215 protein-coding genes, 2 rRNA genes and 2 other annotated features (2 of these 219 only partly in view) are annotated in these 230,686 nt (G+C 44.8%); of the genes, 158 read left to right on the plus strand and 59 right to left on the minus strand.

Annotated elements, in window-relative coordinates:
* Window positions 1-978 (minus strand): 23S ribosomal RNA (locus IGI88_RS06640); it reaches 1,937 nt to the left of the window's first position.
* A gap of 228 nt (window positions 979-1,206) precedes the next feature.
* Window positions 1,207-2,766, minus strand: a 16S ribosomal RNA gene (locus tag IGI88_RS06645).
* The 16S and 23S rRNA genes sit together here, the layout of an rRNA operon.
* Before the next feature lie 715 nt (window positions 2,767-3,481).
* Here IGI88_RS06645 and IGI88_RS06650 point away from each other — a divergent pair.
* The 4 genes from IGI88_RS06650 (at window position 3,482) to IGI88_RS06665 (ending at window position 8,745) form a co-directional block, all read left to right on the plus strand.
* Window positions 3,482-4,171 (plus strand): response regulator transcription factor, encoded by a 690-nt coding sequence (locus tag IGI88_RS06650; RefSeq protein WP_008376963.1) that lies wholly within the window; start codon window positions 3,482-3,484, stop codon window positions 4,169-4,171.
* Window positions 4,161-5,369 carry a sensor histidine kinase gene (locus IGI88_RS06655; RefSeq protein WP_005232945.1) on the plus strand — a complete coding sequence of 403 codons (1,209 nt, stop codon included), beginning with the start codon at window positions 4,161-4,163 and terminating at the stop codon, window positions 5,367-5,369. The genes IGI88_RS06650 and IGI88_RS06655 overlap by 11 nt, the downstream gene beginning before the upstream one ends.
* Before the next feature lie 35 nt (window positions 5,370-5,404).
* Window positions 5,405-5,602, plus strand: a binding site (T-box leader).
* 57 nt (window positions 5,603-5,659) lie between these two features.
* Window positions 5,660-6,937 carry a serine--tRNA ligase gene (gene serS, locus IGI88_RS06660; RefSeq protein WP_005232944.1) on the plus strand — a complete coding sequence of 426 codons (1,278 nt, stop codon included), beginning with the start codon at window positions 5,660-5,662 and terminating at the stop codon, window positions 6,935-6,937.
* A gap of 287 nt (window positions 6,938-7,224) precedes the next feature.
* On the plus strand, window positions 7,225-8,745 hold the full coding sequence (locus IGI88_RS06665; protein ID WP_429960294.1) for a polysaccharide deacetylase family protein: 1,521 nt from the start codon (window positions 7,225-7,227) through the stop codon (window positions 8,743-8,745).
* Window positions 8,746-8,814: 69 nt separating this feature from the next.
* On the opposite strand, the gene IGI88_RS06670 is transcribed toward IGI88_RS06665, so the two are convergent.
* The gene (locus IGI88_RS06670; RefSeq protein WP_005232942.1) at window positions 8,815-9,441 is read right to left on the minus strand and encodes a TetR/AcrR family transcriptional regulator; all 627 of its coding nucleotides are present in this window, start codon (window positions 9,439-9,441) and stop codon (window positions 8,815-8,817) included.
* Window positions 9,442-9,526: 85 nt separating this feature from the next.
* Here IGI88_RS06670 and IGI88_RS06675 point away from each other — a divergent pair, with 85 nt between their 5' ends.
* Both IGI88_RS06675 and IGI88_RS06680 read left to right on the plus strand, forming a co-directional pair.
* On the plus strand, window positions 9,527-10,228 hold the full coding sequence (locus tag IGI88_RS06675) for an ABC transporter ATP-binding protein (protein ID WP_008376960.1): 702 nt from the start codon (window positions 9,527-9,529) through the stop codon (window positions 10,226-10,228).
* A 9-nt stretch (window positions 10,229-10,237) separates the two neighbouring features.
* Window positions 10,238-12,943, plus strand: coding sequence for an FtsX-like permease family protein (locus IGI88_RS06680; protein WP_429960295.1), 2,706 nt, complete (start codon window positions 10,238-10,240; stop codon window positions 12,941-12,943).
* A 158-nt stretch (window positions 12,944-13,101) separates the two neighbouring features.
* Here IGI88_RS06680 and guaB read toward each other — a convergent pair whose 3' ends face one another.
* The 12 genes from guaB to IGI88_RS06740 all read right to left on the minus strand — a co-directional run bounded on the left by guaB (window position 13,102) and on the right by IGI88_RS06740 (window position 22,026).
* Window positions 13,102-14,586 carry an IMP dehydrogenase gene (guaB, locus tag IGI88_RS06685; RefSeq protein WP_005226250.1) on the minus strand — a complete coding sequence of 495 codons (1,485 nt, stop codon included), beginning with the start codon at window positions 14,584-14,586 and terminating at the stop codon, window positions 13,102-13,104.
* A gap of 202 nt (window positions 14,587-14,788) precedes the next feature.
* The gene (locus tag IGI88_RS06690; RefSeq protein WP_005226251.1) at window positions 14,789-15,481 is read right to left on the minus strand and encodes a DUF1129 domain-containing protein; all 693 of its coding nucleotides are present in this window, start codon (window positions 15,479-15,481) and stop codon (window positions 14,789-14,791) included.
* Window positions 15,482-15,552: 71 nt separating this feature from the next.
* Window positions 15,553-16,653 (minus strand): redox-regulated ATPase YchF, encoded by a 1,101-nt coding sequence (ychF, locus tag IGI88_RS06695; RefSeq protein WP_005226252.1) that lies wholly within the window; start codon window positions 16,651-16,653, stop codon window positions 15,553-15,555.
* 8 nt (window positions 16,654-16,661) lie between these two features.
* On the minus strand, window positions 16,662-16,850 hold the full coding sequence (locus IGI88_RS06700) for a DUF951 domain-containing protein (protein WP_005226253.1): 189 nt from the start codon (window positions 16,848-16,850) through the stop codon (window positions 16,662-16,664).
* Window positions 16,851-16,860: 10 nt separating this feature from the next.
* Window positions 16,861-17,751, minus strand: coding sequence for a ParB/RepB/Spo0J family partition protein (locus IGI88_RS06705; protein WP_005226254.1), 891 nt, complete (start codon window positions 17,749-17,751; stop codon window positions 16,861-16,863).
* The gene (locus IGI88_RS06710) at window positions 17,741-18,505 is read right to left on the minus strand and encodes a ParA family protein (RefSeq protein ID WP_005226255.1); all 765 of its coding nucleotides are present in this window, start codon (window positions 18,503-18,505) and stop codon (window positions 17,741-17,743) included. The genes IGI88_RS06705 and IGI88_RS06710 overlap by 11 nt, the downstream gene beginning before the upstream one ends.
* Window positions 18,506-18,516: 11 nt before the next feature.
* The gene (rsmG, locus tag IGI88_RS06715; RefSeq protein WP_005226256.1) at window positions 18,517-19,233 is read right to left on the minus strand and encodes a 16S rRNA (guanine(527)-N(7))-methyltransferase RsmG; all 717 of its coding nucleotides are present in this window, start codon (window positions 19,231-19,233) and stop codon (window positions 18,517-18,519) included.
* A 142-nt stretch (window positions 19,234-19,375) separates the two neighbouring features.
* On the minus strand, window positions 19,376-19,519 hold the full coding sequence (locus IGI88_RS06720; RefSeq protein ID WP_005232938.1) for a hypothetical protein: 144 nt from the start codon (window positions 19,517-19,519) through the stop codon (window positions 19,376-19,378).
* Window positions 19,520-19,530: 11 nt separating this feature from the next.
* Window positions 19,531-20,301, minus strand: a complete 771-nt coding sequence (locus IGI88_RS06725; protein WP_005232937.1) for an Asp23/Gls24 family envelope stress response protein — start codon at window positions 20,299-20,301, stop codon at window positions 19,531-19,533.
* Window positions 20,302-20,325: 24 nt separating this feature from the next.
* The gene (locus tag IGI88_RS06730; protein WP_005226258.1) at window positions 20,326-20,517 is read right to left on the minus strand and encodes a DUF2273 domain-containing protein; all 192 of its coding nucleotides are present in this window, start codon (window positions 20,515-20,517) and stop codon (window positions 20,326-20,328) included.
* 7 nt (window positions 20,518-20,524) lie between these two features.
* Window positions 20,525-21,094: an alkaline shock response membrane anchor protein AmaP gene (gene amaP / locus IGI88_RS06735; protein WP_005232936.1), complete on the minus strand. Its 570-nt coding sequence runs from the start codon at window positions 21,092-21,094 to the stop codon at window positions 20,525-20,527.
* A gap of 38 nt (window positions 21,095-21,132) precedes the next feature.
* A complete protein-coding gene (locus tag IGI88_RS06740; protein WP_008376956.1) occupies window positions 21,133-22,026 on the minus strand; it encodes an SDR family oxidoreductase in 894 nt (297 codons plus the stop codon).
* Between the two features lie 256 nt (window positions 22,027-22,282).
* Between IGI88_RS06740 and IGI88_RS06745 the strand changes: the two genes are divergently transcribed.
* The 3 genes from IGI88_RS06745 (at window position 22,283) to IGI88_RS06755 (ending at window position 24,088) form a co-directional block, all read left to right on the plus strand.
* The gene (locus IGI88_RS06745; protein WP_196043920.1) at window positions 22,283-22,735 is read left to right on the plus strand and encodes a DUF2188 domain-containing protein; all 453 of its coding nucleotides are present in this window, start codon (window positions 22,283-22,285) and stop codon (window positions 22,733-22,735) included.
* A gap of 350 nt (window positions 22,736-23,085) precedes the next feature.
* On the plus strand, window positions 23,086-23,553 hold the full coding sequence (locus IGI88_RS06750; RefSeq protein WP_005232933.1) for a DUF5626 family protein: 468 nt from the start codon (window positions 23,086-23,088) through the stop codon (window positions 23,551-23,553).
* Window positions 23,554-23,569: 16 nt separating this feature from the next.
* Window positions 23,570-24,088: a helix-turn-helix domain-containing protein gene (locus IGI88_RS06755; RefSeq protein ID WP_005232932.1), complete on the plus strand. Its 519-nt coding sequence runs from the start codon at window positions 23,570-23,572 to the stop codon at window positions 24,086-24,088.
* Window positions 24,089-24,193: 105 nt separating this feature from the next.
* On the opposite strand, the gene mnmG is transcribed toward IGI88_RS06755, so the two are convergent.
* Both mnmG and mnmE read right to left on the minus strand, forming a co-directional pair.
* Window positions 24,194-26,086 carry a tRNA uridine-5-carboxymethylaminomethyl(34) synthesis enzyme MnmG gene (mnmG, locus tag IGI88_RS06760; protein ID WP_142965173.1) on the minus strand — a complete coding sequence of 631 codons (1,893 nt, stop codon included), beginning with the start codon at window positions 26,084-26,086 and terminating at the stop codon, window positions 24,194-24,196.
* Between the two features lie 33 nt (window positions 26,087-26,119).
* Window positions 26,120-27,517 carry a tRNA uridine-5-carboxymethylaminomethyl(34) synthesis GTPase MnmE gene (mnmE, locus tag IGI88_RS06765; RefSeq protein ID WP_429960296.1) on the minus strand — a complete coding sequence of 466 codons (1,398 nt, stop codon included), beginning with the start codon at window positions 27,515-27,517 and terminating at the stop codon, window positions 26,120-26,122.
* Between the two features lie 238 nt (window positions 27,518-27,755).
* Between mnmE and IGI88_RS06770 the strand changes: the two genes are divergently transcribed.
* Window positions 27,756-28,085: a heavy metal-binding domain-containing protein gene (locus IGI88_RS06770; protein ID WP_005226284.1), complete on the plus strand. Its 330-nt coding sequence runs from the start codon at window positions 27,756-27,758 to the stop codon at window positions 28,083-28,085.
* A gap of 202 nt (window positions 28,086-28,287) precedes the next feature.
* Here the strand turns inward: IGI88_RS06770 and jag are convergent, their stop codons facing one another.
* From jag to rpmH, 4 genes are all read right to left on the minus strand, one after another.
* The gene (jag, locus tag IGI88_RS06775) at window positions 28,288-29,046 is read right to left on the minus strand and encodes an RNA-binding cell elongation regulator Jag/EloR (RefSeq protein WP_008376943.1); all 759 of its coding nucleotides are present in this window, start codon (window positions 29,044-29,046) and stop codon (window positions 28,288-28,290) included.
* Between the two features lie 17 nt (window positions 29,047-29,063).
* Window positions 29,064-29,888, minus strand: a complete 825-nt coding sequence (locus IGI88_RS06780) for a YidC/Oxa1 family membrane protein insertase (protein ID WP_008376942.1) — start codon at window positions 29,886-29,888, stop codon at window positions 29,064-29,066.
* Window positions 29,889-29,906: 18 nt separating this feature from the next.
* Window positions 29,907-30,242 carry a ribonuclease P protein component gene (gene rnpA / locus IGI88_RS06785; RefSeq protein WP_008376940.1) on the minus strand — a complete coding sequence of 112 codons (336 nt, stop codon included), beginning with the start codon at window positions 30,240-30,242 and terminating at the stop codon, window positions 29,907-29,909.
* Window positions 30,243-30,389: 147 nt separating this feature from the next.
* Complete coding sequence (gene rpmH / locus IGI88_RS06790; RefSeq protein ID WP_002356012.1) at window positions 30,390-30,524, minus strand: 50S ribosomal protein L34; 135 nt, start codon at window positions 30,522-30,524, stop codon at window positions 30,390-30,392.
* Window positions 30,525-31,035: 511 nt separating this feature from the next.
* Here rpmH and dnaA point away from each other — a divergent pair.
* The 14 genes from dnaA (at window position 31,036) to IGI88_RS06860 (ending at window position 47,311) form a co-directional block, all read left to right on the plus strand.
* A complete protein-coding gene (dnaA, locus tag IGI88_RS06795; RefSeq protein ID WP_005232925.1) occupies window positions 31,036-32,373 on the plus strand; it encodes a chromosomal replication initiator protein DnaA in 1,338 nt (445 codons plus the stop codon).
* A 159-nt stretch (window positions 32,374-32,532) separates the two neighbouring features.
* On the plus strand, window positions 32,533-33,663 hold the full coding sequence (dnaN, locus tag IGI88_RS06800) for a DNA polymerase III subunit beta (RefSeq protein ID WP_194187794.1): 1,131 nt from the start codon (window positions 32,533-32,535) through the stop codon (window positions 33,661-33,663).
* A gap of 222 nt (window positions 33,664-33,885) precedes the next feature.
* Window positions 33,886-34,125 (plus strand): S4 domain-containing protein YaaA, encoded by a 240-nt coding sequence (gene yaaA, locus IGI88_RS06805; RefSeq protein ID WP_008376781.1) that lies wholly within the window; start codon window positions 33,886-33,888, stop codon window positions 34,123-34,125.
* Window positions 34,112-35,224, plus strand: coding sequence for a DNA replication/repair protein RecF (recF, locus tag IGI88_RS06810; RefSeq protein WP_429960297.1), 1,113 nt, complete (start codon window positions 34,112-34,114; stop codon window positions 35,222-35,224). Before yaaA ends, recF begins: the two co-directional genes overlap by 14 nt.
* Window positions 35,225-35,229: 5 nt before the next feature.
* On the plus strand, window positions 35,230-37,179 hold the full coding sequence (gene gyrB / locus IGI88_RS06815) for a DNA topoisomerase (ATP-hydrolyzing) subunit B (protein ID WP_005232922.1): 1,950 nt from the start codon (window positions 35,230-35,232) through the stop codon (window positions 37,177-37,179).
* A gap of 23 nt (window positions 37,180-37,202) precedes the next feature.
* A complete protein-coding gene (gene gyrA, locus IGI88_RS06820; RefSeq protein ID WP_429960298.1) occupies window positions 37,203-39,728 on the plus strand; it encodes a DNA gyrase subunit A in 2,526 nt (841 codons plus the stop codon).
* Window positions 39,729-39,991: 263 nt separating this feature from the next.
* On the plus strand, window positions 39,992-40,291 hold the full coding sequence (rpsF, locus tag IGI88_RS06825; RefSeq protein WP_005226363.1) for a 30S ribosomal protein S6: 300 nt from the start codon (window positions 39,992-39,994) through the stop codon (window positions 40,289-40,291).
* Window positions 40,292-40,334: 43 nt separating this feature from the next.
* Complete coding sequence (gene ssb, locus IGI88_RS06830; protein ID WP_005232920.1) at window positions 40,335-40,859, plus strand: single-stranded DNA-binding protein; 525 nt, start codon at window positions 40,335-40,337, stop codon at window positions 40,857-40,859.
* Window positions 40,860-40,882: 23 nt separating this feature from the next.
* Window positions 40,883-41,119, plus strand: a complete 237-nt coding sequence (gene rpsR / locus IGI88_RS06835; protein ID WP_005226367.1) for a 30S ribosomal protein S18 — start codon at window positions 40,883-40,885, stop codon at window positions 41,117-41,119.
* Window positions 41,120-41,358: 239 nt separating this feature from the next.
* Window positions 41,359-42,807, plus strand: a complete 1,449-nt coding sequence (locus IGI88_RS06840) for a DHH family phosphoesterase (protein WP_005232918.1) — start codon at window positions 41,359-41,361, stop codon at window positions 42,805-42,807.
* Between the two features lie 15 nt (window positions 42,808-42,822).
* A complete protein-coding gene (rplI, locus tag IGI88_RS06845; RefSeq protein ID WP_005226371.1) occupies window positions 42,823-43,275 on the plus strand; it encodes a 50S ribosomal protein L9 in 453 nt (150 codons plus the stop codon).
* A gap of 108 nt (window positions 43,276-43,383) precedes the next feature.
* Window positions 43,384-44,754: a replicative DNA helicase gene (gene dnaB, locus IGI88_RS06850; protein WP_005226374.1), complete on the plus strand. Its 1,371-nt coding sequence runs from the start codon at window positions 43,384-43,386 to the stop codon at window positions 44,752-44,754.
* A gap of 248 nt (window positions 44,755-45,002) precedes the next feature.
* Window positions 45,003-46,295, plus strand: coding sequence for an adenylosuccinate synthase (locus IGI88_RS06855; RefSeq protein ID WP_005232916.1), 1,293 nt, complete (start codon window positions 45,003-45,005; stop codon window positions 46,293-46,295).
* A gap of 140 nt (window positions 46,296-46,435) precedes the next feature.
* Window positions 46,436-47,311, plus strand: coding sequence for a DegV family protein (locus tag IGI88_RS06860; protein WP_429960299.1), 876 nt, complete (start codon window positions 46,436-46,438; stop codon window positions 47,309-47,311).
* 99 nt (window positions 47,312-47,410) lie between these two features.
* On the opposite strand, the gene IGI88_RS06865 is transcribed toward IGI88_RS06860, so the two are convergent.
* Complete coding sequence (locus tag IGI88_RS06865) at window positions 47,411-49,033, minus strand: ABC-F family ATP-binding cassette domain-containing protein (protein WP_005226380.1); 1,623 nt, start codon at window positions 49,031-49,033, stop codon at window positions 47,411-47,413.
* A gap of 208 nt (window positions 49,034-49,241) precedes the next feature.
* On the opposite strand from IGI88_RS06865, the gene IGI88_RS06870 reads away from it, so the two are divergent.
* Window positions 49,242-50,060, plus strand: a complete 819-nt coding sequence (locus IGI88_RS06870; RefSeq protein WP_005232914.1) for a ZIP family metal transporter — start codon at window positions 49,242-49,244, stop codon at window positions 50,058-50,060.
* Between the two features lie 57 nt (window positions 50,061-50,117).
* Here the strand turns inward: IGI88_RS06870 and IGI88_RS06875 are convergent, their stop codons facing one another.
* The gene (locus IGI88_RS06875) at window positions 50,118-50,321 is read right to left on the minus strand and encodes a hypothetical protein (RefSeq protein ID WP_008376766.1); all 204 of its coding nucleotides are present in this window, start codon (window positions 50,319-50,321) and stop codon (window positions 50,118-50,120) included.
* A gap of 151 nt (window positions 50,322-50,472) precedes the next feature.
* Here IGI88_RS06875 and IGI88_RS06880 point away from each other — a divergent pair, with 151 nt between their 5' ends.
* Window positions 50,473-50,874, plus strand: a complete 402-nt coding sequence (locus IGI88_RS06880; RefSeq protein ID WP_016611671.1) for a DUF4809 family protein — start codon at window positions 50,473-50,475, stop codon at window positions 50,872-50,874.
* 106 nt (window positions 50,875-50,980) lie between these two features.
* Here IGI88_RS06880 and IGI88_RS06885 read toward each other — a convergent pair whose 3' ends face one another.
* On the minus strand, window positions 50,981-52,225 hold the full coding sequence (locus tag IGI88_RS06885; protein ID WP_429960300.1) for a glutamate-5-semialdehyde dehydrogenase: 1,245 nt from the start codon (window positions 52,223-52,225) through the stop codon (window positions 50,981-50,983).
* Window positions 52,222-53,037 carry a glutamate 5-kinase gene (proB, locus tag IGI88_RS06890; protein WP_429969525.1) on the minus strand — a complete coding sequence of 272 codons (816 nt, stop codon included), beginning with the start codon at window positions 53,035-53,037 and terminating at the stop codon, window positions 52,222-52,224. Before proB ends, IGI88_RS06885 begins: the two co-directional genes overlap by 4 nt.
* Window positions 53,038-53,225: 188 nt before the next feature.
* Between proB and IGI88_RS06895 the strand changes: the two genes are divergently transcribed.
* The 12 genes from IGI88_RS06895 (at window position 53,226) to IGI88_RS06950 (ending at window position 63,527) form a co-directional block, all read left to right on the plus strand.
* Complete coding sequence (locus IGI88_RS06895; RefSeq protein ID WP_005232909.1) at window positions 53,226-53,735, plus strand: dUTP diphosphatase; 510 nt, start codon at window positions 53,226-53,228, stop codon at window positions 53,733-53,735.
* A gap of 44 nt (window positions 53,736-53,779) precedes the next feature.
* Complete coding sequence (radA, locus tag IGI88_RS06900; RefSeq protein WP_429960302.1) at window positions 53,780-55,150, plus strand: DNA repair protein RadA; 1,371 nt, start codon at window positions 53,780-53,782, stop codon at window positions 55,148-55,150.
* Window positions 55,151-55,313: 163 nt separating this feature from the next.
* A complete protein-coding gene (locus tag IGI88_RS06905) occupies window positions 55,314-56,453 on the plus strand; it encodes a PIN/TRAM domain-containing protein (protein ID WP_005232908.1) in 1,140 nt (379 codons plus the stop codon).
* 169 nt (window positions 56,454-56,622) lie between these two features.
* Window positions 56,623-58,080 (plus strand): glutamate--tRNA ligase, encoded by a 1,458-nt coding sequence (gltX, locus tag IGI88_RS06910; RefSeq protein WP_005232907.1) that lies wholly within the window; start codon window positions 56,623-56,625, stop codon window positions 58,078-58,080.
* Window positions 58,077-58,275: a binding site (T-box leader), on the plus strand. Its footprint overlaps the gene before it by 4 nt.
* Window positions 58,276-58,340: 65 nt before the next feature.
* The gene (gene epsC, locus IGI88_RS06915) at window positions 58,341-58,877 is read left to right on the plus strand and encodes a serine O-acetyltransferase EpsC (protein ID WP_034872105.1); all 537 of its coding nucleotides are present in this window, start codon (window positions 58,341-58,343) and stop codon (window positions 58,875-58,877) included.
* The gene (gene cysS / locus IGI88_RS06920) at window positions 58,870-60,282 is read left to right on the plus strand and encodes a cysteine--tRNA ligase (protein ID WP_005232905.1); all 1,413 of its coding nucleotides are present in this window, start codon (window positions 58,870-58,872) and stop codon (window positions 60,280-60,282) included. Before epsC ends, cysS begins: the two co-directional genes overlap by 8 nt.
* Window positions 60,279-60,701 carry a Mini-ribonuclease 3 gene (locus IGI88_RS06925; protein WP_005232904.1) on the plus strand — a complete coding sequence of 141 codons (423 nt, stop codon included), beginning with the start codon at window positions 60,279-60,281 and terminating at the stop codon, window positions 60,699-60,701. Before cysS ends, IGI88_RS06925 begins: the two co-directional genes overlap by 4 nt.
* On the plus strand, window positions 60,667-61,506 hold the full coding sequence (gene rlmB, locus IGI88_RS06930; protein ID WP_005232903.1) for a 23S rRNA (guanosine(2251)-2'-O)-methyltransferase RlmB: 840 nt from the start codon (window positions 60,667-60,669) through the stop codon (window positions 61,504-61,506). The genes IGI88_RS06925 and rlmB overlap by 35 nt, the downstream gene beginning before the upstream one ends.
* Window positions 61,503-62,021: an NYN domain-containing protein gene (locus IGI88_RS06935; protein WP_005232902.1), complete on the plus strand. Its 519-nt coding sequence runs from the start codon at window positions 61,503-61,505 to the stop codon at window positions 62,019-62,021. The genes rlmB and IGI88_RS06935 overlap by 4 nt, the downstream gene beginning before the upstream one ends.
* A 95-nt stretch (window positions 62,022-62,116) precedes the next feature.
* Window positions 62,117-62,680 carry a sigma-70 family RNA polymerase sigma factor gene (locus tag IGI88_RS06940; protein WP_005232901.1) on the plus strand — a complete coding sequence of 188 codons (564 nt, stop codon included), beginning with the start codon at window positions 62,117-62,119 and terminating at the stop codon, window positions 62,678-62,680.
* An 87-nt stretch (window positions 62,681-62,767) separates the two neighbouring features.
* Window positions 62,768-63,013 carry a Veg family protein gene (locus IGI88_RS06945; RefSeq protein ID WP_005226417.1) on the plus strand — a complete coding sequence of 82 codons (246 nt, stop codon included), beginning with the start codon at window positions 62,768-62,770 and terminating at the stop codon, window positions 63,011-63,013.
* A 61-nt stretch (window positions 63,014-63,074) separates the two neighbouring features.
* Window positions 63,075-63,527: a GNAT family N-acetyltransferase gene (locus IGI88_RS06950; protein ID WP_086298923.1), complete on the plus strand. Its 453-nt coding sequence runs from the start codon at window positions 63,075-63,077 to the stop codon at window positions 63,525-63,527.
* A 96-nt stretch (window positions 63,528-63,623) separates the two neighbouring features.
* Here the strand turns inward: IGI88_RS06950 and mscL are convergent, their stop codons facing one another.
* Entirely contained in the window at window positions 63,624-64,070 is a 447-nt protein-coding gene (gene mscL / locus IGI88_RS06955; RefSeq protein WP_429960303.1) for a large conductance mechanosensitive channel protein MscL, read from the minus strand.
* Between the two features lie 161 nt (window positions 64,071-64,231).
* Between mscL and yfmF the strand changes: the two genes are divergently transcribed.
* From yfmF to rny, 7 genes are all read left to right on the plus strand, one after another.
* Entirely contained in the window at window positions 64,232-65,500 is a 1,269-nt protein-coding gene (gene yfmF / locus IGI88_RS06960; protein WP_429960304.1) for an EF-P 5-aminopentanol modification-associated protein YfmF, read from the plus strand.
* Window positions 65,493-66,791 carry an EF-P 5-aminopentanol modification-associated protein YfmH gene (gene yfmH, locus IGI88_RS06965; protein WP_429960305.1) on the plus strand — a complete coding sequence of 433 codons (1,299 nt, stop codon included), beginning with the start codon at window positions 65,493-65,495 and terminating at the stop codon, window positions 66,789-66,791. The genes yfmF and yfmH overlap by 8 nt, the downstream gene beginning before the upstream one ends.
* Before the next feature lie 464 nt (window positions 66,792-67,255).
* Window positions 67,256-68,158, plus strand: a complete 903-nt coding sequence (locus IGI88_RS06970) for a helix-turn-helix domain-containing protein (protein WP_429960306.1) — start codon at window positions 67,256-67,258, stop codon at window positions 68,156-68,158.
* A 132-nt stretch (window positions 68,159-68,290) separates the two neighbouring features.
* A complete protein-coding gene (pgsA, locus tag IGI88_RS06975) occupies window positions 68,291-68,872 on the plus strand; it encodes a CDP-diacylglycerol--glycerol-3-phosphate 3-phosphatidyltransferase (protein WP_042890631.1) in 582 nt (193 codons plus the stop codon).
* A 127-nt stretch (window positions 68,873-68,999) separates the two neighbouring features.
* The gene (locus tag IGI88_RS06980) at window positions 69,000-70,238 is read left to right on the plus strand and encodes a competence/damage-inducible protein A (protein WP_429960307.1); all 1,239 of its coding nucleotides are present in this window, start codon (window positions 69,000-69,002) and stop codon (window positions 70,236-70,238) included.
* Between the two features lie 102 nt (window positions 70,239-70,340).
* Window positions 70,341-71,384, plus strand: a complete 1,044-nt coding sequence (recA, locus tag IGI88_RS06985) for a recombinase RecA (RefSeq protein WP_008376737.1) — start codon at window positions 70,341-70,343, stop codon at window positions 71,382-71,384.
* Window positions 71,385-71,627: 243 nt separating this feature from the next.
* On the plus strand, window positions 71,628-73,202 hold the full coding sequence (gene rny, locus IGI88_RS06990) for a ribonuclease Y (protein WP_005232891.1): 1,575 nt from the start codon (window positions 71,628-71,630) through the stop codon (window positions 73,200-73,202).
* Window positions 73,203-73,504: 302 nt separating this feature from the next.
* Here the strand turns inward: rny and treR are convergent, their stop codons facing one another.
* The 3 genes from treR to IGI88_RS07005 are packed head-to-tail and all read right to left on the minus strand — an operon-like array spanning window position 73,505 to window position 77,568.
* Window positions 73,505-74,221: a trehalose operon repressor gene (gene treR, locus IGI88_RS06995; protein ID WP_005226457.1), complete on the minus strand. Its 717-nt coding sequence runs from the start codon at window positions 74,219-74,221 to the stop codon at window positions 73,505-73,507.
* Between the two features lie 54 nt (window positions 74,222-74,275).
* Complete coding sequence (gene pgmB / locus IGI88_RS07000; protein WP_005232889.1) at window positions 74,276-74,926, minus strand: beta-phosphoglucomutase; 651 nt, start codon at window positions 74,924-74,926, stop codon at window positions 74,276-74,278.
* A 14-nt stretch (window positions 74,927-74,940) separates the two neighbouring features.
* Entirely contained in the window at window positions 74,941-77,568 is a 2,628-nt protein-coding gene (locus IGI88_RS07005) for a glycoside hydrolase family 65 protein (RefSeq protein WP_196043911.1), read from the minus strand.
* Between the two features lie 336 nt (window positions 77,569-77,904).
* Here IGI88_RS07005 and treP point away from each other — a divergent pair, with 336 nt between their 5' ends.
* Complete coding sequence (gene treP, locus IGI88_RS07010; protein ID WP_429960308.1) at window positions 77,905-79,884, plus strand: PTS system trehalose-specific EIIBC component; 1,980 nt, start codon at window positions 77,905-77,907, stop codon at window positions 79,882-79,884.
* Window positions 79,885-80,004: 120 nt separating this feature from the next.
* Here the strand turns inward: treP and IGI88_RS07015 are convergent, their stop codons facing one another.
* Entirely contained in the window at window positions 80,005-81,378 is a 1,374-nt protein-coding gene (locus tag IGI88_RS07015) for an MFS transporter (protein ID WP_010748497.1), read from the minus strand.
* Between the two features lie 258 nt (window positions 81,379-81,636).
* Here IGI88_RS07015 and IGI88_RS07020 point away from each other — a divergent pair, with 258 nt between their 5' ends.
* Window positions 81,637-82,122: a hypothetical protein gene (locus IGI88_RS07020; protein WP_005226468.1), complete on the plus strand. Its 486-nt coding sequence runs from the start codon at window positions 81,637-81,639 to the stop codon at window positions 82,120-82,122.
* Between the two features lie 293 nt (window positions 82,123-82,415).
* Here the strand turns inward: IGI88_RS07020 and IGI88_RS07025 are convergent, their stop codons facing one another.
* The 3 genes from IGI88_RS07025 to IGI88_RS07035 are packed head-to-tail and all read right to left on the minus strand — an operon-like array spanning window position 82,416 to window position 83,480.
* Complete coding sequence (locus IGI88_RS07025; protein ID WP_167822213.1) at window positions 82,416-82,580, minus strand: hypothetical protein; 165 nt, start codon at window positions 82,578-82,580, stop codon at window positions 82,416-82,418.
* Window positions 82,577-83,167 (minus strand): DUF1700 domain-containing protein, encoded by a 591-nt coding sequence (locus IGI88_RS07030; protein WP_429960309.1) that lies wholly within the window; start codon window positions 83,165-83,167, stop codon window positions 82,577-82,579. The genes IGI88_RS07025 and IGI88_RS07030 overlap by 4 nt, the downstream gene beginning before the upstream one ends.
* Window positions 83,154-83,480: a PadR family transcriptional regulator gene (locus tag IGI88_RS07035; protein ID WP_005226473.1), complete on the minus strand. Its 327-nt coding sequence runs from the start codon at window positions 83,478-83,480 to the stop codon at window positions 83,154-83,156. Before IGI88_RS07035 ends, IGI88_RS07030 begins: the two co-directional genes overlap by 14 nt.
* A gap of 225 nt (window positions 83,481-83,705) precedes the next feature.
* Here IGI88_RS07035 and IGI88_RS07040 point away from each other — a divergent pair, with 225 nt between their 5' ends.
* On the plus strand, window positions 83,706-84,407 hold the full coding sequence (locus tag IGI88_RS07040; RefSeq protein ID WP_035006404.1) for a TetR/AcrR family transcriptional regulator: 702 nt from the start codon (window positions 83,706-83,708) through the stop codon (window positions 84,405-84,407).
* 74 nt (window positions 84,408-84,481) lie between these two features.
* Here IGI88_RS07040 and IGI88_RS07045 read toward each other — a convergent pair whose 3' ends face one another.
* Together IGI88_RS07045 and IGI88_RS07050 are read right to left on the minus strand one after the other, a co-directional pair.
* A complete protein-coding gene (locus IGI88_RS07045; protein WP_101698727.1) occupies window positions 84,482-86,185 on the minus strand; it encodes a sensor histidine kinase in 1,704 nt (567 codons plus the stop codon).
* Window positions 86,179-87,684, minus strand: coding sequence for a response regulator transcription factor (locus IGI88_RS07050; protein WP_429960310.1), 1,506 nt, complete (start codon window positions 87,682-87,684; stop codon window positions 86,179-86,181). Before IGI88_RS07050 ends, IGI88_RS07045 begins: the two co-directional genes overlap by 7 nt.
* A 205-nt stretch (window positions 87,685-87,889) precedes the next feature.
* On the opposite strand from IGI88_RS07050, the gene IGI88_RS07055 reads away from it, so the two are divergent.
* From IGI88_RS07055 to IGI88_RS07125, 15 genes are all read left to right on the plus strand, one after another.
* Window positions 87,890-89,560: an extracellular solute-binding protein gene (locus tag IGI88_RS07055; protein ID WP_008376717.1), complete on the plus strand. Its 1,671-nt coding sequence runs from the start codon at window positions 87,890-87,892 to the stop codon at window positions 89,558-89,560.
* 148 nt (window positions 89,561-89,708) lie between these two features.
* Window positions 89,709-90,641 carry an ABC transporter permease gene (locus tag IGI88_RS07060; protein WP_008376715.1) on the plus strand — a complete coding sequence of 311 codons (933 nt, stop codon included), beginning with the start codon at window positions 89,709-89,711 and terminating at the stop codon, window positions 90,639-90,641.
* Window positions 90,642-90,657: 16 nt separating this feature from the next.
* Window positions 90,658-91,545 carry a carbohydrate ABC transporter permease gene (locus IGI88_RS07065; RefSeq protein ID WP_005232877.1) on the plus strand — a complete coding sequence of 296 codons (888 nt, stop codon included), beginning with the start codon at window positions 90,658-90,660 and terminating at the stop codon, window positions 91,543-91,545.
* A 6-nt stretch (window positions 91,546-91,551) separates the two neighbouring features.
* On the plus strand, window positions 91,552-92,190 hold the full coding sequence (locus IGI88_RS07070; protein WP_016611649.1) for a DUF624 domain-containing protein: 639 nt from the start codon (window positions 91,552-91,554) through the stop codon (window positions 92,188-92,190).
* A 40-nt stretch (window positions 92,191-92,230) separates the two neighbouring features.
* Window positions 92,231-94,252 (plus strand): type I pullulanase, encoded by a 2,022-nt coding sequence (gene pulA, locus IGI88_RS07075; protein ID WP_429960311.1) that lies wholly within the window; start codon window positions 92,231-92,233, stop codon window positions 94,250-94,252.
* 117 nt (window positions 94,253-94,369) lie between these two features.
* Window positions 94,370-95,377, plus strand: coding sequence for a LacI family DNA-binding transcriptional regulator (locus IGI88_RS07080; protein WP_016611647.1), 1,008 nt, complete (start codon window positions 94,370-94,372; stop codon window positions 95,375-95,377).
* Window positions 95,378-95,532: 155 nt separating this feature from the next.
* Window positions 95,533-95,820, plus strand: coding sequence for a PTS cellbiose transporter subunit IIB (locus tag IGI88_RS07085; RefSeq protein ID WP_086372491.1), 288 nt, complete (start codon window positions 95,533-95,535; stop codon window positions 95,818-95,820).
* Between the two features lie 31 nt (window positions 95,821-95,851).
* Window positions 95,852-97,270 carry an L-fucose/L-arabinose isomerase family protein gene (locus IGI88_RS07090; protein ID WP_429960312.1) on the plus strand — a complete coding sequence of 473 codons (1,419 nt, stop codon included), beginning with the start codon at window positions 95,852-95,854 and terminating at the stop codon, window positions 97,268-97,270.
* Window positions 97,261-98,097 carry a transketolase gene (locus IGI88_RS07095; RefSeq protein ID WP_005232864.1) on the plus strand — a complete coding sequence of 279 codons (837 nt, stop codon included), beginning with the start codon at window positions 97,261-97,263 and terminating at the stop codon, window positions 98,095-98,097. The genes IGI88_RS07090 and IGI88_RS07095 overlap by 10 nt, the downstream gene beginning before the upstream one ends.
* Entirely contained in the window at window positions 98,084-99,025 is a 942-nt protein-coding gene (locus IGI88_RS07100; protein WP_008376699.1) for a transketolase family protein, read from the plus strand. Before IGI88_RS07095 ends, IGI88_RS07100 begins: the two co-directional genes overlap by 14 nt.
* A 1-nt stretch (window position 99,026) precedes the next feature.
* Window positions 99,027-100,475, plus strand: a complete 1,449-nt coding sequence (locus tag IGI88_RS07105; RefSeq protein WP_008376697.1) for an FGGY-family carbohydrate kinase — start codon at window positions 99,027-99,029, stop codon at window positions 100,473-100,475.
* Window positions 100,476-100,487: 12 nt separating this feature from the next.
* Window positions 100,488-101,345: an alpha/beta hydrolase gene (locus IGI88_RS07110; RefSeq protein WP_008376693.1), complete on the plus strand. Its 858-nt coding sequence runs from the start codon at window positions 100,488-100,490 to the stop codon at window positions 101,343-101,345.
* A 45-nt stretch (window positions 101,346-101,390) separates the two neighbouring features.
* Window positions 101,391-102,671, plus strand: a complete 1,281-nt coding sequence (locus IGI88_RS07115; protein WP_005232856.1) for a DUF4038 domain-containing protein — start codon at window positions 101,391-101,393, stop codon at window positions 102,669-102,671.
* 7 nt (window positions 102,672-102,678) lie between these two features.
* A complete protein-coding gene (locus IGI88_RS07120) occupies window positions 102,679-103,998 on the plus strand; it encodes a PTS sugar transporter subunit IIC (protein WP_429960313.1) in 1,320 nt (439 codons plus the stop codon).
* Between the two features lie 221 nt (window positions 103,999-104,219).
* On the plus strand, window positions 104,220-105,662 hold the full coding sequence (locus IGI88_RS07125) for a glycoside hydrolase family 1 protein (RefSeq protein ID WP_005226517.1): 1,443 nt from the start codon (window positions 104,220-104,222) through the stop codon (window positions 105,660-105,662).
* 107 nt (window positions 105,663-105,769) lie between these two features.
* On the opposite strand, the gene IGI88_RS07130 is transcribed toward IGI88_RS07125, so the two are convergent.
* A complete protein-coding gene (locus IGI88_RS07130; RefSeq protein ID WP_005232842.1) occupies window positions 105,770-106,126 on the minus strand; it encodes an MmcQ/YjbR family DNA-binding protein in 357 nt (118 codons plus the stop codon).
* 255 nt (window positions 106,127-106,381) lie between these two features.
* Here IGI88_RS07130 and IGI88_RS07135 point away from each other — a divergent pair, with 255 nt between their 5' ends.
* From IGI88_RS07135 to IGI88_RS07155, 5 genes are all read left to right on the plus strand, one after another.
* A complete protein-coding gene (locus tag IGI88_RS07135; protein WP_008376683.1) occupies window positions 106,382-106,711 on the plus strand; it encodes an AbrB/MazE/SpoVT family DNA-binding domain-containing protein in 330 nt (109 codons plus the stop codon).
* Window positions 106,701-106,991 (plus strand): type II toxin-antitoxin system RelE/ParE family toxin, encoded by a 291-nt coding sequence (locus tag IGI88_RS07140; RefSeq protein ID WP_429947273.1) that lies wholly within the window; start codon window positions 106,701-106,703, stop codon window positions 106,989-106,991. The genes IGI88_RS07135 and IGI88_RS07140 overlap by 11 nt, the downstream gene beginning before the upstream one ends.
* A 150-nt stretch (window positions 106,992-107,141) precedes the next feature.
* Window positions 107,142-107,948, plus strand: a complete 807-nt coding sequence (locus IGI88_RS07145) for a MurR/RpiR family transcriptional regulator (protein WP_008376679.1) — start codon at window positions 107,142-107,144, stop codon at window positions 107,946-107,948.
* 110 nt (window positions 107,949-108,058) lie between these two features.
* Window positions 108,059-109,324 carry a PTS sugar transporter subunit IIC gene (locus IGI88_RS07150; protein ID WP_008376678.1) on the plus strand — a complete coding sequence of 422 codons (1,266 nt, stop codon included), beginning with the start codon at window positions 108,059-108,061 and terminating at the stop codon, window positions 109,322-109,324.
* Between the two features lie 44 nt (window positions 109,325-109,368).
* Window positions 109,369-110,808, plus strand: a complete 1,440-nt coding sequence (locus IGI88_RS07155) for a glycoside hydrolase family 1 protein (RefSeq protein ID WP_101698730.1) — start codon at window positions 109,369-109,371, stop codon at window positions 110,806-110,808.
* Window positions 110,809-110,887: 79 nt separating this feature from the next.
* Here IGI88_RS07155 and IGI88_RS07160 read toward each other — a convergent pair whose 3' ends face one another.
* Both IGI88_RS07160 and IGI88_RS07165 read right to left on the minus strand, forming a co-directional pair.
* Window positions 110,888-111,640 carry an ABC transporter permease gene (locus tag IGI88_RS07160; protein WP_008376673.1) on the minus strand — a complete coding sequence of 251 codons (753 nt, stop codon included), beginning with the start codon at window positions 111,638-111,640 and terminating at the stop codon, window positions 110,888-110,890.
* Entirely contained in the window at window positions 111,637-112,578 is a 942-nt protein-coding gene (locus IGI88_RS07165; RefSeq protein WP_429960314.1) for an ATP-binding cassette domain-containing protein, read from the minus strand. Before IGI88_RS07165 ends, IGI88_RS07160 begins: the two co-directional genes overlap by 4 nt.
* Window positions 112,579-112,673: 95 nt before the next feature.
* On the opposite strand from IGI88_RS07165, the gene IGI88_RS07170 reads away from it, so the two are divergent.
* The 5 genes from IGI88_RS07170 to cydC all read left to right on the plus strand — a co-directional run bounded on the left by IGI88_RS07170 (window position 112,674) and on the right by cydC (window position 119,739).
* Entirely contained in the window at window positions 112,674-113,639 is a 966-nt protein-coding gene (locus IGI88_RS07170; protein WP_429960315.1) for a transcriptional activator, Rgg/GadR/MutR family domain protein, read from the plus strand.
* A gap of 182 nt (window positions 113,640-113,821) precedes the next feature.
* Entirely contained in the window at window positions 113,822-115,252 is a 1,431-nt protein-coding gene (locus tag IGI88_RS07175; protein WP_005232838.1) for a cytochrome ubiquinol oxidase subunit I, read from the plus strand.
* Window positions 115,249-116,268: a cytochrome d ubiquinol oxidase subunit II gene (gene cydB / locus IGI88_RS07180; RefSeq protein WP_061053540.1), complete on the plus strand. Its 1,020-nt coding sequence runs from the start codon at window positions 115,249-115,251 to the stop codon at window positions 116,266-116,268. Before IGI88_RS07175 ends, cydB begins: the two co-directional genes overlap by 4 nt.
* Window positions 116,265-117,986 carry a thiol reductant ABC exporter subunit CydD gene (gene cydD / locus IGI88_RS07185; RefSeq protein WP_429960316.1) on the plus strand — a complete coding sequence of 574 codons (1,722 nt, stop codon included), beginning with the start codon at window positions 116,265-116,267 and terminating at the stop codon, window positions 117,984-117,986. Before cydB ends, cydD begins: the two co-directional genes overlap by 4 nt.
* A complete protein-coding gene (gene cydC / locus IGI88_RS07190; RefSeq protein ID WP_101698731.1) occupies window positions 117,979-119,739 on the plus strand; it encodes a thiol reductant ABC exporter subunit CydC in 1,761 nt (586 codons plus the stop codon). The genes cydD and cydC overlap by 8 nt, the downstream gene beginning before the upstream one ends.
* Window positions 119,740-119,793: 54 nt before the next feature.
* Here the strand turns inward: cydC and IGI88_RS07195 are convergent, their stop codons facing one another.
* Complete coding sequence (locus tag IGI88_RS07195) at window positions 119,794-120,774, minus strand: polyprenyl synthetase family protein (RefSeq protein ID WP_101698732.1); 981 nt, start codon at window positions 120,772-120,774, stop codon at window positions 119,794-119,796.
* A gap of 93 nt (window positions 120,775-120,867) precedes the next feature.
* Here IGI88_RS07195 and IGI88_RS07200 point away from each other — a divergent pair, with 93 nt between their 5' ends.
* From IGI88_RS07200 to IGI88_RS07210, 3 genes are all read left to right on the plus strand, one after another.
* The gene (locus tag IGI88_RS07200; RefSeq protein ID WP_005226546.1) at window positions 120,868-121,770 is read left to right on the plus strand and encodes a prenyltransferase; all 903 of its coding nucleotides are present in this window, start codon (window positions 120,868-120,870) and stop codon (window positions 121,768-121,770) included.
* Window positions 121,771-121,801: 31 nt separating this feature from the next.
* Window positions 121,802-123,010, plus strand: a complete 1,209-nt coding sequence (locus tag IGI88_RS07205) for an NAD(P)/FAD-dependent oxidoreductase (protein WP_086332848.1) — start codon at window positions 121,802-121,804, stop codon at window positions 123,008-123,010.
* 137 nt (window positions 123,011-123,147) lie between these two features.
* Entirely contained in the window at window positions 123,148-124,089 is a 942-nt protein-coding gene (locus IGI88_RS07210) for an FAD:protein FMN transferase (protein ID WP_005232830.1), read from the plus strand.
* Between the two features lie 65 nt (window positions 124,090-124,154).
* Here IGI88_RS07210 and IGI88_RS07215 read toward each other — a convergent pair whose 3' ends face one another.
* On the minus strand, window positions 124,155-125,069 hold the full coding sequence (locus IGI88_RS07215; RefSeq protein ID WP_086294335.1) for a LysR family transcriptional regulator: 915 nt from the start codon (window positions 125,067-125,069) through the stop codon (window positions 124,155-124,157).
* 263 nt (window positions 125,070-125,332) lie between these two features.
* On the opposite strand from IGI88_RS07215, the gene IGI88_RS07220 reads away from it, so the two are divergent.
* From IGI88_RS07220 to IGI88_RS07250, 7 genes are all read left to right on the plus strand, one after another.
* Window positions 125,333-125,938, plus strand: coding sequence for an NADPH-dependent FMN reductase (locus IGI88_RS07220; protein WP_008376652.1), 606 nt, complete (start codon window positions 125,333-125,335; stop codon window positions 125,936-125,938).
* Window positions 125,939-125,956: 18 nt separating this feature from the next.
* Window positions 125,957-128,383: a flavocytochrome c gene (locus IGI88_RS07225; protein WP_074535589.1), complete on the plus strand. Its 2,427-nt coding sequence runs from the start codon at window positions 125,957-125,959 to the stop codon at window positions 128,381-128,383.
* A gap of 90 nt (window positions 128,384-128,473) precedes the next feature.
* A complete protein-coding gene (locus IGI88_RS07230) occupies window positions 128,474-129,703 on the plus strand; it encodes an L-lactate MFS transporter (RefSeq protein ID WP_061053544.1) in 1,230 nt (409 codons plus the stop codon).
* Window positions 129,704-129,924: 221 nt separating this feature from the next.
* The gene (locus IGI88_RS07235; RefSeq protein WP_101698733.1) at window positions 129,925-132,027 is read left to right on the plus strand and encodes an SH3 domain-containing protein; all 2,103 of its coding nucleotides are present in this window, start codon (window positions 129,925-129,927) and stop codon (window positions 132,025-132,027) included.
* Between the two features lie 241 nt (window positions 132,028-132,268).
* Entirely contained in the window at window positions 132,269-132,772 is a 504-nt protein-coding gene (locus tag IGI88_RS07240; RefSeq protein ID WP_008376644.1) for a general stress protein, read from the plus strand.
* Between the two features lie 266 nt (window positions 132,773-133,038).
* Window positions 133,039-133,605: a hypothetical protein gene (locus IGI88_RS07245; RefSeq protein ID WP_086316739.1), complete on the plus strand. Its 567-nt coding sequence runs from the start codon at window positions 133,039-133,041 to the stop codon at window positions 133,603-133,605.
* Between the two features lie 297 nt (window positions 133,606-133,902).
* The gene (locus tag IGI88_RS07250) at window positions 133,903-134,316 is read left to right on the plus strand and encodes a phosphate-starvation-inducible PsiE family protein (RefSeq protein ID WP_010748527.1); all 414 of its coding nucleotides are present in this window, start codon (window positions 133,903-133,905) and stop codon (window positions 134,314-134,316) included.
* 33 nt (window positions 134,317-134,349) lie between these two features.
* On the opposite strand, the gene IGI88_RS07255 is transcribed toward IGI88_RS07250, so the two are convergent.
* Genes IGI88_RS07255 through IGI88_RS07265 form a run of 3 tightly spaced genes read right to left on the minus strand, consistent with a single transcriptional unit; the run spans window position 134,350 to window position 137,677 of the window.
* The gene (locus IGI88_RS07255) at window positions 134,350-136,221 is read right to left on the minus strand and encodes a fructose-1,6-bisphosphatase (protein WP_194199385.1); all 1,872 of its coding nucleotides are present in this window, start codon (window positions 136,219-136,221) and stop codon (window positions 134,350-134,352) included.
* On the minus strand, window positions 136,211-137,029 hold the full coding sequence (locus IGI88_RS07260; RefSeq protein ID WP_005232818.1) for a pyruvate, water dikinase regulatory protein: 819 nt from the start codon (window positions 137,027-137,029) through the stop codon (window positions 136,211-136,213). Before IGI88_RS07260 ends, IGI88_RS07255 begins: the two co-directional genes overlap by 11 nt.
* A 12-nt stretch (window positions 137,030-137,041) precedes the next feature.
* A complete protein-coding gene (locus tag IGI88_RS07265) occupies window positions 137,042-137,677 on the minus strand; it encodes a helix-turn-helix transcriptional regulator (RefSeq protein ID WP_194199384.1) in 636 nt (211 codons plus the stop codon).
* Between the two features lie 190 nt (window positions 137,678-137,867).
* Here IGI88_RS07265 and ppdK point away from each other — a divergent pair, with 190 nt between their 5' ends.
* A complete protein-coding gene (gene ppdK / locus IGI88_RS07270) occupies window positions 137,868-140,501 on the plus strand; it encodes a pyruvate, phosphate dikinase (RefSeq protein ID WP_429960317.1) in 2,634 nt (877 codons plus the stop codon).
* Window positions 140,502-140,583: 82 nt separating this feature from the next.
* On the opposite strand, the gene IGI88_RS07275 is transcribed toward ppdK, so the two are convergent.
* On the minus strand, window positions 140,584-140,976 hold the full coding sequence (locus IGI88_RS07275; protein WP_101698737.1) for a YbaN family protein: 393 nt from the start codon (window positions 140,974-140,976) through the stop codon (window positions 140,584-140,586).
* Window positions 140,977-141,148: 172 nt separating this feature from the next.
* On the opposite strand from IGI88_RS07275, the gene IGI88_RS07280 reads away from it, so the two are divergent.
* Window positions 141,149-141,958, plus strand: a complete 810-nt coding sequence (locus IGI88_RS07280) for an aldo/keto reductase family protein (RefSeq protein ID WP_005232814.1) — start codon at window positions 141,149-141,151, stop codon at window positions 141,956-141,958.
* Between the two features lie 283 nt (window positions 141,959-142,241).
* Window positions 142,242-144,287: a methyl-accepting chemotaxis protein gene (locus IGI88_RS07285; RefSeq protein WP_101698738.1), complete on the plus strand. Its 2,046-nt coding sequence runs from the start codon at window positions 142,242-142,244 to the stop codon at window positions 144,285-144,287.
* Window positions 144,288-144,433: 146 nt separating this feature from the next.
* On the opposite strand, the gene IGI88_RS07290 is transcribed toward IGI88_RS07285, so the two are convergent.
* Both IGI88_RS07290 and motA read right to left on the minus strand, forming a co-directional pair.
* On the minus strand, window positions 144,434-145,198 hold the full coding sequence (locus tag IGI88_RS07290) for an OmpA/MotB family protein (RefSeq protein WP_008376629.1): 765 nt from the start codon (window positions 145,196-145,198) through the stop codon (window positions 144,434-144,436).
* 13 nt (window positions 145,199-145,211) lie between these two features.
* On the minus strand, window positions 145,212-145,976 hold the full coding sequence (gene motA / locus IGI88_RS07295) for a flagellar motor stator protein MotA (RefSeq protein ID WP_005232810.1): 765 nt from the start codon (window positions 145,974-145,976) through the stop codon (window positions 145,212-145,214).
* 620 nt (window positions 145,977-146,596) lie between these two features.
* Between motA and flgB the strand changes: the two genes are divergently transcribed.
* The 50 genes from flgB to IGI88_RS07545 all read left to right on the plus strand — a co-directional run bounded on the left by flgB (window position 146,597) and on the right by IGI88_RS07545 (window position 192,429).
* Window positions 146,597-146,956 (plus strand): flagellar basal body rod protein FlgB, encoded by a 360-nt coding sequence (gene flgB / locus IGI88_RS07300; protein WP_034872092.1) that lies wholly within the window; start codon window positions 146,597-146,599, stop codon window positions 146,954-146,956.
* Between the two features lie 21 nt (window positions 146,957-146,977).
* Window positions 146,978-147,394, plus strand: a complete 417-nt coding sequence (gene flgC, locus IGI88_RS07305; protein WP_005232807.1) for a flagellar basal body rod protein FlgC — start codon at window positions 146,978-146,980, stop codon at window positions 147,392-147,394.
* A 7-nt stretch (window positions 147,395-147,401) separates the two neighbouring features.
* Window positions 147,402-147,725 carry a flagellar hook-basal body complex protein FliE gene (gene fliE / locus IGI88_RS07310; RefSeq protein ID WP_005232801.1) on the plus strand — a complete coding sequence of 108 codons (324 nt, stop codon included), beginning with the start codon at window positions 147,402-147,404 and terminating at the stop codon, window positions 147,723-147,725.
* A 27-nt stretch (window positions 147,726-147,752) separates the two neighbouring features.
* Window positions 147,753-149,375: a flagellar basal-body MS-ring/collar protein FliF gene (gene fliF / locus IGI88_RS07315; protein WP_050790974.1), complete on the plus strand. Its 1,623-nt coding sequence runs from the start codon at window positions 147,753-147,755 to the stop codon at window positions 149,373-149,375.
* 10 nt (window positions 149,376-149,385) lie between these two features.
* Window positions 149,386-150,390 (plus strand): flagellar motor switch protein FliG, encoded by a 1,005-nt coding sequence (gene fliG / locus IGI88_RS07320; protein WP_005226586.1) that lies wholly within the window; start codon window positions 149,386-149,388, stop codon window positions 150,388-150,390.
* A complete protein-coding gene (locus IGI88_RS07325; RefSeq protein ID WP_194199382.1) occupies window positions 150,374-151,132 on the plus strand; it encodes a hypothetical protein in 759 nt (252 codons plus the stop codon). Before fliG ends, IGI88_RS07325 begins: the two co-directional genes overlap by 17 nt.
* The gene (fliI, locus tag IGI88_RS07330; RefSeq protein ID WP_005232790.1) at window positions 151,129-152,481 is read left to right on the plus strand and encodes a flagellar protein export ATPase FliI; all 1,353 of its coding nucleotides are present in this window, start codon (window positions 151,129-151,131) and stop codon (window positions 152,479-152,481) included. The genes IGI88_RS07325 and fliI overlap by 4 nt, the downstream gene beginning before the upstream one ends.
* Before the next feature lie 22 nt (window positions 152,482-152,503).
* Window positions 152,504-152,923: a flagellar export protein FliJ gene (fliJ, locus tag IGI88_RS07335; RefSeq protein WP_005232789.1), complete on the plus strand. Its 420-nt coding sequence runs from the start codon at window positions 152,504-152,506 to the stop codon at window positions 152,921-152,923.
* Window positions 152,924-152,987: 64 nt separating this feature from the next.
* Window positions 152,988-154,325 carry a flagellar hook-length control protein FliK gene (locus IGI88_RS07340; RefSeq protein ID WP_429960318.1) on the plus strand — a complete coding sequence of 446 codons (1,338 nt, stop codon included), beginning with the start codon at window positions 152,988-152,990 and terminating at the stop codon, window positions 154,323-154,325.
* Between the two features lie 12 nt (window positions 154,326-154,337).
* The gene (locus IGI88_RS07345) at window positions 154,338-154,769 is read left to right on the plus strand and encodes a flagellar hook capping FlgD N-terminal domain-containing protein (protein ID WP_003129052.1); all 432 of its coding nucleotides are present in this window, start codon (window positions 154,338-154,340) and stop codon (window positions 154,767-154,769) included.
* Window positions 154,766-155,128 (plus strand): hypothetical protein, encoded by a 363-nt coding sequence (locus IGI88_RS07350; RefSeq protein ID WP_005232787.1) that lies wholly within the window; start codon window positions 154,766-154,768, stop codon window positions 155,126-155,128. The genes IGI88_RS07345 and IGI88_RS07350 overlap by 4 nt, the downstream gene beginning before the upstream one ends.
* Window positions 155,129-155,206: 78 nt before the next feature.
* Complete coding sequence (locus IGI88_RS07355; protein ID WP_005232786.1) at window positions 155,207-156,103, plus strand: flagellar hook-basal body complex protein; 897 nt, start codon at window positions 155,207-155,209, stop codon at window positions 156,101-156,103.
* Between the two features lie 35 nt (window positions 156,104-156,138).
* Window positions 156,139-156,336 carry a flagellar FlbD family protein gene (locus IGI88_RS07360; protein ID WP_005226609.1) on the plus strand — a complete coding sequence of 66 codons (198 nt, stop codon included), beginning with the start codon at window positions 156,139-156,141 and terminating at the stop codon, window positions 156,334-156,336.
* Between the two features lie 11 nt (window positions 156,337-156,347).
* Entirely contained in the window at window positions 156,348-156,851 is a 504-nt protein-coding gene (locus IGI88_RS07365) for a flagellar basal body-associated FliL family protein (protein ID WP_008376623.1), read from the plus strand.
* 14 nt (window positions 156,852-156,865) lie between these two features.
* A complete protein-coding gene (locus IGI88_RS07370; RefSeq protein WP_008376622.1) occupies window positions 156,866-157,231 on the plus strand; it encodes a flagellar biosynthetic protein FliO in 366 nt (121 codons plus the stop codon).
* Window positions 157,228-157,992: a flagellar type III secretion system pore protein FliP gene (fliP, locus tag IGI88_RS07375; protein ID WP_005232783.1), complete on the plus strand. Its 765-nt coding sequence runs from the start codon at window positions 157,228-157,230 to the stop codon at window positions 157,990-157,992. The genes IGI88_RS07370 and fliP overlap by 4 nt, the downstream gene beginning before the upstream one ends.
* A gap of 25 nt (window positions 157,993-158,017) precedes the next feature.
* A complete protein-coding gene (gene fliQ / locus IGI88_RS07380; RefSeq protein ID WP_005232782.1) occupies window positions 158,018-158,281 on the plus strand; it encodes a flagellar biosynthesis protein FliQ in 264 nt (87 codons plus the stop codon).
* 12 nt (window positions 158,282-158,293) lie between these two features.
* Window positions 158,294-159,043 carry a flagellar biosynthetic protein FliR gene (gene fliR, locus IGI88_RS07385; RefSeq protein ID WP_016619533.1) on the plus strand — a complete coding sequence of 250 codons (750 nt, stop codon included), beginning with the start codon at window positions 158,294-158,296 and terminating at the stop codon, window positions 159,041-159,043.
* Window positions 159,044-159,073: 30 nt separating this feature from the next.
* Entirely contained in the window at window positions 159,074-160,141 is a 1,068-nt protein-coding gene (locus IGI88_RS07390) for an EscU/YscU/HrcU family type III secretion system export apparatus switch protein (protein ID WP_005232780.1), read from the plus strand.
* 19 nt (window positions 160,142-160,160) lie between these two features.
* The gene (flhA, locus tag IGI88_RS07395) at window positions 160,161-162,236 is read left to right on the plus strand and encodes a flagellar biosynthesis protein FlhA (protein WP_194199380.1); all 2,076 of its coding nucleotides are present in this window, start codon (window positions 160,161-160,163) and stop codon (window positions 162,234-162,236) included.
* Window positions 162,237-162,266: 30 nt separating this feature from the next.
* A complete protein-coding gene (locus tag IGI88_RS07400; protein ID WP_015508736.1) occupies window positions 162,267-162,974 on the plus strand; it encodes a sigma-70 family RNA polymerase sigma factor in 708 nt (235 codons plus the stop codon).
* Window positions 162,971-163,672 carry a flagellar hook-basal body complex protein gene (locus tag IGI88_RS07405; RefSeq protein WP_194199379.1) on the plus strand — a complete coding sequence of 234 codons (702 nt, stop codon included), beginning with the start codon at window positions 162,971-162,973 and terminating at the stop codon, window positions 163,670-163,672. The genes IGI88_RS07400 and IGI88_RS07405 overlap by 4 nt, the downstream gene beginning before the upstream one ends.
* Window positions 163,673-163,682: 10 nt before the next feature.
* Window positions 163,683-164,465 (plus strand): flagellar hook-basal body protein, encoded by a 783-nt coding sequence (locus IGI88_RS07410; RefSeq protein ID WP_139959983.1) that lies wholly within the window; start codon window positions 163,683-163,685, stop codon window positions 164,463-164,465.
* Between the two features lie 12 nt (window positions 164,466-164,477).
* A complete protein-coding gene (locus tag IGI88_RS07415) occupies window positions 164,478-165,188 on the plus strand; it encodes a cell division ATP-binding protein FtsE (RefSeq protein WP_005232774.1) in 711 nt (236 codons plus the stop codon).
* Between the two features lie 154 nt (window positions 165,189-165,342).
* Window positions 165,343-166,638 (plus strand): methyl-accepting chemotaxis protein, encoded by a 1,296-nt coding sequence (locus tag IGI88_RS07420; RefSeq protein WP_194199377.1) that lies wholly within the window; start codon window positions 165,343-165,345, stop codon window positions 166,636-166,638.
* Between the two features lie 18 nt (window positions 166,639-166,656).
* Window positions 166,657-167,160, plus strand: coding sequence for a chemotaxis protein CheW (locus tag IGI88_RS07425; protein ID WP_005232772.1), 504 nt, complete (start codon window positions 166,657-166,659; stop codon window positions 167,158-167,160).
* Window positions 167,132-167,641, plus strand: a complete 510-nt coding sequence (locus IGI88_RS07430) for a chemotaxis protein CheD (protein ID WP_008376607.1) — start codon at window positions 167,132-167,134, stop codon at window positions 167,639-167,641. Before IGI88_RS07425 ends, IGI88_RS07430 begins: the two co-directional genes overlap by 29 nt.
* A gap of 15 nt (window positions 167,642-167,656) precedes the next feature.
* Window positions 167,657-168,667: a chemotaxis-specific protein-glutamate methyltransferase CheB gene (cheB, locus tag IGI88_RS07435; protein WP_008376604.1), complete on the plus strand. Its 1,011-nt coding sequence runs from the start codon at window positions 167,657-167,659 to the stop codon at window positions 168,665-168,667.
* 5 nt (window positions 168,668-168,672) lie between these two features.
* Window positions 168,673-169,446: a CheR family methyltransferase gene (locus IGI88_RS07440; RefSeq protein WP_005226631.1), complete on the plus strand. Its 774-nt coding sequence runs from the start codon at window positions 168,673-168,675 to the stop codon at window positions 169,444-169,446.
* A gap of 21 nt (window positions 169,447-169,467) precedes the next feature.
* Window positions 169,468-171,519, plus strand: coding sequence for a chemotaxis protein CheW (locus IGI88_RS07445; protein WP_429960319.1), 2,052 nt, complete (start codon window positions 169,468-169,470; stop codon window positions 171,517-171,519).
* Window positions 171,516-172,103 (plus strand): chemotaxis protein CheC, encoded by a 588-nt coding sequence (locus IGI88_RS07450; RefSeq protein ID WP_005226634.1) that lies wholly within the window; start codon window positions 171,516-171,518, stop codon window positions 172,101-172,103. The genes IGI88_RS07445 and IGI88_RS07450 overlap by 4 nt, the downstream gene beginning before the upstream one ends.
* A gap of 14 nt (window positions 172,104-172,117) precedes the next feature.
* Window positions 172,118-172,480, plus strand: coding sequence for a response regulator (locus IGI88_RS07455; protein ID WP_003129084.1), 363 nt, complete (start codon window positions 172,118-172,120; stop codon window positions 172,478-172,480).
* A 19-nt stretch (window positions 172,481-172,499) separates the two neighbouring features.
* Window positions 172,500-172,889 carry a chemotaxis protein CheW gene (locus IGI88_RS07460; protein WP_005232757.1) on the plus strand — a complete coding sequence of 130 codons (390 nt, stop codon included), beginning with the start codon at window positions 172,500-172,502 and terminating at the stop codon, window positions 172,887-172,889.
* Between the two features lie 17 nt (window positions 172,890-172,906).
* Window positions 172,907-173,917 carry a flagellar motor switch protein FliM gene (gene fliM, locus IGI88_RS07465; RefSeq protein ID WP_005232756.1) on the plus strand — a complete coding sequence of 337 codons (1,011 nt, stop codon included), beginning with the start codon at window positions 172,907-172,909 and terminating at the stop codon, window positions 173,915-173,917.
* Window positions 173,914-174,972, plus strand: a complete 1,059-nt coding sequence (gene fliY, locus IGI88_RS07470; protein ID WP_016619538.1) for a flagellar motor switch phosphatase FliY — start codon at window positions 173,914-173,916, stop codon at window positions 174,970-174,972. Before fliM ends, fliY begins: the two co-directional genes overlap by 4 nt.
* A 95-nt stretch (window positions 174,973-175,067) precedes the next feature.
* Window positions 175,068-175,343 carry a flagellar biosynthesis anti-sigma factor FlgM gene (flgM, locus tag IGI88_RS07475; protein WP_016619539.1) on the plus strand — a complete coding sequence of 92 codons (276 nt, stop codon included), beginning with the start codon at window positions 175,068-175,070 and terminating at the stop codon, window positions 175,341-175,343.
* Entirely contained in the window at window positions 175,344-175,700 is a 357-nt protein-coding gene (locus tag IGI88_RS07480) for a hypothetical protein (protein WP_016609029.1), read from the plus strand.
* An 11-nt stretch (window positions 175,701-175,711) separates the two neighbouring features.
* Window positions 175,712-177,235 carry a flagellar hook-associated protein FlgK gene (gene flgK / locus IGI88_RS07485; protein WP_016619540.1) on the plus strand — a complete coding sequence of 508 codons (1,524 nt, stop codon included), beginning with the start codon at window positions 175,712-175,714 and terminating at the stop codon, window positions 177,233-177,235.
* A gap of 3 nt (window positions 177,236-177,238) precedes the next feature.
* Window positions 177,239-178,159 carry a flagellar hook-associated protein FlgL gene (flgL, locus tag IGI88_RS07490; protein ID WP_005226641.1) on the plus strand — a complete coding sequence of 307 codons (921 nt, stop codon included), beginning with the start codon at window positions 177,239-177,241 and terminating at the stop codon, window positions 178,157-178,159.
* Window positions 178,160-178,295: 136 nt separating this feature from the next.
* Window positions 178,296-179,378 (plus strand): flagellin, encoded by a 1,083-nt coding sequence (locus tag IGI88_RS07495; RefSeq protein ID WP_005226642.1) that lies wholly within the window; start codon window positions 178,296-178,298, stop codon window positions 179,376-179,378.
* 102 nt (window positions 179,379-179,480) lie between these two features.
* Window positions 179,481-179,894, plus strand: coding sequence for a flagellar protein FlaG (locus IGI88_RS07500; RefSeq protein WP_016611599.1), 414 nt, complete (start codon window positions 179,481-179,483; stop codon window positions 179,892-179,894).
* 4 nt (window positions 179,895-179,898) lie between these two features.
* Window positions 179,899-181,320 (plus strand): flagellar filament capping protein FliD, encoded by a 1,422-nt coding sequence (gene fliD / locus IGI88_RS07505; RefSeq protein WP_016611598.1) that lies wholly within the window; start codon window positions 179,899-179,901, stop codon window positions 181,318-181,320.
* Between the two features lie 74 nt (window positions 181,321-181,394).
* The gene (locus IGI88_RS07510; protein ID WP_086316749.1) at window positions 181,395-181,724 is read left to right on the plus strand and encodes a hypothetical protein; all 330 of its coding nucleotides are present in this window, start codon (window positions 181,395-181,397) and stop codon (window positions 181,722-181,724) included.
* A gap of 13 nt (window positions 181,725-181,737) precedes the next feature.
* A complete protein-coding gene (gene fliS / locus IGI88_RS07515) occupies window positions 181,738-182,106 on the plus strand; it encodes a flagellar export chaperone FliS (protein WP_008376567.1) in 369 nt (122 codons plus the stop codon).
* 165 nt (window positions 182,107-182,271) lie between these two features.
* Entirely contained in the window at window positions 182,272-184,023 is a 1,752-nt protein-coding gene (locus IGI88_RS07520; protein ID WP_194199375.1) for a hypothetical protein, read from the plus strand.
* 165 nt (window positions 184,024-184,188) lie between these two features.
* Entirely contained in the window at window positions 184,189-184,629 is a 441-nt protein-coding gene (locus IGI88_RS07525; protein ID WP_016611594.1) for a MarR family winged helix-turn-helix transcriptional regulator, read from the plus strand.
* A complete protein-coding gene (locus IGI88_RS07530) occupies window positions 184,626-186,368 on the plus strand; it encodes an ABC transporter ATP-binding protein (protein WP_194199374.1) in 1,743 nt (580 codons plus the stop codon). Before IGI88_RS07525 ends, IGI88_RS07530 begins: the two co-directional genes overlap by 4 nt.
* Entirely contained in the window at window positions 186,334-188,100 is a 1,767-nt protein-coding gene (locus tag IGI88_RS07535) for an ABC transporter ATP-binding protein (RefSeq protein WP_194199373.1), read from the plus strand. The genes IGI88_RS07530 and IGI88_RS07535 overlap by 35 nt, the downstream gene beginning before the upstream one ends.
* Window positions 188,101-188,267: 167 nt before the next feature.
* Window positions 188,268-189,704 carry a glycoside hydrolase family 1 protein gene (locus IGI88_RS07540; protein ID WP_008376556.1) on the plus strand — a complete coding sequence of 479 codons (1,437 nt, stop codon included), beginning with the start codon at window positions 188,268-188,270 and terminating at the stop codon, window positions 189,702-189,704.
* A gap of 262 nt (window positions 189,705-189,966) precedes the next feature.
* The gene (locus tag IGI88_RS07545) at window positions 189,967-192,429 is read left to right on the plus strand and encodes a heavy metal translocating P-type ATPase (RefSeq protein ID WP_016619548.1); all 2,463 of its coding nucleotides are present in this window, start codon (window positions 189,967-189,969) and stop codon (window positions 192,427-192,429) included.
* 73 nt (window positions 192,430-192,502) lie between these two features.
* On the opposite strand, the gene IGI88_RS07550 is transcribed toward IGI88_RS07545, so the two are convergent.
* The gene (locus IGI88_RS07550) at window positions 192,503-193,219 is read right to left on the minus strand and encodes a GntR family transcriptional regulator (protein WP_005232731.1); all 717 of its coding nucleotides are present in this window, start codon (window positions 193,217-193,219) and stop codon (window positions 192,503-192,505) included.
* Between the two features lie 108 nt (window positions 193,220-193,327).
* The gene (gene celB / locus IGI88_RS07555; RefSeq protein ID WP_005226670.1) at window positions 193,328-194,599 is read right to left on the minus strand and encodes a PTS cellobiose transporter subunit IIC; all 1,272 of its coding nucleotides are present in this window, start codon (window positions 194,597-194,599) and stop codon (window positions 193,328-193,330) included.
* Between the two features lie 159 nt (window positions 194,600-194,758).
* On the opposite strand from celB, the gene IGI88_RS07560 reads away from it, so the two are divergent.
* The 3 genes from IGI88_RS07560 to IGI88_RS07570 all read left to right on the plus strand — a co-directional run bounded on the left by IGI88_RS07560 (window position 194,759) and on the right by IGI88_RS07570 (window position 198,601).
* Window positions 194,759-196,147: a glycoside hydrolase family 1 protein gene (locus IGI88_RS07560; protein WP_371875328.1), complete on the plus strand. Its 1,389-nt coding sequence runs from the start codon at window positions 194,759-194,761 to the stop codon at window positions 196,145-196,147.
* A 246-nt stretch (window positions 196,148-196,393) separates the two neighbouring features.
* On the plus strand, window positions 196,394-197,674 hold the full coding sequence (locus IGI88_RS07565; protein ID WP_005232725.1) for a PTS sugar transporter subunit IIC: 1,281 nt from the start codon (window positions 196,394-196,396) through the stop codon (window positions 197,672-197,674).
* 186 nt (window positions 197,675-197,860) lie between these two features.
* Window positions 197,861-198,601 carry a GntR family transcriptional regulator gene (locus tag IGI88_RS07570; RefSeq protein WP_008376546.1) on the plus strand — a complete coding sequence of 247 codons (741 nt, stop codon included), beginning with the start codon at window positions 197,861-197,863 and terminating at the stop codon, window positions 198,599-198,601.
* 74 nt (window positions 198,602-198,675) lie between these two features.
* Here the strand turns inward: IGI88_RS07570 and uvrC are convergent, their stop codons facing one another.
* Together uvrC and IGI88_RS07580 are read right to left on the minus strand one after the other, a co-directional pair.
* Window positions 198,676-200,466 (minus strand): excinuclease ABC subunit UvrC, encoded by a 1,791-nt coding sequence (gene uvrC / locus IGI88_RS07575; RefSeq protein ID WP_194199372.1) that lies wholly within the window; start codon window positions 200,464-200,466, stop codon window positions 198,676-198,678.
* 232 nt (window positions 200,467-200,698) lie between these two features.
* The gene (locus IGI88_RS07580; RefSeq protein WP_194199371.1) at window positions 200,699-201,550 is read right to left on the minus strand and encodes a LysR family transcriptional regulator; all 852 of its coding nucleotides are present in this window, start codon (window positions 201,548-201,550) and stop codon (window positions 200,699-200,701) included.
* Window positions 201,551-201,615: 65 nt separating this feature from the next.
* Here IGI88_RS07580 and IGI88_RS07585 point away from each other — a divergent pair, with 65 nt between their 5' ends.
* Complete coding sequence (locus tag IGI88_RS07585; RefSeq protein WP_005232718.1) at window positions 201,616-202,638, plus strand: YeiH family protein; 1,023 nt, start codon at window positions 201,616-201,618, stop codon at window positions 202,636-202,638.
* A 165-nt stretch (window positions 202,639-202,803) separates the two neighbouring features.
* Here the strand turns inward: IGI88_RS07585 and IGI88_RS07590 are convergent, their stop codons facing one another.
* Window positions 202,804-203,571, minus strand: a complete 768-nt coding sequence (locus IGI88_RS07590) for a DeoR/GlpR family DNA-binding transcription regulator (protein ID WP_005232717.1) — start codon at window positions 203,569-203,571, stop codon at window positions 202,804-202,806.
* A 332-nt stretch (window positions 203,572-203,903) separates the two neighbouring features.
* Between IGI88_RS07590 and ulaG the strand changes: the two genes are divergently transcribed.
* The 7 genes from ulaG to araD are packed head-to-tail and all read left to right on the plus strand — an operon-like array spanning window position 203,904 to window position 209,535.
* The gene (ulaG, locus tag IGI88_RS07595; RefSeq protein ID WP_005232716.1) at window positions 203,904-204,968 is read left to right on the plus strand and encodes an L-ascorbate 6-phosphate lactonase; all 1,065 of its coding nucleotides are present in this window, start codon (window positions 203,904-203,906) and stop codon (window positions 204,966-204,968) included.
* 47 nt (window positions 204,969-205,015) lie between these two features.
* Window positions 205,016-205,489: a PTS sugar transporter subunit IIA gene (locus IGI88_RS07600; RefSeq protein ID WP_008376535.1), complete on the plus strand. Its 474-nt coding sequence runs from the start codon at window positions 205,016-205,018 to the stop codon at window positions 205,487-205,489.
* Window positions 205,490-206,956: a PTS ascorbate transporter subunit IIC gene (locus IGI88_RS07605; protein WP_008376533.1), complete on the plus strand. Its 1,467-nt coding sequence runs from the start codon at window positions 205,490-205,492 to the stop codon at window positions 206,954-206,956.
* Between the two features lie 23 nt (window positions 206,957-206,979).
* Window positions 206,980-207,273, plus strand: coding sequence for a PTS sugar transporter subunit IIB (locus tag IGI88_RS07610; protein ID WP_008376531.1), 294 nt, complete (start codon window positions 206,980-206,982; stop codon window positions 207,271-207,273).
* 59 nt (window positions 207,274-207,332) lie between these two features.
* Window positions 207,333-207,971: a 3-keto-L-gulonate-6-phosphate decarboxylase UlaD gene (locus IGI88_RS07615; RefSeq protein ID WP_008376529.1), complete on the plus strand. Its 639-nt coding sequence runs from the start codon at window positions 207,333-207,335 to the stop codon at window positions 207,969-207,971.
* Window positions 207,972-207,977: 6 nt separating this feature from the next.
* Window positions 207,978-208,877: an L-ribulose-5-phosphate 3-epimerase gene (locus IGI88_RS07620; protein WP_016619554.1), complete on the plus strand. Its 900-nt coding sequence runs from the start codon at window positions 207,978-207,980 to the stop codon at window positions 208,875-208,877.
* On the plus strand, window positions 208,849-209,535 hold the full coding sequence (gene araD, locus IGI88_RS07625) for an L-ribulose-5-phosphate 4-epimerase AraD (RefSeq protein WP_016619555.1): 687 nt from the start codon (window positions 208,849-208,851) through the stop codon (window positions 209,533-209,535). Before IGI88_RS07620 ends, araD begins: the two co-directional genes overlap by 29 nt.
* Window positions 209,536-209,578: 43 nt before the next feature.
* On the opposite strand, the gene IGI88_RS07630 is transcribed toward araD, so the two are convergent.
* From IGI88_RS07630 to IGI88_RS07655, 6 genes are all read right to left on the minus strand, one after another.
* The gene (locus IGI88_RS07630; RefSeq protein ID WP_061053577.1) at window positions 209,579-210,082 is read right to left on the minus strand and encodes a GNAT family N-acetyltransferase; all 504 of its coding nucleotides are present in this window, start codon (window positions 210,080-210,082) and stop codon (window positions 209,579-209,581) included.
* A 204-nt stretch (window positions 210,083-210,286) separates the two neighbouring features.
* A complete protein-coding gene (locus tag IGI88_RS07635; protein WP_429960320.1) occupies window positions 210,287-211,726 on the minus strand; it encodes a 6-phospho-beta-glucosidase in 1,440 nt (479 codons plus the stop codon).
* Window positions 211,727-211,758: 32 nt separating this feature from the next.
* Complete coding sequence (locus IGI88_RS07640; protein ID WP_008376519.1) at window positions 211,759-213,069, minus strand: PTS sugar transporter subunit IIC; 1,311 nt, start codon at window positions 213,067-213,069, stop codon at window positions 211,759-211,761.
* A gap of 159 nt (window positions 213,070-213,228) precedes the next feature.
* On the minus strand, window positions 213,229-213,987 hold the full coding sequence (locus tag IGI88_RS07645) for a MurR/RpiR family transcriptional regulator (RefSeq protein WP_005232695.1): 759 nt from the start codon (window positions 213,985-213,987) through the stop codon (window positions 213,229-213,231).
* 57 nt (window positions 213,988-214,044) lie between these two features.
* Window positions 214,045-214,971 carry an ROK family protein gene (locus IGI88_RS07650; protein WP_005232693.1) on the minus strand — a complete coding sequence of 309 codons (927 nt, stop codon included), beginning with the start codon at window positions 214,969-214,971 and terminating at the stop codon, window positions 214,045-214,047.
* Between the two features lie 75 nt (window positions 214,972-215,046).
* Window positions 215,047-215,598: a GNAT family N-acetyltransferase gene (locus tag IGI88_RS07655; RefSeq protein ID WP_005232691.1), complete on the minus strand. Its 552-nt coding sequence runs from the start codon at window positions 215,596-215,598 to the stop codon at window positions 215,047-215,049.
* A 321-nt stretch (window positions 215,599-215,919) separates the two neighbouring features.
* On the opposite strand from IGI88_RS07655, the gene IGI88_RS07660 reads away from it, so the two are divergent.
* The 4 genes from IGI88_RS07660 to IGI88_RS07675 all read left to right on the plus strand — a co-directional run bounded on the left by IGI88_RS07660 (window position 215,920) and on the right by IGI88_RS07675 (window position 219,210).
* On the plus strand, window positions 215,920-216,288 hold the full coding sequence (locus tag IGI88_RS07660; RefSeq protein ID WP_061054476.1) for a YxeA family protein: 369 nt from the start codon (window positions 215,920-215,922) through the stop codon (window positions 216,286-216,288).
* A gap of 296 nt (window positions 216,289-216,584) precedes the next feature.
* A complete protein-coding gene (locus IGI88_RS07665; RefSeq protein ID WP_008376509.1) occupies window positions 216,585-217,931 on the plus strand; it encodes an amino acid permease in 1,347 nt (448 codons plus the stop codon).
* 106 nt (window positions 217,932-218,037) lie between these two features.
* Complete coding sequence (locus tag IGI88_RS07670; RefSeq protein ID WP_008376507.1) at window positions 218,038-218,466, plus strand: DUF1761 domain-containing protein; 429 nt, start codon at window positions 218,038-218,040, stop codon at window positions 218,464-218,466.
* A 243-nt stretch (window positions 218,467-218,709) separates the two neighbouring features.
* The gene (locus IGI88_RS07675; RefSeq protein ID WP_061053579.1) at window positions 218,710-219,210 is read left to right on the plus strand and encodes a hypothetical protein; all 501 of its coding nucleotides are present in this window, start codon (window positions 218,710-218,712) and stop codon (window positions 219,208-219,210) included.
* 108 nt (window positions 219,211-219,318) lie between these two features.
* Here IGI88_RS07675 and IGI88_RS07680 read toward each other — a convergent pair whose 3' ends face one another.
* Window positions 219,319-220,455, minus strand: coding sequence for a hypothetical protein (locus IGI88_RS07680; RefSeq protein ID WP_061053580.1), 1,137 nt, complete (start codon window positions 220,453-220,455; stop codon window positions 219,319-219,321).
* Between the two features lie 410 nt (window positions 220,456-220,865).
* Here IGI88_RS07680 and IGI88_RS07685 point away from each other — a divergent pair, with 410 nt between their 5' ends.
* The 3 genes from IGI88_RS07685 to IGI88_RS07695 are packed head-to-tail and all read left to right on the plus strand — an operon-like array spanning window position 220,866 to window position 224,361.
* Window positions 220,866-222,170 (plus strand): hypothetical protein, encoded by a 1,305-nt coding sequence (locus tag IGI88_RS07685; RefSeq protein ID WP_194199366.1) that lies wholly within the window; start codon window positions 220,866-220,868, stop codon window positions 222,168-222,170.
* A 48-nt stretch (window positions 222,171-222,218) separates the two neighbouring features.
* Window positions 222,219-223,604 (plus strand): hypothetical protein, encoded by a 1,386-nt coding sequence (locus IGI88_RS07690; protein ID WP_194199365.1) that lies wholly within the window; start codon window positions 222,219-222,221, stop codon window positions 223,602-223,604.
* Between the two features lie 4 nt (window positions 223,605-223,608).
* Window positions 223,609-224,361 carry a hypothetical protein gene (locus tag IGI88_RS07695; protein WP_061053583.1) on the plus strand — a complete coding sequence of 251 codons (753 nt, stop codon included), beginning with the start codon at window positions 223,609-223,611 and terminating at the stop codon, window positions 224,359-224,361.
* 89 nt (window positions 224,362-224,450) lie between these two features.
* On the opposite strand, the gene IGI88_RS07700 is transcribed toward IGI88_RS07695, so the two are convergent.
* On the minus strand, window positions 224,451-225,380 hold the full coding sequence (locus IGI88_RS07700; protein WP_008376493.1) for a methyl-accepting chemotaxis protein: 930 nt from the start codon (window positions 225,378-225,380) through the stop codon (window positions 224,451-224,453).
* A gap of 218 nt (window positions 225,381-225,598) precedes the next feature.
* On the opposite strand from IGI88_RS07700, the gene IGI88_RS07705 reads away from it, so the two are divergent.
* From IGI88_RS07705 to IGI88_RS07720, 4 genes are all read left to right on the plus strand, one after another.
* Window positions 225,599-226,558, plus strand: a complete 960-nt coding sequence (locus IGI88_RS07705) for an alpha/beta hydrolase (RefSeq protein ID WP_061053584.1) — start codon at window positions 225,599-225,601, stop codon at window positions 226,556-226,558.
* Window positions 226,559-226,811: 253 nt separating this feature from the next.
* Entirely contained in the window at window positions 226,812-228,464 is a 1,653-nt protein-coding gene (alsS, locus tag IGI88_RS07710) for an acetolactate synthase AlsS (protein WP_005232673.1), read from the plus strand.
* Between the two features lie 18 nt (window positions 228,465-228,482).
* Window positions 228,483-229,199, plus strand: a complete 717-nt coding sequence (gene budA, locus IGI88_RS07715) for an acetolactate decarboxylase (RefSeq protein ID WP_005232672.1) — start codon at window positions 228,483-228,485, stop codon at window positions 229,197-229,199.
* A gap of 302 nt (window positions 229,200-229,501) precedes the next feature.
* Window positions 229,502-230,686, plus strand: partial view of a catalase gene (locus tag IGI88_RS07720; RefSeq protein ID WP_077453060.1) — the 5' portion only. The gene runs 246 nt beyond the window's last position; the window shows 1,185 of its 1,431 coding nt (coding positions 1-1,185); its start codon is at window positions 229,502-229,504; the stop codon falls past the right edge of the window.

A 230,686-nucleotide genomic window follows, 5' to 3' on the forward strand; every position in this document is an offset into this window, starting at 1 on the left:
CCGGATATGAATGAATGGCATTCGGAGTTTATCTGAATTCGGTAACCCGAGATGGGCCCCTAGTCCAAACAGTGCTCTACCTCCATCATTCTCAATTCCGAGGCTAGCCCTAAAGCTATTTCGGAGAGAACCAGCTATCTCCAAGTTCGTTTGGAATTTCTCCGCTACCCACACCTCATCCCCGCACTTTTCAACGTACGTGGGTTCGGTCCTCCAGTGCGTTTTACCGCACCTTCAACCTGGACATGGGTAGATCACATGGTTTCGGGTCTACGACAACATACTCATTCGCCCTATTCAGACTCGCTTTCGCTGCGGCTCCGTCTCTTCAACTTAACCTCGCATGCTATCGTAACTCGCCGGTTCATTCTACAAAAGGCACGCTATCACCCATTAACGGGCTCTAACTTGTTGTAGGCACACGGTTTCAGGATCTATTTCACTCCCCTTCCGGGGTGCTTTTCACCTTTCCCTCACGGTACTGGTTCACTATCGGTCACTAGGGAGTATTTAGCCTTGGGAGATGGTCCTCCCGGATTCCGACGGAATTCCTCGTGTTCCGCCGTACTCAGGATCCTCCTAGGTGTTATCCAAATTTCGCCTACGGGGTTTTTACCCTCTTTGACATACTTTTCCAAGTATTTCGACTATCTGAATAGACTACCATATCGGAGTCCTACAACCCCAACAAGCAAGCTTGTTGGTTTGGGCTTTTCCCGTTTCGCTCGCCGCTACTCAGGGAATCGAATTTTCTTTCTCTTCCTGCAGGTACTTAGATGTTTCAGTTCTCTGCGTCTACCTCGACTGCGCTATGTATTCACGCAGACGTAACATCCTATAAAAGATGCTGGGTTTCCCCATTCGGAAATCTCTGGATCATAGCTTACTTACAGCTCCCCAAAGCATATCGGTGTTAGTCCCGTCCTTCATCGGCTCCTAGTGCCAAGGCATCCACCGTGCGCCCTTATTCACTTAACCTTTGACCTTACGGTCGGTTTTGAGTACTTCTTCTAGCGATAGAAGGTTGCTCAAGAAAATAAGCGTTGAACTTATTAAAAAACTCTTTTAACATTTCAACTCGGTGTGTGTTACTTGTTTTGATTTTTTCTTCGATATCCAGTTTTCAATGAACAAATTTGTTTGAGAGTAAACCTCTCAAAACTGAACAAAGGCAAACGATGTGTAGTCTTCCGAAATATTCCTTAGAAAGGAGGTGATCCAGCCGCACCTTCCGATACGGCTACCTTGTTACGACTTCACCCCAATCATCTATCCCACCTTAGGCGGCTGGCTCCAAAAAGGTTACCTCACCGACTTCGGGTGTTACAAACTCTCGTGGTGTGACGGGCGGTGTGTACAAGGCCCGGGAACGTATTCACCGCGGCGTGCTGATCCGCGATTACTAGCGATTCCGGCTTCATGTAGGCGAGTTGCAGCCTACAATCCGAACTGAGAGAAGCTTTAAGAGATTAGCTTAGCCTCGCGACTTCGCAACTCGTTGTACTTCCCATTGTAGCACGTGTGTAGCCCAGGTCATAAGGGGCATGATGATTTGACGTCATCCCCACCTTCCTCCGGTTTGTCACCGGCAGTCTCGCTAGAGTGCCCAACTAAATGATGGCAACTAACAATAAGGGTTGCGCTCGTTGCGGGACTTAACCCAACATCTCACGACACGAGCTGACGACAACCATGCACCACCTGTCACTTTGCCCCCGAAGGGGAAGCTCTATCTCTAGAGTGGTCAAAGGATGTCAAGACCTGGTAAGGTTCTTCGCGTTGCTTCGAATTAAACCACATGCTCCACCGCTTGTGCGGGCCCCCGTCAATTCCTTTGAGTTTCAACCTTGCGGTCGTACTCCCCAGGCGGAGTGCTTAATGCGTTTGCTGCAGCACTGAAGGGCGGAAACCCTCCAACACTTAGCACTCATCGTTTACGGCGTGGACTACCAGGGTATCTAATCCTGTTCGCTCCCCACGCTTTCGAGCCTCAGCGTCAGTTACAGACCAGAGAGCCGCCTTCGCCACTGGTGTTCCTCCATATATCTACGCATTTCACCGCTACACATGGAATTCCACTCTCCTCTTCTGCACTCAAGTCTCCCAGTTTCCAATGACCCTCCCCGGTTGAGCCGGGGGCTTTCACATCAGACTTAAGAAACCGCCTGCGCTCGCTTTACGCCCAATAAATCCGGACAACGCTTGCCACCTACGTATTACCGCGGCTGCTGGCACGTAGTTAGCCGTGGCTTTCTGGTTAGATACCGTCAAGGGATGAACGTTCTACTCTCATCCTTGTTCTTCTCTAACAACAGAGTTTTACGATCCGAAAACCTTCTTCACTCACGCGGCGTTGCTCGGTCAGACTTTCGTCCATTGCCGAAGATTCCCTACTGCTGCCTCCCGTAGGAGTCTGGGCCGTGTCTCAGTCCCAGTGTGGCCGATCACCCTCTCAGGTCGGCTATGCATCGTTGCCTTGGTGAGCCGTTACCTCACCAACTAGCTAATGCACCGCGGGTCCATCCATCAGTGACGCAAAAGCGCCTTTCAACTTTCTTCCATGCGGAAAATAGTGTTATACGGTATTAGCACCTGTTTCCAAGTGTTATCCCCTTCTGATGGGCAGGTTACCCACGTGTTACTCACCCGTTCGCCACTCTTTTTCTTTCGGTGGAGCAAGCTCCGGTGAAAGAAAAAGCGTTCGACTTGCATGTATTAGGCACGCCGCCAGCGTTCGTCCTGAGCCAGGATCAAACTCTCATAATGATTTGTTTGAATGACCATACGGTCATTAAGCTCATAAAAATTAACTTTGCTAGCTATTGCTTGCATGTATTTGTTTCAATAAATTGAAACATCCTACACATTGGTTCGTTTGCTTGCTTTGTTCAGTTTTCAAAGGTCTACAGTGCTGTGTTAGCAACTTTTATATCATATCAGAGCGACAGTTGATTGTCAACTCTTTTTTAAAAAGTTTTTTTCGCCCGTTGTTTTTCAACTTCGTAGCGGCTGTCTCAGCGACTTCATTAGAATAACAAATGATTTGTTATTTGTCAACAACTTTTTTTAATTAATTTTGTTGATGTATCAACATCGATTAACTATTTTAAAATTGCGACTTCGTTATAATATCATCTGTCGAGCTGTGCGTCAACCACTTTTTTAAATTCTTTTTACGAATTCGTTTAGTCATTTGGCACATGTAATAATATACCAAGACTTGCGCTATTCGTCAACCATAAAATGATTGATAGACCAACGTTTCTAGTTACTCCGTTTCCAAAGATGATTCGTGATTTTTAGTCCGTGATTTCCGCCTTTTTTAAGGACTTTTTCCGTTATTATTTGCCTATCGTTCGTCTTTTTCCTTTTTGTGTTTTCTTAATTCCTATCATTCTTATAAATTTAAGTATGATTTTATCTATTTTGTGGAATATTTGCTAAAATGGAGAAAAGAATATTGTTCCTAGGAGGACCCAGTATGAAAATACTTGTAGCAGATGATGACAAAGAGATCGTAGAACTATTAAGCATTTATTTACACAATGAAGGTTATGAATCGGTCAAAGCATATGATGGAAAAGAAGCACTGACCAAGATCCGCACCACTTCTGATATCGAACTATTGATCTTAGATATCATGATGCCAGAAATGGATGGCATGCAAGTCGTGAAAGAATTGAGAAAAGAATCCCAAATCCCTATTATTATGCTGACCGCTAAAACAACCGATATGGATAAGATTCGTGGATTGGTCGCCGGTGCTGATGATTATGTCACCAAACCTTTCAACCCATTAGAAGTTATGGCCAGGGTAAAATCGCTATTGAGAAGAACCAAGATGCAGGCTGCTTCAAATCAACCAGAGATTCTAGAAGTAAGCTCCCTTATTATCAATCGCGATTCCCATGAAGTAAAAACCGTCGATGGCAACGAAATTCAATTGACTGCATTAGAATTCGGTATCCTCTACTTGCTGGCATCGCATCCGAACCGTGTCTTTAGCGCCGATGAGATTTTTGAACGAGTTTGGAAACAAGAAAGTGTCGTTTCTGCCAAAACAGTTATGGTCCATGTCAGTCACTTACGAGATAAGATCGAAGAAGCCACGGATGGTGAAAAAGTCATCCAAACAGTATGGGGGGTCGGCTACAAAATAGATGCGAAGTAAACCAACTGAAAAAAAGCGCAACACACCAATCGAAAAAAAGAAACGGATCACGCTGACCTCAAAGGAAATCAGTGAGTTATTTGCCGAAGGAATTGTAACGATTGTTCTTTTACTTCTATTAAATATCGCTATTTTGGTCATCTTGACCTCAATCGTTGAAAATTCACCAGATTTAGTTGATGCCATCTACGCATCGAAGAATGCTTTCACATCTGCCTTTAATACAGATATCTTCCGCAGTGGGCGCAACTTCATTCTACCGATGTTCTTCCTATTAGATGTGATCGTCTTATATTGGCGTTTGATTCGTCGCTACCATCAAATGCAGCTACGTCACATCATCAGCGAGCTTCATTTTATTGCGGAAGGCAATTACGATCATCGCATCCCCTTCGAGTTACGGGGCGATTTAAGTCGGATCGTTTCTAATATCAATGGCTTAGTCGACAGTACGGTGGCGGCGATTGAAGATGAACGGCGGATCGAGCAATCCAAAGATGAGCTGATTACCAATGTCAGTCATGACATTCGAACACCGTTGACTTCGATCATCGGCTATTTAGGTCTAATTGAAGATCGACAATACCATTCAGAAGAAGAATTGCTGAAATATACCCATACGGCGTATGTCAAAGCCAAGCAAATGAAATCCCTTGTCGATGATTTGTTTGAATACACAAAAGTGCGCCAGCCTAGCGTCCCAATCAATGTGATGGAATTTGACATGGCCCAGCTAGTGGAACAATTGGCGGCGGACTTTGAATTAGAAGCTAGTCGGAAAGGCATCAAGATTGAAACATACACCCGTCCGGAACACATCGAGATGGATGGCGATACCGAAAAACTGGTGCGGGTCTTCAATAACTTGCTTTCGAATGCCTTGAAATACGGCAAAGGCGCCGATAAGATCCGCATGGAAGTCGAGAAAGTCGGGACCGAAGCGATCTTAACAGTCAAAAACAATGGGCAAATGATCCCTAAGCAAGCCCTTGATTCTCTATTCGACCGTTTCTACCGAGTGGAAGAATCCCGCTCTCAAGAAACAGGAGGAACTGGCTTAGGTCTAGCGATCGCTCAAAGCATCGTCGCCTTACATGGCGGCTATATCTATGCCAAGTCAACGCCGGAATGGACGTCCTTTATTATCCATCTCCCGTTGAAACGCAACAACTTATCCAACACACAAACCTATGGTTGACGACCCAACATTTTTTGGGTATGCTAGAGAAAATAATCAAGGCACAGAACCTAGTATATTTTTTTCATCTGTATAGAGAGCTGATGGTTGGTGAAAATCAGTGTTGGAAAAAATAGAATCCAGTTCTTTAACGTGTATTTTTCGAAAGAAAAATCGTTGGCTCACGATACGAGCAGCAAGGGCAGCGCAAGCTGAACTTGGGTGGCACCGCGAATGGTCATTTCGTCCCAAGCAATACGGGATTGGAATGGCCTTTTTTCTATGGAAAAATCAAAGGAGGATGTATCACTATGTTAGATGTAAAAATGATTCGCCAAAATTTTGCTGAAGTACAAAGCAAACTCGCAACACGAGGTGTCCAAAAAGAAGTGTTGGACCGCTTTTTAACACTTGATGAGCGTCGCCGAGAACTCTTAGTCCAAACGGAAGAGCGCAAGAAATTGCGTAATGAGGTTTCTGGTGAGATCGCCGCCTTGAAACGGGCGAAAGAAGATGCGGCAGATAAAATTGCCCAAATGAAAGAAGTCGGCAGCCAAATTAAGCAATTGGATGAAGAGATCGCTCAAATTGATGAAGACATCAAAGAGATCGCCACGACGTTGCCGAACTTGCCGAATGATTCTGTTCCGGTGGGCAAAGATGAAGATGACAATGTAGAAGTCCGCCGTTGGGCAGACCCAAAAACCTTTGCCTTTGAACCAAAACCCCATTGGGAGATCGCAGAAGACTTGGGGATTCTCGACTTTGAGCGGGGTGCCAAAGTTTCTGGTAGCCGTTTTGTTTACTACAAAGGCTTAGGTGCTCGTTTGGAACGTGCCTTATACAACTTCATGTTGGATCAGCATGTTTATGAGCATGGGTATACGGAGATGATCACCCCGTATATCGTCAACAGCCAAGCAATGTTCGGTACTGGGCAATTTCCGAAGTTTAAAGAAGATGTTTTCCAATTGGCAGACACTGATTTGACTTTGATCCCGACTGCGGAAGTACCTTTGACCAACTACTATCAAGGGGAGATCTTAGAACAAGAACAGCTCCCTGCCTACTTCACTGCCTTGAGCCCATCATTTCGTTCAGAAGCCGGCAGCGCTGGCCGTGACACTCGCGGTTTGATTCGCTTGCACCAATTCAATAAAGTCGAAATGGTGAAATTCAGTGATGCAGAACATTCTTATGAAGAATTAGAGAAAATGACGGCTAATGCCGAAGATATTTTGCAAAAACTCAATTTACCTTACCGTGTGCTTAGCTTGTGTACAGGAGATATGGGCTTTTCTGCAGCGAAGACCTATGATTTAGAAGTATGGATCCCTGCCCAAGAGATGTATCGTGAGATCAGCTCTTGCTCAAACTGTGAAGACTTCCAAGCACGTCGTGCCATGATCCGTTACCGTGATCAAGAGGGCAAGATTCACTACATGCATACACTAAACGGCTCTGGTTTGGCTGTCGGTCGGACGGTAGCCGCAGTGCTTGAAAATTATCAAAACGAAGACGGCAGTGTAACGGTACCAGAAGTTCTGGTTCCTTATATGGGCGGACTGACAAAAATTGAAAAAGCCTAAGCCTTAGTAACCTCAGTAGCAACCCCTAGAGAACAGTCACACCGCGTGAGCTGTTGCCTAGGGGTTTTCTTGTTTACGTAGCCTAGAGTGGTTTCCATCCCCCTAACCACTTTGATCACTTCTTGCAAGAGAAACAACGCAACAAGGCTGTAATTTTTAAGCGAATAATTAGAAAAATCCCTTTGTCTTTTTAATCCTCTATCAGAAACCGGGCATGATCGTTGAAAGTGCCTGTGACTTATGGTAACGTGGGCATAATTTAGGATGGAATGAAGGGAGCTTCACCAATGCCCGAACGAAAGACCTATGCCCGTCGGAGTGACTTGCACAAGAAACCAAACAATAATCAAAAACGAACAGCATCAGCTGAAGAAAGACCGAAAGGACCACCCTCGAGAAAGAAGCCGTATCGGAAAGCCATTTTTTCCTTATTTGCCTTATTATTGATCGTTTTGATCGCAACGGCTGGCTCGGTTCTTTACACCTTGCACCAACAAGAAGTTGCGGCCAAAGCAAAATATGAGGCAGCTGCAGAGAAATTACTGGCATCAATCCAAGCAGAACAAAGCCAAAATGGGTTAAAAACATCGCCTGAAGTGCTCTCAGAAGGAACAAACAAAGAACTGATCTACCGCCCGCAAGACCTCGATACGTTTCCCATCAAAGATATCAAAGACCGGTTGACAAAAGCCGCTGAGTCATTGCGCAAAAAACAAACGGAAAAAGAAGTCGTCACCGTTGCCCGTATCCAAGCACAAACGGTAGCTGCAAAAGTCTCTACCTATTCATTAAAAGCCGACAGCTATGTATGGAATCGAGAAACCGGTCGTTTTGAAGATGCTGATCGTTTAACAGATGCACCGATCTTCGTATCAGAGAAGACGCAAACCGAATTGTCTTTGAAAGAACTTGTTCCTGATGAAGGCAGCTTATTAGGTATTCAACAAGTCATTCAACAGAAACTGCTGGATCAAGCCAAGGAACCCGCAAAAATCATCGACGCCGTCTTGGCTATGGAGCGGATCACCTTCGATTCGAAATTTACTTATGATCCGGAAAAGCTGACCATCGAATTGCCAAAAAATCAGACGGAAGCGACAGAAATCACCCTGTCTTACAGCGAGATCGCCCCATTCATTGATCCTGATCTCGTGGCTGCTGACCAACTCAACAATGCCTTGCCAAGTCTTGACCCCAATAAAAAATACGTGGCATTGACCTTTGATGATGGACCCAACAATACCTCCACTATGGATCTTTTGAACATCTTACAAGAAAATGACGTCAAAGCGACCTTCTTTATGCTGGGACAAATGGTTGAGCAATATCCGCAAGCCGCCAAAAAAGTCCAAGAAGCTGGACACGAGATCGCCAGTCATTCTTACTCTCATCCGCAGCTGAATACTCTTTCAGCGGAAGATTTGCAGGCAGAAGTTACGAAAACCAATAAAGCCATTTACAATGCGACGGGTTTACTACCTAGGAATTTACGGCCCCCTTATGGCGCTATCGACAAACAAAGCGCAGAAACCATCGGCATGCCGATCATTCAATGGGACATCGATTCTCAAGACTGGAAATTGAAGGATCCGAAGAAAATCAATGCCTTGGTTCAACAAAATGTCTTTAATGGTGCCATGATCTTGATCCATGATATTCACCCGAAATCTGTGAAAGCCGTACCGGGAGTCATTAAAACACTCAAAAACGAAGGCTACGAATTCGTGACCGTCGATCAATTATTAGAAGCACGGCAAAAACCGTTGCATCAATACTTTGGGATGAACGATGAACGCCTCGTTGATTAAGAGAAAAAGGAACGCAGCAAATTGTCTCTTGCTGCGTTCCTTTTTAGTTATTGGATCATCCCCTCTTTTTTAGCCCTTCTTTTCTTCATACACATTAGTCACAAAAATTTGAATCAATAGATCAGCGACAGCTTTTGGCGGCATCGTTGAAAAATCTTTGAGCCAGCGTTCGATCAAACCGATAGACCCGCAGACAAAAAAGCTAAGGCACAGTTCCAATTCTTCCTCGGAAGCATCTTGAAAGTATTGGGCAAATCGTTTCAAGGTCTCCGGTTTGATTTCTGACAACAAAAGATTCAGCAAATGGCTGTTGTTCAACAAAATCAAATGGGTGGTACTAGGATTCTCATACAAAATCGTCAATAGTTTTTCCAGCCAAAGATCCAATGACAAATTTTCCTGCTGCAAGTTCGATGCGATCTGCTCAACGAGCTCCCCTTCGATCTCCTCCAACAAAGCGGCTGTGTCCTTATAATATTTATAAAATGTTCCCCGATTGATATCTGCTCGTTCCGCAATCTCTTTGATCGTGATTTTGCGATACTCTTTTTCCAACAATAACTCCTGAAAGGCGCGCCGGATCACTTTTTTCGAGTAGATCGTTCGACGGTTCCCGACAGTCCCTACCATATCGTTTCCCCTTTTCTCTGTACATTTAATCAATATTTGTCTATTTAATGACAAATAAGCAAGCATTGAGGATTGCTCTTACTTTTCTTTCTTAGTATACTAACACCATGTGATTAAATCAACACGTGTTTAAAAAATGGAGGCTTTATTAATGAGTTATGTTGAAGTAAAGAATGAATATAAACGCTATCAGATGGGCGAAACCACTATCACTGCCAACAATGATCTTTCCTTTGCCATTGAAGAAGGCGAATTAGTGGTGATTCTTGGACCTAGTGGTGCCGGAAAATCGACCGTTTTGAATATCTTAGGCGGGATGGACTCGCCAGATGAAGGAGAAATCATTATCGACAATGTCGATATCGCGAAGTTTAACGACAAACAATTAACAGAATACCGCCGCACAGACGTTGGGTTTGTCTTCCAGTTTTATAATTTGGTCCCAAATCTGACAGCAAAAGAAAACATTGAATTGGCTACTGAAGTCTCACCGAATGCACTCGATCCTGATGAAGTCTTGGCCCAAGTCGGGTTAGAAAACCGCAAAAACAACTTTCCTTCTCAGCTTTCTGGTGGGGAACAGCAGCGGGTATCGATCGCTCGGGCGTTAGCCAAAAACCCGAAACTGCTGCTATGCGATGAACCGACTGGTGCTTTGGACTTTGAAACAGGAAAACAAGTGTTGAAGCTTTTGCAAAACGCTAGCCGGAAAAATGGCAATACGGTGTTGATCATCACCCATAATAGCGCCATTGCCCCGATCGCCGATCGGGTGATCCATATCAACGATGCCACTGTCCGTTCCATTGAAGAGAATCCTCATCCCATCTCGATCGATGAAATCGTTTGGTAGGAGGATCTGATGAAAAATAAGACCTATCTTAAAGCAAGTTTGCGAGAGATTTGCCAATCAAAAGGCCGCTTTATCGCAATCACCTTGATCATTTTTTTAGGAACGTTTCTCTTTGTCGGTGTCAAAGCAACCGGCCCGATCCTGAACCATTCCGCGAGTGAATATGTCAACGGCCAGCAATTAGCAGATCTGCAAGTCACTTCAACACTGGGATTGACAGAGGAAGACATTGATGCCGCGGAAAAAAGCGGTGCTCACACAGAAGCCGCCTATCAATTTTATTACGCTGCCAATTCAGATGAAGTCGTGCAAGTGACCTCCTATGACCCCTCACAGGAACTCAACCAGTTACTGGTGAAGGACGGCCGACTGCCAGAAAAAGCCGATGAAATCGTGCTGGACACCGAAGCAAAAAATTATGGCTGGCAAATAGGTGATACTTTTACGATCGATGATGCCGATAATCTGTCGGACAAAGAGTATACGATCGTTGGGTTTGCCACTTCTCCCATTTATATCAGTGCTGCCGAACGGGGCTATGCAAATGTCGGCAGCGGTGTCGTGACGTACTTTGCTTATGTACCGGAAGAACAGTTCACGATGGAGGTCAAATCGATCCTCTATCTCGCCTTTGATGATGTCGCCGGGCTTGAAACATACTCCGATACGTACACCGACAAGATGGCAGCCCATCAAGAAACGATTGAGGAACTGTTTGCGGACCGTCCTAAGGAACGCTTAGCAGAAATTCAACAAGACGCTTTTGATGAATTAGCCCCTGCAGAAAAAGAAGTCCGCGATGGACAAAAACAGTTAGCTGATGGACAAGCCCAACTGGATCAGGCCAAAGCGGAACTAGAACAACAGCAAGCCGCCTTGGCACAGCTGCCGCCCGTACAACAAGCAGCCCTCGAAGGCCAATTGGCGGCTGGAGAAGCAGAATTGACACAGCAGCAAGACCAATTAGATGAACAGCAACAAGAACTAACCGATGCCCAACAAACACTGGCAGAAAAACGGGCAGAGATCGAAGACTTGGCAGAGCCGACGTATCTTTACAACCAACGCAAAGACAATCCCGGTTTCCAAGAATATGGTGGGCTGTCTGATCGTATCGCAGCGATCGCCAATGTGTTTCCTGTCTTCTTCTTCTTTATCGCTGCGTTGATCACCTTTACGACACTGACGCGGATGGTAGAAGAAAACCGCAAAGAGATCGGTACCTTAAAAGCGATGGGCTATGGCAAAGTCGAGATCTCCCTTAAATATTTGATTTATGCCCTCCTTTCTTCGGCCATTGGCATTATTAGTGGTGCCGTATTAGGAACCGAACTGTTGCCGCGTTTGATCTATTTCCTATCCAGCGAACGGTATCTTTTAGACGGGATTCGCGTCTATTATGTCTGGTCGCCAATTATTTTGGCCGCAATCGCCTTTTTACTGGCGACGCTTGGTGCCTGTCTGTTTGTTCTGATCAAAGAATTGCGGGAAAAACCTGCCCAGCTGCTGCAAGTTCGCGCACCAAAGCCCGGGAAACGGATTTTATTAGAAGCAATTACCCCCTTATGGTCCCGTTTAAGCTTCAATCAAAAAGTCAGCTTCCGTAACATCTTCCGCTACAAATCGCGAATGATCATGGCAATCATTGGCATCGCCGGTTGTACGGGACTGATGGTGGCAGGCGTTGGGTTGAAAGATTCTCTAAGTGCCGTGACTGCAAAACAATTTGGGCCCATTACGGATTATCAAGCCGTCGTGACCTTAAATGATGCGAAGGAAGAAACCGTTGCTGCCGCTGAAACGGTTTTAACAGACGAGCCTCTTGTGACCCATTCGATGCTAGTCTACAATGAAACGATCGAGATTCGACCGACTAACCAAGGAAAACAAAGTCTGACCTTGATGGTTCCGGCAGATCAGGATGCTTTTGCAGACTATGTCCATTTGAAAACGACGGCAGGACAGAAGCTGTCATTAACAGAGGGTGCCGTGCTGACTATGAAGTACGCAGAATTATATGATTTGCACGTTGGCGATACATTGACCTTCTATACCAGCGATCAAGAAGCCTATGAAGTACCTATTAGTGGCATCGCAGAAAATTATTTAGGCAATTCTCTTTATCTGTCGCCGACCGTTTATGAAGAAATCACCAATAGTACCTTTGAACCAAATGCGTTCTTAGTCAAAAGCAAGACGATGACGAAAAAACAAGAGGAAGCTTTATCAACAGCCTTGTTAGATACCGACAAAGTCAAAAACACGACGTTCCTTTCCACTCAGATCAAAATGCAGGATGATTCGATGGGTAACTTGAACGCCATTGTCTTGATCTTAGTTGTATTATCAGGGGCATTAGCCTTTGTCGTCTTGTATAACTTGACCAACATCAATGTTTCCGAGCGGATTCGCGAGCTTTCTACTATCAAAGTATTAGGGTTTTACAATAAGGAAGTGACTATGTACATCGTACGAGAAAATATCGTCTTTACGTTATTTGGGATTCTCGCAGGTTACGTGGTAGGTTACTTCTTGACTGACTTTATTTTGATCCAAGCTTCGATGGAGAACATGGTCTTTCCATTAGTGATCAATTGGCCGGCTTATGCTTTAGCCGGTGGCATGACGATTCTCTTTACGATCATCGTGATGTACGTCACCCATGTGAAACTGACTCATGTCAATATGATCGATGCGTTGAAATCAAACGAATAAGTTACTGCTAAAGCGATTTGCTGATCATCCAGCAGCGATTTTAGAGAAAAGGGTGCCGATCTCAGCCATTTTGGCAAGATCGGCACCCTTTTTTAGAACCAAACGCCCCCACTGTCCACTTTTGAACAGAGGGGGCGTTGGTTTTCACGTGAAACATTTTATGATTTTACGGAGTAGTTTGGTGCTTCTTTCGTGATTTGAACATCGTGGGGATGTGATTCTTTTAGTCCGTTGCCGCTCATTTGGATGAATTGTGCTTCATCACGTAATTGCTGCAGATTGCCGGCACCGACATAACCCATCCCTGATTTCAACCCGCCGATCATTTGGAAGATGATATCAGAAACGCTGCCTTTATAAGCGACACGTCCTTCAATGCCTTCTGGAACCAATTTGTTGGCTTCATTTACGCCCCCTTGGAAGTAACGGTCGCTGGAGCCTTTTTCCATTGCCCCCAATGAACCCATTCCGCGGTACGTTTTGAAGCGACGGCCTTGATAGATTTCAAATTCACCTGGTGATTCGTCAGTTCCTGCCAACATGCTACCGAGCATTACAGCATGTCCGCCAGCTGCTAAAGCTTTGACGATATCGCCGGAGTACTTGATCCCACCATCGGCAATGATTGCTTTGCCATATTGACGTGCCACAGAGGCTGCATCATAGATCGCTGTCAATTGAGGAACTCCGACACCGGCTACCACCCGAGTAGTACAGATCGATCCTGGACCGATCCCGACTTTTACGACATCGACACCAGCATCATACAATGCTTTCGTGCCTTCTGCAGTGGCAACATTTCCAGCAATCAATGTCGCTTCTGGGAAATGCGCGCGAATTTCAGAGATTTTGCGTAAAACACCCGCACTGTGTCCATGGGCAGTATCAATGACGATCGCGTCCACGCCTGCATCCAATAATGCTTGTGCTCGTTCAAAGGTATCGCTAGTAACGCCGACTGCCGCTGCCACTAATAGGCGTCCATGCGTGTCTTTGGCTGCATTCGGGAATTCGATTACTTTTTCAATATCTTTGATAGTGATCAACCCGCTTAAGATCCCTGCTTCATCAACGATCGGTAATTTTTCGATCTTGTGTTGTTGTAAGATTTTTTCCGCGTCTTTCAACGAAGTACCGACAGGTGCTGTGATCAATTGGTCTTTGGTCATCACATCATTGATCGGCATCGTATAATCCGTGACAAAACGCATGTCGCGGTTCGTGATGATACCGACTAATTTGCGGTTTTCCATCGTTTCTACGATCGGTACCCCGCTGATGCGGTACTTGCTCATCAAATGTTCTGCATCAGCAACTAAGTGACTTGGTGTTAAGAAAAACGGATCGATGATCACGCCGCTTTCAGAACGTTTTACTTTGCGCACTTCATCTGCTTGCGCGGCGATACTCATGTTTTTGTGAATCACGCCAAGTCCGCCTTGACGCGCCATTGAGATCGCCATTTTACTATCAGTTACGGTATCCATACTGGCACTTATGATTGGAATATTTAGTGTAATATTCGGGGCAAGCTGCACTTTCATATCCACGTCATTTGGCAAGACGTGACTTTCTGCCGGAATCAATAAGACATCATCAAACGTTAACCCTTTTTTTACAAATTTGGTTTCCCAGTTGGACATTTTTGTAACCACTCCTTAAAGTTTTTAGGTATTTTAAAAAAAATAGCAAAGATTTTTTCATAAGTCAACCATTCGGAAAGCTTTCTTAATAATCCTCTTCAAACCTTTGGTCAAATCTCATAATTCGCCATTTTTTCTAAAAAAACACGCTGATCGTGCGGTCTTTTTTAACAAAAGAAGGCGCACGATCAACGTGTAGCCATCAGCCTCTAGGAACAGACAGACTGCTGATGATATTGTATTTGCGTTTCAAGTAGTACTTCGCTGCTAATGCCACTGCCCCGATCAAGGCTTCGATCACAGGGTCCACTTGTGGATTCAATGGTGGTTGGATCATCGCAGAAAGCGAGATCACAACGATCCATAGCATGAAGGCTGCGACTAAAATCAAAATGATCTTCCACATCTTCGGCCGTTTGCTCTTATCAGCACCCGGGCGTTCATATTGATACATGTATTTGTACATCAAGTAGAAGACCCAACCAGCAAGCATCGCCATCAAGAAGAGGGTCAATAAGCCATAAGGTTGTGCTTGTCCTCTAGTAAAGATTCCCATAACCCCTAGCATCAACCCAAAAATCCCTAAAATCAGCAAGGTGTTATCCAACCACATCAAGAAGGGGCCGGATTCTTTTTGCTCAACGGGTTTGTTGATGATGGCTTCGGTACGTTCAGACACTGTACCAAATAATTGGCGGGCCGTTTTGCCGCCTTTTTGTTCTTTGACTAAGACCGGCAGCATCTCATGCAAGGCAATCGTTTTTTCTTCTTCAGAAAGGTTGGCTGCCTCTAGCGATTTTTTTAAATCAAATATATATTGTTGGTTTCGTTTTGTTAATTGTTGTTCTAATTCACGATTTTCGGAAACATAATTTCGCAGAGTTTCTGGTTCCATGAATTGATTCTCCCTTCTGCGTTTTCTTCACAATGGACATTTTACCACAAATTCACTGGGAAGAAAGCCCTTTATACGTTAAAACGGAACAACATCACGTCGCCATCTTGCACGACATAATCTTTTCCTTCCAAACGTACCCGACCGGCTTCTTTGGCCGCTTGCATCGTGCCGTATTGGTTCAGATCTTCAAAGGAAACAGTTTCCGCACGAATAAAGCCGCGCTCAAAGTCCGTATGGATGATCCCCGCTGCTTGCGGTGCTTTGATGCCTTTACGGAACGTCCACGCACGCACTTCTTGTTCACCAGCGGTAAAGTACGTTGCTAGACCCAGCAAATCATAGGCGGCACGAATCAATTGATCCAACCCTGATTCTTCAATTCCTAATGCTTCTAAAAACTCTGCTTTGTCTTCTTCCTCCAGCTCAGCGATCTCTTCTTCAGCACGAGCACTGATGACGATCACTTCCGCATTTTCGCTTGCTGCAAACTCTTTCACTTTGTTGACATAGTCATTGGTTTCATAGTCTGCCACGTCTTCTTCTGCTACGTTGGCAACGTATAAGACTGGTTTGGTCGTTAGTAAAAACAAACTTTTGACGATGCGCTGTTCTTCATCTGTAAATTCGATCGAACGAGCAGAGATCCCTTCTTCTAGGACCGGTTTGATCTTATCAAGAACGGCCAGTTCCGCAACTGCATCTTTGTCTTTGGTTTTGGCAATTTTTGCGACCCGAGTATAGCGCTTGTTGACGGATTCTAAATCCGCTAAAACCAACTCCAAATTGATGGTGTCGATATCAGCTAATGGGTCCACGCGGCCTTCCACGTGGGTGATGTTGTCATCGTCGAAACAACGAACGACATGACAGATCGCATCCACTTGGCGGATATGGCTCAAAAATTGGTTCCCTAATCCTTCCCCTTTGCTGGCACCGCGGACGATTCCGGCAATATCCGTAAATTCAAAGGTGGTTGGGACCGTCTTTTTCGGACGGACTAATTCTGTTAAACGCTGTAAGCGCCAATCTGGCACTTCCACCATTCCTACATTCGGATCGATCGTCGCAAACGGGTAGTTTGCGGCTTCTGCTCCTGCTTTGGTTATTGCATTAAATAAAGTAGATTTGCCCACATTTGGCAATCCAACGATTCCGGCAGTTAACGCCATGCTTCACTTCACTCTTTCTCTTTTTTTTCTAGGATTTTCTTCATCTTTTTATCAAATTCTCGGCGCGTCATCATGACGATGTGGCCGCAATTCGTACACTTTATTTTGATGTCTGCCCCCATGCGGATGATTTCCCAACGATTGGCTTTGCAGGCATGCGGTTTTTTCATTTCGACAATATCCCCAAGATCATACATCTTTATCACCTCAAGCTTCATCAAATTGAATGTTCAATAAATCTAAAATACGGGTTAAATCTTTTTGTGACAGGTATTCGATCTCGATTTTTCCTTTGCCTTCTTTTTCGCGGATCTCGACATTCGTGCCGAATTTATCCATCAACCGTTCTTCGCTTTCTCGTAAATAGTACGGTTTTTCCCGAATCAGACGCGGCACTTTTTTCTTTTCGTTTTTCGTGTCGTTCATCTCAGCGACCATTTGTTCTAATTGGCGGACTGTCAGATTTTCTTTGACACAACGATTGGCTAATTTTAAGATCTGTTCTTTGTTTTTCAAGCCTAATAATGTCCGGGCTTGCCCCATAGACAAACGGTCATCTTGAACCATTTCTTTGACGAGTTTCGGCAAGGACAGTAACCGCAAATAATTGGCGATATACGGGCGGCTTTTCCCTAAACGTTCAGCGACTTGTGCTTGGGTCAATTTCAAGTTCTTCATCAGCATGTCATAGGCTTCTGCTTCTTCTAAAGGATTTAAATCTTCCCGCTGCAAGTTTTCTAAAACGGCGACTTGCATCATCGCTTCTTCATCAAAATTGCGGATGATGGCTGGGATCGTTTCCTTGCCAGCTAATTTGGACGCTCGAAACCGGCGTTCACCAGCAATGATCTCATAGCCTTTGACGGATGATTGCCGCACGATGATCGGTTGAAAGACCCCCGAATGCTGGATCGAATTGGCCAGTTCTTGTAATGAAAGCTCATCAAAGGTTTTTCGCGGTTGATAAGGGTTGGGTCTTAATTCGTTTAAAGGCAGTTCAACGACTTTTTCTGTCTTGATATCGACTTCTTCTAACCCTTGCAGGTCTTGAAACAACGCATCGATCCCACGCCCTAATCCTTTCCCTTTATTCTTCACGGGCTAACACTTCCTTTGCTAACGTCTGATAGACTTCGGCTCCTTTTGAGCGTGGATCATAATCAATGATCGACAATCCATGACTAGGTGCTTCAGACAACCGGATATTCCGCGGAATAATGGTTTCGTATACTTTTTCTTGGAAATAGCGGCGGACTTCTTCCACGACTTCCGCGCCTAAGTTCGTACGGGCATCATACATCGTCAGTAAGACCCCTTCGATCTCTAACTCAGGGTTAAAATGTTTTTGTACTAAACGCACGGTATTCAATAGTTGGCTCAGCCCTTCCAATGCATAGTACTCACACTGGACTGGGATCAAAATCGAATCACTGGCGGTAAAGGCATTGATCGTCAAATGACCTAAAGATGGCGGGCAATCGATAAAGATATAATCGTATTGTTCTTTGATTTCATTCAAAGCCGATTTCAATCGAGATTCCCGTGCCATCATGGAGGTCAATTCAATTTCCGCACCAGCTAATTGGATCGTCGCTGGAACGATATCCAAGTTTTCTCGGCTGCTAGGTAAAATCGCTTCAACGATCGGTGTTTCATTGACTAATACATCATAGATGTCTTGTTCCACATCTGGTTTGCGAATGCCGACACCGCTTGTGGCGTTGCCTTGGGCATCAATATCTACGAGTAACACTTTTTTGCCGACAAATGCTAAGGACGCACCTAGGTTCACCGTTGTGGTGGTTTTGCCTACGCCGCCTTTTTGGTTTGCAACAGAAATAATACGGGCCATTGATTTTCCTCCTATTTAATTGGTTGTTTCGCTGGCATTCCCGGTTTGCGGGGGTATTTCTTTGGCGTTTCTTTTTTCTTTTGAATGATCAAAAGATGGCGTTCATCGCCGCTGACCGGTAAGGTAAAGCTTTTTTCTTCAATAAATTTGCCGCCTAAGAGTGAGATCGCTGGTTTGGCTTCAACCAGTTCTTCCTCGCTTTTGGCAGCTTTGAGCGCATAAAAATAGCCTGCTTTTTTCACCAATGGCACACAGAGTTCCGTTAACACATTCAAACGGGCAACCGCTCGAGCGGTCACATAATCGAATTGCCCACGAAATTGCGGGTTTTGACCAAATGTTTCTGCACGGTCATGGTACAAGTGGACATTTTCCAATTGTAGATCCGTCACAAGAGTTTGTAAAAAGGTGATGCGCTTATTTAAAGAGTCGACGATCGTCACTTCTAATTCAGGAAACACGATTTTTAGTGGAATACTTGGAAAGCCAGCACCTGAACCGACATCGCACAAATGACTTTGCGGGTCAAAGGCGGTTTCAAAAGCTAAGGAAACAGAATCGTAGAAATGCTTTAAATACACTTCTGATTTTTCCGTGATTGCGGTTAGATTCATCTTCTGATTCCATTCGACTAAACGCTCGAAATAGACAGCGAATTTTTCCATTTGTTCTTCGGTTAAAACGATCCCGTTTTTGCGTAATTCTTCATGAAATTCTTCAGGTAGCATAACGAATCCTTTCTATTTTGTGAAACAGAAAAATGTTTCACAGACTAGTTCCTACTTTAACGCAAAAAGCAGTGCGATGCAATAGCCAGAGATTGCTTTCTAGGAGAATTTACTATTTTTTAACTGGGGCTTTAAGGTTGGTTTAAGGCATAGAAATTATACTCATTTCAATCCAAAAAACTTTTTTCATTTTTCCTTGACCAGCAAGGCTGCCAACCCTGCTGGTCAGCTTTTTTCTCAAAGAAACAAGCATTGATCTCAGGATCAATGCTTGTTTTTGTTTCATATGAAACTTTTTTATTTCACGCGAGGTTCGTTGTATTCTTCGATACGATCAGACGCGCGGGAAGCCGCATGTTTGGCTTTGTTGGTTTGACGTGAAGCAAAGTCGCCGGTTTTAGAAGCCGCTGACGTTACTTTGTCTTGAACCGTTTCTTGTTCCTCTTCGTATTCAGCGATTGTTTTCACATCCACAACGTTGATGTTGACTTCGATCACTTCTAATTGGGTCATTGTCGTTACTTCTTTTTGAATGACTTCTTTGACTTGTTCAGCGATTTCTGGGATATTGCGGTCGTATTCAACCACGATATCTAAATCAACGGCTACTTGTTTTTTCCCAACTTCAGTATTGATACCGGCAGTCACATTGTCTGTATTAACTAATTTTTCAGCAATATTAGAGAAGAAACCACCATCGACCGTCAACAGACCATCTACATTTTCTAATGCAATTCCGATAATTTTTTGGATCACTTTGTCATCATAGGTCAATGAACCATGAACGGGTGCATCCCCGGTTGGTCCTTCAAAATCGTTGTGGCCAGGTTTTGGCGGTGCTGGATGATGTCCGGCTGGATCTGGATTTCCTGGTGCTGGATGATCCCCTGGTTTTGGTCCATTTTGTTGTCCTGCTACTGCTTTTTCAGCATTTGGTACCACTGGATCAGGTGATTCAGTCATTGGAATCGCATTTTCATTGGCTTGATGATTGGTGTTGGGAACCACTGGATCTGGATGTGCACTGACATTTTTTTCATTGTTTAATTCGTTTTTATCGTTATTCATTAAAAATTCCTCCTATAAAATACGTTATTGTTGGTTAAAAAATTCGTCGATGATACCGGTACGTTGGAGATACAATCCTAGCGCAAAACCCAAACCTGTTAGGAGTAGAATCAGCAATGTTTTGAAAAAACCGATCGTTACAAACAACACAGCCAGAACAAGGCCGATTGCTCCAAAAATCAATGGGATTTTGTATTGTTGTAGTTCGTTCATCATAGCCCTCCTATTCTACTCGCGGGTTTTCCGGAGTCTCATTTTGTTCAAAATTCGCGTAATTGACTTCGACTTTGACTTTTTCACTTGAGCCAAGCACTCGTTGGACATCTTGTTGGATTTCCGCCATTAAGTTTTCGGTTTTGCCAACTAAGGCAGACGTCCGTTTCAAGCGGCCTTTGATTTTGATTAAAATTCGATTTTTGGTCGCCTTGACATGAACTTTTGGTCCTTCAACAAATTCTTTTTCATTTACTTTCGTACGTACAAGTCCTTCGATCGCTTTCTTATCGATCGTCAATGCGCCCTTATCCTCTTTCAAAACAAAGGTTGTTTTGGTTTTTGGATAAAACAGCACGACTAAGATCACGATCAAGAATACGGCGATTAAAACAACGGCTACCCAAAACATATATTGACGCATAAACAAGTTGTCAAAGAAATACGTGACGACATTGCCTCTGCTGTCCAAACCAAATGGCAGCTGCATGTAAGGATTACTCATTAAAACGATTGGTAATAAGACAGTGATAAAGATCAACGAAACGATGATTGATACGATTTTCCACCCTTTACTCATAGGACACCTCCTCCTTTTTCTCCGATTTTTTGATAAGCTTACAAGTTAATGGCTTCTCCGCCGGTAACACCATAAATCTGTGCTGTCACATAGCTAGCTTTATTGGAAGCTAAAAAGACATAGACGGGTGCCAGCTCAGCTGGTTGTCCTGCCCGCTCCAGTAATGCTTGCTGACCAAATTCAGGCAGCTTGTCTTGCGGTTGGCCATGATCTAACTGTAATGGTGTCCAGATTGGTCCTGGGGCTACCCCATTGACCCGAATCCCTTTTTCAGCAAATTGTTTCGCCAAGCTGACTGTAAAACTGGCGATCGCCGATTTGGTTGCCGCATAATCCATTAAATGGGCGCTTGGACTAAAGGCTTGGACAGAAGTCGTTGTCACGATCGCTCCCCCAGCCGGTAAGTGTGGCTCAGCTGCTTTCACTAATGCAAACATTGAGATAATGTTTACCATAAAGGTGTCTTTCACTTGTTCAATCGGTAATTCTGCAATCGATGGCCGCGTGATTTGCTGTGCTGCGTTCAATACTAATGTATCTAACCCACCTAATGCTGCTACCGCTTTGTCAACGATCTCTTGTGGTGCCGCTTCGTCTCGCAGGTCATAGGGTAGCAAAATCACTTTGCGTCCGGCTTCTTTGATGTACCCTGCAACTTCTTCGGCATCTTCTTCTTCTCCTGGGAAAAAGTGCAGGGCAATGTCTGCTCCTTCACGAGCGAAGGCAATCGCTGCTGCTCGTCCGATCCCAGAATCCCCACCGGTAATCAGTACCCGCCGGTTTTCTAACTGCTGACTTCCCTCATAAGAGTCTTCACCACAATCAGGTTTTGGTCGCATTTCTTCTTGTAAAGCAGGCGTATCTTGTTCCTGTTTGCTGTATTTACCCGTGTGATAAAGTTCCCGTGGATCAGTCAAAATAGGTTCACTCATTCTTACGTCCTCCTTTTCTCTATAATAAAATTCTAAACCATTCATTTTTTTTTGGGAAATATAACGCTTTGTTAACAAAAATAAATCCTCGTTTATTAGAAAATGAAAAAAGAAAGTGCCTTCATTTTTGACCAGAAAGCAAATGATTTCACTTTTTTATAGAAGGGGGTAAACTAATAAGTAATACTTGGTGGTGCCTGTAAAAGGAAACCCTTGAGAAAATGACTTTGGATCAAGAAAAAGGAGGAACCAAACAATGCCTTGGAATGTCCGTGATTATCCTGCGTCAATGAAGAATCTAGACCCCTTAGTTCGTAAAAAAGCGATCGATATCGCCAATGCCCTGCTAGCCGATGGCTATTCTGACGATCGGGCGATCCCGATCGCCACGAGTCAAGCAGAAAAATGGTATGACAATGCAGATGAAGAGGAGAAGAAAGCTTTTCAGAAAGAGAGAAATCCGCAAAAAGATGATGCCCATCAAACCAATAAAAATGCGAAAAAATTAATGGATGCGGATGTTGAAGTTGTGTATGAAGAGGACCAATGGCAAGTCCGTTCCAAAGGAGCAAAACGTGCCAGTGATCATTTCGACAATAAAGCAGAGGCCATCGCCCGTGCCAAAGAAATTGCCGAAAACAAAGAATCCGTGGTGAACGTTTATAAAAAAGATGGCGACCATCAAAAGGATATTGATTTAGGAGAATAAAAATGGCCGCAAAAAAGCGGAAGGAGGTCTTACGTTTGTCGTTTTAACGGCGCGAAACGTTACCTTCTCTTTCGCTTTTTTGTTTCCTTTTACAGCTAGGTTTGGTTAAAACTAAAGCAACCGCTTCTTTAACGTTTCTTTTAAAAAGCAACGTTTCATTGTCAGAAACCTAAAAAACGAAGACCTTTTGAATGAACCATTACGTTTAAAATTTCTCGATATCCTAAAAAATAAGCCTATGAAATGCTGCTCTAGCAACAACTGTAAACCATCCGTTGCCGTTACAAATTAGCTTGTGCTTTCTTTAACTAGCCAAACCTTGTATACTTAAACTATCAAAAGTACAAGGAGTGGTATTTGTGAAAAAATTATTTTTTGTGCCGTTTATTTTTATTTGTTTCTTCTTTGCTCTCCCAGCTGCCGCCCAAACAGTGGAAGAACCTGAACTCGTTTACGACTTAGCATCAGATAGTCCCTATGAGCAGCTGATCACCGTAGATGAAGAAGGCAACGAGTTGATTTTGACCATTGAAAAATTGCCGTCATTCCGGGCAAATCTGGCAGCAGGAACGTATCGCGTGTCAAAAACATCCACCGGTAATTGGACCGCTAGTTACAATGTCACGGTCAATAGCCGCAATCAATTTACAGGCACTTCGAATTTAAGTTTAGTTGCTCACAGAGGAAGTATCACTTCTAGTTCATTAACTCACACGTCCACTAAAGCCACCTGTACGTTTAAGCAAAAAGCAGGTATAATCACTACCAATGGGAGTGTCGTAACCACGATCTCAAATGGGAAGCTAGTTGTTAAATAGCAGATAGGAGCATACATTGGCTTTAGCAGAACAATTAAAAAGCTGTCGCGAGTCTTCCGGATTGTCGCAAACAGCAGTCGCAGAAAAATTACAGATTTCACGCCAGTCGATTTCAAAATGGGAAAATGGGCGCGGCTATCCAGATATTGAGAATTTGATTTTGTTGAGCGATCTCTATCAAGTCTCGATTGATGAGCTCTTGCGGGAAAACGAAGCGTTAAAAGAGCGGATCGAAACCAATAATCAAGAGATTAACGACAAAAAAGAAAAATTGTCGTTACTCCAAAGAACGATGGCAACGGAAAAAGATGAAAGTCTGCTCTTGCTACTGTTAGCTGGAATCGGCTCATTTCTCTTTCCATTAGGTTTGATTTTAGATGGCTTTGTCTTATGGCGTAACAAAAAGGCCAATAATTTTTATGTATTGATCTATATCGTCTGTGCCTTCTCGATTTTCTTGAATTTGTACGATGGCTATGTCCATCTCAGCAACATCATGAATTGGGGAACCACTACGATTGAAAAAGTTGAATAATTCAATTGCTAACACAAAAAGCCCGCTGCGAGTTACTCTCGTAGCGGGCTTTTGACACTGTATTTACCATTTATAAATTGGTTTTTCAAAGAATATTAACCGTCTTTAGTTAACCTTTGCAATCTTCCCTTGTTCGATATACACCATCAAAATACTAATATCAGCTGGGTTTACTCCGCTGATACGGCTCGCTTGGGCGATGGTTTCGGGTTGGATTTTTTGCAGTTTTTGTTTGGCTTCTGTTGCCAAGCCATTGATAGCGGCATAGTCGATGTTTTCAGGAATGCGTTTGGCTTCCATCCGTTTGAGTTTCTCCACTTTTTCGAGGGCTTTTTTAATATAACCTTCGTATTTGATTTGGATCTCGACTTGTTCAATCTCTTTTGGCTTCAATGTTTCATTGGCTTCAATAAATTGCAGCATTTCCGCATACGTCACTTCAGGCCGGCGCAAGAATTCATTTGCTAAAACGCCATCTTTCAAGGTGGCCGTCCCTTTGGCAGTCAAATATGCTTGTACTTCTGGCGTTGGTTTGATGCGGATTTTAGACAAGCGTTTGATTTCTGCTTCAACAGCTTCTTTTTTCGCTACATATGCTTCGTATTGCGCTTCTGGGACGAGCCCAATTTGATGTCCCACTTCGGTCAAACGCAGATCGGCATTATCATGACGCAGCAATAAGCGGTATTCGGCACGAGAGGTCAATAAACGGTATGGTTCATTGGTTCCTTTGGTCACCAAATCATCGATCATCACACCGATATAACCGTCGCTGCGTTTCATAATGAAAGGTTCTTTGCCTTGAATTTTCAAAGCGGCATTGATGCCGGCAATCAAGCCTTGACCGGCCGCTTCTTCATAGCCGCTGGTTCCGTTGGTTTGTCCTGCCGTAAAGAGGTTTTCGATGACTTTGGTTTCTAATGTTGGACGCAATTGATGAGGTACCACGACATCATATTCAATGGCGTAGCCCGTCCGCATCATTTCCGCTTTTTCTAAACCTGCGATGGAATGCAGCATTTGGACTTGGACGTCTTCTGGCATAGAAGTAGAAAGCCCTTGAACATACACTTCTTCGGTGTTCAATCCTTCTGGCTCCAAGAATAGTTGGTGACGAGATTTGTCTGCAAAACGCACGATTTTGTCTTCGATGGATGGACAATAACGGGCACCTACCCCTTCGACGATCCCTGTAAACATCGGCGCCCGATGTAAATTCTGGTTGATGATTTGGTGCGTCCCTTCGTTCGTATAGGTCAACCAGCAAGGTTCTTGGTTTTGATTGTAGGCTTCATCGGGTGTGCTGTAACTAAAGTGATTCGGTTGTTCATCGCCAGGCTGGATCTCCGTTACCTCATAGTTGATGGTGCTGGATTTGACCCGCGGTGGTGTACCGGTTTTAAAACGAGCGATCTCTAGACCAAGCTCTTTCAAATGATCGGCTAATCCAATCGATGGCTGGGAGTTGTTTGGACCAGAAGAATACTTCAACTCTCCAATGATGATCTCCCCTCGCAACGCTGTTCCTGCAGTGATCACTACAGCTTGGGCTTGGTAACGAGCGCCTGTAGATGTCACAACGCCACGGCATTCGCCTTCTTCAACGATCAGCTTTTCAACGATCCCTTGGCGCAGTGTTAGATTGGCTTCTTTTTCGATCGTTCGTTTCATTTCAGCCGCATAGGCATGTTTATCGGCTTGCGCCCGCAAAGCCCGCACTGCGGGACCTTTTCCTGTATTGAGCATCCGCATTTGGATGTAGGTTTTATCGATATTTTTGCCCATTTCTCCGCCTAAAGCATCGATTTCGCGCACCACGACGCCTTTTGCTGGTCCGCCGACGGAGGGATTACAAGGCATGAATGCGACCATGTCTAAGTTGATGGTCAGTAAAAGGGTTTTTGCCCCCATTCGGCTGGCTGCTAAGGCAGCTTCTGATCCGGCATGGCCGGCACCAACAACGATCACGTCATAACTTTCTGCTTGATATTCTTGCATGGTGTTCTCCTTTTTACGCCAGTGGCGCATTCTTTATTTTCCTAAACAAAACTGACTGAACAATTGGGTGATCAACTCATCTTGGACACTGTCGCCGACAACTTCTCCTAGATAGTCCCAGCAGCGTGTCATATCGATTTGAACCAAGTCGACAGGCATTCCTGCTTCGATCCCTTGGATGACCTCAGACAACGACTGAACGGCATTTTCTAATAAGGCAATGTGGCGGGTGTTAGAAAGATAGGAAGCATCCTTGTCGGTGGTTTTCCCCCCAAAGAATAGATCGGCAATGGCTTGTTCCAGTTGATCCAAGCCTTCGTTGGTCAATACAGAGACAGAAAAAATCGGTTCATCTGCTGCGTACTGCGCTAATTCAGCGGTCGCTAGTTTTGGCTCAAGGTCGGTCTTATTCAATAAGATGATCCGACGGCTGCCAGCAGTCAGCTCCAGCAATTGTTTGTCTTCCTGGGTCAATCCTTCGCTTTGGTTGAGAACCAGCAAAATCAACTCCGCTTCTGCCAGTGCTTTGCGGCTGCGTTCGACCCCGATTTTCTCAACGACATCTTCCGTTTCGCGGATACCAGCCGTATCGATCAGTTTCAACGGTACCCCGCGAACATTGACATACTCTTCAATGACATCTCGGGTGGTGCCGGCAATGTCTGTCACGATGGCTTTTTCTTCCCTTAATAAATGGTTCAATAAGCTGGATTTACCGACATTCGGCCGACCGATGATCGCAGTACTCAGGCCTTCTCGCAAAATTTTTCCTTGTTGGGCAGTTGCTAATAAGGCTTGGATCTGCCCTTTGACCATCGTGGCCTTTTCTAACAATAAGCGGGTCGTCAATTCTTCCACATCATCGTATTCAGGGTAATCGATATTCACTTCAACTTGCGCCAACGTCTCTAAGATCTCTTGGCGTAAGGTCCGAATCAAGTGGGAAAGATTGCCATCCAGCTGATTGACAGCGAGATTCATCGCCTTATCGGTCTTAGCACGAATCAGGTCCATCACCGCCTCGGCTTGAGAAAGATCAACCCGTCCATTTAAAAAGGCCCGCTTCGTGAATTCCCCCGGCTCAGCCAAACGTGCGCCTTGTCGTAAAACCAGCTGCAAGAGTTGATTGACGACAACGATCCCGCCGTGACAGTTGATCTCAACGACATCTTCTCGGGTAAAGGTCCGCGGCTTTTTCATCACTGAAAGCATCACTTCATCCATCAAACGGTTTTCTTCTGGGTCCACGATATGACCATAATGAATCGTATGACTAGGGACTTGGGCGAGGGTTTTAGTGCCTGCTTGAAAAATCCGATCCGCAATTGCGATTGCTTCTTCCCCGCTTAATCGCACAATACTGATGGCCCCTTCGCCTGGCGGGGTGGAAATTGCGGCAATCGTATCAAATTCTTGCGTAATATTCGCCATGTTGCATGCTCCTCCTATTTTTTCACATAAAAAAAGTGCCCACTCCACCCGTCAAATTGATTGAAAATCAATAAAAACGAGTAGACTTAGCACTTTGACTGCTTGTCAATTAAATTCTGGAAATAGATTAGCACATTTTTGCGCGAGTCGCAAGCTTCCTTCAAAAACTTTTAAATTTTGCATCTGTCCGCAAAAACCTTTAAAATAAAAGCAAAGAATAAGAAAAGAGGGATCTATTATGGAAACCATCAAATCATCAAACAGTGCTGCCCGCATTAAAGAAATCATTTTATCGACAGGAAACGTGAATCGGCCTTATGTCGTGCGGGATATCGTCTTTGCGGCAGACAAAATCGAAGTAGATCTATTTGATACATCTGTGAATTTGAACGATCTTTTGGCAGATGTGACCTATCGCTTAAAAGAAACAGCTCACAGCTACGGTGCGAATGCAGTGATCAACTGTCATTTCGAACACGACCGCATCGTCGAAGGCGACAAAACCTACCTTGAGATCTTTGCCTATGGTACGGTGGTTCAATTTACTCAATCAACCATTGGCGGCTAATTGCCCCTTTGAACAACGAAATACAAAAAAGAGTCCGCGGCATACGGACTCTTTTTTGATACCAAAGGCTGACCTACGTAACGTATGTTGACTTTGATAAGAATGATTTCTAGTCAAGGATACTTGGTTTTAAATTTGTTGTCAATCGCTTTTTCCCATCAAAAAAGGGAAAGGCTTGTCAGACCGCCTTTCCCTTTTTTCATTAAATTCGTTTGTCCGCAGGTTCCACTACTAAGTAGCGATACGGTTCATCCCCTTCAGAATGAGTTTGAACATACGCATCTTTACTCAATACGGAATGGATCTGCTTTCTTTCAAACGCCGGCATCGGCTCTAAAAAGACCGGGCGGCCTGTTCGTTTGACTTTTTCAGCAGTACGGCTGGCCAAACGTTCTAAGATCGCTTGACGTTTTTCACGGTAATCCCCGACATTCACAACGATCGACAATTTGTTTTTCGCGATGCGATGAATATAAACTTGCGCCAAATATTGCAGTGCATTCAAGGTTTTGCCGTGCTTCCCAATCAAAATGCCTTGTTTTTGCGTTTCTAATTGAAAGATGATCACGCCGTCTTGACGAGCGGTTTTTACTAAGGCAGGTGCATTCAATGCTTTTGAAATATTTGTCAGATAGAGTCCCAACTGAGCCAGTGCTTCCTCATCTGAAAGATCCGTCAGCAAAACAGGTTCGCTCGCGGCCGCCTCCATCACACTGCTTGCATCCTCTGTCGTCACAGGATCTGGTTCTACCAGCGGTTTTGCTGGTACTTCTTCAACGGGTGCCGGTTCTTCAACGATTCTTTTTTCAATGGAGACCCGTGCTTGTTTTTTTCCTAGCCCCAAGAAGCCTTTTTTTCCTTCATCCAGGACTTCGATTACTGCTTGATCTTTGGTGATACCAAGGACTTGCAATCCCTCTTGAATTGCTTCAGCTACTGTCAGATTTTCATAAATCGGCATTGCAGTGCAACCTCCTCTTATTTTTTCCGTTTCTTTTTAGGACTCATTGCTTTTTTCAGGGCTCGTTCACGCTCGCGTTCTTTGCGGGCGGCTTCTTCTCTTTCTTGGCGAATCTTGAATGGGTTATTTAAGATCATTGTTTGCAAGACTTGGAATGCATTAGAAACAACCCAGTACAAGGAAAGACCGCTGGCAATGTTGATCCCCATCAGTAAGATCATCATCGGCATAGCGAAATTCATGATTTTCAAACTCGCATTTGATTCCACTTGGCTCATACTTGATAAGTAGGTACTTGCAAAAGTAAAGAGCGCCGCTAAAATCGGCAAGATGAAGTATGGGTCACGATCACCCAGCTGCAGCCATAAGAATTTTCCTTCTTGCAGAGCAGGAACCCGTGAGATCGATTGCCACAAGGCCATCAAAATCGGCATTTGTACCAATAATGGTAGACAGCCGGCATAGGGATTGACATTGTTTTCCGCATACAAACGTTGTGTTTCTTCTTTTAACTTGCTTTGTGTTTCTGTATCTTTTGACGCATATTGCTGCTGCAGCGCTTTTAGCTTCGGTTGTAATTCTTGCGTTTTGCGCATGCTTTTGGTTTGAAAGTGCATCAACGGCATCAAAATGACCCGGATGATCAATGTAAAGAGAATGATCCCGATCCCGGCATTGCCGAAGGAGAGGGCTTTGATCGCCTCTGCAAAATAATAAACGATGTAACGATCCCATAGACCGGTACTTTGTGCATTTACTTCACCTGTTGCACCGCAGGCAGATAAGACAACTACTAATGAGAGAACTCCCAAAAATAGTAAGACGCGTTTCCCTTTTTTCACGTAACTAATTCCTTTCCATTAATGAATAATTTTGGCAAGCTTTAAGACATGCTCTAAATTCGAGTAGATTTCCTTTGAGGAACAAGTGGCGATACTTGGACGGGCGATCACAATAAAATCGATCGCTGGTTCGATTCGCGGCTTCATTTCCGTTAAGCTCGCACGAATCTTGCGTTTGACCTCATTTCGCTTCACTGCATTACCGACTTTTTTTCCTACAGATAAACCAACTCGAAAATGTGATTGCTCTTTAGGTAAGACATACACCACGAACTTCCGATTTGCAAAAGAATTTCCTGCCTGAAAAACTTTTTGAAAATCTTGCTCTGTTTTTACTCGATAGGATTTTCTCATCTTCGGTTCCTTCACTTCTTTCAATTAAGCTTCGCGAAACGGATTGAATCCGTAACCACTCACCTGTCAATAATACCATATTTGCCAAAAGTCAGACACTATATTCCGCAAAAACGGCATAAAAAAAAACCACTGGCATTCAGTGGCTTACGCAGAAATAACCTTTCTGCCTTTACGACGACGGCTAGCTAAAACACGACGTCCATTTTTTGTACTCATACGTTTACGGAATCCGTGAACTTTTTGACGTTTACGTTTATTTGGTTGATACGTTCTTTTCATTTATTTCCACCTCCATCAGGATAATGCTTATGCGCACAGACATACTTTGATAGTATAACGAGTCAAGTACTAGTTTGTCAATAAGAAGTTTGCTCAAAATCGACCATTCTTTATCCACAATTCCCTTGATTTGTGTGGGTTTACTGTTTACAGCTAATTTTTGTGGATAACTTTTTCCCCAGAGTTATTTTGACTTTTTCCACAAACAAACAGCCTGTAGAAAAGTTTTCCACAATCGCTTTTCCAGCTGTTGATAACTGCCCTAAAACCTAGTATTATCAAGGCGTGATCTTCACATAGATCTGTGGATAAGAGAGATTTTTTTCTAGTTATGCACAATCTTTTTCTACCTGTGGATAGTGCATTTTCGAACATGTGCATTTCCTTTTTTCTTTTATCCCGTTTTGTGGAAAAGTATTTTTTTCTAACCTTTTTTATCGTAATCTGTGGAAAACTTTTTCAATCCGTGCTATTTTAGTTATATCTATTCTTAGTTATAGGAGGACAATTTATGCCATCTGCTGATTCTATTTGGCAAGATCTTCAACGTTCCTTTAAAGAAGAGCTGAATCCGGCCAGTTATAGTGCTTGGATCGAGACTGCCAATGTCTTGTCGTTTGAAAAAAATCAGCTGCTGATCGAAGTACCCAGCGATCTTCATAAATCTTATTGGGAAAAAAATCTAGCTGCCAAAATTGTTGAAATGGGATTTATGAAAACTGGTGAAGAATTGATTCCTAGTTTTGTGACTGTCGAAGAAGCAGAAGCTTTAAAAACAGCCCCTTCTACTATTCAAACAGCTGCAAAAGAAAACGAGCGGCCGCCGAAATCGATCTTAAATGAAAAATACACATTTGATACCTTTGTCATCGGGAAAGGCAATCAGATGGCCCACGCTGCTGCTTTAGTTGTTGCAGAAGATCCTGGGTCTATTTATAATCCGCTGTTCTTCTATGGTGGCGTTGGTTTAGGGAAAACCCACTTGATGCATGCGATCGGTCATCAAATGTTGCTGAAACGTCCCAATGCCAAAATCAAGTATGTTAGTAGTGAAAATTTCACCAATGATTTCATTACTTCTATTCAAAAGAACAAAATGGAAGATTTTCGAAACGAATACCGCAATGTTGATCTTTTGCTAGTGGATGATATTCAATTCTTAGTCAATAAAGAAGGAACCCAAGAAGAATTCTTTAATACCTTCGAAGAACTGTATCGCAATAATAAACAGATCGTCCTCACAAGTGATCGTTTGCCAAATGAGATCCCGACTTTACCAGAACGTTTGGTTTCCCGTTTTGCTTGGGGCTTGTCCGTTGATATCACCCCGCCGGATCTAGAGACGCGGACTGCGATTTTGCGGAAAAAAGCCGAAGCCGAACGCTTGGAGATCCCCGACGATACGTTAAGTTATATCGCTGGACAGATCGATTCAAATATCCGGGAACTTGAAGGAGCACTCGTGCGGGTGCAAGCTTTTGCTACGATGCAAAACTCAGACATTACAACGAGCTTGGCAGCTGAAGCCATCAAAGCCTTGAAATCAAGCCATGGCTCGACCCAAGTTTCGATTTTGCAGATCCAAGAAGAAGTCGCAAAATACTATCACATTCATGTCAATGATCTAAAAGGGAAAAAACGGGTCAAAGGCATCGTTGTCCCACGGCAGATCGCGATGTATCTCTCTCGAGAATTGACCGATAGTTCTTTACCAAAAATCGGCGGCGAATTTGGTGGCAAAGACCATACCACGGTCATTCATGCCCATGAAAAAATTCAGCATTTAGTCGAAACAGATCCCACGATCAAAAATGAGATCGCTGAAATCAAACAAATTCTCTTCAGCTGATCTGTGGATAAGAAAAGAAGAACCAAAAAAGTTGTCCACAAGTTATTCACAGGCATTTTCGTTAGTCTAATCACTCTTTTCTCGAGTTATCCACATTACTAACAAGCCTATTACTACTATTACTTTTATTTAATAACTATAAATTAAAGGAGTATCGCTATGAAGCTAACTTTAAACCGAACAGAGTTCATGCAAGAATTACAAACTGTCCAACGGGCGATTTCAACCAAAACCACCATCCCGATCTTAACCGGAGTAAAATTGTCCCTTTCAGAAAAAGGATTGACCATGACTGGGAGCAATGCCGATATTTCCATTGAAACTTTTTTAAGTGTGGAAAACGAAAAAGCGCAAATGCAAATCGAAAAAACAGGAGCAATCGTTTTACAAGCACGTTTCTTCAGCGAAATCGTTCGTCGTTTGCCTGAAAGTACCTTAACGTTAGAAGTTTTAGACAATAATCAAGTAGCGATCACTTCTGGAAAAGCCAACTTTACCGTCAACGGCTTGGATGCCGATAGTTATCCACATTTACCAGTTGTCGAAAGTCAAGATTCGATCGTGATTCCAGCGCACGTGTTGAATAAGGTTGTTAGTGAAACGGTCTTTGCGGTTTCGCAACACGAAAGCCGTCCAATCTTAACTGGGGTCCACTTTGTCTTAGAAAATCAAAAATTATTAGCTGTTGCAACGGACTCACACCGTTTGAGCCAACGGGTGATTCCCTTGGAAAGCGGGGAAACAGCCTTCAATATCGTGATTCCCGGCAAAAGCCTAACGGAACTTTCTCGTTCCTTAACGGATGAAGAAGAAGCGATCCAAATCAGCATTATGGATAACCAAGTGTTGTTCCAAACGAAAACTATGAAATTCTATTCTCGTTTATTGGAAGGAACTTACCCAGATACCAACCGTCTGATCCCTTCAAGCTTCAATACTGAAATTGAATTTTCTGTGCCAGAATTGTTACAGGCTATCGAACGGGCGTCATTGCTTTCCCATGAAGGCCGAAACAACATCGTTCGTTTGGCGATCTCCGAGGAAGCTGTTGTCTTATATGGAAACTCACCAGAAATCGGGAAAGTGGAAGAAGACCTTTCTTTTGAAAAAGTGACCGGCGACCCATTAGAGATCTCTTTCAATCCTGATTATATGAAAGCTGCACTACGAGCATTTGGTGACACCAGCATCGTGATCCGCTTTATCTCAGCGATCCGTCCCTTTACGTTGGAGCCAACAGAGAGCAAAGGCAGCTTTATCCAGCTGATTACACCGGTGCGCACCAACTAGTTTTTCATGTCTTTTGAAAAAAGTTGAAACAATCATCTGAAAATGAATAAATGAGTTAAAAGGGCTTAAAATCGTTTTTAAGCCCTTTTTTCTATTTTGGCTTCTTTTTTGTCTAAAAGCAGTAAGTCTTCTGAGAATGAAAAATATGCCGATGAATTTGTTTTCTTGGCAAAAAAAGAGTATAATATAGCTAAACGCTCTTTGATAGAATTGAGGGGAATTATGAAAATGCAAATACCGTTAGAAACGGAATATATGACACTTGGACAAATGCTCAAAGAAGTCAGTGTGATCAGCAGCGGCGGCCAAGCGAAATGGTACCTTGCAGAGCACACCGTTTTTGTCGACGGCGAGCCGGAAAATCGACGAGGGCGCAAATTGTATGCGGGAATGCGTGTTGAACTACCTGATGAAGGTACTTTTTTTATGGTGAAGAAGGAAGACGCAGATGCGGCTGAATGAGTTGCATTTAAGCAATTATCGGAACTATGATTCGCTGACACTGACTTTTGAGAAAGGTCTGGTCATTTTTTTAGGCGAAAATGCGCAAGGAAAAACCAATATTTTAGAAAGTATCTATGTATTGGCGATGACCAAAAGCCACCGCACCTCCAGCGAGCAAGAACTTATCCGTTGGGACACGGAAGGTGCGCGGATCTCTGGCAGTGTCAGTCGGGGACGCTCAACGATCCCGTTAGAACTGTTTTTGTCAAAAAAAGGACGAAAAACGAAAGTAAACCACATTGAGCAAAAAAAGCTCAGTAGTTACATAGGGCAGCTGAATGTCATTTTATTTGCTCCAGAAGACCTCTCCCTTGTAAAAGGAAGTCCCCAAGTCCGCCGCAAATTTCTCGATATGGAAATTGGGCAGATCGATCCAATTTATCTCTATGATCTCGTTCAATACCAATCCGTTTTGAAACAGCGCAATCAATACTTAAAACAGCTGAATGAAAAAAAACAGACCGATGAGATCTATTTAGATGTTTTGACGGAACAGCTGGTGGCTTTCGGCAGTAAAATCATTTTAGCCAGACAACGGTTTGTTCAGCGCTTGGCGTATTGGGCAAATCAGCTGCACCAAAAGATCAGCCAAGGAAAAGAAACCTTGCAGATCGACTATTTATCAAATGTGCCCGGTGAGGCGGCCTCGCTGGAGGAGATCCAACAGCAATTTGTCAAAGCCTTGGCACAAGTCAAAGACCGTGAACGATTTCGGCAAGTCACGTTGGCAGGCCCCCATCGAGACGATCTGGATTTTTTGATCAATGAGAAAAATGTTCAGACCTTTGGTTCGCAAGGACAGCAGCGAACAACGGCCCTAAGTGTCAAATTGGCAGAAATCGATTTGATGAAAGAAGAAACAGGGGAATATCCCGTCCTTTTATTAGATGACGTCATGAGTGAGCTGGATGATTCCCGACAACTGCATTTATTGGAAACCATTGAAGGAAAAGTTCAGACCTTTCTGACAACGACGACATTAGAACATGTGAAAGACAAAATGTCTGTGGAAGCAGAGATTTTTTATGTAGAGCAAGGACATATTAAAGGAGAATAGACTGAATGACAGAAGAAGAAAAAAGCTTAGTTGAACGTGCGAAAGCCTATGATGCCAGTCAGATCCAAGTGCTGGAAGGACTAGAAGCCGTCCGCAAACGACCTGGGATGTACATTGGTTCTACCAGTTCAGAAGGTTTGCACCACTTAGTATGGGAAATCGTCGATAACTCGATCGACGAAGCACTAGCAGGCTTTGCCTCAAGTATTCAAGTGATCATTGAACCAGATAATAGCATTACGGTCGTCGATGACGGTCGGGGGATCCCCGTTGATATCCAAGCCAAGACAGGCCGTCCAGCGGTAGAAACCGTCTTTACGATCCTGCATGCCGGCGGGAAATTTGGCGGCGGCGGCTACAAGGTTTCCGGCGGACTTCATGGGGTAGGTTCCTCCGTCGTTAATGCGTTGTCCACGACTTTAGACGTAAAAGTCTATAAAGAAGGCAAAGTGTATTATCAAGAATACCATCGTGGAGCAGTCGTTGATGACTTAAAAGTGATCGATGAAACCGACCGCCACGGAACGACCGTCCACTTTGTTCCAGATCCAGAGATCTTTACGGAAACAACGGAATTCAATTTTGATAAATTAGCGACGCGGGTTCGGGAATTAGCCTTCTTGAACCGTGGTTTAAAAATCTCGATCGAAGACAAACGGGAAGAAAAACCCGTTTTGAAAGAATATCATTACGACGGCGGGATCAAGAGCTATGTGGAGCATTTGAATGCGAGTAAAACAGTGATTTTCCCAGATCCGATCTATTTAGAAGGAGAACAACAAGGAATCACGGTTGAAGTCTCCATGCAATATACCGATAGCTACCATAGCAACCTGCTAAGTTTTGCCAACAACATCCATACCTATGAAGGCGGAACCCATGAATTCGGGTTTAAGACTGCCTTGACCCGGGTGATCAATGATTACGCCCGCAAGTCAAAATTGATGAAAGAAAACGACGAAAACCTGACCGGAGAAGATGTTCGGGAAGGCTTGACGGCGGTTATCTCCATCAAGCATCCAGATCCTCAGTTTGAGGGACAAACGAAAACCAAATTAGGAAATTCCGAAGTGCGGACAGTCACCGATCGTCTCTTTTCCGAACATTTCACGAAATTCTTGATGGAAAACCCGAATGTGGGTCGTCAAGTCGTGGAAAAAGGACTTTTGGCATCAAAAGCCCGTCAAGCAGCCAAACGTGCCCGGGAAATGACTCGCCGAAAAGGTGCGTTAGAAATCAGTAACTTACCTGGGAAATTAGCCGACTGTTCCAGTAATGATCCAGAAAAATGCGAATTGTTTATCGTCGAAGGAGATTCTGCCGGCGGTTCAGCAAAACAAGGCCGCAGTCGGGAATTCCAAGCGATCTTACCGATCCGTGGGAAGATTTTAAATGTCGAAAAAGCCAGCATGGACAAAATCTTAGCAAACGAAGAGATCCGTTCATTGTTTACGGCAATGGGTACCGGGTTTGGTGCTGATTTTGATGTAGCAAAAGCCCGTTACCACAAGCTAGTCATCATGACCGATGCCGATGTCGATGGTGCCCATATCCGGACCCTACTCTTGACGCTGTTCTATCGTTATATGCGTCCCATCGTTGAAGCCGGTTATGTCTATATCGCACAACCGCCATTGTACGGTGTCAAACAAGGGAAAAATATCCATTATATCCAACCCGGCAAGAATGCCGAACAAGATTTGAAAAATACGATTGAATCACTACCTGCGACACCAAAACCAACAGTTCAACGATACAAAGGTCTAGGGGAAATGGATGACCACCAGTTATGGGAAACCACGATGGATCCTGACAATCGGATGATGCTGCGGGTCAGCGTAGATGATGCCATTGAAGCCGATCAAATTTTTGAAATGCTGATGGGGGATCGCGTCGAACCAAGACGGGCCTTTATCGAAGAAAACGCGCACTACGTGAAAAATCTTGACATCTAGCCAATCGTAGAGGAGGAAACAGCTTGAGTGAAGAAGCAAAACAAAATATTCATGACGTCAATCTGACCAGTGAAATGCGCGAGTCCTTTATCGATTATGCAATGAGTGTAATTGTTGCTAGGGCTTTACCAGATGTGCGGGATGGCTTAAAGCCGGTTCACCGCCGAATTTTATATGGAATGAATGAATTAGGGGTCACACCAGACAAGCCCCATAAAAAATCAGCCCGGATCGTCGGCGATGTCATGGGGAAATACCATCCCCATGGTGACAGTGCGATCTATGAATCAATGGTGCGGATGGCACAGCCCTTCAGCTATCGCTACATGTTAGTCGATGGCCACGGAAACTTTGGTTCAGTCGATGGTGACGGTGCCGCTGCGATGCGGTATACCGAAGCTCGCATGAGCAAACTGGCGATGGAGATGCTGCGGGACATCAACAAAGATACTGTTGATTTCCAAAGCAATTATGATGATACAGAACGAGAACCAGCGGTATTACCAGCACGCTTCCCGAACCTTTTGGTCAACGGGACGACGGGGATCGCTGTTGGGATGGCGACCAATATCCCGCCTCATAACTTGAATGAAGTTATTGCAGCCATCGATCTATTGATGGAAAATCCAGAAGTCACGACAAGTGAATTGATGGAAGTCCTGCCGGGACCAGATTTCCCAACCGGCGGGATCGTCATGGGAAAATCCGGTATTCGCCGTGCCTATGAAACAGGGAAGGGTTCGATCACTGTTCGCGGAAAAGTCGAAGTGACTGATATGCCCAACGGTAAAGAACGGATCTTAGTGACTGAATTGCCGTATATGGTCAATAAAGCGAAGTTGATCGAGCGGATCTCTGAGCTGCACCGTGACAAACGGATCGAAGGAATCACCGATCTGCGGGATGAATCGTCTCGTGAAGGCATGCGGATCGTGATCGACGTTCGTCGCGACGTCAGTGCGTCGGTGATCTTAAACAATCTCTACAAAATGACTGCACTGCAATCTTCTTTTGGCTTTAATATGTTAGCCATTGAAAAAGGCGTGCCGAAGATTTTGAGTTTGAAACGAATTTTAGAAAATTACATCGAGCATCAACAAGAAGTGGTAACTCGTCGGACACAGTTTGATAAAAACAAAGCAGAAGCCCGTGCCCACATCTTAGAAGGGTTACGGATCGCATTGGATCATATCGATGAGATCATTGCTTTGATCCGGGCATCAAATTCTGATGATGAAGCAAAAAATAGCATGATGGAGCGCTTCAAATTGTCCGATCGCCAAGCGCAAGCAATTTTAGATATGCGTTTGCGTCGCTTGACCGGTTTGGAACGCGACAAGATCGAAAACGAGTACCAAGGTTTGTTAGAATTTATCGCTGATTTGACAGACATTTTAGCAAATCCACAACGAGTCCTAGAGATCATCCAAACGGAGTTGCAAGAATTAGGCCAACGCTTTGGCGATGATCGCCGGACTGAATTATTGGTTGGGGAAGTCTTAAGTCTTGAAGATGAAGACTTGATCGAAGAAGAAGAAATCGTCATTACTTTGACGAACAATGGGTACATCAAACGAGTAGCTAAGTCTGAATTCCGTGCACAACGCCGCGGCGGACGTGGCGTTCAAGGAATGGGGATCCACGATGAAGACTTCGTGAAGACGTTGATTTCTTGTTCGACTCACGACACATTACTGTTCTTCACCAATAAAGGGAAAGTTTACAAAGCCAAAGGCTATGAAATTCCTGAGTATGGTCGGGCAGCCAAAGGTATCCCTGTGATCAATCTGCTAGGGATCGATTCTAGCGAACGGATCGAAGCGATCATTTCGGCTTCTGGTGGGCCTCAAGAAGGACGCTACTTGTTCTTCACGACGCGTCTAGGTGTGGTCAAACGGACCTCAGTGACGGCCTTTTCAAATATCCGTGCCAATGGTCTGATTGCGATCGGTCTTCGGGAAAATGATGAGTTGGTTAACGTGATCGAAACCCATGGCGAAGATGTCGTGATCATCGGCACCCACGATGGCTACTCTGTGACTTTCAAAGAAGCCCTTGTTCGGGATATGGGCCGAACAGCTGCTGGTGTGCGAGGCATTCGTCTAAGAGATGGAGACTACGTCGTAGGTGCCGCTGTGATCACAGAAGACAGTGAAGTCTTGGTCATCACTGAGAACGGCTATGGCAAACGCACCAAAGGCTCTGAATACCCAATCAAAGGTCGGGGCGGAAAAGGGATCAAAACAGCCAACATTACGGCGAAAAACGGTCCATTAGCCGGCTTGACGACGGTCAGCGGTGAGGAAGACATCATGGTGATCACCAATAAAGGCGTCTTGATTCGTTTCAATGTAGCGACTGTTTCCCAAACTGGTCGGGCAACCTTAGGGGTTCGTTTGATGAAGATGGAAAACAATGCCAAAGTAGTGACGATGGCAACGGTTGAACCGGAAGTCGAAGAAGAACTAACGACTGCCGAAGAAACAGCGGTACAAGACGTGCCAGTTGTGGAAGAAACAACGGAAGACACCACGGATACACAAGAATAAGCAATACATTTTCTAGGAAGACAGCAACCTGCGAACCTGCAGCTTGCTGTCTTTTTACTCTTTTTCAAAAAATCGGCAGCAGCTGACGTATTTATCAGTGTAAGCGATTGTTTGCAGTGATGGGTAGATGCAGGGACGCAAAAAAATAGCTTGCAGTAGGGACGAAAAAAGTGTATAATAATTATTTGTGAGTAGTCTAATTAGACCACTCTCTCTGCTCCTAGAAAACTAGGGGCCAAAGTCCACAGGGAGGTGAAAAATCAATGGAAAACACGAAATATGAGATCTTATATATCATTCGTCCAAACATTGATGAAGAAGCAAAAGCCGCATTGATCGCTCGTTTTGACTCAATCTTAACTGATAACGGCGCTGAAGTTATCGAATCAAAAGATTGGCAAAAACGCCGTCTAGCGTATGAAATGGATGGATTCCGTGAGGGTATCTATCACATCGTTAAAGTTTCTTCTTCAACAACTGCAAGTGCAATCAACGAGTTTGACCGTCTTGCGAAAATCAATGATGACATTATCCGTCACATGATTGTCAAAGAAGAAGCATAATATTGTTTCACATGAAACAAAAGCGATGAGGAGATGATGAACTTTGATTAATAATGTTGTACTAGTAGGAAGACTAACCAAAGATCCTGATTTACGTTACACTTCTAATGGCACTGGTGTCGCAACCTTTACCTTGGCGGTAAATCGCAATTTTACCAACCAAAGTGGAGAGCGCGAAGCTGATTTCATCAACTGTGTTATTTGGAGAAAACCAGCGGAAACATTAGCAAACTATGCACGCAAAGGAACTTTATTAGGGGTTACTGGACGTATTCAAACCCGTTCATACGACAACCAACAAGGCCAACGTGTTTATGTAACAGAAGTCGTTGCTGACAACTTCCAATTATTAGAATCGCGAAATGCTTCCGAGCAAAGACGCACAACTGATAGCGGATCTGGCAGCAGCAATACGTATAACTCAAATAGTTCTTCTGGATTTGGTAACAATAACTCAAATCAAACTCAATCCTCTCAACCATCAGGAATGCCTAATTTTGATCGAGACAACTCCGATCCATTCGGAAACTCATCAATCGACATTTCAGACGATGATTTACCATTCTAAGAAATTGATAGGAGGGAAATAGGATGGCACAACAAAGAAGAGGCGGACGCAAACGTCGTAAAGTAGACTACATTGCTGCAAACCATATTGAACATATCGATTATAAAGATATTGAATTACTAAAACGTTTCATTTCAGAACGCGGTAAAATTTTACCACGTCGTGTAACTGGTACTGGTGCGAAAAACCAACGCAAACTTACCATTGCAATCAAACGTGCGCGTATTATGGGATTACTTCCATTCGTAGGCGAAGAATAAATCGAATGATTTTCATTGACAAGTTTCTTTTGAAGCTTGTCAATTTTTTTATCTACTGAAGAAATACTTGTTATTTTATATACAGATAGAATAACGAGTGACAGAAATTTTCCCATGATTATCTCACCAAAAAAGTTTCACGTGGAACTTTTTGCATCAATCGCCTATTTGATTGTTTTGTGGTAAAATAAGGAACAAAGCTTCAAAAAAATGGGATGATACATTGAGGGGTAAAAAAGATGGCAGCAATTGGGTTGATTTCAATTGATAATTACGATGATTTGATTGAGAAAAAAGACGACAAACAAGTTTCTTATTTGAACTCGCTGATCACGACACTGATTTCTGATTGGGCAAGTGAGAATCATGTTTTTTACAAACGAATCAATTCCGAGCGGTTTCTTTTCGTCGCGAAGTATTCAGATATTGAGCGGATGAAGGAAGAAAAATTCCAATTTTTGACTAGAGTACGGCAAGTTGCGGAAAAAAATGATCTGGCATTAACGATCAGTATGGGAATCTCCTATGGGGAAGAGTCTTTTGAAGAGATTGGTGAAGTGGCACAAAACAATCTCGACATTGCGTTAGTTCGTGGCGGCGATCAAGTCGTTTTAAAAGAAGCCAAAGAAGAAGCAAAACCGCAATTCTTTGGCGGTAATACGGATGGTACGCCGAAGAGAACGCGTGTTCGTTCTCGTGCCATGAGTACGGCGTTGAGAAAGATTTTTGCTGAAAACCAGCGGATCTTTATCATGGGTCATCGTTACCCGGACATGGATGCTTTAGGTTCGGCTTTTGGGGTGGCTTACATGGCGATGATGAGCGACAAAGAATGCTACATCATTTTAAATCCGAAAGAGATCACCGCCGACATTCAGCGGGCATTGGAAGAATTGAAAAAATACCCCGAGCTGGAACGATTTGTGATCACTGGGGAAGAAGCAGTCAATTTATCAAATGAAGAAAGTGTCTTAGTGATGGTAGATTACCATAAGCCGTCGATGTCGATCTCGCAAGCGGTCTATGATGAATTTGACAAAATCGCAGTGATCGATCACCATCGTCGCGGGGATGAGTTTCCCGATAAGCCATTATTGACGTATATTGAATCTTCCGCGTCTTCAGCATCGGAACTGGTAGCAGAATTGATCCAGTATCGCGCTTCTCGCAGATCGCAAGTCCCTAAATTTATTACGACTTCTTTATTAGCGGGAATCTACGTGGATACGAAGAACTTCACGGTGCGAACCACTGGTCGGACCTTTGATATTGCTGGCTATTTGAAAAATCAAGGCGCAGATACGTCATTGGTTCAATACATGTTGAGTACGGATTTAGATTCCTATTTGATGATCAGTGAACTGGTTTCTCGCAGCCAGCATTTCCGAGAAGATATCGTGATTGCTGCAGCGGATGAAGATCGGGTGTACGATAGTGTCACCGTTGCAAAAGCGGCCGATACTCTGCTATCGATCAATGGGATCCATGCCGCGTTTGTCATTACGAAACAGCCAGGAGATTTGATCGGTATTAGTGCTAGAAGTACCGGAAAAGTCAATGTACAAACCTTGATGGAGGCATTAGGCGGCGGCGGACATTTTACCAACGCAGCCACGCAAATAAAAAACAGCAGCATTGGCGATGTAGAAAACCAGTTGCGAGCGGAATTAACGAAAAATGAACAATAACAAGGAGTGACCAAGATGAAAGTTATTTTCTTACAAGATGTCAAAGGCAAAGGCAAAAAAGGCGATATCAAGGAAGTCCCTAATGGCTACGCACAAAACTTCCTGATCAAAAACAACTTAGCCAAACCTGCCAACAATGAAAGCATGGCAGAATTAAAAGGCAAACAAAAAGCCAAAGAAAAACAAGATGCGGAAGTCTTAGCAGAAGCGAAAGAGTTAAAAGCACTTCTTGAAAAAGAAGAAACCGTCGTGAAGATCAATGCCAAAGCAGGGGAAGATGGCCGCTTGTTCGGTTCGATCCCATCAAAACAAATTGCCGATGCTTTGAACAAGCAATACAAAATCAAAATCGATAAACGCAAAATCGAATTGGATCAGCCGATTCGTGCATTAGGGTTTACGCAAGTACCTGTAAAATTGCACCCACAAGTAACAGCAACGATCAATGTTCATACCATTCAAGAATAAGTATTACTCCCAACAGTCACATGTTGGGGTTTTTTTCGGCAAACGTCCAAGCAATCTTGTACTTTGGATGGGAATCTTGTAGAATGAATGGACGAAGGAGCGAATGGCATGAATGAAGTTTGGCAAAATCAAGTTCCCCCACAAGATATTGAAGCGGAACAAGCGGTCCTAGGGGCAGTCTTTTTAGATGCCGATGCGATCATCGATGCAATGGAAGTAATCGCCCCAGAAGATTTTTATCGCCGCAGCCATCAAATAATTTTTCAAGCAATGATCCAGTTGAACGACCGTAGTGAATCGATCGACTTAATCACGTTGAAAGCAGAAATTGAAAAAAGCAATAGTCTTGAAGATGTTGGCGGTCTGACGTATCTGACTGAACTGAGTCAAGCTTCACCATCAGCAGCAAGTATTGCTTATTATGCGAAGATCGTTGACGACAAAGCCACGCTGCGCAATCTAATCCAAACAGCGAGCCGTATCGTAACCAAAGGCTTTGAACAAGATGAAGATGTACAATCGATCATTGATCAAGCAGAAAAAAGTATTTTAGAAGTATCCGAAAAGCGCAACAGCAATGGCTTCCAATCGATAGCGGAAGTCTTGAATCGGACGATCGAAACGATCGATCAGTTGGCGCAAAACAACGAAGAAATCACCGGATTACCTACGGGTTATGCGGCTTTAGACAAAATGACGGCGGGGCTGCAAAAAGAAGAGCTGATTATTCTCGCTGCCCGCCCCGCGGTAGGGAAAACCGCGTTTGCCTTGAATATCGCGCAAAATGTCGGAACGAAAACCGATCGTTCCGTAGCGATCTTTAGTCTGGAAATGGGGGCTGAATCATTGGTCAACCGGATGCTTTGTGCGGAAGGCTCGATTGAGGCTAGTCACTTGCGGACGGGGCAGCTCTCAGAAGAAGAATGGCGGAATTTGATCGTTGCCATGGGCAGTCTTTCTAACGCCAATATCTATATCGATGATACCCCCGGGATCAAGATCTCTGAGATCCGGGCGCGTTGCCGGAAACTGGCGCAAGAAAAAGGCAATCTCGGCTTGATTTTGATCGACTATTTGCAGCTGATTGAAGGAACGGGTCGCGAAAACCGCCAACAAGAAGTCTCTGAGATCTCTCGCCAATTAAAGAAACTGGCGAAGGAATTGAAAGTGCCGGTGATTGCACTGTCTCAGCTTTCTCGGGGTGTGGAACAACGACAAGACAAGCGTCCTGTTTTAAGTGATATTCGGGAATCAGGATCGATCGAGCAGGATGCCGATATCGTTGCTTTCTTGTATCGGGATGACTACTACCGCAGTGAAGGCGACGATGACGATGAACCAGAAGAACAACAAAACAACAATGTGATCGAAGTCATTATTGAAAAAAACCGGAGTGGTGCCCGGGGGACGGTCGAACTTCTATTCATCAAAGAATACAATAAATTCTCCTCGGTCTCGCCACGAGAAGAGTTCGGGTAAGACAACTAGCTATCTGAGAAACACTAGCTCTTGCTACCATCCGCATCGCGCTGATGGTAGTAGGGCTTTTTTTATGTGTCGACTTTATTCGTTTTTACGTGTATAAATAATTATTCCAAAGAAAATAGTTCGTTTTTTACCCCTGAAAAATGAGAATTTAAAACGATTATTCGATTTTAGATTGAAAGAGCTTGCGAATCTTGTTACAATACTTAAGGAATGCACTAATTAAAGAAAGAGGTCATTATATGTCATCTGTAGTAGTAGTAGGTACACAATGGGGCGATGAAGGTAAAGGAAAGATTACGGACTTTTTGAGTGAAAACGCGGAAGTCATTGCACGTTATCAAGGTGGAGACAATGCCGGCCATACGATTAAATTTGACGGTGTGACCTATAAACTGCATTTGATTCCTTCAGGGATCTTTTATGCAGATAAAATCAGTGTCATTGGAAACGGGGTCGTTGTGAACCCGAAATCATTAGTTAAAGAATTAGCATACTTGAAAGAAAACAATATAATAACAGAAAACTTGAAGATCTCTGATCGTGCACATGTTATTTTACCTTACCATATCCATTTGGATCAGCTGCAAGAAGATGCCAAAGGTGACAACAAGATCGGTACGACAATCAAAGGGATCGGACCAGCCTATATGGATAAAGCAGCCAGAGTCGGCATTCGGATCGCTGATCTTTTAGACAAAGAAATTTTTGAAGAACGTCTGCGTATCAACTTAGAAGAAAAAAATCGTCAATTCGTGAAAATGTTTGATGCAGAGCCAATCGCCTTTGAAGATATTTTTGAAGAGTATTACGAATATGGCCAACAAATCAAAAAATATGTGACGGATACTTCGGTGATCCTTAACGATGCCTTAGATGAAGGCAAACGAGTTTTATTTGAAGGGGCACAAGGCGTGATGCTGGATATCGACCAAGGAACCTATCCTTTCGTAACGTCATCCAACCCCGTTGCTGGAGGTGTCACCATCGGTAGTGGTGTGGGCCCTTCAAAAATCAACAAAGTCGTTGGTGTCTGCAAAGCCTACACCTCTCGGGTAGGAGATGGTCCATTCCCAACGGAACTGTTTGATGAAACAGGTGAACAAATTCGTAAGATCGGTCGTGAATACGGGACAACGACAGGACGACCTCGTCGTGTGGGCTGGTTTGATACCGTCGTGATGCGCCATTCAAAACGGGTCTCAGGGATCACGAACCTATCCCTTAACTCGATCGATGTCTTGAGCGGCCTAGAAACCGTGAAAATCTGTACCGCTTATGAACTAGACGGCGAATTGATCTATCATTACCCAGCAAGCTTGAAAGAGTTGAACCGCTGCAAACCAGTCTACGAAGAACTTCCTGGCTGGTCTGAAGACATTACTGGCTGCAAAACATTGGCAGATCTGCCAGAAAATGCACGCAATTACGTTCACCGCATCTCTGAATTAGTCGGTGTCCGCATTTCGACCTTCTCGGTAGGGCCAGACCGCAGCCAAACCAACATCTTAGAAAGTGTTTGGGCGCAAATTTAACCTGACGCGAAAGTATCAGAACAAGACAAAGAACTTCTGTGTCAGAAGCGGTCAACGACAAGTTTGGCTGCTTTTGATGAGAATTTCTTCTGTCTTGTTCTTTTTTTGCTATAATAGGGGGTAACGAGAGGGGTGAAACCATGTTTCAAATCATGACAGATTCCTGCTGTGATTTACCAGCAGCAAGATTAGCGGAGCTAGATGTCGCCTATATTCCAATGCTGATTGAATTAGATGGCAAAGAATATATCGATGATATGGGCAAAGAATTTGATACGGAATGGTTTTTAGGAAAACTAAAAGAGCATGCGCAACCGACGACTTCTCAAATCAATGTCGGACGTTATATGGAATATTTTCGGCCATATGTCGAAGCGGGCATACCGGTCCTTTATTTAGGTTTTTCTTCAGGAATGAGCGGCTCATTCCAAAGTGCCGTCCAAGCCGTAGCCTTACTAAAAGAAGAATACAAAGAAGTCGCGATCACCTTGATCGATACGCGCTCTGCTAGTTTAGGCGAAGGCTTCTTAGTGGCTGAAGCAGCCCAACAAAAAGCCCAAGGGCGTTCGTTGCTGGAAGTCAGCCAATGGGTAGAAGAAAATAAACTGCGTTTAGATTCATGGGTCACCGTCGATGATTTAAAACAATTGGAACGCGGCGGCAGAATCTCTAAAACAGCCGCAGCGATCGGTGGATTGTTGAATGTGAAACCAATCATTACCGTAGATACCGCGGGAAAATTACGTAGCGTTGATCGAGTGCGGGGACGCAACAAAGCGATCCAAAAAATCGTGGATCAAACCATCGCCAATCTTCACGAATCAAAAACCAATACGGTTTATTTTGCCAATGCTGGCGATGCCGAAGCAGCGGAGAAACTCATCAAACGTTTGACCGAAAAAGTTCCTGACATTATTATTCATCATTATCCATTAGGTCCAACGATCTCCAGTCATACCGGCTATGGCTGCTTGGCGCTGTTTTCATTCGGCAAAGCCCGTTTAGAACAAGCGTAACCTGCCCAACATGCCCGAAGTATTAGACAAAATAAAAAGAACGCTCCAGTTGCAGCCTTGGTGGCAGGCAACTGGAGCGTTCTTTTTTGTAGAAGCAGATTATTGATTCATTTCTGCTACGCGTTTTTGGACATCTTTGTTTTCTAAGAATTCATCGTAGGTCGTTTCGGCACGATCCACCACGCCTTTGCTAGAGACCGCAATGATACGGTTCGCAAGGGTTTGAATAAATTGGTGGTCATGAGAAGCAAACAACAATGAGCCGGTGAAGGCCATCAAACCATCATTTAATGCGGTGATCGATTCTAAGTCCAAGTGATTGGTTGGATCATCCAACACCAATACGTTGGCTTTTGAAAGCATCATTTTCGACAACATACAGCGAACTTTTTCGCCCCCGGAAAGAACGTTGACGGGTTTTAATACTTCATCACCAGAGAATAACATGCGACCTAGGAAGCTGCGCAAGAAGGTATTGTCGTCTTCTTCTTTGCTTGCGTATTGACGCAGCCAATCAACGATCGGGGTATCCGTATCGAATTCGCTGGTCGTATCTTTTGGCAAGTAGGCATGCTGCGTGGTCACGCCCCAACGAACACTACCTGTATCAGGAGTGATTTCCCCCATGATGACTTTGAATAGCGTCGTGGTGGTGATATCGCTATTGGCAACAAAAGCGACTTTGTCGTCTTTATTCAAGGTGAAAGAGATATTGTCTAAAATCTTTTTGCCGTCGATCGTCACACTGACATTGTCGACTTGCAGCAAGTCATTCCCGATTTCACGTTCTGGTTTAAAACCAACAAACGGATAACGGCGGGACGAAGGTTGAATATCATCAAGGGTGATTTTATCCAACATTTTTTTCCGAGACGTTGCTTGTTTGGATTTTGATGCATTGGCACTAAAGCGTGCGATAAAGTCTTGCAGTTCTTTGATCTGCTCTTCTTTTTTGGCATTTGATTGTGATTGTAATTTCGCCGCTAATTGGCTTGATTCCAACCAGAAATCATAGTTGCCGACAAACAATTTGATTTTGCCGAAGTCTAGATCGGCCATATGGGTACAAACTTTATTTAAGAAGTGGCGGTCATGGGAAACAACGATGACAGTGTTGTCAAAGTTGATTAGAAACTCTTCTAACCAGTTGATAGATTGGATATCCAATCCGTTGGTAGGCTCATCTAAGAGCAAGACGTCTGGCTTACCGAAAAGGGCTTGTGCGAGTAAGACTTTTACCCGTTGACCAGCAGTTAGATCTTTCATCAAGACATGATGCAATTCATCGGGAATGTTCAGGCCTTGCAAAAGAACGGCTGCTTCTGGCTCTGCTTCCCAACCATCAAGTTCCGCAAATTCGCCTTCTAGTTCGGCGGCACGAATCCCATCTTCATCAGAAAAGTCTTCCTTCATGTAGATCGCGTCTTTTTCTTTCATCACTTCATAGAGACGTTTATGGCCCATGATGACCGTTTCGATCACTGGAAACTCTTCGTAATCATAGTGGTTCTGTTTCAAGACAGCCATCCGTTCATCAGGACCTAAAGAAACGTTCCCGGTCGAAGGTTGGATCTCACCAGATAAAATTTTTAAAAAAGTTGATTTACCAGCACCATTTGCACCAATCAAACCATAACAATTACCAGGCGTAAACTTAATATTAACATCATCAAACAGTTTGCGGTCTGAAAAATGCAAACTTACATCACTTACTGTAATCAATTCTTTTCCTCACTTTATATAAATTGACATGGAGTCTCCTAGCATTATAGCGATGAATGTTGAAACTTTCAAGTAAAGCCGAGGATTTCATCGGGAAAGGCTTAGGGCTGGTGAAAGAAAAATTTTGGCTGCTGCTGCCTTCCTAGTAGAACCTGACGGCTTCCTATGCTAGAGTATTGGTAGAATAGTTAGACAAAGGAGCAGACGAATGGTGGATTGGTTGGTTGGGTTGTCGCCATGGCAGCAAGCGCTGGCGGGGACGATCTTTACGTATGGTATGACGGCGCTTGGGGCAGCGCTAGTCTTTTTCTTCAAAGAAATCAATAAAAATGTCCTGAATACAATGCTGGGGTTTGCCTCTGGAGTGATGATCGCCGCTAGTTTCTGGTCGTTATTAGATCCTGCGATCGCACGAGCCGAAGAAAATGGCGACATTCCGTGGCTGGTGGTCAGTATCGGGTTTGGTTTGGGCGGTTTGTTTCTTTATGCAGCAGATAAGACACTCCCACATATGCATTTTGGTCCGAATCATGAAACAGAAGGATTGCCTAGTCATTTGAAGCGAACGATCTTGCTGGTTTTTTCCATCACACTACATAATATCCCGGAAGGCTTGGCGGTAGGGGTAGCGTTTGGGGCGGCGGCTAGTGCTGATGATCCACGAGCTGCGATCTTAGCAGCACTTTCGGTAGCAATCGGGATCGGGATCCAGAATTTTCCAGAAGGCGCAGCCGTTTCGATCCCCTTGCGCCAAGAAGGGTTAAGCCGAACCAAAGCCTTTATGTATGGGCAAGCGTCTGGGATCGTTGAACCGATCGCGGGTGTGATCGGGGCTTTGTTGGTAACGAGTATGTCCGCTGTCTTGCCGTATGCGTTGGCTTTTGCAGCGGGTGCTATGATTTATGTGGTGGTGGAAGAATTGATTCCAGAAGCGCAGCAAACCTTGACGAGTCGCCGCCATTTTGCGGTCTTTGGCGTCATGTTAGGCTTTATCTTAATGATGGTTCTAGATGTCGCATTAGGCTGATGGATAGAAAAAACCACCTGACTCTTGGAAAGTCAGGTGGTTTTGGTTTTCCTGCAATTAACGATAATATTTTCTTGGTTTTTGGCGAATCGAGGTTAACCAGCGAACGATCAAAACGGCCAGCAGTAAAGGAATCCCGAAACGGAAGATCAATCCGATCAACCCACCAACAATGCCTAATACGACAGATAAAACAAGAGATGCTGCGATTAAAACTGCCACGACAGTAACGATTCTTCCTAATAAACTTTCTGTATTCATAGCGACTCCTCCTAGACTTTTTTTCTTATCCTTAGCATAGCAAGAAGGAAGAAGAAAAACATCCAACTTAAGGCGGAATAATTGCTCCGCCGTGGGCCATAGGTTTTGTGATAAACTAAACATGAAGCATTCATGAAAGGAGACGAAACGAATGAACGTAGAAATCCTCACGAGCCAAGTCATCACAGAAGGAGGGTGCAATGCCTGTTTGCCTTATGAACTCAATACCTTCATGCTGCAGCTGCCAGATGGTCGTTGTTTTTCGCTAGAAAACTTGGATGTTGCTTCCTTGGTGATGCCCATAGCTCAAATCAATCAGTGGCAAACTCGCTTATTATTGGAAGAAGACGAAGGGCTGATCTATCGCAAAGGAACACAAGAAGTGATTTTTGTAGAAGGCAGCCGCCAGGATACGTTTTCCAGCAAAGGACAGACGATTGCTTGTCCGAAAAAGAGTTGTGAAGCAGACGTTTTTGCCACAACCAATCGGGTGCTGACAGAATTGTTTGGCATCGACCCGCTTTCCTTCGTTTTGCGGGCTGCACAAGCATAAGAAGACGCAAAAACAACCCCTTGCACGGGTGTACCGACCTCCAAAAGTTCGCTTTTGATCGAACTTTTTGGGGGACACTACAGCAGGGGGCTGTTTTTGCATATCGTTAATTACGGATCTGTCCTTCGCCATAAATAATGTATTTGGTGGAAGTCAGTGCTTCTAACCCCATTGGCCCACGGGCATGTAGTTTTTGCGTCGAGATGCCGATCTCGGCACCAAAGCCAAACATAAAGCCATCCGTGAAACGGGTCGAGGCATTGACGTAAACCGCCGCCGCATCAACTTCTTTCAAGAAGCGTTGGGAAGCGAAATAATCATCAGTGATGATCGCTTCGGAGTGCTTCGTATTGTAGCGATTGATGTGGGCAATGGCTTCTTCTAGAGAAGCCACCACTTTGATCGCTAAGATATAGTCTAAAAACTCGGTTGCCCAGTCCTCTTCAGTGGCAAGCTGTGCATTGTTTAAAAACGCCAATGCTTTTTCATCTCCTCGCAATTCGACTTGATTGGCAAATTGCTGTTCTACCATTGGCAAAAATTCCGCTGCCACTGCTTCATGGACGAGGATCGTTTCGATGGCATTGCAGACAGAAGGGCGTTGCGTTTTTGCATTCGTGACGATCGCCAGTGCCATCGGCAGCTGGGCGGCTTGATCGATGTAGATATGATTGTTGCCGGTGCCGGTTTCGATCACTGGTACTGTGGCGGTCTCTTTGACGCGACGAATCAAGCCGGCGCCCCCACGGGGGATCAAAACATCCAAGTAATCCGTCAGACGCATTAGTTCAGCCGCTGTTTCGTGGCTCGTGTCTTCGATAAACTGGATCGCATGGCGGGAGTGTCCATTGGCAGCTAATGCCTCTTGTAAAATAGTCACGAGGACTTGATTGGAGTGGAAGGCTTCTTTTCCACCACGCAAAATCACGGCATTTCCTGATTTGAAACACAGACTAGCGGCGTCAGTGGTGACATTAGGACGAGCTTCGTAGATGATGCCGATGACCCCTAAAGGCACCCGCTGTTGACCAATCAAAAGATCGTCAGCATTGCGCCACATTTTATCCACGGCACCGATTGGATCGGGCAATTGGGCGACTTCTCGGATGCCGTTAGCCATCTCTGTGATCCGTTGTTCTGTCAGCAACAGTCGATCCAGCATCGTTTGGCTGGTTCCTTTGGCTTTTGCGGCAGCTAGGTCTTGTTGATTAGCAGCTAAAATCGTCTCAGTAGCTTTTTCTAAAGCATCGGCCATCGCTGCCAGTAGGTGATTTTTTTCACTGGCATTCAGTAAGCTTAATGTCTGGGCGCTTGCTTGAGCTTGTTGACCGATCGTTTGCAAGTTGCTCAATGCTCATCCTCCGTTCGTTGATAAAAGTGGGTGCCGACAGGTTCCCCTGCGAGCAAGTCAAAAATAATTTTCGGCTGCTTGCCGTTAGCGAGCAGCATGTGACTGTTCAAGTCTAAGATACGTTGAGCGGCTTTTAATTTGCTGGTCATACCGCCGGTTCCATAAGGACTGCCTTTTCCCGTAGCTTGTTTTAAAAGTTCCGGGGTGATTTCATTGATCTCGGAATACAAAACAGCCTCAGGATCATTTAGCGGATTGGCGGAATAAAAGCCGTCGATATCAGAAAGCATGATCAAAAGCTCGGCTTTCGTCAACTGAGCGACGATCGCTGACAACTGGTCATTATCGCCAAATTTGGTGAGATGGTCCAATTCATCTACTGCCACCGTGTCGTTTTCATTAATGATCGGGATGATCCCCATCGTAAGTAGTTGCTCTAAGGTGTTGCTAACGTTTTGACGGCTTTGGGGAAATTCGATGATGTCTCTGGTCAGCAGGATTTGTGCAGTCTGCTGGCTATAGCTTTGAAAACGCTGGTTGTAGATCGTCATCAGTTCCGATTGGCCAACGGCTGCCACGGCTTGCTGCTGTGGGATCTGCACGGGTCGTTCTTTCAAATTTAACTTGTTCATGCCAACACCGATCGCCCCGGAAGAAACTAAGATGATTTCTTTGCCTTGGTTTTGCAAAGCTGCTAAGACAAAGGCTAATTCATCGATGCCAGCTAGATTGATGGCACCATTGGGATAAATCAACGAGCTGGTGCCGATTTTTACAACGATTCGGTTTTTGTTTGAAAGATCTGCGCGCATATGCCACCGCCTATTTTTTGATATTTTTTCTATTGTACTCGCAAACGGGCGTTTCGTCATGCTCTTTTTTCTTTTTGAGCTATTTTAAGCGAAGAAATTGTAAAGACTTTTCGATAATTGTGTTTTCCATGAAGAAAATAGTTCTTCCTATGCTAAAATAGCTATATGTTTTATTATTGGAGGAACCCATGAAATTACGAGGATTTGAAATTATTACATCATATAAAGAAAAAAGCATCACCTTGCCTCAACGTGCCACCCATCATGCGGCTGGTTATGACTTTGAAGCCGCGGAAGAAATCGTGGTGCCAAGCATTTGGAAAGCGGGCGTGATCGATGGGGTCAAAGCGCTTTTTGCGAAAGAGACCGCAAAACAGTTGAAGCCAACCTTGATTCCCACTGGGATCAAAGCCTATATGGGGGAAGACGAGTATTTGCAGCTGACAAATCGTTCCAGCAATCCTTTGAAACGTTTCTTAGTCTTGACGAATGGTGTCGGCGTCATCGACAGCGATTACTATGACAATCCAGATAATGAAGGGCATATTATGTTCCAGTTTACCAATTTCGGCCCCACAGATGTCGTCATTAAAAAAGGCGAGCGGATCGGCCAAGGAATTTTCTTGCCGTTCTTAAAAGCTGATCAAGATACAACCACTGCCAGCCGAACCGGCGGCTTTGGCTCCTCGAATCAGTAAATCCTGCCTGGGGGTCTGTTTGATAGAAGTAGTGGAGGAGATCAATGGCAAAAAAAGCAAAAAGTCAATTTGTCTGTCAAAATTGCGGGTATAGTTCCCCTAAATATTTAGGAAAATGCCCCAATTGCGGCAGCTGGAATTCAATGGTAGAAGAAGTGATCCAAGAAACCGCTGATCGTCGTGTACGTACGACATTGACGGGGCAAAAGATGCAGCCGACGAAAATTGCCGATATCGTACCGAAAAAAGAACCGCGGGTCCAAACGAAACTCGCTGAGTTGAATCGCGTCTTAGGCGGCGGCGTGGTCCCAGGTTCCTTAATTTTGATCGGTGGGGATCCCGGGATCGGAAAATCGACGCTGCTCTTGCAAGTTTCCCAGCAATTAGCAGCGATCGGCGGAACGGTCTTGTATGTGTCAGGAGAAGAAAGTGCCGAGCAGATCAAAATGCGGGCGCAGCGCTTAGGCGCCATCGACACGGAATTTTATCTCTATGGGGAAACGGACATGTCAGAGATCAGTAAAGCGATCGAAAACATCCGCCCAGATTATGTGATCATCGATTCGATCCAAACCATGACCCAACCGGATATCACCAGTGTGGCAGGCAGTGTCAGCCAAGTGAGAGAAACGACCGCAGAATTGCTGAAAATCGCTAAAACCAATGGCATCGCCATCTTTATCGTTGGCCACGTGACGAAGGAAGGCTCGATCGCAGGACCGCGGATGCTGGAGCACATGGTGGATACCGTCTTGTATTTCGAAGGCGAAAAGCACCACAGCTTTCGGATTTTGCGGGCCGTCAAAAACCGCTTTGGGTCCACCAATGAGATCGGGATTTTTGAAATGGAAGAAGGCGGGTTGAAAGAAGTCGCCAATCCGTCACAAGTCTTTTTGGAAGAACGCTTAGAAGGCGCAACCGGATCGGCGATCGTAGTGGCAATGGAAGGCAGTCGGCCAATCTTGGTGGAGATCCAAGCACTGGTCACGCCAACGATGTTCGGCAATGCCAAACGCACGACGACGGGGCTAGACTTCAACCGGGTCTCGCTGATCATGGCGGTTTTAGAAAAACGGGCAGGTTTGCTGCTGCAAAATCAAGATGCCTACTTAAAAGCAGCCGGCGGGGTCAAATTAAATGAACCCGCGATCGATCTAGCAATCGCTGTTAGTATCGCCTCCAGCTATAAAGAAAAAGGCACCAGCCCGACGGAGTGTTTTATCGGTGAAATTGGCTTGACGGGTGAGATTCGCCGAGTCAATGCGATCGAACAACGGGTCAAAGAGGTGCAGAAACTGGGCTTTACAAAAGTTTATTTGCCTAAAAACAATCTGACTGGTTGGCAGCCGCCAAAAGGCATCGAAGTCGAAGGCGTGTCTACCTTAGCCGAAACCTTACGGAAAGTCTTCCGTTAAAGTGGAGTCACTGCAAGAGAAAGGGGCAATCTCCCTTCCTCTTGCCCTGACGCTGCTGGTTCATTCATTGAACCAACCGACAGCCGCTGACTGGTGGAAGGAGTCAGTTTGGCAGCACGGATTTTTGAACAAAAGAAACCTACTGGAGTATGGAGGAACATGTATGCAGAAACGAGTCATTACCGCACTAATGGTACTTGCCGGAGCAAGTCTAGGGATCTCACTGATGCCCATCGCATGGCAAGCCATTGGGCAAACCCAAAATGAATGGCTGAATAATAACATCACTAATAGTTTGCTTGGAGCCCTTATTTTCTTTTTATTATCTTTACTATTAGCGAAATATATTGCAGCCGGTATTCGCAAAATTGAAGAAAAACTAAGTGAATTGAGCTTAACCTATCTCTTGTTTGGCGCAATTGGTTCGATCATCGGTCTGATGATCGGTGTGATCGTGTCGATTCCTTTTTACAATTGGGATATTCCTTTTATCAACGGGATCGCCCCAATTTTAGTGATGGTCCTGTTAGGGTATCTCGGTTTTCAGATCGGGACGACACGGATCGATGAATGGAAAAAAGTCTTTGCCCCGAAAAACAAAAAGGCAGAGCCTCAAGAGCAAGATGAACAGCAGATGCTAGAAAGAAAAATTGCGGACCATTTCCACAAATACAAAATTTTGGATACCAGCGTGATCATTGATGGCCGGATCTATGATATTGCCAAAACCGGCTTTTTGGAAGGCGTCCTGCTGATCCCGAATTTCGTTTTGTATGAATTGCAATACATCGCAGATTCTGGCGATAGTTTGAAACGGGTCCGGGGCCGTCGCGGCTTGGATATTTTGAATGCTTTGCAAAAAGAAGAAGGCATCGCAGTTGAGATGTACGAAGGCGATTTTGAAGACATTTCCGAAGTCGACAGCAAGCTGATCAAGTTAGCGAAATTGCTGGATGGTGTCGTTGTGACTAATGACTACAATTTAAACAAAGTTTCTGAATTTCAAAATGTGCCGGTCTTGAATATCAATGCGTTGGCCAATGCGGTCAAACCAGTGGTGATTCCAGGAGAAAGCATGCACGTCTTAGTAGTGAAAGCTGGCACGGAGCGGCAGCAAGGGGTCGCTTATCTAGATGACGGGACGATGGTTGTGGTGGAAGATGGCCAGCATTACATGAACGAACACATCGAAGTGATCGTAACCAGCGCCTTGCAAACGGCAGCTGGGCGGATGATTTTTGCCAAACCAGCCCATTCTGGTCGCGGCATCGACAACAAAGAAGGATCAAAATCAGAGAAATAATCCTCGGCAGCTGGCGTAAAATATGCCAGCTGCCTTTACTAATTGGGTTATTGATTGTACAATTCAACTTGAGGGTTCTGTTTTTTACGCGGGTCTTTCCCACTAAACTGAACAATAAGCCCCAAGCAGCTTGGCTGGCTTGGAAATCAGATGAAGGAAGAGGAAAACAATGACAAAAGTACGTGTACGTTACGCGCCAAGTCCAACAGGACATTTACACATCGGGAATGCTCGGACGGCTTTATTCAATTATTTGTTTGCTCGTCACAATGACGGTGAATTTATTATCCGAATCGAAGACACCGATCAAAAAAGAAACATTGAAGATGGTGAAAAAAGCCAGCTTGAAAACTTGCAATGGTTAGGGATGGATTGGGACGAATCACCTGAAAATCCAGGGGAATATGGGCCGTATCGTCAATCAGAACGCGGCGATATCTACCAACCACTGATCGATCAATTGCTCGCAAGCAATCGTGCGTATAAGTGTTATTGTACGGAAGAAGAGTTGGAAGCCGAACGCGAAGGCCAAAGAACGCGTGGCGAAATGCCTCATTATGCAGGGAAATGTGCCAACTTAACACCGGAAGAGCAAGCCGAAAAAGAAGCACAAGGCTTGAAACCAGTGATTCGTTTCCGTGTCTCTCGCAATACTGAATACAAATTCCATGACATGGTCAAAGGCGAGATCGTTTTTGAATCAGATAATGTCGGTGGCGATTTTGTCATCCAAAAACGTGATGGCATGCCGACCTACAACTTTGCAGTAGCAGTGGATGACCATCATATGAAAATCACCCATGTGTTGCGTGGAGATGACCACATCGCCAACACACCAAAACAGTTGATGATCTATGAAGCATTTGGCTGGCAAGCACCGGAATTCGGTCACATGACATTGATCATCAATAGCGAAACTGGGAAAAAATTAAGCAAACGGGACGAATCGATTCTGCAATTCATCGAGCAATACCGTGAATTGGGCTATTTGCCAGATGCTATGTTCAATTTTATTGCACTTTTAGGCTGGTCACCAGTTGGGGAGGAAGAAATTTTCTCTCAAGAAGAATTGATCAAAATCTTTGATCCTGAACGGTTGAGCAAATCACCAGCTGCCTTCGATGCCAAGAAATTGGAATGGGTCAATAACCAGTACATGAAACAAATGGATTTGGATGAATTGACGGCAATGTGCGTTCCTTACTTGGTAAAAGCTGGCCGCATCGAAGAAACATTGACCGAAGAAAAAGCTGCTTGGTTGAAAAAAATCGTTTCCTTGTATCAACCACAAATGAGTTTTGCGGCTCAAATCGTCGATCTTTCGGAATTGTTCTTCGAAGAACATCCTGAATTAGATGATGCAGCCAAAGAAGTCTTGGCAGGGGAAACCGTACCGACGGTTTTAACAGCCTTTAAAGAAAAATTGCTGGCGATGCCAGTTGTTGAAGCTGCAGCAGTCAAAGCAGCTATCAAGGAGATCCAAAAAGAAACAGGCATCAAAGGCAAGAATTTATTCATGCCGATCCGCGTGGCGGTCTCAGGCCAAACCCATGGACCAGAACTACCGGATACCGTTGAATTATTAGGGAAAGAAAAAGCCCTTGATCATTTGAATAACGTGTTATAAACACAGCGAATAGACGAAGTACTAGCCGATTTTTTTCAGAGAGGCCACGGAAGGTGAGAGTGGTCAAAAAAGGCTAGGAAATGCACCTAGGAGTGGCTTTGGCGCAAGTCAAAGACGAAGCAGCGGACGTTACCCGCTTGAAGGCAGTGCCGAACTGCGAACAAAAGTGGGACCACGCAAAAAAGCGTCTTTTGAATAAGGAAACTTATTTGAAAGACGCTTTTTTCGTATCAAGAAGTTTGGATAAAGCAGGTGAGAAGATGACTTGGTTCAAAAAAGCAATTGCGGCAACAAAAAAACACGATCCGTCGGTGCGATCAACGTTGGAGATCATCATCACGTATCCGGGATTCCATGCCTTATTTTGGCATCGTTGGGCGCACTTTTTGTTTCAGCATCGCTGGTATTTTTTGGCAAAACTGACGGCCCAGTTTTGGCGTTTCTTGACCGGGATCGAGATTCATCCTGGTGCCCAGATCGGCCAAGGGGTCTTTATCGATCATGGGATGGGGGTCGTGATTGGGGAAACGGCGATCATTGAAGATGATGTCGTCTTGTTTCACGGAGTCACCCTGGGGGGAACCGGCAAAGAGCGGGGCAAGCGTCATCCCACGGTTAAAACCGGTGCGTTTCTCTCAGCCCATGCGCAGATCTTAGGTCCTGTCACGATCGGTGAATATGCAAAGATCGGCGCCAATGCAGTGGTTTTGAAGGATATCCCCGCAGAAGCAACTGCTGTCGGCATCCCGGCAAAGATCGTTCGAATCAAAGGAAAGAAGGTTACCCACGATGATTAAAATCTATAATACGCTGACACGAGAAAAAGAAGTGTTTCAGCCATTGGAAGAAAAGAAAGTAAAAATGTATGTTTGCGGACCCACCGTCTATAACTATATCCATATCGGGAATGGCCGCAGTACTGTTTCATTTGATACCGTACGTCGTTATTTCGAATACCGCGGCTATACAGTGGACTATTTGATGAATTTTACCGATGTCGATGATAAAATCATTCGTGCAGCAAAAGAATTAGGTACGACGGCCCCAGAAGTGGCAGAGCGTTTTATCAACGCCTTCAATGAAGATACTGCAGCGCTGAATGTCAAACCTGCTACGATGAATCCTCGTGTGATGGATCATATTGAAGACATCATTGCCTTTATTGCTGCTCTTGTAGAAAAAGGCTATGCCTATCCAGTCAATGGCGATGTTTATTACCGTACCCGTAAATTTGCTCACTATGGGCAATTAAGCGACCAATCCATCGACGAGCTGGAAGTCGGCGCAAGCCAGCGAACCGGTGAAGAACAAAAAATCAAGGAAGATCCGTTGGATTTTGCTTTGTGGAAAGCGGCAAAAGGCGATGAGATCGCTTGGGAATCTCCTTGGGGAGCCGGCCGTCCCGGCTGGCATATCGAATGCTCGGTGATGGCGACCAAACACCTAGGCGAGACCATCGATATTCATGGAGGCGGACAAGACTTGACCTTCCCTCATCATGAAAATGAGATCGCCCAAAGCGAGGCAAAAACCGGCAAGACCTTTGCCAACTATTGGATGCATAATGGCTATGTGACGATCGGTGAAGACGAAGAAAAAATGAGTAAGTCGCTGGGCAACTTCGTCACGGTGCATGAGATGGTCAAAAAAGTTGATCCACAGGTGCTGCGTTTCTTTTTGGCAACGACTCAGTACCGCCGACCAATCAAATACAGCGAGACTACCTTGCATGAAGCACAAACCAATCTGCAAAAATTGCGTACGACCTATGAAAATGCCAAATTCCGCTTGAATAGCAGTCACTATCAAGCCAGCGATGAGGAAGTCAATGCACCGGTTCTGGAAGAATTTGAAGAACGTTTCATCAAAGAAATGGACGATGATTTCAACGCGGCTAATGGGATCACAGTGGTCTATGAATTGGCGAAGTGGCTGAACTTAGCTAGCGAAGACCCAGAAACAGACTTGGCTTTATTAACCGCTGGATTAGCCAAGTTCAGCGAATGGCTGACGATTTTCGGGATTTATTTTGTATCAGAAGAATTGCTAGATGAAGAAATCGAACAGCTGATCAATGAACGAATCGCCGCCCGCAAAGCCAAAGATTTTGCCCGCAGCGACCAAATCCGTGATGAGTTGAAAGAACAAGGGATCATCTTAGAAGATACCCCGCAAGGAACCCGATGGAGACGAGAAGTATGAGAGATTATAAACAATTGAATGGTTTGGCATTGGCCTATGTGGGGGATGCGGTCTATGAAGTCTATATTCGCGATTATTTAGTCGCCCAAGGCCAAACCCGACCAAACCAACTGCACCATATGGCGACCCACTATGTATCTGCCAAGGCCCAAGCAGCGTTGATCCAAAAGATGTTGGATGAAGAGATCTTGACCGAAGAAGAACATGATTTTTATCGTCGCGGCCGTAATAGTAAAAGTCATACGGGTGCCAAAAATGCCGATGTCACGACGTATCGCATCGCTACTGGCTTTGAATCGCTGATCGGGTATTTGCACCTCACGCAGCAAAAAGAACGCTTAGACGAGCTGGTAGACTGGTGTATAAAGAAAGTAGGAGAAGAAGATGCGAGAAAAACCGCAAAGAAAGCGTCCAAATAAAAAAACAGCTGGCCAATCAGAAGCTAGAAAAGAAAATAGACCGGATCGCCGCAAAGAAGCCGAGGGAGAAGCCATCGAAGATAATTTTGTCTTTGGCTATCATGCGGTTGCTGAAGCCTTGAAAGAAGGGCGAGGCAACAAGCTGTTTCTTTCTGAAGAGGCAAGGGGAGAAAAGATCGATCGTCTGAAAGAAATGGCACGGGAACAGGCAGTTCCTGTCAAATGGGTGCCAAAACAAAAGCTGGATACGATGAGTGACCAAGGGGTCCATCAAGGCATGATCTTGGCGATCACCCCTTACCAGTATTTGACCTTGGATGAATTGTTGGCCCAAACGAAAGAACAGCCGCTGTATCTGATTTTAGATAATCTAGAAGATCCCCATAATTTCGGCTCCATCATGCGAACCGCTGATGCCAGCGGCGTAGACGGGATCATCATTCCGAAACACCGTGCGGTGGGGATCACGCCGATCGTGGTGAAAACATCGACCGGCGCAGTGGAACATATCCCTGTGGCTCGAGTGACCAACTTGACCCAAGCAGTCCAGCAGCTGAAAAAAGCTGGTTTTTGGATCTTCGGTACTGATATGAGTGGCAGTGATTACCGCACATGGAATGCCCAAGGGGCGGTCGGTTTGATCATCGGTAACGAAGGTCGCGGCATGGGGGAAGGTTTGAAAAAAGAAGTGGATCAAATGCTGACGATCCCAATGACCGGGCACGTGCAGAGCTTGAACGCCAGTGTGGCGGCAGGCTTGTTGATGTATCAGGCCTTTACTAGCCGAAATGGGGCATCCCAATGAAAACCCCTTTGCTGATCGTGGATGGCTACAATATGATTGGCGCTTGGCCGGAGCTGGTTCTTTTGAAAAATCAGGACCGTTTAGAAGATGCGAGAGAAGCTTTGCTGAACCGGCTATCGAATTATGCAAAATATGAAGGCTTGAGAATCATCGTTGTTTTTGATGCCCAACTGGTGCCTGGTGTGACACAAAGTTACACCAAATATCAGCTGGAAGTTATTTTTACCGAAGAAGGAGAGACCGCCGACAGCTACATTGAACGAATCGCTGGTGAGTTAAACAATCGATTGACGCAAGTCACCGTCGCTACCAGCGATTTAGCCGAACAGTGGGTGATCTTCTCTCAAGGTGCTTTGCGAACTTCGGCACGGGAATTGTACAAAAGCGTGGAAAAAACAGAAAAAGACATCCACGAGCATCAAACCGATTTGCGGTTTGAAAATTTCCGGCGCAATTCCCCTTGGTCACCGGAACAATTAGCTGAACTTGAAAAGAAATTGCGCGACCTTAGTTAGGGACAAAGTTGGTCTGGTAAATTAGAAGATGTCCCAGCCATTTATGATACGCTCCTTTTGTAGCAAATGAAGCAAAAACAAAAGGAGTGATATCGATGCGCAGGGAAGAAGGACAAGTATCACACCCTTCTGATAGATTTGAAGAGTTGTTCAGAAAATATCGACCGATCGTTGAGATTTTGCATAAAAAATATTATCTGCGGGATTATGACTTAGATGATTGGCTGCAAGAAGGCCGGATCGTTTTTAATAAGTGTCTAAAGACTTACGATCAGGACAAAGGAACGACGCTGGGTATCTTGTTTAAGCGATCCTTTGAAAACCGTATCTGCAGCTTGTTGCGGGCGCAGCATGCCCAAAAACGCAAAGCCCAAGTCGATGCCTGCTCGCTGGAAGAAAAGCTTTCACAAGAAGGCAATCGGTTTTTGACCGATCATAATCGCTGTGCGGAAACTGCAGAGACCTATTTGTTTGTTAATGAATCGTTGGTAGAGTATCCGAAAAGTTTATCGTCTTTAGAAAGAATGGTTATAATGAATTATTTAAAAGGATTAGAACTTGATCAGATTGCGGCTCAAGAAAAGCTGTCTTACGAAAAAATAAAAAGCGCTTTCAGCCGCGGTAGGACAAAATTGATAGCGCTTATCAAAGACGTTTAACAAAAATCTTATTGAAAGTAGAATTATTTTATGGTAAACTTGAAATTTTCTGCATTTCGTGGTATAATGATGCTCGAGGTGAATGCGATGCCAACAACTTTAGCTACAATCAAGAAAGATTTAGAAGGCCGTATCGGTAGTGAGATTATGCTAGTTGCTCAGACTGGACGTAAGCGTCAAACTGAACGTCGCGGCGTTTTGACAGAAACTTATCCTTCAGTTTTTGTTGTAGATTTGGATCCAAACGAGAATTCATTCGAGCGGGTTTCTTATAGTTATTCAGATATTTTAACCAGAACTGTTGAGATTGAATTTTTATCGGAAGCTGTTTGAAACAAAAAGAGTTGACACTTTGTTGACTCTTTTTTGGTTCAACAAGATAAGGAGTGATGGGATGGCGTTTTTTCTAAAAGAGTTAGGGGAAATGACTGGGGTGGAGTTTTATCAACTTGCCCGTTTGCGCACAGCAGTTTTTGTGGTGGAACAAGCGTGTGCGTATCAGGAGATCGATGTGATCGATGCACAGGCCAAACATTTATGGGCCCTTGATGAGGACGGGCAGGTCGTTTCATACGCCCGTATTTTCCAGCAGGAACAAACGGTGCATTTTGGTCGGGTCATTGTGGCACCGGCATACCGGGGGCAAAAAGAAGGCCATCGTCTGATCAAAGAAGTTTTGCATCGCATTGAGCAGTGTTATCCGGCTTTGCCTATTGAGATCGAAGCACAAGCCCACTTAGAAAAATTCTACGGCCAGTATGGCTTTAAAACCATTACACCGCCTTTTTATGAAGACGGGATCCTGCATGTCGGGATGAAAAAAGAAGCAAGCACAGCGACTCTCTAGAGCGGTTCGCCGTGCTTGCTTCTTTTAGCGCTATGATTGATGGATCGGATGAATCCGAATTGCTTCTTTTGTCCTTAATGACAAAGAGCCGGTTTCTTATCTGATCGTATCGTCCAATGATGTTGGACGTGGATCAACGGTGTTGGCAGTAGGCGTTTGCGCTTTTAAAAGATCACGAATCTCTTCTAAATAATCCTCTGCAGTGATTTCTGGTACTTCGTCTTCCTCAGGTTGTTGTTTCAGATTGCGTAATTTGTTCACTGCTTTGACAATCAAGAACAAGACAAATGCGGTAATCAAGAACGTAATAATGGCAGTGATGACGCGGCCAAAATCAAAGACTACATTTTTGGCGGGTTCAACGACCAAGCCAGAAAAGGCATCGGCGTTACCGAAGAGTGATAAGATCCATGAAACCAATGGTGTCAGCAATCCTTCAACTAAACTAGTGACGATTGCGGTGAAGGCACTCCCGATCACGACCCCGATCGCCAAGTCAATGACGTTTCCTCGTAAAATAAATTCTTTAAATTCTTTAATCATCCTGTATCCTCCCTTCTAAATCTTACTGACAGTATAGCGAAAAATGCAAGATTTATAAAAAAAAACGCTCGCTGCAGCAGGTTTGATCAATGAGCCAAGGAGAAAGTTTGTCAGCTATGCTATAATTGAAGAGATAATTTTGCTTCTAGAAGGGGTGTCACATGTCTATTGAATTAAAAAAAGGTGTTCGGTTAACGGTGCTGCCGACCAAAAAGTATAAAACGATCCGTTTTTTCGTTCGGTTCACTGCACCATTGCAGGCCGAAATGACCGCCAAACGGACTTTATTGACTAGTTTATTAGAAACGACTAGTTTGGCTTATCCGACGCAGACCGCATTTAGCAGTCAACTGGCGGAGCTTTACGGTGCCAGCTTTGGAATGAATGTCAACAAACGGGGCAATCTGCATCAAATCAATGCAGCGATGTCCTTTGTCAACGGGAAGTATGTGTCAGATGAAGCAGTCTTGCCGCAAGCAGCCGCTTTTTTAGCAGAAGTTTTGTTCCATCCGAATGCCCACGAGGAGCAATTTGAGGAAAAGAACTTTACCATCGAAAAGCACAACTTGATCGCCTATATGAACAGCGTGGCAGAAGATAAGCAAGCATTGGCTTCTTTAGGGCTGCAAGAGTTGTATTTCGAAAACGATCAGAATCAGAAGTATCCGAGCTTTGGCCGTCCCCAAGACTTAGAAGCTGTGACCGCAAAAGAGCTTTACCAAACCTATCGCTCAATGATGGACAATGACCAAATCGATCTTTTTGTGATCGGCGATGTGGTTGAATCAGAAGTCGCGGAGATTTTCCAGAACATGGCCTTTACCGATCGGCCAGACCAAGCAATACCGGTCTTTTATCAGCAAGCGGCGGAAAATATCATTCGCGAGAAAATCTTGCGGGAACCAATCATTCAAGCCAAATTGAACTTAGGCTATCATACTGGCGTGTATTATGACCAAGCCGAGCGGATCGCCTTTATGGTCTTCAACGGGTTGTTTGGCGGATTCCCTCATTCAAAACTGTTTATGAATGTCCGAGAGAAAGAAAGTTTGGCTTATTATGCTTCCAGCAGTATCGATACGTTTCGCGGGTACTTGTCGGTCCAAACAGGAATCGACGGCAAAAACCGCGACAAGGTCTTCAAATTGATCGAACAACAGCTGCAAAGCTTGCAGCGTGGCGAAGTCACAGCGGAAGAACTGGCACAAACAAAAGCGATGTTGAAAAACCAGTACTTGCTTTCGTTGGATAACCCACAAGCACTGATCGAAACAGCCTATCTGAATCAGTGGGTACCGAATACGAAAATGACGGAAGATGAATTTATGCAGAAATTGGCTCAAGTGACCGTAGCAGATGTCCAAGCATTGGCCAAAAACGTGTCCTTGCAAGCTGTATTCTTCCTGGATAAGGAGACGACCCATGAATAAAAAAGTCTATCAGCAAATCAATGAGACCCTTTATGAAGAAGTATTGCCAAACGGCTTGAAAGTTTATTTGCTGCAAAAAGCCGATTTCCATAAAACTTACGGACTTTTCAGTACGAACTATGGCTCTGTCGACAATCATTTCGGGTTTTCACCCGAAGCATTGCATCAAGTTCCAGATGGCATTGCCCATTTTCTAGAGCACAAACTGTTTGAAAAAGAAGACGGCGATGTCTTTCAAACCTTTGGTCAGCAGGGGGCTTCTGCCAATGCCTTTACCAGTTTCACGAAAACCAGCTACCTTTTTTCGGCAACCGATCAAATCAAGCTGAACCTTGAAACGTTGATCGATTTCGTTCAAGCCCCGTATTTCACAGAAGAAACCGTCGAAAAAGAAAAAGGGATCATTGGCCAAGAAATCCAAATGTATGATGACGATCCGAACTGGCAGCAGTTTTTCGGCATCATCAAAAATTTGTATCCGAAGCACCCCCTGCATATCGATATCGCTGGTACGGTGGAAAGCATTGCGCAGATCACCGCAGAAGACTTGTATCTTTGCTACAATACCTTCTATCACCCAAGCAACATGACACTTTTTGTGGTAGGCAACATCGATCCGGAAGAAACGATGGCGTGGATTCGGACCAATCAAGCGGCCAAGACCTTTCCAGAAACGCAAGCGATCATTCGCCAGTTTCCTGAAGAAACCTTTGCCGATATTCAAGCAGAATCAAGCCTTACCATGCCAGTGACACGTGCTAAAGGCGTGTTAGGGATCAAAGGGGACTTGAACAAACTGCCGGAATCAGGAAGAGAGCTCTTACGCTTCAAAAATGCGTTGAACCTTTTCTGCCAATTGGTTTTAGGCAATACTTCCGCCAATTATTTGCGTCTGTATGATCAAGGCATCATCGATGACACGTTTGGATTTGAAGTGAACTTGGATCGCGGCTTTTACTTTGCCGATTTCTCGGGGGATTCTGAAGAGCCAAAAGAAATGTTGGCAGAGATCGAAGCGATCTTAATGAATTTCCAGCACGACCCAGAGATTAATGAAGAAAACTTGACGTTATTGAAGAAGAAAATGCTAGGGAAATATTTCCAATCACTGAACTCATTGGAGTTTATTGCAAACCAGTTTACCCAAAGCTTATTCGGTGAAACGACGCTCTTTGATCTACCGGAGGTGATCCAATCGATCACTTTGGAAGATGTTCAGCAAGCGGCTCGTTCCTTTATCGATCCTAAATCGTTTAGCCGTTTTTACATGTATCCAACGGAAAAAGCCTAAGCGAAGGCTGGTTTTGTCAAACAGCTGTCATTTAAGCGACACTGAATGATTCAAGGAGGAAGGCCCAACAGCTCAAGGGCTGCCCAACTCCTAGATCATTCAGTGTTTTCTTTTTGCGTCAAAGGGTGGTTTTTTCTTGCATTTTGATGCCAATTTGGCGAAAAGTATTAAAATTTGTTTGCGAGTTGTGGTTAGGCTATCCTCAGACTTTTTCTTTTATGGTATTCTTTAATTATTGAAGCAAAATCTTTTTTTGTTTTTTTGCAAAAAATCACGGAAAAAATGTTATATTTAGTAGACGGCGCGCCCAGATGGAAATCGGCGTGACGGAGTTTTTTTTATTGACTGATACAGGGAACCCCTGTTTTAAAATGATAGAGCAGCTTTGCTGACCTTACGACAAGCAGCGCAGCGATTTTAGGGCTTTTTTTAAAGATGAATAAAAGACTGGAGTAGATGATCGAGTGGCCAACGAAACAACGATTGGAGCAAAATTACGGCAAGCCCGTTTAGATAAAAACATTTCATTGATTGAATTACAACAAATGACAAAGATCCAAAAACGCTATTTAGAAGCAATTGAAGCGGAGCGTTTTGATCAATTGCCAGGCACTTTTTATGTCCGCGCGTTTATTCGCCAATATGCAGCAGCGGTTGGAGAAGACGGCGACAAATTGGTGGCCGTTTTTGATGGCAAAGATACGTTAGACGCCCCCTTACCAAAAAGACCGCAACCTGAAACCGTCAGCGGCTCACGAAAAGCACAGCACGTAGAAGAAAAAAGCGGCTCATTTGTCGTCCGCTATTTGCCGATGATTCTATTAGGCTTGGTTGCCATTACGATCGTGAGTATCGTGGGCTACATGGCTTGGCAAGACCGTAATACAACACCGATGATCCAAGGGAGTTCTTCTCTCGTGGTAGAAAATTCGGCGTCTACAGCTTCCACCACGACAAGTACGGAAGAAACCAGTACTTCGAGTGAAGCGACGGAGTCCTCAAGTACGACGGAATCCAGCGAAGCGAAAATGACGATGACGGCTAGCGATTCCACGCAATCCTCGATCACGATCACGATGAAAGATGTGGAAAACCCTATTGAATTAGCATTTACTGGGCTAGATGCTTCTTGTTGGGTCGGTGTACAAGTTGACAACGCTTATGTGTACCAATACACTCTACAAGCGGGGGAAACGCAATCGATGACGCTACCAGAAGGCGCCACGAATGCAACTTTGACCCTGGGAGCAAGCCAAAATATCTCCATCAAGGCCAATGGACAGGAAGTGGACTTTTCTGATCCACAATTTGAATTGTTACAAAAGACGGTCCGTCTCGTGATTGAATACCAAGACGATGCGGCATAAATCTGACAAATGCGCCTTATTGAGGTATCATTAGCTAAAAAGTTATCTGTTGCACCCGACTGGTGAAAAGCAGAAGTAGTGGCATGATTTGCCGTTATTTCGTACAATAGTCGGCAGAGAGGAGTCTATTTCGTGAATTTACCCAATCAATTAACTGTATTACGGATCATTATGATCCCCATCTTTATTTTGGTCTTGGTTTTGCCGATCGATCTTGGCACGATGACCGTTGGTACGACACAATTAGAAAACACGCACCTTATTGCAGCGATCCTTTTTGCGGCAGCCAGCATTACGGACTGGCTAGATGGCAAGATCGCTCGTTCCAGAGGCCTTGTTACCAACTTCGGGAAGTTTGCTGACCCGTTAGCAGATAAAATGCTCGTCATGACGGCTTTTATCATGCTGGTCGAATTAAACAAAGCCCCAGGCTGGGTAGTTTCGATCATCGTTTGCCGTGAGTTGGCAGTGACAGGTTTACGCTTGTTGTTAGTGGAACAAAGCGGCGAAGTCATGGCTGCTGCGTGGCCGGGGAAAATCAAAACCGCGACACAAATGGTTGCGATCATTTTCTTGTTCTTGAACAACATTCCCTTTTCAATGATCGGTTTACCTGTCGATCAAATCATGTTGTATCTATGCTTGATCTTCACGATCTATTCCGGGGTCGATTATTTCATAAAAAATACGAATGTTTTTAAAGATTCTATGTAAAATTTCTAGATCTAGATAAAGAAGCGATAAAAACAAGGATACAAGTCACGAAAGTTCAGAAGTTTTCTGGACTTTTTTTGTCAATATGAAAGACTTTTACGTATCTGATAAATGAAGGAGTAAAAGAATGAAAGCAGAAATTATTGCAGTCGGGACCGAATTACTTTTAGGACAGGTGGTGAATACGAACGCGACCTTCTTGTCAGAAGAACTGGCAAGTCTAGGGATCGATGTTTTTTATCATAGTGTTGTCGGGGACAATCCCGATCGCTTAGAGGAATTGCTAACGATCGCCGACAAACGCAGCGACTTGATCGTGCTGTGCGGCGGCTTAGGGCCCACCGACGATGACTTGACGAAACAAGTCACTGCGCGCCATGTGGGACAGGAATTAGTGCGAGATGAACCAGGTTATCACCAATTGAAAGCCTTCTTTGAAAACAGTCAACGGAGGATGACGGAAAACAATTTGCGGCAGACCTTAGTCTTCAAAGACGGTGTGTCTTTGCCAAATCCCAATGGACTAGCGATCGGGATTTTTTATCAGACAGCCGCTACCAGTTATTTGCTGCTGCCAGGACCGCCAAGTGAACTGCAGGCGATGTTTCTTACCCACGCAAAACCACTTCTGTTAGAGCAGTTTCCCCAAGAAGAAGTCTTGCTTTCTCGCGTTTTGCGCTATTACGGGATCGGGGAATCGGCGTTGGTCACAGAATTGGCCGATTTGATCGAGAACCAAGTCAATCCCACCATCGCCCCTTATGCCAAACCCAATGAGGTCACATTGCGTCTGACGGTTAAAACCGCAGATGAGGCGCAAGGAATCAAACAATTGGATGCATTAGAAGAAACCGTCCAAGCACGGGTCGGTGCGTATTTCTATGGATATGGGGAACAAAATTCGCTGGCAGAAACAGTCGTCGATCTACTAATCGAGAAAAAGAAAACCGTCACCGCAGCGGAAAGTTTGACCGCTGGTTTGTTTCAAGCGACCTTAGGAGGGATTCCTGGCGTCTCTGAGGTGTTTCCCGGTGGGTTCGTGACATATTCTGCTGGAACAAAAAGCAAGCTCTTAGGCATCGATTCAGCGCTTTTAGAAAGCTATGGGACTGTTAGTCAGGAGTGTGCGGAAGCAATGGCCGTCTATGCCCGCAAACAAGCAGAGACCGATTATGCGGTGGCCTTCACCGGTGTTGCTGGTCCAGACGAACTAGAAGGCCAGCCCAAAGGCACTGTTTGGATCGCCTTAGCTTCTGACAAAGGCGTCTCAAGCCAGCTGTATCACTTCAACCGCGACCGCGCCTATATTCGGCATAGTGCTGTCATGGCAGGCTTAAATCAAATACGTAAGGAATTATTAAATTAATGCGAATGTTTGTTCGTTTTTTCTTGCAATTTCCCTTCAGAAGGACTATTATTATCTTATGAACGACACACGAAAGTGATGAATATAAGGAGGATTATCCGTTTGGCAGATGATCGTAAAGCAGCCTTAGATGCTGCACTAAAGAAGATTGAAAAGAACTATGGTAAAGGTGCCATCATGAAGCTTGGCGAAAAAGTTGATCAACAAATTTCAACGATCCCAAGTGGTTCATTGGCCTTGGATGTTGCATTAGGTGTAGGTGGTTACCCACGAGGACGGATCGTAGAAGTTTACGGCCCAGAAAGTTCTGGTAAAACGACAGTTGCTTTACATGCCATTGCGGAAGTCCAAAAAAATGGCGGAACAGCAGCATTTATCGATGCCGAACATGCGTTAGATCCTCAGTATGCGCAAAAATTAGGCGTAAATATCGATGATCTTTTGTTATCACAACCAGATACAGGGGAACAAGGATTAGAGATCGCTGACGCCTTAGTTTCAAGTGGTGCGGTTGATATCGTAGTTATTGACTCGGTAGCAGCTTTAGTCCCACGAGCGGAGATCGATGGTGAAATGGGTGATACCCACGTTGGTTTGCAAGCTCGTTTGATGTCACAAGCATTACGGAAACTTTCTGGTTCCATCAACAAAACGAAAACGATCGCGATCTTTATCAACCAAATTCGCGAAAAAGTTGGGATCATGTTTGGGAATCCAGAAACGACACCTGGTGGACGTGCGTTGAAATTCTATTCAACCATCCGTTTGGAAGTACGTCGTGCTGAGCAATTGAAATCCGGTACAGATATCATCGGGAACCGCACGAAGATCAAAGTAGTCAAAAACAAAGTAGCGCCACCATTTAAAGTAGCGGAAGTCGACATGATGTATGGTCTAGGTATTTCACAAGAAGGTGAATTATTGGATATGGCCGTGGAACAAGACATCGTTGATAAAAGCGGTGCGTGGTATGCCTATAAAGGGGATCGCATCGGTCAAGGTCGTGAAAACGCCAAAAACTATATGCGTGAACACCAAGAAATGATGCTAGAAGTTTCTGCTCGCGTCCGCGATGCTTACGGGATTGGAACAGGAGAGACCGTAACCCTCGAGGAAGCGCAAGAAGAATTACCATTAGACGAATAAGTCTTGAAAAAGCCAAACAACGAGGTTGTTTGGCTTTTTTGTGGCTTTTTGCTAGATTCATCTATTGTTGAAAAAACATCCGTAAAAAGGAAGGGTTGCGAAAGTTTACTTTATTATTTAAAGTTGACACTCTTGTGTTCAAACATTAGAATAAACGTATGTGGATTTCCACATAAGAAGTAGCGAATTGATAATTTTGTTATCCTTTGTTAATCAAAATTACAAAATATTTAAAAAGATAGTATGGAGGTGGATTCATTGGAACTACTTTACATTCTCCTCGCTATCATCGGTTTAATTGTCGGTCTTGGATTAGGAGTTTATGTGACGAAATCTCGTCATGAGAAAGAAATCAACGGCGCCCAAAATTCTGCAGCTGGAATTATCGAAAGCGCTAAGAAAGAAGCAGAAACTCTTAAAAAAGAAGCATTGTTAGAAGCTAAGGAAGAAAATCAGAAGTATCGGTCAGAGATTGAAAGTGAGTTGAAAGAAAGCAAACTTGATTTAAAATCACAAGAAAATCGTTTACTCCAAAGAGAACAAGTACTTGATCGTAAGGACGATTCTTTGGAAAAACGAGAACGCTCACTTGAAGATAAAGAAGGCAGACTTAGTGAGAAACAACAATTAATTGACGAGCGAGAAAAAGAAGTAGAAAACTTAATCGATGGACAACAGAAAGAATTAGAGCGCATCGCCGCGCTGTCTAGAGATGAAGCAAAAGAGTTGATCATGAAATCAACGGAAGAGGAATTGAACCATGAATTAACGATCATGGTCAAAGAATCTGAACAGCGTGCGAAGGAAGAAGCAGATCGAAAAGCAAAAAATCTCTTGTCCCTAGCAATCCAACGTTGTGCCGCAGACCAAGTGTCTGAAACCACGGTATCGGTCGTATCATTACCAAATGATGAGATGAAAGGTCGAATCATCGGAAGAGAAGGTCGGAACATTCGGACCCTTGAAACATTGACAGGGATCGATTTGATCATCGATGACACGCCAGAAGCAGTCGTCTTATCAGGATTTGATCCGATTCGCCGTGAAATTGCTCGTATGACCCTTGAAAAACTGATTCAAGACGGCCGGATCCATCCAGCTCGAATTGAAGAAATGGTCGAAAAATCTCGGAAAGAAATGGATGAGCATATTCGTGAATATGGGGAACAAGCAGCCTTTGAAGTCGGTGCTCACACCCTTCATCCAGACTTGATCAAGATTTTAGGTCGTTTGCGTTTCCGTACCAGCTACGGACAAAACGTCTTGAACCACTCGATCGAAGTCGCAAAACTAACCGGTGTTCTTGCCGCAGAATTAGGCGAAGATATTCAGTTAGCCAAACGTGCCGGACTCTTGCATGATATCGGGAAAGCCCTTGACCATGAAATCGAAGGCTCTCACGTTGAGATCGGGGCTGAGTTAGCTGCCAAATACAAAGAAAATGGTGTGGTGATCAATGCGATCGCTTCTCACCATGGAGATGTTGAAGCAACATCGGTTATCTCTGTTTTAGTTGCAGCCGCAGATGCCTTGTCAGCAGCCCGTCCAGGTGCCCGCAGCGAATCATTGGAAAATTATATTCGCCGCTTGCAAAACCTAGAAAATATCGCCAACGGCTTCAAAGGTGTCGATTCCAGTTTTGCCGTCCAAGCCGGACGTGAAGTCCGTGTAATGGTCAAACCAGAAGAGATTTCTGATTTGGATGCTGTACGATTGGTTCGCGACATCCGCAAGAAGATCGAAGACGATTTGGATTACCCAGGTCATATCAAAGTAACCGTTATTCGCGAGACCCGCGCAACGGATTACGCCAAATAGCAAGCAAAAGCAGTATCCTCTCAGAGGGTACTGCTTTTTTTGTGTGGCTGACTGTTAATAAGGACGACTGAGTTGTTCAAAATCAACTGTGCTTTTCATCAGTCCCATAAATGATTGAGCCTTTTTTGTTCGTCGGCAGCCAAACGCCGGGAAAGCAAAAGGATGAATCGTTAGCGACAGAGGCGAAAAGAGGAAGGATCGATCCAGCATCATCTCGAGAGGGGGGGATTGAAACATAAAACAGACCCAGACTTCTCGGTGAAGTCTAGGTCTGTTTTGTCTTTTTCACGTCTATACGTCCATCAAATCTTGCGTCGACGGGCAAAGTCCACAAAGCGGAATTTATCCAGTCGGTGGATCGATTCGGTGTATTCAAAACAGCGCGTGTCTTCTAGATACACGAGGCTGCGAACCGTAACGACATGCTGATCTTCAGGACGCAGATCCATTAGATCCCGCAATTCTTTGTTGACGGGGTCAACAGTGATTTCTTTTTGTGCATAAGCGATCTCAAGGCCAAGATCATTTTCAAAGTAATCAAAAATCGATACTTTCGCTCGGTTTTCTGGCAACTCTTCGATGATAGAAGCATCAAGGTAATCTTTATCCAAAATCACCACTTCTCCATCGATTCTCCGCTGACGGATCAGTTTCCATGCCTCAGAAGCGACAGGCCAACCAGTGGTTTCGTGCAGCTTTGGCGAAACGGCGATCTTACGGATCTCGACAACCTTTGTTTCACTAGGAATGCGTTGGGTATCTTGCAGCTCACGAAAACTCGTCAAGCCGGAAATCGGGAAATCAAAGCGATTCAAGTCTAAAACGATCGAACCTTTCCCTTGTTTCTTTTGGATATAACCAGCATCCCGCAATAAATTCAATGCCTTACGGACAGTCTCGCGGGAGACACCATAAGTTTTGATCAATTGGTTTTCGCTAGGCAGCAAAGAATGCGGAGGGTATTCGTTTGCTAGAATTTTTTGTTCTAAATCTAAAAATATCTCTTTGAACTTGTTCATCGGATTGCCCCCTCTTTGGCTATTATAGCGAGGCCAATTTGGAAATGCAATCGACTATTTCGCCAAAAGTTCGTCAATGTTTAGATCCGTCAATTTTTCAACGATCACATCTGCACCGTGTAGTTCTTCTCCTGAATAAACGCCTACCGCGTACATACCAGCAGCTTTGATGCCGTCGATCCCTGCTTGAGCATCTTCAAAGCCAACTGCTTCTGCCGGTTCAATGCCTAGTGCCAGCGCTGCTTGGATAAAGATTTCTGGATCTGGTTTGCCTTTTTTCAAGGTTGCTGGGTCAACGATCGTATCAAAGTCTTGCATGACACCTAGTTTGTCCAAAATAAACGGCGCATTCTTGGATGCCGAAGCGATGGCACAAGGAATATTTTTTGCTTTGGCTTCATCAAGGAACGTCTTTACCCCCGGCAATAGATCATCAGGAGTCAAGCTTTGTAATAATTGTACATAGTGGGTATTTTTCTTTGTCGCTAAGGCTTCTTTTTCGACTTCTGTGTAGGCATCATTTTTGTTGCCTAGTGTTAAGATTCGCTCTAAAGAATCCATGCGGCTAATGCCTTTTAACTGCTCATTGAATTTCAAATCGATCTCGATCCCAATCTCCGCAGCTAATTCTTTCCATGCGATGTAGTGGTATTTAGCTGTATCCGTGATAACGCCGTCTAAATCAAAAACAAATCCTTTTTTCATGTGTAACACTCCTTTTAGTAAGTAATCGTTGCTTCTTTCTTTGCTTCTAGAGAAACTTGCTGCCCATTCACTAAGATCGTGACTGGCTGATCAGCGGTGATCGTCAATGTTTCATGTGTAACATTCAATGCAAAGCGGGTGCCGCGAACTTCTAGCTGAAAGGCTAAGCTGTCCCAAGCTTTTGGCAAGTTTGGTGTGATCTGCAGTTGCTCTTCTCGAATATCAATCCCAGCAAAAGTGGTTAACGGAATAAACAACGTAGCGGCCATGACACCGGCGTGAATGCCTTCTGCCGTGGTCCCGCCTTGGATATCACGATAATCAGAAGAGAGGGCTTCTTGGTATAACGACCAAGCCAATTCCTGATCATCCACCATTGCCGCTAACTGAGCGTGAACGATCCGCGACAAAGTCGAGCCGTGGGAGGTGCGAGCCAAATAATAATGGAGATTTTTTTCAATATAGTCTGTTGGCAGTTGGTAAGAAAGATCCGCCAAAATTTGATTGACTTGCTCTTTTGAGAAATTATAGAAAATCATCAAACTATCGGCTTGTTTCGCGACTTTGTAGCTGTCAGCACTCTTGCCTTCAGCGTTTAGGATGCGATCCATCCGATAAATGTTGCCATATTTCTCTTTATAATGGGCCCAATCCAGATCTTCCAACTGGAAGTACCCTTCAAACTGTGCGATGATGCCTTCGTGATCGATCTCTAAGCCTAATTTGGTACGAATATCTGCCATAGCAGCAATATCCGCTGGGGTTAAAGCCGTTTTCTCCAATACTGCTTGGAAGCTCTCTGCTGATAGTTGTTGTTGGAGGTTCTCGATCTCTTCAAACAACCATACTACCATCATATTGGTATAGGCGTTGTTTTTCAAGCCGCCTTGTTCACTATTTGGGTAGCTTTCATGAAATTCATCTGGTCCCATGACTTTATCGATAAAGTAACGTTGAGCAGTATCATCCCAGGTGGCAGCACTTTGCCAGAAATGGGCGACTTCTAACATCAATTCTAATCCATATTGTTCCATAAAGGGACGGTCTTGTGTGTTGTGCCAATATTGCCAAATGTTATAAGCGATCGCTAAGGAGACGTGGCGCTGCAAGCGACTGTGGTCTTCTTTCCATTCGCCGCTGATAGGATTCAAATGCAGTTCTTGGGATTGCTCACTGCCATCCAAGCCTGATTGCCATGGGAACATGGCGCCTTGGTAACCGGCTTTTTGGGCGTCTTTTTTGGCAGCAGCTAAGCGGCGGTAGCGATACAGCAAAATTTCTTTGGCGGTGTCAGGAAAATGTAGAATGTAAAAGGGTAAGATAAACAGTTCATCCCAGAAAATATGACCGCGATAGGCTTCACCATGTAGGCCACGGGCAGTGATACTGGCATCTAAGGACTCCTGATAAGCATTCGGTGCTGCGGAGACCAGCAGATGATACGTATGCAGATTCAGCATTTTTTGCGACATCAAGTCACCAGTGACTTCGATGGCCGCTTTCGCCCATAATTCAGCCCAGGCTTGTTTTGAGGCGGTATACATCGTCGCAAAATCAGGTAATGCTAAGGAAGAAAACGTAAATGCCGGTTGCGGATCCTCTTGCCGATAAGCGGTAGCAGTGACTGATTTTTCGACCCGATAAGTTTGTCCCTCCGTCACCTCAAGGGCTACTTGCTGACGGACGAGCTGGTCGTTTGTTTCAGCTTGCAGCTCAGCCAATGGCAGGTCCTGTGAAAACAGTTCAGAGGATTGGACAACGGTAATCTGTGATTGGTGAGTGGTGACCACTAAATGCGCTTTGTTTTGTTCAGCTGCTGTCTCTTTCACGGTCAAATGCTGGTTGGTTAAGCTACGGTAACGAGCGACGTTATAGTTATAAACCGATCCGTCGGCTTCACTGACGAAGGTAACGGGACCGGAAAAGTTCAGTGGGGTAAACTGATAGACCAAGCTATATTGGTGAACGTCTTGCATATTGGCGATTTTCTTCGTTTCGATTCGCAGACGCTTTTGTTTTTTTGTTTCAATTTCTGCCACTGATTGGAACAAGCCGGTCTTCAGATCTAATGTCCGTTTAAAGGAAAGAAGCTGATTGTTGGCAATGTCGATCACTTCATCATCGATCTTCACGTACATTTTTTGCAGATTCGGTGCATTGACGAAGTCTTCATTGCTGATGGTATGACCAGAAACATCAGATTCCACCGTATTGTAAAGACTTGCTAAATACAGCCCTGGATAGTTCGCTTCACAAATGGTCATCTCAGGCGTCGTGCCTCGCAGCCCTAGATAGCCGTTGCCGACGGTTAAAAGTGACTCCACCGAGTATTCATCTTTACCAGGGGTGTAGCCATAGTATTCGAGGTTCCAAGGAATTTCAGCACTTTTTTCTTCATACTGTTCTTTCGTGGTGCAAACAAAGGGACGATTCAATTTTTCTGTCAACCATTGGTCCAGTGAAAAAGTCCCTTCTTCATTCGTAAACACCAGAGATTCAGAGACGATCCCGCCACCTTCCATTTTCTGCAGCTGCGCGGTCAGTGCAGCAACTCGTTCACTGTCTGTCCCAGAAAACGGATAGGTCGTACCGGTTTGATCCGTTAACAGCCATTCTTCCTTAGACAATATAATCGTATTCACAATAGTTGTCCTCCTTTAAACTTGTCTATACATGCAAGATGATTATAACGTAATTTGTAAGCTATTTCAATTTATCTCACCTGTTTTTTTATTCTTTTTTGTTAAATAAACAGTAAATAAAGTCATTGGCAATATTATTTTATATTAATCAAATATTTTAAAAAACGTTTATTTATTAAGGTTTTAATACGGTACCTTTTCTATTCACTTGTATTGTTTGTAGAAAAAGTGAAAAAAATTGGTTTGAAACGCTTGCAATATCAAAACTATCAAGTTATGATTAGTGCGTAATTAAAACATATATATACAAGTGGATATGAAAGGGGTTTATTAATTATGGGAAAGTATCGTGATGATGCTGAGAAGCTGCTGAAATATGTTGGCGGCAAAGAAAATATCGCCGCAGTAACACATTGCGCGACACGGATGCGTTTTGTTTTGAACGATCAGACAAAAGCAAACGAAAAGGCAATTGAAGAAATTCCAAGTGTCAAAGGGATGTTTACGAATGCGGGACAATTCCAAGTCATTATCGGCAATGATGTCTCAACGTTTTACAATGATTTTACCGATGTATCAGGAATAGAAGGTGTTTCTAAAGAACAAAGCAAAGCGATTGCAAAAAACAATCAAAATATCGTGCAACGAGCGATTGCTACGTTAGCTGAGATCTTTACCCCGTTATTACCAGCGATTATTGTCGGTGGTTTGATGCTAGGGCTGAGAAATTTCTTAGAAGGTGTACCGTTAGAAGCTCTAGGTGGACAAACCATTACGCAAGCTTCTACTTTTTGGAACGGTGTCAACGGCTTTTTATGGCTGCCCTGTGAAGCGATCTTTCACTTTCTACCAGTAGGGATTACTTGGAGTATTACACGTAAGATGGGAACCACGCAAATATTAGGGATTGTTTTAGGGATTACATTGGTTTCACCGCAATTATTAAATGCTTATTCAGTAAGTTCAACTTCTGCTGCAGAAATTGCTCAAAATTATACGTGGGACTTCGGGTTCTTCACTATTGATAAAATTGGGTATCAAGCACAAGTGATCCCAGCAATGCTGGCAGGTTTCTTATTGGTTTATCTTGAAAGATTCTTCCGGAAATGGATTCCAGAAGCGGTTTCAATGATCTTCGTTCCATTGTTCTCATTGCTGCCAACTATTTTAGCAGCCCACATGGTGTTAGGTCCAATCGGTTGGCAAATCGGATCAGGCATTTCTTGGGTCGTAAATGCCGGCTTGACCTCACCATTAAACTGGTTATTTGGTTTCATTTTCGGTGGCTTGTATGCGCCTTTGGTTATTACCGGATTGCATCATACAACGCTAGCGATCGACTCTCAATTAGTAGCGGATTTTGGGACAACCAACCTTTGGCCAATGATCATGCTGTCAAATATTGCGCAAGGTACGGCAGTATTGGCGATTTGGTTCCTTCACCGTGGCAATAAAAAAGAAGAACAAGTCTCTGTTCCAGCAACGATTTCTGCTTACATGGGGGTTACTGAACCAGCGATGTTCGGGATCAATTTGAAATATGTTTACCCATTTGTCGCAGCAATGGTAGGTTCTGCCTTTGGTGGTATGCTGATCACTGCAACGAATACCCGTGCATTAGGTATTGGTGTAGGGGGACTACCTGGCTTCTTATCATTTAAAATTGAAAACTATCCAATGGTCTTCATCTCGATGGCGGTGACGATTGCGATCACGTTTGTTTGCACCATCATCTTTAGAAAAGTTACCTTCTTAAATAAATTAGAACCGCAATTGGCTGCTGATACAGCTGCAGCAGCGGCTGTTGCACCAACGACGGCTGCACCGACAACTGCAGCCCCAGAAGCAGCACAAGTTTCAGAAGAAACCCTTTATGCTCCAGCTGATGGGAAAGTAGTTGCCATCACTGAAGTTTCTGATCCTGTCTTTTCTCAAAAAATGATGGGTGACGGCTTTGCTGTTCAGCCAACGAATGGAACGATTTATGCTCCTGTTGCAGGTACGATCTCTAGCATTTTTGAAACGAAGCATGCAATTGGGATTTTAACGCCTGGTGGCGCGGAAGTTCTTGTTCATATGGGCTTAGATACTGTGGAATTAAAAGGTGCGCCATTTGAGGTCCTTGTTTCTGAAGGTGACACGGTCACACCAGAAACGAAGATTGCAGTGATGGATCTAGATGCAGTGACCGCAGCTGGCAAACAGACAGATGTTTTGACAGTCATCACGAATGCCGAAAAAGTGCGTCAGCTTTCATTGACGACTACAGGCACAGTGACAGCCAAAACAGCGGTTGGTTCCGCTGAATTAAACTAAAAAAATAATCCGTTTCCGAGAGCGCCCTTTGACTAAGAAGGGGGATCGGAAGCGGATTTTTTTATGGCCGCCCTCAAGGGAGAGCGGCTTTTTCTTGGTTTTCAATGGGTAAAGCCGCAGTTAGCTGACGGCTTTTTTGTCGGTGCTTTTGCGGAAGTAGTTGATCGTTAATAGGAAAGTCAGTAAGACCAGGGCCCACAAAAAGAATAAGGCGATTTGAGAGCCGATGACCGTCCCTTGGGTGTAATCGGTCGCCGCATTTTGTGCCAAATTGATAATGGTCGCCACCACAGCCGTCGCCACTGCACCAGAAAATTGCTGCAGCGTATTAAAGATCGCATTCCCGTCCGCGTACAATGCAGGAGTCAGCTTGTTTAAGCCGGTGGTCATCATATTGCTGTAGGCTAAGCCGATCCCGATCATGTAAAAGACATGTCCAGCAACTAGGCTCCAAATGAACGGCGAACGCAAAACGAGGGCTAAGGCAAGCCAACCGATGGCAATCAACGTCAAACCAGACAGGATCGGTTTTTTCGGTCCAACTTTATCCAGCAACCGACCAGAGATCGGCGCAAGGATCGCCCCGATCGCCGCCCCAGGAAGCATAACTAATCCTGCAGTAAAGGCATCTTTTCCCAAGACGAGTTGGACAAAGTTCGGCAAGACAAAGGAAATGCCCAGTAAAAGGAACTGACAAACAAGAAAGCCAAACAGAAACAAACTGAAGCTGCGGTTTTTCAAAACAGCCAAACGAATCAAAGGGTTCGGGCCTTTTGAGCGTTGATAAAACAAGCCAGCACCAATGAAACCGAAAAGCAGCGGCAGTAGACTTGCTAAGGTGCCTACTTGATTCAAGAACAATAAGAAGCCGCTGAACATCAAGACGATTCCTAATACACTCAGTAAATCCAGGGAAGTGTCTTTTGCCCCAGCCGTTTTAGGGATCGAGTAAAGGCCGAGTACTAGGGAGATCAGCAAGACTGGGATCAAGAAAAGAAAGATCGCATTCCAAGACCAATGGGCGGTCAATAAGCCCCCATATGTCGGTCCGATCGCTGGAGCGATAGAAGTGGTCAAATTCCCTAAGCCGATTGCCGCTCCCCGTTTTTCAAAGGGGGAGTAAGTCAAAATGATGTGGAACATCAAAGGCAGTGCGATCCCTGTGCTGGCACCTTGGAAAAAGCGGCCAATCAGCAAAATGGCAAACGTCGGCGATAAAAAGTCGATCACCAAGCCAACAAGGAAAAAGGCGTTGGCAGCTAGAAACAAGGTTCTCAATGAGAAGCGTTTCAAAAGGTAGGTCGATATTGGGACAATGATGGAGATGACCAGTAAGTAGATGGTCGTCACCCATTGAACATCGGATGTTGAAAGCGTAAATTGATCGATCAATGTTGGAAACGTTACATTCATGGCTGTTTCAATCAGCACACCTGCAAATGACATCAATCCGGTTGCGAGGATCGCCCCCACGAGTTTTTTGTTGTTTTCCATATTCTCACCTCTAAAAATTCGCAAAAAAAGAGACCGTTTCTATTCTCATAGAAACCGCCTCTCTCTCGACAAGCGAACCCGCTTGTTATCTGTACGATTTAATCTATCGCTATTCTACTGACTTCATAAGAAAGTGTCAAGAGAAGTGGATAAAAAAATAGCAAAAAACTTTTTTGAAAGTTTTCAAACTTTTACTTACACGAAAAATTTTCTTCTGCTAGAATAGTCGAGTACGAAAAAGAGAAAGGAAGTTGTTACATGCCCATCAATAAAAAAGAAAGTTTGATCTATACGACACTTATGTGTATTTTCATGGTGTATTTTATGAGTGTTTATAACCTCATGTTTCAAGTCGGTGTTTCGGCATTGGCATTCCAATTGGCGTGGAATGAATTGCCATTAGCCCTTTGTGTCGCCTTTATTTTGGATTGGTTCATTGTTTCTGGTCCGGCAAAAGGTTTGGCGTTTCGATTTTTGGACCATCAATCAGCTACTTGGAAAAAAATCGGTTTGATTTCTTCATTGATGATCGCCGGCATGGTGATCTGTATGTCACTCTTTGGTGCGTTGATGCACCCAAACCCTGATCACTCGGTGTTCGTCAATTGGCTAAGCAACATTGGGAAAAATGTGATCGTCGCATTGCCATTGCAATTGTTCATTGCAGGTCCAATCGTTCGCCGGGTGTTTCGCGCCTTGTTTCCTATTGGCACTGTGCAAGAACAGCCAGTACTAGGGGAATAATCGATCATTAGAAAAAACGTACTGCAGACAGCCTCTGCCAAGGTTAGCTAAAATAGCTGGCTTGGCGATACCTGGACTTGCGGCACGTTTTTTTGCTTTTATAGACAACAAAAAAACCCATAGGATGGTATGGGTTTTTCTGGTTACCCTATGAAATAGGATACAGGATGTACCTATATAGTAATATGGTTCCGTCAAAAAGAGAAGTTCAATTTTTTCACCGATACATGAAATTAATGCAAATCACTTGTTTTTTCTGACGAAAAAATCAACTTATAATTATTTTCCGTCTGTTATTCCGTATAGAAACCAACGAGTTGATACCAGCGACGATGCTCAATATGGTAAGCATCGGGTGAGTACCCTGACATTGAAAAACCGATAAAGGTGATCACCAGTCCGATAATAATAAACAACAGACTGAGAAAAACGAAAAAGCGCTTATTGATTTTGATCATAGGACTGCCTTCTTTCGATAGTTTTGAACAAATGATTTCGGCCAAACAACAAGGGAGTTGGTGAGACGTGAAAAAGGTCGGCTCATACTATAAGTGGCGATCAGGCAAAGCAGCCCTAAACCAAATAAGAAAATCCCCACGCCTAACTGACTTAAAAAGAGATAGAAACCATCCGCCATCAGCATGGGACTTAAGACAACGCTAGCGATCCCACCGACAAACGTAGTGACACCAATCATGCCAGTGGTGAAAGGCACACACCAGATGATTATTAAAAAGCTTAGGATCAGCAAAGCGGCACTTAACAAGAGGCTGCCCCACAATGGGAAGCCCAGTACTAAAATCAAGAGCAAGAAGGGATGAAAGCGGCGAGGAATCTCTACTACGACCTCTTCCGTTTCGGTGACTGCTTGGATCAGTTCTTTTGGGGAGCCAAGGCGTGCCACGGCTTCTTCTTCGGTGTATCCTTCTTCCATCAAATCTTCGATCATCTCGTCATAATAGTTGATCAGCTGATGAATCTCGCTAGGTCTGACTTTTTCAGATAATTCCGCAGCCAATGCCTTGATAAAATCAACTCTGTTCATCTAATGTTCCTCCTTTAATAAATCGCTGGATCAATGTCAATTGGGGCCAGTCGTTGGTTAAAAAATCGTCGATCCGCTGTTTTCCGATTTTGGTCAAGCGGTAATATTTTCGGGTCCGTCCTTGATGGCTTTTATTATAAGTCTCAACCGCTCGGCTGGCTTCTAAGCGCTTCAAGATAGGATAGAGCGTTGATTCTGAGATTGGCAGTAAAGGAGATATGTTTTTGACTAATTCATAGCCATAAGAGTCACCATGCTGCAAATAAGCCAAAACACAAATTTCCAATAATCCTTTTTTTAATTGGGCATCCAAAGGCTCTCCTCCTGTTCATATCCATACTATACATTACATAGTATCATTTCACAAGTAGTATCAAAAAAATCAGTCTTAAGACTTAGCCGAGGAAAACAAGGAGGTTTTTCAGGAAAATGGTCAAAAATATAAAACAAAATTAAGAAATTCGGCAGAAAGTATATGTTAACGTTCTCTTTTTTGTTAAAGTAGAAGTATGCAGATTACTTTCAGTAAGAAAATTGGGTGTTGGTGGTGTTTCACTGGAAGAAAGCAAGTGAGAGTAGAGGAGCGTTAGCGAGAGCTGATCGCCTCAAGAAAGGAAGGGGTATTATGAGAAAAGCAACGATTACGAAAAAATATTTGATCAACTGTTTAAAAAAATATCTGGTGGAATATCTTTATCGGCCAATCACTGTCCGCGACATTGCTAAATATGCACGAACATCGACCCAACCAATCTATTTGAATTTTTCAAACATGCAAAATTATAAACAGGCAATGGTCGATGATGTCTTCCATGACATTCATGAAGCAAAAAAAGAGACGGTGATGACACTGGATCCTCTATACTGTTTTTGGCATGACTATTACGTGTTCGCCAGTCGCAATCGAGCCCTCTTTTTTGCATTATTTTTAAATGATATTGGTTGTGGTCCCTACATAAAAGAGTGTTCTTTTGCATATTTTCAAGAAGCAATCGCTGAATCAGCTGTTTTTCAATGTGAGCAAGAAAACGATCTGAGGAAATACCATGAAGAAGCCTTGATTTTTTTTAGCGGTTTGGTATTGCTGTTTATTCGTGAAGGGTGTACTGACGGCAACAAGGATTTTATAAAAGATACCATGGAGTATTGGGAACGAATGTTAAAGAAAGCAAAAGGCGTGACGCGAGACCAGGGTCGGCAAGGATTATTAGAGGTTGGTGCGTTTGCTGTAGAGGAATAGGTACTTGAAATCAAGCATTAAAATAAATATCTGAATATTTTGACACCAAAAAACCGTTAGTGATTAAACATTCTTCACTGACGGTTTTTTTGAGGAGGTAAGTCTTGCGGTATGAGTAGAACAATTGTGGTGTTTTCACCTTTTACTGATTGAATCGATAAGGAAGCTTGCGTGCCATAGTACAATGCTAGCCGCTGGCGTACATTGTTGATACCATAATGTTGATCAGAAGGTTCCTCCAGTTGTTTTAGCTGTTCAGGATCAATCCCGGGACCATTGTCTTGAATCTCAAACCGTAGCCATTGTCCTTCTTTGAGGCAGCGGATCGTCAATACCCCTCTGCGGTCATCTTCAATATGATCAAGCCCATGAAAGACGGCATTTTCGACAAACGGCTGCAAGAGCAGATGGATCATCGGATACTCATCGATATCTGAGTCAATTTCGAGGACTAAATCAAAGGAATGGTGATGCATTTTTTGCTGGATTTTAGCATAGGTGATTGTTAGATCGAGTTCTTTGGTGATGGATAGCCGGTTGGATCCTTGGTTTAGGCTGAGACGGTAGAATCGAGACAGCAGCTGAGCCATCTCACGGATCTCGTGATTGCCGTTTAGTGTGGCAGTATTGCTGATCAGTGCTAAGGAATTATAAAAGAAATGCGGATTGATCTGGGCTTGCAGAGCCCGCAATTCGTATTCTTTTTGTTTCAATTCGGCTTCATATACTTCATTGATCAGCTCAGCGATTTTATCTAGCATTTTTTGAAAATTGGTGTATAACTGTCCGACTTCATCTTTTGAAGAATATGTGTGCTGGATTTTGAATTGATCCATTGATAAAGAGGCCATTTGCTGGGTCAAAGAGTTGATCGGCTGTACCACGGTTTTAGCCAACCACCAGCTGGATAAAACCAATATCATTAATACAAAATCAAAGATAATAAGTGCCGCACCAACTAGATACAGTAAACTGCTGAAAAATGACTGTGCGGTTTTAACAAAAACGATTTGCCAATGATTATCCAGCAGTACAGGAGCCTCTTCAATAACTGCGTTTCCAACCAGCCACTGTTTTTGAGTACGTTGCTGCTTCGTCAAATAATCAATGCGGTAAAGCGTCTGCCCGGTCTCTGACTGAATGGTCAAATCATAAGGCTCCTCAGTGACTGCATCCAGATTCGTGAACAATGCTGCTCGATCGATGGTTAAAACGATGTAGTTTAAGGAATCTGCGGTATGGCCTTTTAAAAAAAGGTTGGTATAAAAAGAAAGTTCCTCCCGTTCTTTGTCAAAATACGTTCGAATCTCGGTCGAAGGTTTTTCTTTTAGAAAAGGCAGTGCTGTATCAGCCGTGATTTTTTTGACGTATTGCCCATGATCATAAAGATCGATCGTGGTGTATAGCGTGATGCCTTTAATATCTGCTTGCGGAAAACGAACACTGTGAAACAAAGGCACGATCGTATTTTGAAAGAGATTGTATTGATCAAAGTTTGAGAAGCGTTGACTAGAAAGCTCTTGCGTCAAGGCGGTATTGTTGGCTAAAAAGAGCAGGCTGTCCCGATAGGTGTGGATCTTGCTTTCTAACTGATAGCTGATACTTTTGAGATTATCGGAGTAAGCACTTTTTTCCTGCTGTTGGATAAAGGCTCGGATGATAGATACCCCGACAAAGGTCAAAACGATCAGAGGAACAATGCTTGAAAGAATTGAAATAAGGGCGATCTTTTTTTGAAAACGAAAATTTTTAAAACAATCGTGGACTTTTCTTAACAAGAGGGACCTCTCTTTCTATACGCATCCGGCGTCATTCCGACAATTTCTCGGAACGTTTTGCAAAAATAGGAATAATGATTAAAGCCAACTTGTTTGGAGATAGTTCGAATGCTGCAGTTCGAGTTCTTTAAACGCTTCTGAGCCTGTTTGATACGGTAAGACTTGATGTATTTGGTGATACCCATGCCTTCAGAAGTACTGAATAATTCGCTTAGGTAGTTAGGATTGATATTGACTTCCTTTGCTAACCGCTCCAAGCTCAACTCTTGGTGAAAATGAGCGAATATATAGGATTTTACTTGGCGCACATAGTCATTTGACTGGCTCCCGTTGATTTGAAGCAAGGCATCATGGATATAATGGAAGAGGGCATCAAAAATATCCGCAATTAGTTGCAGACTTGGCGCTTCCAGTATTTTTCCAATCTGATTAGCGCCACACTCCGCATCAAAAGTGATCGTACACTGATCGATGATTGTTTGATAAAAGGTCGCAAAATAAAACTTGGCATTGGTTGGTTCCTCACGTCCATTTGTTTCAAAGCAGTCGAAAACTGTTTTCACAAGCGCGTGGGCTTTTTTACTTTCGTATTGATTCACATACGAAACGGTTTTTTCGAAAAGCGCTTTCTTGACGATGTAGTGATCTCCCGGAAGCAGCTGGCAGATTTTCCCTTTGTTTTGCTGATAAAAAGACCGCTGACTGGTTCTCAGTAAGTCATGATAGGTGCCATACACCCCTGAATGGTGGGGAACTGGTCCGCTGTCAAAAAGTGTTATTTTTTGCTGAAACTGTTCGGAAAAATAGGTAGTTAAGTTGTTTTTTCGCTCTTCGATTTCCCTTTTTGGCAAAGATTCGTTAAAAAAGAGCAGTTGTGCTGGAGCTAAAAACAAACTGAACATTTCAGGAAATGCAGCAGATAGCGAAGGGACAAAATCCGGCGCATTCCAAGAATCCAGCGGCCAAGTAACGAGAAAAAAAGAGGGATGAGTCTTAAAAAAATCTTGTGCAATCGATTGCTCTTCCTTCGGCAGTGAATGCCAAGGATAGCCATAAAAAAGTTTACTCAAAATCTCTTTCAAGTAATGGGTTTGTGCGATTGTTTTTGTGTAAGCGCGCTGCTTTTGTTGATCAATAAAAAGAATGATTTTATTTATTTGTTCATAAAAATCATCAGGGTCGATTGGTTTTAAGAGGTAGTCAACCGCTTGTAACTGTATGGCTTTTTTTACATAATGAAAATCTTCAAAGCCGCTGATAAACATCACAGGAATTTCAGGAACTGCTTCTTTGATTCTCGCTACTAGGGCATGTCCATCCATAAAGGGCATCTTTACGTCGGTAATTATCAAGTCAAAGGGCTGTTTCTGAAAAAGTTGCCAGGCTTCGCGGCCATTTTTGGCTTCTTCGATCAGCCATTCTTTTTCATGCTGACTCAAGAAGTATTTGATCACTTCTCTTTGATCGTAGCTGTCATCAGCAAGCAGCAGTCGGTACATGGTTTTCGCCGTCCTTTCGTATAGAGAAAATTACGCAGTCGCTTCTTCTTTCTATAGTAAGCGATAAACAAAAAAAGCAACAGAGCGAATTTGTAAACGTTTTATTTTTCTGGATATCGTGCTATGAATCTGAAAAAAGTGCTATATTTTCTGTGGAAGCGATTGCGTATAATAAGGATATCAAAAAAGTTTGAGGAGGAAAACAATGAAATTTAGGCGGGGGACAGCAATGTTAACAGCAGTTGCTTCAGCACTTATTATGACAGGATGCAGTTCAGAAGAAGCAAAGACCAATGAAAATGGGGATACCGTGATTACGATCGGACGCCAGACCGCACCGAACTCGAAACTGCCTGAGGGGGATTCTTACAGCAATAACGCATATACTCGATTGATTCAAGAACGCTTGGGCATCGAGCTGGAGAGTGCCTTTGAAGCCCATGGGGAAGACTATGATCGTCAAGTATCGCTAGCGATCGCTTCAGGGGAACTACCGGATACGATGATCGTCGGATCAAGAGATGAATTGGAAGAATTAGTTAACAATGATTTAGTGGAAGACTTGACCGAAGTATTTGAGGAGCATGCCGACGATTTTCTAAAAGACATCTATGATTCGTTTGATGGGATTCAGTTAGAAGCAGCCACGTTTGATGATCGCTTGATGGCGATCCCATCTACTAGCGATGACTTCGGGCCCAATCTTGTCTGGTTGCGCCAGGACTGGCTAGATGAGCTAGGTATTGAACTGGATAAAGATGGCAATCGCTCAATTACATTGGATGAGTTGAAGGAAACAGCGATTGCTTTTCAAGAAAATGATTTAGCCAATACCGGAAAAGCAGTTGGTTTGCCATTGGCCTTCTGGTTGTCTTCGCCAAATCATGGCGGCACGGCATATACCGGAACAGCCATCATGAATGCGTTTGGAGCCTACCCAAAATCGTATCTCCAAGATGAGAATGGGCAGATGTTTTATGGATCCAATACGCCAGAAATGAAAGAAGCACTAACGTTACTGAAGGACTGGCAAGATGAAGGGTTCATGGATCCGCAATTTGGTACCCGCACGTATGACGATATCCATGCCATGATGGTTAATGGAGAAACGGGCATCGCTTTTGGTCCTTGGCACATGCCTGACTGGGGGTTAGTACAAGCCAAACAAAATGATCCAAATGCTGAATTTGTTCCTTATGCCCTTGAAAATGCTAACGGCGATGGAGGGGTCAATGCCGTGGCTAACCGCGGCACTGGGCAATACATCGTGGTGCGCAAAGGTTTTTCTGAGCCGGAAAAAATCATGGAGATGATCAATCTGATTTATGGTGAAGTTGCCAACTCGGAGGATATTGAAACCGAGTTTCCGGAAATTTATGACTATGCGAAAGTGGATGTCGATGGGACGGTTCGTCCATGGAATGTTGTTTTCTTAAAAGCCTATAGTGAGATTGATGATGCAGTAGAAGCTTCCAAGGCGGCGGTTGGCGAAACATCTATCGAGGATATCTCCAACTTCTTCATCAAAGAAAACGCCGAAAAAATCAAGCAATATCTGGATAGCCCTGAAGAAACTGATCCGGTGGACTGGACCCGCTATGCCTCTCGCTATTTAGCCGTCAATAATGTGATGGGCGGTATCAGAGAGCAAGGACGCTTGAATGAAGTGAAACCACCGCGTTTTGATTCGATAAAAGCCAATGAACGAAACGGCGCACAAGTAGGGAAACTGGAGGAAGAGACCTTCATTAAGTTTATCACTGGAGAAGAACCCCTGGAAAACTTCGACAACTATGTTGAAACCTGGAATAGCCAAGGTGGGACAGCCATACTTGAAGAAATGCAAGAAGTAGTAGATCAGCGAGCAGATAATTAAGCGGCCACTCCAGCGGTTCTGACACTCGTCTTTCGAACAAAGAAAAGCAAGGTTGTATGCAGGAAAACCGACTGCAGGTGCCTTTTCTTTGTTCGAATTTTTTCATCAAGCGGCTGGTGAGGCAAAAAATTTATGGAGGAGTAAGTAAATGGAACTTTCTGTTGAAAAAGAAAGCAAAAAAGAAAAGAAAAAGTGGTTTTCTCGAGATCAGCTTTTCTTTCTAGGGATGATTTTACCAGGCATCATTTTTATTTTGATTTTTTCTTATGGTCCTATGTTTGGGTTGTTGATGGCATTTCAAGATTATGTGCCAGCGAAAGGTGTATTTGGTTCTGAATTTGTGGGATTCGAGCACTTTCGCTATTTGTTCAGTTTACCGGATATTTTCTTAGTAACTAAAAACACGATTTTCATCGCTTTCTGGAAAATTGTCTTTAATACGATCGTACCGATTCTTTTTGCGATTCTATTAAATGAAGTACGTGTAAAGTGGATGAAACGCTCCATTCAGACCATCGTATATTTGCCCCATTTTCTTTCATGGGTCATATTGGCTTCAGTAGTGGTCAATTTATTCAGTCTTGATGGAACGGTGAATCAGATTTTACAAAACTTTGGTGTAGAACCATTAAACTTTTTGGGTAGTAATCAGCTGTTTCCTCGTTTGCTGATCGGGACCGATGTTTGGAAAAGTTTTGGTTACAGTTCAATCGTGTACCTTGCTGCCATTACCTCGATTGATCCGGGATTATATGAAGCAGCAACGATGGATGGTGCTTCTTGGTCAAAAAAAGTCTGGCACGTAACCCTGCCGGGGATGATGCCTTTTATTTTGTTGATGACGATTTTGTCGCTGCCTAATATCTTGAATGCCGGCTTCGACCAAATTTATAACCTGTATTCTCCGGTTGTGTATCAAAGCGGCGATATTATCGATACCTATGTCTACCGAATCGGTCTGATCGGTAGAGACTATAGCTTAGGAACCGCCGTTGGTCTGGTCAAATCGGTGATCGGTCTATTCTTGATTTGGTCTTCCAACAAAATTGCGGAGAAGAAGACTGACAGAGTGATGTTTTAAGGAAAGGAAAAAAGAGATGAAAGAAAAATTTAGTATACGGCATGCAGTAATTTATTTGATCGTCATTGTTTTGGCTCTTTCTTGTTTAGTACCGATGTTGAATGTCGTGGCACTTTCTTTAAGCAGCAGCAGTGCGGTCGCGGCAAATGCTGTGGGGCTATGGCCAGTAGATCTGACCTTAGCGGCTTATGAGCGCATCATGAGCGATCAGCAGTTTTGGCGTTCTTTTGGTATTTCAGTCATTCGTGTGGTGATCTCTTTATTGCTGAATTTGGTGATGATCGTAACGATGGCTTATCCGCTATCTAAATCAAAAAAAGTATTTCGAACGAGAAAATTATTCATGAGTGTGATGGTTTTCGCTATGCTCTTCAGTGGCGGCATGATCCCAACGTATTTGGTCGTTCGCAATCTAGGATTATTGAATACGATTTGGTCCCTGATTTTACCTAGTGCAGTCCCTATCGGCAGTGTGATCTTGGTGATGAATTTCTTTCGGGGAATTCCCAAATCATTGGAAGAATCTGCTCGGATCGATGGGGCCAACCCACTGCAGATTTTGGGACGAATCTATATTCCAATGTCTTTGCCGTGTTTGGCAACCGTTTCTCTATTCAGTATTGTCGGTAGTTGGAATGATTTTTTCAGTGGACTGATCTATATGACCAAGACTGAAAACTATCCTTTAATGACCTATATCCAAACACTATCAGTCAACATTGCTGAAACAATGCAACAAGCCGGGAATTTGACTTCCGAGCAGCTACAAAGTCTACTAGCGGTCTCTGATCGAAACTTGAATGCAGCGAAGATCGTGGTGGCAGTGGTGCCGTTATTGATTATTTATCCGCTTCTACAAAAATATTTCGTTCAAGGAATCGTTGTCGGATCAGTAAAGGAGTAAACCCACATGATACACTTTTTTCATTCAGAAAACTTCTTCGCACGAATCGCTTGGAAATTCAGCCAGTTGCTCCTATTAAATGTACTACTCTTGTTTTTTAGTTTGCCGCTCTTCACGATCGGTGCAGCCATTACTGCGGGTTCTAAAGTGGCGACTGATCTGATAGAAGGAAAAGCACCGGCTGTTGTTCAGCAGTTTTGGTCGGTCTTTTGCCAAAGCTTTCGAAAGAGCACTCTTATCTGGCTCAGTCTACTTTTTTCTTTGTGGCTTTTGACTGCTGATTGGTTGTATTATTTCCAACTAAAAGGGACGCCTGATCTTTTTACCGTAGGCTTAGTAATTTGTACGTTCATGTGGCTTCAATTTTTCCAAGTTTCGTTTTTCTTACTCGCACGTTACGATAGCGGAATCAAAACGATCCTTTTGAACAGCATAAAAGTCGCCGCAAAGCACCCGTTTAAAATACTTAGTCTTCATATTCTGACTGCAGCCCCTATTGTCATCATGCTTCTTTCACCCTATGCGCTGGTTTTCAGCATGTACATTGCCTGCTTTTTTGGTCTTAGCTGTTTTTTGTATGCACGCTGTCAGTTATTGTTGGCAATTTTCAAGAAATATGAGAAGGTAGAAATAGCAGAAAAGTAACTGGCTTTTATAGTTAGAAACGTTGAATGGAGGAATTTTGATGGGACAAAACACGCAGTATGGAGAAAAAAAGATTGCGATCGATCGCAGGATCGGTTTTTTAGAAGAACATACGTATCACGGGAATGATCTTGGTGTGACTTTTCAAGGACAGCAAACCACGTTCAAATGCTGGTCACCAGAGGCAGAGGCCGTTTCAGTATTGCTTTATCAAAGCGGTGTTGCTGGGACTGACGATCGTCTGCTGACGCTGCCAATGGTTCAAGAAGACAACTGTTGGCAAGTCACGACGGAAGAAAACGTCAAGGAGCTGTTTTATACCTTTGAGTTTCAACGAGATGGGCAGAAAATCGAAGCGATGGATCTTTATGCCAAGGCAGTAGGGATCAACGGAAACCGCGGTGCGATCATTGATTTAAAGGAAACAGATCCTGAAGGTTGGCAGGAAAGTCACGGCGTCGGTCAGCAGTCGATCACAGATGCCTATATTTGGGAATTACATGTCGAAGATTTCAGTGGTGCCGAAAACAGCGGTATTTCACCAGAAAATCGCGGAAAATATTTAGCCTTCACTGAAAAAAAGACCCATCTGGTGGGAGATGAAAGTCAACCAACTGGCATGGCCTATTTAAAAGAGCTGGGGATCAATTATGTTCATCTGCTGCCGATCTTCGATTTTGACAATGATGAAACTTCGTCTGCCTACAACTGGGGCTATGATCCGAAAAATTACAATGTACCTGAAGGACGATACGCTTCTGATCCTAGTGATCCCAAGGCGCGGATTCGTGAATGCAAGCAAATGATCCAATCGCTGCACGAAGAAGCCATCGGCGTTGTGATGGATGTGGTCTTTAATCACACTGCGATCACGGAAGAATCATGGTTTAATTTGACGGTTCCTGATTATTACTACCGTCAAGATGATGCAGGGAATTTTGCGGACGGTTCTGCTTGCGGCAATGAAGTGGCTTCTGAACGGAAAATGATGCGTAAATTTATCATTGATTCAGTTTTATATTGGGCGCAAGAATACAAAATCGACGGCTTTCGTTTTGATTTGATGGGCTTGATCGATGTGGAAACCATGAACCAATTGCGTCAACGCCTAGATGATGCCGGCTTCAGCCATGTGATTTTATACGGCGAGCCATGGGATGCCGGCAGCAATCAAATTATTCAGCCGAATATCCCAGCAAATAAAAGTAATGTTTGGGCACTGTCAGAAGGCGTTGCGGTTTTTAGCAATGATTTAAGAGACAGTATCAAAGGCGATGTCTTTGAAGAAACAGACGGCGCGTTTATTCAAGGAATGAATGGTCAACCGCAAGTCAAGCAAACCTTTTATGCAGCAAATTTGGCAACGGCGATTCAAGGAAATACGAAAGTTGCCGCACAAGAAGGCGCCGAGCGCTGGGCAAAATCGCCCCGCCAAGTGATCGCCTATGCTTCAGTCCATGATAATTTGACCTTATGGGACAAGCTGGTGGCAACCATGCAGGCTTCAGTGAAGGAAAGAAATTATGAGTTTGATCCTGAGCTTTTAGCCCGCAATAAACTAGCAGCAGCCATTTTGTTTACTAGCCAAGGAGCAGTGCTGACTCAAGCTGGGGAAGAATTTGGCCGTACCAAAGAAGGCGATGAAAATTCCTTCCGTTCGCCACTGGCAGTCAATCAGCTGGATTGGTCACGTGCCAAAACCTTCAAAGAGTTGCGCGAGCTGTATCGGGGCTTGTGGGCATTGCGGCAGTCCTATGCACCATTGAGAGATGCCACGACCCAAACGGCTGAAAGCATGGTCTTTTATGAGACAAAGAATGAAAATCGCTTGGCGTATCAAGTACCCAATCGTGACAAACAGCATCCATGGCGTTCTTTATTCGTTATACTCAATAGCACGGAAGAAAGCTGGTCCTTTGACTTACCGACGGCAACAGAAAATGCTTCTTGGCACATCATTGCTGACCCCAAAGGAGCTGGGATCACTTCTCGCGGCGTAGCAGCGCCAAGAATAACCATCGACCCCTTGTCCTTCTGCATTTTGGCGGAACAAAGTAACTAATCAAAGTAGAAGCTAAAACAAACTAAAAATTTTAGTTTGTTTTAGCTTTTTTGGTAGTAAAAAAACAATTCTTTTGCTATACTTTTAACAGAATGAGAAGCAGAAAGCGGTGAGCAAATGAAAGTTGTGATCTCTGATATTGCCCGAAAAGCTGGCGTTTCCAGCGGAACTGTCTCTAATGCAATCAACAATCGTAAGGGGATCAGTGAACAAAAACGGCAAGCGATCTTGAAGATCGCTCGTGAGATGGGGTATTTTGATCAGCGAGAAATTAAAAAAACGGAAAGCCAAAAGATCAAATTTGTTGTAATGAACAAACAAGGAAATGTCGTAGGGGATACGCCTTTCTTTTCTGAATTGATCCGGGGGATCGAAATGGAATGCAGCGCGTTAGGCTATGAATTGGTCATTTCCCATATCACATTGGCGCCAGAGGAAGACCCGATCGAAAAGATCCGCCCAGAATTAGTAGATGGTTTGCTATTGTTAGGAACGGAATTGGAAAAACAAGATTTAGCAGTCTTCCGTCATTTGGAAGTACCCTTAGTGATTTTAGATACGATTTTTAATTCGCAGGACTTTGATTTTGTCGCCATCAATAATCGTGACAGCGCCTATGAGATCGTTGAAAAGATGATCGAAAAAGGCCACCGAGACATTGGCATCATCAACTCAACCTTTCAAATCAACAATTTCCGTGAACGCAAGCAAGGGTTTATTCAAGCGATCCAAGAGCATGATCTGATCCATTATGAAGAGACGGAAGCCTTAGTAGAACCCACCTTGGAGGGCTCATATCAAGACATGAAGGTCTATTTGGAATCCTTGCGTGCCGATCAGCGGCCGTTACCAAGCGCCTTTTTTGCGGTCAATGACAATATCGCCATCGGTGCAATGAAAGCCATTCGCGAAGTGTTCCCCGATCATCCGTTGGCCATCGTTGGGTTCGATGATATTCCTTTGGCGGAATTTTGCAACCCACCGCTGACCACCGTCAAAGTAGATAAAGTGTACCTTGGTCGCCAAGCCGTGCGACGCTTGATCGAGAAAATCACCAGTGAAGATGAAAACCATCTGAAAATGCTGGTCGCCACGACGATCGTCGAACGCGAAAGCATCAAATAAGAAAAAAATAAGAAGAAGACAAAACGTTTAGCAAGCGTTTTGTCTTTTTTTAGTTATTAAACAAAAATATTTATCTAAAACTGTTGCAAAATATTTAGCTTATGCTATATTTAAGGTGTAAAAAGTAAGGGATTACATTTTGAGGAAGTGAATAGATGACACAGATCGGTCTCTTTTGTGCAACTGGGCTCTCCAGCGCACTGCTCGTCAAAGCGCTCAAAGAACAACTAGCGGATGATCAGCATTACCAAGTGAATTCCGCGCCTTTTTCAGAAATATTTATGGTGGGAAATGACTATGATTTTTTGATTTTAGCTCCTCAAACCCGCTTCAATCAAGCGAAAGTCGTAACAGCCTTTCCTAATAAAAAAATCGTTTTACTGACGGATAAGGAATTTCTGAGCAGAAATGTAGCACGAATCGTCGAAGAAATAAAAATTTAGCTAAATATACTAAAACGCAAAGGGTGGTTTTATGGATAAAGTAACAATCGGGTTCGCCCCGACTAGAAGAAATTTATTTAGTGCAGAAGCAGCCATTGAGTACGCCAATCTGACACGACAAAAAATGGACGAACTGGCCATTGATTATGTAGATATTTTAGATATCAACGAAGATGGCTTGCTATACGATGATGAAGGGGTTGAAAAAATCGCCGAAAAATTCAAAGCAGCAAAAATCGACGGTCTTTTTCTAGCCAATGAAAACTTTGGTACGGAATATGCCTGTGCTCGTCTAGCCAAAAAACTAGATGTCCCCGTCTTACTATGGGGACCCAAAGACGAGACACCAGCCGCCGATGGTTCACGTTTGCGGGATACGCAATGCGGTCTTTTCGCTATCGGGAAAGTCTTGCGCCGTTTCAAGGTACCTTTCACCTATGTCAAAAATTCTGATATTGATTCACCGGAATTTGCCCGCGGCTTGCAAGACTTTATCAAAGTCTGCAATGTCGTCAAGACCTTCAAACAAACACGAATCTTGCAAGTTGGCCCACGCCCCTTTGATTTTTGGACCGTGATCTGCAACGAAGGCGAACTATTGGAGCGTTTCAATATCTCGCTATCACCAGTACCGATCCAAGAAGTGGTGCAAGAAATCAAGAAAGTCAAAGAACAGCAGCCAGATAAATTGCAAGCAGTCATTGATTATTTCGAAACCAATACGGAAGTCCAAATTTCGGCGAAAGATTTGGAGATGGTGGCAGCCCTTAAAGTGGCCTTGCAAAACTTATGTGAAAGCTACGGCTGCAATGCAGGGGTCATCCAGTGTTGGACGGCTTTACAAGACGAAATCGGTATTTTACCGTATGCCTCCCTGTCGCTTTTACAAGAAGAAGGTCTGCCTTTTGTCTGTGAGACGGATGTTCATGGGGCGATCTCGGAACTGTTGGTCGAAGCCGCTTCGTTGGGGGAACACCGTGCGATCTTTGCGGATGTCAACTGCCGCCATCCAGAAAACGAGAATGGCGAATTGCTGCAGCACTTAGGGGTTTTTGCTTATTCCACCGCGGAGACCAAACCCATTTTGCCGCAACGGCATTTTGTTTTTGACTATCCGGGATCAGTCGCTTTTCGGGCAATCAAAGACGAGTATACGTTGTGTCGCTTTGATGGAGACAGCGGCGAGTATTCGTTGCTGATGGGCACCGGCAAAGGGATCGATGGACCATACAATCAAGGGACCTATCTCTATCTAGAATTTGCGAATTTGAATCGCTTGGAATTCAAACTCGTTGAAGGACCTTATATTCATCATGTTGCGGCGGTCAGAAAAAATGTGGTGCCGATCTTGTACGAAGCGTGCAAATATATCGGCGTGCAGCCAGATTTTTATGATCCGATCGAAGAAGACGTCAAAGCATACTTGAGAGGGGATCAATCATGGAAATAAACGAGCTGGAAATGAAGGCTTTAACGATTCGAAAATCCGTGTTAGAGCTGATCTATCAAGCAAAAACGGGTCATACTGGTTCGGATCTTTCTTGTACCGATATTTTAGTGGCCCTGTATTATCAGATAATGAATGTGGATGCGAAAGATCCCCAAAAGCAAGATCGTGACCAGTATATCCAAAGTAAAGGACATGCGGCAGAAGTACTATGGGCCGTTTTAGCGGACAAAGGTTTTTTGCCGAAAGAAGAATTAGCCACCTTTTCGCAATTTGGTTCACGACTGATCGGTCATCCAAACAATAAAGTAGCTGGGGTTGAGATGAATACTGGTTCGCTAGGTCACGGCTTACCCGTCGCAGTAGGGATCGCCTTGGCAGGCAAACTGGATCACCGCACGTATCAAACCTATACGTTGTTGGGAGATGGCGAATTAGCAGAAGGCTCGGTATGGGAAGGAGCCATGGCGGCTGCCAACTACCAGCTGGACAATTTGACCGCCATCATTGATCGCAACGGCTTGCAGATCACTGGAGCCTCGGAAGATGTGATGGCAGTGGAGCCGCTAGATGAAAAATGGCGTGCCTTTGGTTGGGATGTGCATATCGTTGATGGCAATGATATGGCTGCCTTGGTGGCTGCATTAGAAAAACCGCATCAGCCCAATCAACCGAAGCTGGTCATTGCTAAAACCATCAAAGGCAAAGGCTATTCTGCAGCCGAAAATCAAGCGCAATGGCATCATAAAGTGCCAACGGCAGAAGAGCTTGCACAAGCTATTGCCGAACTTGATCAGCAAATGGAGGTTTTGACTCATGGGAAAAAATAATATTGCCAATCGCCAAGCGATGTGCGACGTATTGATTGAAGAAGGAAAAAAGAATCCTGCGATCACGGTGTTGACCAGTGATTCTCGTGGTTCCGCTTCGTTAGCACCTTTTGCCAAGGAATTACCGACACAATTGGTGGAAGTAGGGATCGCAGAGCAAAACATCGTCAGTATTGCGGCCGGCTTAGCCCATATGGGCAAACGCCCTTTCGTTGCATCCCCTGCTTGTTTTCTCAGCATGCGCAGTATCGAGCAGATCAAAGTCGATGTCGCGTATTCGAATAAAAATGTCAAACTCGTAGGCATCAGCGGCGGTGTCAGCTATGGGGCATTAGGCATGAGTCATCATTCCTTGCAAGACATCGCAGTGGCACGAGCGATCCCTAATTTGCAAGTGCTGTTGCCAGCAGATCGCTTTGAAACGATCCAAATGTTTAAAGCCTTAGCGGCATCAAATGAACCAGCCTATATCCGTCTCGGTCGCAATCCTGTTGAAGATTGTTATGATTCTGCAGATTATCCTTTTGAGATCGGCAAAGCCATTGAGCTGAGAAGCGGTCAAGATGTCGCATTGCTCGCCACTGGCGAAACCGTGCGCCAAGCGTTGGATGCTGCTGAGCTATTGGAAAGACAAGGTATCACTGCTACCGTTTTAAATGTTCATTCCTTGAAGCCCTTTGATTCAGAAACGGTCAAACGAGTGGCGAAAGAAACAGGCACCGTGATCACTGTGGAAGAACACAGCCGATACAACGGCTTAGGAGCTGCCGTGGCGGAAACGCTGGCAGAAGAAACGGGCATTCGACAAAAAATCATTGCTTTTCCGGATGAAGCCTTGATTACTGGTTCTTCGTCAGAACTGTTTGCCCATTATGGCTTAGACGGTGGCTCCATAGCGAAAACAGCGGTTGCGTTTCTAGGAGCTTAAGATGGACAAGACCTATCAGCTTGTTTTAGATCAGAGTACATCCGGTACCAAGCTCTTACTGTTTCAAGAAGGGAAAATCCTGCAGCGTTACGATAAAAAACATCGCCAAATTTATCCAAAAGTCGGGTGGGTCGAACATGATCCCCTTGAGATTTGGCAAAATGTCCAAGAATTGCTGGCACAAGTGTTGCAAGAACAAGCGATCACTGCAGATCAAATCGTTTCCTTGTCATTGACCAATCAGCGAGAAACGATCGTTGCTTGGGATCGATTGACCGGCAATCCCCTGTACAATGCGATCGTGTGGCAATGCAACCGCAGCGCTACGATTTGTGAAGAATTGACGGCACAAGGCTGGGAAAAGACGATCAATCAAAAGACCGGTTTGCGTTTAGATCCGTATTTTTCCGGCACCAAAGTGAAATGGTTGGCCCAAGAATTATCAGCCATCAAAGAAAAGTCGGGGACTGGCGAATTGGCGATCGGTACGATGGACAGCTGGCTGTTGTGGAATTTAACGCAAGGGACAGTATTTGCGACAGAAGCCAGCAACGCTTGCCGAACATTGTTTTACAATATTGAAGAGGGCCGTTGGGATGCAGAACTCGTCAAACTTTTTGGCATCCATTTAGCAGACTTGCCAGCGATCAAACCTGCTGATACGGTTTTCGGTAGCTATCACGGAATCCCTATCAAAGGGATCTTAGCCGATTCACAAGCGGCATTATTTGGGGAAGGTTGTCAAAGCCTTGGGGATGTAAAAATCACGATGGGCACCGGTTGTTCGATCATGATGCAAGTGCAGCAGGAGCAGACGTTGCGGGATCGCCGCATTTTGACGACGGTCGGCTGGCAAACTAGCCAGGAAACAGCGTTTGCGCTAGAAGGCATCATCCGTTCCTGTGGTGACGCCATCAACTGGTTCAGTGAGCAAGTGGCTCCGCTGCCAGATGTAGCTGAGATCTGTCAAGAAGTGCTGACCAGTGACAGTCAAGAAGACATCTATTTTATCCCAGCATTGCAAGGAATGGGTGCCCCTTTTTGGGATAATACGATGACTGCCAGCTTTGTCGGCATGAAACGCACAACGACGACTCATGAGCTGTTGAAAGCCGTTTTAGAAAGCATCATTTTTCAAATCAAAGCAGTGATCGATGTGATGGAAGAAGTCGCTGAACGACTGATCAATCAGGTAATGATCGATGGCGGTGTTTCGAAAAACCGCGCCTTGATGAGCTTATTGGCGACTTTGATCAATAAACCCGTCATCGTCAGCGAAGTCGAAGAATTTTCAGCCATCGGCACAATGCTTGTTGCCAAACCAACCATGAATGAACCAGCTATTCAGCAAACCACGATCGTTCCGCAAGCCGAACAGGCCGTGATCCGTTTGAAATATGAAAAATGGAAACGGTTCATTGAGAAGTCAGCTGCTTTTAGTGAAGGATAAAGGAGGAACTATATGGAGATTCAACGAATTCAACTGAATCAAACGGCTTACGTGGATACCTATTTATTGCACCAATCCAAAGAGTACAATGTCGGCAAGAAACGACCGCTAGTGATCGTCTGTCCAGGCGGCGGCTACGCCTTTACCAGTGATCGAGAGGCGGAAGTCATTGCCTTGAAATTCAATAGTATCGGGCTAAATAGCGTTGTTTTATGGTACACCACCGGTGATCAGGTGAAAAACGTTCCCCACAATGCCTTGATGGAAGCCGCCCAAACCGTCAAAATCATTCATGAGCATGCTCACGAATGGTTGGTGGATGAGGAGCAAATCATCGTTTGCGGTTTTTCAGCAGGCGGACATCTAGCGTTGCAGCTAGCGACGCGCTGGCACGATGCTGAGCTGGCAGAAGCGTTGGGCGTCAGCAGTGACTTACTGAAAGTGAATTTGGCGATCGCTGGCTACCCATTGGTTTATCAAGAGCATGCTTTCCCAATCGATGAGCTAGGCTTTGCCGCTCGTCTAATCGAAACACCTTTAACTGCCAACGAGCGCTTTTTTGGGAGTAAACAACCGACGGAAGAAGCCATTCAATCCATGAACATTTTGCATCATGTCGATCAGTGGACACCTCCGATGTTTCTCTGGCATACGACGGAAGACGTCTTAGTCGATGTGGCGCACTCGTTGAAGTTGGCGGTCAAATTAAGAGAAGCAGAAATTCCATTCGAACTGCATATTTTTGAAAAAGGCGAACACGGACTGGCATTAGCGGATCGAACAACGGCACGCAAGTCAAGTCACCTCAATGCCCATGTCGCCAAATGGTTTGAGCTGTGCGAAGGCTGGCTCAGTAGTTATATTGATTAATAACCGCCAGTGCACAACTTGTGCCGATGAAAGGAGAGCTCCACCGTGAAAATCACCGTAAACCAAAACAAACGCACCTTATTGCGAGACGGACAGCATTTCTTTTATTTAGCCGATACTTGCTGGAGTGCTTTTACTAGTATTCAAGAAAATGACTGGATCACCTACTTAGACAAACGCAAAGAGCAGGGATTCAACACCCTTCAAATCAATGTGTTACCGCAATGGGATCGCAGCCGTGGTCAATTTGACTGCTTGCCGTTTCCCCTTGATGCGGGTGTCTTTGATTTTACGGTTTGGGAGGATGCCTATTTCGAACGGGCTCAGCGTCTTTGTAAAATTGCCGATGAAAAAGGCTTTAATTTAGCATTGGTTGTCTTGTGGTCAAACTATGTCGCTGGCACTTGGGCTAGCCAGTTGGACAAAGAACGCAACGTGTTGCCGGAGGATTGCCGCCAGGCCTACTATCAAAAAGTGATTAAGACGTTTGATGCCTTCCATCCGATCTACTTTATTGGTGGCGATACGGACTTCCCAACACAGCCAACCATCGATACGTATCTAGAAGCCTTTGTTTTCTTTGAAAAGCATTCGCCCAATACCTTGAAAACGATTCATATCAAGGGACGTTTTGAAGAAATCCCTGAACCTATCGTCGAACATTTGGACTTATTTTTATACCAATCAGGTCATAACAGCGCCTTTTTGAATATGCCTTATTATTTGGCAGAGCGTTTTTATCAACGAGAACCGCAACTGCCGATCATCAACTCAGAACCTTGCTATGAACAAATGGGCTATGCCCGTCACGTATACGGTCGATTTGGTCAAAAAGATGTCCGCAAAGCAGCATGGCAATCATTGTTAGCCGGCGGCTCGGCTGGGATCACGTACGGTGCCCACGGCATCTGGAGTTGGCAAACCCCGACGGCAACCTTTGCGGAAGAAATCGGGGAAGCGTTTGATCGTCCGATGATTTGGCCAGAAGCTTTGTCTTTTCCTGGGGCAGATGATTATGGCTTTATCAAGCAATTATTTGAATTATTAAATATTCAGGAGCTTGTGCCTTGCCAAGAGCGCTTGATCGATGCAGATGAACAGATTCGTATGGCAGCTATCGCAGGAAGGAAGGATGCCTTGCTTTACTTGCCAAGCAATACAACAGTTCGCCTGCAAGGAGATCTTTCTACAGCGACCGTCACATTGATCGATTTGAACACCAATCGTTTCTTGAAACCAAAACTGACAGTTACTGATGGTATCACTGTTTTCCATCCCCACAATTGTCACGAAGATGTATTGTTCGTCATCCAAATAAAGGAGTGAAAAGAAAATGGATAAATATATGGATAAGGTATTAGTATTTGCAGATAAAATCTCCAACAATCGGTATTTAAAGGCAATTTCAAACGGGTTGATGGCGACGCTGCCGATCAACATTATTGGCTCGATCGCCTTGTTGTTAGCAGTTTTGCCGATTCAAGGGTGGACAGATTTTATCAACTCGATCAATATTGGCGGTTATTTTTCCGTCGGTTACAGTATGACCGTTGGGGTTATCTCAGTGTACGCTTCCTTTCTTGTCGGTCACCGTTTAGCGACAGAATTTAAGCAGTCGGCAGTCCCTGCCGGCATCGTTTCGTTGTTTGCCTTTTTGATGATGACGCCAATGGTCACCTTGGAGGAAACAACGACCCTCGACATGAGCAAACTCGGCGCTCAAGGCTTGTTTACCGCTATGATCTGCGGCTTAGTTTTTGCTCGTTTGTACTGCTTTATTTTAGAAAAAAATATCGCCATCAAAATGCCAGCAGGCGTGCCGCAATTTGTGACGGATACCTTCGCCGGTTTGATTCCAGCAATTATTTCTGGGTTTACCGCGATCGTCATTAGCTGGGCATTCAGTTTTACTTCTTATGGCTCATTTTCAGATTTCATCTATCAAATCTTGGCAATGCCGCTGCAAAGCTTGTCTTCTAGTGTCGGTTCGTTGTTATTTATTGTACTGATCCAAATGGTGCTATGGTTCTTCGGTATCCATGGTTCGTTGGTGGTGGGTAGCTTTGTCACCGCTTTGTACTTACCAATGGATGTAGAAAATATGGATGCTTTAGCTAGCGGTGTTGCTCGTTCCGAGCTGCCAAATATTTTGAGCAAGTCGTTTTATGATTTGTTTGCTGGTATTGGTGGGGCTGGGGGAACATTGTCATTGATTATCGTTATTTTGCTGTTGGCGAAATCAAAACAATCACGGACAGTCGCTAACCTAAGTGCCATTCCTGGATTGTTCACCATTAATGAGCCGGTGATTTTTGGCTTACCGCTGATTTTGAATCCAATCATGGCGATTCCGTTCATATTAACACCATTGGTTCAAGTGCTTGTGGCATACCTAGCGATCTGGAGTGGGATCGTTCCACGACTTAGTGGCGTACAAGTTCCCTTTGGCACACCGATTTTTCTAAATGGGTTTCTAGCTGGAGGCTGGCAGGTCGCAGTTCTACAAGTCGTTTGCGTTTTGGCAGGCTGCTTGCTGTACATTCCTTTTGTTAAAGTCTTAGATAAAGGAAAATTAAAAACAGAAGCAGAAGCTGCGCAAGCGGAGGGTCACCCACAAACTGAAAGTATCGATGCAACGGGGGAAACGGTTTAAAAGAAACCGATTTTATGATGACAAGCCAATGAGTTAGTGCTATAGTTAAAGAAAGAAAACCCACGTGGATTGTTACTGACTCGATCAGGCAAGACCTAAATAAGAAAGCGCTATTCTCGTTTTAGCAGCGGCTCTTATTTAGGTTTTTTGTTTTTTATCGGAGATTTTTCAGTAACCAGCTAGGTAGGTTTATCAAAAGAAAACAAAAGGAGAACGAGCAAATGGCAAAATTTCCAGAAAATTTCTTATGGGGCGGCGCGACCGCAGCGAATCAATTAGAAGGGGCGTTCGATCGCGATGGCAAAGGATTGTCAGTGGCGGATGCAATGCCTGGCGGCAAACAGCGTTTAGCGATTTTAGGTAGTGATACGTTTGATTGGACGATCGATGAGGACAAATACACTTATCCAAATCATCGCGGGATCGACCATTATGACCGTTTCAAAGAAGACATTGCGTTGTTTGCAGAGATGGGCTTCAAGAGCTATCGTTTTTCTATCGCTTGGACACGTATCTTTCCAAAAGGCGATGAAACGACACCAAACGAAGCTGGGCTAGCATTTTACGATGCGCTGATCGATGAATGTTTGAAATACGGGATCGAGCCAGTGGTTACGATCTCCCACTATGAAATGCCTTTGCATTTAGCCAAAGAATACGGTGGCTGGAAAAATCGAGCATTGATCGATTTCTATGAGCGTTTTGCAAAAGTCGTCTTGGAACGGTTCCACAGCAAAGTCAAATACTGGATGACCTTCAATGAGATCAACTCTGCTTTCCATTTCTCTGCATTGAGTCAAGGAATGGTCAACAGCACGGGTGCCAGCGACTTTACAAACGTGATCCAAGCGTGGCACAACCAATTTGTTGCCAGCAGTAAAGCAGTCAAAATCGGCCATGAATTAAACCCAGAGTTACAGATCGGTTGTATGATCATTTATGCAACGACTTACAGCATTGATGCGAACCCAGTCAACCAAGTGGCGACGATGATCCATAATCAAGCCTTCAACTACTACTGTGCCGACGTGCAGGTACGTGGAAAATACCCATCCTTTACGGATCGTTTGTACAAAGAACACGGCGTCAATAAAGAGGATCTTGAGATTACCGAAGAAGACTTAGCCTTGATTGCTGAACATACTGTTGACTATGTTGGCTTCAGCTACTACATGTCTTCTGCCGTGGATATCACCACAGAAGAAGCCGATGAAGTGCAAGGAAACTTGTTAGGCGGCGTCCGCAATCCATTCTTAGAAGCAAGTGAATGGGGCTGGCAAATCGACCCAGAAGGGCTGCGCATCGCGTTGAATGAATTGTATGATCGTTATCAAAAACCGTTGTTTATCGTGGAAAACGGCTTAGGAGCCATTGATACCTTTAACGAAGAAGGTAAGATCGAAGATGACTATCGTATCGATTACTTGCGCCGCCACATTGAAGCAATGGGGGAAGCGATTGCTGATGGCGTAGACTTGATCGGCTACACGCCATGGGGCTGTATCGACCTTGTCAGTGCTTCAACAGGCGAAATGAGCAAACGCTATGGCTTTATCTATGTTGACTTTGATGACGAAGGCAACGGCACGATGGATCGTTCCAAGAAAAAATCCTTCGATTGGTACAAACAAGTTATTGCAACAAACGGAGAAGAGTTGGCCTAAGTGTTTCGTTAGACTCACGGATGACGCAGGATCCGTTATAAAAGAAAACCGATCAACGGTGCTCCTATACTGGCGCATCGTTGATCGGTTTTTTGTGATATTTGGGTTTAACGGGTATGTTCATAGCTGTCTCGTAACAAAGATTGGAGTTGTTTTTCTGATACAGAGCCATCTAGTAATGCGGTGAGCCAATGGTTTTTATTCATGTGATAAGCGGGTAAATAGCCGTGACTTTGATTGATGATCGAAACCATTTCGGGCGCTGCTTTGACATCTAAAATCTCGATCATTCCCGTTCCTTCCAGGCCTAATTTCTGCTTTTCTACAGTCATCAGCAAGCCAAACCATTTGCCGCTTTTACGGTGCCGCAAGACTTGGTACTCGGGAAACTTTGCAAATGGATGGTCGATCTGAACATCATTGAAGGTCTGAGCGAATGCGATCAGACGGTTCTTAAGATCCATGGGTATCCCTGCCTTTTTATTCATTCAACTCCAGTATACTGTATTTTTGCCAATATTTCGCTGGAAAAGGAGATTGGGCTCTTTGGTTTAATGAGCCGTATCACCTGCTGCATCGATAGTAATAAATAAGGCGAAGTAGCAGGCGGTTTATTTTCTCAATTTGACACTCAGCTTTCGGCATTACTTGTCATTACATTCGATTATGATATAATGTTCTTACAGAGTAATTACAAAAAAAGAGAGAGGAGTGCAACGATGATTACGAAAACAAGAAAACAAGGGAATTCCATTATGTTGACGGTGCCCAAAGACTTTGGTATTCCCAATGGTGTGGAAGTAGAAGCAAAGCTAGTAGAAAATGGAATCTTGTATGAATTTATTGAACCGGTAAAACCATTCGATGATTTCAGTGAAGATATCTTGACTGATATTATTAATGAGGGATACGAACACGAAGATATTTTATCCGAATTTAAAGCGCGTAAGAGTAAGCTGATTTCTTCATTTAAGACAATTGCAAAGGATACTGCTACCGACGGGAAAGCAATGACCAAAGAGGAGTTGGCAACTGAAATTGGCTTATGAGGTGATTCCATCTAGACAAGTAGTGAATTATTTAAAAAAGTTGAAGGAGAAACCGCTGAAACAAAGGTTTCTTCATGTCATTTATGATGAAATAGCTGTCGAACCGTATAGCGGCGATCAAAAAACTGGCGATTTAGCTGGAATCTGGTCGAAGGGTTTTAAGTATGCAGGGATAACCTATCGTATTGCTTATGATGTGATCGATGACCAAGTGATTCCAGTCTTGTTATGTGGCACCCATGAGAATTTTTATGAACAGTTAAAGCAGTTAATGAAATAACTGGGGACCTGAATCGAAGAGTTGCGCGTAGGCGGACTCTTTTTTTTGATTTCTATTAAAAAGTACAATAAGTGAAAGGTTCTAAGAAATGGATGCCTATGCTAAGATAGAAGAAACCGGCAGCGTAAATAAGCAAGTGAGGTGGTCGCTATGAAAACGACAAGTCAAGTATACATTCGTTTAAATGAACATCTATTTAAATGCAAAAAATACGATTTGAATTTTTTGATAACAAAACTTTTAATTGAGCGAATCGATGAATTTCCTGCGATCTATATTGAAGAAATCGCCTATGCTGCACAGACGACCCCTGCCAGTATCACTAAATTTTGTAAGAAACTTGGTTATGCTAGTTTTAAAGAAATGCGTAATGACCTCACGATTTATTTTGAACAAGAATACCATTTAGCAAATACGATGTTTGAAGGGATGCTAGCGAATCTCGATACAAAGAGTAAAGTATCTGAAATGGTTGACCAATTTTTAGCCCGAGAGTACATGGTCCAAAAACAGATTTTTGACCAATTTGATCAACACCAATGCACACGGATCGCAGAAGAAATGAAACGAAAAAAACGAGTGGCGATTTTGGGTAACAGCTATTCTTTTTCGGTTGTTAATCTCCTGCGGGAACTGCTTAGTCAAATGGGCTATATCGTTTTTGAAGTAAACCGTAATGCGGAAGATCAGCTGATTGATCAAGTATTGCGGGAAACAGATATTTGTTTTGTGATCAATCTAACCGGCAGCTGGATCGATAAAAAGGCCTATTTGCTTGAAAAAACGGCCTGTCAGAAAGTTTTATTGACGTTCAGCGAGCAAGCCGCTCAAAGTAATCTCTTTGAAGAGCGTGTCTTGTTTAAAGAGGTCGTTCCATTGATGTCATCGAATTATTACTCGCAAAAAGTGCTTCATCTATGGATGATTTTTATGATTATGAATATGAGAAAAGAGTAAACGTAAAAAGCTATTTTCCATTTTTGGAAAATAGCTTTTATTGTTTCCTTATGAGAAAGCGCTTATATTCAAGTTAAGATATATCTTAAAAAATTTAGGAGGATTTACTGATGGATAAATTAATGCAATTTATTGAAACCAAAGTGATGCCGCCAATGATGAAACTTTCTAATCAACGTCACTTGAGTGCTGTTCGCGATGGATTGATCGCAACGATTCCAATCACAGTGATCGGATCGATCTTTTTATTGATACCGTACATTCCATGGCCTCAATCCTATGTATCGTTTATGGGCAATCATCCCGACTTAGTGGCAAAACTGATCATTCCCTTCAATATGAGTATGGGACTGCTTTCGATCTATGCAGCTTTTGGCATCGGCGCACGATTAGCGCAAAGCTACCAACTGGATAGTTTGGCAGGGGGCGTTTCTGCAATTTTTACCTTTTTTACTACATTGACCTTCACTTCTTTAGATGAAGGAACGTTTATCTCTACGCAATATCTTGGAGGAGAAGGCATGTTCGCCAGTATTTTGACCGCTATATTAGCAGTCGAGTGCATGCGCCTTTGTAAAAAATACAATATCGGGTTTAAACTGCCAGAGCAAGTCCCTACGAATGTCAGCAGCAGTTTTGAAGTGATTATTCCCGTGTTTTTTTCAATGACGATCGTTTGGATCATTGTTCACTTGATCGGCTTTGACATCAATGCCCTGATTGCAAGTTTGATCACACCCTTATTAAGTGTTTCTTCCAACTCGTTAGCAGCACCCTTGGTCTATGTAGGATTGACTTGTATCATGTGGCTATTCGGGATTCATCCGCAAATATTAGCGACGGTGATGTTGCCGATCTGGCTAGTCAATTCTGAAGCAAATATGGCAGCAGCACAAGCCGGACAAGCGATTCCTAATCTGGGGGTACAGCCGTTTATCTTTACTTTCTTATGGATCGGCGGTGGCGGAGGAACCTTAGCACTTTGCGCAATGATGTGTTTCTCCAAATCAAAATTTTTAAAACAACTTGGTCGTCTCAGCTTTATTCCTGGGGTCTTCAACATCAATGAGCCACTGTTGTTTGGGTTGCCGATCGTTTTGAATCCAGCACTGGCGATTCCCTTTGTCGTGGCACCAATCGTGACCACTTTCGTGACTTATTTCGCGTTTGTGTCCAATCTTGTTCCCGGAATGGCGTATCCATTAGCGGCTGTGTGGACGGTTCCGAGTATTTTTTCAGCAGTGATCGCAACAGCCAGCATTCGCGGTGCTGTCTTAGTAGTGGTGAATTTCTTGATTTATTTGGGTATTTATTATCCTTTCTTCAAGGCCTACGAGCGCAAATTAGTGCTTGAAGAAGGTCAAACCGAAGCATAAGTCTATGAGATGAGCAATCAAATTTTGAGAAGAGGAGCAATGACATGAAGAAAAATAAGAATCAATTTCCTGCCGATTTTTATTGGGGAGGTGCAGTTGCCGCAAATCAATTAGAAGGGGCCTATCTTGAAGGGGGAAAAGGCTGGAGCGTGGCAGACATCAATCGCTTTCGTAATGATATCGATATAAAAAAGAAAAGCAACAAAGAAATAACGACGGCAGACGTTGAATTTGCTTTAAATGATCAAGAAGGGCGTTACCCCAAACGGGATGGGATCGATTTTTACCATACATTTCGTGAGGATCTGGCACTCTTAGCCGAAACAGGCATGAATTCGTTTCGAACATCTATTAGCTGGGCGAGAATTTTTCCAAAGGGAGACGAACAAACGCCCAACGAAGAAGGGTTGCGCTTTTATGACGAATTGATCGATTGTATCCTTGAAAACGGTATGGAACCCTTGATCACCTTGTCTCATTATGAAATGCCGATCCATTTAGCGATGGCTTATGATGGCTGGTCAAATCGTAAACTGATTGATTTCTTTGTTCATTTTGCGCAAGTCGTATTCAAGCGATACCAAGGAAAAGTCAAATATTGGATCTTAGTCAATCAAATGAACTTGATTACCCATGAATCATTTAACCACCTTGGTATTCCCGCTGACCGAGTCGACAATCTGAAGCAAGCTAAGTACCAAGGGGTTCACAATGAATTGGTAGCATGTGCGAGAGCGATCAAAGTAGGGAAAGAAATTGATCCTTCTTTTCAAATTGGGATGATGTCTTATTATGGCAATGTTTATCCAGCTACTTGTAAACCGTTGGATGTTCTGAGTGCTCTCAAAAATAATCAAATGGAATATTATTATTCAGATGTACTTGCGCGGGGAACTTATCCGAATTATGCCTATCGCTTTTTTGAAGAAAACGGCATCGAGATTCAATTTGGGGAAAACGATGAAGCGGACTTCAAGCATACGGTCGATTTTGTTTCTTTCTCCTATTACTACACGCGGATCATTCATAGTGAAAACTACGGGAAAGAAGACGCAGCTTCGCCTAACCCTTATTTAGAAGCCAATGACTGGGGCTGGGCGATTGATCCAATTGGGTTACGGATTGCTTTGAATGAGTATTATGATCGGTACCAATTGCCGATCATGATCACAGAAAATGGTATGGGTTTTTATGAGACATTGAATGAAGAAGGAACGATCGATGATACGTATCGCATTGATTTTCTGAAACAGCACATTGAACAAATGAAAGAAGCAATCTATGATGGCGTAGAACTGATCGGCTACTATCCTTGGGGACCGATCGATCTTGTTAGCTGCTCCTCATCAGAAATGAGCAAGCGGTATGGGTTCATTTACGTGGATCTAGATGATTGGGGCAATGGTTCAGGAAAACGGTACAAAAAAGCCAGCTTTGACTGGTATAAGAAAGTGACGGCTTCTAACGGAGAAGTCCTCGATTAAAAAAAGCGGCAACGACGAAGCAGAAGCTTGATCGTTGCCGCTTTTTCTATAAGAGAGTCAGAAAAGGGAGCCGGCGTCATTAGCGTAACCGTTTCTGATAAAGCATTCGTGCCAAGAACCAGCTCACGACTACGATACCGCCGCACCAGCTAAAGGCACTGATCAAGGTGGTATCTTTCAAGTTTAACAAAAGCCCTCGCAAAGAATGGATGATCGGCGACATTGGTTGGTATTCAGCAAAAATAGCTAACGGGCGAGGCATGGTTTCCGTAGGGACGAAACCAGAGCTTAAGTAGGGCAACAGGGTGATCAAGACAGTAAACAAGGTAGCTGTCTCGGGGCTTTTGGCGATGAGACCAACCAGAACTGAGACCCAAGTAAAAGCGAAGGTGAAGCAAAAGATCAATAGGAAGGCGAGCCCCCAGCCAGCAACTGTGGCTTGAGGGCGAAAACCGATGACCATGGCAACGATCAATACGACCAAGGTACTGATCAAGCTCCGAAGGGTCGCGGCGAAGACATGGCCGTTTAAAAAGGCTGAGTTAGAAATATTCAAGGTCATCAGCCGTTCCACCATGCCGGATTTCAAATCTTCCGTCACCGTTACCCCAACGGAGGAAGCACTTTGGGCGATACATTGGACGAGGACACCGGGAACGACAAAATCGACATAAGAAGTATCGCCGACGTTCATAGCTCCACCAAAAACATAGACGAAGAGGATCATTAAAATCGCTGGGGTCAAAATTCCACTTAGCAGAGTCTCCATACTGCGAATCGATAGCAAGAGATTGCGCTTGAATAAGGTGTTGGTTTCTATAATTGCTTTCATTGGTTTCCTCCTTGGACAAGTGTTAGAAAAATATCCTCTAAAGAAGCATTCTTTTGATTAAAACTGGTGATGGTGATCGGTAGTTGATTGAGTTCCTGCAACAGCGTGAAGGAATGCTGGAAGTCTTGACTGACGGGAAATGCCAGAGAGAGACTGGACTCATTGACTTGCAGCGGAAAATCAGACAGATGCTGACGCACGGTTTGCAAGTGTTCTTTTGTCAATACGCTGATTTCCATCGTTTGCGAAGGGTGCAGTGCTTTGACTTCCGTTGGTGTTCCTTGCAAGATGATTTTCCCTTCATGCAAAATGGCGACTTGGTCTGCTAAAAATTCAGCTTCTTCTAGGTATTGGGTCGTCAGGAAAATCGTTCGTCCTTGAGCGGCGATCTCTTTGATCATGTGCCATGTGGCTAAGCGGTTTTGCGGGTCTAACCCGGTCGTCGGTTCATCTAAAAAGAGCAGGTCAGGTTCGCCGATAAAACTCATGGCGATGTCTAAGCGCCGTCGCATGCCACCAGAATAGTTTTTGACTAGTCTGTTGCTGGCATCCACCAAATCAAAACGCTCTAACAACTGTTGGACGATCAACTGTTTGTTTTTGACATGGCGCAAGGCAGCAATCATCAGCAAGTTTTCTCGTCCGGTTAGTTCTTGATCGACGGCGGAAAATTGCCCCGTCAGACTGATTTTCTCGCGAATCGCTGCTGGATCTTTGGTCAAGTCGATCCCATCGATCAGCGCGGTTCCTTGGTCAAAAGGCAGGATGGTAGACAAAATTTTGACTAGAGTGGTTTTTCCAGCGCCGTTTGATCCTAGTAAGACAAATACTTCGCCAGGAGTGACGTCAAAAGTGACCTCTTTCAAAACGGTTTTGTCTTTGAAGCTCTTTTGTAAATGTTTCACGTGAAGCATTTTCTTTTTTATATGGGTATCCATAGCTTTTCCCTCGTTTCTATAAGATAATTCAACTATAAAGGCTCTTCGGGAAAAGCAACTGCTTATTTCAATATATTGAAAAAGAAGGTGAAAAAATGAACAATTATGGTGCGACAGTGAAAGAGCTTCGCAAAAGCAAAGGCTTGCTGTTGAAGGAATTAGTGGATGAACAATTGTCGATGTCTTTGCTATCGCAATTTGAAAACGGCAAAACGACGATTTCCTGCGAACGATTTCATCGCTTGCTAGATAAATTGGAAGTGAGTTTTGCTGAATTTCAGCTGCTGCATACGGGGGAGCATCATTCAGAGGCTCAAAAGCTAATGGTCGACTATGTCCGTTCGATGGGGATCGAATCCATTGAAGAAGTACCTAAATTAAAAAAGAAATATCAAAAGCTGACCACGTACTTTCAACAGCATTACTCCTTGGAGCTGGACCACTTCTTACAACTGATCCGTTTTGACTACTTGATGAAAGAGGAGCTTTTTAAAGGGGTGCCCATCCAGGAGGCGTACCCGAAACACAATTATTGTTTGGACTCTGCGAAACATTACTTGCTGAATACCGATACATGGGGTGTTTATGAGCTGCGGCTATTTGCCCGCGTAGCAGTTTCGATGGAGCCAGCTTTGCTTTGGCGCTGTTTGACGATCGCCATCAAAAAGAGTCAGCGCTTTGCAAAAATCCCCGGCAACAAAGATATTCTATACAACACGTTTGAGACGGTGTTTTCCGTCTTTGCTGTTTTTGATGAGGTGGATTATGCGGAAAAGACCTTTCATTTATGGCGAGATCATGTTTATGAAAAAGAACACATTGAGCAAGCGATCTTTATGCCGTTTTTTGAAGGCTGGACATGTCTATTAAAACAAAACAAGCCAAAAGCGGCGGACTTAATGCAACAAACGTTAGATCAATTGGAAAGATTAGGGATGAAGACCACGTTTTCCATGTATCAGTCATTAAGCACGTTTGTTTTAAAGGAGGATTTCCCGGGAATTTTATTGAGTGATCCTTTGCTTTCTGAGGGAACTCGTTACGGGTGGGAAGAGCCCTAAAAAGCTATATTCCGCTGATGAAAGCGCCTTATGTTTAAGAATCGGAGAGGAAGTGATTAAAAATCAGTAAATGCAAGCAATTTGCTTCTTTTTTACTGATTAGAGGAGTATATTCGAAGTTGGAATTTTTCTTTCTTTAGAATTATTTTAATGCACTTTTTTATGAAATAGGAGGATGTAGGATGGATATTGTGACACTAGCGCGAATCCAGTTTGCGATGACGACGATTTTTCACTTTTTCTTTGTACCGTTTTCGATCGGAACTGGTGTCGTCGTTGCAATTATGGAGACACTTTATGTGATCAAAAAAGATGAAAAATATCGCCGGATGACGAAGTTTTGGGGAAATATTTTTCTATTAAGTTTTGCTGTCGGGGTCGTGACAGGGATCATTCAAGAATTTCAATTTGGGATGAACTGGTCAGACTATTCTCGTTTTGTCGGGGATATTTTTGGTGCGCCCTTGGCTTTGGAGGCTTTGTTGGCGTTCTTCTTAGAATCGACGTTCTTAGGACTGTGGATCTTTACATGGGATCGGGTCAGTCCGAAGCTGCACGCCACCTTTTTCTGGTTGGTGACGCTTGGTTCGATGCTATCGGCGTTTTGGATCTTAGCTGCCAATAGTTTTATGCAGCATCCAGTGGGGTATACCTTGAACAATGGCCGGGCAGAAATGACTGACTTCGGTGCTTTATTGGCAAATCCACAAGTGTGGTATGAGTTTTTACACGTGATCACCGCAGCCATCACGATGGGCGGGATCATTGTTGCTGGTTTATCAGCCTTTCGTCTATTGAAGAAAGACAAAGACATTGACCGCGATTTCTTCAAAAAATCAATGCGGATCGGTTTTGCGGTGGCATTGTTCGGCTCATTCACCGTCTTGCTAGCCGGGGATGAACAAATGAAATACTTGGTTGAAGAACAACCAATGAAATTTGCCGCAATGGAAGGAACTTATGAAGATACCGGGAGTCCTGCGGCTTGGACTGTCGTTGCTTGGGCGAATGAAGCGGAACATCACCAAGTCTTCGGTATTTCGATTCCATATATGTTGAGTATCTTAGCCTTCAATGAACCCTTCGGCTCAATCGATGGGATGGATACGGTCAATCAGCAATTGATTGAAACCTACGGCGACCGTAATTACTACCCGCCGGTCAACACACTCTTTTGGAGCTTTCGGATCATGGCTGGTTTTGGTGCCTTGATGCTGTTGGTTTCTGGTCTGGGGTTGTATTTTACGCGTAAGAAGAAACCATGGCTCTTTGAAAAACGCTGGTTACTTTGGGTAGTGGCAATCACTTTGTTCACCCCATTTATTGCCAATACAGCTGGTTGGCTGATCACGGAGTTAGGGCGTTACCCATGGACGGTTTACGGCTTGTTTACGATCGAAGATAGTGTGTCACCAAACGTTTCCGTGACCTCTCTCTTGATCTCAAATATCGTTTACTTCCTCTTATTCTCTGGCTTAGGCGGAACAATGGTCTATCTTGTGAAACGGGAAATGGATCATGGACCTGAAAAAGAAGCCTTTGGTGAAATCAGCCAAGGAGACAACCAAGATGGGTACGAAGACCCATTTGATAAGGAGGCGTTTGAAGGATGACCGGTCTGCAATTACTATGGTTCACGTTGATTGGGCTTTTATTTTCCGGATTCTTCTTCTTAGAAGGGTTTGACTTTGGTGTGGGGATGTCTGTGCAGACATTGGCTCACAATGAAGAGGAAAAAGACCAGATCGTTAAAACGATCGGGCCTGTCTGGGATGGCAATGAAGTGTGGCTATTGACCGCCGGCGGAGCGATGTTCGCCTCATTTCCATACTGGTATGCTTCTTTGTTCAGCGGTTTTTATTTGATTTTGCTGTTGATCTTAGTTGGGTTGATCATTCGTGGTGTCTCCTTTGAGTTTCGAGCGAACTTCCCGAAAGAGCACAAAAACATTTGGAACTGGACGTTGACGATCGGCAGTACGATCGTACCGTTTTTCTTCGGTCTGATGTTTGTCAGCATGATCCAAGGAATGCCTTTGGGTGAAGATGGCAACATGACCGCAACCTTTACGGATTACGTCAATCCCTTTTCAATCGTTGGCGGGATCGCGTTGACCTTGTTGTGCTACTTGCACGGATTAAACTATATCGCTTTGAAAACGGAAGGTCCGATTCGGGCACGGGCACGCAACTATGCAAGTATTTTTTATGGCATCCTATATGCAGGCTTAATCGTCTTTGCTGTGATGCTTTACTACCAAACGGATTTCTTTGAGAATCATTTTGCGACAACGCTTGGTTTGTTGCTGGTGATCGTTGTACTGACACTGATTGCAAATATCGGCGTCTTTAAAGGCAAAGAAATGATGGCTTTCATTGCGAGCGGCTTGACGTTGATCGCTTTGGTGGCATTGATCTTCACAGGGTTATTCCCAAGAGTCTTGATCAGTTCGATCGATTCAAGCTATGACCTGTTGATCGCTGATGCGTCTTCAAGCCGCTACACATTGAAGATCATGAGTTATCTTTCACTGACGATCTTGCCTTTCGTCTTGGCCTATACGGCTTGGAGTTACTATATCTTCCGTAAGCGGATCAGTCATACGGAGGCGTTGGAGGGGTATAAATGATTGATAAACAAATCATGAAGCTCCCAGGAATGAAACAACTTTTAGGGCTGCTTGCGGGACTTTCGTTCCTGCAGGCGCTCTTCATTATTGGGCAGGCGTATGGATTGGCACGTGCCATCACTAGCTTATGGGAAGGACGACCATTAGAGGAACAGTGGGGCTGGATTCTGCTGTTCTTTTGTTCGTTTATCGCCCGACAAGCCGTTATCTATTTCCGTTCCAAAAGACTCGATGATTACAGTTACCAGCAAGCCGCCGATCTGCGGGATCAATTATTGGAGAAATTGTTTCGTGTCGGTCCTCAGATCGCACAACAACAAGGGACGGGAAATGTAACAACGATGGTCTTGGAAGGGATCAACCAAGTCGAAAACTACTTGAAATTGATTCTTGCTAAAATCATGAATATGTCGATCATTCCTTGGGTTATTTTGGCACTCGTTTTTTATCTGGATTGGGAATCCGGCTTGGTCTTGCTGTTGGTGTTCCCCTTGATCATCATTTTTATGATCATCTTGGGCTATGCCGCCCAAAGCAAAGCGGAAAAACAATACCGGACGTTTCAATTATTGTCCAATCATTTCATCGATTCTTTGCGAGGGATCGACACGCTGAAATTGTTTGGGGTCAGTAAAAAATATGGCAAAAGTATCTTTGCTTCCAGCGAACGGTTTCGCAAAGCGACGATGGCTTCATTAAAAGTCGGTATTTTATCGACCTTCGCCTTAGACTTTTTCACGACCTTATCGATTGCCGTCGTGGCAGTCTTGCTAGGCTTGCGGCTGATCAATGAAGGAATCTTGCTGTTTCCAGCGTTAACCATCTTGATTTTAGCACCAGAATACTTCTTGCCGATCCGCGACTTTTCCAGTGATTACCATGCAACCTTAGACGGAAAAAATGCGATGACTGCGGTGACGGAGATCTTGCATCAGCCCGAAGCCCAAGTACCGGCAGTAACGGTGCCTCGTTGGCAGGAAGACGCCCAGTTAACGATCGATCAGCTGGCGTTTTCCTACGAGGAAAAAGCGGCTTTGACGGATATCAACTTGAACGTGACTGGCTTCAAAAAGATCGGGATCATCGGTTTGAGCGGTTCTGGCAAGTCTACCTTGATCAATACCTTGAGTGGCTTTCTCGTGCCAGACAGTGGCGAGATCACTCTCGGAGGGGCGAAGACCACGGCCTTTCGCCAAGCAAGCTGGCAAGAACAGCTGATCTATATTCCGCAAAATCCTTATATCTATCGGTTGACCTTGCAGGAAAATGTCGCGTTTTATCAGCCGACAGCTACCAAAGAAGCCGTACTGAAGGCCATTGAAGTGGCAGGCTTGACTGAGCTTTTGGCGGAGCTGCCGCAAGGGTTGGACACGATGTTAGGAGAAGGGGAACGGCATCTAAGTGGCGGACAAGCCCAACGGATCGCTCTAGCCCGTGCCTTTTTAGACCAGCAACGAAAGATTCTTTTGTTTGATGAACCAACGGCTCATTTGGATATTGAAACTGAAGTTGCCTTAAAGGAACGGATGCTGCCGCTGATGGAAAACCGTTTAGTCTTTTTTGCAACCCATCGCTTGCACTGGATGGAAGAAATGGATGAAATCATCGTGATGGATCAAGGAAGAATCGTGGAACAAGGCACCTTGACACAACTGCAGCAAAAGCAAGGTGCTTTTACAGAACTAGTCAATGGAATGAGGAGGGAACAGCTTGAATAAAATCGGCTTATTGCGCTCATTGAAAACCGATACCTGGGTCAAGCCTTTCTTGTCAAAATACAAAAACGTTTTGGCGTTGGCCTTATTCCTAGGCTTCTTGACCTTTTTCTGTGGCGGTGCACTGATGTTTAATTCGGGGTACCTGATCAGCCGCTCGGCATCGATCCCAGAAAACATTCTATTGGTTTACATCCCCATCGTACTGACCCGAGCGTTTGGGATCGGCCGTCCAGTCTTTCGCTATTTGGAACGGTTGACCAGTCATAGCTGGGTCTTGCGCATGACCTCTAATTTACGTTTGAAATTGTACAACGTAGTAGAAAAAGATGCGATCTTCTTTAAGCAAGCGCATCGCACGGGGGATATCTTGGGCTTATTGGCAGAAGATATCAACCATATTCAAAACCTGTATTTGCGGACGATCTTTCCTACCGTGATCGCTTGGATCTTGTATGCGTTCTTGATCATTGGACTCGGCTATTTTTCTTGGTGGTTTGCTTTGGTGATGCTGCTGCTATTAGGAACCATCGTCTTTGTCTTGCCACTTTGGTCGGTGATCATCAACGGCGCGCGGCAAGAAAAGCAAAAACATATGAAAAACAACTTGTATACGACACTGACGGATAATGTATTAGGGGTTTCTGATTGGGTCTTCTCTCAAAGAGGGAGCGAGTACGTGGCTGCCCATAAGGAACTGGAAACGCAGTTGCGGGCGGTGGATGAACAGATGCTGTCCTTTGATCGCCGGCGTGATTTTCTTTTACAAAGCATCTTTGGGGTGATCGCTGTCGCATTGCTGCTTTGGACCAGCATTCGCTTTCCAGGTAACCACGGAGGAGCAGCCAACTGGATCGCTGCCTTTGTCCTGTGTGTCTTTCCTTTAGTTGATGCATTTGCGCCATTACCGTCAGCTGCTCAAGAAACCAATCGCTACAAAGACTCCATCGATCGCTTCAATGCATTGCCAGAAGAAAATCGCCAAGAGGTCTCCATGGAGCAACCGTTAGTACCTGAAGTGACGGGCCTCGTGTCGATCACAGTCAAGGACTTGCATTTTCAGTATCCTGAAGGCAAAGAAGTGCTTTATGGGCTGGATCTAACGATTCCTGCACATCAAAAACTAGCGATCCTTGGCCGCAGCGGTTCTGGGAAAAGTACATTTGCCTCCTTGTTGCGAGGCGATCTGCAACCGACGCAAGGGGCGATCACCTTAAATGACGTGCCAGTGACGGCATTGAGTGAGTCAATCAGTGACTTGATCGGTGTCATCAATCAAAGTCCCTATCTTTTCCATACGACCGTCTTGAATAATATTCGGCTAGGCAATGAGTCGGCTTCGGAAGAAGAAGTCTGGCGCGTACTGGAGCAAGTCGGGTTGAAAGAAATGGTGGCAGCTTTGCCTAATGGTTTGGCGACGATGGTGGATGAAGCCGGCTTGCGTTTTTCTGGTGGAGAACGGCATCGTTTGGCATTGGCGCGAATCTTGCTAAAAGACACCCCAATCATCTTATTGGATGAGCCAACCGTCGGCTTAGACCCAATCACGGAGCAAGGCGTACTTGAAACCTTTTTCCAAGTGCTGGAGAACAAAACGATCATTTGGATCACCCACCACTTGCAAGGAATTTCGATGATGGATCGTGTGCTTTTTATTGAAGATGGTCAGTTGACCATGAGCGGAACACCTGCCGAATTGGCCGCAGAAAATAAACATTTTCAACACTTATTGGCCATTGACCAAGGACGACGATAAAAAAGAGCGTCCATCAATCAGTGATGGACGCTTTTCTTATCATTGCTCTATGGCTCAGTAATTGCGCTGCAAGAGCAGTTCAGTTAATGAACGAATTTTGGCCTTGCTAGGTGCTTCTGGCAGCAGATCGATGTCGTCTAAGGCTTTTTGCGTGTAGGTGACCGCGAAAGCGCGCGCTTTTTCGACACCGCCGTAACGGACGACAAGATCCGCAACTTCTTGGGCTTCTGCCAAGGAGAGTGCTGCTTTTTTATTCAAATAAGGAGCGAATGCTGCAGGTGCCTGTTCTTTGGCAAATAGCAGCGGCAAGGTATAGACCCCTTGCGCCAAATCTTCTAGAATCGGTTTTTTCAAGGTGCCACTATCAGAGGTGTAGTCGAGAATATCGTCGAATACTTGAAAGGCGATCCCGATGTTGCGCCCGATCTCACCAGCTCGTTCTTGGTTTTCTGTGTCGAGGCCGCCAAAATGAGCGCCTTCGAGACAAGCGAGCCAAAACAGTTCAGCGGTTTTGCCGTTGATGCTTTGTAGATAGTCGTCAATCGATTCATGGATGTTGTAGCGAGTGTGCATTTGATCAAGCTCACCTAAAAGGAGTCGTTTCATGGCTTGTGCGTTGGTTTTTAAAAACGGGGAGCCATTCATACTTTCGATCAAAAGCTCAAAAAATTGGGTGAACAGAAGATCACCCGTGTAGACCGCGATATCCTTGCCATATTTGGCTTGAACAGTGACTTGACTGCGCCGCAGCGGCGAATCGTCAATAATGTCGTCATGGATCAAAGTGGCCATGTGTAAAATTTCTAGAGAAGCAGCAATTTTTGTTAATTGGTCGGTTTTTTTATGATGGGGATCGCCTAAGTCAGCAAACAAAAAAAAGAGCGCTGGCCGCAGCATTTTTCCACCTGAATAAGTAAAGTCGATCAAAACATCTTGTATCTCTTTGTTACGAACAGTAACGTGTTCTTCAATGATGGAACATACGGTTTTCAATCGTTGTTCGATCGTCGGATAATCGATCCAAAAGTCAAACATAGTATAACCCTTTCTAACAGTCATTCAGCCCTTATTCTAGCGTAAAGGGGCGTGATTGACTAGTTTAATGCACTCACTAAAGGAGGTGAAGTTGTGACGCTACCTGTATTTTTAGAACTTGTCGAATTTAAAGCAAAAACCGCCAGTATTTTGCCATTTTTTATTGGTGTCTGCTACAGCTGGTACAATTATCAAACGATTCATCTTGGCTATGTCTTGTTGTATTTCATTGCCATGCTGATCTTCAATATGGCGGTGGATATTTTAGATAACTACAACGATTACCATCATGCCACAGAAGGGCATGATTACAAAGAAAAAACCAATATCATTGGTCGGGAACAGTTGTCTGTCAAATTGGTTTTTTGGTTGATGGTCTCCATGATCATCGTTTCCGCCGCCATGGGAATCGCCTTGGCAATGGTAGTTGGTTGGCCGCTCTTTTGGATGGGGCTGTATTGTTACCTAGTCGGGATCTTTTATTCCTCTGGTCCACGGCCGCTTTCTAGTTTGCCTTTAGGCGAGTTCTTTTCCGGCTTTACGATGGGCTTTATGATCTCGTTGATCTGTGTCTACCTTAATGCCTATCAAACCTTTGAATGGAATATTGCCACGATTGGCAGTATTTTCTTGATCTCATTACCCAACACATTATGGATCGCCAACTTGATGCTGGCAAACAACATTTGTGATCTGGAAGAGGATGAAAAAAATGAGCGCTATACGCTGGTGCATTACCTTGGTAAAGCCCGTGCGTTGAAATTATTTATCACAATGAACGTCTTGGCGTTTGTTGCGATCATTGCCTCAGTTGCCCTCAACATTGCGCCTTGGTCACTGGTTCTGACCTTTTTCGCGGCGCCCTTTGTCTGGCAACAGACAAAACGATTTATGCAAAAACAAATCAAAAGAGAGACCTTCATTTGTGCCGTTCGGATCCTTGCGGTCGGAGCATGCGTACAAGTGCTGAGTTTTGCGATTGGTTTGATTTTATAATTTTTACAGCAAAGAAAGGAAGTAAGGAAACATGAAGGAAGTTGTCATTTTAGGAGCAGGGTATGCTGGATTGCGAGCATTGCACGTACTGCAAGGAGCAAAAGAAGCGTTTCACATCACATTGATCGACAAAAACGATTATCATTATGAGGCAACCGATCTTCATGAAGTTGCGGCTGGTACGCAACCAAGAGACCGTATTTGCTATCCCATCAATGATGTCGTTCGTCCCCAAAAGACGAGCTTTGTTCAAAAGGAAGTGGCGTCGATCGATCGTAACCAGCAAGTGATCGTTTTTAAAGATCAATCCACGTGCACGTATGATTATTTGATCGTGGCATTAGGCTTTGAATCAGAATCATTCGGGATCCCTGGTGTCGAGGAGCATGCGTTGGAAATGGTGGATGTCGACTCCGCAGAAAACATCTATCATCATTTGTTGAAACAAATGAAGGCATACAAAGAAACACAAAATCCTGACTACCTAAAAATCGTTGTCTGCGGTGCTGGTTTTACCGGAATCGAATTGCTAGGTTCATTGGTGGAAAACCGTAAAACCTTTGCGAAAGCAGCAGGCGTCAAGCCAGAAGACATCAAACTGTATTGTGTCGAAGCAGTGACTCGTTTATTACCGATGTTTGATGAAAAACTATCGGATTATGGGATCAAAAATCTCGTTAAATGGGGCGTGAACTTCCTGACTGGTAAACCCATCAAATCAATCAAATCGGGTGTCGTTGTCTATCAAGATGATGCCGATACAGGAGCAACAGCTGAATTATCAGCCAAAACCATCGTTTGGACCACAGGCGTCAGCGGCAGCCATGTGATGGCTGAATCAGACTTTTCTGCTCGTCGTGGTCGTGTGATGGTCAATCAAGACCTAACAGACCCTGATCATAGTAACGTCTATGTTGTCGGTGATGTTTCAGCAGTCATGGACCCAGCGACCAATCGCCCGTATCCAACAACGGCTCAAATCGCTTTGAAGATGGGGCAGCATGCGGGTAAAAATATCTTACGTCAAATGAACGGGGAAAAACCAACAGATTTCCACTTTGAATCATTAGGTTCAGTGGCGTCGATCGGCAATACCCATGCCTTTGGCTTAGTAGGGAAAATGGGCATCAAAGGCTATCCCGCTTCCGTGGTGAAAAAAGCCATTATGGACCGTTCCTTGTACCAAACCGGTGGGGTCAAAGAAGTATTGGCGAAAGGCCGCTTCGACTTTTATCATTGAGCAATAGAGACAGCAGACTGCGAGGGTGACCTCGCAGTTTTTTTTTCAAAAAAAGCAGTGGCGGCATCCCGCAGACTACTTTTTTCTCCCAGAAACTGCTATGATAGCCAAAAGAAGAGGACAAAGGAGCAAGGACAATGGCAGAAGGTCAACGAGTGTTACAGGGAATGGGAACGGTGATCACGATTTGGGTGCAGCATGAAACCCCAGAAGTGATCTTAGAGGAAGCAGCGAAAAGAGCCGCGGCCTTTGAACAGCGTTTTAGTGCCAATGACCCTACGTCGGAGTTGATGCAGATCAATCAGCAGGCAGGACAAGGAGCGATCGCCGCCACACCGGAATTGGTTGAATTGATCGCACTAGGGAAAACCCATAGCTTGCCAAAAGATAGCTACTTAAATATTGCCATCGGTCCTTTAGTGCAGGAATGGCGAATCGGGTTTCAAGATGCCCATCTACCAACGCCTGAGAAAATCGCTGAACTGCTGCCAAAGACTGATCCCGCCAAGATCGTTTTGGATGAAACGCTGCAGACCGTTGGGTTAGCTGCCGGCATGAAGCTTGATCTAGGGGCCGTTGCGAAAGGGTATTTTGCTGATTTGTTGATGGCGTATTTCAAGCAGGTCGGTGTCACAGCAGCTTTGATCGATCTTGGGGGCAATGTGGTGACTTACGGCGATGCCCCGAGCCATGCTGATGGCTATTGGCGGATCGGGATCCAAAATCCTTTCTTGCCAAGAGGGAATTTTGTCGCCGCGTTGAAGGTACACAATCAGTCAGTCGTTACATCAGGGATCTATGAACGAACCTATCAGGTAGCGGGCAAGACCTATCATCATATCTTTGATCGAGAAACGGGCTATCCGTTAGAGTCAGCCATTGCCAGTGTCACGATTCTATCCGACAAATCGGTTGATGGAGAGATTTGGACGACCCGCTTATTCGGCAAAGAGCCACCAGCCATCTTGCAGGAGCTGGCGCCGTTAGAAGGGATCACTGGATTAGTCATTACCAAACAAGGTGAATTGATCTATCCGCAAGAATTAGCACGTTTGATCGAAACGCCAACAGCAGAATGAAAACAAGCAGCGACTACCTAGGAATATAGGTGATCGCTGCTTGTTTTTTTTGTAAAAAAAGAAAGTTAGACGTGGTGCAAAAAGGCCTCGATCAAGGCGGCTTCGCTGTTTGACAATGCCCGTTCGGCTTGGTGGGCAATAAAATAGGTGAGGGACAAGAGTTCCTCTGGCATTGGATAAAGATTAAAAGGGGTCGCGGTCGCTGCTTGTAGCACGCTTTCTGGTACGATCGCAATCCCAAGGTTGTTTTCTGCCAATGCCGCTGCTGTATAAATATTGCTGCTTTCTATGAGAACCGTCGCCTCTACTTTGTATTTTTGCAGCAATTGATCGATTTGGCGCCGAATCGCCGAGCCGCTGGCGGTCAAAATCAATGGACTTTGCAGCAAGTCTTTGACGGCCAATGAATCAGGCGCTAAATACCGCTTCTCTGGTTGATACAGGGAAGAACAAGGCGGAATGATCGCTAGATACCGTTCTTGATTGGTACTGTGGACCGTTAGATTCGGTGCGATCGTCTCAGGATTTTGTCCGATAAAAAAGTCCAGCTGCCCATTCAGCAGGCGTTTTTCATTGTGCTTCGGCAGGTCTTCCCGCAAGAAAAAGTGCACGTTGGGATAGTGTTCATAATACGCAGGCAAAAAGAGCGGCAGCAGGTAAGAACCAAGGCTTGGCAAGATGCCTAAGCGCAAAGAACGCTTCTCGGTCGCGGTATACCAAGACAGCCGACTTTTCAATTTGGCAGATTCTGTTTCCAAGGTTTCTAGATATTGATAATAGATTTTACCAGCTTCCGTCAGTTGAAAATGTCCCGGCTGCCGATTGATGATGGGGGTCCCTAGCTCTTGCTCGGCTCGTTTCACGGTTTGCGTCAAGTAAGGCTGTGAAATGTAGAGATCTTTGGCGGCTTTGGTGTAGTTGCTATGCTTTAACAAGGTATCGAGGTATTGCAGCATCAGATGGGAATCTTTAAGTGCCATCGCGTTGTCCTCCTGGTCATTTTTCTCATTATAACAAATTTGTTATCGATGGATAATTAAATAAATATTTCACAAATAAAGAATTCAGCCGTACACTTAATGGGTACTTGGGGAAGATTTTTTTGTTTAGGAAGAAGCCTTTCATCTCAGTAGGTCGTAAAAAACAACTTGAGAAACGATTGAAAAAAGAAATCAAAGCCAATGGTCAAAAACTTTTTATTTTTTGTTAAATGTTAAATTATTCACAATTAGGAGAGATGATAATGAAATTGATTGGAATCGTAGGAACCAACTCGACGCGTTCGACCAACCGTCGCTTACTGCAATTTATTCAAAGCCATTTTAGTGACCAAGCGGAGATCGAACTTTGCGAAATCAGTGATCTGCCGGCATTTAATGAACCAGAAGATCGGACGGCACCAGCGGCAGTCCAAGCCTTGTCAGAGAAGATCGAAGCAGCAGATGGGGTAATCATCAGTACACCAGAATACGACCACTCGATCCCAGCGGTGTTAAAAAGCATGATCGAATGGCTTTCTTATACGACGCGGCCTTTGATCGATAAACCAGTGATGATCACGGGTGCTTCTCTTGGTGCATTAGGTTCATCGAGAGCCCAAGCCCACTTGCGTCAGATCTTAGATGCGCCTGAAGTAAAAGCCCGAATCATGCCGAGTGCGGAATTTTTGTTAGGGCATTCCATGCAAGCCTTCGATGAACAAGGAAACTTGATCGATAACGAAAAAGTTGCCGAACTAGAAGACTGTTTCAATGAATTTGTCTTGTTCGTCGAAATCACGAACCGTCTGGTCAGTGAATATTCAACGGCTAAAGAACGAGCAAAGAAATTTTCGTGGGAACAAGCATAAGAAAGAGAGGAACTAGTCATGAAATTTGTCGGCCTAATCGGAACGAACGCCAAAAAATCGACCAATCGCCAATTAGTAGCGTTTATGCAGCGAGAATTTGCTGCCCTAGCAGAAATTGAACTGCTGGAAATCAAGGATGTTCCAATGTTCAATGAAACACAAGATCAAACCAATAGCGAAGTGATCCAACGGTTAAATAGCAAGATTTTAGCAGCCGATGGAGTGATTATCGCAACACCAGAGCATAACCATTCGATTCCTTCCGCATTGAAAAGCGTCTTGGAATGGCTCTCCTTCAATCTCCATCCCTTTGATGGCAAACCAGTGATGATCGTCGGCGCATCCTACGATGTGCAAGGCTCCTCCCGAGCACAGCTTCATTTGCGCCAAATCCTTGACGCTCCAGGTGTCAATGCGACAGTCATGCCAGGAAATGAGTTCTTGCTGGGGCGTGCGCATCAAGCCTTTGATGAACAAGGCAATTTAAAAGATCAACGAACGATCGACTTTTTGGAAAGCTGTTTCCGCAAGTTCGTTCGGTTTACGGAAGTCGCTAATTTGTTGAACGTACCAGAAGAAGTCGTTTATGAGCCTGGTGAATACACCGTCACAGCACCAGGACATAACGGGGATCTACCAATGGTCGTCAAATTGAGCGAAGAACGGATCGAAGCCATCGATATCGATACGTCTGGTGAATCAGAAGGGATCGCTGATGTCGTTTTCGTACGGATTCCTCAAGAGATTATTGAAGGGCAAACCTTAAATGTCGATGCGATCTCTGGTGCTTCGGTTACTAGTAACGGTGTCGTCGATGGGGTAGCAAAAGCCGTGAAAATGGCTGGTGCGAACCCAGATGTCTTGCGCAAACGTCCAAAAGCCGCCAGTGCTTTACAAACAGAAGATGAAACGTATACTACCGATGTCGTTGTCGTAGGTGGCGGTGGCGCAGGTCTGAGTGCAGCTGCCAGTGTGCTGCAAGCCAATAAAGACGTGATCTTAGTAGAAAAATTCCCAGCGATCGGCGGCAATACCGTACGTACTGGCGGACCGATGAATGCTGCGGATCCAAAATGGCAAAACGGCTTCTCCGCATTGCCTGGCGAACGCAGTGCTTTAGAAGAAGTGCTGACGATCGATGAACAAGACATCGATGCAGAATACTTGCCAGACTTCAAAGCTTTGAAGGCACAAATCACTGCGTATCTTTCAGAAACGACGCCAGAAAAAGAATACTTGTTTGATTCTGCTTTGTGGCATCGAATCCAAACTTATCTAGGCGGAAAACGAAAAGATTTGAATGGGCAACCGATCTATGGGAAGTACGAGCTAGTGAAAATCTTGACGGATCAAGCATTGGCCTCAGTGAAATGGTTAGAAGAAATCGGCGTAGAATTTGATATGAACAATGTCGATATGCCAGTAGGAGCGAAATGGCGCCGTGGGCATAAACCAGTCAAAAACGAAGGGTATGCCTTTGTATCGGCTTTGCATCAATTCGTGAAAGAACATGGCGGAACGATCTTAACCGATACGCCTGTCAAAGAATTATTGATCGAAGATGGTAAGGTTACTGGAATCATCGGGGAAGGCCGTAACGGTCAAAAAATCACAATCCATGCCAAAGCAGTGATTTTGGCTTCCGGCGGGTTCGGAGCGAACACCAAAATGTTGAAACAATACAATACCTATTGGACAGAGATCGAAGACGATATCAAAACGTCAAATTCACCAGCGATCACTGGTGACGGGATCAAACTAGGGGAAAGTGCTGGCGCGGACCTTGTTGGCATGGGCTTTTCACAAATGATGCCCGTATCTGATCCGAACACAGGGGCTTTATTCAGTGGGCTGCAAGTGCCGCCAGCTAACTTTGTGATGGTCAATCAAAAGGGTGAGCGCTTTGTCAATGAATACGAAAGTCGCGATGTATTGACCCAAGCGGCGATCGATAATGGCGGATTGTTCTATTTGATCGCGGATGAAGAGATCAAGAAAACCGCTTATAACACGAGCCAAGAAAAAATCGATAAGCAAGTAGCTGCTGGTACGCTGTTCCGCAGTGAGACCTTGGCTGGCCTGGCAGAGCAGATCAATGTTGATCCAGCCGTCTTAGAGGCGACCGTTGCGAAATACAACAGCTATGTGGATGCTGGGAAAGACCCAGAGTTTGGCAAAGATGTTTTCGACTTGAAAGTGGAAAAAGCGCCTTTCTATGCCACACCAAGAAAACCAGCGGTTCACCACACGATGGGAGGATTGAAGATCGATCCGCAAACCCATGTGTTGACGAAGGAAGATCAAATCATTGAAGGACTGTATGCAGCAGGAGAAGTTGCTGGGGGGATCCATGCCGGCAATCGCTTAGGCGGCAATTCGTTGACAGACATCTTTACTTTTGGCCGGATTGCTGGAAAGACAGCAGTCGCAGAACATCTCGAATAAAAAGCCTTGCGCGTTGTGACTTGTCACGCGCGCTAGCTTTTGAAAAAACATGTGAATAAAGTAACATGCTTAAAATAAAGGAGAGAAAAAATGGAAACAAAAATCAATCGCTGGCTGATTCTGATCGCTTCGACCGCAGTGTTGCTGTGTACGGGCGCTGTATACGCCTTTAGTGTCTTTGCAGGACCTCTTAGTCAATTAAAAGGTTGGTCCATGGAAGAGATCATGCTAGCCTTTACCATCAATGCCGCAGTTGGCCCGATTACCATGATTTTGGGTGGTTTGCTGACAGACCGAGGAGCCGCTAGATGGGTCATCGCTGGTGGAGGCGTGTTGTTCGGAGCAGGTTTCTTCCTGACGGGTTTGGTCAACTCACCCGCTATGCTGTACCTGACTTATGGAGTCTTTGCTGGTTTAGGGCAAGGCTTTGCCTATTCGGCTTGTTTAAGCAATACGATTCGGTTATTCCCGGATAAACGGGGACTGGCTTCGGGCTTGATCACAGCAGGTATGGGTGGGGCAGCGATTATTGCCGCACCGATTGCGAATCGTTTGATCGAATCACAAGATGTCTTAGCGGCGTTTCGGATTTTAGGAATTGCCTATATCGTGATCGTCTTGGTGGCTAGTCTATTTATTCGTAAAGCACCAGAAAATTACCGTCCAGCAGGTTGGCAACCAGCGGATCAAGGAAAAAATGGTCCTCAAATCAATCTAAATTGGTTGGACATGCTGAAGACACCAACTTTTTACTTGATTATTGTTATGTTAGGGGTAGGGGCTTTCTCAGGTTTGATGATTGCTTCCAACGCCTCAGTGATCGGGCAAAGTATGTTTGGTTTGACGGCCGCTGCCGCTGCCTTTTATGTCAGCTTGTACTCATTGAGCAACTGTTTTGGTCGTGTCCTTTGGGGCACCGTTTCTGATAAAATTGGTCGGACGAATACGTTGATGATCATCTATGGCGTGGTGGCATTGTCCTTATTCTTATTGACGCTTGGTCAAACAACTGTGATCTTCACTGTCGGGATCATCGGTTTAGGACTGTGCTTCGGGGGCGTGATGGGGGTTTTCCCATCGATCGTTATGGAAAATTACGGACCGATCAATCAAGGGGTCAACTATGGAATCGTCTTTATTGGTTATTCTACGGCGGCATTCTTTGGCCCCAGAGTGGCAGCAGCAATCGCAGAAAGTAACCAAGGAGATTATACAAAAGCCTTCTATACGGCAATTTTCTTAGCAGTTTTTGGACTTGTTCTCAACATAGGCTATGCGATGCTAAAAAAAGCCAAAAAGCCCGCACCTGTTATTAAATAACAATTCACCAAAAGTAGTCTTTTTGATAAAGGCTGCTTTTTTTGTGCTAAAACAACTCTTTTTTCTTTTTTTAGAACAGAGTATTGGCTGATGAAGCAAAAGAGAAAACTGTTTCATAGCAAGAATTTATCTCGTTGATTTCACTGTTTTTTCATCTTAACCCCCCATTTTTTAATAAATCGTGTTACAATAAAAAAAGGCTAATACGACGGAGGGATTAAATGACAATTCGTAAAGAACGACGCCGCTTAGAAAAGCGCTTGAAGCGCACGCAATATACCCAAAAAAGTATTACGATGGCTACTACTTTAGTAGCGGGATCAACGTTTATCCCGACCTTAGGGCATGCGGCTGAAACGGCAACGACAGAAACCAGCAATGACCTTAAGGTCGTTGAACAAACAACAAACACTACACCAGAAACCGACAGCACGCCGGTTGAGGAAACGACAGAATCGACGACAGCACCTGTTGTGACCGAAGAAACTTCGGAAATAACGGAGGAGTCAGGAGCTGAAGCAGTTACTGAGGGATCAGAAACAGCGACGACAGAAAGCACAACAGTCGCTAGTGATGAAGTCTTAGAAGCAGATGAAGTACCATCAGCCCTTTCTGATTTGACTAGTCGGGCATTATTTTCACGGGCAACGATCGATCCGGCTGCCTTTATCACTCAGATTTGCGGCTATGCAACGGAAGTGGCGGCAGCAAACGATCTGTATGCTTCTGTTATGATGGCACAAGCGATTTTGGAATCAGGTTGGGGCGCCTCGACTTTGACGACCACGGCCAACAATATGTTTGGGATCAAAGGCAGCTACAACGGCCAATACGTGACGATGGATACCTATGAAGATGATGGTTCTGGCAATTATTATTTGATCAGCGCTAAGTTTCGGAAATACCCATCATTAAAAGAGTCTTTTGAAGACAATGCATATGTGTTGCGCAACACGAGTTTTTCTAGCGGCAACTACTATTACAGCGGTGCATGGAAAAGCAATACGACCTCTTACACGCAAGCAACCGCTTGGCTACAAGGGCGGTATGCAACCGATACTTCTTATGCCAGCAAATTAAACAATTTGATCAGTACGTATAATTTAACGCAATATGATACTGGCAGCTCAAACACAGGTGGCGGCAATAGCAATGAAACGATCGTCAGTGATGAAACAGCGATCAATCAGCAGATGAAAACCACGTCATCTATGAATATTCGTTCCGATGCTTCCACCAGTGCCTCTATTACTGGTTCGTTAGCAGCTAATACGACGTTTACGGCAACGGCGACCAAAACCGGCACCAGCGTCAATGGCAACACCACGTGGTATAAGATTTCTGGCAAAGGTTGGGTCAGCGGCGCGTATTTGACGAAGGTTTCGACCGACTCTTCAAACAACAATAGCGGATCAGGCAACACCGGTTCTGACAATGGCAATTCCGGTACGACGATCAACAAGCAAATGAAGACGACGGAAGCGATGAATATTCGTTCTAGCGCGTCCACTAGCGGATCAGTGGTAGGGTCACTTAGCAAAGGCACGACCTTTACTGCCACTTCCATGAAAACCGGCACATCAGTCAATGGCAACAAAAATTGGTATTATGTCTCTGGCAAAGGTTGGGTCAGCGGTGCCTACCTTACTGAAGTGACCAACAATAATGCTTCTGAAGCGGAAAAAGAAGACAATGGTTCAAGTATCAATCAACAAATGAAAACGACGGCCGCATTGAATGTCCGCTCCGATGCTTCTACCAGCAGCCGTGTCGTGACAACGCTTGGTCAAGGGGTGACCGTTACCGTGACAGCGAAAAAGAACGGCACTTCAGTGGAAGGCAATAAAACGTGGTACTACGTTTCTGGCAAAGGTTGGGTCAGTGGTGCCTACTTGACAACAACCAGCAGCTCTTCCAATAATAACGGTTCAACAACCACAAATCAGCAAATGAAAACCACCGAGATTTTAAATGTTCGTTCCGATGCTTCTACCAGCAGTAGTATTACTGGTTCTTTAAGTAAAGGAGCAACCGTCACGGTTACCGCAACAAAAACCGGGACGACCGTCAATGGCACGAACAAATGGTATTATGTTTCTGGCAAAGGCTGGGTCAGTGGTGCCTACTTGACGTCTGCTAGCAGTGGGTCTTCTAATACGAATACCAGCAGCAGTTCAACGAAGACGCACACGGTGAAATCAGGGGACAGCTTATGGTCACTGGCACAAAAATATAATACCAGCATCAGCCAACTCGCATCATGGAACAACATCAACAGCAGCTATACGATCTTTGTCGGTCAAAAACTGATCGTTTCCAAGTAACAAGCAAAAAAACCGCGTGCAAGCCATTGGCTCACGCGGTTTTTTTATGATGGATCCGCTTCTTCCGGAGCAGCTAGTTTTTTTTCAAGAAACCGCTTGTTTTCCGTAAGCGCAATCAAACTATTTGGTCAATCATAGAACCCTGCGTTAGAATGAAAGAAGCAATAGAAATTGCTAGTTTTAAAGGAATTGCTTCAGAACCAGAACGATCGAAGCGTACACAAAATAAGGAGGATTTCACATGCACAACAGAAACCTAACGATTATTGGCAGTTACGACACTCGAACAGAAGTATTACCGGTTATTGAGCAATTGACAAACGAAGGCTATGGCAAAGAGGATATCGTGCTGTTTGCGAATCAAACAGTCATCGATCAATTTGGGTTAGAATCCATCGACGATGTGGAAGTGGAGCAGGCAGCTAGTGAGGATGAAGATCGTTCGCTTTGGGAAAAAATCAAAGATGCTTTTTCTTTCGGCGATTCCGATCATAGGCATGATGAGCATGATCCGTTATATGGTTATCGTGATGACCTTGAACGAGACAAACTCGTTGTCGGTGTCTACGATTATCAGCCGATGGACAAAATAACCGATCGTGATGCAGATACTGGTCCGATCATCGATCAACCGTTACCAGGCGAAACAGCAATGCCAGATGAGTCCGTCCATCCAACGCCCCGCATGGGAGACAGCGATATTGAAGCACCGATCCATGACCCCAACCATCTGCGTAACTTATAAATAGAAGGGGTTAAACAATAAAGGAATCATTAAAGCCAGAGGAACAAGCATCCGTCGCACCTGCCAACCCTTAGTGAAGGGATGGGCCCGCAGGTGATCGGCAGTTGTCCTCGGGCTTTTTTTGTGCAACGGACAATTATGTCTTTGTCATTTTTGAAAATAAAACTTAATTTGTTGACGATTGCTTTTTTTTGTATAATATAAGAATGAGATAGAGCGTTGTCGGAAGAGCCAACCACATTTTTGGGGAAAGGATGGGGAGTGCGATGAAATTCAAGTTCAATATGCAGTCGGCATTAGTCAGTTGTTTTGTTGCGGTTTTTTTGAGTGTGGCGATCAATCAAGACGCCAATGCCTTTGTGGCTGCGCCCTTTGTACGAGATTCTTCCAGTAGTTCCTCCGAGCCACCTTACCAGACAGCAAGCAGCAGTATCGAAGAAACCTCTGATTCCAGTCAGATTTTTTATGAAGCCAGTGTTAGTTCTTACACATCGTCTTCAACGACTAGTCGCTCGATCGAAGCGTCGACAAATGAAGGCACGTCTGTTTCCGTAAGTGAAGCAGAGACAGATCCTAGCGTCAGCACTTCTGCAAGTAGCGAAAGCAGTTCGAGTACCGCTCCGAGTGGCGGATCAACCACCACCAGCGATACTTCTAGCAGTAGCGCTAGCAGCAGTTCTTCAAGCTCTTCCAGTACGAGTTCGACCAGTACTACAACAAGCAGCTCCAGCAGTGAAACGACTGAGCCGTCTTCAGAAACCTCCAATAGCGACGACGAAGCCGCGGAAGATACGAGTGAAAATGTTGATCTAACAGTCGAAGGGGCTCACTGAGCCTGACTGTAAAAATCAATCTCATCTAAAGGGACCATTTCAGCTAGGCCTTGTGCCTAGCTTTTTTATTTGCTTATGTTCAGAGCCACGAACACACCAAGTGCACGAAGGATGCGCGATTCCTCACTCTGAGACTTCAAAAAGTAGCAAAGAGGAAGGTTTTTTGGAGGATTGCTGGAACAGAAAAGAGCTGTCTTACGTTTTTATTCACTGCCTCCATAAAAAAAGCTGCACTTGCAAGCATATCATAAAGTGATTCTGAGTAGTTTCGCTATAATAAGTGCGAGGAGGGGTGTTATGGGAAAGTATTTTAAGCACTTCGAAAAAATGATTAGTGTGATTGTTGATATTATGTTAGGACTGTTGGTTCTTTTGGTTTTGGTGGTGATGGCGGAAGCGATCTACAAAATCGTTGTCCATGTGATCCCACTGCATGAAGTTAGCGATCTTTCCTTATTGATCGAAGAGATCGCGACATTGTTTATTTTACTGGAAATTATTTTGATGTTATTGCGTTACGTAAAAGAAGGTCACCATATTCCGGTGCGTTACTTGATTTTGATCAGTATTACAGCAATTTTAAGAGAGCTACTTTTGGCACAAGGAAAAGGGTTAGAAACGCTCTTTTTGGCCTTAGCGATCTTGGTCTTGATCATTGTGCTGCAGGCGTTGGAAAAACTCAAAGCCTTTCATAGTTCTAAAGGACTGTAAAAAAAATCATCCGATTGTTTGACGAATGACTCGTCAAGGGATCGGATGATTTTTTAATTCTTCAAAAAGCACTCGGCTTTCTTGCTGCAGCCGCTTGCCGATATCTGTTTGCCCTACCGTTGTTCTTTCCGTTTGCCGCACGACGATTTTTTTCTGAGTGACGATGTCACGTCGCTGCTGGATGGCTTGCTGGCGATCTGTAAAGGGTTGATGGGCTGCTAAGGTCATGCCGAAGGAATTTGACAACAGCGTGTAACCAGCAATGCCTGTGACGGATTGATAGGAGCGAGAGAGTCCGCCATCGATCACCAATAAACGACCATTTGCCTTGATGGGCGTCTCACCTTTACGCACTTTGACAGGGGTGTGGCCATTGATGATGTGGCCTGTCGGCGGCAGACCGAAGGCAGCTAGGACACGGCAGCAGAAGTCTTCGTTTTCCCTTAAAGAATAATAGGCATTTTTTTGTTCCGTATGGGTGTTGCGATCTGCTATAAAGTAGCGCTCAAAGGTTTTCATGGCTTTTTTGCCGAAGAGGGAAGAGCCTTCGCCGCACCAAAGATACCAGATCATATCGGTGGCAAGGTCTATTTGCTTTTCTGGTTGGGCAAAGCTTTCCTGCAAACATTGCTGAAAAAAGTCCATCAACGCTTTGCCTGCTAAGGGCTGCTGCTGGAAAGTAAAGGCCAGGAAATCGCCGTTTTCCTGACAAGGCAGGCAGCCGTGATACAGCAGGTTGTCGTTGAAGCGCTGGTACAATGTGCCATGCTCAACTAAAAAGCGCATATGCGCAGCTAAGCGGGGCGAGCGTTGAAATTGGCTCAGCAAATCTTGCAATACTTCATGTTCTTCGGCTGTCAAACGGTAAGGATCATCGGGATCTACTAGTTGAAAACAGCCGTTGATCAAAGGATAGGTCTGGTCTAGCTGGATTTGTTGCCGATCTTGAGACAAGCGATGCAATAAGCAGCGCTCTGCCAGCGCAAATGCCGGTCGCCGCTGGATCACGGCTGCTTCGACTTTGAATTGGATGATGGCAAATGCCTGCTGCAAAAGCATGGCGGCTTTTTTTTGCTGGCTTGATAAAGGGTCCACTGTTTTTTGCGGATAAAAGCCGGCATTTTCTGTGTAATATTTTTGGCTAAAAGCCAGTGCTTTTGATAGATCGATCCCATAACCATCTTGTAATAATGCCAAATTGCCGTAGCGAGCAGCGATGCGGATCGTATTGGCCAAACAGGGCAGCGAGCCGCAAAAGCTACCGATCCACAAGATATCATGGTTGCCTAGCTGAATATCCAGTGAAGGCAAAGTCATCAAGCGATCGACGATTTTGTCTGGCGCCGGTCCTCGATCATAGATATCGCCTAAGACATGGAGATGGTCCACTACGAAACGCTGAATCAAGTACGCCAGTTCTTGGCAAAAAAGCGGGGCTGCCTCTAATTCAATGATCTTATCAAAAATCGCCTGATAGTAAGCTTCTTTATTGAAGTCGGCATCATATTGGTACAACAGTTCTTCTAAGATGTAAGCAAAAGAAGTCGGCAATGCTTTGCGTACCTTGGAGCGTGTGTATTTACTGGAAGTAAAGCGGGCAACTTTCACTAGCTGTGCCATCTTCAAGCGCCAATCGGCAGGGGTCCAGGCCTGTTCTTGTAATAGCTCCTCTGGATAATAAATGACAAAACAGAGTTCGGTCTGTTCTTCTTTCGTCAAGACACCGGTAAACAAAGTCTCGACTTTTTCTCGAATACTGCCAGAACCATTCCGCAAAATATGGTCAAAGGCATCGTATTCGCCATGCAGATCGCTGACAAAATGCTCGGTAGCTTTCGGCAGCTGCTGGATGGCTTCCAAGTTGATGATCTCGGTCAGGTTTGCCAAGGTGTCTTTATTGAACATGGGCCTGTTCTTTGGCTTGTTCTTCAATCAGCATCGCGCTTTCTTCAATGGAGCGTTTGCTGACATCGATCACCGGAATGTTCAGCTTTTTGAACCATTCATTCGCGTAGGCTAATTCTGCTTCGATTCGTTCACAATTGGTGTAATGGGTTTCTTCTTTCAAGCCCAATGAATGCATCCGGGACCGCCGGATTTCCGTAAGGGATTCTGGATTCGTAGTCAAACCGACCATTTTCCGTGGGTCTACTTGGTGCACTTCGGCTGGCAAAGCGACTTCAGGAATCAAAGGCAGATTCGCCACTTTGTAGCCGCGATTTGCCATGTATAGGCTCAATGGGGTCTTTGAGGTTCGCGAAACCCCTAATAGGACAAAGTCAGCATCGAGAAATCCCCGTGGGTCTTTGCCGTCGTCGTATTTCACCGCAAATTCCATCGCGGCCACCCGGCTGAAATATGCTTGGTTCAAGCGATGCAAGGCACCAGGCTCTTGGACGGCTTCTACACCGAATGTTTTTTCCAGCATCGTGGTCAAGGGCGACATAAAGTCGACATGCTGCAAGCCAGTCCGTTTGGCAAAGGCATCAACAAAAGCGACTAATTCTTTATTGACTAAGGTGGTAACGACGATCGATTTGTCTAGCAAGGCATCTTTGAGGATCTCGCCTAAGCTCTCTTCATCATTAGTAAAGGGAAAGAGCTGGATATCTGAAAGGTCGATCGTGGGAAACTGCGCGGAAACGGCGGCGATCAGCTTTTGTGCCGTTTCGCCTACGGAATCTGAAATCAAATATATTCGAACGTTCTTCATTGTTTTTGCCCCCTAAAAGTGTGTGTTGTCGCTGTCATTGCCTGCTTGAATAAAGTAATTCATCAGCCGCGTCTTCGTGATTTTGCCGATGACTTTTTTTGGTTCCTGTGGATCGACCACTGGCAAGGTATCGACTTCATGTCGTCCTAACAACGTACCAGCCGTCAAGATCGTTTCTTCCGGTGTGATGGTCACGATGTTTGGCATGCGAGTCATGATCATCGCTACGGGTGTTTTTTCCGGTACGGCATTGCTGATCGCAAAGCGCAGCAGATCTTTGCGGGAGAGTACCCCAATCAGTTCGTCTTGGTCATTTTTGACATAGAGGGAACCGACATCGTACATAAACAAAGTCGTGACTGCTTCATAAACGGAGACCGTTTGTGAGATCAGCAACGGTGGGATCATGACTTCTGCAACTTTGGTATGGTAGAGTTTTTCGAAAAGCAAAGGCTCAACGGTTTGTCCTGTATAGAAATAGCCGACTTTCGGTCGGGCGTCTAATAAACCGGTCATGGTCAAAATCGATAAGTCATTCCGCAAGGTTGCGCGGCTCAAACCCAACTGCTTCGCAATGGTCTCCCCACTGATCGGCTGATGCTCTTTGACGATCTCAATGATTTTCATTTGTCTTTGGCTTAATTCCAATGTGTCACCTTCTTTCTTTTATGTGCTATGCTATTGATTATATGATTTTCCGAATGAAAAGGCAATCCTTCTCTTTTAAAAAGGATAAATCCCTTAAAAGTTTTCTTTTTTTGGCTTGACGATTAAATGTGTCATACTATATACTGCTAATTAATCGAAATAGTATACAACATTTAAAAGGAGGAACATGATGGAAAAAGCAGTCGTATGGTTTTCAGAAGGCACGAAAGAGCAAAAAGCATTATTAGGCGGGAAAGGGGCAAATCTTGCGGAGATGACCAATTTGGGTTTGCCTGTTCCTCAAGGATTTATCGTCCCGGCCACCATTTGCCTGACCTATTTAGAAGAACAGGTTCTTCCTGAGGCGATCATCAAGCAAGTCAAAGCTGCCATCGAAGAATTGGCAGTCCGCAGGAACAAAACATTTGGCGGACTGCAGTCGCCGTTATTGGTTTCTGTCCGCAGTGGTGCCAAGTTTTCCATGCCAGGGATGATGGATACGATTTTAAATCTTGGGTTGAATGATGAAACCGTCCAAGGATTGGCTCAGCAGACGGGGGACCCCGTCTTTGCTTATGATTGTTACCGCCGTTTGATCCAGATGTATGGGGATGTGGTGAAAGGTGTAGCAAAAGAACACTTTGAAGCCTATTTGACAGATTATAAGAAACGGCAGAATTATGTGTCAGACCAAATGATGACCGGCAATGACTGGCAAATGATCTGCCGCGTGTTTCAAAGTATTTATATGGAACATACCCAAGAAGCGTTTCCCCAAGACCCGTTTCAGCAATTATTGGCAGCCATCACGGCAGTTTTTCGCTCATGGAACAACCCACGGGCTAAGACCTACCGTTCCCTCCATCGGATCCCTGACGATCTAGGGACTGCCGTAACGATTCAAGAAATGGTTTTTGGCAACAGCGGGATAAATAGTGGGACGGGTGTCGCCTTCACCCGCAATCCAGCAACCGGGGAACCGGGACTTTTCGGCGAATTTCTAGTGTGTGCTCAAGGGGAAGATGTGGTTGCTGGCATTCGTACACCACAACCGATCCAAGCGTTGGCGCAACAACATCCTGTGATTTATCAGGAACTAAAGCAACTGGCTGAGGGGTTGGAGGATCACTATCAAGACATGCAAGACATTGAATTTACCATCGATGACGGCCAGTTGTTTGTCTTGCAAACAAGAAACGGCAAACGAACCGCCGCTGCGGCAGCGCAAATTGCAACGGATATGGTCGCAGAAGGTCGGATCACCATCAGGCAAGCCTTAGACCGAATCACACCAGAAATGATCGATCAATTGTTGCACCCGTTATTTGCCCCCGAAGCCTTGCAGCAAGCCGAAGCTTTTGCGCAGGGCTTGCCGGCTAGTCCAGGGGCAGCTTCAGGACATGTCTATTTCACTGCAGAGGCGGCGGAAAAAGCCAGCCGCACAGGAGAAAAAGTCCTGCTGCTGCGGCAGGAAACCTCACCTGAAGATATTGAAGGCATGGTGGTGAGTGAAGCGATCATTACCGCTCGTGGGGGGATGACTTCTCATGCGGCGGTGGTCGCCCGTGGTCTGGGGGTCTGCTGTGTGGTAGGGTGCGAGGCATTAAGTGTCGATGCATTTTTGAAACAGGCCCGCTGCGGCGAGCTGCTGATTGAAGAAGGTGACGTACTTTCCGTAGACGGCAGCACTGGCAAACTGTATCAAGGGCAGCTGCCTATGACCAGTGTACAGGAGCGGGTTTTGCTGGATCAGCTTTTGACGTGGGCACAAGCCCAGGCAGATCTAAAGGTTTACGCAAATGCGGAAACGAAAAATGACATTGAGGCTGCGCTGGCCTTTGGTGCAGCGGGCATCGGCTTAGCACGGACGGAGCATATGTTTTTTGGGGAAGCGCGTTTGTGGAAAATGCGGGAAGTCATCTTGGCAGAAACGAAGGCGGAACGATTGGCGGCTTTGGCTGAGATCAAGGCTTATCAAAAAGCCGATTTCCAAGAAATGCTGCAGGCCGCGCAAGGAAAGAAATGCACGATTCGTTTATTAGATCCACCACTCCATGAATTCTTGCCCCATGAGCATGAACGCCTTGAGATGGCCCGCCGCAGTAAAAAATCATTGGCAGTGATCGAGCGGCGAATTGACGAACTGCAAGAGGTCAATCCTATGATGGGGCATCGCGGCAGCCGTTTAGGACTCAGCTATCCAGAAATTTATGAAATGCAAACAGCGGCGATTTGTGAAGCGGCTGTGGAGTTGCGGCAGCAAGGAGTCGAGGTAGAGGCGGCGATCTTATTGCCCCTGATCAGTTTGCCCGCAGAGCTGCAGGTGTTGAAAGAGACTTTGACACAGGTGATCGCTCAAGCAGAAGCAACCCTTCAGCAACCGTTGCACATCGAGATCGGGATGATGATCGAGACGCCTAGAGCGTGCTTGATTGCTGGGGAGTGTGCTGAAGAGGCGGCGTTCTTTAGTTTTGGTACCAATGACTTGACCCAAATGACCTTTGGCTTTTCGCGGGATGATGCCGGCAGCTTTATTCAAGCCTATTTGCAGTCGGGGATCTTACAAGAAGATCCTTACCAGCACTTAGATCAGGTAGGTGTTGGCGCGTTGATGCGTCAAGCGATCGCCGGCGTAAGAGATCGTCAGCCAGAGCACTCGATCGGTGTTTGTGGCGAAGTCGGCAGCGATCCCTATTCTATTGCGTTTTTGCGAGAGATCGGCATCGACTATGTTTCTTGTTCCCCATACCGGATCCCTGCTGCTTGGTTAGCGATCGCCCAATCAGCCCCCATTATCGAAGAGGCGTCAGTGAGCACCCGCTAAAATAGGAGAAAAAAATACACCGCAGTCCACTAGCAAGGTTCACTTGCTTGGTGGATTACGGTGTGTACGTACAGTTTTGTCCTTACAGGGGCTGATCCGTTTTTTGGATCGCAGGTTTGCGTCCTTTTAAATACCAAGTGATCCCAATGACATGGGCGAGGTAGATGGCAGCGAGGACGAAACGTACCAGCAGATTAGGGATCAGCAGTGCAGGAATTGCAAAGACTATCAGCATCATGGCAAACATCCGGAGCATTCCTTTGGTGCTCAGCTGTTTTTGTACGAGTGGTTTTTCAATGTATTTTTGATAATTTTCTGATTGAACCAAGCGTTGATAATAGGTATCGGAACTCCGCAGCCAGAAATAAGCCGTCAGCAAGTAAAAGACGGTTGTAGGTAAGAAAGGCAAGAAGATTCCTAAAGTGCCTAAACCGAATGTCAGTGATCCACAAAGAAAAAACAGTGTTTTTTTCAAAAGTAACCCTCCTTATTTGGGTGTTTCGTATCTTACCCTCAGTATAACGGAGGAGGGGCTGCTTGAACATGCGTTTTGTGCTTTTCCCCGTTTTTTAGCGGCAATAAGAGTTTTTCTTCCCCTTACTCCTGCTTTTTTGATAGACTAGAAACAACACAAAGGGGGAAGCAGCATGGAAACGATTGAATTGAATACCGGCATTCAGATTCCAGTGATCGGCAGCGGGACGAATACATTTGGGAAAGAAAACCGAGAATACCAAGGTGCGATCAATGATGATACGACAGAGCTATTGACTGCCATCAAGCTTGGGTATCGGCATTTTGATACGGCGATTTCTTACCGCAACGAAGCCGTGGTTGGCAAAGCCATCAAGGAAAGCGGGATTGACCGCAGCGAATTTTTCCTGACTTCTAAGATTCCTGGCAAACCAGAGCATACGCAAGATGCAGCTGCCGTGAAAGCGTCTGTCGAAGCGAGTTTAGCAGCCTTGCAGACGGAATCGATCGATCTTTATTTGATCCATCATCCGTGGGACAACTTGGCAGAGATCGCCGCTGTCTGGGCGGTTCTTGAGGCTTATGTCGATAAAGGAGTCTTAAAAGCAATCGGGGTGTCCAATTTCCAAGAAGAAGAACTCAGCTATTTATTGGCAAACAGTCGGATCAAACCAGCGGTCAATCAGATCGAATCGCATCCAGGCAAGTGGAATGATGCGATCATCTCGTATTCCTTAGACAATCAGGTAGTTCCAGAAGCCTGGGGTCCGCTTTCCCGGATTTCGGAAGCGGCACGGGAAACCTTGACCCAAATCGGGGAAGCGCATCAAAAAACCTGGAGCCAAGTGGTCTTGCGTTACCAAATCGAGCGTGGGGTGATCGTGATTCCGAAATCCCATTCAGAAAAACATCAAGCCGAAAATTTAGCGCTCTTTGATTTCGCTTTGACGGCGGAAGAAAAAGCCGTCATCAAAGAATTATAGGCAATAGAAGCGGTCCTATTAAAGGGACCCTACAGCCAGTGCGGAAACTTCCGTACTGGCTATTTTTATGCAGTCGCAACGCTCCTTGATGACTGAGGAGCTTTTCTATTCGTTACAACAGCAACTGTAAGCCTTAGCAAAAAAGAAAATGCGCTTGCAGCCGTTTCTGACAATGAATCCTCTTAAATATTCAAAGAAATGACCGATTATCCTTACTAAGGGTCGTCTACGGACGAGTCTTCAGTGGATCGTGTGAAATTGGAAATGAAGGAGTGGCACAGTTGTGAAAAAAAGAAAAAAGACGATAGGAATTTATGTGATGATCACCTTGATGCTGGTTGCGGGGATCCCGATCATTGTCATGCTGACAAGTTCCTATTTAACCACCAAGAACTTATTGATTGAACGAAATGATTTGAACAAAGAAAGTGCCGTCAATTTGATCTTGGCGGAAGAAAAGAGTTTGCGCCGATCGACGGAAAGCAAATTGAAATCAATGGCTGAACTGCCAGCGATGAAAACAGAATTCAGCATGGGACGTATCCGTTCAGATCTTTCTTTAGCGATTGCTGGGAGCAACAGCTTCTTAGCAGTAACTTTTGGGACAGAAGATGATGAGTATGTGACCTTCAATCCCTTACCGGATGATTACAAGCCTACAATTCGGCCGTGGTACAAAGGGGCCGTGAAAGCCGAAGGAGAAGTGTATTGGACAGCACCTTATTTAGATACGGTGTCGAATCAATTTGTGACGTCGGCTTCGATCCGGGTCAAAAATTCCCATAATCAAGTGGGGGTTTTAAGCGTCGATGTTTCCTATGAAAGTATTCAAAACATCTTGTCTTCCTTTACCGTAGGGCGGACTGGGAATGTCACCTTAGTTTCAGAATCTGGGGTCATCGTGACCTCGAAAAATACCAAGCAAATCGGTAAGAATATCAAAGAAGAAGAAGTGTTCCAAAAAATCAAAGACGCCAAAGATCCGACAGGTATGGTTGGCTTAGGCGACTCGAATAAAGTCAATGATGTGTTGTATGACAAGTCTGCTGATTCCAATGTTTGGGCGTACTCCGAAGTCAAAGCTAGTGATCTAGACAAAGAGTTAGGGGCGTTAGTCCGCACCACGATTATCGTTACGATCTTGATGCTGCTCTTTGTAGGACTGGTTTCGTATGCCGCGATCAAAGTAGTCGCAGCGATCATCGATTGCTTCAATCGCTACTTTAGAAAAGTCGGTGAAGGCAAACTAGAGAAGATGAGCAAAACCAAACGAGCCAAAGGCGAAAAATGGACATGGGATCAACTGGCACGCCGAGTTGTATATCCAGACAAAGCAGGCAATGAGATCCAGCAAATGGCGGACAATTACAATGTGATGATCGAAGGCACGGGTGCATTGATCCAAAAAGTACAAAAAGAAAGCAACGGTGTCGCAGGAATGTCGGATTCTTTATTAGAATTGTCAAAACAAACCAATATTGCGACAGAAGAAGTCTCTCAAACCATTACGGGGATAGCTGAAGTGACCGGTGCTCAAGCCCAAGAAACAGAATACAGCGTGTCACAAATGCAAAACCTCTCGCAGGTCGTGAAAGAATTACGAGAAAATGTTGGCGGCATGAGCAGCAAGTCGCAAGAATCTACGAAGATCAATCAAGAAAACTTAACGATCATGGATCAAGTCGATGACAGCTGGCGACAAGAGTTGGCACAGATGGAGCGCTTGATGTCGAACATGACGGGAATGAATGATAGTATCCAAAATATCAACTCGATCATTGGGGTCATCAACGATATTTCTTACCAAACCAACTTGCTAGCCTTGAATGCATCGATCGAAGCCGCAAGTGCTGGCGAGTCTGGCAAAGGCTTTGCCGTCGTGGCTGCTGAGATCCGTAAATTGGCGGAACAAAGCAAAGCTTCTACCAAAGAAATCGAAGCGATCATTGAAGAAATTCGTGAGCAGTCTAGTCAAATGGTCAAACAAACGTCGGCGTCTGTCAAAGGCGGCGTTCGCCAAACCAACTTGATCAAAGAAGCGATCTCATCTTCAAAAGAAGTTTTCCAACGCAGCAGCTATATGATCGAAGGCATCCATCATATTGAAGCAGCCAGTGCCCGTATCGAAAATATTCAAAACAGTGTACTGGAAAACTTAGAAAACATTTCCGCATCAACGGAAGAAAATGCCGCTGGCACACAAGAAGTTTCCGCAAATGCAGAAGAAGTCTTGGCAACCATGGATGAATTTACCAACCATGTGGCAGACCTCAGAGACATTGCAGAAGAGTTGAAGCGATTGACCAATCGTTTTGAAGTGGAGAAATAAATCAAGCAAAAAAATCACTCATCAGCTATTCGCAAGAATGGCTGATGAGTGATTTTTGTTTGTTGAGGAGGAGACTACAAAAAAGCCAAGACGAATGTTGCTCATCTTGGCTTTTCATAATGATATTTATAAAACCTTATTACGGGCTATTGTGTCGTTTCGGTCCGCTGGATGATCATCTCCACGCGGCGGTTTTCCGAGCGGCCTTGTGGGGTGTTGTTATCGGCTTTCGGTTCGGTATCGGCAAAGGCTTGGATGGCAGCATTTTTTTCTAAAACGGCGCCTTTGCTGATGAAGTATTCCATAACGGTAATCGCACGAGCGGAACTAAGATCCCAGTTAGATTGGTAGCGGCCATTGCCTTTTTCCGGTACGTTATCGGTATGCCCGGCGATCACGATTTTGTTGGCTTTTAGTTTTTTCAGTGAGTCCGATAGTAGATCCAGTGACTGACGAGTGGTGTCCGTGATCTCGGCGCTACCAGAGGCAAACAAGATGCTGCTGGCTAGCGTGATATGCAAGCCATCGGATTCCAAGCGGACTTCTGTCTGGTCTTTTAAGCCAGAAGCGGCGAGTTCTTGTGACAGCTGGTCGCTGATTTTTTCTAGCTGCTGATTTTCCAGTTGGGTCCGGACCGCTGCTTCTTGCGCTTGTGCTTCGGCAGAAGTGGCGGCTTTTTTTCGCGGCGTGGTCTCGCCCATATCGATCACTGACCCGATGACGGAGGCGTTGCTGTGGTGGCTGGAAAGGATGGTGCCGAATTCGCTTCGGATTTCTTGAAACTTCTCATCATCGACTTTCGCCATGGCAAACATGACGATGAATAAGGCCAGCAGCAAGGTCAACATATCCGAGTAAGGCAAAAGCCACGCTTCGTCTACATGTTCTTCATGTTTCTTTTTTCGCTTCATGTCGCTTCACCCTTTATAATTGTTCTTGCCGTTTTTTCGGATCGATCAAGCTGTATAATTTTTTCTCAATACTTTTCGGCGATTGTCCGGCTTGGATCGCTAAGACCCCTTCAACGATGATCGACATCATTTGGACTTCTTGCTCCGATTTCAAAGTTAATCGTGAGCTAAAAGGAATGAACAGCACATAACCGAAGAAAATACCATAAAGGGTCGCCACAAAAGCCGCCGAGATCATATGACCCAGTGCTTCTACATCCTCTAAATTGCCTAGCGCCCCTATCAGCCCGATCACGGCTCCTAACACCCCTAAGGTCGGGGAACTCGTGCCGGCGGTTTTAAAAATAGCCGAGCCGATGCGATGCCGTTCTTCGATCCCATAGATCTCATTTTCCATGATTTCTTGGATCTGTTCGGCAGCGATGCCATCCACCACCATTTCCAAGCCCTTTTTTAAAAAAGGATCTTCTAAGTTTTGGATAGCACCTTCAAGAGATAGTAGGCCATCGCGCCGAGCTTGGTTAGCTAATTCAACGATGGTATTGATGGTTGTTTTTAAGTCGTATTCTTTATTTTTCAGCAAAACGCCGAAGATCTTCGGGATTTTTTTGATATCACTGCTGGGAAATGAATTGATAACGGCTGCGATCACACCGACGAAAATGATGATCGCGGCTGCCGGATTGATCAAAACGGCCACATTGGCACCTTTTACAATCATCCCAACCACCACAGATATCAATCCTAAAATAATACCGATCAGCAAGAAAAAATCCATTTGTTGCGTCCTCCTAAATTCTATTTCCAGGTTTTAAACCCTCATTTATTTTATCGGTGAATTAAAATCATTCTTAATAGCAAAAAAAAATAATCCAAAAAATAACTAAAATAAATTTTCTGTTTCTCCTTTTTTTGTTCTTTTTTTGACAAGTTTCGTCAAATTGTTGAAATGGTACAGCTTGCAATTTTTGTGAATATTTATAGATGGTACCGTTTTTTTTCGTGAAGCGTTTCTCAGGGTTTGTCATGTCAACAGGCACAAATGAAAATTTTTTAATCAATTTTTCGAATAATACTTGTTTTTTTATCAAAAAACTGATTTTGATCAAAAGGCATAGATATGCTTGTAAAACGCTTTATATCGATCGTTTGCTTTTTATAACTGGGGACGAAATTGCGATGAAACAGTGTTTAACAAATAACATAACACGTCTGTAACTTAAATGTCATATCCGTAAAGTTGCAAAAATCAAATTGTAAAATAAAAATAATTCTACTATAATGACATCACGTCTTCTTGTTTTTTTAATCTATAACAAAAAAATAAATAAATATATTTGTTTCTGTTCCATCGATGAAAAAAACGTTTGGTACAGAAGGTGGAAGGAGCAATTATTGTTGGATACCTATGATTTATTAAAAACAGCTATGAACGTTTCTGCACAACGCGCAGAATTGATTTCGTCTAATATCGCTAATGTCAACACGGATGGGTACAAAGCAAAACGCATCGTGTTTGAAAGCGAATTAAAGCAGGCACTCGCTTCGTCAGGGACCGACGCTGTAACAGAAGCGTCAGTTTCTCAAGTAAAACCGAAAATCACTGAAAATGCAACTACCAGTATCAAAGACAACGGCAATAACGTGGATCTTGAGGTAGAGATGTTGGATCAAGCAGCCAATGGGTTGTATTACAGTGCATTGACCGCACAAGTCAACGGACGCTTGCAAATGATGAACCTTGTCTTGAGTAATTGATAGAAAGCGCAGGAAAAACAAATGGGTATATTTAACGGACTAACGATCAACGCGAGCGGTCTAGCATTGGAACGGTTAAAACTAGATACGATCTCCAGCAATATCGCAAATGTAAATACAAATCAAACACAAACAACCGCGGCTTATCAAAAAAAGAGTATTCTTTTTTCAGAAAATTTAAAAAATAGTCGTGAAGGAACACCTGCTACATACGGTGTCAAAGTGACGGGGATCGCTGCCGATGAGACGGAAAAACTGACCTATGATCCTACCAATCCCGCTGCCAACGCTGAGGGATATGTCGGTCAATCAAATGTGGATATTGCCGATGAAATGGTGGCAATGTTGCAAGCGGTTCGAACGTACGAAGCCAATGTTTCTGCTTCAGAAATGAATAAAACAATCTTGAAAAAAGCATTAGAAATATCAAAGGGGTAACGAGAAAATGGATGGACTTTTAACGACAGGATTAACAGACTACCAAAACGTTTTGCGGACACTAGGCACGGGGGCTGCTTCAAACGAGACTAGTGTTGTGGGCACCAAGGAAAACCAGTTTTCTTCCTACTTGACCAATGCGGTCGATCAGTTGAATCAAAAAACGGCGGTCATGGATCAAGATACTGTCAATTTGATCACCGGCGATGAAAGCGATCTAGGCAATGTGATGATTCGCATGACGGAGGCGCAATTGGCGCTACAAACAGCCGTTCAAGTACGAAACAAGTGTTTAGAAGCTTACAATGACGTGAAAAATATGCAGTTTTAGCAGTGGGTGAGGGAATAAGAATAAATGATGGATAAAGTGAAAGAATGGACAGAACAACTCAAAGACCGTTGGCAAATGCAAAGCTCTTTAAAGAAAATGATCGTTGTTCTTTCCGTTATCAGCGTTCTCGGAATCACAGCAGCTGTTTATTATTTAAATACGCGAATTGAATACGGTATCTTGTTTACGGATCTAAGCGATGCCGATGCGGGAACGATCAGCAAGGATTTGGATGAACAGCAGATCGCCTACAAATTAGCCGACAATGGGACGACTATTTTGATCGATAAGGACCAAGTCGATGAATACCGCATCAATCTTGCCGTGGACAATAAGTTACCAAATACCAGTACAGGCTTTGAATTATTTGATGATGCCAACATGATGACAACGGATGAAGACCGCAAAATCATGTATCAGCGGGCAGTAACGGGCGAACTACAGCGAGCAATCGAGTCGATCGATGCGGTCAAATCCGCCAAAGTTTTACTCGTGATGCCAGAAGAAAGTGTCTTTTCTTCGGAGGAAAGTGCGCCGACGGCCTCTATCGTGTTGTCCTTGAAAAATCAGCAAATCTCAGACGAGTCCGTGCAAGGGATCGTTACCTTGACTTCCGGCGCAGTGGAAAAGCTGAAGCCTGAAAATGTAAAAGTCGTTGATAGCGCGGGCAATACGTTGACTAGAACCGAAGATGAAGCCAGTCAATTAAGTGGCTTAAACAATAAATACATTGCCATCAAAGATTCCTATGAAAAAACGCTAGAAGAAAAAGTAGCGAAGTTGCTGACACCGATCTATGGTGCAGACAAATTCCAAGTGTCGATCAATTTAGACTTGAATTTTGATTCGATCGAGCGGAAGAAAGTCACTTATGATGACCCAGAGATCAAGAGTGAAACAGTGCAGGCTGCTGGTTCGCAAGGGACCGTCCAAGAAGCCCAAACAGGGACTGTGGATGACAATGTCTCCAATGTGACGGGCACGGACGGAGAGGGGAACAATTCCTACAGTCGCTCCGTTGAAAATGAATTGGATACCGAGACCACTACGACCATTACGGCTCCTGGCATGATCGAACGAATGACCAGCTCAATCGTGATCAATGCGAACCTTTCGCAAGCGGATCAAGCAGAATTGCAGCAGTTGATTGCTAGCGCCGTCGGCTATGACAATGATCGTGGCGATCAAATTGCGATCCAAGGGTTTGACTTTGCCCAAGCAGAGGTTGATCCAGCCGCTGATCCTCAAGGGAATGAACAGATTGCAGCTGCCAAAGGTTATGTCAAGTATGCCATCATCGGCGGTATCGTGTTGACCTTGTTCTTGGTGATCTTAATGATCGTTGGCGTGATCCGACGCCGACGCAAAGAAGACGAGTTGGAAGTGGATGTGACGGATGAAATGGTCACTTTTGCACAACCATCCGCTGCTAGCATCGGAGCGAGTAACCCGGTTGCACAAGAAGTCGTTTTTGGCGGTGTCGGTAACCGGTCTGCTGAAACGAAACCAGCGGTGCCAGAAGCATCCACACAAGAAGCCACAGCAGAACATACAGGAGAACCAACATTGGATCAAACGGCTAGAAATTATGCCGAAAGCAATCCTGAAGTAGCGGCGGAATTGATCAAAGCTTGGATGAAAGAAAAATAAGGGGGCAGCCATGGATACAATAGACGGGGTAAAAAAAGCAGCGATTCTTCTGATTTCTCTAGGATCAGATACCTCTGCAAAGATCATGAAGCTGCTGCCAGAATCATTTATACAAAAAGTGAGCTATGAGATCGCCAACATCGACTTTGTCAGTCCCGAAGAGCGGGATCAAGTGTTGGAGGAATTTTCTCATACCGCAACGGCCCGCAAATATGTCTTAGACGGCGGGATCGATTATGCCAAAAATTTGCTGAACCAAGCATTAGGCCCTCAAAAAGCCAAAGAAGTCATTGACGTATTGACTCAGATTCAGCTGCGGGAACGGCCCTTTAATATCGCTCGCAAAGCCGATGTTCAACAGTTGACCAATCTGTTGATCGGCGAACATCCACAAACGGTAGCGTTGATTTTGTGCTACATGCAGCCGGACAAAGCGGCCAGCGTCTTGTCACAGTTTCCCGATCATTTGCAAGTGGAGATCGCTGAACGGATCGGGACGATCTCCAGTACGTCGCCTTTGGTGATCGAACGGATTGAAAAAGTGATCGAGAACAAATTCTCGAATTACATTGAGAACGATACGGAAAATGTCGGTGGTGTGCATACACTGGTAGAAATCTTGAACTCAGTCAGCCGCAGTACTGAAAAGAACATTTTGAACGACTTGGAAAAGCGGCAACCGGAACTATCCAACGAAGTGAAATCAAGCTTGTTTACTTTCGAGGATATCGTGACCCTCGATCGCTTGGATGTTCAAAAAGTCTTGCGAGATGTTCAAAACGATGTCTTAGTCTTAGCGCTTAAAGGCACGACCGACGACATCAAGAACTTTATTTTCTCCAACCTCTCATCACGGGCGGTGGAAAATCTGCAAGAAGAAATTCAATTTATGGGTCCTACCCGCTTGTCTGCTGTAGAAGAAGCCCAACAAAGTGTGGTGGCTGTGATTCGACGGCTAGATGAAACCGGTGAGATCTACATCGGAAGGGGCGACCAAGATGCAGTGGTCAAATAGCAGTTTATTGAAGCAGCAGGCGGTCAAAACGACTGAAGCTGCTCGCAGTATTTTGACGGATACGACCATCAAAGCGCCGATTGAGAAATCGAGCTTAGACCCAGAACTGCAAGCGGCTAGACGTGCACGCCAGTTGGAGCAGGAACGGCATCTGCAGCAAATGGAAGCCTTGAAACAGCAAATCTTGACCGATGCACAAGCGCAAGCGGCGCAAATTCTAGCAGAAGCGAGAACGGAAGGCTTTCAAGCAGGACAAGCAGACGGCTTTCAACAAGGCTATCAAGAAGGACTCAATGCCAGCAAAGAAGCCGCGCAAGCATTGATGACACAAGCCCAAGCCAATGTCGCTGAAGCCGTTTCTGAAATCAACACCTTTCGCTCAGAGAAAAAGCAAGAAATGATCGCTTACGGCACGGCAATCGCCGAAGCCTTGATCAATCAACGTTTTACAGACGAGCAAGCAGGCTTCCTGCCTTTTGTGGAGTCTGTGCTATGGCAATTTGAACAACCCGATCAATTTGTGACTATTCGCAGCCAAGAGCAGCATCTTGCAGGGTTGCGAGAATTGTTGGAAACCAAAAAACAGACGATCAGCGGGTTTCGCTATTTACTCATGGCAGATGACGGCTTGGCGGAACACGATTTTTGTATCGAATCTGAAAATGCCTTGGTGGTTTTTGAACTGAGGGAAGAAATCGCTCGCTTTTTGAGCCAATTTTTAGAAAGCAGTGTGAAGGAATGACGTTTGAATTACCGATCACAGCGCTGCGCAAAACAGCGCAAGCACAGCCGTTCTTTACCACTTACGGCAAAGTCAGCGAAGTCGTAGGTCTGCTGATCAAAGTCGAAGGGTTGGCGGTTTTCATAGGAGAAATCTGTGAAGTCGCACTGCAAAACAAGACACATACAGCTTTAGCCGAAGTCGTGGGCTTTGTGAAAAAAACCGTGCTCCTGATGCCCCTTGATCAGCTAGAAGGCATCGGACCGGGCTGTTTAGTGCGGCCAACTGGCAAATCGTTGACGGTAAAAATCGATGATACGCTGCTAGGGCACACCTTAGATGGACTAGGGCGACCGTTAGATATGGCGCTGGATCTGGAAACTGCGTCAGAATATCCAGTTAGTCAAGATTCTCCTGACCCCTTTCGTCGTCAAAAAATCGCTGAGATCATGCCGACAGGTGTCCGGGCGATCGATGGTCTTTTGACCGTCGGCCTTGGCCAACGGATCGGCATTTTTGCTGGCAGCGGGGTCGGTAAGAGTACCTTATTGGGGATGCTGGCTCGTTATTGCGAAGCAGATGTCATCGTGATCGGCTTGATCGGCGAGCGAGGACGAGAAGTCAAAGAATTTATTGAAAATGATCTAGGCCCAGAAGGCTACCGCAAGTCGGTCGTTGTCTGTGCTACCTCCGATATGCCACCCCTTGTACGACTAAAAGGGGCTCATGTGGCAACGGCGATCGCTGAGTATTACCGCGATCAAGGCAAGAAAGTCGTATTGATGATGGATTCGGTGACCCGTTTTGCGATGGCGCAGCGGGAGATCGGTTTATCAACAGGTGAACCACCGACGACCAAAGGCTATACCCCTTCTGTGTTTACAGCTTTACCGAAGTTGTTAGAGCGCAGTGGGATGTCTGACAAAGGCTCGATCACTGCCTTTTATACCGTCTTGGTAGAAGGTGATGACATGAATGAACCGATCGCTGATGCGGTGCGTGGAATTCTTGACGGTCATATTCTGTTGTCACGGAAAATCGCCGCTCAAAACCATTATCCTGCCATCGATATTCAAAACAGCCTCAGCCGTTTGATGAAGACCCTCGTTTCTGAGGAACAGCATGAACATGCGGGGGAACTAAAAGAAAACATGGCCGTTTATGCAGAGGCCAAGGATTTGATCGATATCGGTGCTTACAAAAGCGGCAGTAATGCGTTGACCGACCAAGCGATCGCGTTGCATCACCCCATCCTAAGGTTTTTACAGCAAAAAGTGGATGAGCGGATCCCATTTGAACAAACGATTTTTGAATTGGCGCATTTGTTCAGTGAAGAAGCGCTGATCGAGCGCCAGCGTTCGACCATGTAAAACAGATCATAAAGGAGCAAACATGCAAGCATTTCACTTTTCCTTAGAAAAAGTATTGGATCACCGAAAAACCATTGAGCAAGAAGCCAAACGAGCGTACGCCCAAAAACAGCAATTGTTGATTCAGCAAGAACAGCACCTGAACACGCTGGCACAGGAAAAAGCCCAGCTTTTTGATGTCAATGAAATGACCATTGGGCGGATGCAAGTGCAGCAACGCTATTTGCTTGCTTTGAATGCCACCATCGATGAGGTTCAGAACAAAATGTTTCACGTGAAGCAAGAATTGGCAGAGTCTTTATCGGTAGTGGTAGAAGCGCAGCAGGAACGCAAGATCGTGGAAAAACTGCGAGAAAAACAATTTGCTGAATACACCTATGAACAGCAATTGGAAGAGCAAAAACAATTGGATGAGTTCGGCAATCGCGCCTTATTTTCTTAAAGAACTAATGTTTTAGTGATGAGATGACCTTGGTTTTAAAGCATTAGCTGAGAGGAGGTGAACAATGAAAGAGATCACAACAAGTGCCGCAACCGCTGTACCTGTCGGTAGCAAATCAAAAAAGATGGAGGCGTCACCAGAGGTCTTCAGTTTGATGATGCGACAGCTGACAGTTCAAGCAGGCAGCAAACTGCCAGCCCCTATCGAAACATCAGGGATGACGGAGCAAATCGCCGCCGCACCAGAAATGGGTACGGCCAGCAGTATGGAACATCTGCCGCAGGAGTCAGAAATCACTTCAGCAGCTGAACAATCTGCAACGACGCAAGCGCCAGAAATGAGCCAGATCAGCCAGACACCTTTTGCAGGCTTGGTTCAGGAAGCGGCACAGGCATCAATGGTAACGACGGAGCAGAACCAAACAAGCGCCACAGCAGCTTTAGCACCAATAGACGTAGCCACCACAGTCATCGACCCCTCCGAGTCTACGCTTGAAGGTCTGGATTTGATGACAAATGACAGAAGTGAAGCCGCAGCACCAACGCTTGAAACGCCTTTGCCAGAAGACTTAGTAGGCGAAGAGCAGTCCACGGCAAAAGGGATCGCGACTTTCAAGGAAATCGATTCAGTAACAAAAGCCTCGATTGCGCAGACGACAGAAGCACAGCTGAAACAGTCCACCGAAGGGACCGCTCAATTGGGCCAAACGGGACCATTGGATCAAGTGTCGCCAGTGACCCACCAAGCGACGGATACGACTAGCACCTTGCAAAGCACGAAGGAAACAGTCGCCAAAAATACGGAAGCTGTTTCTGCACAAGCCATTGCTTTTTCGGCAGTAACCGACAATGAAATGGCGACACCAGCACTGCAACTGCTTGATGTTTCTCCCCTTTTGAGCAAGCAAGGACTAGCGCCAACAAAAGCGAGTATGGAGCAAGCGGCTCTGCCCTTAGCAAAAGCGACTGCCCAACTCGTCCAAACGAGCAACACGTCAAGCGAGAAAAAAATCACGTTGCAATTCGTTCCCGAGAAATTAGGCACGATCCAGCTTTCTCTAGAAACGAATGCCCAAGGCAGCCGCTTAGAACTGACCGTTCAGCAGCCGCAAGCCAAAGAATTATTGCTGTCCATCAAGCATGAGCTAGAGCAAGTTTTGCAAAAGCAAGAGCAGCCGATCCTAGCAATCAAAGAACCTACGTTAGCTTCTGTCCAGCAGGCTGGTCCGCTGTCAAATCAATCCTTTGCCGGCAGTATGATGGCAAGTGACAGTCAGTTAAACCAACAGCGTTTTTTACAGGCTCAAAAAGGACAAAGCAAAAAGCCATTTCATCAAAGCAATACGGTTGAAGAAGAGCAGCAATTAGCACCGATCGATCATGCGATCAGTATTTTAGTGTAAAGGAGGAGACCTATGGCAGATGAAATTACAGCAGCTGCGGCCGGTATTGCCAATACATCGGCATTAACGCAAACAAAAAAATCTTCAGATATCTCCATGGATGATTTTTTGAAGATCTTAGCAGCATCTATGAGCAACCCATCGATGGGAGGCAGCGATTCTTCTGGTGGTGGTAGCACCGACTATATCTCGCAACTGGTTCAATTTACGACCTTAGAGAGCTTGAATGAATTGAGCGAAACGTTGACGACCTCGGTGATTTTACAGCAACAGCAGCAAGCTTTTAGCTTGATCAATAAACAAGTCACTCTGATGGACGGCACAGAAACATTGTCAGGAACCATCGAAAAGGTCCGCTTTGCCAATGGCTACGCCACGATCGTCGTAAATGGCAAAGAATACAGTATGAGTGCGATCCAAGAGATTGGCGGCGAAGCAAAATGAGTTTGACGATTCAACAGGGGCTGCAAAAAGTTGCCGGGGAGCCTTATCAAAATCCCCGCAAAGCCGTGGACAAACAAGCCTTCTCTTCAATGCTTGAACAAAAACAAAATGACATCAAAGTCTCGCACCATGCGCAAAAGCGTTTGACCGCAAGGGAATTGACCTTACAAGACGATGATTACCAATCCCTTTCAACGGCGCTTAGCGAGCTAGCGGAAAAAGGCAGCAAAGAATCACTGCTTGTTTACAAAGATATGGGCTTGATCGCCGATGTCCATTCACGAACCATCATTACGGCGATGGGGATGAATGAGCTTCACACCGTCACCAATATTGACAGCGCCACATTTATCAAATAGCAGCTGGACTGAAAAGGGGCTGCAAGTATTTTCTGAATGACAGAGGAAAATACGCCAACCATAAGGAGGAAAATAAGCATGTTACGATCATTATATTCAGGTGTCAGTGGAATGAAAAATCTTCAAACGAAAATGGACGTGGTTTCAAATAATATCGCCAACGTCAATACGGTTGGGTTCAAATCAAGTCGAGTCCTTTTCCAAGACATGATGAGCCAAACGATGTCTAACGCAACTGCACCAGGCAACGGCTTAGGCGGGATCAATGCAACGCAGATCGGTTTAGGGGTTCAGACGGGCTCCATCGATACCATCAATACAGTCGGTGCCCCGCAATCGACTGGCCGCAGCATGGATTTTTATATCAGCGGACAAGGCTACTTTATGGTACAAGGACCAGGAGCAAATGGCGAAACCTATTACACACGAGATGGCGCATTTGTTCGCGACAGCAACGGAACCTTGACCAATAGTGATGGGATGCAAGTCTTAGGTCGTTCAGTCAATGGCGGTCAACCAGTTGTCTATGATGACAACTTTGATGAAAACACGGCATTGAGCGGACAAGGTGCGGTATCTCCCTTGTCGATTCCAAGCACACTGACCGTCAATGGGGAAACCTTGACCTATAACTCCATGGCAATCGATGCCAATGGCTTAGTGTTGGCAAAATACGGCAATCAAACCTTTGTGATGGGAAAAGTCGGTGTCGCAACCTTCAATAACCCAGAAGGCTTAGAAAAAGTCGGCGGCAACAACTATATCCAAACCAGCAACTCAGGAAATGCGATCGTTGCAGGCCCCGGCAATAATGGAGCGGGAACGCTGCAAGCAGGTGCCTTGGAAATGTCGAATGTCGATCTTTCGACAGAATTTACCGAAATGATCATTGCGAGCCGTGCCTATCAAGCAAATTCAAGAAGTATTACGACTTCTGATGAAATGCTGCAAGAATTATTGAATCTAAAACGTTAAGAACGTGACGCTTCATCATTGAGAGGAGTTTGACCATGATTCTAGTGACCGCATTGAATGGCAAGCCATTCTATTTAAATCCAACATTGATTTATCGGATCGAAGAAATGCCGGATACATTGATCACACTGACAGACGGCAAAACCTTAGTGGTGACGGAAGCTGCGCAAGAAGTTGCGCAGCGGGTGATCGAGTATCATACGGTGATCCATTCGAACCAAGTGAAAACGTAAGGGTGGGAAAGATGGCAAAAGAAGAAAAAGTACCAAAAGCAGAAAAAGAGAAAAAAGGCTTGAACATGGTTGTTTTACTGCCGATCCTCTTGATCGTGGTAGTCGGCGGCAGTATCGGCGGAACCTTAGTGACGAATCACTTTTTGACGGGGGAAAAAACAGCAGCTGCTGAAACAGCAAAAGACAGCAGCAAAATCTCCTCAGACGAAGCGATCGTGGCATTGGATGAATTTTTAGTCAATCTGGCAAAAGAAGACAACCAAGAGCAGCAATACATGAAGGTCAATTTATCGATTTTAGTGGCGGATGAGGAAAAAAGCGCGGAAGCCACGAAAAATGTGGCTGTCATTCGTGACAGCGTCGTAAACTTATTGCGCCAACAAAAGGCCAGCGGTATTTTGAGCTCCGCCGAAAGTGTACCGAATTTAAAAAAAGCATTGAAAGAAACAATTAATCAGGAATACGGATCAGAAATCGCCAAGGATGTTTATGTGACGGATTTAGTGATCCAATAGAAAGAGGCATGTTGATGGAAACATTTTTATCGCTGGTCAAAATGATTGGGTTTTTGCTGCTTATTCTTTATTTGATCAACATTAGTTTGAAATATTTGAATCGTTACACGAACCAGCACAATCACCAGTTGCGTATTTTGCAAAAAATCGCCGTCAGCAAGTCGTCTTCGATCGGGATCGTCCAAATCATGGACAAATGTTATGTCATGAGCTTTTCTGAACAGCAAAATCAGATCATCAAAGAGTTGACGCAAGAAGAAACGGCCGCTTTTTTACAGCAAAGCCTAGAAAGCACCCAAGTGCAAGCTGGCAAAGATTTTTCTGAATGGCTAAACAAAGCCAAGGCGGAAATTGCTGGAAAACGAGGCAAGCAAAAATGAAGATCAAAGGCAGAGATATCAAGATCATGGCTGCGGTCCTTTTCAGCAGTCTGATGCTTCCGCAGACGGCATTTGCGCTAGACACGGAAGACGTCAGTTCCACCATCAACAATTTATTGTCGAATGGGAATGGCTCAAGTGATACGATCAATACTTTCTTGTTGCTGACGCTGCTTTCCCTTTTACCAGTCTTGCTGATCATGATGACTTCTTTTACTCGTATCATCATGGTTTTGTCCTTTGTGCGCAGTTCGTTAGGTACACAGCAAAACCCGCCCAATCAAGTGTTGATCGGGTTGGCCTTATTCTTGACATTTTTTATTATGAAACCTGTGTATACCGACGTCTACCAGCAAGCGATTGAACCGTTTGATCGACAAGAGATCAGCCAAGCCGAAGCCTTTGACCGCTCAGAAAAACGGATCAAGGCCTTTATGATGGTACAGACACGGGAAAAAGACATTGCCTTGTTTGCGGAAGCTGATGGGGAGACCGAAAAGTATCATTCTTCTGACGATGTTCCTCTGACCGTTATGGTACCGGCGTTTATTATCAGTGAGTTACGAACGGCTTTCAGTATCGGCTTTTTGATTTTTATCCCCTTTTTGATCATTGATCTGGTCGTCTCTAGTATCTTGATGTCGATGGGGATGATGATGCTGTCGCCGATCATGATCTCACTGCCCTTCAAGATCTTACTTTTTGTTTTAGTGGATGGCTGGTATCTGATCGTGGAGTCGCTGATCAAGAGCTTTCAATAGCCGCTAAGAAAGGAGCCAAGAGGAAATGACAGTAGAAATGGTACTTGATGTGCTAAGGGAAGCCTTTCTTCGAATTCTAGCGATATCTGGCCCCGCCTTATTGGTTGGCATGCTCGTTGGATTGGTGATCAGTATTTTTCAAGCCACTACCCAAATCCAAGAACAAACGTTGAGCTTTGTGCCGAAACTATTAGCGATTTTTTTGACTTTGATCTTAGCGGGAAATTTTATGCTGAATCTCTTGTTGAATTTTACCGAAATGATCTTCAAAATGATTGCGGCAATGTAAGGAGGAAACCTGATGGCGACGATTCAAGCGACGGTGTTGATTTTTTGTCGAATATTGGCGTTTGTCGTCCTTTGTCCGATCTTCTCACAGCAAAATTTTCCGTCACTGGCAAAAATCGTGATTGGCATGGCGTTGACGGTCCTATGTCTGCCGACGGCACCTGCGATTCCCGAGCTTTCCCTCTTTATGCTGACGGTTTTCGTCATCAAAGAAGTACTGTTTGGGATGGCGATGGGCTATTTGAGCCAGCTGGTCTTTACCGGTGTGGAAATTGCGGGCCAATTGATCGACTTTCAAGTAGGCTTTTCGATGGCGCAAGCCTATGATCCGACGTTGCAAATCGCCTCTTCCCAGTATGGCAAAACGTACTATTGGCTGACGATCGCTGTGTTTTTTGGTCTTGATCTGCATCATCGACTGATCACAGCACTGCTGTTGTCTTTTCGGATCGTGCCCTTAGGCTCTGTGGTGATCCAAGGCACGACGGTTGAAGGCATCGTCAAACTTTTCAGCCAAATGATGGTGATGGCAGTCAATCTTGCGGCACCAATGATCATTGCGCTGCTGTTGGTGGACCTAGTGCTAGGTGTGATCTCTCGTTCGATCCCCCAGATCAATATTTTGATGATGAGTCTCTCGATGAAAACTGCCATCAGTTTTGTGGTGTTTCTCTTGCTATTACCCAATGTCCTTTCGTACTTAGGCAAACACTTGCCAGATACGGTCCGCTACTTGCAGGAGTTTATCGAGTCCTTTCAATAAAGTAACAGGCAGCCAGCAGGAGGTGAGAAGATGGCAGAAAAAGATGGCAAAACCGAGCTACCCAGTGCCAAGCGGCTGCGGGATGCCCGCAAACGCGGGGAGGTACCTAAGACCCAGGAATTAGCAGCTGCTGTTTCGCTGCTGGTCTTCTCATTTTTGATCCTGTCTTTATGGCAGTTTTTCGCCGCTTCTTTTTTGCCTTATTTTTCCCAAAGTTTGGCGCAGCTGGCTGATTATCAAACCAGTTTGGCGGATCTGCCAAAACTGGGGGTGCAGAGTATCTTGCTGCTGCTTTTGTTGTGTGCGCCCGTCTTTCTGGTTGCGCTCGGAGTCGGGCTTATCACGAATTATGCCCAAGTCGGTCTGTTGTTTTCCGGCAAGGCCATCAAACCAGATTTTAAAAAGCTGAACCCCATCAGCGGGATCAAGCAGCAATTCAGTTTGCGCTCGTTGATGAATTTAGGCAAAACATTGGCGAAATTCGGCGTGATCGTCTACTTGTGCTATCAACAATTTTTAGCCGCCGTCCCTGTTTTACTGGGTTTGAGTGAAGTGGGGTTGGAAAAAACGATCCTGTTCATGCTGCTGCGGGCCAAAGAATTGTTTTTACAGATTTCGATTTTCTTGATCATTTTAGCCGTAGTCGACTACGGCTACCAGCGCTATAGCCATCGTAAGAACTTGATGATGAGCAAGCAGGAAGTCAAAGAAGAGTTCAAGCAAATGGAAGGTGATCCGCAAGTCAAAGCACAGCGCAAAGCGAAGTACCGTGCGATGACCCAAAATGCCATCGCCAACGTCAAAGAAGCGACGGTTTTGATCACCAATCCGACCCACTTCGCCATTGCGATTCGTTACGATGCCAGCAGTGAAGGGGTGCCTCGGGTCTTGGCCAAAGGGGCAGATCAGCTGGCGCAGCGGATGAAAGCAGAAGCCCTGAAAGAAAATATCCCACAGATCGAAAACCGTGAAGTGGCACGGGCCCTTTATCGTCAAGTAGAACCCGGGGATCTGATCCCTGTTGAAATGTATGAAGCCATTGCCGAAATCATCGCTTTGGTCTATCAGTTAGAAGAAAGCCAACGCGGCAAGATTTAAGGAAACAGGAGGAACAAAAATGAATGAGGCTGCCTCAAAACCGAAAAAAGGCATTGGTCTGGCGGATATCTTAATCTCGGTGATCGTCCTAGCTATTATTGGTTTGATTATTATTCCATTACCGAGTGCATTATTAGATATTTTGATCATTATCAATTTGACGATTGCGATCAACATTTTACTGATCACCCTGTTTACCAAATCAGTGTTGGAATTCACTACGTTTCCAACCTTGCTGCTGATCACAACGATGTTTCGTTTAGGTTTGAACCTATCTTCCACTCGTTTGATCTTGACCCAAGGAAATGGCGGACACGTGATCGATGCCTTTGCCAATGTCGTTGCCGGCAGCAATTATATCGTGGGGATCATTTTGTTCGTGATCATCATGGTCGTTCAGCTAGTCGTCGTGACCAATGGTGCAGGGCGTGTCTCAGAGGTGACTGCTCGATTCACATTGGATGCGATGCCCGGCAAGCAAATGGCGATTGATTCCGACCTAAATGCCGGTTTGATCACAGAAGCGGATGCCCGCAAACGACGAAAAGATCTGCAGCGAGAAGCTGATTTCTTTGGTTCGATGGATGGTGCCAGCAAGTTTGTCAAAGGAGATGCGATCGCAGGGATCTTGATCACTGTCATCAATTTAGTTGGTGGGGCGATCATTTTCTCCATGGGGGGACAAATGACCGTCATGGAAGCCTTCGCCCAATTCGGGAAACTGGCGATCGGGGATGGCTTGGTCAGCTCGATTCCCTCTTTACTGATTTCGATTGCTTCTGGGGTGATCGTGACTCGTTCCGATAACGATAGTTCCTTTGGTTTGGATATTGCGGCAGATGTGATGCGTAATCCCCAACTGTTTCGGATCGTGGGGGCGATTCTCTTCGTTTTAGCCTTAGTTCCCGGGTTTCCTTTTGTTCCTTTTGTGTTGATTGGCTTAGGCCTTTTCGTAGCCAGCTTTCTGGTGACGCAAAAAGAAGAAAAGCAGCGAGTGGAACAAAAACAATGGGAACAAAAACTGGCACTGGAACTCAAAAAAGAAGCACAGGAAGAAGACGATTCCGTGGCTTCCTTCCAAGTGGAACCAATCTCAGTGGAAATCGGTTATGGTTTGATCCCTATCGTGGATCGTTCGATCGACAACAGCTTGATGAACCGCATCGTGGCGATCCGTAAACAGAGTGCCAGAGAATTAGGGATCTTAGTCAGTCCCGTTCGTATTCGCGACAATCTCTATTTGGATGCCAATGATTACGTGATCAAGATCCGCGGCAACGAAGTCGGCCGCGGCGATATTTACCCGAACAAAGTCATGGTGATCAGCCCGAATGAAGAGCCATTTCCTTTTCAAGGAATCACAACAAAAGAACCAGCCTTTCATCTGGATGCTATGTGGATCGATGAATCCGATAAGGAGATGGCGGATCTGCAAGGGTTTACGATTATCGAGCCGTTGACCGTGATCGCAACACACTTAAAAGAAATCATCTATGCCCATGCACCAGAGCTGTTAGGTCGCCAAGAAGTCAAGAAATTATTGGAGGGCATCAAAGAGCAGTACAATGTCGTGATCGATGAATTGATCCCCGATATTTTGCGGCTCGGCGAGGTCCAAAAAGTTTTACAAAATTTATTGGATGAACAAATTCCCATCAATGACTTAGCAACGATCTTAGAAACCTTAGCCGATTACGGCGTTGTCACGAAAGACGTAGAAGTTTTGACAGAATATGTTCGCCAAGCACTGAAACGGACGATCGCTGCCAAGTATGCCAATGAGAACCACGAGCTGCAAGTGGCGGTGATCCAGCCGAAACTAGAAGAAATCATCGCTCAAAGTATCCAAAAAACCGCAACTGGCTCGTACCCGGTCTTAAAACCAGATACCGTGACCAAGCTGTTGGATTCCATCAGTGGGATCCAACATGCGGCGATCGCTCAAAATATCAATTTCGTGATTCTGGCATCGCCTAAGATCCGGTTAGCATTCAAAAAAATGATCGTTTTTAATTTTCCAGATATCGCCGTTCTTTCTCTGAATGAGATTCCCAATGAAATTGCGATCGAAACGGTGGGCAGTATTGACATTTAAGCAGAATTTTCTTAGGAAGGGGCATCGCCGATGTATGAAGTCGATCGAGAAGCGGAGATCATCAAGTATCTGCCGCTAGTGGAACGGGTGGTTCAGCGCCTGTCTATCAAAACCGCCGATTATGAATCAGGCGATCTCTACAATATTGGGGTGATTGGGCTGATGGATGCCTTGCGGAAATTCGATCCCTCAAAAAAAGTTCCTTTTGAAAGCTATGCAGCGATTCGTATCAAAGGGGCAATTATTGATGAAGTACGCAAGCACGCCAAAATCTCCCGATACAAAATGGCGGCAGTCAATCAGTTTTATCAAGCACGGCAAGAGTTGGAGCAAAGCCTCAAAAGAGAAGCGACCGACACCGAGATCTGCAAACAGCTGGGAATCAACCAAAGTCAATTAGCGGATATTTATGAGAGTCTGCACTACTTAGCCAGCGTCTCTTTGGAAGATACCTTGTTTGCTTACCAAGAAGAAGGCATGACCTTAAAAGATATGGTTCGGGATCCAGCCGAAAATGTCGAAGATACCTTGGTCGCTGAAGAAAAACGCACCGCCTTGGTGGCGTGCATCAAAAAATTAGGGGAACGAGAACAATTGATTTTAAGTTTGTACTATACCGAGGAACTGACGTTAAAAGAAATCGCTGAAATCTTAGAAGTCTCGATTCCACGAGTTTCACAAATTCACGGCAAAACGATTGCCAAATTACGCACATTGATTGAGGAGGAACTGGCATGATTCGAGGATTGGATGTCTTATCACGGAACATTTCATTATTACAAAAGCGACAAGAGACGACGAGCGGCAATATTGCCAATGTCAATACAACAGGGTATCAAGCAAAAACCTTGTTCCAGTCGGCGCTAGATGAAGTGGTGCTGCATAATTACCAAAGCGGGCCCAATGCGGATACTCGTCGCGATATCGGTGGGTTGTCTTTAGGGACCCAATTGGCAGGCAGTACCATCAGTCAAGACCAAGGCGCTGTCAAACAGACGGGACAAGCCAGTGATTTTGCACTGCTTTCCGAAGGCTACTTTGTCGTTCAAAACAATGCGGGGCAGCGGTTGTATACGAGAAATGGCGACTTTACCGTCAATCAGCAGAATCAATACGTAACACAAGAAGGCTATCTTGTCTTAGGTGCCAATGGACAAGCAGTCAGCGCCTTGGGACCAGCGAACTTTCAGATCCAAACATTTCCCCCAGAAGCATTGACTACAGCTGGTCAAAACTATGTGACTAGCAACGCAGCAGGAACCACGGTGAATGCATCCGTGATCCAGCAAGGTGCCTTAGAACAAGCCAATGTAGCGGTTGCCGATGAAATGGTGGCGATGATCCAGACTTCTCGGGAATTTGAAGCCAATCAGAAAGCCTTGAGTTCAACGAATCAGACATTGCAAAAAGCGGTCAACGAATTAGGAAAGATTTGAGGATGAGTCAATGAATATCAGTGGATTATTAGGAATCAGCCGTTCTGGGTTGAATCATTTGCAGACAAACTTAGACACGACAGCCAACAACATCGCCAACGTCAATACCAATGGCTACCAAGCACAAACGACGCACTTTCAAGCATTGATGGAAAATGCCATCGGTGCAGAAGAAACGCTGTTTAATGGCAACGCCGCCCAATATGGTGCGTCAATGGGGGCGAAGGCAACCACGACCACCAGTTTTGCCCAAGGCAATCTGGCGGGCACTGCTCAGCCATTAGATCTCGCGATCCAAGGCAATGGCTTTTTCGGGGTTCGGGACCAAACCGGTCAATTGCTGCTAAGTCGAGCAGGCAATTTTCATTTAAGTGAGAACAAGCAATTAGTCAATAGTGAAGGGTACCCTGTGGCAATGACCACAAACGTACCGACCGCGCAGTGGCCAGATGCGCAGCAAATCGCAATAGATGCCAGCGGTCAGTTGACGACGGAAGAAAATGGTCAGACTCGCGTGTTGGGACAGCTGACCCTTTATCAGCCGACGAATACAGAAAACATCACGCCAATGGGCAACCAACTGTACAGTGCCGGTGATCAAGCGTTGCTTACTTCGCAAACCAATCCGGCAGCCTTTGGCAGCGTGTTGCAAGGACAGTTAGAACAGTCGACGGTGGATCTAGCGACGTCCATGACAGACTTGTTAACGACCCAGCGTGCGTATGGATTGAATACGAAAGCCATGCAGACAGCTGACGAGATGTGGTCCGTGATCAATCGTTTTACAGATTAGAGGAGAAAGAACATGATTCGCTTAACCAAGGTCAGTAAAAAATTCAGCAATGGTACGTTGGCATTGGCCGATATTTCTGTTGCGATCCCTCAAGGAGAATTTATCTATGTGGTGGGTCCCAGTGGTGCCGGCAAATCGACCTTATTCAAATTGCTCTTGAAAGAAGAAGAGCTTTCGGCCGGTTCTATCCAAGTCGGCAATGTCTTGTTGGAACAACTCAAAGACCGTCATCTCTATATGATTCGACGACAAGTCGGTATCGTCGGACAAGAAGACCTTTTGCTTCCTTATCTGACGGTTGCCAAAAACGTTGACTATGCGCTGCAAGTACTTGGCACTCCCCGTAAGCTGCGTCAGGAAAAAACCGCCAAAGCACTGCAACTGGTGGGTATGTTTCCTCAAAAGGATCACTATCCTGAAGAGCTTTCCGTGGGACAGCGCAAAAAAGTAGCGATCGCGCGGGCGATCGTCACAGAGCCAGCAGTCTTGATCGCCGATGAGCCCACCGCCAATCTGGATGCGAAATCAGCCGTTGAAGTCATGAAACTACTCTTGCGGATCAATCAAGTCGGTGCCACGATCCTCTTGGCGACCCACGACAGTACGATGGTCAATACGGTCCGTAATCGGGTGGTCGAGCTGCAAAACGGTCGCTTGGTTCGTGATGAATACCAAGGCGGCTATACGCGCTTTGCTGATCCAAAAGATACATATGTCTGGTGAAGATGCTTAACTTTTCTAGCAAAAGATCCGATTAAAGAACTAGAAGATTGTTTTCATAATCGGATAAAGAAGGAGTGACCCAACGATTATCAAGTGAAGAGCGAATCTTGATAAACAGCACGACTGATCATTTTGCATAGGAAAGGATACTGTTATGAAGAAGAAGGTACAAGCTATCATCAAAAAAATCCGCTTGGCGGCGTTGATTCCGCTAGGGTTTACCCTGATCGTATTATTAGGATGCTATTTCTTCGTGATCCGCACCCACGGAGACGGACAAGCAGCAAAAAGTTTCTTTATTTTTTCAGTGATCGTATTGCTGCTAGAAATCGCAGTGATAGTAGGAATGACCTATTTGGTAAAAAAAGAGACCCACTCGGGCATGGATACGTTGTTGACAGAACTAGAAGCAGTTGGTTCTGGTGATCTGTCGCATATCGATGAGATCGGCAGCAGCGACCAAAATTCCCTTTTTGGGCAAGTTCAAAATCGTTTTCAAGGGGTTTTAAACACCTTCAAAGCGGTGATCGTTGGCATGCACGAAGAAAGCAGCCGAATGGAAAAAATGGTAGGCGGCCTAACGACAACCTCAAAAAATGCCAAAAATTCAATTGAAAATGTGCGTCAGACGATGAATGCCATCGCAGATGCCACTAGTTCACAAGCCTCCGAAGCGGAACAAACCTCCTTTGATATGGACGAGCTAGCCTTAAGTATCGAAGAGATCCACAAAGAGATCGAATTGATGAACGGCTATGTGGGTCAATCCCAAAGCAGCAATGTCCACAATTCAGAAATGATGTTCCATGTATTTGAAAGCTGGGAGATCGAACGGCAAAACCAAGCGGAATTAGTGGAAAGCATGAACGACATGAACGAAGATGTCCAAAGCATCGGTAAGATCGTTCAGCTGATCAATGACATTTCTGATCAGACCAACTTACTGGCATTGAATGCATCCATCGAAGCAGCTCGAGCTGGAGAAGCGGGCCGAGGGTTTGCCATCGTTGCGGAGGAAGTCCGCAGCTTGGCGGAACAAAGCAGTCAATCAACGAAAAGCATTCGTTCGATCATTGAAACGATCCGCAAAAAATCGGAAAAAGTGGTCTCTGCAGTGACGGATTCCTTTGAAAGCGGCGAAAAACAAACCAACAATATCAACAAAGCGATCGAGTCAGCCAATGAGATCTCTGATATTGTCGAAAAATTGGTTTCAAGTATTCAAGCCGTGGAAGCCCATATTACCGGGATCGTTGAGAAAAAAGACATGGTTCAAGTTTCCGTCAGCAACATTTCGGCTGCTGTTTCGGAAACCTCTGCCGGCACCCAAGAAGTAACGGCAAACTTAGAGGACTTCTACTTAGTCATCGAAGACTTTGAGCGGAATGTGCAAGAGATCGAAACGATCGCCACTATCCTTAAATTCCAAGTGGATAGTTTCAAATTCTAAAAAGGAGCAGTGACGCCAATGGAACAATACGTTGTATTTAAAAGTCATCAACAACTCTTTGCCTTGCGTATCGACTATGTGGTACGGGTCATTGAGGCTGCTTCTTTTACACAGCTGCCGGAAGTGGCGGATTTCGTGTTGGGGATCCAGCCTTTTGAAGAGGCAATGGTTCCGATCATTGACATCCGCAAAAAGCTGTTTGATGAATTTACGCCGGAAACTGGGCAAAATGTGGTCTTGTTGTGTCACTGGCAAGAGCAAGCGATCGGCCTTTACGTGGAAGAGATCGTCGGCATTTTACCGCTAGTTGAAAGTCCCAGCAATGCGGAATTAAATACGTCAGGACTCAAGCAAAACTATATCGAAGCCTTTTTGGAAAAAGACGATGAACTTGTGCTGGCATTGGAACTGCCATTTCTCTTCAGCTATGAACAAGCCGCTGAGATGACGGCGGAGTTAGACGCCTATCAGACAGAGGAATTGGCAGCCGCCAATGACGATGACAATGATGACCGTGAATGAGGAACTGCATGTGGGGATCTCGGAGTATAAGATCGCCCAAGCGCCAACGCGTTTGATCACGGTGGGTTTAGGTTCTTGCATCGGCACGATCATTTACGATGAAGCCAGTCATATCGGCGGCTTGAGTCATATTATGCTGCCAGATAGTCAGCCTTTTTTGCACAAGCGGGAAATCAAGCCCGAGAAGTTTGCGGATTTGGCATTGCCGGCGATGGTGACTGAGCTGGAACAAAAGATCCGTCGGCCTCGCTTTCAAGCGAAAATCGTTGGCGGCGCCAATATGTTTCAGTTCCAGACGCTTAACGCTGCCAGCAATATTGGTCAGCGCAATATTGAAGCCGTCGAGGAAGTCTTGGCTCGGCTAAACATTCCGATCGTGGCCAAACATGTTGGCGGCAGTGCTGGTCGAACGATGATCGTGGATCTTCAGGATTTCAAGACCATGGTTCGGCAAGTCAAACAAGAAATCGTTTATTTGTAAAAGGAGTACAGGGATATGAAAAAAGTAATGATCGTCGATGATTCGGCATTCATGCGGAAAGTAGTGACAGATTTATTGAATCAGCTGCCTGATATCGAAGTGACCGTCGCTGCCCGCAATGGCAAACAAGCATTGGACTATCTGACCAAAGAAGCGATCGATTTGGTAGTAATGGATGTGGAGATGCCTGTGATGAACGGATTAGAGACCTTGCGGAGGATGAAACAGCAATCAGCCATTCCCGTCATCATGCTTAGTTCATTAACCAATCAAGAAACCACGATTGAGGCATTGGCGCTAGGCGCCCGAGATTTTGTCGAAAAACCGGTCAGTCTATCGATGATTGAAAAAGAATGGATCGCTGAATTTCATCAAAAAATTTTGGCGATGGATCATGAAGCCGGCACGGTTCAAACCCTGATGCCAGCGATTGCCCAGCCCACTAAGCTGACGCAAAACAGCTTGCCGGTATCACTTGATGCGCTAGTCATTGGTGCTTCAACAGGCGGACCGCGTGCCTTGCTGGGGATAATCCGCCGTTTGCCTGCGCGTTTGCGTTGTCCCATTTTGATTGTTCAGCATATGCCTGCGGGATTTACGGCTTCCTTTGCAAAGCGCTTAGACACAGAGACAACCGTCCGAGTACAAGAAGCAGTCGATGGCATGCGGATCGAAAATCAAGTGTATCTTTGTCCAGGGGATTACCACATGACGGTCAAACAAGGGCACTTGCAACTGGACCAGCGAGAAAAACGACATGGGACGCGGCCAACCGTCGATTATCTTTTTTCCTCAGCAGCTGACTACTATGGCCCGCAACTAGCGGCGGTGGTTTTGACGGGGATGGGAAAAGACGGCACCGCTGGCTTACGACAGATTCAAGCGGCTGGGGGCTATACGATCGTTCAAGACAAAGAAACGTGTACAGTCTTTGGGATGCCGCGGTATGCCATTGAACAAGGAGTCGTGGATGAAGTCCTGCCGTTGCAGGGCATTGAAGCAAAAATTGCACAGATGGTCAGGTGAAGAAGATGGAAGAAGAATTTGCCTTATTTAATGCGTGGGTGGATCGCCGATTAGGGATTCCCTTAGCCGCATACAAAGAAAATCAAATGCAGCGCCGCATCCTTACGATCATGGAAAACAGCGGGGCAAAAACGTTGAGGGAATACCAGCAATTGATCGAAGGAGATGACGGGGTGCGGGCGGCTTTTTTAGCCCATATCACCATTAACGTAACGGAATTTTATCGCAACAAAGAACTGTTTGACGCCTTTGAACGCGTCTTGAAAACCATTGTTCTCCCGAAAACCACGCTGCCAAAAATTTGGAGTGCCGCATGTTCGATTGGGGCAGAACCCTATACGATCGCCATGCTGCTAGAAAAAAACCAAATTGCCGCAGCCAATGTCTTGGCCACTGATATCGATACGCAAATTTTGGCAAAAGCCAAGCAAGGACTCTATCGAGACCACGAATTGCGGAATGTCTCAGCGGCAGAACGTACCCGTTTTTTTGATGCAAAAGAAAAGAACCAGTTTCAAATCAAACCAGAAATCAAACGGCGGGTTCATTTTAAGCAACACGATCTTTTGAAAGACCCGTACAATGGGCCTTTTGATGTGATCGTTTGCCGCAATGTGACGATTTATTTCAAAAGTGATGCTCGGGATGCCGTCTATCAGAAATTCAGCGATGCATTGGTGCCAGGGGGCATTTTGTTTACGGGAGCGACAGAAACGATCAATTTTGCGGAACAATTCGGTCTCAAGAAAATCGATTCGTTTATCTATCAAAAAGTATAATTTTGTAAAGGAGGGACCCATTTGGATGACAATAGTGTCTATCGTACCCTTTTCTTTGAAGAAACAGACGATCATTTAGCGCAGTTGAATGATCATGTCTTGCAATTGGAAAACGATCCAAAAGATAGCGCCTTGCTGAATGATATTTTCCGTTCTGCCCATACCCTTAAAGGGATGGCGGCAACGATGGGCTATGACGTCATGACGCAGCTGACCCATAAAATGGAAAATATTTTTGAGTTATTTAAAACAGGGACCTTGCAAGTGACCCAGCAATCGATCTCATTGATTTTCAAATGTCTAGATCGTCTGTCAGAACTTGTGGAGGATCTGCGGGAAGAACGTGACCTGCAGCCAGCTCAAATTGCCGATTTATTGGCCGAACTTGACCAAACAGAACATTCTGGCGGCCTACCAACCGAGACAGAAGCAAGTCAAAAACCCACCGCAGTGGGCGCATTAACCCCACAGCTTCAACAGATCGACCCTTCTGATCTGTATGTGATCGAGCAAGCGGCTGGAGATGGCTATCAAGCGGTCCAAATTGCTGTTCGCTTAGATGCCCAATCCATGTTAAAAGGCGCTCGTGCCTTCTTGATCATGGAAAAGCTGGGCCAAGCAGGGGATGTTCTCTATACAGAACCAGATGCCCAAACACTCGAAGAAGGCACCTTTGAATCAGATTTTTCACTGCTGTATTTGACGCAGCAAACACTGGCTGATGTCGAGCAAAACATCGCCAGCAATAGTGAGATCGAAGCCTTCGTGGTGGCACCTTTTGATCCATCAGCCGCTGTGTTGGAGGAGGCAGAAGAGTTACTTCAACCAGCGCCGACCCAAGAGTCAGAGACTCCTGCCCTTCAGCAAGCGACAACAGAAACGAAAGAAAAATCGTCGGCGCCCGCGCATCATGCGTCCGCCCAAAATCAATCGATCCGAGTCGACTTGAATCGCTTAGATTCATTCTTGGATCTCGTGTCCGAATTGGTGGTCTATCGCAATCAATTAGAGGATGTCAGTGAGCGGGAAAACATCGAAGCAGTCAAAGACCCCTTAGAGCAAGTTTCACGATTGACCTCTGAGCTGCAAGATTTGGTCTTGCGGATCCGCATGCAGCAAGTCAATGTCGTCTTTAGTCGCTTTCCGCGAATGGTTCGGGACTTATCCAATGAACTGCAAAAAGAAATAGAACTTGTCATTTTTGGGGAAGAAACGGAATTGGATAAAACAGTGGTTTCTGAGTTGAGTGAACCTCTGGTCCATCTATTGCGTAATTCTGTCGATCACGGCATCGAAGCACCCGATGTTCGAGAAAAATTGGGCAAACCGCGCAAGGGTACGATTCGTTTGGCGGCCTACCAAGAAGGCAATCGCGTGATCATTACTTTAGAGGATGATGGCAAAGGCCTTGATCCGCAAGTAATCAAAGCAAGTGCTGAAAAGAAAGGCTTAGCAACGGAAGGCCTTTCCGATGAAGCGTTGCAGCAGCTGATTTTCCATCCTGGTTTTTCAACGGCGCAAGAAGTGACCAATATTTCTGGGCGCGGTGTCGGGATGGATGCTGTGCAATCGAAGATCACCCAATTAGGGGGCACGATCGAAATGAAGAGTCAGCCGAATAAAGGCACGCAGTTTGTGATCAAATTGCCATTGACCCTGTCGATCATTCAAGCGTTGATGGTTCGTGTCGGAGCAGAAACCTTTGCGATCCCATTAAATCTCGTCGAACGCGTGGTGATGGTCAAAGAAGAAGAGATCATCCAGACGGTATCGGATGAGGTCTATCGTTTTCAAGAGGAGTTGATTCCCTTGGTTCGGACCGATCAACTCTTAGCGATCGAAAGCGATCCATCTGAGAAAAAATTCGCCATCATCGTCAACAATGACCAGCAATTTCACGGCATTTTGGCAGATGAACTGATCGGCCAGCAAGAAATCGTCATCAAGAAAATCGATCCGCTGCTGCAAAAGCTGAATCGCTATCAAGGAGCAACGATTATGGGTAACGGCTCGATTGCACTGATCTTAGACATTCATGCCATCTGTCAGGAAAAAAAGGATGACCGCTTATGAGTTATACAGCGCTGCAGATCGATGGCCTAAAAGAACTGATCAATATCGGCGGTGGTCACGCTGCGACGAGTTTATCAAAGCTCGTCCAACAACCGATCGATATGCGGGTACCGGAAGTCGAGATTCTAGCTTATGAGGACCTGTATCAGCAGATCATGGCGGAAGACAAAGAAGTTCATGTGGTAATGAGCCAGATCGAAGGGGCGTTTCGAGGGATCTTCTTGTTTGTCTTAACGGATGAATCCGCCGCAAAATTGCGTCAGTTGATGATCCAAGAAAGCGATCCGTCTGAAGAATTGAAGCAATCGGTCATCAACGAGTTGACTAACATTCTTACCAATTCTTTTTTGATCGCGATCGGCCAACTATTGGAAACTCAGCTGAGTGCGTCTTTACCAAGCGCCAGCTATGATTTCTTTGGCGCAGCGATCAGCTCCATCTATTTGGCGATGGCCCAGTATGATGAGCAGGTGATGGTGATCCGTAATGAGTTCGTCTACGCCAAAGAAACATTAGAGGCATCGTTATTTTTGATTCCAGAAATCGGTGTACTAGAAAACATATTTGATTCATTAGGAATTTGAAAGGGGCAAATACAATGTCAAAAAAAGTATTGATTGTGGATGATGCGGTATTTATGCGCATGAAATTAAAGGATATTTTAGAAAAAAACGGCTATGAAGTCGTGGGGGAAGCCCAAAATGGCCAAGAGGCTTTTGAAAAATACCAAGCAACGACACCAGACTTAGTGACTATGGATATCACGATGCCAGAAGTGGACGGCTTAGAGGCATTAAAAATGATCCGCACGTTTGATGCGCAGGCCAAAGTCGTAATGTGCAGTGCCATGGGACAACAAGGAATGGTGATGGATGCGATTCGCGCCGGTGCGGTGGACTTTATCGTGAAGCCCTTTGACACGGACCGCGTAATCACTGCCATCGACAAAGCCTTTGCCTAATGCCTAGGAGGATAGCGACATGCAGATGATTCTTTTCAAAATGGCTCAGCAGTACTATTTGATCTCGGCGGACTCGGTGGACGAGGTCATTGATGCCCCTTCCTTTACGAAGGTGCCCTTAGCACCAGAGTGGGTGGAAGGGTTGATCAATCTGCGGGGGTCTGTCGTAACGGTGATTCGTTTGGCAAAATTGATTCCCATCATGGAACCAGCCTACGAAAAAAACATATTGATCATGAAGAAGCAAGAGGAGACCAAAGGGGTCCTCGTAGAAGAAGTAATTGAAGTACTTGATATCACTGAAGACGATATCCAACTGGGCAATCAAGAGACAGAACATGCCGTTGGGGTCGTGACGATCGGTGAAAAAGTAGCCAGTGTGATTCAAATCGATCACATGATTTTTTAAAAAAATGGGGGATTAGTGTGGATCAGGTATTGACGCAGCAAGAGATTGATTTATTGTTGAATGCGATGAGCAGCGGAGAGATCGATCAAGAAATTATTGAGATAGAAGACAAACAAGCCAAAGTGAAAGCCTACGATTTTCGCCGACCAACAAAGCTGTCGAAAGAATACGTCAATACCCTGCACATGATCTTCGAGGATTTCTCGAAGATGAGCAGCAGCATGCTTTCTACCCAACTGCGGACCAATGTTTCTTTGCAGTTGGCAGCTATCGAACAAGTCAGTTATGACGAATTTATCCATTCGATACCAAAATTTACTTTGTTGGGGCTCTTTCATTCTCAGCCTTTGAGCGGGATCCAGATGATCGAGATGAACCCGCAACTGTGTATGATGTTGGTGGAGTTGTTGTGCGGCGGCTTGGATGTTTATCAAAACAAGCCGATCGAAATGGATTTTAGCGAGAAAAAAAGTTTTACTGATATTGAAACAGCGATCTTGGAAGAAGTAGTAGCACAATTTGTACGGGTCTACCAAAATGTTTGGAAGGACATCGTTGCCTTGGATTCGGTTTTGGATGGAATCGATACGAATCCGCAATTGATGCAAAACATGTCGCCCAACGAACCCGTCGTATTAGTGACCTTTACTATCAAAATTTTTGAAGTGAAACATTTTATCAATCTATGTATCCCCTATGTCTTCTTTGAAGGGATCATTGATAAATTAAGTTTCCGCAATTGGTTTGATAGCAATCAGCCCGTCAACCAAGACGATAGCCGCGAGTTGCAAAAAAGTTTGAATGGGGTCGGATTGAATCTAGAAGTTCTGCTGGGCCATGCTCAAATGAGTCTTTCTGAGTTTCTCCACTTAGAAGAAGGCGATGTCATCAAACTAGACAAAAAAATTACTGAACCATTAGAGACCTTCATCGATGGAAAACCTTACTTCCGAGCAAAACCTGGGAAGCAAGAGGACCGTTTAGCCATTGAATTATTAGACAAGTTAGAAGAGGAGCAAGAACTATGAGTGAACGTTTATCCCAAGCAGAAATCGATGCATTGTTGAATCAAAGTGCCCCAGCCCAGCCGCAAGGATTAGAAGAGCAAGTCAAAGTCGACATTATCGGCGAAGTTGGCAATATCTCCATGTCGCAAGCGGCGACGACGTTGTCTTCCATTCTTGATCGTCGGGTCAGCATCACGACTCCCCGGGTGTCTAAAATCAAATTTGGTGAGATCTTAAACGACCTCGTTGCACCAAAAGTAGCAACGACAGTTGAATTTAAAGAAGGCCTTTTAGGCAGTAATTTGATGCTGTTAGAAGTCAAAGATGCCATCGTGATCGCTGATTTGATGATGGGGGGAACCGGTGAAACCAGCAACACCCAATTCACGGAATTAGAGCTAAGTGCTGTGGCAGAAGCCATGAACCAAATGATTGGGACTGCCTCGACTTCGATGGCGACGATGATCAGCCGTAAAGTGGATATCTTACCGCCGATCGTCAAACTATGGGAGACACCAGAAAACATTGAGTATAGCGGGATCGAGGCAGAGGAAGAGATTTATTGTATCTCATTTTCTTTGCGCGTCGAAGGTCTGATCGAAAGCAAAATCATGCAGATCTTTACGGATCCGGTGGTTAACGATATCGCCAGTGCGATGCTGTCCGATGAAGCGACTGTCGTTACTCGAGAAACACCAACACCGCAGCCAACGGCACCCGTTGCTGCGCCTACCCCTGAACCGGCGGCTACATCAAAACCCGTTGAAGTCAGCAAACCGGCGTTTCAAACATTGGCCTCTAGCGGGGTGAGCGATGGGGATAATTTGGACTTGATTCTTGATGTGCCACTGGATCTAAGTGTCGTGTTAGGCCGCAGCAAAAAAACCATTAAGGACATTTTATCTTTCAATACAGGGTCCGTCATCGAACTGGAAAAACTGACGGATGAACCGCTAGAGATTTTGTTGAACGGCAAACTGATCGCCACTGGGGAAGTCGTGGTCATCAATGAAAACTTCGGCGTACGGATCACCAACATTCTTTCGCAAAAACAACGCATCCACAATTTGCATTAATTTGAAGAAATCGCAAAAAGTTAAACATATGGGTTTAACTTTTTTGTGATTTGACCGATAGTAGAGGGTAGAAGAATGAGAACGGAGGAGAACCTATGAAAATCGAAAGAGGTTACGCAGAATACAGCGACAAGGCTATCAAACGTGAAGCGGTCAAACAAGAAAAGCCAACTGCTGCTCAGACAGAAAAAACCGTCGATGTTCAATTGTCCGAAACAGCTCAAGCCATTCAAAAGAGTGCCAATCAAACAGCCAGTCGCAGTGAACGAGTGGCAGAATTGAAACGAGCGATCAAAGAAGGCACCTACCAAATATCTGCCGAAACGATCGCCGATAAAATGCTGCAGCAAGATGAAAAGCAGGTCGACTAGATGACAGAACGGGAATTTGAGCGTCAGCTACAGCAGTTCTTGCGGTTGCTGCAAAAAGAAAAGACCTGCTTGATCAAAAATCAAGCAGAAAAATTACCAGAACTCGTCGAGAAAAAAACCGCCTTCGTACCCGTTTTTTCCACGTATGAAGGAACTCTTTCAGTGGCGATCAAAGAACTCATCCGCCAGATCCAAGTGCAGCAAGCCGAGAATCTCCTGCTGACGGAACAAGCCATTAGTTTCCAAACCGTTTTGATGGATGCAGTCAAAGAAAATATCAAGACACCGGCAAATACGTATTCGAAATACCAAGAAAAACAAGCAGTCTCAACAGCGATCATCGATCAAAAAATGTAAGGAGTACTACTATGACAGGACTATTCGGTTCATTAGGCACCGCAACCCGGGGCATGACCGCCAATCAAGCAGCGTTGCAAACCAGCAGCCACAACATTGCAAATACCAATACAGACGGCTACTCAAGACAACGAGTCAACTTGCAAGCCGAAGCGTCTTACCATCTAGCGGGTGTCGGCAGCATCGGTATGGGTGTGAAAGTCGGCAGTGTCGAACGGATCGTCGATGATTTTGTCATTGGACAAGTACGCAATGCCAATTCTACCTATACATATTATGAACAAAAAGCAGACATATTAGGACAGCTGGAAAGTTTAATGAATGAGCCTTCCGACAACGGACTGTCCAAACAGCTGGCAACGATGTTTGATTCTTGGACCGCATTAGCCAACAATCCTGAACTGGATACGTCTAAGACCCTTGTGCTGGAAAACAGCAGTACGTTTGCCGATACCATCAACCAAATGGGCAAACAAATGACGCAGCTGCAAAGCGACACGCTGGATACCATCGAAAAATCCGCGCTGGACTTCAATGAGAAGGTCAAGCAGCTGCAATCCTTGAATGAACAAATCTATGGGTTGACGACAAGTGGTGAAACACCCAATGATCTCTTAGATCGTCGAGACAGTCTGTTGAAAGATCTCTCGGGTCTAGCAGGGATCGAAACCAAGACCGATCAATATGGCCGTGGGTTTGTATCTATGAGCGGACAGACGATTTTAAGTGCGGAGGAACGCAATACCCTTAGTGTGGTGGTGGGACAAAGCGACACAGGCGCCTTAGTTTCCAAAGACGGCAACGCCTTGAATCCTGCCGAAACCATCACGGGGTCTTATCCAGCTGGAACCGTCTTGTTGACGAAAACCACCGACAATGGCGACACCGCCTATACAGAATTGCCGATCAAAGAAGGGGCGATCGGTGGCCTGCAAGCATCATCTAGTGAAATCGGCAGTCGCTTGACGGAATTGAACAACTTTACGACGACGATCGCGCAAGCCATGAACATGGTCTTTACCGGCGGCGCTTCTCGTACAAGCGGACTATTTGAGATCGGCCAAGATGATACCGGCACAGCGACGACGATTCGGGTCAGCCAAGCACTGTTAGATAACCCAAGTCTGGTGACCGGCGGAACGAGCAATGCAGCAGGAGATGGTTCAAGAGCTGCTGCAATGGCCAAACTCAGCAGTGCCAAATTGGATTTCCCGTTGTCAGAAAAGACGATCGCTTCTTTTGATTCTGAGACATTGACGTTTGCTAATGCAGCATCCGGCATGAGTGTCAGCAGTTATTTTAACAGCATCGTCACCAAAAACGGGATCTCAAAACAGCAAGCCGACAATACGGTCAGTGCCCAATTGTCGCTGCTGAATCAACTAGAATACAAAAATCAATCGGTGTCCGGTGTTTCATTAAATGAAGAAATGTCAGATGTGATTCGTTTCCAACAAGGATTTCAGGCCAATGCCCGCATATTATCGGTCGTTTCTGAAATGTTAGACACATTGATCAATCGAACAGGAGTGTAGAACATGCGTATTTCCAATTCAATCACCTACAATGATTTTTTACGAAATCTAGGAACCAACGCCTCCAAAGTCCAATCCACGTTGAATCAGCTATCGAGCTTGAAAGAAGTCAGCAAGTCCTCGGATAATCCACTGCTGGTTTCAAAAATCATGGATCTCAATGTGTCGTTAAATCAAAACAAAACCTACAATAATACGATCAAAGACAGTATTTCTTGGACAAAAGCCCAAGATTCTGCTTTAGAAAGCGTCAGTACCTCGATGCTGCGGATTCGCTCGTTGGTTCAATCTTCTGCCAATGCGACAGCTGGCAGTGAGGAATTAGGGGCAAATCGTTCAGAGATCGAGCAAGAGATCGAAGGCATCGTTGAATCATTAAACACCAACTTTGATGGCCGCTATCTATTTAGCGGAACGAATACGACGACGGCGCCTTTTGAGATCGTCAAAGAAAATGACGCCATCGTCGGTATCAAATACAATGGCACCAGCGAAGACTTGCCGCGAGAAATCGCAAATGGGGTCTCAGTGGATCTGTTAGCCAGCGGTGATCGTCTGATGAACGAGACGGGCACCGCTGCGGATCCCCAAAATTTAAGCACCTATTTCAATGATTTGTTGTCTGCATTGCGCAGTGATGATAAAGATGCCTTAGGGGGCGAGCTTTTAACCGCTCATGACCAGCATGCCACTAATGTGGTGAATGTACGGGCGCAGATCGGCACCCTCTACAATCGCTTGGAGGCGGCAGCTGATCGAAATGAGACGGAAAAGCTGAACTTGACCGAAACACTGTCCAACAAACAAGACGTCGATATTGCGGAAAAGTATATGGAATATCAAAATCAAATGACTGCCTACCGTTCAACACTAGCGATGGGAACAAAGATCATGCAGATGTCCATTCTAGATTATTTAAATTAACCCAAAAACTTTTGTTCTTTGCTGAGAGCAAAAGTTTTTTATTTTTTTTAGAAAAAAGGCTTAACCCTGAACGGTTTCTTCCGATAAATAGTAGCAGAGGGAAACCTTAGCGAATAAAAATTAGGAGGAACTACACATGAGAATCAATACAAACGTTTCAGCATTGAATACTTACTCACGCCTAACGGCAGCAAATGCTTCTAAAAGCAATTCTTTGTCTAAATTATCTTCAGGCTTACGCATCAACAAAGCTGGGGACGACGCAGCTGGCTTAGCAATTTCTGAAAAAATGAAAGGCCAAATCGGCGGTTTGTCACAAGCAAAAAGCAACGCACAAGATGGTATTTCATTGATCCAAACAGCAGAAGGTGCATTAAATGAAACCCACAGCATCTTAGGCCGTATGCGTGATCTTGCGGTTCAAAGTTCAAATGGTACGTTAAGTGATGACGACCGCAGTGCGATCAACAAAGAATACACCGCATTGTCTGATGAAATCGACCGTATCAGCAATACCACTGAATTCAATACAAAAAGCTTGTTAACTGGTGAAGGCGATGATGCGAAATCATTCACTTTCCAAATCGGTGCCAACGCAAACCAAACAATGAGCGTTTCAATCAACAACATGAGCTCATCTGCATTGAAAGTAAAAGGCTTAGATTTAACACAAGCCATTGACACAAGCGATGCCAAAGCTGTTGCTGCAGCAAAAGATAAAGCAGTAGCGACTGCTTTCAAAGCAGATGCTACAACAAAATATGCAGCGGACGGCACAGTTGATGCGGCAGCTGGTAAAACAGTTGCTGAATTACAAACAGCCATCGATACAGCTGCGGATGATACAGCAAAAGCAACAGCTCAAAAAACATACGATGATGCTTTAGCAACATTTACCGCTTCTGATGAAGGCAAAGCAGCAGCGGCAACTGTCAGCGTTGAAAACAACCCAATCACGAAAATCGATGAAGCGATCAAAGCAGTTTCTGCACAACGTGCGGATCTTGGTGCGGCGCAAAACCGTCTAGAACACACAATCAACAACTTAGGTACAACACAAGAAAACCTATCTGAAGCAAACTCACGTATCCGTGACGTTGATATGGCCCAAGAAATGATGAGCTTTACGAAGAGCAACATCCTTTCTCAAGCAGCAACTTCAATGTTGGCACAAGCAAACTCAATGCCTAACAGCGTATTGAGCTTGTTACAAGGATAATTTTTGATCAAGTGAACCACTGACACAAGGACTGCCTAGGGGAAGCGCAGTTCTTGTGTTTTACATAGCAGCACAAAAACGCTTAGAAATGAGGAAGCTCTGATGGATATTCAGCCAATGTCAGGAATACACCCGATCGAAGCCGTTGCGTCGGTCGCTAAAGCACGTCCGATCGAATCCCTAGATCCAGAGACCGCCAACCTTCAGCCGCAACACCAAGAGGGGAAAATGGCGGAGAAAAAGGAACGGACAGTGGTCACTGAACCGCCGATCCACTATTTTTCAGTAGCCGATCAGCACAAGATCGCAGCCTCCGTGGAGGAAGTGAATCAGCGACTACTTGGCAAAGATATGAAATTGGCTTATGAAGTACATGAGCGCACAGGGCGTACGATGGTGCGTTTAGTGGATATGCAGACCAACGAAGTGATCAAAGAGATCCCACCAGCCAACATGCTAGATGTGATTGGAAAAATATGGGATGACATGGGCATTGCGGTCGATCGAAAGGGATGAAACTATGGCAAGTGTAACCAGCAGTTCAGGAATCAGTACAACGCTAGGGAGTTATTCTGGCGTGACTTCAGAAGATATTGAAAAATTATTGGCGGCAGATGCGATCAATAAGACCCGTGCTGAGAATAAAATCACGTCGCTTAAAGCACAAAAAACGGCATGGAGTGATATCAGCACTCGCTTGACTAACTTTTTGTCAAAAGTCGATGCGTTACAAAAAGATGATGCTTATCAAACAAAAAAAGCGACGACCACCAATAGTAGTATCGCTTCAATTGCAGGAACAACGGAAGCCCCAGAAGGCACCTATGATCTAAAAGTCAACCAACTAGCAACAGCCACGAAGGTGACGGGGAGTCAAGTAGCTCAAAGCAGCAAAACGGCCCTAAATGTCAGTGGTCAGCTCTCATTGACCAGTTCGGAAGTCGATGAAGATGGCAAACCGATCACCGCTTCGATCGAGATCACTGCCGAAGACAGCTTAAAAGATGTGGCAGCTAAGATCAATGGCCAAAGCAAGACGACCTTCGTTGCAGCGAGCATCGTGGATAACCGTTTGATTTTAACGAATACCAAAATGGGCGACAAAAACTTCTTGATCGACGGCAATGCCGCCGAAGGATTAGGGATCGGTTCAACTGCGGCTACGACGCAAGGCCAACCGGCTATTTTTGAACTAGACGGCATGGAGATCACCCGCGACAGCAATAGTGTGACGGATGTTATCGATGGTGTCACGCTGACGTTAGCGAAAAAAAGCGAGGAGCATGTGACGCTTTCTTTAGCCAATGATACCTCGAAAGTCGTTGATGCAGTGCAAGGATTAGTGGATCAATACAATAGCTTGATGAGTTTTATCGGCGACAATTTGACCGTGGGAGATCCTAGTAGTGAAAACAACAAGACGGGGACCTTGGTGGGAGACAGTGCGTTGACTCGTCTACAGACCCAATTGCGAAATTTGATCACCATTCCAGCCGTCAGCGGCTCAAAGCTGACCGCCAATAAGCTAGGTATCTCCACCGTTGATAATGATGGTACATTGGGACTGGATACGACAAAGTTAAAAGAAGCCTTAGCGGAAGATCCCGCTGCTGTGAAGTCCTTCTTTTATGCAAGTACGAAAACCAAAGAAGCCGATGGCACTGCGAGTACGAAAGAGACCGGCTATACATTAGCGCTAAAAGAATTAGCCAACAGCTATGTCGTCAATACTTCAGCCAATAAAGGGATCATTGCCACCAAATCTGCGACCTATGACAGTACCATCAAGGATTTGAACAAACAGATTACACGGTTTGATGATATTTTAGCAATGAAAAAAGAGCGTTACATCACAATGTTTACCAAATTAGACTCCGTGATGATGGAGGCTGAAAATCAGCTGAGCTACCTAAGCAATCAGTTTGCCAATACGTCAAACTAGGCAGGATAGCCGATTAAAGCAGTCATTTTTTCATTCGCATAAGAAACCCTCGTCAACAAGAAAGGAAACAACCTATGGAGCCACACGTATCATTAGATGAACGTTTGAATCAGATTTTAACTGGGTTTGCAAAATGGCGCGGCGACAGCGAAGAAGCCGGTCGTTTGATGGCAGCCAATGCAGCGGTCATAGCAGCCATGCAAGCAGAAGAACAGAGCCATAGTCCACAAACCAGTGCATTGGCGCAACAAGTGATCCAAGCGTATCAAGCGTTCCTAGAGCAGGTCAAAGCCCAGCAGCAAGAGATCAAACAAGAATTGGGGCGTTTGAACCGCAAAAACAATCTTGTCAAAACGTATTTGCAGCAAGAAGACAGTGCCGCCTTCGTCGAATTTGATTTATAGTGAGGAAAAAAAGATGAATTATCAAAAAATGCAAAACAACTATCTGCAGAACCAAGTAATGAGTGCCTCCCCCAACAAACTGATTGAAATGCTGTTGCAAGCAGCCATCAAAAACATCAAATTAGCAGTGATCGCATTGGAAAAAGAAGAGTTGAGCCAAGCCCATCAGCAATTTGTCAAGGCGCAGAATATTTTATTGGAATTACGGGTCTCTTTAGACCGTGAGCAAGGCGGCGCTATTGCTGAAGATCTCGATCAGCTTTATGGCTATATGTACGATCAGCTGGTCAGTGCCAATGTCCAAAAAGAGGCAGCCCCTGCAGAAACGGTCGTCCCACTTTTAAGCGAACTACTGGAAAGCTGGCAAACGATCACCCAATAAATTTGAGAAAAAGCAAAGAAACGACCACCTAAAACCTAGAAAAGTTTAGTAATTGGTTAAATTTTTACCATGTATCCCTTTTCACTAAGCTTTCTTTTTCCCCTCCTCGTCCCTATCTGGTACTCTTTTTATGAGCGTACCGAAAAGGTGCAAGGAGGTTTTTTTTTGAAACAAAAAATAGTACAAAAGCCGCTTTTCTGGCAAGTGGTGATTCTGATTGCAATGAGTGGTGTTTTTTTATTACCGCAGATCTTAGGCCAAGGCATGATTTTGGGCTCTGATGTGGTCTTTCACTTCAATCGTTTTTATGAGACCAGCCAGCAGATCAAAGAGGGCAATTTTCAATATTTTCTTTCTATCTACGGGTTTCAGCAATCTGCTCGTATCGTCAATGCATTATACGGGCCCTTTTTTGCCTATTTCCAAGGTCTGCTGGTCTTGCTGAGTCCTTCGTGGTTTTCCTACCAACTGCTCGCCAATGGGCTGCTCTATCTGCTAGCAGGGTTTTCGATGTTTGGCTTATTAAAGAAACTACGAGTCAATGGCTGGCTGTCAGTGGGGATGAGCATCCTGTTTATGGCGACCTATTCTGTCCAGTATTGGATTGAGCGGCAGGGCTTTTCTGCTTGGGGAGCAGCCGTGTTACCGCTGTGTCTGATTCCACTGATCGCACTAGGGGAACATAAACGGTTGCGGCCTTTTGCGGTAGGGGTTTCCGTGGCGGTCTTATTTCAAATCCATGTGTTTTCAAGCATCTTGTTAGTGCTCTTATATGTGCCCTTTTTCTTACGCGCCTTTTTTGTTGGAACTTCCGGCGAAGAAAAACGACAATTGGTGCTGCGCTTAGCAGGAGCGATCGGGATTTTCTTGCTGCTGACCGCCAATATTTGGTTAGGGATGTTGGATCTCTATACGAGTAACACGTTGATCGCGCCTTTTGTGAATCGCAACATGCAGAACAATACCATTACTGGAACCAGCAGCTATTGGTGGACGACTCCGTACCTGCTGCCAATCTTATGTGCCTTGTTCTTTTGCGGTGCGATTCGTGTATGGCCTCGTCTATCCGGCGGCTTCAAATTAATGACAGTAGCTGCAGCGGTCTTTTTCGTTTTATCATCGAACGCTATTCCTTGGCAATGGCTAGGCAGTCTGGACAATGGTGTGATCAATTTACTACAATTCCCTTTTCGGTTCTTTGTTCCTGCCACGATTTTGATCTTAGTCGGTTTGTGCCTGCTGGTTCCTTATTATCGGGGCAAGCCATTGGCAAATCCGCGTTGGTTCGTCCTCGTTTTAGTTTTGAGTGTTGGTCAAATCCTGATCCAAAACACGGTCAAAATGCAGGACTGGCACTCCGATGAAGCGGCAGTTTCACTGCGAAACCACACCTATCTCTCGGCGGAATCTGAAGCGCAATTGAAGGAAGCCTATTTTAGTAAAGACAAGTCCTTAGCATTAGCGCTGTATCAACGTTCTACCCCAGATTATCTGCCCCTCTATCAAGAGACCAAGAAGAACAAGTACAATTTGTACGGGGAAGAAATCATTGAAAAAAATGATACCGTGGCAAAAACCGTAGAAAACGGGAAACTTACTTTACGTTGGCAAGGTGATCAAGAGGCGTGGAAGGCGTTACCGATCATCAATTACCGCTATACTGAATTGACCCTCAATCAGCAGCCACTAACTGAGAAAGATGTCTCTTTGAGTGCCATTGGTGCCGTTTCTGTCCAACAGCAAGCAGGGGAGAATGTCTTAGTCGTTGACTATGACGCACCTTGGTTTTTCGACGGAGCTTTATGGCTGACGATCATTTCTTGGATCGCTTTACTCATCGGCTTTATCAGCTGGAAAACAAGACAGCTGTATCGTCGTCGTAAGGTCGTACAAGCTTTATTGAAAGAATCTGAATAAAATGAATCAGAAAAGAACTTCAGCGAGAGGGCTGAAGTTCTTTTTTTGTTGATCAGCAACAGTGTACCTATTTTTTCCGAGAGAAACAATAATCGTTGCGTGCGCAACGATTATTCCTTATAATAGATAAGACACTTTGAAGAACCAAGAAAGGCAGGAGTGCTCATGGAAGCCATTATCCGCTCAATCAATCATATTGCCCGTCTCGCCACCCTTTATCGGGAAAAAGAACTGAAAAAATTTGGTTTAGGTGGGATGCATCATACCTATATCTTAAACATTTGCCGTCAACCGGGGATCAGTCAAGAAGCCTTAGCCAAGAAGATTTTTGTTAATAAAAGCAATGTTGCCCGTCAACTAGCGATCTTAGAAGAACGAGGATTTGTCACTAGAACCAGCAGTCCCACCGACAAACGACAATTACTGGTTTATCCAACCGAAAAAGCACTTGTTGTCCAACCAAAGATCCAACAGCTGCTTCAAAGCTGGAATGAACAAGTCGTAGCAGGTTTTTCTGCTGCCCAACAGCAGCAGTTGATCGCTGATCTGGAAATCGTCAAAGAAAATTCCCAACGGCTTTTAGCGAAAGTTGAGGCGATGGAATGAATCTTTTGACTCAATATTTAAAACCCTATATCGGCCGCATTTCCCTTGGCGTCAGCATCAAATTCTTCGGGTCATTGATGGACTTGCTATTGCCTTGGATTTTGGCGTATATCATCGATTCTGTGATTCCCACGAAGCAAGTATCAGCGATTTTTGCTTGGGGCGGGGCGATGGTGGTCTGCTCCATCATCGCAGTTGTCACCAATATCATCGCCAATCGGATGGCCTCCAGTGTTGCTCGCGATACCACTGGTAGTATACGCCATGACTTATTTGAAAAAGTTTCCTATCTGTCGATTCCGCAAGTCGAAGAAGTCGGGATCCCTTCCTTGGTGTCTCGCTTGACGACAGACACTTACAACATCCATCAAACGATAGGGATGATCCAACGGATGGGGATTCGTGCCCCGATTCTGTTATTAGGGGGAATCATGATCACTGCTACATTAGATCCCGTTTTGACACTGGTCTTAGTAGGCGTCTTGCCCTTCACTTTAGTGGCAGCAGTCACCATCTCAAAACGGGGGATCCCCTTGTTTGCCTCATTGCAAAAGCAAGTGGATGTGTTGGTGCGGACTGTCCGAGAAAATGTAACTGGGGCTCGGGTGATCAAGGCCTTGTCTAAAGCAGATTACGAGAAAAAGCGCTTTGACCACGTCAATCAAGACGTAGTAGCTGCGGAAACCACTGCTAATCGAACCATGGCTGCGACACCACCCCTGATGGACCTATTTTTGAATATCGGACTGACGCTAGTGATCGTCGTCAGTGCCTTTCGCGTCAATCAAGGGTTGACCCAACCAGGGGTCATCATTGCCTTTTTGACCTATTTTACGATCATTTTGAATGCCATGCTCAGTATCACTCGTATCTTTGTAATCGTGTCGAAGGGGCTCGCTTCTGCCGATCGGATCCAATCCGTCTTGCGCCTGCCGCAAAATATGCAAGTCATTGAGGCGCCTGTCAAAGAAGAGTCGGCGCATATCGTTTTTGAAAAAGTTTCCTTCACTTATCCTAACGGTACCCGGGTGCTGAAAGACATCGATTTCTCCTTGCAGCCGGGAGAAACCTTAGGGATCATCGGTGCGACTGGTAGCGGAAAATCAACGATCGTCAAATTACTGCTGCGGCTCTATGACCCAACGAAGGGTATGATTCGCATCGCTGGTCGCGACATTCGCTCCATCGATCCGACGGAGTTGCATCAGTTATTCGGTGTCGTCTTACAAAAAGACGTGCTTTTTGCGGAAACGATTGAAGAAAATATCGCCTTTGGCCGGCGGTTTTCCAAAGAGCAGATCGAAGAAGCGGCGGCTCGCGCCCAAGCCAAGGAGTTTATCAATCAACTGCCCAAGCGCTTAGCTCATCCACTGCATGCCAAAGGCAGCAATTTAAGCGGCGGTCAAAAGCAGCGGGTCTTGTTATCGCGGGCATTGGCGGGGGAGCCGGAAATTTTGATTTTGGATGATTCTGCCAGTGCGCTGGATTATCGGACCGACGCTCAGTTGCGCAAGGTCCTGAAACAGCAGTTTCAACAGACGACGACGGTCTTGATCGCGCAGCGGATCAGCTCGATCCAACATGCCGACAAAATTTTGGTACTGGAAAACGGGCAAATGAACGGCTTTGGCAGTCACCAAGAATTACTAGCAGATAATGCGATCTACCAAGCCATTTATCAAGGTCAGACAGGAGGTGCCTATGATGCCGAAGAAAAAAACGGAAAAACCGCAGGATAGCAAGAAAACACTCCGCCGTTTGTGGAGCTATCTCTACGAGTACAAAGGACTCCTGTTGGCAGCCGCTATTTTAATGATGGTCAGCAACATCTTCGCCTTGGTGGGACCGTTGCTTTCCGGGTACGCCATTGATGCCATTCAACCGGGTCCCGGCAAGGTCATTTTTGACCGAGTCTTCTTTTATTGTGGGCTGATGCTGCTGTTTTATCTTGCGTCTTCCCTTCTTAGTTATCTGATTTCGCTCATGATGATCCGCTTGAGTCAGCGGGTGGTGGCAGCGATGCGTAAGGCGATTTTTGATAAAATCACCGAACTGCCGGTGGGGTATTTTGACCGAGTCGCCACTGGGGATATCATCAGCCGCATCAGTTATGATGTCGATACCATCAATACGTCATTGGCCAGCGATGCCATTCAAGTCCTCAGCAGTCTTGTGACGATCATTGGTTCGTTTGTGATGATGGTTTTGATTTCGCCGCTGCTGGTGCTGATTTTTGTCGTAACGGTTCCCGCTTCGATCTTTTTGACCCGCTTTTTGATGAGCAAATTTCAACCATTGTTTCGCCGTCGTTCTCGCAAATTAGGCGAACTGAACGGCTTTGTGGAAGAGATTATTTCTGGTCAGCAAACGATCAAGCTGTATAACCAAGAAGAAGCGATCATCAGCCGTTTTGACGAAAAAAACCAAGAAGCGGTGGATGCCTATTACAATGCCGAGTACTACGGCAGTATGACTGGTCCTTCCATCAACTTTATCAACAATCTGTCATTGTCCTTGATCAGTATGTTTGGCGCCTTGCTGTTTTTGTTCGGTCATCTGACATTAGGGAATGTTTCTTCCTTTGTTCTTTACTCCAGAAAATTCTCAGGACCAATCAATGAGTTAGCCAACATCTTCAGCGATTTGCAATCGGCATTGGCGGCGGCAGAACGGATCTTCCGTTTGCTGGATGAAGAACCGGAAGTTTCTGATGTTCCTGGAGCCTACGAATACCGCGAGGTGTCTGGTGAGGTCGCCTTTGATCATGTGACCTTCGGCTATCAAGCACAGCAGCCCATCATCAAAGACCTTTCGTTGGAAGTACCGGCTGGCAGCTTGGTCGCGATCGTCGGACCGACCGGAGCCGGGAAAACCACCATCGTGAACCTCTTGATGCGGTTTTATGACCCTGACCAAGGAGCGATTCGGTTAGACGGTAAAAATATCCGCCAAGCGACACGCCGCAGCCTACGGCAAAGCTATGCAATGGTGCTGCAAGACACGTGGCTGTTCACGGGAACGATTTTTGAAAATTTGGCCTACGGCAAGGCGAATGCGACGATGGCAGAAGTCCAAGCTGCTGCACAAGCCGCCCATATCCATGACTTTATTATGAGCCTGCCAAAAGGCTATGATACTTTGATTTCTGAAGACGGGACCGGTATTTCACAAGGGCAAAAACAACTATTGACGATTGCGCGAGCAATGCTGTTAGATGCCGATCTGCTGATTCTTGATGAAGCCACATCAAATGTCGACACGCAAACGGAGCTGCTGATCCAAGCAGCGATGACCAAATTGATGAAAGGCAAAACCTCCTTTGTGATCGCCCATCGCTTGTCCACGATTCGACATGCCGACACGATCCTCGTGGTGGAACAGGGCAATATCGTAGAGCAAGGGACCCACGAAGAGTTAGTAGCCAAAGAGGGGCGTTATGCCGCACTCTATCAGGCACAATTTGACGCATGATCCATAACTAGTCCGCATCCGTACAAGGAGTAACCCACTGCTTGTACGGATGTTTTTTGTGTGCCATCGGCTTTCTTGGCACAGGTACAAAATCTTCTTATGACAAATCAGGCAATTATCGGTATACTTAAGAAAGGGGTATCATCAAACAGAAAGAAGGGAAACAATTGGATCATAAACAACTAAAAGAATTCCCCAACGATTTCTTATGGGGTTCAGCATCAGCAGCCTATCAAGTAGAGGGCGCATGGCAAGAAGATGGCAAAGGCGCTTCAGTTTGGGACGATTTTGTCCGCATTCCAGGCAAAACCTTTAAAGCAACGAACGGAGATGTCGCGGTCGACCATTACCACCGCTTCAAAGAAGATGTTGCCTTGATGAAAGAACAAGGATTGAAAACCTATCGTTTTTCCATTGCATGGACACGGATTTTTCCAGAAGGACGAGGAGAAGTCAATCAAGCAGGGTTAGACTTTTATTTAGCATTGATCGATGAGCTGATTAAAGCAGGGATTGAACCGATGGTGACCTTGTACCATTGGGATCTGCCACGTACGTTGCAAGAAGAATACGGCGGCTGGGAATCTCGCAAAATCATTGAAGATTTCACCAACTATGCGGCGGTATTGTTTGAAGCCTTTCGCGGCAAAGTTCACTATTGGGTCAGCTTGAATGAACAAAATATCTTTACTTCTTTAGGCTATCTTTTAGCTGCCCATCCACCAGGAGTGACCGATCCTAAACGGATGTATGAAGTCAATCATATCGCTAATTTGGCAAATGCGTCGGTGATCAACAAGTTCCATGAGATGAAAATCCCAGGGAAAATCGGACCAAGTTTCGCCTATTCACCAAACTACCCAATCAACAGCGACCCGAAAAATATTTTGGCAGCTGAAAATGCCGAAGACTTGATGGCGCATTATTGGTTAGACGTCTATCTATGGGGCGAATACCCGATTGCCGCAATGAATTACTTGAAAGAGCAAGGGATCGCACCAACGATTGAACCAGGAGATATGGACTTGCTGCGTTCAGCAAAACCAGATTTCTTAGGGATCAACTATTACCAAACAGCAACGAATGCCTACAATCCATTAGATGGTGTCGGTGCGGGTAAAATGAACACCACTGGGAAAAAAGGTAGCTCCGAAGAAACCGGGACACCAGGAATGTTCAAAAAAGCTGAAAATCCATTTGTGGAACGGACGAATTGGGATTGGGAGATCGATCCTCAAGGGCTGCGGATCGCTTTACGCCGAATCACTAGCCGTTATCGGGTGCCTGTGATCATTACGGAAAACGGACTTGGTGAATACGATAAACTAACAGACGATCACCAAATCCATGACCAATACCGCATCGATTATTTAGCAGGGCATGTCCATGCCATCAAAGAAGCGATCAGCGACGGCGCGGAAGTTCTTGGCTATTGCACCTGGTCCTTCACTGATTTGCTAAGCTGGTTGAACGGCTACCAAAAACGCTATGGCTTTGTCTATGTCGACCAAGATGAAACCCAAGAAGGGTCACTGGCACGCTACAAGAAAGACAGCTTCTACTGGTACCAAGAGCTGATCAAAACCAACGGGCAAGAGTGCTAGCCTTCTAAAACCAATACCTGAATAAGCGAAACGACCCCTGCAACGGCAGTAATCGTTTCTTAGAAAAAAGTACGTTCCACCTGTAGCGACCGCCCAAAGGTAGACCAAAAGTCTCGCTTTTTGGGCCGCTTCAAAGGAGAACGTCCTTTTTTTGAGTATTATCGTTGACAAGTGTAAACGATAATTGTAAAGTAGAAGAAGATTACAACTGTAAACATAAAAGGTGAATGGGTTTGCATAGCAAGCAAGGAGGAAGGAAACAATGATCGAAAAGAATTATGGGGTAAAAGGGATGACCTGTGCGTCTTGTTCCCAGACAGTCGAAAAAACAGTCAGCAAGCTGGCGGGGGTCGACCAAGCAGCTGTCAATTTGGCTACTGAAAAATTACATATTCGTTATGATGAGCAGCAGCTCACCGAAGAAACACTCGCTGAGGCCATCAAAGCAGCGGGCTATCAACTGATCGGCTCTCAAAGACAAGAGACCTTTGCCATCTCGGGCATGACCTGTGCGTCTTGTGCCCAAACAGTAGAAAAAGCTGTCCAAAAATTAGCGGGTGTGGAGCAAGCCTCCGTCAATCTGGCGACAGAAAAACTGACGGTCAGCTATCAACAAGACCAAGTGTCCGCCGCGAAGATCGCAGCTGCCGTGAAAGAGGCGGGCTATGACGCACAGCTGCCGACCGCTTCTGCCGACAAGGCGGATTCAAAACAGGCAGAGATTCGTGCTTTATGGCAACGGTTTTGGCTTTCGGCGCTCTTTACGATCCCCTTGTTCTATTTGACGATGGGGGAAATGATCGGTTTGCCGATCCCTGGCTTTTTAGATCCAATGGCCTATCCAGTCAATTTCGTTACCACTCAATTGATTTTAGTCTTACCGGTGATGGTCCTCGGTCGCGCCTTTTACATTGCTGGTTTCAAAGCGCTTTGGAAAGGCCATCCTAACATGGATTCCCTCGTCGCATTGGGAACCAGTGCTGCCTTCTTTTATAGTATTTATGGGACCGTGATGGTCTACCTGGGCACGACCCACTATGCGATGCACTTGTACTATGAAACGGCCGCCGTTATTTTGGCATTAGTGACCTTAGGAAAATACCTTGAGTCGGTCTCAAAGGGCAAAACCTCCGAAGCCATCAAGAAGTTGTTGGATCTCGCACCGAAAAAAGCCCGTGTGCTTCGCGGCAGCGGGAATCAAGCCGAAGAAGTCGAAGTGGGTATTGAAGAAGTCGCAGCCGGCGATATCTTAGTCGTACGACCTGGTGAAAAGATTCCTGTGGATGGGATCGTTACCCAAGGACGCTCTGCCATCGATGAATCAATGATCACCGGAGAAAGCTTACCTATCGAAAAACAAGTCGGTGATCGGGTGATCGGCGCCAGTATCAACAAAAATGGCTCGTTTCAATACGAAGCCACCAATGTGGGAGAAGATTCAACGTTGGCGCAAATCATTCAGTTAGTAGAAAATGCCCAAGGCTCCAAAGCGCCGATTGCCCGCATGGCTGACAAAGTTTCGGGTGTGTTTGTCCCGATCGTCATGGTCTTGGCGGTTTTTGCAGGACTTGCCTGGTTTTTCTTAGGACAAGAAACCTGGATCTTCTCATTGACCATTACGATTTCTGTATTAGTGATTGCTTGTCCGTGTGCCTTAGGATTAGCGACACCGACCGCCATCATGGTGGGTGCGGGCAAAGGGGCAGAAAATGGCGTCTTGATCAAAAGCGGCGATGCGTTAGAAACAGCTAGAAACGTAACGACGATCGTCTTTGATAAAACCGGCACGATCACAGAAGGCAAACCAGTCGTAACCGATCTCCTGCCTGCCGGCAACCACACGCCGACGGAATTGCTGCAACTGGCGGCTTCTGTTGAAAAAGGCTCAGAACATCCATTAGGCGAAGCCATTGTGATCGAAGCCCGCACGCAAGCCCTCGCCCTGCAAGAAGTTGACGGGTTTGAAGCGATTCCGGGGCATGGGATTCAAGGCACGATTGCTGGCAGTCCAGTCCTATTAGGCAACCAGAAATGGCTGGAAAAACAAAACGTTGCCATCGATGGCCTGATCGAGCAAGCCCAACAATTGGCTCACGAAGGGAAAACACCGATGTATGTTGCCAAAGACGGCGAAGCGATCGGGATCATCGCTGTGGCAGATACTATCAAAGAAAGCAGTCGAAAAGCCATTGAACGTCTGCATCAAATGGGCTTGTACGTAGCAATGATCACTGGCGACAATGCTCGGACAGCCCAAGCCATCGCCAAACAAGTCGGTATCGATGAAGTAATCAGTGACGTCTTGCCAGAAGATAAAGCCGCCAAAGTAGCCGGCCTGCAAGCCAAAGGCCAAAAGGTTGCGATGGTAGGTGACGGGATCAATGATGCGCCGGCGTTAGCCCAAGCCGATGTAGGGATCGCGATTGGCTCTGGTACCGATGTCGCCATCGAATCGGCAGACATCGTACTGATGCGCAGCGATCTGATGGACGTCCCATCAGCGATCGAGTTAAGTCGGGCAACCATCAAAAACATCAAAGAAAATCTTTTCTGGGCTTTTGCTTATAACGTCTTAGGCATTCCTGTCGCAATGGGTGTGTTGCATCTTTTCGGCGGCCCCTTGCTCAATCCAATGATCGCCGGGGCGGCCATGAGCTTCAGCTCGGTATCCGTTTTATTAAATGCCTTGCGGCTGAAACGATTCCAACCCTCAGCAAAAAAATAAACGAAGCAACGAATGCAACAACAAAAAGACATGCCCACGGTTTCTGATGGAAGAAAACCGTGGATAGGTCTTTTTAGTGCTGGACATCTAAATAAGAGTAGGCCCGCACGTCATAACGGTTGCGACTACGGGAAAATTCGATAGGTGAGCCATTTTTCTGATAGACGATCTGTTCGATCTCTAAAACCGGATCATCGGCTTTACAGTCCAAATACCGTTGATCGTACGCGGTGCTTTTATCAGCGGCAATGGTGCGGTAAGCGCCGGCAAACTGGACCCCTAGTTCCTCTTTGACATAGCGGTAGATAGAACTTTCTAAATGGCCACGAGTTAAATTGGGCACCAAATGGACCGGCATATAGGTATATTCTAAAATAAACGGCTGGTCTTCAAGAATCCGCAAGCGGACAATACTATAGATTGGCTGTTCTTCCGTCAACATCAACTTTTCTTGGATCGTTTGGTCAGGAAATTCGACTTGAAAATCGATGACCTGACTGACTAGCTTGCGGCCAGCTTTGCCCATTTCTGTTGACAAGCCTTCATAGACCGTTAAAGCAGTGGTGTCTTTTTTTAAGAATGGGTGGTTCAATATTTTTGTTCCAGCGCCCCGCTGAGAATAAACCAGTCCTTCCATGGCTAAAATACCGATGGCTTTTTTGACGGTCATCCGGCTGACTCCGAATTCTTCGACTAAATCAGTTTGATTCGGCAGTAAGCTGTCAGGCGGATACGTTTTGTTTTTGATACGTGTGCGTAAAATATTGGCAATTTCTTGGTATTTTGGCATCTGATCACCTCGCAAGAAGTATAGCTGAAAAAAGCGGTTTCGACAATCAAACCTTGGTTTTTTTATAAAAAGAACGGCTGACTGAAAAAATTCAGCCAGCCGTTGCGCTTAATCGATCGATGGTTCTGCTTGACGATCTAAAACACGTAAGAATGGATACCAGATTAAGCCGACGATCACCACGTCAATGACTTGCAGCAAACCACCTAACCAAGAGTTGGTTGCTAAGACACCACTGAAGACCACTGGAACGGTCCAAGGAACAGAAACACCAGTTGGTGCAGGAACAAGTCCAGCCGCCATCACTAAGTAGTTGAAGGTCGTTACCACAAGAGGTGCCACGACCCAAGGAATCAGGATCGTCGCATTCAAGACGATCGGCATACCGAAGATTGCTGGTTCGTTAACGTTAAAGATCCCTGGTGCTAAAGCCAAACGACCCACATCGCGGTATTGTTTTTTCTTCAATACAAAAGCCATCAAGATAACAACGGCTAACGTCATACCAGAACCGCCTAATCCAACGGTGAATGTTTCCATAAATGGTTTTGTGACGATATGCGGCAGTGCATCCCCATTTTGATACGCTTCTAAGTTGTCTAACATTAATGTATTCCAAATCGGGTCCATCACAGAGTTGACGATGATTTGACCATGTAGACCGAAGAACCAAAGGAATTGGACAAAGAACAAAGCCAATAGAGTTGCTGGCAAGCTGCTGCCTAGTCCAGTCAATGGTTTTTGGATCAATTCATAAACCAAGTCATGCAAGTTGGCATTGAAGACACCCGTCATGATGGCATTGATCACTAAAAATACCGTTAAGGTGATAATTGCTGGAATCAAAGCGGCAAAAGATTTAGAAACTGCTGGTGGCACCCCATCAGGCATTTTGATCTGCCAGCCGCGTTTTGTGATGCGGCAATAGATTTCAGCTGCTAAAAATGCTGCGATCATCCCGATAAACATCCCTTTTGCGCCAAGACGATCAAGAGACAGCACGCCGGAGATCGTTTCGCCAGATTCAGTAGTCATAAAGAAAGGAGTTAAGATCAAAAAGCTGGCAAAAGAAACGGCGCCGCCAAAAATCCCTTCCACATCATATGATTTTGATAAATAATAGCCGATACCGAAAGTAACGAAAACAGTCATGATACTCATTGTTGCATTTTGCCCATTGCCAAACAGCGTTCCTAATGTTCCTTTAGTGGCATCACTGAAGAAGGGCAGGTTGTTTAAAACGACCACGATCGATCCAAACATAGTGATTGGGAACGAAAGCATAAACGCGTCCCGCAAGACGGTCAGGTAGCGATTTTGTCCTAAGGCATTCGCCAAGGGCAAAATCTTTTCAGATAACTTGTCCATAAAACCATTCATTATTAGTTCACTCCTTAAATTTCTTTTTGCAATCGATTACATTGATAATGTATCATGTTTTATTTTAAATGTCTATACATTTATTTTGAAAAAGATTGATTTTTGTAACTGCTTCCTTTATGATTAGGGCAGCAAAGAAAAAACGAGGAGTGAATGAAGATGGATTATCAATTTCCAGCAGGCTTTTGGTGGGGGTCAGCCGCTAGTGGCCCACAAACAGAAGGTGTATTTGAAGGTGATGGCAAAGGGGCAAGCATCTGGGATTACTGGTATCAGCAAGAACCAGAGAAATTTTTCAATGGGGTAGGTCCTGAAAAAACCTCGCAAGTCTACACACGCTATCAAGAAGATATTCAACTCATGAAAGAAACCGGCCATACGACGTTTCGGACGTCGATCCAATGGAGTCGTCTCTTCCCGCAAGGCAAAGGAGAAGTCAATCAAAAAGCCGTTGATTTTTACAATGCCTACATTGATGAGTTGATCGCCAACGGGATCGAACCTTTCATGAATTTATACCACTTCGATATGCCAATGGCGCTGCAAGAAAAAGGCGGCTGGTTGAACCGAGAGACCGTGGATGCCTATGTTGCGTTTGCGCAAACCTGCTTTACGTTATTTGGTGATCGTGTCAAGAAATGGTTCACTCATAATGAACCGATCGTCCCTGTTGAAGGCGGCTATCTTTACCAATTCCATTATCCAAATGAGATCAACATGAAACATGCAGTCCAAGTTGGGTTCCACGAAACGTTGGCGAGTGCTAAAGCCATCAAAGTCTATCATGAGATGAACCTTGGTGGGGAGATCGGCATTATTTTGAATTTGACGCCAAGCTATCCAAGAGATGAGAACGATCCAGAGGATGTCAAAGCAGCGCAAATCGCAGATGCCTTCTTTAATCGCTCTTTCTTAGACCCTGCGGTCAAAGGCACGTTCCCAGAAGAATTAGTGACCATCGTCAAGGAATTAGATATGGTACCAGCGATGGAAGCTGATGATTTACAAACGATTCGCGAAAATACGATCGACTTGTTAGGGATCAATTATTACCAACCTCGTCGTATCATGAAGAAAGAATCGCCGATCGATCAAGCGAAAAGTCCAATGCCTGATGATTACTTTGATAACTATGATATGCCGAACAAGAAAATGAACCCGTATCGTGGATGGGAAATCTATGAAAAAGGGATCTATGATATTTTGACAAACACGCGAGAAAACTATGGCAATATCAAGTGCTACATTTCTGAAAATGGCATGGGTGTCGAAGGAGAAGAACGTTTCGTCAATGCTGATGGCGTGATCGAAGATGATTACCGCATCGAGTTTGTCTCTGACCACTTAAAGTATGTCCACCAAGCGATCCAAGAAGGAACCAATTGTGTTGGCTACCATATGTGGACCTGCATGGACAACTGGTCCTGGACCAATGCTTACAAGAACCGCTACGGATTTATCTCCGTTGACTTAGCAAATGATGCTAAACGAACAGTGAAAAAATCAGGTCGTTGGTTTAAAGAAGTTTCAGATAATAACGGCTTTTAATAACAATGAAAAAAGCAATGCTGTAGGGATCAGCATTGCTTTTTTTGTGTAAAATCGCGGATTTTTCTGTCTTGTTCCGAAGGGCATTCTCTATTAAAAAACCACCTGTTTTTGCAAATGATAAGCTGGGTTAAACAAAAGCACAGTTTTGATAAAGAAAAGACTAGACATGGAAACGTTCTCGTGGTATTCTTTAGTAGAAATCGGTTTCATTATTTTGTTTAGGGTTTGAAAGGAGAAAAAACAATGGATAAATTTATTGGATTTATGGAGAAGCACTTTATTCCGATCGCTTCTAAAATAGGCTCTCAAAGACATCTAGTGGCCATTCGTGACGGATTTATCGTAACGATGCCGTTGATGATCTTAGGCTCTTTTGGGGTATTGATCAACAACTTACCAATTCCTGCCTATATTGATTTTATGAATGGCATTTTTGGTGAAGGGACATGGCAAGCCTTTGGGAACAACTTGTCAGCAGGTACTTTTTCAATACTTGGTCTGTTAATCGCTTTCACAGTAGCGTATAATTTAGCTAAAAGCTACAATCAAGACGCATTAGGTGCTGGGGCGATCTCAGTTGCAAGTTTCTTCGCATTAGGTGCAATGGCGACAGGCCCAGATGGTTTGTTAACAGCTGCCGGACTTGGTTCTCAAGGATTATTTTTAGCATTAATCGTATCGATCATTTCTACTGAGATCTTCCGTCGTCTAGCTGGCAACCCACGCTTAGTCATCAACATGCCTGATGGCGTACCACCAGCAGTATCACGTTCATTTGCTGCGTTATTCCCAGCAATGATCACCGTATCGATCTTTGCTTTGTTTACAGCAATTTTCCAAGCATTTGGTGTGACAAGTATCGTATTGTCCTTCTATGAATTGGTGCAACAACCATTCATGGGCTTGGCAAACTCTTATCCAGCTGCTTTGCTATTAGGTTTTATCTCTGCATTCTTATGGTTCTTTGGTTTGCATGGTGCCAACATCATCGACCCGTTCATGCAAACGATCAATGTGCCAGCGATCGAAGCAAACGCACGAGCATTAGAAGCAGGCACAGATTTGCCTTATATCGTCAACAAACCATTCTTTGATTCTTTCGTGAACATCGGCGGAACAGGCGCGACACTAGGTCTTTTGATTGCGATCTTTTTAGTTGCTCGTCATCATAAAGCGTATATGACTGTCGCAAAACTATCCGTTGCACCAGGTGTGTTCATGATCAATGAACCAGTGATGTTTGGGTTACCCGTTGTCTTGAACCCAATCTTGTTCATCCCATATGTGTTGACACCACTTGTTTTAGTCACGACTGCTTATTTTGCAACTGCAACTGGCTTAGTTCCTGCAAGTACCGTCATCGCACCATGGACGACGCCACCAATCATCGGCGGTATTTTGTCGACACAAAGTATTGCTGGCGGAATCTTGGCAGCTGTTAACTTGATCTTGTCGATCGTTATCTACTTGCCGTTCGTGAAAATGGCGCAAATTCAAGAAACACGCCGTTTAAAAAATGCGTAATGTCTGATCGAGTCGATTAGAAACAAGCGCCAAACGTAATAGACCTTATCCGGCCGCGATCAGAGTGCAATACCCCTTATCACACTGCTTCATTGGAAGGTGCAGTGGTGTGATGACACTCTTTTCGTTTGGCCGGTTCTTTTCTCGTTTTTCAATCAATACAACACACGTTTTGGAGGTGGCAAAATGCCCAAATATATGGAGATCGCAGATGTTCTGCGTAAAAGAATCAAGGACGGAACTTATCCGAAAGACAGTCTTTTACCTTATCAAACAGAGTTAGTGGAAGAGTTTGGCGTCAGCCGAATGACGATTAAAAATGCGGTGAATATCCTGATTATGGAAGGCTTGCTGCTGACAAAGCGCGGCTTAGGGACCAAAGTTTTGAATCATTCCTTTTGGGGCAAAGATACCTCATCGGTGACAGAATACAAAGGCCTGAGCTATCAGATGAAACAAGAAAAACGGACGTTGACTAGCCAAGTCATCACCTTTGAAGTCTGTTTTCCTACAACAAGAATTCAAGAGATGCTTCAGATCACTGCCGAACAACCAATCTATCATGTGATCCGTTTGCGGATCTTAGAAGGCAATCCATACATACTCGAGCATTCCTATATGCCGTTGGATCTGGTCAGCGGTTTGACGAAAGAGATCTTGGAAGAATCCGTCTATGACTATCTGTTGCAAGATTTAGGCTACAAATTTGCTGGTGCTTATCGGACTTTTCAGGCTGCCAAAAGTGATGAATACGATCAAACCTATTTAGCGTGCCAAGCAGATGATCCAGTATTGGAATTAGAACAGATCATCTATTTAGAATCGGGACGTCCAGTGGACTATTCCTGCAGCCGCAATCGGTATGATGTTCGTGGCTATTCCATGTTAGACATGAAGCCTGATCTGTTACAGCACCGCAAAAAGTAACGGCTTACAAAATGGTTCTTCAACGAAAAAACGCTTCATAGCTACTGTTGGCTATGGAGCGTTTTTGTTTTGACTTAAGAAGTGGGTTGGTTTTGATCGCCTAGTTTGGCTAAGATAGTTTCCGCAACGGCTTTGGGAATACCAGCTTGCTGGATCTCTTCCACGGAAGCTGCTTGGATGTTTTTTAACGACTTGAAGGTTTTCATGAGCTGTTGCTTGCGTTTTGGTCCTAAGCCAGGAATTTCATCTAGCTTGGAAGAAAAGCTGTTTTTACTGCGCAGTTGGCGATGGAAGGTGATCGCAAAACGATGGACCTCATCTTGGATCCGTTGCAGCAAAAAGAATTCGACAGAATTGCGTTCCAGCTGGATCGGATCTAAAAATTCTCCGAAAATCAACTCGCTGGTTTTGTGTTTGTTGTTCTTCACTAATCCGGCAACGGGAATATCTAAACCTAGCTGGTTATGCAGCACTTCTTGGGCGGCACCGACTTGGGCTTTCCCACCATCGATGATGATCAGATCAGGAAAAGGCAGGTTTTCTTTTAGGACACGAGAGTATCGGCGGTAGATGACTTCTTGCATAGAGCCATAATCATCGCCGCCTTGTGCGGTACGAATCTTATATTTCCGATAATCATCTTTAAACGGCTTCCCGTCGACAAAAACCACCATTGCAGAAACCGGATCGGTTCCCATGATGTGGGAGTTATCGAAGGCTTCAATCCGATAAGGTGTCGGGATCCCCATGGCATCGCCTAGACGATCCACAGCACCGATCGTCCGTTCTTCAGTACGCTCGATCAACGCAAATTTTTGGGCCAAGGCAATGCGGGCATTTTTATTGGCCAAATCGACCAATTTCTTTTTGTCGCCTCGTTGGGGCTGCAGGACTTTGGTTTCCAACAGCGCTTCTAATGGGTCAGCATCGACATTTTGCGGAACAAAGACTTCTTTGGGAATGAAGTGTTCATTCTTTTGGTAAAACTGGCCGACGAAGGTCAAGAAATCTTCATCCGCTTCATTGTAGAAAGGAAACAAAGAGACTTCTCGTTCGATCAGCTTTCCTTGACGGATAAAGAATACTTGGACACACATCCAGCCTTTGTCGACACTGTAGCCAAAGACATCACGGTCCATCAGGTCGGTCAGGGTCATTTTTTGTCGCGTCATGACGGTATCGATCGCTTGGATCTGATCCCGCAGCTCAGCCGCTCGCTCAAACTCTAATGTTTCAATGGCTTCGCCCATCTTCTCTTTCAGATCTTTCAAAATATCGACGTGACCGCCGTGGAAAAAGTGTTTCACTTGATCAACGATCTTCTGATAATCCTTGGGGTCTACATTGTTGACATAAGGACAGACACATTGACCCAAATGATAATAAAGACAAGGGCGCTTTTGAGAAGGACCGCACTTTCGCAAAGGAAAGAGACGATCCAGCACCCGTTTGGTTTCGTTGGCTGCTCGTGCATCAGGATAAGGGCCAAAATATAAAGCCCCGTCTTTTAAAACTTTACGAGTGATGATCAGACGCGGATAGCGCTCTTTGGTCACTTTAATAAAAGGATACGACTTGTCGTCCTTTAACATGATATTGTATTTTGGTTTGTTTTTTTGAATCAAATTGATTTCCAGCAATAAAGCTTCCGTATTTGATTCGGTAACGACGTACTCAAAATCATTGATTTCTTGAACGAGCCGTTCGGTTTTCGTATCGTGGCTGCCGGTAAAATACGAACGGACACGATTTTTTAAAATTTTGGCTTTCCCAACATAGATGATTTTGTTATTTTTATCTTTCATTAAATAACAACCAGGTTGATCAGGAAGCAGCGCTAATTTGTTCTTGATTTGTTCGTTCATTTCAAGATCCTTTCTTACTGGTTTGCTTCACGAACTGCATAAGTAGTCAAAGGGCGGTCTAAGTTTCCCTCAAAAAGGGGAACGTTAGAGCCCATAGCCAGTACTCCTCATTTTAGCACAAATTTCTTAAGAAACAATCAATCGGACCAGATCGGCAGCGAGGAAGCGTAATCGTAAGAAAAGGTTAAGAAATCCCACGAGGCGGTGGTTCCCCAAAAAAATCAGTTTGTTTTTATACGCTTGCCACCTGTGAGGGATCGTTTTGCGACCACTCCTGAATGAAGGCCCGCAATCCCTCAATGGCTGGTTCTGTGACTACTTTGCGCTGGATGAGGTAAAATTGGCGCTCAAAGTTTTTATCCAGCAGTTGATAGCCAATGCCGTGGGCGGCTCGCTTGGAAAGGATCGAACAGCCGAAGCCTTGTTTCAGCAAAGCGACAATCAATTCATTGCTGGCGATCTCGATGATCGGTCCTTGAATGTTCTGTTCCTCCAGATAGCGTTTAGTGTAATAGTAGACACCAGAACTCGCTTCACGGACGAGCCAAGGACCGGCTTGGGGATCACCGGCTAAGACGAGCTGATCTTTCAAAATCGGGAAACGCAAAATACTTGGTGCAGATAAGGGTTTTTCAATGATCCCTAAATCTAGTTGATGTTGTTCAAGCGCTGTTAAGACTTCAGCGGAGTTCATCATCGATACCCGAAAATGCACCGTGGGAAAGGCGTTGTATAAAGCAATCATCAAGTCAGGCATCAAGGCCATCGCATAGGTATGAGAGATGCCTAGGGCACAGTGGCTTTGATGCTGTGTGTTGGTATGGATCTCGCTGGCGATCGTCGACCACTCATCCAATAAATTCAGTGCCTTTTCGTAAAGGTACTCTGCTTGGGGCGTGGCGATCACGTTTTTGCGACCATTGCGTAAAAAAAGCGGTGTATCCAGGTCTTGTTCCAACTGCTTGATTTGAGCAGAAACCGTGGGCTGCGAAATAAATAGCAATTCGGCAGCTTTCGAAAAATTTTTCGTTTCATAGACCATCTTAAAGGTCTCCAGTAATTTTAACATTGCAATCCCTTCCATTAGAAAATTCAATTATAACTATTATACCAATAAATCCTACTGATCGGTCAATCTGTGTATAATGGATGTTATATGAAAGGATGAAAGCAATGAAGCAACGACAAACAGCTTTGATACTTCCCGGTTTGTTCCTGTCCTTTTCGGTAGCCGTCATCGCCCGAATCATGGCTTTGGCTGTGCCAAAATTAGGGGGAGCAACCCTTGCTATTTTATTAGGAATCATTTTAGGAAATACACTGTTCAAGCAAGAACGCTATCAAGTCGGGACGAAGGTTGCGGAAAGTCGTCTCCTAGAATATTCGGTGGTTTTGCTGGGCTTTACCGTCACTTTCCAGACTATCAGTGAAATGGGTCTTCGGGGCTTTCTCTTTATTTTGCTGATGATGAGCTTGGTCATTACCGCTGCTTATTTGATAGGGAAAAAATTGGGCTTTAATCAAAAGATGAGCCTGATGATGGCAGGCGGCAATGCTGTCTGTGGGTCCTCTGCGATTGCGGCGATCGCACCAGCCATTGATGCCGATGATGAAGAAAAAGGGCAGATCATCACCTTGGTCAATCTTTTAGGAACGGTGATGATGCTGACGCTGCCGTTTTTAGGCTTGGCCTTATACGGCGATGATCTATTGCAAAAAAGTGCCTTACTTGGCGGCACACTGCAATCCGTCGGGCAAGTCGTGGCGGGGGCTAGTTTGATTGATGCCGACACCGTCAAATACGCGATGCTCTTTAAAATCGCGCGCATCATCATGTTGGCAGTCGTCGTCATTGTTTTTGAACGAATGACGACAAAGACCCCCACCAAAACCAAAGGCAAAGGTAAGCTACGGCTGCCAATCCCTTGGTATGTGTTGGGCTTCTTGACCATCTGTATCTTGAACAGCTTCTTGCCGCTGCCTAGCTGGTTGAATGAGGGTGCTCATTTTATCAGTACGTGGTTTGAAACAACGGCGTTGGCAGCCATCGGTTTGCGCCTGGATTTCCGCAAGTTTTTAAAAGAAGGACCGCGCTTTTTATTCTATGGTCTTTCCGTTGGAGCCGTCCAAACCGTGGGTGCTGTTGCGTTGATTTGGTTGCTGCGGCTCTGATTCACACGAGGCACATCCCATAAAGCACGTTTGAAGCGTACGATTGTTTAACGAAAAAAGCCACGACGGTTGATCGAAGGGCACGCTTTGGTGTTTCTGTTGGAAGAGGCAGCAAGGCGTGGCTTTTCAGATCAACTGTCGGGCTTTTTTTAGCGACAAAGATGGTTAGACGGGGACTTGGATGACTTGAACACCTTGTTGCTCAATCAAGTCGATGACTTTGGGATCAGAATAATGGTCGGTAATCAGCAGATCGATAGCCGCAATTGCGCCAATCGTAAAATTGGATTGCTTACCGATTTTGCGATAATCCGCGATAACGATCAACTTGCCAGAATTTTCGATGATTTTCGCATTGACTTTGGCTTCGTGGATCACTGAAGTGGAAATGCCGGTCTGTAAATCTAACCCACTACAACCAATGATCGTAACATCAGAACGAACATGAGAAAACGACTCCACGGCGATATCCCCTGACAAGGCCGCTTTAGGATAGCGTATTTCGCCGCCACTTAAAACGATCGTTGATTTTGGATGGTGTTCCATTTGGATCACACTTGTATTGTTCGTCAACAAACTGATTCGTTTGTCTGTGAGATGGCGCAACGTTTGAGCGGCGCTAGTACTCGTATTGACGAAAAGGGTATCGCCATCTTTTACTTGGCGAGCCGCTTCTTTGGCCAGTCGATCTTTGATGTACTCGATCGAGTCGGTGGGATGCGCTTCATCTTCATAAGCTTCACAGTATTCGATTTTTCCGTGGGTTTGTTTGATCTGACCCATCTCACTCAGTACGGTACAGTCTCTGCGGATCGTCATCTCTGATACTCCCAACTGATGACTGAGGGTCTTCACATCAGAAAAACCAGATGTTTTTATCAGATCGATCAATTGTTTTCTCCTTTGCCTCACTTCTTCATTGGAACGTTTCACGATACTTCCTCCTTACATGCGCTTTATTCTATTCTTGTCTTTCATCGTTTATCCAGATTGCGATTGCCTTTGCATAGCAAAAACCTTCTCGCCTCCTTCTCGCAAGTTCAAGTGATGATCCCACACCACTTGTTGAGAAGCAACGATGTGTTTGTTGTTTCTTCTTTCGAACTCATTTTAACATATCTCCTATACATTACCATATATATTAAATAATCACATTTATTTATGGGTTAATTAACATATAATAAGCTAAATTAACATAAAACTAGATTGAAAGCGTTTTTCTATATGTTAGAATCAAAGTGTAAATAAGCAAGGGAGGAATAAGAATGGCACATGTAAATGATGTTTCGAAAGAGAGTTGGCTTTTAAATACGTTTCCAGAATGGGGGACCTATTTGAACGAAGAGATCGAAAATGAGCTTGTGAAAGAAGGCACAGTTTCCATGTGGTGGCTAGGCTGTACGGGTATTTGGCTGAAGAGTGCGGAAGGAACCAATATTTTATGCGACCTTTGGTGTGGCACTGGCAAGCGCAGTCATGGGAATGGGCAAATGAAAAAAGGCCATCAAATGATGCGAATGAGTGGTGTACAAGAAATGCAGCCTAACCTACGGACTCAGCCCTTTGTGATCGATCCATTTGCAATCAAAGGAGTGGATGCGTTAGTGGTGACCCACATCCATTCCGATCATTTAGACATCAATACCGCAGCCGCAGTCCATCAAAATTGTCCAGAAGCAAAATTCGTCGGTCCCCATGAAGTCGTTGCAACTTGGTTGAAATGGGGAATACCAGAAGAAAAAACCATCGTGGTCAAACCGGGGGATGAAGTAACCATTGGGCAGGTGAAAATCGTCGCTTTAGAAGCATTCGATCGAACCGCTCTGATTACTTGTGAAGATCCGGATACCAGCTTGAAAGGAAAAATGCCCCAGGACATGGATCGTATCGCAGTCAATTACTTGTTTGAGACTTCCGGTGGGGCGATTTATCATGCAGGAGATTCTCATTATTCGAATGTATTTGCTAAACATGGGAATCAGTACAAGATCGATGTTTGCTTAGGTGCATATGGCGAAAACCCGCGGGGCATCACCGACAAAGTTACATCAGTCGATATGTTGCGGATGGCCGAATCCCTCAATGCCAAAGTGGTGATTCCCGTACATTATGATATCTGGTCCAATTTTATGGCTGATCCAAAAGAGATCACCGAGATTTGGAAGTTTAAAAAAGATCGTTTGAACTATGAGTTTAAACCGTATATTTGGCAAGTTGGCGGCAAATTCACCTACCCAACGAATAAAGATGATCTTGAATTTAATTTCTATCGTGGCTTCAAAGATGTTTTTTCGGTCGACAATGATACGCCATTCCCTTCTTTCTTATAAAAGAAGGGGGGATGCTGCAAAAGCCAAATTTGAAAGGAGCAAACGTAATGCTGCGTTATTTTTATGAAAATGAGTTGGTTGCAATCAACCAGGAACAGCCCGAAGACTGGGAAGCTGCTATCTGGGCGAGTGGCGAAGGATTAAAGCAAAAGGCGTTGATTACGGATCAGTACATTGAAGATGTCATTCGGGATGTCCATCAATACGGTCCTTATATTGTGATCATTCCCAAAGTAGCCATGCCCCATTCTTCAGCAGAAAGCAAAGGCGTCTTAGGAACAGGGATCGGGCTGACGATTTTTCCAGCGCCCGTCTCGTTTCAGGAAGATAATCCGGACAAGGAGGCGCAGTTGTTCTTTATGCTCGCTGCCAAAAACGCTGAAGCACATATGAACAATATCGCTGGTTTATCAGAGATGTTGATGGAAGAGGGGCTGGTAGAAGATCTATTAGGTGTAAAAACGATGGCAGATTTTGAAGTGGTGATGGAGAAATATGACCAAAAAGAAAGCAGGGATTAGATGGAAGTGATAGGAGATTTCTTATTGAGATGCTGGGATTACTTTGCTCAGAATATTTTGATGCAGCCAGCTTTTTTGATCGGTTTTATTGTACTGATCGGTTACTTACTATTGAAACGGCCGTTTGTTGAATGTGTCGCAGGTTTCTTAAAAGCCACCGTTGGTTACTTGATTTTGACGATTGGCTCTGGTGGATTGGTCAATAATTTCCGTCCGATCTTGGTGGGGCTTAAGGAGCGTTTTGAATTAGATGCGATGGTCACTGACCCGTATTTTGGTCAAAATGCGATCACCGCCGGCATTGAAGAACGATTCGGACGCACCTTTGGTGACACGATGCTCTTATTATTGATTGCCTTTGTTTTTAATATCTTACTCGTTCGCTTTAAAAAATATACGAAGCTGCGGGCCGTCTTCACTACTGGAAATGTGCAAGTACAGCAAGCCGCAACGGCCTTTTGGTTGCTGCTATTTTGTTTTCCAGACTTGGGTCGGATCGAAGTCTTACTTGTCATGGGCTTGATCTTAGGCTGCTATTGGGCGGTTGGTTCCAATTTGACCGTGGGCATCTGTCAAGATTTGACGGAAGGTGCTGGTTTTGCGATTGCCCATCAACAGATGTTTGGTGTTTATTTCTTTGCGAGACTTGCGGAACGGTTCAAAAAGAACAAATCCAACCGGAAATTAGAAGATGTCGAACTACCGGGTTTTTTATCGGTCTTCAATGAAAATATGGTATCGACTTCGATCCTGATGCTCTTTTTCTTCGGTATCATTTTAGTGACACTTGGACAAGATTATTTAATAACAGCAGGATTTATGGCAGAAGGACAAAGTTTCTTATTTTATATTTTACAAACATCACTGATGTTTGCCGTCTACTTAGCAATTCTTCAATTAGGTGTGCGCACCTTCGTTTCCGAATTGACCGAGTCATTTCAAGGAATCTCAAATACGATTTTACCAGGTGCTGTTCCGGGGATCGATATCGCCGCAACCTTTGCCTTTGGTTCACCAAATGCTGTGACGGTGGGCTTTTTATTCGGTGCATTAGGACAATTTTTAATGATTGCTTTACTGATTTTGTTCCGGTCACCAACGATCGTGATTGCCGGGTTTATCCCACTGTTCTTTGATAATGCAGCGATTGCCGTTTTTGCCAACAACCGTGGAGGTATCAAGGCGGCTTGTCTTTTCCCATTCTTATCAGGCATCATTCAGATCGGTGGTTCGGCCTTGATCGCTACTTGGGTAGGATTGTCCCAATATGGCGGCTATCTTGGTATGTTCGACTGGGCGACCGTCTGGCCATTCTTTACAGTATTGATGAAATTCTTAGGCATCATTGGTGTGGTTCTTGTGGTGGTGATCTTATTAGTGATTCCGCAATTGCAGTACCGCAGAGATCCAGAAGGATATTTCTTGATCGTAGATGATTACGATGCGTATGTAGAAAAACAAAAATAATAAATTCTTAGGAGGAAAAAAAGATGAGAGTATTAGTATCTTGTGCAAATGGATCAGGAACAAGTTTGATGATGATGCGGAGTGTTGAAAAAGCTTTGAAGTCTGAAGGGATCACAATCACCTCTATCCACCACTGCGCGATTTCCGAAGGCAAAAGCACCGCCAAGAATTACGATGTGGTCTTTACGCCAATGAACTTTGTCAATATGTTCGATAAAGCAAAAGAAAAGGGCGTAACAGTAATCGGGGTCAGAAATGTGATGTCTCCAAAAGAAATCATTGAGCGGGTCAGAGAAGCGGGTCTTTCAAAGGAGTAGTCAGCGTAAAGGATGTGGCAAAACAAAAAGGTTGGTCAAACAAAAGAGAGGGGAATTTCATGAGCATACCAAAACTACAGATTGCTTGCGATCACTCCGATTTAGCTAGTGCACTGGCAGATATCAAAAAAGTCGGCGATGTGGTTGATATTATTGAAGCAGGGACTATTTTATTGTTGCAAGAAGGAGAACAGGTATTACGCTGTTTCCGAGCAATGTATCCGGAGAAGTTGATCGTAGCAGACACAAAATGTGCCGATGCCGGTGGGACGGTCGCCAAAAACTGCCAGCAAGCTGGCGCGGATTATATGACCGTGATTTGTGCAGCAACGATCCCAACAATGAAGGCAGCAGCAAAAGAAATTGCTGAGATCCAAGTAGAATTATATGGTGACTGGACCTACCAGCAAGCACAGCAGTGGCTAGATGCCGGCATCTCACAAGCCATCTATCATCAAAGTCGTGACGCATTGTTAGCTGGTGAAACATGGGGAGAAAAAGATTTAACGAAAGTCCGTAAATTGATCGATATGGGGTTTCGAGTGTCAGTCACGGGAGGATTGAGCGTCGAGACGTTGGCTCTGTTTGCCGGCATTGATGTGTATACCTTTATCACAGGACGAGGCATCACTGCCGCTGACGATCCGCAACAAGCAGCAGTTGATTTCAAGCAAGAGATTTTACGGATTTGGGGGTAGTTTTCTATGAGTTTGATCGGTCTATATGAAAAAGCAACACCCAAAGCCCTTTCTTGGCCGGAACGATTGCAGTTTGTCAAAGACCGAGGTTTCGACTTCATTGAAATGTCCATCGATGAATCCGATGAACGCTTGGCACGCCTAGAGTGGAACCAAGCACAGCGCAAAGAGATCGTCGAGGCAATCTATGACTCGGGGATCAAAATCTTGTCTTTATGTCTCAGTGGACATCGGCGGTTTCCCTTTGGTTCGATCGATGAAAAAAAGCGCAAGCACGCGATGCATCTGATGGAAAAAGCCATCGACTTGGCTTCAGATTTGGGTATTCGCTGCATCCAATTAGCCGGATACGATGTGTATTATGAGGAAAAAAGTCTTTGTAGCCGAGAATGGTTCATTGCCAATCTAAAAGAAGCCGTCGCCAGGGCGTCTGAAAAGGGGGTCGTTTTGTCACTAGAGATCATGGATGATCCGTTTCTGAATTCTATCTCAAAATATTTACGGATCAAGGAGCAGATCCCTTCACCCTATCTACAAGTCTATCCAGATGTCGGGAACCTGTCGGCCTGGCCAGAAAATGATGTCGGTTATGAATTAGAAAAAGGCATTTGCGAGATTACCCAGATTCATTTGAAAGATACATTGGCGGTCTCAGATAAGTTTCGAGGAAAGTTTAAAGAAGTACCGTTTGGCACTGGGTGTGTTGATTTTGATGGCTGCTTACGCACGCTGAAGCGGTTGAATTATAACGGTTCTTTTGTCATCGAGATGTGGAGTGAGACGAGCGCTGACCCGATTGGGGAGATTGAACAAGCCAAAGCATATTTATTACCAAAACTAAAGGAGGTCGGTTACCTTGATCAATCAGCTTCAATTGATGAAAGAGCGAGTTTATCAAGCCAATAAGAGACTGCCTGAGGAAGGGCTAGTAAAGCTGACTTGGGGAAATGTCAGTGAGATTGATCGAGATTTAGGGATCATCGTCATTAAACCAAGTGGTGTTGATTATCAGACGATGACGGTTGATTCAATGGTGGTTTGCGACTTAACGGGAACACCGAAAGAGGCGAAGACGTTGAAGCCTTCCTCGGATATCAAAACCCATGCGCTATTGTACAAGCACTTCGAAGGCGTCAAGGCGATCGTCCATACGCATTCGACAAATGCGGTAAAATGGGCGCAAGCACAGCGAGACATTCCTGCATATGGAACGACGCATGCGGATACTTTTTATGGTAGTGTCCCTTGTACACGACCATTACGGGCCTCTGAGGTAACGGCAGACTATGAAAAAGAAACCGGCAAAGTCATTGTCGAGACGTTTGAAAAGCGGGGATTAGATCCGCTTGCATGCCCAGCTGTCCTCACAGCGGGACACGGTCCTTTTACTTGGGGGCAATCTGCGGAACAAGCGGTCAGCAATAGTATTGTTTTAGAAGAGGTTGCAGAAATGGCACTAGGTACCGAAGCTTTGACCTTAGAGCGAACACCGATCGCTGATTATTTGCTGGATAAACATTATTTCCGCAAGCATGGCGAACATGCTTATTATGGACAAGGATAACGTAAAAGCAGCCATTCCTAGCGATCAAGGAATGGCTGCTGTTCTATTCGTTTTCTTCAACGAGTGTTTTCACATAAAAGCGATCCATCGTGGTATGCTGTGCCGCCAATAGTGGCTGGGACAATGCGCGATAGCCGGCTTTTTGATAGACATGCAAGGCAGCTTCTAAAGAATGATGGGATTCTAAATAGAGTTGCCGATAGCCTAGTTCAAAAGCTTTGGCCTCGATCTTCGCCAGCAGGGGATAGCTGAGACGCTGCCCTTTGGCGGCATCACTAAGATAAAATTTTTGCAGCTCGGCGATTTGCCCTTCTGAATCATAAGCGGCAAGACCACCGCCGCCTAAAAGGGTACCCGATTCATCGGTGACGACAAAATAATGGCGGCTAGCAGGATCTGCTGCATAAAATTCACTTAAGTGGTCTAACTCGGGATCAAAATAGGCAGTTCCTGGAACCGCCAACTGGTGGTCGGTCAAGCTTTTGCGAATGATAGCAGCTAATGGCGCATCATCTTGAGATTGGATCGGACGAAATATCGGCTTCATGCAGTTCCTCCTTAACGTAAAAGTAAATGAATAGCTATAGTGTACCACAGCATCGAGGTAGTGTTTAGTGATGATAAGAAAAGCATCCTCGCAATGGCGCACCTCTTTAATAAGAAAACCGCCCCCTCGTTGCCAGGCTCCTAATGTAAAAAGGAGGATGGCGAAACGAGGGGGCGGTTTTTGTGTTAGTCATGGAAGCAGTAATTAGAGCGTTTCACCATTAGAGGCGATTACTTGCTGGTACCACGCAAAGGAATCTTTTTTCAAACGATTCAAGGTTCCTTTGCCGGTATTGTCTTTGTCGACATAGATCATGCCATAGCGTTTCTCCATTTCGCCGCTGCCGAAGCTGACGATATCAATGATCCCCCAAGGCGTATAACCTAATAGCGGTACACCATCTTCAACCACCGCTTTTTCCATCTGTTCGATATGCTCTTTCAGGTAAGTGATGCGGTAGTCATCATGGATTTGCTGTTCATTGGTTAATTGATCGTAAGCACCAAAGCCATTTTCTACGATAAATAGCGGCAAGTCATAGCGTTGATAGATCGTATTTAACACATAGCGCAACCCGACTGGATCGATAGGCCAGCCCCAATCAGAAGCACTGATATAAGGATTACTCACGATTTTTGCTCCCGGGATATCCTCAGTTGGTGTGCCAGCCACTTCATCAAGGGTTGAGATCGTTCCTGACATGTAATAGCTGAACCCAATATAATCAACGGTTCCTGCTTTTAATAGCGCTTGTTCCTCGGGCGTGATCTCAATCGTGATGCCTTTTTTTGCCCAATATTTTTGCACATAGGTTGGGATCTTGCCTCGTACGTGGACGTCGCTGTAAAAATAGCGCCGTTCATTGGCTTTGACGGATGCCATCAAATCAGCTGGCGCACAAGAGTAGGGGTAGACCGGGACATAGGCCATCATACAACCAATCTGAAACTCTGGATTGATTTTTTTGCCTTCGATCACGGCTGCCGCGCTGGCAATCAACTCATTGACGCCCGCTTGAAAGACGAGTGCTTCTTTTTGACTGTCATCCTCGATGATCATGGCAGAATTGGTCCAAACGTGCAGCGGCTCTTGCCCATCTGCTTGATTATTGATCTCATTGAAAGTCATCCAATACGTCACTTTTTCATGATACCGTTGAAAAACAGTCTTAGCGAATTTGACAAAGAGGGGAATCACTTCTTTGTTAGCAAACCCACCAAATTCTTCATAGAGGGCATAAGGCATTTCAAAGTGAGACAAAGTGATGACGGGTTCGATGCCATTTGCCTGCAATTCGTCGAAAAGATCATCGTAGTATTGGAGACCGGCTTCATTTGGTTCTTCTTCTGTTCCAGTTGGATAGATCCGGCTCCAAGAAATCGATGTCCGTAGACATTTCAAGCCCAGTTCTTTGAATAACTGGATATCTTCTTTGTAACGGTGATAAAAGTCAATGGCTTCATGGTTCGGGTAATATTCCCCTTCAATGACTCCTTTGGTGATTTTACGGGGAATACCGTTGCCACCGGCCGTCATGACATCGGCGGTACTCATTCCACGGCCAGCAACATTCCAAGCGCCTTCCGCTTGATGGGCAGCGATCGCGCCGCCCCATAAAAAATCTTTCGGCATTTTTGCGGACATAAATTTCATTCCTCCTCGACTCATTCGTTTGCTTATAATTCTACTTTCTGGGAACGGTTAGAGGCGATCACGAAAGGCAAATAGATCAAGACCGAAATCGCAAGACAAACGACACCGACAACCGCAGCGATCGCATTTCCTCCAGTTCCTAAAAAGAGATTAATGATTCCTGGGGTCGTCCATGGTACCCCAATCGCTGGGGTCGGCATGATCGGCCAGACAACAGTGACAAAATAACCCACCAAAATATTGACCATTGGTGTCAAAATAAACGGAATGATCATGATTGGATTCAAGACGATCGGTAGACCGAAGATCATCGGTTCATTGATTTGGAAAATTCCTGGAACTAAGGACATCTTAGCGATCTCACGTTGTTCTGGACGTTTTGAAGCGATGAAGATCGCAATGATCAAGCCCAATGTCATACCAGTTCCGCCCATATTTGCGAACATATCATTTAAAACGCCCCAGGTTTCTTTGTAAGGAACGTCCCACAAGGAGCCGCCCTGGTTGATAAAGTCTAGGTTAGCTAGATCTTGTTCGGTAAAAATCGCTGAACGAACCGCATTCAATGTGTTTGGTCCATGGATCCCGATCGCAAACAACGTAGTTTGCAAGAATGCCAAGATCAAGACACCGACGACATTGCCCCCCAGATCCCGCAATGGACTTTGGATCCCGTTGTAAATCAGTTCATTGATGCCTTCCGGTGCAATCATTAAAACTAAGAAATTGATCAAAGCAGTGACTGCCACGATGATCACGATCGGAATCATGCCAGAAAAGGAACGGGAAACAGCTGGTGGTACCATTTCAGGCATTTTGATCTGCAATCGTTTGACCTTGAAAAGCTTGGGTAAGAATTCACCGACCAAACAAGCCACGATCATAGCTACGAACAACCCTTGGGCGCCTAAATATTGTGTAGAGATCACATTGACATCATCTACTGCAAACGAGGTCGGGTACAAGATCATAAAGGCAGCGACACTTGTCAAACCAACTAACGTAGCATCTGCTTGGAAATGCTTGGCTAAAAGTTGGGCAACAAGAAACGCAATGAATAAACTCATGATGTTGATGGTCCCGTTCGCCACGGAAGCTAGGACTTGCTGGGCGCTTTCCAGATTAGGAAAAAGCCGATTCAGTTGAAATAATTGCACGATGAAACTTTCATTGGAAAATAAAATATTGTTGACCAAAATAACGAGAGAAGAAGCGATGGTCAGTGGGAAAATCAGCATGAATGCATCCCGGATCGCTGCTACGTGGCGTTGATTGTTCAACTTTGTTGCGATTGGTACCAACGAGCGGTCTAACAGGTCATTGAATTTTTGCATAATAATAACACCTTTCCTTAATTGATGCCATCATTATAGCGAATGAAAGCGGCTAAAAGTAAGCGGATACGGATTCCGTACATATCTCTCAAGAAATGAAAAAAATTCCGCATCCGGAACACAGTGTTACAAAAAAAGATGGTTCAGTAAACTGAACCATCAAGGGTTGGAACGATAATCTTGTAAATAGCCGATCAGTGTTTCTAAAATCGCTACTGAAGGCAATTGACTAGTCAAATCAAGAAAGATGTCTTTGCGTTCCTCTTTGATCGCATACTCGATCGAATAATCGCACAGGCGTGCCAACGTACTTTCCCGATTAGGGGTAATGCAGTATTTCTGCACGATCGCTTGATTGTCTAAACCGGTAATGACTTCGATCAGTTCTTTGGTTTCACCAGAGACACTCAGAAAAACCAAAACATTTTTTTGATCTTTTCGCAAAAAGCTTTTGATTGGGTAGGTCAGCTCATCAATGCTGATACTAAAGTAACCGAGACTGGCTAGCTTGCGGGCAACGTATTGCGCGATCGCACCGGATGCCCCCATCCCCATAAATAAGATCAAATCGGCATCCCGCATCGCTTCGGCAAGTTTTCGTATTTGGTATTCCGCATCAGGGTGGAAGATCTGCATATTCAAGCCTTTGATGCGCGCTTCTAAACCTAAGTGTTCAGGATGCGCGTCAAAATGGGCTTTTTCTAAATGATTTTTGATATAGAAGCGAAATTCTGGAAACGACTGAAAGCCGACTTTTTGAATAAAACGAAAGACCGAAGTCGAAGAGACATGAGCATCATCGGCAATGTCGCGCACACGCATATATGGGATCTTTTCTAAGTGATTGACGATAAAACGGTAGATTTCTTGTTCTACCGCAGAGAGCTTGTTCAAGTTTAATTGTTCAAAAAGCGCCATGCTGGTTCCTCGCTGTCCTAGATAATCAATTTACACCAGTATAGCATATCCGAACTTTTAACGGTGCAGCTGTTGGTGGATCTGATAGACTGCGCCGATCAAGCCGGCATCGTTTTTTAGCTTCGCTGGACGAACAGGCGCGATGGTTTGTCCGCGCAAATAATTAATCGCTTCATGCCGTGTTTCCGTGATCGTCAAGCGAGCCTGCAGGCGTTCCCAGAAATAAGGATTGGCACTGATGCCGCCGCCGATCAATACCAATTCTGGGTCAAAGCAGCTAATCAAATTGATCAACCCTACAGACAAATCCGTTAGAAATTGGTCCGTCAGCTTCAACGCCAATGCTTCGCCTTGCTGCGCGCGGTCAAAAATCTCTTTGGCGTCTTGGGTGGGTTCAAAGCCAGGAACTGCTGCGCCAGATAAATTGTAGAGGCGAATCAAGCCGCCCACGACGGCAGTTTTTTTATTGATGGAACTTTCCTCGATATTGCCTTCTTCTGGCAGCTGATCGATCACCATCCAACCAAATTCACCAGCCATGCCATGAGCACCTCGGTAGACTTGATTATTGATTACGATCCCACCGCCTACACCAGTGCCTAGGACAAGACACAAATAGTTGGCTACCTCTTGCGCATTCCCGATCCATTTTTCAGCAATCGCTGCTGCATTGGCATCATTTTCCACCGCCACCGGCAATCCTGTACGCGCTTCCAAGACTGCTTTAAAATTTTCACCATATAACGATTTGATGGCTCCAGCCGTTAACATAAACCCGTCTTTTTGAACGATCCCTGGGGCACTGATCCCAATGCCATCAATCGTGTGGCGGCTCTGGGCATCTTCGATGATCGTGAGTAGATCCTGATAAAACTGGGCTGGCTCATAGCTAGTGGGGATCGCTGATTTTTCAAGGATCACTCCGGTTTCATCTAAAACCCCATATTTAATACTTGTTCCGCCAATATCAAATCCTACGTACATTCTTCTTCCTCACCTTTCAAAACATTGTTGCCTTAAGTGTACCATCTGGCAGGAGGAATTTTTTTCTTTTTTCAGCTATTTTTTGACAGCCGTTTCCGCTGCATCCAAATAAAACAAAATGTCACTTTTGCCTTCCTGATTGGTTCCTTTGTACACCTCCGTATCCAGGCCTCCGATACGAAAGCCTGCTCGCAAGTAAAACAGACAGGCAGAAGGATTGTTGTCCTGCGCTTGTGTATAGATGCCGCGATAGTCTTTGGCAAGGGCCGCTTTCAGTGCCTGTTGGATCAACAGTTGACCGATTCCTTGCTTGCGGTAGTCTGTGTTGACCTTTAAGTCATAGAGGTACAGATACTTGAAAAAAGCGTCTTGAACGATCGCTAAGCCGATGCATTTTCCATCATCATAAGCACCGATAAACAGACTGTTTCGGCTCATTTCATCATAGCAATAATTTTCATCTGGGAAACGCATCGTCTGAATGTCTTCAGGTGCAAATTTACAGATCGTGTACTGCCAGTTGCCCTCATTATAAGACGGCAGCATTTTCCCCCATAAGGAGAAGGGTTCGTTTTTCAAGCGGATATCAGCTTGGTGTTCTTGATCGATCAGTTTGATTTCTAGCATGAGACACCTCGATTTTCTATAGTTTTCAATCATGAGTATTTAAAAGTAAGTTGTTGCAGTTTAGTTTACTACAAAGAATGAAAAATCACGATACTTATTAAACAGTCTGGTCTTCCTGTGAGAAGGGACGTTTTTGTAGGAGTAACTTAGTTGTTTGTCTATACATTTAGGTGGAAAAAGCAGAAAATATTCCATTGATACCTTAGTCACAATGACCGACGGAAAAATACGTCTTAAGTTTGATTATATTTATCGCTTGTTTTTTTATACTGAAGGTAGATAGAAAAAGCGGAGGACAATCACTTGAAAAAAGCAATTAGTATGATCCTGCTCGTGTTAACGATCGGGACCGTCACATTGGTTACATGGTCTTATTTTACGAAAGATGATTCCAGCGAACTGGTTCAGCTGGTGGATCGTTTCAATCCTTTCGTACCGGAGAAAAAGGTTTATGTCAAAACATCCGATGAGTATGGCGTGTCGCAAGAACATGATGCCTATGAATATACGCAAGAAGGAATCAATGAAGATGGACAAAAAATAAAAATCACGTTTTGGGCACCACAAAAATTAAAAGAAAATGCCTACCTAGAGCTTGATGCAAAGGGCAAACATGTGGAGTCGTATCAAGAGGTGACCGAGCAAGATCTCCCTGACGCTATCAAAGACGAGTTGGTTACGACCCATTGATCATCGAGCCTGCTTGAAGAAACGGACAGAAAGTCATTTCCCACATGTTGGGAGATGGCTTTTTTTAGTACCTTCACCTAAAGAAAAGTTCGCCAAGATTTGATTTGGGTGAAAAAGATTAGAGGATGATAGAATTTTCAGAAAAAATAGATAATTTTTTCAATTCTTAGTTGCAATAGCAGAAACGTCTGGTATTCTCTATGAGGTAGTTAAAAAAAATCATTCATATAATTAAAAATAGCAACGGTGAGAGAATCACTGTGTATGAAGGATCAACGGTTTTCGAGGAGGAACGTATGACAGAAAAAAATCAATTAAAAAAACAGATGAAAACCAGACACATCACTATGTTGGCACTAGGTGGCGCAATCGGTGCCGGCCTATTCAAAGGCAGTGGGGAAGCGATCCAGTTAGCGGGGCCTGCGGTCTTGCTAGCGTTTATTTTTTGTGGGCTGATCTTATTTGTCGTCATGACAGGACTGGGACAGTTGGTTTTATCTGACCAAAAACAACATGGCCTTTCGGGCTTAGTCCAGCCGTATCTTGGCTTGCATACAGCTGATTTCATTGATTGGATCTACTGGTCAATGTGGATGATCAACATCATCGCCGAAGCAGTTGCTGCCGCAAGCTTTTTGCAGCTGTGGTTTCCCAATATTCCCGCTTGGATCTTTGTTTTGATTTTGGCACTACTCACGACCATCATCAATTTGTTTTCGGTCCGCTTGTTTGCAGAAACGGAATACTGGCTTTCGTGGGCCAAAATCAGTGTGGTGATTGTGCTGATCTTGGTGGGTCTCTATCTGGTTGCCACGCAAGTCTTTGATCTGGGCTTTTTACCGACGATGAGACAAATGACAGACTATGGTGGTTTTGCCCCTCACGGTCTCAAAGGATTTATCAATTCTTTATTGGTCGTAATCTATTCGTATGGCGGTTCTGAGTTAGTAGCCATCACGATTAGTGAAGCAGAAAATCCCAAAAAAGCGATCCCTCAAGCAATCAAAGGGGTAATGACTCGGATTGCCGCTTTTTACATCATTCCCATGTTTCTTTTACTGATCATTTATCCGTGGAATCAATTAGCAGATCCAAATGTCAGTCCCTTTGTAATGGTGTTTCAAAAAATCCATGTGCCTTTTGCTTCCGACATCGTTAATTTAGTGATCATTTTGGCCTTGTTTTCCTCCATCAATTCTGGGGTCTATGCTTCTTCAAGAACGTTGTTTTTCCGGTTAAGCAACAATGGCCAGAAAAAAAGCCGCTTCACGATGCTGAATAAAAACAGCGTGCCCCAACGAGCGATCATGTTTTGCAGCGGTACTTTATATCTTGGAGTCGTTCTTTCTTACTTTTTAGGCGACAAACTCTTCAATTATCTGGCAGGCTCCCTGTCGTATACTGTATTACTGATTTGGTTGTTGATCAGTGTGGCGGCGTTTGTTTTGGTACGCAAGCAGAAGAAAATGGGCTATACGATTTTTTTGGGTGGGGCGATCCTTGCGTTGCTTTTGCTATTTGCCGGTATCTTGATCACTAACCCATTAGCGGTTACAGGTTTCACCGCATTGCTGTATACGATCATTTTTCTTAGTTTTTATTGGAACCATCGAAAAATAGGGGACACCAGTGGAAAAAGTTGAAGAACCCTCCCTTAAGGCATAAACTGATGGAGAAGGAACATCCTGCTTGGCTATTTTTTCGCTTCTCAGGAACATGGCTAAAAATAAAGTAAAGGAGAATACGAAAATGGTTAATTTTTGGACATTGATTTTCGGCACCCTCAGCTGGGTTGTGGTGGAAAGTCTGCTTTACAACCCGATGCATAAGTGGGGCAAGTTTTGGGCGAAAGAATCAGGAATGGCAGAGAAGATGGACGGTCAGCAGATGACGACCGGTGACATGCTCTTTACCTTTGGCGGCACGATTGTTGGTGGGATTCTCTTATCGGCAGCGACCTATCAAGTCGTCTATTGGTTTGCCACATTCGATCATGATGGTTGGCTGATGACCTCCTTGCAAGTCGCTTGCTTATTGTGGCTAGGGGTGTATGGGGTCGCCACCTTCGTGATGGCTGTTTACTCGGGACAGTCCCGTAAATTAGTTGGGCTGCACCTTGTGAATGGGTTTCTAGGAGTGATCGTTTTAGGGCTTGTTGTCGGACTAATTGGACAATAGGCAGCGATCATATCCCAGCGAGAACGTTCAAAGATCTCAACGAATCAATCCTAAAGAAAGCCGATCTTGTCTCGACAAGGTTGGTTTTTTTGCGCGTGAAATTAACCTCGCTATAAAAAAAAGCTATAAAAGCAAATTTTTTATGCTATACTGAAAATAACTCAATTTGACAGGAAACACAAACCCACGGGTTTGCGAAAAATCATGAAAGAAGGAAACTTAGGGAAAACGAGGAGGGGAAAAATGAAAACGAAAAGCAAGTTAGGTAGAAGAATGTTTGCTACCGTTTGTTTGGCGGTGCTATTTTTTTTGGCAAGCTGCAGCCGCTCAGGGGTTGACTCTGCAGCTGCAAATCAAGTATTGACCAATAGCAACAGTCATCAACAAAATGCCTTGTACGTTTTGGAAGATGGAAAGCTCACCGTCAATAAAACGCTGAGTTTTTTGGTCGATCCGAATCAGGAACCTGCGGAATTGGTAGAAGAACAAGAGGCGCAATTAGTGCAGATCAACGAAACACTGCAAGCAGAGTTTCCCAAAAGCAAAGCACTGACTGCGGCAGACATCGGCACTATGCACACCTTTGAAGTGACAAATGCCCAAGTGATCATTGATCAAGAGAAAAAGGAAGTGCGCATGACTGGCGATGATTTTGAGAAAGTATTCAAAATGGTGGACAACAATGACAAGCGTCTGATCGATGATGAACAAAACGAGTACGAGTTTTCTTACGATGAGAAATAGCAAGTGACAAAAAAGCAGCTGCCTCCGACGAGACAACCGCTTTAGACTGCAGACAAACCTTAGACAAAAATGAGGTTTGTCTTTTTTTGTTGTAAAATTTAGTGGCTATTACGGAAAACATTTTGCGCAAGGAGTAAGTCCGCGACTTTGCGCTTCTGCTAAAGTTGCAGGCGTGTAGGTACCGTTACCGCATTTTCTCGTATGATATTTCGAACCTGTTGGTGTAACGAGGACCGACGTTTGGGCTTGATTGCTAGCAGTGGCTGGCTGGCTTTGTTCTGGCACAGCGGCGGCTGCCTGCCGTTCTTCCTCCGCCTTAGCTTGTGCGGCTGCTTGTTCGTTGGCAGTGATCGTTTGCGCCACTGTTTTCGTTCGAGTAGCTAATTCCTCATCGGGGGTCTTGAGACGAGCGACAGCATCTTCTGCACGAGCAAGGGCATCTTTTGTCGGCTCCGCCTCTGCCGCTTCCACCGCTTGGACAGCTTCTGCAACGAGGGCTTCTGCTTCTTTCTCAGAAATCTTGGTTTCTACAGTGGATAACCGACTTTCAAACGTTTCCTTGTTCAAAACCGCTTGTGCAACTAATTCTTTTGCCTGATCGAAATCACTGCGCTCAAGGGAAGCTTCAGCAGTATCGAGGGCTTTGCCGATGGCAAGATGGTCTTCAACTACCGCGAGCCGAGTAGCGAGATCTTCGTAGGTTTTACTTAAAGCATGAATCAGCGTCACGGCTTCGTTGTAATTCTTTTGGTTTGGCTGGGTTTCGGCAAGAGCCAGTGCCGTCTCGGCTTTTACCAGTGCTTCTTGTTCTTGTTTTTCAGCTTGCAAACTCGCTAGAAATGCGTGAGAAGGTTTGACGGTGACAACCTCTTCTTTAGTGATTCCACCCATGGAGGTTTGGACAGTAAATTCCTGTTCCTCTTCATCTTTAAGTTGCACGGTGTAAGAAAATGTTTCGTCCGCCAGCGAAACCTCCACCCCGTTGATCGTCAGTTGCGCTTCTGGATTGGTTTGCCCAGTGATCGCTGCTTCACCTTGCTCATTCGTAACCAGTTCTGCTTCATCTACGTGAAGCTCCGGTGTTGTTGTAGGAGTCAATAATACCCCGCCGATCAATAAGAGAAAACCACCCATAAAAATAACGATTTTGTTGCGAAGCGGTTTTTTCTTGATCAAACTAAGAACAAAAAAGATTCCGCTTACAACCATTGTCAAAAAACCAACAACAAAAATAAATATCCCCATAACTTTTTCCATTTCCTTTCTTGTGAATATTTTAATTATAACATTTTTACTAACGTATCCGCCATTAATAACCGGCTAGCAAGGGTTGCTGAACGTATGGAGGGAGTTCAACTAGCAACCAATAGATTTTTATCAATAATAAATAGATTTACAGAAATTTTTATTATAAAATGATTTATAAAGAGTTATTTTTCGTTTGTATTTGCTTTTTTTGCTAAACAGCTTTTGGTCCTAATACACGTATTTACTTCATTACTGGAAAAAGACGCTTTGAACAAACGGATGAAATCGAGCAAATACCTGCAAACAAGCGGCTTTCCCCAAATAACACCATAAAAAAGACATTCCCCCTCATGTGCAACTAAGCCACTTCATTGATAAGAAAATCAGTATGTGCAAAAGGAGTAGCAATGAAAATCACACAAATCCAATGTCCCAGCTGCTTGGGTCAGTTAACCGTTGACTGGGAGACAGGAAAAGCAGTCTGCCAGTATTGCTTAACTAAGTCAGTCCTACAGTCGCCGCCAAAACAAACGCAAGAAGCTTCGAATGAACAGGCTCCCGTAGTTTTTCAAAAAGTCAAAGAAGGGTTTTATTCGTTTGCCTTTAATGAAGACGAGGTAGCAAATGCCTTGAAAAAATGGCTGATCCAACAGGAATCAGTTCCTGAGGACATTATCGTTCATCTTGAAGTCAGCGAGGTAAAACGATATTTTATTCCGATTTATGAATTTCAGGTGACCTATACGATGCACTGGGAGGGGGCCTTTGGCTACGATACCCATTCCATTGCATGGGCAGGCTCGCATACGACCACGTGGGAAAAGAAGCGAGGTGACCATTCAGGTAAGACGGTTATATTCTATCAATGCGGCAGTTCGGAGGTGATCGAACAAGAAATTCCTCAGAGCTTTGAGGTCAATGATGAAATGAAAAGAAAACCGCACTTTAATACCGATCAAAAGGAATTTCAACAGCTAGTCTCAGCACATGCTATTCATGTTTTTCCCTTTGATATTGAGCAAGAGCAGGCGCTCTTTGGTTCTGAAAAACAAGCGGAATTGAGAGCTCATGCGAATGCGGTGATCCAGAAGAAAGAATCTGCCGATCATCTAAAAGAGCTGCACCTAAATCTTTCCCTGATCAGCTGTGCTACAGAAGAGCTCTACTTTCCCCTGTATATGGGCACCTTCAAGTACCAAGAGCAATCCTTTGAATTTGCGATCGACGGCAAAGATCCTGACCGAATGAAGCTGCCGATTATCCCACAGTGCCAAGCTACCTATCAAACGGTTGCGAATTTTTCAAAAGCTCGTAAGGTTTTTGGCTGGTCCTCCGTACTCTTTTTTACGTTAGGTGTGATCCTGATGATCTTGGCGCTATTCATTTCTGAATGGATCCCTCTAGGAAGAGTGTTCAGAGCTGTCATAGGGGGGATTGTCATGAGTTCCCTGCCAACTGCAGTTTATTGGGTAGTATCGGGGATAGTGTTGCACTTTCTAAAAGAACAGTACCTCAAAACAGCCCAAAAATTTAGAGATGAGTGCCAAAGAGAATTATTAGGTAAGAAAACGGCTGGGACAGCTTTTTTAGCAAACTACGAGAAGCGTAGAAAGAAGCTTGTAAGAATCAGAAGATTTTATGAATGGCTCGATACGCTCGCTTATGTGGTCGTGGTCGTTACCCTTATTTGGAACATTCTTCGGTTTCTTTGATAAACCATCTTGTTGAAAAGAAAAAACGATTCATAAAAAGGAGAAAAAATGAAAATCACCCAAATCCAATGCCCCAGTTGTCTGGGACGTCTAGAAGTTGATTGGGACTCAGGAAAAGCAGTCTGTCAGTATTGTTTAAATGAGCTGTTGATCAAACCGGAACAAAAAAACCAGGAACAAACAAAACAAGCCGTCTCGCTTAAAGAGTTGCCACACATTCAAGGGACTGTCAAAGAAGGGTTTTATCCGTTTGCCTATGATGAAAAGGCATGTGAAGCGGCGTTGAAAAATAGACTAGCATGGCAAGACACCATCTCGGAAAGTATCTTTTTTGAGCTAGAGATGGTTCATCTAAAACGTGTATTTATCCCGATGTATTATTTTCAAATTGCTTATGATGCTCAAGTGAGAGGGAGCTATGTCCACGAGGAACAGCAGAGGGGGAGTGGGCGCATTACTGCCGACATTTCTTTACATAACAGCGGGAACACAACAATTTTCAATGAATATTTCCCTACGGATACCCAAAAAGAAGCGGATTACAGTATCAATGGTAAGCTGCCGCTGCATCTTCAAAAAGGAGCCGCCTATTGCACGGATATGCAGCAGTTTTCGGCACTTAGCCAAGGCGTTCAGGTGCTGCCCTTTGATATTTCCAGAGAAGCGGCACTCTCTGATACCCATCTAATGGAAGTCTTTGAAGCAAAAGCCAAAGACCATTTGGTGGGAGTAGATGTTGCCAATGAGGTTCAACTGACTCTTTTTCCGAAACAATGTGATACGGAAAAACTGTATTTTCCTTATTACATTGGCGAATTCAAATACGGAAACCAAACCTATTCTTTCGTGGCTGATGGCACCGATGCTGAACGTCTCTTTCCAACCCAGCTTCCTGAATGTGAACAGCTGGTGCAAGTGAAGAAAAGTTTTTCGAAGACCAGTAGTGTCCTTTGGCAATTCTGCTATACCTTCTTTTTTGTCGGATTATTTTCTGGAATTGCTTCGAGTTTTCTATTTGATGGCTTTTTATTACCGGCTGTTGCCTTTAGTCTGCTCGCTTCAGCGGTCATCTTGCTGATTGCTTGTCTTGCGACTTGGTACTTCTTGCTCGTACCAGAGGTCAAGTTTTTCTCAGAGTACGGCAAATTCAAAGCAGAACTTTCCCAGGCATTGAGTCAGTCGGATGCATCAACGGCTGCAGCGAAGAAAGCTTTTGAGACGCGGAGGAAGAAACTCGCCCGACAGACAGTATTTTACAGCAGTCTAGAAAACATGGCGTATGAATTTGCCTTGATCCTTTTTTTAGCAATCCTGACTTGGTATTTCAGTTTTTATGGCTTATCTCTTCTAGTGCTGCTGGCGTTTGTCAGCTGGAATACGATCCGTATTTTTACAACGAATAGCTCTGATCGATGCATCAAAACGAAAGGATGATCTCATGGATATCATTCCCATTCAATGTCCCCATTGTTTAGGGGAACTAGAAGTAAACTGGGGTGTCGGCACGGCAGTCTGTCTGTATTGCCGCGGCAAAATGGTCATCAAATTGCCCTTTGACCACGCCAAAATTGCCCAGTCCAGTCCCCTGACGGACAAACAGCTTGCGCTGACCCAGCTGGCTGCTCTCTTGAAGAAAATCAGTTTGTCGTCTGCTGCTCTTAGGGGAAATGCACCAACAGCCGGCGTTTTCGCTGGACAAGAGCAGCCAAAACCAACGTCAGGAAACCAGGCGTCTCCGATTCAAAGGGCGCCCATCCATCAGCGCAACCAGCGGCAAAATCGTTTGACTGCCTTTTTTCAAAAACAAAATTTTTTATTCTATTTTTCTGGAGAAAGACAAGTGCTACCAAGGCAATGGCAAAGACAAGTCCTCGCTAGTTTTCAAGTGCCTGAAACGGAGACCCCTCTTGCGTTGCTAACGTCAAAGATGACTGGCAAGAAAGCGAATGCGGGACTGCTTTTTGGCGTTGAACGAGTGTATTTGTGCACGTACGAAAAGAAAGAAAAACGAATAGTCAGTTTTTACTGGAGTGTTTGGAAAAACCTCGGTTTTGAGGTCCAGCATAAAATGTTTAGTAGCTTTTTGGTGATTCAACAGGAATATCGTGTTCCTCTTCAAGCATTGGGCTTTGCGACCCAATCATTTTTGCAAGAATTACAGCAGTTGTTGCAAGAGTGGGAGACTGGCTAGTGCTGAGTATCGATGAAATCAAATAGGGAATCAATTTATTGGTCAAAAAAACAAAGAGAGCGTCGCAAACAGCGGCGCTCTCTTTCACTTCATGTGGTTTCCAACTCAGCATTGTTGGTCTCTGTTAAATACTCGGCTTCATCGTTTAAAAGACTGGCCGTCGTTCGCAGCGTGTCGTAAGAATGCAAAACGGCAGCGAGACTTTTTTGCGAATCACTGATTTTCATAGTCGTCGACTCGGTACTATCTAACACGACTAAGGCTTGTTGGTTGATGGCTTGCATGGTTGCGGCAATGGTTTGGGTCAACTGCTTGGTCTGTTCGGCTAATTTTTGCATTTCATCGGCAACTACCCGAAAGCCAGCTGCTTGTTCGCCGATCCGTGCTGTTTCGATGGAAGCGTTGAAGGATAGCAGTTTGGTTTGTTGTGCAATGCGGTCGATGTCATGCAGCACCGCTGTCACCTGTTGGCTATCCATTTCTAAGGCATGGGTCGTTGCTTGATTTTGATCAGACAGCCGTTTGACTTGCGCCAAGTTCTCTGACAAATGATCGACTTGCTGATGCCCGTTGGCAGAAAGTCGTGTCAGGGAAGCAGCACTTTCTTGCACTTTTTTGATAGTGACCGCTAAGGCTTGTTCTCTTTGGGTAATGTCAAAAGCGATTTTGACGACGTTGACGACTTCTTGCTGCTCATCGAGGACGGGGAAGTAGATTCCTTCTAAAATCAGTTTTTCTCCTTGTTTGTTTTTTCGGATGATTTTGTCTTGAAACCGTTGCTTTGAGTACAGCAGTTGATTCCAAAAAGCTTGGTAATCCGTACTGGCAGCATAATGGTCAAAACAAAAGGTCCGATGCGGCAAGCCAATGATTTCTTCTTGGCTGTACCCTAGGATATCAGTCATGTTGGCATTGGCGAAAACAACTTCTTTTTGCGGATCAAAGACTATGACAGCGAGTTCTTGAAAAATAGCAGCGAGCAGACGGTTATTTTGTGTTTCATCTAATGTGAATTTCATACGTACTTACCTACGCCTTTCAGTTTTTTGGGAAGTTTACACAGCGAGTGTCTTACAGTTATCGGTCATGAAGGCAAGGCAGTTAAGAGTGCAAAAACCACCTTTTTTGTCGAACAAAATGCTTGGAAACAGAAGAAAGCAAGATTCTTTGCATCAGAATGACTTGGTGGTACCCTTAAGATCAACACGAACGATTTCAAACAAAAGGAGAGAATCGTATGACAGATAGAATTTCGTTGGAAAAAGCAGCCGTTGAATTTAGTGAGGCAAATGCACCGCACCCACGGATCTATGAATTACCGCCAGAAGAAGGGCGCGCACTATTGGAACAAGTCCAAGAGTCACCCGTCAATAAACTGGCGGTTGAGATAGAAGATCAGACCGTAGATACAGGCGAGTGGGGGGCCATCAATGTTCGTTTTGTTCGTCCCGAAGGAAATCATGCGATTCTCCCTGTTATTTATTATCTCCATGGCGCTGGCTGGGTCTTCGGCAGTGCCGCAACTCATGATAAATTGATCCGTGAATTGGCGGTACGAACCAACTCGATCGTCATTTTTCCTGAATACAGTCGTTCGCCAGAAGCAAAATACCCAACGGCGATCGAACAAAATTATGCGGTCTTGCAGCAATTACCGGGATTTGTCGATGTCAAAGGCTTAGACCTTACCCGTTTGACCGTGGCTGGCGATTCCGTAGGTGGGAACATGGCGACTGTTATGACCTTGTTGACGAAAGCCCGTGGTGGCATTCCGATCGCACAGCAATTATTGTTCTATCCTGTGACAGATGCCCGCTTTGATACGCCTTCGTATGAAGCATTTGGCGAAAACTATTTTCTGACCAAAGAAGGGATGCAATGGTTCTGGGATCAATACACGACGGATGAAACACAGCGGAATCAAATTACCGCTTCTCCTTTACGAGCGACCAAAGAGGAGTTAGCCGATCTGCCACCAGCGTTGATCATTACGGGGGAAGCAGATGTCTTGCGGGATGAAGGGGAAGGCTATGCGCAGCATTTACGAGCAGCTGGCGTGGAAGTTACCCAAGCACGTCTGCAAGGAATCATCCATGATTTTGTGATGGTCAATGCGATGGATCAGACCCAAGCTGCACGAGCTGCCATGACACTGGCTGTCGGTTGGCTGACGGAAAAAAATATCCCAGCAGAATAAAAAACCGACAAAAGAAGCTTCTTTTTAGAGGTGTTCTGATACAGTAAAGGATTTATGGGGTGGAGCGATCCACTCCTTTTTTTGTCGGAAAAATGAAAAGACATACACCTGCAGTCTGAAGCAGATGCAAACGCTCTCTAAAAAACTGCGTTTTTATAGTACAGATATTAATAAGTGTTTTTCGTTGATAAATAAATAGAAAGTGCTATTATATGTATTGTGATTAATACAGTTTTTGAAAAGAGGTAATACAGTGAGCGCAAAAGGATCAGAAATCATTGTTGAAAGTTTAGAAAATCATCGGGTGCCTTATATCTTTGGGATTCCCGGTGCAAAAATCGATGGTGTATTTGACGTGTTGAGTGATCGGGGACCAGAGTTGATTTTGGCACGACATGAACAAAACGCGGCATTTATGGCACAAGCAATCGGTCGCCTGACAGGAGAGCCAGGAGTCGTCATTGCGACAAGTGGACCAGGAGCCAGTAATTTAGCGACTGGGTTGGTCACGGCAACTGCCGAAGGTGATCCCGTCCTGGCACTAGCAGGACAAGTGAAGCGTTCTGACCTTTCAAAATTGACCCACCAAAGCATGAATAATGCGGCATTGTTTGCGCCGATCACGAAATTCAGCAGTGAAGTCCAAGATCCTGAAACCCTTTCTGAAAGTATTGCCAACGCCTTTCGCATCGCAAAAACAGCGAAAAAAGGGGCGAGCTTTTTATCCATTCCTCAAGATGTGACGGACGGAACCGTTCAAGGGGCAGCGATCAAACCACTATCTTCGCCTAAATTAGGCAGTGCCGATGCAGAAGATATCCAGGCACTCGTCGATCGGATCAAAGAAGCCAAGCTGCCTGTCCTACTCTTAGGAATGCGGGCTTCAGGCGTGAAAGAAACACAAGCGATTCGTCATTTAGTTGCAAAAACTGGGTTGCCTGTCGTAGAGACCTTCCAAGGCGCTGGGATCATTTCTCGTGAATTAGAAGAGCATTTCTTTGGCCGCGTCGGCTTGTTCCGCAATCAGCCTGGTGATATGCTGTTGAAACGCAGCGACTTAGTGATCGCTGTGGGGTATGACCCGATCGAATACGAAGCTCGCAACTGGAATGCGGAAAAAGATGCCCGCGTGATCGTCATCGATGAAGTACCTATGGAGATCGATCCATTTATGCAGCCAGAAGTTGAACTGATGGGCAGTATCGCGAAAATTATTGAACAACTATCAAAAGCCATCGATCAGTATCACTTGACCGAAGACGCTCAAAACTATTTAACGACGCTGCAAACCAAACTCAATGAAAAACCAGCGGATGTCGAAGGCAGCAACAATACCTTGCATCCCCTGGAAATCATTGATGCTTTGCAACAAGAAGTGACCGATGACATGACGGTGACGGTGGATGTCGGCAGCCACTACATTTGGATGGCCCGTCATTTCCGCAGTTATGAGCCACGGCATCTGCTCTTTAGTAATGGCATGCAGACTTTAGGGGTCGCTTTGCCGTGGGCGATCGCGGCAGCGCTCGTGCGACCAAATACTCAAGTGATCTCTGTATCTGGCGATGGTGGCTTCTTGTTTTCTGCCCAAGAGTTAGAAACAGCCGTCCGTTTGAAACAAAACATCATTCACTTGATTTGGAATGACGGTACCTACAATATGGTGAAATTCCAAGAAGAAATGAAATATGATCGTGCTTCTGGGGTTGATTTTGGACCAGTTGATTTCGTGAAATATGCCGAAGCGTTTGGTGCCAAAGGCTTACGGGCAACCACCAAACAAGAATTGATGGCAGCCATCGAAGAAGGCTTTGCAACGGATGGTCCAGTGATCATTGATATCCCTGTGGATTATTCAGACAATGCCGATCTTGGCAAAACGATCCTACCTGATCAATTTTATTAAGACCAAAGGAGCATCAAGATGAAAGTGAAAAACAAAAGTTATTTATATCAGCATGGCACCCTAGGTGGGTTGATGCAGGATTTAATGGATGGCACGGAGCAAATCGGAAAAATGCTTGAATATGGCAATTTTGGGATTGGTACTTTGGCTGGTTCCAATGGTGAAGTGATTATTTTAGATGGTGAAATCTACCATGTAGACGAGTCGGGCAAGGTACAAGTGCTCCAAGGAAATGAAGGAACCCCCTATGCGGCAGTCGTTGATTTTTCTGCGGCGAAGCACCTGCAGGTCAGCCAAGAAATGACCGATGAAGAAGTGAAAAACCACGTCCTGACAGAAGTCAGCCCGAATTTGTTTTCCGCTGTCAAGATTCATGGGGTATTTACCAAGATGCACGTCCGCGTTGCCCCAAAGCAAGAAAAACCGTACCCAAAATTCATTGAGATCATCCAGCATCAGCCGGAATTTCAAGCAGAAGATATCAGCGGCACGATCGTCGGGTTCTTTACCCCGTTGCTGTTCCACGGTGCTGCGGCCGCCGGTTTCCATTTGCATTTTATTAGTGATGATCGCACATTTGCTGGTCATGTCTTAGACTTTGAAGTGGCAGCTGGCGAAGTCGAATTGATGGAACTAGCCGAATTTCGTCAGCATTTTCCTATCGACAACCAAGACTATTTGCAGCGGGAGATCGATGTCGCAAAAATCGCCAAGGATATTGAAGCTGCCGAATAAGCAGCAGGCAGCAAAAAATAATTGATCGCCAGTAGAGTGGTCTCGGATCGAATTGAACGCAAAGCAGCAGTGAAGCCAACGCTTCACTGCTTTTTTGTGCTTCCTTCTATTCATGAGGCTTGCTGCAAAACCTGGATACTTCGATAGAAAAGTTGGGGAATGGTCAAAAATCTAAATTAATTCTTATTTACGAGCAAATAAATTGATATATTTTAAGAATAATGATAATTTTTGTACTAATTAGAAGTATTTTGTTGAGAGTAATTGCACTTGACTGATTTTATAGAGAAAAGAGGAAAGATATGAAAAAAAAGTTGACGACTGCGCAAGGAGCCAGTGTAGCGGATAACCAGAATTCTTTGACAGCGGGGCGCCGTGGCCCAGTGTTGATTCAAGATGTCCATTTGCTAGAAAAACTGGCACATTTTAATCGTGAGCGGATTCCCGAACGGGTCGTTCATGCGAAAGGTGCGGGGGCTCATGGGGTCTTCCGAGTAACAAACGACGTAACGATGTACACGAAAGCGGCGTTTCTTTCAGCCATCGGGAAAGAAACGGAGATGTTTATTCGCTTTTCAACGGTTGCCGGAGAACTAGGGTCTGCGGATACGTTGCGCGATCCTCGGGGGTTTGCGGTTAAATTTTACACGGAAGCGGGGAATTATGATCTCGTGGGCAATAATACCCCGATTTTCTTTATTCGTGATCCGTTGAAGTTTCCTGATTTTATCCATACCCAAAAAAGAGACCCGCGAACGCACTTGAAAAATCCAGAGGCGGTATGGGATTTTTGGTCTCATTCACCGGAATCCCTCCATCAAGTCAGCCTGTTGATGGGGGATCGGGGCTTACCGGCAACCTTTCGTCATATGCATGGGTATGGGAGCCATACATTCGCTTGGCTCAACGCAGAGGGAGAACGCTTTTGGGTGAAATATCATTTTCGGACGGATCAAGGCATTATGAACATGAGTGCGGCACTTGCAGCAGAACTTGCGGGAAGCAATCCTGATTATCATATTGAAGATCTATATAAAGCGATTGAGGCAAAGGAGTATCCTTCTTGGACACTCTATGTTCAAATCATTCCCTTTGAAGAAGGTTGGTCAGCTGCCGTCAATCTTTTTGATGTGACCAAAACAGTCTCACAAAAAGACTATCCGCTCATTGAAGTGGGACGAATGACTTTGAATCGCAATCCAGAGAACTATTTCAACGAAGTCGAGCAAGTCACTTTTTCACCGGGCAATATCGTTCCAGGGATTGATTTTTCTCCGGACAAACTATTGCAAGGTCGGCTGTTTGCTTACGGTGATGCGCATCGTTATCGAGTTGGACCCAATAGCAGCCAGTTGCCGATCAATGCGCCAAAAGCGCCCGTCCATAATCACCAACAGGATGGTTTCATGAATACCAAAACGAATTCTTCAGGGATCAATTATGAACCGAACAGTTTCGATGGCATCAAAGAAAACCCGCATGCCAAG

The organism is Enterococcus sp. AZ179, from assembly GCF_050498885.1.
Taxonomy (GTDB): Bacteria; Bacillota; Bacilli; order Lactobacillales; family Enterococcaceae; genus Enterococcus_D; species Enterococcus_D entomosocium.

Excerpts from the sequence above, each read along its gene's own strand:
- IGI88_RS06650 (WP_008376963.1), top strand. The coding sequence starts at position 3,482 with ATGAAAATACTTGTAGCAGATGATGACAAAGAGATCGTAGAACTATTA.
- IGI88_RS06655 (WP_005232945.1), top strand. The coding sequence starts at position 4,161 with ATGCGAAGTAAACCAACTGAAAAAAAGCGCAACACACCAATCGAAAAA.
- serS (WP_005232944.1), top strand. The coding sequence starts at position 5,660 with ATGTTAGATGTAAAAATGATTCGCCAAAATTTTGCTGAAGTACAAAGC.
- IGI88_RS06665 (WP_429960294.1), top strand. The coding sequence starts at position 7,225 with ATGCCCGAACGAAAGACCTATGCCCGTCGGAGTGACTTGCACAAGAAA.
- IGI88_RS06670 (WP_005232942.1), bottom strand. The coding sequence starts at position 9,441 with ATGCTTGCTTATTTGTCATTAAATAGACAAATATTGATTAAATGTACA.
- IGI88_RS06675 (WP_008376960.1), top strand. The coding sequence starts at position 9,527 with ATGAGTTATGTTGAAGTAAAGAATGAATATAAACGCTATCAGATGGGC.
- IGI88_RS06680 (WP_429960295.1), top strand. The coding sequence starts at position 10,238 with ATGAAAAATAAGACCTATCTTAAAGCAAGTTTGCGAGAGATTTGCCAA.
- guaB (WP_005226250.1), bottom strand. The coding sequence starts at position 14,586 with ATGTCCAACTGGGAAACCAAATTTGTAAAAAAAGGGTTAACGTTTGAT.
- IGI88_RS06690 (WP_005226251.1), bottom strand. The coding sequence starts at position 15,481 with ATGGAACCAGAAACTCTGCGAAATTATGTTTCCGAAAATCGTGAATTA.
- ychF (WP_005226252.1), bottom strand. The coding sequence starts at position 16,653 with ATGGCGTTAACTGCCGGAATCGTTGGATTGCCAAATGTGGGCAAATCT.
- IGI88_RS06700 (WP_005226253.1), bottom strand. The coding sequence starts at position 16,850 with ATGTATGATCTTGGGGATATTGTCGAAATGAAAAAACCGCATGCCTGC.
- IGI88_RS06710 (WP_005226255.1), bottom strand. The coding sequence starts at position 18,505 with ATGGCCCGTATTATTTCTGTTGCAAACCAAAAAGGCGGCGTAGGCAAA.
- rsmG (WP_005226256.1), bottom strand. The coding sequence starts at position 19,233 with ATGCTACCTGAAGAATTTCATGAAGAATTACGCAAAAACGGGATCGTT.
- IGI88_RS06720 (WP_005232938.1), bottom strand. The coding sequence starts at position 19,519 with ATGAAACAAAAACAAGCATTGATCCTGAGATCAATGCTTGTTTCTTTG.
- IGI88_RS06725 (WP_005232937.1), bottom strand. The coding sequence starts at position 20,301 with ATGAATAACGATAAAAACGAATTAAACAATGAAAAAAATGTCAGTGCA.
- IGI88_RS06730 (WP_005226258.1), bottom strand. The coding sequence starts at position 20,517 with ATGATGAACGAACTACAACAATACAAAATCCCATTGATTTTTGGAGCA.
- amaP (WP_005232936.1), bottom strand. The coding sequence starts at position 21,094 with ATGAGTAAAGGGTGGAAAATCGTATCAATCATCGTTTCGTTGATCTTT.
- IGI88_RS06740 (WP_008376956.1), bottom strand. The coding sequence starts at position 22,026 with ATGAGTGAACCTATTTTGACTGATCCACGGGAACTTTATCACACGGGT.
- IGI88_RS06745 (WP_196043920.1), top strand. The coding sequence starts at position 22,283 with ATGCCTTGGAATGTCCGTGATTATCCTGCGTCAATGAAGAATCTAGAC.
- mnmG (WP_142965173.1), bottom strand. The coding sequence starts at position 26,086 with ATGCAAGAATATCAAGCAGAAAGTTATGACGTGATCGTTGTTGGTGCC.
- mnmE (WP_429960296.1), bottom strand. The coding sequence starts at position 27,517 with ATGGCGAATATTACGCAAGAATTTGATACGATTGCCGCAATTTCCACC.
- IGI88_RS06770 (WP_005226284.1), top strand. The coding sequence starts at position 27,756 with ATGGAAACCATCAAATCATCAAACAGTGCTGCCCGCATTAAAGAAATC.
- jag (WP_008376943.1), bottom strand. The coding sequence starts at position 29,046 with ATGCCGATTTATGAAAATCTGACAGTAGCTGAAGCAATTCAAGAGGGA.
- rnpA (WP_008376940.1), bottom strand. The coding sequence starts at position 30,242 with ATGAGAAAATCCTATCGAGTAAAAACAGAGCAAGATTTTCAAAAAGTT.
- rpmH (WP_002356012.1), bottom strand. The coding sequence starts at position 30,524 with ATGAAAAGAACGTATCAACCAAATAAACGTAAACGTCAAAAAGTTCAC.
- dnaA (WP_005232925.1), top strand. The coding sequence starts at position 31,036 with ATGCCATCTGCTGATTCTATTTGGCAAGATCTTCAACGTTCCTTTAAA.
- dnaN (WP_194187794.1), top strand. The coding sequence starts at position 32,533 with ATGAAGCTAACTTTAAACCGAACAGAGTTCATGCAAGAATTACAAACT.
- yaaA (WP_008376781.1), top strand. The coding sequence starts at position 33,886 with ATGAAAATGCAAATACCGTTAGAAACGGAATATATGACACTTGGACAA.
- recF (WP_429960297.1), top strand. The coding sequence starts at position 34,112 with ATGCGGCTGAATGAGTTGCATTTAAGCAATTATCGGAACTATGATTCG.
- gyrB (WP_005232922.1), top strand. The coding sequence starts at position 35,230 with ATGACAGAAGAAGAAAAAAGCTTAGTTGAACGTGCGAAAGCCTATGAT.
- rpsF (WP_005226363.1), top strand. The coding sequence starts at position 39,992 with ATGGAAAACACGAAATATGAGATCTTATATATCATTCGTCCAAACATT.
- rpsR (WP_005226367.1), top strand. The coding sequence starts at position 40,883 with ATGGCACAACAAAGAAGAGGCGGACGCAAACGTCGTAAAGTAGACTAC.
- IGI88_RS06840 (WP_005232918.1), top strand. The coding sequence starts at position 41,359 with ATGGCAGCAATTGGGTTGATTTCAATTGATAATTACGATGATTTGATT.
- rplI (WP_005226371.1), top strand. The coding sequence starts at position 42,823 with ATGAAAGTTATTTTCTTACAAGATGTCAAAGGCAAAGGCAAAAAAGGC.
- dnaB (WP_005226374.1), top strand. The coding sequence starts at position 43,384 with ATGAATGAAGTTTGGCAAAATCAAGTTCCCCCACAAGATATTGAAGCG.
- IGI88_RS06855 (WP_005232916.1), top strand. The coding sequence starts at position 45,003 with ATGTCATCTGTAGTAGTAGTAGGTACACAATGGGGCGATGAAGGTAAA.
- IGI88_RS06860 (WP_429960299.1), top strand. The coding sequence starts at position 46,436 with ATGTTTCAAATCATGACAGATTCCTGCTGTGATTTACCAGCAGCAAGA.
- IGI88_RS06870 (WP_005232914.1), top strand. The coding sequence starts at position 49,242 with ATGGTGGATTGGTTGGTTGGGTTGTCGCCATGGCAGCAAGCGCTGGCG.
- IGI88_RS06875 (WP_008376766.1), bottom strand. The coding sequence starts at position 50,321 with ATGAATACAGAAAGTTTATTAGGAAGAATCGTTACTGTCGTGGCAGTT.
- IGI88_RS06880 (WP_016611671.1), top strand. The coding sequence starts at position 50,473 with ATGAACGTAGAAATCCTCACGAGCCAAGTCATCACAGAAGGAGGGTGC.
- proB (WP_429969525.1), bottom strand. The coding sequence starts at position 53,037 with ATGCGCGCAGATCTTTCAAACAAAAACCGAATCGTTGTAAAAATCGGC.
- IGI88_RS06895 (WP_005232909.1), top strand. The coding sequence starts at position 53,226 with ATGAAATTACGAGGATTTGAAATTATTACATCATATAAAGAAAAAAGC.
- radA (WP_429960302.1), top strand. The coding sequence starts at position 53,780 with ATGGCAAAAAAAGCAAAAAGTCAATTTGTCTGTCAAAATTGCGGGTAT.
- IGI88_RS06905 (WP_005232908.1), top strand. The coding sequence starts at position 55,314 with ATGCAGAAACGAGTCATTACCGCACTAATGGTACTTGCCGGAGCAAGT.
- gltX (WP_005232907.1), top strand. The coding sequence starts at position 56,623 with ATGACAAAAGTACGTGTACGTTACGCGCCAAGTCCAACAGGACATTTA.
- epsC (WP_034872105.1), top strand. The coding sequence starts at position 58,341 with ATGACTTGGTTCAAAAAAGCAATTGCGGCAACAAAAAAACACGATCCG.
- cysS (WP_005232905.1), top strand. The coding sequence starts at position 58,870 with ATGATTAAAATCTATAATACGCTGACACGAGAAAAAGAAGTGTTTCAG.
- IGI88_RS06925 (WP_005232904.1), top strand. The coding sequence starts at position 60,279 with ATGAGAGATTATAAACAATTGAATGGTTTGGCATTGGCCTATGTGGGG.
- rlmB (WP_005232903.1), top strand. The coding sequence starts at position 60,667 with ATGCGAGAAAAACCGCAAAGAAAGCGTCCAAATAAAAAAACAGCTGGC.
- IGI88_RS06935 (WP_005232902.1), top strand. The coding sequence starts at position 61,503 with ATGAAAACCCCTTTGCTGATCGTGGATGGCTACAATATGATTGGCGCT.
- IGI88_RS06940 (WP_005232901.1), top strand. The coding sequence starts at position 62,117 with ATGCGCAGGGAAGAAGGACAAGTATCACACCCTTCTGATAGATTTGAA.
- IGI88_RS06945 (WP_005226417.1), top strand. The coding sequence starts at position 62,768 with ATGCCAACAACTTTAGCTACAATCAAGAAAGATTTAGAAGGCCGTATC.
- IGI88_RS06950 (WP_086298923.1), top strand. The coding sequence starts at position 63,075 with ATGGCGTTTTTTCTAAAAGAGTTAGGGGAAATGACTGGGGTGGAGTTT.
- mscL (WP_429960303.1), bottom strand. The coding sequence starts at position 64,070 with ATGATTAAAGAATTTAAAGAATTTATTTTACGAGGAAACGTCATTGAC.
- yfmF (WP_429960304.1), top strand. The coding sequence starts at position 64,232 with ATGTCTATTGAATTAAAAAAAGGTGTTCGGTTAACGGTGCTGCCGACC.
- yfmH (WP_429960305.1), top strand. The coding sequence starts at position 65,493 with ATGAATAAAAAAGTCTATCAGCAAATCAATGAGACCCTTTATGAAGAA.
- IGI88_RS06980 (WP_429960307.1), top strand. The coding sequence starts at position 69,000 with ATGAAAGCAGAAATTATTGCAGTCGGGACCGAATTACTTTTAGGACAG.
- rny (WP_005232891.1), top strand. The coding sequence starts at position 71,628 with ATGGAGGTGGATTCATTGGAACTACTTTACATTCTCCTCGCTATCATC.
- treR (WP_005226457.1), bottom strand. The coding sequence starts at position 74,221 with ATGAACAAGTTCAAAGAGATATTTTTAGATTTAGAACAAAAAATTCTA.
- pgmB (WP_005232889.1), bottom strand. The coding sequence starts at position 74,926 with ATGAAAAAAGGATTTGTTTTTGATTTAGACGGCGTTATCACGGATACA.
- treP (WP_429960308.1), top strand. The coding sequence starts at position 77,905 with ATGGGAAAGTATCGTGATGATGCTGAGAAGCTGCTGAAATATGTTGGC.
- IGI88_RS07015 (WP_010748497.1), bottom strand. The coding sequence starts at position 81,378 with ATGGAAAACAACAAAAAACTCGTGGGGGCGATCCTCGCAACCGGATTG.
- IGI88_RS07020 (WP_005226468.1), top strand. The coding sequence starts at position 81,637 with ATGCCCATCAATAAAAAAGAAAGTTTGATCTATACGACACTTATGTGT.
- IGI88_RS07025 (WP_167822213.1), bottom strand. The coding sequence starts at position 82,580 with ATGATCAAAATCAATAAGCGCTTTTTCGTTTTTCTCAGTCTGTTGTTT.
- IGI88_RS07030 (WP_429960309.1), bottom strand. The coding sequence starts at position 83,167 with ATGAACAGAGTTGATTTTATCAAGGCATTGGCTGCGGAATTATCTGAA.
- IGI88_RS07050 (WP_429960310.1), bottom strand. The coding sequence starts at position 87,684 with ATGTACCGACTGCTGCTTGCTGATGACAGCTACGATCAAAGAGAAGTG.
- IGI88_RS07055 (WP_008376717.1), top strand. The coding sequence starts at position 87,890 with ATGAAATTTAGGCGGGGGACAGCAATGTTAACAGCAGTTGCTTCAGCA.
- IGI88_RS07060 (WP_008376715.1), top strand. The coding sequence starts at position 89,709 with ATGGAACTTTCTGTTGAAAAAGAAAGCAAAAAAGAAAAGAAAAAGTGG.
- IGI88_RS07065 (WP_005232877.1), top strand. The coding sequence starts at position 90,658 with ATGAAAGAAAAATTTAGTATACGGCATGCAGTAATTTATTTGATCGTC.
- IGI88_RS07070 (WP_016611649.1), top strand. The coding sequence starts at position 91,552 with ATGATACACTTTTTTCATTCAGAAAACTTCTTCGCACGAATCGCTTGG.
- pulA (WP_429960311.1), top strand. The coding sequence starts at position 92,231 with ATGGGACAAAACACGCAGTATGGAGAAAAAAAGATTGCGATCGATCGC.
- IGI88_RS07080 (WP_016611647.1), top strand. The coding sequence starts at position 94,370 with ATGAAAGTTGTGATCTCTGATATTGCCCGAAAAGCTGGCGTTTCCAGC.
- IGI88_RS07085 (WP_086372491.1), top strand. The coding sequence starts at position 95,533 with ATGACACAGATCGGTCTCTTTTGTGCAACTGGGCTCTCCAGCGCACTG.
- IGI88_RS07090 (WP_429960312.1), top strand. The coding sequence starts at position 95,852 with ATGGATAAAGTAACAATCGGGTTCGCCCCGACTAGAAGAAATTTATTT.
- IGI88_RS07095 (WP_005232864.1), top strand. The coding sequence starts at position 97,261 with ATGGAAATAAACGAGCTGGAAATGAAGGCTTTAACGATTCGAAAATCC.
- IGI88_RS07100 (WP_008376699.1), top strand. The coding sequence starts at position 98,084 with ATGGGAAAAAATAATATTGCCAATCGCCAAGCGATGTGCGACGTATTG.
- IGI88_RS07105 (WP_008376697.1), top strand. The coding sequence starts at position 99,027 with ATGGACAAGACCTATCAGCTTGTTTTAGATCAGAGTACATCCGGTACC.
- IGI88_RS07110 (WP_008376693.1), top strand. The coding sequence starts at position 100,488 with ATGGAGATTCAACGAATTCAACTGAATCAAACGGCTTACGTGGATACC.
- IGI88_RS07120 (WP_429960313.1), top strand. The coding sequence starts at position 102,679 with ATGGATAAATATATGGATAAGGTATTAGTATTTGCAGATAAAATCTCC.
- IGI88_RS07125 (WP_005226517.1), top strand. The coding sequence starts at position 104,220 with ATGGCAAAATTTCCAGAAAATTTCTTATGGGGCGGCGCGACCGCAGCG.
- IGI88_RS07130 (WP_005232842.1), bottom strand. The coding sequence starts at position 106,126 with ATGGATCTTAAGAACCGTCTGATCGCATTCGCTCAGACCTTCAATGAT.
- IGI88_RS07135 (WP_008376683.1), top strand. The coding sequence starts at position 106,382 with ATGATTACGAAAACAAGAAAACAAGGGAATTCCATTATGTTGACGGTG.
- IGI88_RS07145 (WP_008376679.1), top strand. The coding sequence starts at position 107,142 with ATGAAAACGACAAGTCAAGTATACATTCGTTTAAATGAACATCTATTT.
- IGI88_RS07150 (WP_008376678.1), top strand. The coding sequence starts at position 108,059 with ATGGATAAATTAATGCAATTTATTGAAACCAAAGTGATGCCGCCAATG.
- IGI88_RS07155 (WP_101698730.1), top strand. The coding sequence starts at position 109,369 with ATGAAGAAAAATAAGAATCAATTTCCTGCCGATTTTTATTGGGGAGGT.
- IGI88_RS07160 (WP_008376673.1), bottom strand. The coding sequence starts at position 111,640 with ATGAAAGCAATTATAGAAACCAACACCTTATTCAAGCGCAATCTCTTG.
- IGI88_RS07165 (WP_429960314.1), bottom strand. The coding sequence starts at position 112,578 with ATGGATACCCATATAAAAAAGAAAATGCTTCACGTGAAACATTTACAA.
- IGI88_RS07170 (WP_429960315.1), top strand. The coding sequence starts at position 112,674 with ATGAACAATTATGGTGCGACAGTGAAAGAGCTTCGCAAAAGCAAAGGC.
- IGI88_RS07175 (WP_005232838.1), top strand. The coding sequence starts at position 113,822 with ATGGATATTGTGACACTAGCGCGAATCCAGTTTGCGATGACGACGATT.
- cydB (WP_061053540.1), top strand. The coding sequence starts at position 115,249 with ATGACCGGTCTGCAATTACTATGGTTCACGTTGATTGGGCTTTTATTT.
- cydD (WP_429960316.1), top strand. The coding sequence starts at position 116,265 with ATGATTGATAAACAAATCATGAAGCTCCCAGGAATGAAACAACTTTTA.
- IGI88_RS07195 (WP_101698732.1), bottom strand. The coding sequence starts at position 120,774 with ATGTTTGACTTTTGGATCGATTATCCGACGATCGAACAACGATTGAAA.
- IGI88_RS07205 (WP_086332848.1), top strand. The coding sequence starts at position 121,802 with ATGAAGGAAGTTGTCATTTTAGGAGCAGGGTATGCTGGATTGCGAGCA.
- IGI88_RS07210 (WP_005232830.1), top strand. The coding sequence starts at position 123,148 with ATGGCAGAAGGTCAACGAGTGTTACAGGGAATGGGAACGGTGATCACG.
- IGI88_RS07215 (WP_086294335.1), bottom strand. The coding sequence starts at position 125,069 with ATGGCACTTAAAGATTCCCATCTGATGCTGCAATACCTCGATACCTTG.
- IGI88_RS07220 (WP_008376652.1), top strand. The coding sequence starts at position 125,333 with ATGAAATTGATTGGAATCGTAGGAACCAACTCGACGCGTTCGACCAAC.
- IGI88_RS07225 (WP_074535589.1), top strand. The coding sequence starts at position 125,957 with ATGAAATTTGTCGGCCTAATCGGAACGAACGCCAAAAAATCGACCAAT.
- IGI88_RS07230 (WP_061053544.1), top strand. The coding sequence starts at position 128,474 with ATGGAAACAAAAATCAATCGCTGGCTGATTCTGATCGCTTCGACCGCA.
- IGI88_RS07235 (WP_101698733.1), top strand. The coding sequence starts at position 129,925 with ATGACAATTCGTAAAGAACGACGCCGCTTAGAAAAGCGCTTGAAGCGC.
- IGI88_RS07240 (WP_008376644.1), top strand. The coding sequence starts at position 132,269 with ATGCACAACAGAAACCTAACGATTATTGGCAGTTACGACACTCGAACA.
- IGI88_RS07245 (WP_086316739.1), top strand. The coding sequence starts at position 133,039 with ATGAAATTCAAGTTCAATATGCAGTCGGCATTAGTCAGTTGTTTTGTT.
- IGI88_RS07250 (WP_010748527.1), top strand. The coding sequence starts at position 133,903 with ATGGGAAAGTATTTTAAGCACTTCGAAAAAATGATTAGTGTGATTGTT.
- IGI88_RS07255 (WP_194199385.1), bottom strand. The coding sequence starts at position 136,221 with ATGTTCAATAAAGACACCTTGGCAAACCTGACCGAGATCATCAACTTG.
- IGI88_RS07260 (WP_005232818.1), bottom strand. The coding sequence starts at position 137,029 with ATGAAGAACGTTCGAATATATTTGATTTCAGATTCCGTAGGCGAAACG.
- ppdK (WP_429960317.1), top strand. The coding sequence starts at position 137,868 with ATGGAAAAAGCAGTCGTATGGTTTTCAGAAGGCACGAAAGAGCAAAAA.
- IGI88_RS07280 (WP_005232814.1), top strand. The coding sequence starts at position 141,149 with ATGGAAACGATTGAATTGAATACCGGCATTCAGATTCCAGTGATCGGC.
- IGI88_RS07290 (WP_008376629.1), bottom strand. The coding sequence starts at position 145,198 with ATGAAGCGAAAAAAGAAACATGAAGAACATGTAGACGAAGCGTGGCTT.
- motA (WP_005232810.1), bottom strand. The coding sequence starts at position 145,976 with ATGGATTTTTTCTTGCTGATCGGTATTATTTTAGGATTGATATCTGTG.
- flgC (WP_005232807.1), top strand. The coding sequence starts at position 146,978 with ATGGGTATATTTAACGGACTAACGATCAACGCGAGCGGTCTAGCATTG.
- fliE (WP_005232801.1), top strand. The coding sequence starts at position 147,402 with ATGGATGGACTTTTAACGACAGGATTAACAGACTACCAAAACGTTTTG.
- fliF (WP_050790974.1), top strand. The coding sequence starts at position 147,753 with ATGGATAAAGTGAAAGAATGGACAGAACAACTCAAAGACCGTTGGCAA.
- fliG (WP_005226586.1), top strand. The coding sequence starts at position 149,386 with ATGGATACAATAGACGGGGTAAAAAAAGCAGCGATTCTTCTGATTTCT.
- IGI88_RS07325 (WP_194199382.1), top strand. The coding sequence starts at position 150,374 with ATGCAGTGGTCAAATAGCAGTTTATTGAAGCAGCAGGCGGTCAAAACG.
- fliI (WP_005232790.1), top strand. The coding sequence starts at position 151,129 with ATGACGTTTGAATTACCGATCACAGCGCTGCGCAAAACAGCGCAAGCA.
- fliJ (WP_005232789.1), top strand. The coding sequence starts at position 152,504 with ATGCAAGCATTTCACTTTTCCTTAGAAAAAGTATTGGATCACCGAAAA.
- IGI88_RS07340 (WP_429960318.1), top strand. The coding sequence starts at position 152,988 with ATGAAAGAGATCACAACAAGTGCCGCAACCGCTGTACCTGTCGGTAGC.
- IGI88_RS07345 (WP_003129052.1), top strand. The coding sequence starts at position 154,338 with ATGGCAGATGAAATTACAGCAGCTGCGGCCGGTATTGCCAATACATCG.
- IGI88_RS07350 (WP_005232787.1), top strand. The coding sequence starts at position 154,766 with ATGAGTTTGACGATTCAACAGGGGCTGCAAAAAGTTGCCGGGGAGCCT.
- IGI88_RS07355 (WP_005232786.1), top strand. The coding sequence starts at position 155,207 with ATGTTACGATCATTATATTCAGGTGTCAGTGGAATGAAAAATCTTCAA.
- IGI88_RS07360 (WP_005226609.1), top strand. The coding sequence starts at position 156,139 with ATGATTCTAGTGACCGCATTGAATGGCAAGCCATTCTATTTAAATCCA.
- IGI88_RS07365 (WP_008376623.1), top strand. The coding sequence starts at position 156,348 with ATGGCAAAAGAAGAAAAAGTACCAAAAGCAGAAAAAGAGAAAAAAGGC.
- IGI88_RS07370 (WP_008376622.1), top strand. The coding sequence starts at position 156,866 with ATGGAAACATTTTTATCGCTGGTCAAAATGATTGGGTTTTTGCTGCTT.
- fliP (WP_005232783.1), top strand. The coding sequence starts at position 157,228 with ATGAAGATCAAAGGCAGAGATATCAAGATCATGGCTGCGGTCCTTTTC.
- fliQ (WP_005232782.1), top strand. The coding sequence starts at position 158,018 with ATGACAGTAGAAATGGTACTTGATGTGCTAAGGGAAGCCTTTCTTCGA.
- fliR (WP_016619533.1), top strand. The coding sequence starts at position 158,294 with ATGGCGACGATTCAAGCGACGGTGTTGATTTTTTGTCGAATATTGGCG.
- IGI88_RS07390 (WP_005232780.1), top strand. The coding sequence starts at position 159,074 with ATGGCAGAAAAAGATGGCAAAACCGAGCTACCCAGTGCCAAGCGGCTG.
- flhA (WP_194199380.1), top strand. The coding sequence starts at position 160,161 with ATGAATGAGGCTGCCTCAAAACCGAAAAAAGGCATTGGTCTGGCGGAT.
- IGI88_RS07400 (WP_015508736.1), top strand. The coding sequence starts at position 162,267 with ATGTATGAAGTCGATCGAGAAGCGGAGATCATCAAGTATCTGCCGCTA.
- IGI88_RS07405 (WP_194199379.1), top strand. The coding sequence starts at position 162,971 with ATGATTCGAGGATTGGATGTCTTATCACGGAACATTTCATTATTACAA.
- IGI88_RS07410 (WP_139959983.1), top strand. The coding sequence starts at position 163,683 with ATGAATATCAGTGGATTATTAGGAATCAGCCGTTCTGGGTTGAATCAT.
- IGI88_RS07415 (WP_005232774.1), top strand. The coding sequence starts at position 164,478 with ATGATTCGCTTAACCAAGGTCAGTAAAAAATTCAGCAATGGTACGTTG.
- IGI88_RS07420 (WP_194199377.1), top strand. The coding sequence starts at position 165,343 with ATGAAGAAGAAGGTACAAGCTATCATCAAAAAAATCCGCTTGGCGGCG.
- IGI88_RS07425 (WP_005232772.1), top strand. The coding sequence starts at position 166,657 with ATGGAACAATACGTTGTATTTAAAAGTCATCAACAACTCTTTGCCTTG.
- IGI88_RS07430 (WP_008376607.1), top strand. The coding sequence starts at position 167,132 with ATGACGATGACAATGATGACCGTGAATGAGGAACTGCATGTGGGGATC.
- cheB (WP_008376604.1), top strand. The coding sequence starts at position 167,657 with ATGAAAAAAGTAATGATCGTCGATGATTCGGCATTCATGCGGAAAGTA.
- IGI88_RS07440 (WP_005226631.1), top strand. The coding sequence starts at position 168,673 with ATGGAAGAAGAATTTGCCTTATTTAATGCGTGGGTGGATCGCCGATTA.
- IGI88_RS07450 (WP_005226634.1), top strand. The coding sequence starts at position 171,516 with ATGAGTTATACAGCGCTGCAGATCGATGGCCTAAAAGAACTGATCAAT.
- IGI88_RS07455 (WP_003129084.1), top strand. The coding sequence starts at position 172,118 with ATGTCAAAAAAAGTATTGATTGTGGATGATGCGGTATTTATGCGCATG.
- IGI88_RS07460 (WP_005232757.1), top strand. The coding sequence starts at position 172,500 with ATGCAGATGATTCTTTTCAAAATGGCTCAGCAGTACTATTTGATCTCG.
- fliY (WP_016619538.1), top strand. The coding sequence starts at position 173,914 with ATGAGTGAACGTTTATCCCAAGCAGAAATCGATGCATTGTTGAATCAA.
- flgM (WP_016619539.1), top strand. The coding sequence starts at position 175,068 with ATGAAAATCGAAAGAGGTTACGCAGAATACAGCGACAAGGCTATCAAA.
- IGI88_RS07480 (WP_016609029.1), top strand. The coding sequence starts at position 175,344 with ATGACAGAACGGGAATTTGAGCGTCAGCTACAGCAGTTCTTGCGGTTG.
- flgK (WP_016619540.1), top strand. The coding sequence starts at position 175,712 with ATGACAGGACTATTCGGTTCATTAGGCACCGCAACCCGGGGCATGACC.
- flgL (WP_005226641.1), top strand. The coding sequence starts at position 177,239 with ATGCGTATTTCCAATTCAATCACCTACAATGATTTTTTACGAAATCTA.
- IGI88_RS07495 (WP_005226642.1), top strand. The coding sequence starts at position 178,296 with ATGAGAATCAATACAAACGTTTCAGCATTGAATACTTACTCACGCCTA.
- IGI88_RS07500 (WP_016611599.1), top strand. The coding sequence starts at position 179,481 with ATGGATATTCAGCCAATGTCAGGAATACACCCGATCGAAGCCGTTGCG.
- fliD (WP_016611598.1), top strand. The coding sequence starts at position 179,899 with ATGGCAAGTGTAACCAGCAGTTCAGGAATCAGTACAACGCTAGGGAGT.
- IGI88_RS07510 (WP_086316749.1), top strand. The coding sequence starts at position 181,395 with ATGGAGCCACACGTATCATTAGATGAACGTTTGAATCAGATTTTAACT.
- fliS (WP_008376567.1), top strand. The coding sequence starts at position 181,738 with ATGAATTATCAAAAAATGCAAAACAACTATCTGCAGAACCAAGTAATG.
- IGI88_RS07525 (WP_016611594.1), top strand. The coding sequence starts at position 184,189 with ATGGAAGCCATTATCCGCTCAATCAATCATATTGCCCGTCTCGCCACC.
- IGI88_RS07530 (WP_194199374.1), top strand. The coding sequence starts at position 184,626 with ATGAATCTTTTGACTCAATATTTAAAACCCTATATCGGCCGCATTTCC.
- IGI88_RS07535 (WP_194199373.1), top strand. The coding sequence starts at position 186,334 with ATGCCGAAGAAAAAAACGGAAAAACCGCAGGATAGCAAGAAAACACTC.
- IGI88_RS07545 (WP_016619548.1), top strand. The coding sequence starts at position 189,967 with ATGATCGAAAAGAATTATGGGGTAAAAGGGATGACCTGTGCGTCTTGT.
- IGI88_RS07550 (WP_005232731.1), bottom strand. The coding sequence starts at position 193,219 with ATGCCAAAATACCAAGAAATTGCCAATATTTTACGCACACGTATCAAA.
- celB (WP_005226670.1), bottom strand. The coding sequence starts at position 194,599 with ATGAATGGTTTTATGGACAAGTTATCTGAAAAGATTTTGCCCTTGGCG.
- IGI88_RS07560 (WP_371875328.1), top strand. The coding sequence starts at position 194,759 with ATGGATTATCAATTTCCAGCAGGCTTTTGGTGGGGGTCAGCCGCTAGT.
- IGI88_RS07565 (WP_005232725.1), top strand. The coding sequence starts at position 196,394 with ATGGATAAATTTATTGGATTTATGGAGAAGCACTTTATTCCGATCGCT.
- IGI88_RS07570 (WP_008376546.1), top strand. The coding sequence starts at position 197,861 with ATGCCCAAATATATGGAGATCGCAGATGTTCTGCGTAAAAGAATCAAG.
- uvrC (WP_194199372.1), bottom strand. The coding sequence starts at position 200,466 with ATGAACGAACAAATCAAGAACAAATTAGCGCTGCTTCCTGATCAACCT.
- IGI88_RS07580 (WP_194199371.1), bottom strand. The coding sequence starts at position 201,550 with ATGGAAGGGATTGCAATGTTAAAATTACTGGAGACCTTTAAGATGGTC.
- IGI88_RS07585 (WP_005232718.1), top strand. The coding sequence starts at position 201,616 with ATGTTATATGAAAGGATGAAAGCAATGAAGCAACGACAAACAGCTTTG.
- ulaG (WP_005232716.1), top strand. The coding sequence starts at position 203,904 with ATGGCACATGTAAATGATGTTTCGAAAGAGAGTTGGCTTTTAAATACG.
- IGI88_RS07600 (WP_008376535.1), top strand. The coding sequence starts at position 205,016 with ATGCTGCGTTATTTTTATGAAAATGAGTTGGTTGCAATCAACCAGGAA.
- IGI88_RS07605 (WP_008376533.1), top strand. The coding sequence starts at position 205,490 with ATGGAAGTGATAGGAGATTTCTTATTGAGATGCTGGGATTACTTTGCT.
- IGI88_RS07610 (WP_008376531.1), top strand. The coding sequence starts at position 206,980 with ATGAGAGTATTAGTATCTTGTGCAAATGGATCAGGAACAAGTTTGATG.
- IGI88_RS07615 (WP_008376529.1), top strand. The coding sequence starts at position 207,333 with ATGAGCATACCAAAACTACAGATTGCTTGCGATCACTCCGATTTAGCT.
- IGI88_RS07620 (WP_016619554.1), top strand. The coding sequence starts at position 207,978 with ATGAGTTTGATCGGTCTATATGAAAAAGCAACACCCAAAGCCCTTTCT.
- araD (WP_016619555.1), top strand. The coding sequence starts at position 208,849 with ATGAAAGAGCGAGTTTATCAAGCCAATAAGAGACTGCCTGAGGAAGGG.
- IGI88_RS07630 (WP_061053577.1), bottom strand. The coding sequence starts at position 210,082 with ATGAAGCCGATATTTCGTCCGATCCAATCTCAAGATGATGCGCCATTA.
- IGI88_RS07635 (WP_429960320.1), bottom strand. The coding sequence starts at position 211,726 with ATGTCCGCAAAAATGCCGAAAGATTTTTTATGGGGCGGCGCGATCGCT.
- IGI88_RS07640 (WP_008376519.1), bottom strand. The coding sequence starts at position 213,069 with ATGCAAAAATTCAATGACCTGTTAGACCGCTCGTTGGTACCAATCGCA.
- IGI88_RS07645 (WP_005232695.1), bottom strand. The coding sequence starts at position 213,987 with ATGGCGCTTTTTGAACAATTAAACTTGAACAAGCTCTCTGCGGTAGAA.
- IGI88_RS07650 (WP_005232693.1), bottom strand. The coding sequence starts at position 214,971 with ATGTACGTAGGATTTGATATTGGCGGAACAAGTATTAAATATGGGGTT.
- IGI88_RS07655 (WP_005232691.1), bottom strand. The coding sequence starts at position 215,598 with ATGCTAGAAATCAAACTGATCGATCAAGAACACCAAGCTGATATCCGC.
- IGI88_RS07660 (WP_061054476.1), top strand. The coding sequence starts at position 215,920 with ATGATCCTGCTCGTGTTAACGATCGGGACCGTCACATTGGTTACATGG.
- IGI88_RS07665 (WP_008376509.1), top strand. The coding sequence starts at position 216,585 with ATGACAGAAAAAAATCAATTAAAAAAACAGATGAAAACCAGACACATC.
- IGI88_RS07670 (WP_008376507.1), top strand. The coding sequence starts at position 218,038 with ATGGTTAATTTTTGGACATTGATTTTCGGCACCCTCAGCTGGGTTGTG.
- IGI88_RS07675 (WP_061053579.1), top strand. The coding sequence starts at position 218,710 with ATGAAAACGAAAAGCAAGTTAGGTAGAAGAATGTTTGCTACCGTTTGT.
- IGI88_RS07680 (WP_061053580.1), bottom strand. The coding sequence starts at position 220,455 with ATGGGGATATTTATTTTTGTTGTTGGTTTTTTGACAATGGTTGTAAGC.
- IGI88_RS07685 (WP_194199366.1), top strand. The coding sequence starts at position 220,866 with ATGAAAATCACACAAATCCAATGTCCCAGCTGCTTGGGTCAGTTAACC.
- IGI88_RS07690 (WP_194199365.1), top strand. The coding sequence starts at position 222,219 with ATGAAAATCACCCAAATCCAATGCCCCAGTTGTCTGGGACGTCTAGAA.
- IGI88_RS07695 (WP_061053583.1), top strand. The coding sequence starts at position 223,609 with ATGGATATCATTCCCATTCAATGTCCCCATTGTTTAGGGGAACTAGAA.
- IGI88_RS07700 (WP_008376493.1), bottom strand. The coding sequence starts at position 225,380 with ATGAAATTCACATTAGATGAAACACAAAATAACCGTCTGCTCGCTGCT.
- IGI88_RS07705 (WP_061053584.1), top strand. The coding sequence starts at position 225,599 with ATGACAGATAGAATTTCGTTGGAAAAAGCAGCCGTTGAATTTAGTGAG.
- budA (WP_005232672.1), top strand. The coding sequence starts at position 228,483 with ATGAAAGTGAAAAACAAAAGTTATTTATATCAGCATGGCACCCTAGGT.